Genomic DNA, 230686 nt, shown 5'->3' with positions numbered 1-230686 from the left:
TCCATAACTTCTATTTTAGAAACTGATTGGTCTAAAGATTGGTCGCTACTTTTGTTTTGGCTGTTGCAGGATGTCAGTATTAAACCTACGGTTAGAATGACTAATAATTGAAGTGTTTGTCGCATAATTTTATTGATTTATAGTTTATAATAATATGTTGAATACAAAGCCTGAAAGCATAATACACAGGGTAACCACACCAAAAAAGATAGCAATCAGTTTTAAGGACATTACTTTTTTTAACAAGGTGGCTTCCGGAATAGATAAGCCTACTGTAGCCATCATAAAAGCTATAGCAGTGCCTAAAGGCACTCCTTTGGCTACAAAAACTTCTATGATTGGAACAATACCTGCGGCATTAGCATACATAGGCACAGCAACGATTACGGCAAGCGGAACGGTCCACCATTCTCCACCTCCTAAATACTCATTAAAAAAGTTTTCTGGAACGTAGCCATGCATGGCGGCACCAATGGCAATACCAATAATGACATAAAGGAGTACACCTTTTACAATATCCCAAGCACTATTTGTAATTTCAGGTAAACGTTGGTGAAATGTTCTTTTTTCTTCTTGGAACTCTGCCTGTTGCATTTTATTGACAAGAATTTGTTTTACCCAATCAGACAGTAAAGGTTCAAGATTGAACTTACCGAGCAGCCAACCTCCTATGGTCCCTAATAAAATACCTGATACAACGTAGATTAAGGTTGCTTTTAATCCAAACATACCTATAAACATCGCCACGGCAACTTCATTGACTAATGGTGAAGTAATTAAAAAGGAAAAGGTAACACCCAAAGGAATTCCACCTTGTACAAAACCAATAAAAAGGGGCACAGAAGAGCAGGAACAAAATGGTGTTATGGCTCCAAAAATCGAAGAAAAAAAGTATTCTAAACCGTAGAGTTTTTTTCTATTCAGATAATCTTTTAGGCGTTCAACAGGAAAATATGTATTCACAATACCCATGATGAAAACGATAACGAAAAGCAGAATCAGAATTTTTATGGTATCGTATACAAAGAAGTTAAGGGCAATTCCTAAATGTGTTTCTGCCTCAATTCCAAATACAGAATAGATTAACCAATCGGCGAAATGTTGTAACCAATCAAACATCGTTTTGTGTTTTAATAGAACCAGAAATAGAACAGGCTAGTTTTATAGTATTGTAGATGGTTCCGTGTTTTTCAATGTTCTTTTTTAGCAAATCGACATTCAATTTTTCGTCGTTGGTGTAAATGGTTAAATCATAGCTAATGTTTTCCATTCGTGGTGGATGCTCTAGACGTGTGGCACTCACATGGAGTGTTGTTTTTGTGTAATCGAATTTCATCATTGCAGAAAAACGCTCCACATTTTTAAGCATACACGCTGCAAATGATCCTAAGAATAATTCTGCCGGATTGGGTAAAATGTCAGCAGTTTTTGATGTGGTGCCAAAAGCGATGTCCGATGCTTTTATATGAATAACAGCATCTTCATTGAAAAGCGAAGAAGCGTTGACTTGATAATTCATAACAGTGCATTTTAATTTAACAGTGCCAATACTTCAGCTTTTGAAGGTACTCGACCTTTAATAGTAATCACATCATCGATGACCAAGGCAGGTGTGGACATGACATTGAATTTCATGATTTCCATAATATCTTCAACTTTTTCAATGGTAGCATCAACGTTATTTTCTGAAACGACCTCTTTTACAACACTAGTCATCGATTTACATTTTGGACAACCAGTTCCTAATATTTTAATTACTCTACTCATAATAGTATTATTTGTTTATCGCCAATAAGCGATATGATTATTAAAAAAATATCAATCAAAAAAATCTTGAAACAAGGATTTTGCAATCTTCCAGTTTTCTTGATTAATACAGTATTTTATTTTAGGCGATTTTAATTCACCTTGAATTAAACCCGCGTTTTTTAATTCTTTTAAGTGTTGTGATACTGTAGATTGTGCCAACGGAAACACATCGACTAAATCTCCGGTGAAACAACACGATTGACTTTCTAGATGCTTCAATATGGCAATACGTGTTGGGTGGCCTAATGCTTTAGCAAACTTTGCTAAGGCTTCAGTATTTTCTTTATATTCTATAGTTTCTAAACTTCTTTTCATATTTCTTATCGCAAATTTACGATTGGTTTTTGAGTTTTCATAATTTATGCGGAGTTTATTTCGTTAAGATTATAAATACTATTAATTTTTTACATAATACTTTGTTTAAATTAAAAATGTAAAGTATATTTGTCATATAGTAAAGTTATTTTTACTTAATATAAAATAAATTTGTCAATTATGAAAACAGATAAAATTATGGAATGCGAACGGAATACGTTTTATAAGCTTATTCATTTTAGGCTACCGCATCAGTTTATGACGATTGGTATTACTGTGGTATTATTGTCCATTGTGATGATGTTTGTCCGTGCTTTTGCAATGGATGGAGACACGGTGTGGTTAAAATTAGTATTACAGAAATTCCTTTTAGTCGGTATGTTAATTATGTCTTTGTCTAAAGATAAACTTGAAGATGAAATGACCATTGTTTTGAGAGCGCAATCTTATGCTATAGCTTTTGTTATTGGTGTTATATATGCGCTAGTGATGCCTTATGTTGAGTTTGGTGTTTCTAATGTTATGAATTCAGGAGGAGAATCCTTTAAAAATTTAGGTGATTTTCAGGTATTGTTATTTATGTTAATGATTCAGCTTATGTTCTATCATAATTTAAAGCGTTATAGATAATGGAAAATACTTTAAAAGTAGAACGAGCCATCTTAAATCTTACTCAAGATGATTTGGCAAAGAGAATAGGTGTCTCTCGTCAGACCATTAATTCTATTGAGGCTAATCGTTATGTGCCTTCGACGGTTTTGGCTTTAAAGCTTTCTGATGTGTTTAAGAAACCAATAAACGACTTTTTCAAATTAAGTAGTGGTGATTAGCTTAGTGTTATTGCGCTTGCATTTTATAATATTTAATTAGTATCTCGCTATAATCGAAAAATCAATTTACTATTATGAGAATAAATACTAGAAATGTAGTCGTCTTTACTAGCTATTAAGCATCTGATTATATGTTGCCAAATATTTTATTAAACCGTTCAGGGAATTCACTCTTTATGAAGATACTTTCATTGGTGAAAGGATGTCTAAATTTTAATGAATAGGCATGTAAATACATGCCTTTGCCGTTTAAAATTAGAGGTTCTTCGCCATAATCTTTATCTCCTAAAATAGGATTGCCGAGTTCTGATAAATGAATTCGTAATTGATGTCTGCGTCCTGTTAATGGTTCTAATTGTACCAAATTAAGTTTGCTAAATCGTTTGGATAAGACGGTTTTTACAACTTTATATTTTGATTGAGATGGTTTGTTATCAATATCTGACGACATGATGCCTTCATTAGTCATGTTGCCAATAGTAACAGCAATGTAGGTTTTCTCGATGTCTTTATTTTCGAATTGTTTATTTAAATTTCTAATACTATCGTTTGTTTTTCCTACTAGTAAAATTCCTGTAGTAGCAAAATCTAAGCGATGAACCGGTTGTGGTTTTGTAGCATCTGATAACGTACTTCGTTTTAAGTTTTGAACAAGAGCATTAGCAATGGTTTTAAAATGATTGCCACTAACTAAAATACCAGCAGGTTTGTGTATTACAGCTAAATAATCGTCTTCAAATAATACATTGAGCTTAAAGTTTAATCTTTTCTTAGGACTTACATGTTCTGGAATAGTTAACGTAATCAATTCTCCTCCAGTTATAAATGTGGCTGATGTCGCTGTAACTCCATCCACGGAAATGTAGTTTTTCTTTAAGGCTTTCTTTAAAGCTGATTTTGTTGGATAGGCATCAAATAGTCCAACGCCATACTCTTGAAGTCGGAGAGCAGATATTACTTTAGGGACTCTATGAGTTTCGGTTTTTTCGATTGGTTTTTAATTTTTGTAAATAAGTTGAATGATTACGAGCTGTTACTCATTACTATTAAGAATACTTAATAGGTCTACAGTTCCTTCAGTCGCAGATTTTGGTATGACGGTAATTTTTCCACCACTTTGTATAGCAGGTTTGGGATCGATATAATAAATGGGAGTTTTTGCTGGTGCAAAATCCATTAATCCTGCAGCAGGATACACTTGCATGCTGGTCCCGATAATCACAAGGATATCGGCTTTTTGACAAACTTCCATAGCCTTTTCAATCATAGGAACAGCCTCACCAAACCATACAATATGTGGTCGCAGTTGATGGCCTTCTTCACAGTTGTCTCCTAAATGAATATCCTCGTTCCATACCTTAATGTTATTCACATTTTTAGAGCTTCGAATTTTTCGTAATTCGCCATGTAAATGAATGACGTTACTACTTCCTGCACGCTCATGTAAATCATCTACATTTTGTGTGATTATAGTAACTTTATGATCGGTTTCAAGAGTGACCAAATCTTTATGTGCTTGGTTTGGCTCAACCTCATTGAGCTGTCGTCGTCGTTGATTGTAGAAATCTAAGACCAATTCTGGATTACGTTGAAAACCTTCAGGCGTGGCGACTTCCATAACGTCGTGACCTTCCCAAAGTCCGTCTGCATCTCTAAATGTTTTAATGCCACTTTCGGCACTCATGCCTGCTCCTGTTAATATGACGATGTGTTTTTTCATAAATTAAAAATAACCAAATTTATAGTAATACTTGTAACGAGAATGTGATTTAAACTACAACTTAAGTTCCATTTTTAGTATTTTTGAGTTATGCAAGACTTAGAACTTTTAAAATACTTAGAAACATTTGTAACTCAAGGTCGTATAGACCGCTTTAAAACGATACTGCCCAATCGAACAAAGCATTTTACAGTAGCAACAGAAGATGTATACCAATTACATAACACTAGTGCTGTAATGCGATCTTGTGATGTGTTTGGAATCCAAGAATTAAGTATTGTAGAAGAAGTGAACTCTAAAAGTATTGATAGAGAAATTGCAATGGGAGCACAAAAATGGGTGGACTTAAATCGGTATCACTCTATAACGGATTGTATAAGTGATATCAGAGCCAAAGGCTATCAGATTGTAGCAACGACTCCTCATAGAGATGATTGTGAGTTGATTGATTTTGATATCACTAAAAAGTCGTGCTTTTTCTTTGGAAGAGAATCTCAAGGGCTATCTCAACAGGTGTTAGATGAAGCCGATTGTTATTTGAAAATTCCGATGGTTGGTTTTACCGAGAGTTTGAATATTTCTGTATCTGCCGCCATTATTCTTCAGCATGTTACAGCGCAATTAAGAAAGTCTGATATTAAATGGCAACTGAAAGATGAAGAAATTATTGAAAAACGTTTTGATTGGATAAAAAAAACCTTAAAAGATTACGACTCAATAGTAGAACGCTATAAATCGAAAGCATAAATTTTGTAAATTTAGCTAACTAAAAAATATAATATGGTAGGTTGGTTTGAAATTCCGGTAAGCGATATGGATCGTGCAAAAATGTTTTATGAAACTGTTTTTAATGTTGAAATTAAAGATGTAGAATTTGATGGATTAAAAATGGGATGGTTTCCTGATAATAATGGGTCAAATGGATCTTCTGGAGCACTTATAAAGCAAAGCTCTTATGTACCAAGTAGAGAAGGGGTGTTAATTTATTTTGTGTCGAAAGATGTACAGTTAGAACTTGATAGAGTAGAAGCTGCTGGTGGAAAAATAGGTTTAGAAAAAACTAAAATTTCTGAAAACAATGGTTTTATGGGAATGTTTATAGATACCGAAGGCAACAAAATAGCATTACATTCTGATGCTTAGAAAAAATAGGAATTAATCCTTTTTACGATTTTTTCGTTCTTTACTGCTTTTTATGACTTTATATTCTTCGTAACAAACACTGATAGCATCTAAAATTTGAAGATCATTTGCTGTGTTTATAAAGTCTTTAGAGTAGTTGCATTGGTTTACTATTTCGTCTAAATCGTACTTAGTAACTTGTAAAAGAACCAATAACATCTCTCTATCAAAACGTTTAGAAAGTTGACTTCTAATTTCGTCATCTTCCTTCATTTTCTTAAGCTTATGCATTTCGTTCGGCTTTCTACCAAACATATTGTATAAGAAATCTGCAGGATTAAAAATAGCACCAAGTACGCGCGATGCAAGGTTAGGTTTCCCAGCTTCATACCCTTGTCCAGGTAAGCCAGAAATACGATAACGATTATTGGATGTTACAGGAACTTGGTTCATGTCAACCTTTAAATAGCCTGTTAATTCTAATTGTTTTACAGTTACTTCTTCTAAAGCTAAGGCTAATTCGGTCATTGCAATTTCAGTATTACCAAATTTTAACCAATCATTAGTAACTCTAACTTTAATAGATTTATAGCCTAAATATGATAAATGTAAGGTGTCATTGACTTTAGCTCTTATTTCAAACACTCCTTTATCATCTGTTGAAGTACCAACAACTTGATTGATATTTACAATATTAGCTTCAGATAAAGGCAAATTTGTTGAGGTACTAACTAGAGTTCCTTTAACTTTTGTGGGGGTTTGGGTCGCAGTACTGTCTTGGCTATAGCTGTTAACTGTAGTTAAACATAAAATAAGTATAAGTAGATATCGCATGCACATGTGTTACGAGGTAAAGGTAATAAAGAAAACGGATTTACCATATTGCTCCTATATATTTGACGTAATATTAACTTTTTTTAGAGATTATTGAATTATTTGGGTGTATTCAAAGAAAAATCCAAAACTTAAAGATTAATCTTCAAGCTTTGGATTTTAGTATTATATATGTTGAAATTTACTGCATTTTTAGCAGTTTAATCGCGTCTTCTAGAGCGTCTTGGTCTTTCTGAACCAGAGTTGCTAGATTCAGGTCTTCTATCTCCTCTATCGCTAGAGCGTCTATCGCTTCTATTGTCATCAGATCGTCTTCGGTCACTTCTGTTTCCAGAGTCACCACCTTCAGAGCGTCTGCCTCCAGAGCGTCTTTCTCCTCTTGGTTTATCATCGCGTCTGCGACTTCCTCCTCCACCTCCAGAGCGTCTGTCATTGCCTCCGCGACCTCTTCCGCCACTTCTGCCTCCACGACTTCTACCTCCTTTGTCTTCGCTCACTTCTACGTTTACAAAACGACCTTCGTATTTAAAGTCTGTGAAGAATGCCAATACTTTTTCTTGTAATTCTTTCTCAGTATTAAAGAAAGAAAAACTTTCTTTAACATCCACTTTAAAGACATCATCACGTCCTAATTCTAATTGTTCTTTTAAGAAATCTTTCAACTTCATCCAATCAAAACCATCTTTACTACCTACGTTTATGAAATAACGCGAATCGTTAGATTGCTTTCCATAATCGCGCCCACCATCTCTATCAGAATCTCTTACCTGAACAGATCCTAAATCTTTTGATTTTTGGTAATAATTGAAGAAACGATTGAATTCTACAGAGAAGAATTTTTTGATTAAATCTTCTTTATTAGTATCTGCAAATAACTCGTTGATAGTCTCAATGTGTTTATCAATTTCGTGATTTGTTTCAGTCTTATGAATTTTATTTGCTAAAGACATTAACTGTACTTCAACAATATCAGTACCAGAAGGAATTTCTTTTTGTTCGAATTGTTTCTTTATGATACGTTCGATACTTTTTATCTTTCTAACTTCACTTTTAGAAACAATTACCATTGAGATACCTGTTTTACCAGCACGTCCTGTTCTACCAGATCTGTGTGTGTAAATTTCTGCTTCATCAGGTAGTTGGTAGTTAATAACGTGTGTAATATCGTCAACATCAATACCACGAGCTGCAACATCTGTAGCAACTAACATTTGTATTTGTTGGTTTCTGAAAGATTTCATTACCATATCACGTTGATTTTGACTTAAATCTCCGTGTAAAGCTCCTGCTGAATAGCCATCTTCAATTAAGTTTTCAGCTACTTTTTGAGTATCTCTTTTTGTTCTACAGAAAATCACAGAAAATATATCTGGATTTGCATCTGCTAAACGTTTTAAAGCTTGGTAACGATCTCTAGCGTTTACTAAATAGTATTCGTGAGAGACGTTATTGGTACTTTCGTTTTTGTTTCCTACTGTAATTTCCGTAGGATTATCCATGAATTTTCTTGCAATAGTTGCCACTTCCTTCGGCATTGTTGCAGAGAATAACCATGTGTTTTTTTCTTCAGGTGTATGAGAAAGGATATCTGTAATATCTTCTTTAAAGCCCATATTTAGCATCTCATCAGCTTCATCTAAAACGCTGTATTGTATTTTTGAAATATCAACCATTCTACGGTTAATCATATCTTTCATACGTCCAGGGGTAGCAACTATAATTTGTGCACCACGTTTTACTTCTCTAGCTTGATCAGAAATACTTGCTCCACCATAAATGGCAGCTACGTTTAAACCTTTACAATATTTACCGTAAAGTTTAAGTTCGTTGGTGATTTGTAAACAAAGTTCACGAGTAGGAGATAAGATAAGACCTTGTGTGGTTCTGCTATCGATATCAATTTTTTGCAACATCGGAAATCCGAAGGCTGCAGTTTTCCCTGTACCAGTTTGTGCCAAAGCGACTAAGTCTTTGTCTTCTTCTAATAAAAGTGGGATTGCTTTTGCTTGTACTTCACTTGGTTTTTCAAAACCTAAATCCGTAATTGCGCGTAAAAGGTCTTCATTAAGACCGAGTTCTTGAAATGTGCTCATTCTTGAGTATATGTATTCGATTATGTTCTGTTGGTGTTACAAGAGAAGCGAATCGACATACTAAACACTTAAACTTCTAGGTAACACATCCTCACTCTGAGGAATTTACAAAATCCTATAATAGATTTTTTGCAAGGTGCAAAGGTATAACAATTAATTGGATAATCAATTTTTGTTGTGAATGCTTTGAGTTTATTGAGTTAGTTGCATTATTAACGCTATTTAATATACAAATAAACAATGTTTAGAATGCTGAATTCCTCTGAAAAAAAATGATTTCTTAAAGTTGTCTATAATTACTAATTGATGATATAATTTTCTCAAATATATTTACTGTCCTAAGTAGTTTTAAGTGTTTGAAAACGAGTGTTTTGATTAGTTGTTAAATGCTAAAATCAAACTAGTAAGAGCAGTATCAAACCAATAATAAGTAAAGATGTTGTCAGAAATATAGATTTTAGATAAAAATCTAATCCACCATTTTTTATCCAATTAGTGACAATAATTAGCCAACTTATTAGGCCTAAACCAGTAGCAAATGGAGACATAATTCTAGCAAAACTAAGATCAAATGAGTTAACATATGGATTGGGATTTGAGTCTTGGGTAAAGATATCATCTAGTAATAACGAAAAAGAAACAAACAGACATATGAGAACGACGATATGAAATATAATGAATGCTATTTTTTTGTTTTTTGACGTTGTCATTATATTGTAAGTTACTATTTCCTAATTGTGAAGCTTGGAATTTAGGTCTAATTTAACACGAGATTAAGGGTGTAATTTAGTAAATAAATACGGAATAGAATATGTGTTAATCTCTATAATTATCTGGATTTGCAATTTGTCTAGAGCCAAAGTATGAATTGCATAAATTGTTAGATATCAGCTTTAATATAGTATATATATTAATGAAAATATTGAAATAAAAATCCATAAGGTTAGTGCCAAGATTATAGGTTTTAAACCGGTGGATTTTAAGTCTTTTATCGAAATTGTAGAACCTACTAGAAATAACGTTATAATTAATAAGCGCTTAGACATTAAAACAATATTATGCGTCGTTGATTCTGGTAAAATATGGTAACTATTTATAACAATGGCTACAATAAATAATATGATAAAGTAAGGAATTTTAATTTTTTCGCCTTTTGTTTTGAAGATGAACATTGAGAAAATTGATAATGGAATAATCCACAATGTTCTAGATAGTTTTACTGTTGTCGCTATTCGTAATGCTTCATCTCCGTAACCTAATGCTGCGCCAACTACAGAACTAGTATCGTGTATAGCAATAGCACACCACAAGCCAAATTGTTCTTGTGTTAAGTTTAAAATATGCCCAACCGCTGGAAAAACAAACAAAGCAATAGAGTTTAAAAGAAACACAATACCTAAAGCAATACTTATGATTTTACTATTAGCTTTAATAACAGGTGAAATAGCAGCTATGGCGCTTCCTCCGCAAATTGCGGTTCCTGAGGTGATTAGATGACCTAACTTTAAATCTATTTTCAAAAGTCTTGTTAACAGTAAACCTAAAGTCACCGTTAATAGTATTGAATAGATGGTTAAACTTAGTCCGTTTTTACTGGTTTCTAAAGTTTCTTTAATAAACATACCAAAACCAAGTCCTATAACTGAAATTTTTAAAAATAAATGTATGGCCTTATGACTATAGGCCTTAAAAGGATTTTTAAAGATAATGGTATATAGAAAACCAAGTATTAATGCTGTAGGACTGTTTATAACACCTAAAACGGCACAAATAATTATAAGAAAGTAAACTATTCTTGAGATAATATCTTTCATATCACTTAGTAGAATTTGATACAAAAGTAGAGTTGTGAGATAACTTTTAAGGAAAGTTATTGTTTATGTGAGATAACTAAAAGTTATAGTTGTGACGAATGAATTTTTTAAAGTATTCAAAAGTATTAGAAAGATAGCCTGTTCTGTTTACGAAATAGAACCATCTCTCAATGCTTAAATCTTTCATATCTATTATTTTGAGTTTGTTATTCATCAAATCACCAGAAATAGAATGGATTGAAAGAAGAGCGTAATGATCAGAATGGTATAAATAATTTTTGATAGCTTCGGTACTATTAAAAGACACGACAGAATTGAGCTTCGTGATTTTATGTTCTAATAAAAAGGTATCTATAATCATTTTTGTTCCAGAGCCTTTTTCACGTTCAACTATTGGAATCTGTTGTAATGTTTCTATATCAATAACTCCTTTTCTAAAGGTGTGATTATTTACATTTGTTACCAAGACAATTTCATCTTTAATAAATTTTTCAAAGTGTAATTTTGGGTTAGACGTGCGTCCTTCGGTAATTCCAAAATCTATGTCTTCATTTAAAATTAACTCTTCAATAGTGTCAGAATTATTGCTGATGATATTGAATCTTGTTTCTGGAAAATTTACTCTAAATTTAGCTACTACTTTAGGAATAATATAGTTAGATAAGGTGGTGCTTACACCAAACTTTATAAAATTTGGAAAGTTGTCTTTTTTATGAAGAAATTTCTCATCCATTTCAGCATAAATAGTCAATATTTTATTGGTGTAAATAAGAAATGACTTTCCTTCAGTTGTCATTTCTATAGAATTTCTTTTTCTTATAAATAACGTTGTATTGTAGTCTTGCTCTAAATTTTTTATTGCTTTTGAAATCGCAGGCTGGGAAATATATAATTGTTCAGCAGCTTTAGTGAAACTTAAATGTTTGGCAACAATTTTGAATATTTGTAACTTGGTTTTCATAAGGATATGTGCAACTAGAATGATATTAGTTTGCTTTGTTGTTAATTGCTATTGTTTCAGAAAATCAATCAATTGAGCAACTGCTTTTCCACGGTGTCCAATTTTATTCTTTTCTTCCAAAGAAATTTCAGCAAATGTTTTATAATAACCATCAGCTTTAAAAACAGGATCGTAACCAAAACCACCTTCACCATGTCTTTCTGTTGTAATTTTTCCTTTACAAATTCCAGAGAAAGAATGGAGTTTTCCATTGAGGTGTAAAGCAATTACCGTTTTAAATTGTGCATTTCGATTGGGTTTATTTTTAAGTTCTGTGAGTAATTTATTAGTATTATCGTTAGCATTACGTTGTGGACCTGCATAACGTGCAGAAAACACTCCAGGCTCACCATTTAAAGCAGCAACCTCTAAACCTGTGTCATCTGCAAAGCAATCGTAACCATAATGCTCCTTTAAGTATTCTGCTTTTTGTATCGCATTGCCTTCAATGGTAGGTTGGGTTTCTGGGATATCTTCTTTGCAGGCAATATCTTTTAAGGATAAAAGTTTAATATGTTCAGGTAACATAGATTGAACCTCTTTTAATTTATTTAAGTTATTAGTTGCGAAAACAAGTTGCATAATATGATCTTATTTAATGTAATTTTGCTTTTGTAAAAATAGGAATCTAATTTAGTATCAATTGTCAAAACAAAATATTTTAACATAACTGCAATGGTGAAGTCTCTTTTACTTTTAGTTTTTTGTTTTAGTTGCATAGCTCTAAGCGCACAAGATTTGGATGATTTAGATTCATTACTTGTGGATAGAGATATTGAAAATTATTCACTGCGTATATTTTCTAATTTTAAGGTTAATAAATTTAGTATTTCAGATAGTGACTCTAAAGCTAAGTTTGTGCCTAATAATAGATATGGTCTTGGACTAGGTTTTGCCACTAAAAAAATCATCTTAGATATTGCTGTAAATATTAAAAATCCAAATAAAGAGAAAACATCTAGGTTCGATTTACAAGCCACAACTATCTTAAAGGATAAGAATTATGTGAAAATTTTCACGCAAGTGTATAAAGGTTTTAATGCTAAGAATAATTTTGATGAGCCTACGGTATTTAGGGATGATATTAAGTCTGTAAGTGTTGGACTGAATTATATGTACACGTTAGACGATATAGAGTTTTCGTATTCGCAATTAAAGGCAGGCTTGTCTAATAAAAATCACGACAACATATTTATCACTGGAGGTGTAGGTGTTTTTGGTAGTTTTGATTATTTCTCAGCAAAGCCTAGTCTATTATCCGAAACTACTAGTCCTTATTTTAATGAACAAGGGGATATTAAAAGGTATCAAGGTTTGTCTTTTGGTGTTATGGCAGGAGTGATTTCTTTCTTTAAACTGCCAGAGAATATTACCGCGACTGTTAATGTCATGCCAGGTGTAGGTTTGGTAGATAAAAAAGTAACGTTACAAGATAGTGCTTATAAACCTTCTAATTTAATGCTTTATAAATTAGATTTTCTAATTGGTTTAAGTTATAACTTAAAACAGTTTTATGTCAGTTTAAGCTATAATAATAGTTTGTATAGTACAGATTTAGATTATGGCAATAATTACCTCTTAAATCTTACTAAAGCCAAATTAGCTATTGGTTATAAGTTTAATAAAAAATCGTAAACGCTTACGCTTTTGCAAATCAGTTTTTTATTAAATAAGTAATAAACTTTATCAATTAATTATGATAATTATCAGTCAAGAAACTGACTAAATCATGTATCTTAGTGAAAAGAATAATTCATTAAAACAAGATAGATTATGACGGTAAATTTTCAATATGTAAACATTGATGTAAGTGATACACTTTCAGAATTGACAATAGAAAAATTAGAAAAATTAGCTACTAAATTCGAATTTCTTATTTCGGCTCAAGTATATTTTAAGCATGACGAAAAAGACCACGAGACAGGGAAGATTTGTAATATAGAATTAAGTCTGCCTGGACCACGTATTTTTGCAACTTCTAATGAGAAGAATTACGAAATGGCAATGAATGAAACGATCAGCGATTTAACAAGACAGCTTAAAAAACGAAAAGAAGTTTATAAAACACACTAATTGAAGAAACGTTCCGACGTTTAGTACCAGAGGGTTTATAGTTTTTAGCGATGATGATAAGGTTCATTTCTAAGAATTGTAAACCCTCTGTACAATTGTTCTATAAAGAATAATCTTACCATTTGATGCGAGAATGTCATTTTTGATAAGCCTAACTTTCCATTTGCTCTCGCGTAGACAGCATCCGAAAACCCATAAGGACCACCAATAACAAAGATTAACGTTTTTATGCCAGAATTCATATGTTTCTGCAAATAGCCAGAAAATGCTACGGAATCTAGTTGTTTTCCATTTTCATCGAGTAGAACCAAGACGTCCGATGTTTGTGTTTTTGCTAAAATGAGTTCACCCTCTTTTTCCTTTTGCTGGGCTTCAGATAGGTTCTTTGCCTTTTTTAAATCAGGAATAATTTCAAAGTCAAACTTAATATAAAAACCAAGGCGTTTTGAGTAATCTGCAATTAACGCAATTAAGTTTTTATTGTCGGTTTTGCCTATGGCTATGAGTTTTATATTCATGTGTTCGTCTCTTCGAGTGAATCCGATTTTATGTTTCGGAATTGTATCGAGAAATCTGTTTTAGACTGTTCTCGATACAAATTTATTCGTTTTACTTATAAATTCACTCGAACTGACAATAGATTTATTCAAATTTTCAAATTTCAATTCCTATTTTTACATCAAATATGTATTCAGATGATTTCACAAGCACAATTCGATAAAGAAATAGAAGGTATTATAGCTAATGCCATTAGAGAAGATGTTGGAGATGGTGACCACAGCTCGTTGGCATGTATTCCTGCAACAGCTCAAGGAAAGGCAAAATTATTAGTAAAAGATAAAGGTGTAATTGCTGGCGTTGAATTTGCAAAGCAAGTTTTTGCCTATGTTGATCCCGATATGAAAGTCGAAACCTTAATCGAAGATGGTGAAAAGGTAAAGCATGGAGATATTGTATTTTATGTTGAAGGGGCTTCACAATCTATTCTTAAAGCAGAGCGTTTAGTTTTAAATGCGATGCAACGTATGAGTGCGATTGCAACTAAAACGAGAGAGTTTGTGGATTTATTAGAAGGTACAGGAACAAAGATTTTAGATACGCGTAAAACAACTCCTGGTATTAGAGCACTTGAAAAATGGGCTGTAAAAATTGGAGGAGGTGAGAATCATAGATTTGCATTGTATGATATGATTATGTTAAAAGATAATCACATCGATTTTGCAGGAGGAGTGGCCAAGGCAATAAATTTAACAAAGCAATACTTAGTTGATACCAATCGTGATTTGAAAATCATAGTTGAAGCCAGAAACCTTGAAGAAATAAAAGAAATTTTAGACTGTGGAGGGGTTTACAGGATCCTTATTGATAACTTCAATTATGAGGATACACGTAAAGCTGTAAAACTAATTGGCGACCAATGTTTAACAGAGTCTTCTGGTGGAATTAACGAAAATACACTTAGAAAATATGCAGAATGTGGCGTAGATTATATCTCTTCTGGAGCGTTGACACATTCGGTTTATAATAAAGATTTAAGTTTGAAAGCTGTATAATTTAGTTCGTGGTAAGTACATTAGTTGGAGATAATAAAGATGAGCTAAAAGCTAAATAATGACAAAAGTAATAGAAGATAAATTAAATAAAATTCCGGTTATAAATATACTTGTGCGTTTTTTTAAACGGATTAAATTACCAGGATTTGAAGGTTTATCGGTATACGATTTATTAGAGCTTTACGTCATGGGAATCGTTAATGGTGCGTTAACAACAAGAGCCAGTGCGATAGCCTTTAGTTTTTTTACAGCAATCTTTCCATTTTTATTATTTGTGATTATTGTAATACCACATATTCCAATTGATGGTTTTCGATCTGATTTTTTAGATTTTTTAAATTCCATTTTACCACCTCAAACGTCTGAATTCTTTATAGATAGTATTTTTCAAGATATGAGTAGTAATACAAGTGGAGGCTTAATTTCTTCTATATTTTTACTCTCTGTTTTTTTAATGGCTAACGGTGTAAATGCTGTGTTTTCTGGTTTTGAAACCTCGTATCATAAACAGCTATATCGTAATATCTTTAAACAATATATGTATGCTATCGGTGTGGCTTTGATCCTTGCTTTTCTTTTACTGTTAACCGTTGCTGTGTTTGGGTATTTTCAGATATATGTCATTAAGCCAATATATGAAGGCATAAGTGGTCATGCAATGACCGAAGGTGATCAAGGGTTGGGTTGGATCATTTTTGCGAAGTATTTATTCTTTGTTATTATGACCTATTTAGCAACAGCTACATTATATTATTTTGGGACTAAAGAAGGAAGAGCGTCCAAATTCTTTTCTGTTGGAGCATTACTCACCACGTTGCTAATTATGTTAACGTCGTTTCTATTCGGTATTTATATTGAAAACTTTTCCCAATACAATGAGCTCTATGGTTCTATCGGAGCGTTATTAATTTTGTTGCTTTATTTATGGCTGAACTCTAATATTTTACTATTGGGTTATGAGCTTAACGCATCACTTCAGTTTTTGAGAAAGCATCCAAGAGCTAGAAAAGAGATTAAGCAAAAAGATATTGAGGAGTTAATTAAGTAAAATGTTTTAAGAATTCATCTTTGCGTCTCACTGAAATAGGAACCTGAGCATCATTAGACATGAGCACATAACTCTGTTTGCCTTTGTAGTATTTTTTAACGTGATCTATATTTATTAAATGGGATTTATGCGTTTTGAAGAAAGCATTGTCAGCTAATAAATCTTCGTAGAATTTTATAGGTTTTGAGACCATCCATTTGTCATCTTTTGTGAAAATATGAGTGTAATTCGTATCTGCTTCCAAATGAATAATATCTTCAACTTTTAAAGTTTCAAATCCTGTTAAAGATGGAATGGTAATGACTTTCTTTTGATTTGGTTTTAAATTAATAAACAAATTTTGAAGTTGATTTTGCATGTTAAAATGAGACAAGTCTGCTTTTAAACGTACTATGACATCATTAAAATCATCAGAATCTATGGGCTTTAGTAAATAATCAAAGGCACTAAATTTAAATGCTTTAATGGCGAAGTTATCAAATGCTGTAGTAAATATTACTCTAAAGTTAGAAGGACCAATATCTTGTAAAAAGTCAAATCCGGTTTTATCATGAATTTTAATGTCAAGGAATATTAAATCGGGTTGTAATTGAGGAACACTGTTTAAAGCTTCGCCTACAGTATCAATAACAGCAAGTACTTTAAAGGTGTTTGGATGTTGCTCAATAAGATTTAAAATTCGATCAGAGCAATGTTTTTCGTCATCTATAATTATGGTTTTTATCATAGTTGTTTCCCGAGAAAGCGGAAGCTTATCTTAAAATTAATTTCTAGTATGCCAATTGCATTGGAAGTGAAACGTCTATTCTGGTGCCTTCGGTTTTATCTATAATTTCTACAGTTCCGTTGGTGTTTTTCAATTTATTAATAATTTCAATTCTACTTTTGGTAATTGCCATTCCCATTGATTTATTGTCATCATTACTTTTATTTGACTTCGAGTTTTTTTGACCAATACCATTATCATCAACACTACAAATGAGCATATTATTTTCAGATTTAAATGTAATTTTTACAAGTCCAAGCTCGTCTTTTTGTGATAAACCATGTATAATACTGTTTTCAATAAAGGGTTGAAGAATCATTGGTGGTACTAATATGTTTTCAGCATCTAATTCGGAATCAACTTCAATAGTGTAGTCAAATTTATTATTGAAGCGTTTGCGTTCAATATCCATATAGGTTCTTAATAATGCAATATCGTCACACAAAAGAATTTCTTTCTTTTCTGAATTCTCTAAAGTAAGACGCATCAGTTTGGCAAATTTACTAAGGTAATCGCTTGCCGATTCTGTGTCGTTTTTTAAAATATAGTCTCCAATAGAGTTCAAAGAATTAAAGATGAAATGCGGATTTATTTGTGAACGCAGCGCTTTTAATTCAGTGTCGGAAACCTTAGCGTTAAATTCAGCTTCTTTAGATTTTGAAACAGCGTCTTGTTTTCTTCTGTATAAAACAAACCCTATTAATGAAGCTAAAATGAGACAAGAACCACCAATGATTGAAGCGTTTTTGATGGATTTTTGGCGTTCAATTTCTACTTCAGATATGGCTTTATGTTTATCTGCTTCGAATTGAATTTCTTTGCGAGATATTTCGAGTTTACGATCAGCATTTATTAAACTATCTCTTAAAATAATATGTTTTTGATAGGTGACTAAAGCGTTCTTATAATCTCCTTTCTGTGCATATACGTTTGCTAAGGTTTCTAAAGCACTATTTTCAGTGGATAAACTATTTAAACCTTCATTTAGTTTTAAACTGTTAGTCGCATAATATTCGGCTTTTTCAATATCATTATTTTGTAAATATACTTCGGCGGCATTGGTGTAAGCGGTAACACGGAGGCCTTCAATATTGTGTTTTTCTATTAAATCTAAACTTTCAACTGTACTAGTTAAAGCGTCGTCTAAAAAACCGGCATTTGCTTGTACTATGCTTAAATTGGTTTTAATATTCGCGATGACTATAGTCTGATTATTTTGTTCTGCACCTTCAAGCGCTTTTTTATAATAGTAGATAGAGGAATCTAACTGTTTTTGATCTCCATAAACATTCCCAATATAAAATTCTGTACTGAACTTGCTTTTGTTTTCAGGGTTATCTAATAAAGTTTTAAAACTTTTTAAAGCTTTGTCATAGTCTTGTTGTTCATAATTGATGAGTCCGATATTGGTAAGTACTCCAAGTTCATATTTTTTGAATTTCTGTTCTTTTTCAAAAATGTCATAACTCTTTTGGTAATAGTTGAGGCCTTCTAATGGATCAGATAAAAAGTAATGATTTATAATGCCTAAATTATTGTAAGAAATAGCAATACCTTTTGGATACCTAAGTTGTTTGGAAATGGCTAATGTTTTATTCACATAAGTCGTCCATGTGGTGTCTGAGGGTGTTAAAAATAGTTTTCTTGCCGTGTACTTAATTCTTAAGTTCACATAGTTAGTGTCTTGTATCTTGTAATTATTGATTACGTTTTCTAATGAATCGAGCATTTTATTCTGTGAAAAACAAAACGTAAACATTAGTAAAAAGATGATTGTCAAAGATCTTTTCATTGAGGGATTTAATTAACAGCTCGTTAAAAATAATGATTTATTGTCTAAAATCAGCTACAGATTCAACGTTAATACATTCAAAGCCAACGATAATAGGTTGGTTATGGTTTTGTGCAGATATTATAAGGTTCTTTAATTATTGGATAGAATTTATAAATCAAAACTAAAGAATATGAAATCAAAATTGAATACTCTAAAAATTATTTTAATTGCTTTATTAATTGTTGGCTGTGCCAGTAGTGACGACAGTTCTGGGAGTAACTCTGTATTTGGAACAATTCAATTATCAGGCTCTGATACGTCTTCTATAGGGACGTCCTTAACTGTTGGAAATATTGATGAAGATGCTTTAGACACAACAGGTACCTCTAGTTCTGTGGTGCTTTCAGATGAAAATACAACTTTTGTAAATGGAGAGCCAAATGTCGGCAATTTTTTAAATGCATTTATTATTGTTGCGGCTGAATTTACCGTTGGAGATGGTTCAGATGCACAAAAAGCGATTTCTATGACGATTCTTAAAGATGGTGAAGAGTTTAGTTATGTGTGCTCAACTCCGGCAACAAGTTCGGAAGATAACACAGATTGTGGTACGGGTTTTAGTGTCGATAAATCGGCAAAGCGCATTGTGTTTAATGATACTACAGTAATTAATGTGGACTCTGGTGCTATTTTAACGATGAATGGAACCATCGATTACAATTAATTTACTATATAAGTAACTTTTAATACATCCCTCAATTATGAAAGCAGTGTACTATTTTCAACGTTATATTTTTATAGGCATGTTGATGCTCTTTTTACTTCCTATACAAAGCTGGTCTCAAGAAAAGCGAATAAAAAAACCTAAAAGAAAATCAAAAATTGAAAGCGTAGATAATTTTGTGAATCATTCTTTTGAATTGTATCACAAGGTTTTTGTTTACGATAGTTTAATTAAAGCCGAAGTAGAGGTTCCGGTAGAAATTGAAGATGAATTAATGGAACGTGCAGAACGAGATGCTGATAGTCTTTGGCAAGAGGTACCAGATATCGCAGAAGATATTAGCGATGCTCCTTTTATGAGACAAGCAAAGGCAACGTTTAATTTAAATAGAACAAAAAATGCACTTAACTTTTGTATGACTGCTGTAAAAGCTTATTTCATTGGCACAGAAGAAGACGAAGAAGATGATTAAAACAAGATATTTTAAAATAAATTATATGAAATCAATTATGTTGTTTTTTGTCGCTTTCCTAGAATTTTACGCGGTAAATGCACAGGCTTATAAAAATGGTTTTAGAGCAGATGTCTGTGCGTGTTTAGAAGAAGAAAGTCTAAAACGAACACTTACAGAAAATGCGTTCAAAGCTTGTTTACGAGAAACACTTCCTAAGTATGCGGCGCAAATTGATGCGCAAATCGTTGAGTCAGATGTTAATGTAAAATTTCAAAAAGGACAGTTAGCACGTAAAGACTTATTGGTAGCGATGCCCTATGAATTAATTTATACTTGCGATGTGTATTTTAATCATCTAAATTATCAAAGAACTAGTAAAAAGTTAATTGCTAGAAAAAACGCTAATGAATCCGATTTAGAGAAGTACAATCAAATGGTGGCTTTAACACCAAATAAAATGGCTTATTACATGCGAGCTCAATTGCAGTTTAATTTAGGGAACATTAAAGCAGCTGAAGCAGATGTTAATAAAAGTTTAGAAATTAATCCGTTTAGAGAAAACGCAAAATCAACCAGACACGAGTTGTTATTATTAGCTTGGATTTATGAAGAGCAAGAAAACTATAGTGCTGCAGTAGCATTGTACGACAAAATATACATGGGTGATTATGATGCAGAAGTAGCTAGGTTGCGTGCACTTGCAGATAGAAAGGCAGGAGGTACCGTTGCTAATATTCCAAAAGTAGAGCAGGTTGAAATTGTAAAAAACAAAAACGCTGCAACTCGAAGACGAGACACTGAAAAAAAACCGAGTGTTAATACTAAAAGTAGTACAGTTAAAGTTGGAAAAAAGAAAGATACAGCATCGCTTCGTAAGTTGTTGAAAATAGGAGGTTAACTTATTTTAATTCGTTGTTTAAGAAGCAATATATTCAATCATAAAACACCAGAAAATGTCTTAAGTTTTCAAAAACCATCTCCAATCGAGGTGGTTTTTTAAATTAAACCCATTACATTTGAGAAATAAATCTCTAAAAAAACAAACAATGATTAAAAACACTTTAGCATTTTTTATTTTGTTCACGGTGTTTTTTAATTTGCCAGCTCAGAATATTTTAGGGAAGTGGAAAACCATAGATGATAATACAGGTGATGCGAAATCTATAGTTGAAATTTATGAAGAAGACGGTAAAATATATGGTAAAATCATAGCTGTAACTAATCCAGATGTAGAATCTAGAACTTGTAATGATTGCAGTGGTGCTCACAAAGATCAACCAATTGTTGGATTGGTTTTTATAGAAGGTTTAACTAAAAACGGAAAGGTTTATGACGGAGGCACCATACTTAATCCTGAAAATGGGACCACGTATAGATGCCGTCTTAAGCTTGAAGATGATCCTGATACCCTTCAGGTAAGAGGTTATCTGGCCTTTTTCTACAGGACGCAATATTGGAAACGTGTAAAATAATGTTACATTTTATAGACGTCATATTACCAATTCCGCTTCAAAAAGCGTTCACATATCATATTACTGAAGCAGAATCCAAGTTTTTATCACCAGGAATGCGCGTGGCTGTACCTTTTGGAAAGAGTAAAGTGTATACGGCTTTAGTCTATAGTATTCATCAAAATCCTCCAACGGCTTACGATGCTAAAACCATTCATCAGATTTTAGACGAAACCCCTGTGATTACGGAAAACCAATTAAAACATTGGGGCTGGATTTCTAATTATTACATGTGTAGTTTAGGTGAAGTGATGCGTGCTGCTATGCCAAATGCATTTTTATTAGAAAGTGAAACAGTCATATCTAAAAATGAAAACGTTGCCATTCTAGAGTCTGAATTAAATGACGAGGAATTCTTAATTTACGAAGCCTTACAACATCAATCTTCACTGAAAATTAATGATGTTGTTTCAATTTTAGATAAAAAAAGGGTGTTGCCTATTATCAATGACTTGGTAAAAAAAGGGGTAATAAATTTACAAGAAGAACTTTACGAAAAATATACACCTAAATTAGTGCGTTATGTAAAGTTACATCACAACCATAAATCTCCAGAAAAGCTTCAAGAATTATTAGAAGAATTAAGTAGAGCACCTAAGCAACGCGAAGTTGTTTTAACGCTTTTTACAATGGAAGCCTCTTTGAAACAACCGATTAAAGTTTCGGAATTAACAGAAAGAAGTAGTTCTTCAACAAGTATCATTAAAACTTTAATTGATAAACATATATTAGAAGAGTATCACATTCAAGTCGACCGTATTCAATTTGATGGAGAGGGTGATGCCGATGCGAAGCGATTAAGCGAAGCCCAGCAACAAGCTTACGATGAAGTTGAAGATATCTTCAAAGAAAAATCCGTTGCTTTATTACATGGTGTGACGTCTTCTGGTAAAACTGAGATTTATGTGCAGCTCATTCAGAAGCAATTAGATATAGGAAAACAAGTTTTATATTTATTGCCAGAGATTGCTTTAACCACGCAATTGGTTAACCGACTTCAAGATTATTTTGGAGACAAGGTGGCTGTGTTTCATTCCCGATATTCAGGAAACGAGAGGGTAGAAGTGTGGAGAAATATGCTTACCAATTCTGAAAAAGCACAAGTTGTTATTGGAGCACGATCATCGCTATTATTACCCTTTCATAATTTAGGATTAATCATTGTAGATGAGGAGCATGAGTCGTCCTACAAGCAATTCGATCCTGCACCACGCTACCATGCAAGAGATGCTGCAATTGTACTGGCAAATCTATTTAAAGCCAAAACCCTTTTGGGATCAGCTACACCAAGTTTAGAATCTTACTTTAATGCGAGCCAAGGAAAATATGGTTTGGTAGAATTAAACACGCGCTATAATAATGTGTTAATGCCAGACATTGAGCTTGTAGATTTAGCCGATAAGTACAAACGGAAACGCATGAAAGGTCATTTTAGTGACCGATTAATTGAAGAAATGACAGAAACCTTAGAGGAAGGGTTTCAGATTATATTGTTTCAAAATAGAAGAGGGTTTTCGCCAATTATAGAATGTACGACGTGCGGAACATCACCTCAATGTCCTAATTGTGATGTGAGTTTAACGTATCATCAGTATAGAGATCAATTGCGCTGTCATTATTGTGGTTATAACTCAGCCATGCTAAAAAGTTGTCAAGGTTGTGGGAATTCAACTTTAGACACTAAAGGTTTTGGAACAGAACAAATAGAAGAAGAAGTAAAAGTGTTATTTCCAGAAAAGAAAGTAGCGCGAATGGATTTAGATACCACGCGTGGAAAATACGGTTTCGAAAAAATTATAAATAGCTTTGAACAGCGCGAAGTTGATATTTTAGTTGGCACACAAATGTTAACCAAAGGTTTAGATTTTAGATTTGTAAAGTTAGTTGGTATTATGAATGCAGATAACTTGCTCAACTTTCCCGATTTTAGAGCACATGAGCGTAGTTATCAGTTAATGGCTCAGGTATCTGGTAGAGCTGGTCGAACAGATTTACGAGGAAAAGTATTGATTCAAACGTACAATCCACATCATAACATTTTACAACAAGTATCTACAAATGCTTATAAGGAAATGTACGCTGAGCAGATGAATGAGCGGTACAATTATAAATATCCACCAATTTATAGATTGATTAAAATTACCTTTAAGCATAAAGATTATAACCGTGTGAATATGGCTGCAGATTGGTATGCAAAATCTTTAAAGCAATTATTTAAGCATAATGTTTTAGGTCCGGAATTTCCACCTGTATCAAGAATCCGGAATTTGTATCACAAAAATATCTTAGTTAAAATTCCAGCAAAACAATCTTTAGGAAAAACTAAAGAGGCCATAAGAAAAATTGATAATAGCTTTAATGCTGTAAAAGATTTTAGACCGGTTCGTGTGGTGATTAATGTAGATAATTACTAAGACCTAGCAGGTTTTAAAAACCTTGCAGGACTATGTTGAGCGCATAAGAAACCTTTTAATAATCAGCCTTATTCTGGTTTTTATGGAGTTTAGATGGTGTTTTTCAATTTAGAATACATTTTGTATAATTACTTTTTTACAAAGATTGAGGTTTTTTTTATGTAATGAATCACACTAAAAAAACTTGAATATTCTTGATTAGTATTGTTACTTTAAGTAGACTTTAGGGGTGTGAAATCAAAAAATCCTAAGCAAATGCTCAGGATTTTTTAAAATTATAATGTAATGCTTTTAATGTAAATGTATTTGGGTCTACATGTTATTTAAAGCATCTACTAATTGGGTCTTTTTATTTCGACTCAATGGAATCTCATACGCACCAACTTCAACATTTTTACTGTTAAAACGGTCAATCTTATCAAGATTCACAATATAAGATTTATGAATTCTTAAGAATTTACCTTCGGGCAATTCGCTTTCAAACGCTTTCATTGTAGATAACACAACTAAGCTGTTTTCTTCTGTTACTACTTTAACGTAATCGCCTAGTGCTTCAATCCATTTAATATCCTTTATATAAACTTTACGTTTTTTAAGATTACTTTTTACGAATATATGCTCACCATCAGTTTCGTTAAAGTCTAGTTTCAATTTATGCTGCTCAATAGCTTTTTCTACGGCAACATTAAAACGTTCTCTTGTGATTGGTTTCTGAAGATAATCGGTGGCATCGTAATTAAATGCTTTAAAAGCATACTCGGTTTTACCGGTAACAAAAATAATTTGGGGTTTGTTGTTGAGTACATCTAGTAACTCAAAACCGTTTAATACCGGCATCTCTATATCTAAGAAGATAAGATCTACTTTATGGGTATTAAGACCGTTTTTTGTTTCTAACGCACTGCTGTACTCCGCGATAAGGTTAAGTGAGGAATGATTCTCAATTAACTTTACTATAGAGAGGCGCTGAATCGCAGAATCATCAACAACTACACAGTTTAAAGTCATAACATTATTAATTTTAGGTTAAGATATCGACAATAGTACGATAAATTCGGTTAAAAAACAAATAATACCGACAAACCGTAATAATTAACATTAATTTTTAGCCATAAAACCTATTTAATTTTTACCGGTAAAAACGTTGTCAAATATAGAAATTATATGTATTTTTGCAGCCGTTTTAACAATAAACAAAAATTATTTATTATGAATCATTATGAAACTGTTTTCATCTTAAATCCCGTTTTATCTGAAGACCAGATAAAGGAGACAGTAAAGAAATACGAGGATTTCCTCGTTTCTAAAGGAGCTAAGATGGTATCAAAAGAAGATTGGGGACTAAAAAAATTAGCCTATCCAATTCAAAACAAAAAAAGTGGTTTTTACCATTTATTTGAGTACACTGTTGCTGGTGAGGCAATTGAGCCTTTAGAGGTAGAATTTAGACGTGATGAGCGTTTTATGCGTTACTTAACTGTGAAATTAGACAAACATGCTATTTCATGGGCTGAGAGAAGAAGAGAAAAAATGAAAGTTAAAGCAAAAGCAAAAGCGTAATTATGTCATCAATAGAACAACAAGCAAAAGGAAAAAAAGACGGTGAGATTAGATATCTTACTCCTCTTAATATAGAGACTTCTAAAGTTAAGAAGTATTGTCGTTTCAAAAAATCTGGAATCAAGTATGTAGATTATAAAGATGCAGACTGGTTATTAGGTTTTGTAAACGAGCAAGGTAAATTACTACCAAGACGTTTAACAGGAACATCTTTAAAGTATCAAAGAAAAGTATCTGTGGCAGTAAAAAGAGCTAGACATTTAGCACTTATGCCATATGTTGCTGATTTATTAAAATAAAATATCATAACACAATGGAACTTATATTAAAACAAGACGTTGATAATTTAGGATTTAAAGACGATATTGTATCTGTTAAGAACGGTTATGGTAGAAACTTTTTAATTCCTCAAGGACAAGCTATAATGGCTACTTCTTCTGCTAAAAAAGTATTAGCAGAAACTTTAAAGCAAAGAGCTTACAAAGAGAAAACTATTATTGCTGATGCAGAAAAAACTGCTGATGCTTTAAAAGGTTTAGAAATTAAAATTACAGCTAAAGCTGGAACTGGTGCAACTGCTGGAGATAAATTATTTGGTTCTATTACCACTATCGATTTAGCTGCTGCATTAAAAAATGCTGGTCACGATGTTGATAAGAAATTTATTTCTATCAATGGTGGTAACATTAAGCGTTTAGGTCAGTACGAAGCTGCAATTAGATTACACAGATCAGTAACTGTTGATTTAATTTTCGATGTTATTGCAGATGCATAATCTCTTTATTACAATTTTAAAAAACCGTTTAGTTTACTAAGCGGTTTTTTTGTAATTTTTTTTACCAGATCTATGAAGTTTTTAAAACTTAGAAGATCTTAACCGTGGTCATATTTATGAAACATTTTTTATATATTCTTATATGTTGTGCTTTTATTAGTTGTAAGCAGGCTAAAGAACCAGCAAAAACTTCAGAAGTAGAAGCTTCTAAACTCATTGCGCTATTTAAAGCCTCAAATTCAGGATATCCTAATATAAGTGTACATCGTGGTGGTAAAGGATTAGTAAATTATCCTGAAAATGCATTAGAAACCCTGAAATACGTCAACGATAGTATTGTGGCCATTTATGAAATTGATGTCGCACAAACCAAAGATGGACAGCTGGTATTATTACACGATAGTTCTATAGATAGAACCACAACAGGAAGTGGTAAAGTGGCTGATTTAACTTATAATGAATTAAAAGAATTCAATTTAAAGGATGATCATGGTAACGAAACTGCTTTTAAAATTCCATTGTTTTCTGATGTATTAACATGGAGTGTAAAGCATAATGTAATACTGACCGTTGATATTAAGAAAACGGTAAGTCAAGAAACTGTAATTAATGCTATAAGAACGGCTAAAGCAGAAGACGTTAGTATAATTATCACTTATGATGTTGAACAAGCTATAACGGCTTATAAATTAGCACCAGAATTGTTATTGTCTGTTTCAGCGAGAAATAATGATGAATTTGACCGTTTGTTGGAAGGTGGAATTCCAAAAAATAGTATGTTAGCCTTTACAGGAACACGTTTGTCAGATGCTTCCCTTTTTAAAAGATTACACGATAATAATATTGTTTGTGTTCTTGGAACCCTTGGTAACTTAGATAAAAGTGCCGAAGCTAAAGGGGATTCATTATACCGTCAGTGGAAAGAAAATGGTGCCGATATTATTGCAACCGATAGACCTTTTGCAGCTTTTAAGGCGATAAATTAATTTTAAGAAGATACTGAAACAAATTCAGCACAAATGAAATATTCAAGATTAACAAAGGAACAATTTGAAGAATTACACCAAGAATTCATCAATTTTTTAGCCACACAATCCATTACAGGTGACGAGTGGGAAGACATTAAAAAGAACAAGCCAGAAGCTGCTGAGCAAGAACTAGACGTTTTTAGTGATTTAGTTTGGTTGGGTGTTTTAAGTAAAGTGGAATATCTAGAACATATTTCTCCACAACAAATTCATCTTTTTCAATGTAATGAGAAAAGCATGCGATTAATAGCGTTAAGAATAGAAGAAAACGAATATGTAGACTTTACTACTAAAGAAGGGTTTAATTGGTTAAGAGATAATTTATTATCAGATTCTGTTGAATTTTTTAATGCTAAGAAGGACTATTCAGACGATAAATATTTAGACATTTTTAAAATGATTCAATCTGGTGCGAATATTACAAAAGGTGAATTGTTTAATTATTTTGCAGAATTGGTGAAAGGGTAAAATATTAGAAAGGAAGACGTAAGAAGTAAAACGCCTCCTTTTCATCACTTTGGGTGACTTGTGAGGTTCTAAATAATTTTATATTGAAGCGTTAAATAAAAATCGATGAGAATTTAGAGGTGGTAATCAAAAATTGAAATGTATAAAAATGTTCAAATCTAATCTTATTCTCAATTATTTTTATTTCGCTTATTTTTTATTTTTCCCGTTCTTTCTCGACCCTGTACATAAAATAGAATTCTTTTTTTGTGCTCTATTTGGTTTATTTTTAAAACTATTTGTCATAAAAGCATTCTGTTCCAACGGTTTATGTGGATTTGTTATTTTAAAGAAGAGAACGGAAATTATAATAGTTATTAGTGCTGTCTGCGTTATACTTTTTTATGTAAAAATGTACGACTATTTGATGAATACATTTGGCGCTTTAAATAGCGTTCTATACAGTATCATCTTATTGGTTGGGTATTTTATTGGGTTTAATAAGAAGTTATCTCAAAACGCCTAATATTCTTCTTTACGGAGTACTACGTTATTCATAACGCAAAGACTCAATAGGATCTAATTTAGAAGCTTTTATGGCGGGAAACAATCCTGAAATAATGGCCACTAAAAAAGCAATAGCTACTGCACAGAACATGGCAAACCAAGGTGTCGCGAATTCTAAATCAAATTTAGATGAAACTCCCCAACCAATTAGAATTCCTAATGTTATTCCTAGAATTCCACCGAGCTGACCGATAATAACGGTTTCCATAAAAAACTGAAAGGCAATCGTTTTGCTTTTTGCACCAAGCGCTTTTCTTACACCTATTTCACGTGTACGCTCACTAACGGAAACCAACATTATATTCATTAACGCAATAGTCGATCCAAAAATAGTAATGATACTAATAATCCAAGCCGCTATATAAAGAGCTAAAGTTTGTTGTGCTACCTGATTCAATAAATCATCACTACGCTCAATGCCAAAATCATTCTTCTCAATTGGGTTGAGACCTCTAATATTTCTGAAGATGAGTATCGCATCATCTTGTGCAGCTTCTAACATGTCAGTTTTATCTACTTTTACACTTAAGCTATAATTAATATTAGCATTGGTAAATATAGAACGTGCTTTCTGAATCGGCATAATCACTCTTAAATCTTGATTATTCCCAAACGTAGCACCTTTTTCTTTCAATACACCAATAACTTTAAACTTAGAACCTCTTATGTTTATGGTTTTTCCAACGGGATTTTCAACAGGAAATAACGCTTTTTGTAAATCACTTCCTATCACACAAACCGAATTACTATTCTCTATATCAAACACGTTTAACGAGCGTCCAAATTCAATATCTAATCCCGAATTTTCAATATAATATTCGTTAGCTCCAAGGACAGCAACTTCCGGATCTGTTTTTTTGTTTTCGTATTTTACTTCAGCAGTTGATGTGCCATAAAAAGACACAGCTACATTAGTAAACGGAAAATTATAATTGTCTTCAAAATCCTTAACATCTCTATAATCAATAATAGGATTTATTTTCTGACGTTCTCTACTGCTCTGACGTTGCGCTGTAAATTCATAACGTTGAAAATTGAAGGTATTGGAACCCATAGAAGAGAAATTACTCGAAATCGTATTCTCTAATGCTGACACACCACTTAGAATTCCAACTAAAGCCATGATGCCAATTGCAATAATTAAAACCGTTAAGATAGTTCGTAGCAGTTGACTTTTTATAGAATCGAAAGCAATTCTAATATTCTCTTTGGCTAATGAAAACATAGTTTATTTATCGCGTTAATTGGGTTGTTTAAAGTGTAAGACGACTTAAACAGTATAAAGTTACTATAAAATTGAATTATCTTAGTAAGACCTCTAAAAATTATAATATTTTTGTGATTACTATTGAGTTTAAATTAAGTTTCACTAAATAAGATTTCCACTTTCGTGGAAAGTAAACATGGCACAAAAACCAAGCATCCCAAAAGGCACAAGAGATTTTAACGCAGAGGACGTCGCAAAGCGTACTTATATCATGGAAACGATAAAAGAACAGTTTCAAGTTTTTGGATTTCAACCAATTGAAACCCCAAGTTTTGAAAACTCAGACACTTTAATGGGGAAATATGGTGATGAAGGAGATCGCTTGATTTTTAAAATTTTGAATAGTGGTGAATATTTAAAGAAAATTTCAGAAGATGATTATAATTCTAAATCTGAAAGTTTAATTACTCCTAAAATCTCTGAGAAAGCATTACGTTATGACCTAACTGTGCCTTTTGCCCGATACGTTGTACAACACCAAAACGACATCGAATTCCCATTTAAACGCTACCAAATACAACCGGTTTGGCGTGCAGACCGTCCACAAAAAGGGCGTTTTAGAGAGTTTTTTCAATGCGATGCAGATGTGGTGGGTTCTAAGTCTTTGTTTCAAGAAGTAGAATTTGTGCAATTGTATGATGCGGTATTTTCGGCTTTAAAATTAGAAGGTGTTACTATTAAAATCAACAATCGTAAAATTTTATCTGGTATAGCCGAAGTGATTGGTGCACAAGATAAACTCATGGATTTTACAGTCGCTTTAGATAAGTTAGACAAAATAGGAGAAGAGAAAGTAAAAGAGGAAATGCGAGGTAAAGGCATTTCTGAAGAGGGAATTACGAAGCTTCAACCCTTATTCACCTTAAAAGGAGATTTCGGCAGTCAGATTGAAAGTTTAAAATCCATTTTAAGTGCTTCAGAAATTGGTTTGAAAGGCATTGAAGAACTCGAATTTATAAACACAGCCATTTCAAACTTAAAACTAAAAACAGCAACTTTACAATTAGATGTGACGTTGGCAAGAGGTTTAAACTATTACACAGGTGCTATTTTTGAAGTCTCAGCACCAGAAGGCGTAAAAATGGGTTCCATTGGTGGCGGTGGTCGTTATGATGACCTTACCGGAATCTTTGGACTAAAAGATATGAGTGGAGTAGGAATTAGCTTTGGTTTAGATCGTATTTATTTGGTCTTAGAGGAATTGAATTTATTTCCTTCAACCATTGCGGAATCTACAAAAGTTCTCTTCATTAATTTTGGTGACAAAGAGGCTATGTTTAGTTTGGGAGCTGTAACCAAATTAAGACAAGCCAATGTAAAAGCAGAGTTATTTCCAGATGCAGCGGTTTCTGGTAAGCAAATGAAAAAACAAATGAATTATGCAAACCGTCGTAATATTCCGTTTGTGGTTATCATGGGTGAGGAAGAATTAAAATCAGAAGTATTCACATTAAAAAATATGGCTTCAGGAGAGCAACATAAAGTGGATTTTGATGCGCTTTTAAACTTATTAAAATAAAGAAAGCCTCAGTTTTTTACAAACTGAGACTTTCTAATCACTAACTAAAAACAATTAATCTAATCAACTAAAATTTTCTTGGTTATAAGGGCTCCTGTATCTGTTTGTAATTTAACGATATAGGTTCCGGCACTCAAATAATTTATATTATATTCTGAATAATTTCTTTGTTCAATTCTATTAACGGTATAAACGGATTGTCCTAACATATTAAATACAATCATTTCGTTAATTTCTAGGAGACTTGGGTTGACTATTACAATTTTTTCAATAGCATTAGAATAGAGCACATCAATAGAATTTGCGATGCGATCTTCAATACTTAATAAATCTTCTTCAGTACCGAATGTAATTTCAAACCGATCGAGATAGTCACTTTTGATTAAGAAAATATCGTAACTCCCTGTTCTTAAATCATGATAAATACCTAATTCTTTATCGTGTAAATACAGATTCATGTCACTTGGGACATTTTCCAAATTATCAATCATTATGGAATTTACACCATTGGTGTTCGTTGTAATACCTATTGGATAGACTGAAGACGCGTCAGTTTCATTACTAGCTTGAATAATATAAGCGTCATCATTGATAAGCCAATACATATCATCTATCTGTTCCTCGTTAATCTTTCCATCATAAGCCCAGTCTACGCCAGAAGATGCGTCTTCGTCTATGGTTAATAATAACTGACGACGAATAGTGTTTACAGAATTAAAACCTATTCTGAATTTCATTCTATTGTCTTCTGATTCTGTAGCATAGTTAGTGTTGGTTGTTGTGGTATTAGAACTTCGCATAAATACTGAAGTTTCACCTTCTTTTTTGAAAACACGTTGGCCATTATTAAAATTAATAGTACCTGAATTATCACCAACCACAAAAAAGCCTTGACCAACAGGAATGTAGCGTCCTGGTGCTTTTGTTGGTTCACCATCCGTTTCTAAAAGTGGGTAATTATTGCCTTTATAAGCAGCAGCGACTGCGCCTGAAAAATTGTATATGGCATAACCACCTTCATAGTTTTGTGTAGTGTGTGAACCTCCGCCCCAATGGTTCCAGAAATATAATGTGCCACTAATTAATGGTGATGTGTTGGTATCCCCATCTGGACCATTATCTTTAATAAACTGTAAAGCGTCAATAGCTGATGGATAAGGGTTTCCTACTAAATAATCGCTATCGGCAAACAACGGAAGGTTAATATTTCCATTATTCGGTTCCCCTGAGAATATATAATTTTGTGGTGTAGAAATAGAACCTGTTCCTGGACCTTTCATGGTGAAACCTTCACCAGGTAAAATAGTGCCAGTACGTCTAATGTGTTGCCATGCAGAATAGGTGTTACTTGCGATGTTTGTGTATTTCCAAATCCAATAATCCGCAATTGTAATAGGATGTGTTGCAGCTCCGTTATAACCTGAAGACGAAAAATTTATGTCTACTGGTTCATTTGGATCTGTACCGTCTTTTAAAACATCTATGACTCTAAAATTATTAGATTCTGAATTGAGACGTTTTACAGGTGATGACCAATAATTATAAGTATAGGTGTCAGCCGTTCCTTGTTGATCGCGTTCAATTTTTCCGTTAGAAACAACTTCTAAATCACTTTCTAAAGTTTGAATTAATTGTGATTCTCCTTCCAAATCTATTGTTCCTGTAAGCTGTAAATAATGAGTTACTGTTAAACCATATCCAATATGCGATGCAGTGTCTCCTGTCAGTTTTAGTTCGTTATCATCAACAAACAAACCAAGAATAGTTCTGTTATTTTTATTTAATGTTGATACATACAAATTATCCATGGTTACATTGTGAGATGTTCTAACAATGTTCCAATCTATAGTAATATCTGGGTTTACAATGGATGCAGAGCCAGGACTATATTGCAAATTTCCATTTGTCCAAGTTGTACTGTTATTCCAATCGCCATCTTGATTGGATTGATAAGGTAATGGCGTGGTTTCTTTATCAACCGTCAAAATATGTTTTAACAGTCCATTGTTTCTGTTTCCAGAAGCATCGATAGTATTTTTATAGGTAAATTTGCTCATTGGGTAATATGCGGCTAAATCTGACCAAGGAATCGTGTTGATTTCATTTTTAGTTATAGAAATTGGTAATTCCGTTCCAATAACATGTCCGGAGTCATTTGCAATTTCTTGATTCATTATAAAACGTAATTGGCTCTCGGTTAAGAATGTATTCCAAATGCGCACTTCATCTATATGGCCTTTAAAGTGCTGTATTGGTGTGATTTCTCCTGCAGCTGCAATATGAAATGATTCGGTTGTAGCCATAGGTGCTGTTTTTTCAGCAGAATTATCTAACACACCATCAATATAGATTGACGCGTTTGAGCCATCATACGTTATAGCGATATGATGCCATTGATTATCTGGAATCGAAGTGTGCGATGTAAGCGATTGACTGCTGCTGTTCTTCCAATTGATGTTAATCTTGTTGGAATTAGTAAGTGTTAAGTCATAACCTTTCGTAAATGCTACATCTCTCTTAGAAAGAATGGAAACATTACCCGTGCTTTCGGAATCGTGTTTAATCCATGCAGAGATTGTAAAACCATCAGGATTTAAATCTAATGTATTTTGCATATCTATATAGCTGTCCGATCCGTTAAAATAGAGCGATCGTTCTGCTGTAATTTCTCGTGAAAAACCAAAGGTTACATAAATAGTTCTGTTTAAGTTGTATTCTGTTTCTAAGTAATTATTGTCATCTAAAGTTAGAATTCTAAAATCGACATTAGTATCAAAGGTATCCGTATCAGAAACAAACATATAATAATTACCTGTAGTTGTGTTATTGATTATTTCATGTGGAATTTTAAGATGTAATCTTGGTACCTCTTCACTCACCGGAACAAGTTTCCAGATGCGCTGCATTGCGGTGTATGAAACCGTCGTTGTAATTTCTGAGTTAATATCGGCACTAAGATTTAAGCTTACTGGTGAAGCTGTTGCATCTAAATAAGCACCATTATTTCCCGATAGTAAAGATTGATTAATTTGAGGTGGATTATTAAAGTTTTGGCTATTTGTAGTGTTATTATTTACTAAACTTAGGATAAGTATATCATCAGATCTTTGTTCATCAGAATTATAACTAATAGAAGGTTGTGATAAGATAGTGTTATCTATGAATGCGCTGTTATAATCGTAATCTTCTAATTGCGACCAATTTAAATAATCGCTATTATTGGTGTTAATTGGTTCTGAAGTATTTAATTGCTGCGCATAACTAAACGAGAGCACTATTAATAAAAGACAAAAAATCAGCGTAATTTTTTTCATCGGATTTGGGGTTGAATGAAATAATTATGGCGCTAAGATATAATAATTTTTCAATTTTCATCTACAAAATGCAAAAAAATCCGATGAAATGCGTTTTTTGTAGTGAAATGATGCGTGTCATTAGAATTCGATTGAGTGTTTATTTTGTAATCATGACCTCTGAATTATGATGAAGTGAAAGCTTGAAATCGAAAAAGAATGTTGAATTTTATAATGTATTGATTATGACTTTAATAACCTAAATGAGCATAATTTGAGTGAAAAAATACCCATTATCGTGTATTCTTTATATTAATGTAAAGCTTTAATTTACACGCAATTATTTTACTAAAAGTGTCATTCATAGTAATTTCAATGTTCTTGTCGAAAATGTTAAAGTTTAATATTGACTTAACAAGAATTTATCTACATTGGAAACCTTTAAGTAATTAGCTATTACATATTTATGGGGAAAATAAAATATTGCCTACTGATGGTTGTCGGTTTGGCTTTTGGTATCATTGGAGCAGTTAATATTTCAAATAATGTTGTTACCAACCACAACAAACTAGAATTAAGTAAAGTGAAATCATTTGCTTTGGCGCCTAATGCTAATATATCTGGAACAGCAACGGTTTGTCTAAATGAAAGTCCACAACCTCAAATAAACTTTACAGGTTCTGCAGGTTCTACGCCATATACATTTACATATACTATTAATGGAGGCGCTAATCAAACAGTAACAACAACGGGTTCTGACGCTTCAGTGTCTATAAATGTAAACACTAATACTGCTGGTAGTTTTGTGTATCAATTAGTATCCGTTCGTGATGGTTCTAATACCACATCGACGGCAAACGGAACAGCTACGATAACGGTTGCAGCTCCTCCAACAGTAAATTTTACTTTTAACGATGATGCCTGTTCTGGGACACCTGTTAGTTTTTCTTCAACGGTAACGGGAGATGGTCCTTTTACTTATGATTGGACTTTTGGTGACTCTAGTAGTTCTACGAATGCAAACCCTTCACATAGCTACGATGCATTTGGTTGTGGTTTTTCAAATTTTTCAGCAAATTTAACGGTTACAGATAGTAATGGTTGTACAGCAAGTAGCACAAAAACGATAAGCGTAAAGCAACGTCCTAACCTTAGTTTCGACGATTTAGATGCACAATTTCTTCCATTTGATAATTGTGGTAACAATACAATAGATCCATCTTATACGGTTAATGTTGGGAATGTATCACCTTCTGATGGCTGTGTAACATCCTATGATATAAATTGGGGTGATGGTGCATCTGAAACCAATATTACATTTCCGATAACCCATACGTATAATGTATTAGGTTCTTTTGATATGGTGATTACAGGTTATGGAGTTAATGGTTGTATTACCAATGATACGTATCTTGTAAAAAACTCAAGTAACCCTGGAGGTAATGTGTCAAACCCAGGTAATACAACTAATTTATGTTTACCTGTAAATGACCTAGGTTTTACTATTGCAGATTGGGGAGAAAATCCTCAAGACACTACCTATTATGTGGATTATGGAGATGGTACTCAGGAAACGTTTACCCAAGGAAATTTAATTGCGGCATCTTCAGATTATGATCCAGCAAATCCTTCTGCAGCAAGTCCATTTCCTTTAGATCACATTTATACAGAATCAAGTTGTCCTAATCCTGGATATATAATATCTTTAAATATATCCACGTCATGTGGAAATACGATCTCTACTGCAGGTCCTATTACGTTATTGTCGTTACCAGAAGTTGATTTTGAATTTGATTCACCAGGCTGTCTAAATACTGAGATACAATTTACCAATACGACTGAAAATGGCTATGGTCCTAATTGTACAGAGCAAGCTAATCATGTATGGGATTTTGGTGATGGTACGACCTCAGATTTAGAAAGTCCAAGTCATACGTATACCTCTCCAGGAACATATACCGTAACGCTGAGTGAAGAGAATTTTTGTGGTGCTACTGCACCAGTAAGTAAAACGATTTGTATTGAACCGGAATTGGTCGCTAGTTTTGACGTGAGTAGCTCCATAGGTTGTATTCCTTTTGATGTTGATGTTACAAATACAATAGATCTTTCTCAGTCTTGTGGTTCGGATACATACTTATGGGAAGTCATCTACACCTCAGAGTTTTGTGGGATTTCAGAATCTTGGAGTTTCACGAATGGTACAGATGAAAATTCTGAAAATCCTTCGTTTCAATTTGATACTGCCGGAACTTATGAAATCATCATGAGGGCTACAAATTCTTGTGGTGATGTTTCAACCTCTCAATTTATCGAGGTTAAACAACCACCAACAGCAATATTAGATCCTGTTAATGATGCTTGTGGTTCATTAACTTTTAATCCTATAGCGACGGTTGATACTTGTGCACCTGCATCAGATACGATAACCTATAGTTGGTTGTTTCCTGGAGGTTCACCGGCAACATCAGATCAATTAGATCCAGGAATAATAAATTATACAACGGTTGGTGATTATACAATTACCTTTAGTATCACAAATGGTTGTGGAACAACGACTGAAACCGAAACGTTTTCTATTAACGATTCTCCAACAATTACAAATACAGATGTTTTGCAAACCATTTGTTCAGGAGCTTCAACGACTGCGATTATATTAACATCAGACGATCCGAGTACAACGTTCAGTTGGGTGTCTAATAATCCAGCCGGACTTGCAGGTTATACGCCAAGTGGAACGTCTAATTCCATTCCGATACAAACCATAATTAATTCTACGACATCTCCAGTTACTTTAATATACACGGTAACACCAGAAATTGATGGTTGTGAAGGATTGCCAGTTGATTTTGAAATTATTGTAGAGCCTGCTCCATTAATTACAACGCAACCTATTTCAAATGGTGTCTGCCAAAATGGTACTACAGATGATTTGTCCGTTGCTTATCAAGGTACAGGAACTCCAGTTTACCAATGGTATGAAAATACAATAAACAATACCACGTCTGGAACTGCTATTGCAGGAGCAACCTTAGCCACATTTTCTCCACCAACAGATACCGTTGGCATCACCTATTATTACGTTGTTATTACGTTTTCTTCTGGTGGTTGTAATGAAATAATATCTGATACAGCAGAAATTGAAGTCGCTAATGCTCCACAAATCGACACACAACCCTTAGACACACAAGGAATATGTGTTGGTGGTAGTTCAGAGGAACTATCAGTCCTTATTTCTGGAGGAGCAGGAAATGCAAACTACCAATGGTTTAGTAATACCACCAATAGTAATTCTGGTGGCACATTAATTTCTGGTGCAACAGCGTCAACGTATACACCTCCTGTATTTAATACGGTTGGGATATTTTATTATTATGCAGAAATTTCTTTTGTGTCTAATGGTTGTTCAATGCTTATAAGCGACGTTTCACAAATAGAGGTGGTTGCCGATCCTGTGATAACCACCCAACCTCTGGATTTTCAAAGTTTATGTCAGAATTCTGCGGTTCAGGATTTGGACGTAACGGTATCAGGCGGTTTAGGGACGCTATCTTACCAATGGTATGTCAATACAGTAAATAATGCCACTTCTGGAACATTAATAGCAGGAGCAATTTCAAGTATTTATACACCTCCAGCAACAACTGTAGGAACATTGTATTATTACTGTGTTATAACTCAAGATGTTTCGGGTTGTGAAGTAATAAGCGATTTAGCAGAGATCGAAATTAGTGCAGGAGCACAGTTTAGTGCACAACCTATTTCAGATGAATTATGTTTAGGAGAAACCACTTCAGCATTAACCGTGGCTTATACCAATGGTACAGGAACAGCGACATACCAATGGTATTTAAATCCTGTAGATGACACCACAACGGGCACTGCTATTCCCGGAGCCACGTCTGATACCTATAGTCCAGAAGTTGATACTGTCGGAACATCGTATTATTACGCTATTATCACATTTAGCTCTGGTGGTTGTACTGAAATCATATCAACCACCGCAGAAATTATCGTTAACGAAACTCCTATTATTGATGATGCTGATGTATTAATTTGTAGTGGGAATACATTCATATTTATACCAGATACAAGTAACACAGGTGATATTGTACCATTAAACACTTTATATACATGGTCAACACCAGTAGTGAGTCCGGCAGGAAGCATAACAGGAGCCACAGAGCAGTTAACACCAATTGCAACAGTATCTCAGTTTTTAGAAAACACAACGACAAATTCAGCCACTGTAACATATACAGTCACTCCTGTTTCAGGGAACTGTCCTGGTTTGGATTTTGACGTTGTAGTTACAGTTAATCCTTCAATTTCGGTAACTTCAACCGTAACAAATAATTTGTGTTATCAAGTGAATACTGCATCCATAGATATTACAATTGTGGGAGGTATTCCTTTTTCAACAGGAAATGCCTATAACATCAATTGGACAGGACCAAATGGATTTTCAAGCACAGATCAAAATATTTCTAATCTTGAAGCTGGAGACTATACCTTAGACATTATAGATGATGGTGGCTGTCCGTATTCTGAAATCATAACCATAACAGAACCCGATGAGTTAATCTTTAGTGCCGTAGATTTTGATGTTGAAACGATTTCATGTTTTGGTGCCAATGATGGAGAGATTGGCATTGATATTTCGGGTGGAACACCTCCTTATGAATATACTTGGACATTGTATGGTGCTCCTTTTTCTACAGATGAAGACTTGTCTAATCTTGGACCAGGAGATTATACTATTTCTGTGACGGATTCACATTCTTGTGGACCAATAGAATTAGATTTTAATGTAGAAGAACCCGATGAATTACAAGTAACACTAGATTCTAAAACGGATGTTTTATGTTTTGGAAATGCTACTGGAATTATTTCTGTAAATGTCATTGGAGGTCGAACGGATTACACGTATGCTTGGTCTGGACCGAATGGTTTTTCAAGTACAAATCAAAATATAGACACCTTAATCGCAGGAATTTATAATCTTACAGTTACAGATGATTCTGGTTGTAGCGATACTTTAGAGGTTGAGATTATTCAAAATGATCAAATTGACATCGATTTGAGTGTGTCACAAATTGTGTGTTATGGTGACAATGATGGATCAATACTTATTAATTCAATTTCTGGAGGTGTAGCACCGTATACCATTGCGTGGAGCAATTTAGGTACAGGTTATAGTCAAACCGATTTATCTGGCGGAATATATACAATTACCATAACAGATGCTGAAAATTGTGAACGTCAGTTTCCTGTGGTTATCGATGAACCTCCTGTCTTTTTAATTGATCCGGAAATCACACAAATGTCTTGTGCTGGTGAAAACGATGCCAGTATTACCTTAAACTTTGTAGGTGGCATCGATCCTGTAACCCTTGTTTGGGACGATGATGCTACAGCGGGTACAGAACGAAATAACTTAGCGCCAGGAACCTATACGGTGACGATTACAGATGGTGTGCCTTGCGTGATTCAAGAGAGTTTTACCATTCATAATATTTTACCATTAGCCTTGTCTACAACGATTACCAATGCTTTAGAATGTGAAGATGCTAATAGTGGAGCCATTAATTTAATTATAGAGGGAGGAACACCTCCTTTTAATGTGGTTTGGTCTAATGGAGCAATCACGGAAGATTTAAGTAATGTGCCACCAAACACGTATGTCGCTACAGTTACAGATGCTAATGGTTGTACTATTGAAGGCAGTTGGGAAGTTACCAGGTTTGAACCTTTGGTTTTAAATGTTGAAGAACAAGTTGATGTGAATTGTGAGGCCAGAACTATAGAGCAAACCTTTATAGCCTTAGCGAGTGGAGGAGTACCACCATTTCAATACAATTGGTCTAGTGGAACAGTTAGTGGTGCGAACAATGAATTTATGACAACGGACGAAAATGGCTTAGTGATTTTAGACGTTACAGATAGTTTTGGGTGTTCAATTAATTACACCTTTAATGTGGAGCTAACCACTTTGGGAGATGCTGATTTTGATACCACATCCTATGGATATTTAAATTATGGCATTTACGCCATTCAAGATCCTATTGAATTTATAAACGAAGCCACAGGGCATTACGAAACCATACTGTGGGACTTTGGGGATGGTAGTTTTTCGGGAGAAGAAAATCCCATTCATACCTATTTCACTCCAGGTAGTTATGTGGTAACACAAACCGTAACGTATCCTTATGGTTGTGTATACGAAAAAACAATAACGCTAATTATTGAGGAAGGCTATAAACTGATAATGCCAGATGCGTTTACACCAAATAACGATGGTATTAATGATTTCTTTGGTCCTGTTTTTATCGGACTAAATAGTTTAGAGATGAATGTTTACGATACTTGGGGAAGTTTAATCTATAATGAAACAGGCGATTCAATTAGAGGATGGGATGGAAAAGTAAAAGATGAAGAAGCCGAAAACGGAAATTACTATTACACATTTACAGCTAAGACTTTTTACGGAAATGAAATTAAGAAACATGGAGCTTTTGTATTCATCAGATAAAACCGAAAAGACATTGAAAAGAATTATAATTATTATCGCGGTTTTAGTGGGTTTAAAATCGCATGCTCAAGATCCTATTTTTACGCAATCTAACTATATACAAGAAACAATAAATCCTGGATTCTCAGGTTTTGAAGATAGCGATAGAATTGCAGCCGGAGTATTAACGAGAACACAGTGGCCAAATTTAGATTTAAGAGTAGATACACAATACGCCTATCTCAATAAATCGTTTGATTATGGACCAAGTTTGGGTTTCGGAGTGGGAGTAAATTTTCTAAGACAACACGAAGCATTTAGTAATTATAATTATTATCAGCTTAATGTCAATTACGCACATCGTGTTAATTTAGATGGTGGTTGGTATTTTAGACCAGCCTTAGAAGTTGGTTTGGGTTTTAAAGATGTTGCATTTGGTAATCTTACTTTGGCTGATCAGATAAATATTAATTCTGGTGTAGTGAATCCTGTGTCTGTAGACCCGTTAAGTAATACAGTAGATAATGTGTTTTTTGGAGATATTTCTGCTGGCTTTGTTTTTGAAAAGGAAGAATTTAATGGATTAACCTATTGGTTTGGTGCTTCAGCAAAACATTTGAATCGCCCCAATATTTCATTCGTAGATGGAGAAGAATTACCATTAGATATCTTCTATTCTTTACATGGTAATTTTAGATTTCCATTTAGGAATGATTATAGCATTATGATGACGGCCAATTACATGCAACAAGGGGAATATAATCGTTTAGATATTGGATCATTATTTATGGTGAATCAATTTCTTATTGGTGTTACTGCGGCTACTAATCCTGCGAAGAATGATAATAACAGCCATATGTTAACCTCTGTCAATGGATTCTTTGGATTAGAATACACGGAGTTTAGATTCGGTTTGTCTTACGATATGAATACTTCTAAAATAGGAAGAACCAATGGAGTTTATGAGCTATCTGTAACCTATTTATCTTCTTGTAGACGATGTAAAACCGATCGTAGTAGAAAACGCTAATACAACGATGTGTTAGTTAAACTTTCGTTTTTGAAACCATAAATCTGATAACGATATATTGACGTTTAAGGTATTTACGAACTCTTCAATCAGAATACTATCTGTAGTTCCTTTTTTACCAAGTGTATATGAAATATTCACGAGAGACCTTTTACCAATCGGTAAGCCAATACCAAAAGATGCCGAATAGGTATTAATTTTAGTATCATCTACTTCAAGATAACCTGAGTTATAATTTAATCCCATTCTAAAATCTACGCGTTTCCAATATTTATAACTTGTTGGATCAACAGCATAAGATGCTCCTAGACCAAAAATATCTTGATCAACGTAGTCACCTATAGCATCAGATTGATTTGTTGCCGACCAGAATTTTTTGTTATAATCGGCCGTTAAAAGTAAATTTTTAAACGAGGTACTATAACCAAACCCAAGTTTTAAAGGAAGGTAAAAGCTGTCAATAGATTCATCTTCAGTTTCTTCAAGTGTACTATAAGCTGAATTTGAGTATTTACCAACAAAAACATCTTTTGTGCCTTTTAATTTTGTAGGTAAGTCCATAGTAAATCCAAAGTTGTGTTTATCTAATAATTTGTATTGTAAACCTAAACCAAATTGCGCACCACCATAATAATTGGTTTCAATAATTTCCAAATAACTATTTGATGTTACTATAGATTCACTTTCTTCTATTTTACCAAACAAATAAGAGGCTTTTATACCAACATTAAAATTTTCAAAGAATGTTCTAGCATAATCTAACCTTAGTTCGCTGATACCACCAGTACCACCAATGTTAGTTGTGAATTGTTCATCACTACCTTCAATATTGTTTTCTAATCCAATTAAGGAGTAACCCACATTTGTTGCTGGTTTTAAAGTTAAACCGATGCCATAGTCGTTATTATGATTAAACGCTATTGATATATTGGTGAAGTTATAATTTGATCTTTGCTCATTGGCATCACCACCTGTAAGATTAGTAAGTTCGGCAGAGCCACCAAAATCAAAAGTAATTTCATTTTCTTTTAATGTAGCAAAAGCCGCCGGATTATAGAGGTTAATGCCATAGTTGGCATCTAACGAAATACCTGTATTACCAAGTCCACTATTTCTACCTGTACCAGAATTACTTTCTACACCTAAACCAAAAAGAGAATAGGGAGAACCAGTAAGATTATTAGACTGTGAGTTACCATATAACCCAAACAGTAGTAATAAAAACATTAGGGATTGAGATTTATTCATATACTGCATAGGTTATAACTAATTTGGTGTTAAAGTTTGACCGCTGACTGTCATTAAAAATAATTTTATTTATAGTCGAATTATAGTCTGTTGGAATCATAATAAGGGCATCTTGTGTTATAGGGCTCTCATTTAATTTTTGGTCTATAAAATCAATTACCGGCACTGTAAAAGCAACCTGATTAAATTCTGAATCAACATTTGTTGTCGTTGCTGTGACAACATCAACACTATTACTTATCTGACTTGCCAAATCATTATTTTGATCAATCGTATAAAGTAATAAGGTTTCACTTAAGGGTTGAATATCTGAATGTGATAATGAATTGGGTTCTATGTATAATGTTGCGTCTAAAATTGTGCCTTCACTACCACCAATATTATATAAGTTTTTAATGGACGGGAATTCAATTCTAGTCACATAACCAGTACCTGCTTGGTTGTAGCTTATATTTCCGCTTTCTGTGGAGGTGAGGTTGTATTCCTGGCCAGTAATGGCTTCTAGAGGTAAACCCGTGACATCACTTTCTATATGGTTATAATAGGTGTTAATTGTCATATCATAGGTGTACTCATCAGTCTCTAATTCATCTGGTATAGTATAATAAAAGCGAAGGTAGCTTAAGCCAGTATCTGTAGAAAAACCAATTACAGAACCGTCATCGTTAGAACTTGGCTGAATTGTTAATCCTTTAAGTTGTTGATACAGTGATTCTTGATCTGTAATAATATTATCTCGTATACCATTAAATAGTTCTTCTCCAAAATTGTAGGGTAGGGTTACGAAAAGAGAATCATTATTTGGTGTGGGATAATAAGATTTAGTTATTAAAGGTGTTGCTTCATATGAGGTCTCTGTTGTATTATAAAAATAAAGATCATCAGAAGTCATCTTATCGGTTAGCTTATGAATATTAAGTGTTGCAACCTGTGTGGTGTCGTTATAATAGTAATTATCATAACCAAGAACCAAACCTACACTATCTAAAATAGCATCATTATCTAAGTAATATGCAGAAGGGCTTAGTTGGACATAAGCAGACGTGTTTATGATACCCATATCGTCATCGTTATATTGTCCTATCAATAGTCTACCACTAGTTGAGGTTGTTATAGAGTCAAATTTCATGGTAGATAGTTTTACTGAAAAAGTATCAATAGATAGGACTCTAATATTTGTGCCAGTAAAGTCTTCACCGGCAACTAAGCTTTCGTATTCATTGTCTGTAGAGCACGATATAATTACCATCAAAATAGTAATCGCTGTAAATAATTTTAGAAATGATTTCAACATTTGTTTTGTAGAATTTGTACAAATCAACTACCCAATTGATGTAATAAAAAGTGAAATATACCTACAGTACATATTTATCTACAGAAGGGATGATTTATACTATAAAAGTTCATACTTGGGTTTATAGATTAAAAATTGGAGTTTGTCTATAAAAAAAGTGTCTAGGTATATTATGTAATTGTTGTAAAAGATTGTGGTAGTAAGTTAGCACCCGATGAGAAAAAACACATTATATTATTTAACCTTTGGCTTAGTCTCTATGGTGTCTTATGGACAAAAAATGTTCACTACTACAGACGCAGGAGATGTAATGGCTCTTGAATATGGGAATTATTTAAACTTGAATGACATTCAATTAGAAAATAAATCTGTAGCCATAGATTTTACGTCTCTATTAGATAATCCAACTTTTGGGTTCGGAATAGATTATACAAATCATAGTATCGATTTTGAAGACTATGATAGGTTTCACGATTATAGCGCATTTGAAGAATTGCATAGTGTTGAGATTTATGCAAGATATAAGAAAGCCTTGGTTAATAATTGGGATCTGAACCTTACAGTGGCTCCTTATTTGTCATCAACATTTAATGAGGCAATTTCTAGTGACGATTTTGTTTTAAGTTACTCCGTAAACTTTCTAAAAACTTGGGATAAGGACGGGCTTAAATCAACTTTAAAACTAGGTGCAGGTTATGGATCCTTATTTGGAGAGCCAAACTTTTACCCTTTAGTGTCTTATTCTAAAAATGTTAGTAAAAAATTAAGATATGAAATAGGTATACCTGTTACAGGTGTTTTTTATAAACTGAATGCACAGAGTAGTCTAGACTTTAAAGCAGAACCAGAATCTATTTATAGTAATAATGCGTCAGGATTTGGTATTGAAAGTGATGAAATAGTGTATAATTCTAAGCTAGAATTTAAAGCTGTAAAATTAGGATTGGGCTATAAGTTTCGTTTCGATGAGAATTGGTCTACTTATTTTAATATGGGATATATCATGGCAAGTGAACTTAGCTTAACAGATAACAACAATAAAATTTATGATTTTGATTCTAAGGAATCAGTAGCATTGAACATAGGAATTAGTTTTAATATAAATAAAAAGTAAAATGAGAAAAATGAATAACAAATCAGCCATAAGAATGCTTTATTTAGGTGTTGCATTAGCACTGTTTTCTAGTTGCAATAGTGATGATGACGATGATGACACTTTAGGGAACTGGGTAAAGAAATCTACATTTAACGAGGAAGCACGAAGTAGTTCAACAGCCTTTACCATTGGTAATATTGGATACATGGGAACAGGTTATGACGGAAGTGATTATTACAGTGATTTTTGGGGTTATAATATGGATACCAATTCTTGGCAGCAGTTATCAGACTTTCCTGGTTTAGAGAGAAGTTCTGCAGTGTCATTTGTAATTGGAGATGACGGTTATATTGGTACAGGTTACAATGGTGATTCTAACGATGAATTATCTGATTTTTATAAATATGATGTAGGCTCAAACAACTGGACAGCAATTGCAGATTTTGGAGGTTCAGCAAGATATGGAGCTGTTGGTTTTGGGTCAGATTCAAATGGTTATGTGGGAACCGGTTATGACGGAAGTGATAAAAAAGATTTCTGGAAATATAATCCTGCTTCAGATTCTTGGGAAGAAGTCTTCGGTTTCGGAGGAGATAAAAGAAGAGATGGTGTCACCTTCACAATTGGTGATGAGGTGTATTTAGCAACGGGTATAAGTAATGGTGTATACGAATTAGATTTCTGGTCCTTTAATTTAAATACAGAGGTTTGGACACAACTTGAAGATGTAGATGAAGATGACGATGATTATGTTTACAGATCTAATGCGGTAGCGTTTACAATAGATGGTAAAGGGTATATTGCATGTGGTGAGTATTCAGGTAGTTTGAGTACTGTTTATGAGTATACTCCTTCAAGTGAAACTTGGGTGGAAAGAACGGCATTTGAGCTTTATGCAAGACGAGATGCTATAGCTTTTAGCGATGGTGCTCGTGCATTTGTAGCTTTAGGTAGAAACGGAACGTTATATTTGGATGATAATATGGAGTTTTTCCCTAATGAAGAACAAGATGACGATGATAATTAAATCATAAAGAATTGTTTAGATTGGTTGAATGGCTATTACTTTTGTGATTGATGGATAATAGCCAACTAAGAGTCAGGATTATATTGATATCCTTAATTAATTCTGGCTCTTTTTTTTTAATAACAAATAAGATGAAAAGAATTTATAACTATAAAGCTGTATTACTAGGCATTACAATTTTATTTGTGATGTTTTTTTATTTCCAATCAGGAAGTGATGACACTATTACTGTTAAAGAGACACCTTATGCATTACAGGTGATAGAACAAGATAGTTCTTGGATTTATGAAGTGTATAATAATGATAGTTTGTTTATTCGCCAAGAATATATACCAGCAGTGAAAGGAAGACAAGGTTTTACATCTAAAGAGGATGCTGAAAAAATTGGAAACCTTGTGATACGTAAGCTCTCAGAAAACAAAATGCCAGTAATAAGTATGACGGAATTATATGCGAATGCTATAGATTTCACGAATAATTAATTTCTGTATTAAAGATGTCCATACTAACAAAGAATATTTCTTATAAAGAGGTTATAGTCCACACTATAGTATGGATATGTATAAGTATTTTTCCCTTACTTACTGCTTATATTGATTTAGGAAGGATTCCACCAGATATGTATGTACAGCAATTAATGCGTCCCATACTGTTTTATGTCAATTATTTGGTGTTTGTCCCATATATATTGCTAAAACGTCAACTGCTCCTCTATATCTTGGTGTCCATTATATTCTTGGCACTCTATAACTATATTAGCGAAGAATTAATCAGAAATACGATTGCAGAAGGGTTTAGAAGAAGAATGGATCCGCCAAATAGACCAAGCGGTCCGCTTAGAATGCGCTATGCAATCCCTTTGGTTTTTTCTTTATCCATTTATCTATTGGGTGGTATTTTTAGTTTGGTGGTTGATTTCTATAAGCGCGATCGTTTATCTAAAGAATTGGAAAATGAACAAAAAGAAATTAAGTTACAATTTTTAAGAAATCAGTTAAATCCTCATTTCTTATTCAACTCATTAAATAGTATTTATGCTTTAGTGAGAAGCAAATCTGATGATGCTCCAGAAGCTGTTATAACACTTTCAGAGTTAATGCGTTATATGCTTTATGAAGCAGGAAATAACCAAGTCACTTTAGAGAAAGAAATAAATTATATAAAGAATTATATTGCCTTACAACGCTTACGCCTAAAAAATACTGAAGCTGTTAAACTTAACATAAAAGGAGAGACAAGAAATTTAAAAATCTATTCTTTGTTATTAATTTCCTTTATAGAAAATGCTTTTAAGTATGGCACAGACTACAAAGGAAATACACATATAGACATAAAAATAGTTGTTGACAATCATAAATTAAGCTTAAGTGTAGAAAATATAATTGGATTATATAAACGTGATGATAAAAACTCTGGAGTCGGATTAGAGAATATAAAAAATCAACTTAATTATTTATATAAAAATAATCATGAGTTGACTATTGAAGAAGATAAGTCGCATTACAGAGTGCATCTAACTTTAAACCTAAATGACAATGAAGTGCATAATAATTGATGATGAGCCGTTGGCAATAGATGTTATTGAATCTTATTGTCAGGCCTTAGGAGCCGTAGAAGTGATTAGCACATTTACAAATGCTATTGAAGCCTTAGATTTTATAAATAATAACCGTATAGATTTAGTGTTTTCTGATATTGAAATGCCAAGTATTTCGGGTATTGAATTGATTCGATCATTAGAAGGCAAAGTACCTTATTTTATTTTTACAACTGCTTATCCGGAATATGCTCTAGAGGGTTTCGATCTCAATGCTGTTGACTATTTGGTAAAACCTATTCCGTTTCCTAGATTTATAAAAGCCGTGAATAGGGTAAAGGAGATGATGAAATTAAGTGATGTAAATACATCTTTTAATGTGTCTTCTGCAGGTGGTGAAACACCAACGCACGAAGATGATTTCATTTTCGTTAAATCTGAATACGAGAATTTAAAAATAGATATTAAGGATATAAAACATATTCAAGGTTTAAAAGATTATTTAAAAATTCATTCAGATAACGCGAAACCCATTTTAACTTTAATGAGTTTTAAAGAAATGCAATCTAAATTACCTGAAAACATGTTCATAAGGGTGCATCGCTCTTATCTCGTTAATGTCAATAAAATAACGTCGATTCAAAAAAATAGAATCATAATTAAGGACGAGAGAATTCCCATAGGTGAAAGTTATAAATCTATGGTGTATAGTCGCTTAAATATTTAAGGCTTAGCTCAAATCCCAAATTAGAGGTAAGATGAAATAAACTATTAAAGTCACCAGTAAGATGGAAATTAGATTCATCCAAATCCCTTTCTTTACCATATCTTCTATTTTTAAATAACCCGACCCAAAGACAACGGCGTTAGGTGGAGTTGCCACAGGTAGCATAAAAGCACAAGAAGCCGCTAATGTCGCACTTACCAGTAATATATAAGGATGCACATTGATAACGGCAGCCAACGACACCAATACAGGTAACAGCATGGCTGTGGTTGCCATATTGGATGTGATTTCGGTTAGAAAGTTAACAGAAGCAATTAATACTAATAATAGTATAAACAATGAGACTCCAATTAAAGACGTCAATTGATTGCCAATCCATATCGCTAAACCACTAGATTCAAATCCTATAGCTAGGGCCATACCACCTCCAAAAAGTAACAAAATGCCCCAAGGTAATTTTACGGCATCTTCCCAAGAGACTAAAGCCTGACTTTTTTTCTTATTAGGAATTAAAAATAAAATAACGGAAGCCATAATAGCTATAATAGTATCATCCATGGCTGGTAGCCATTGGCTTAATAAAAACGATCTACTAATCCATGCTACGGCAGTAATGCCAAACACAATTAGAATCACTTTTTCTTCATAAGCTATTTTGCCTAAAGCATTAAGCTGTTTGTTAATTTCTTGGCGTCCTCCAGGAAATTCTTTTCGCTCAAATTTAAAGGCAAATCGAGTTAAATAAATCCAGCATATTAGCAATAACACAACACTTATAGGAAAGCCAAACATAAACCATTGCGAAAATGTAATTTCAGTGTTATACGTGCTTTCAACAACACCTGCCAACACTAAATTGGGTGGTGTGCCAATCAATGTTGCCATACCACCTATGGAAGCGCTATAAGCGATGGCCAACATTAACGCTTTACCAAATATCAGGTTTTCATTGGCTTTTGTTTTAGGATTATCCTGTAGTTGTAAAACAATGGCCATCCCAACGGGTAAAATCATCACAGCTGTGGCCGTATTAGAAATCCACATGGATAACAAAGCCGTAGCAACCATAAACCCGAGGATAATCCGACTCACATTCGTCCCAACTATTTTAATAATGTTTAGGGCGATACGTTTGTGTAAATTCCATTTTTCAATAGCAATTGCTAATATAAAGCCGCCTAGAAATAAGAAAATGTATTTATGTCCATAAGCTGCTGTGGTGCCACTTAAAGATAAACCTCCCGATAACGGAAACAGTACAATTGGTAATAAGGCCGTTACAGGTATAGAAATGGCTTCAGTAATCCACCAAACGGCTACCCAAGACGTAGAGGCTAAAATAGCATTTGCAGAATCTCCTAAGCCTTCAGGATGACAAAAAAGCTTAATGAGTATAAATAAGAGTGGGCCTAAAACAAGACCTGTTTTCTGTTTTGTTGATTTCATAGTCCTTAAAACCTTTCGTTACAGCGGTTTTTAGCCGTATGCTGTAATGCTATTATAATTGCTATTGGATTCAAATTCTTGTTGAAAGGTATTGTATTCTGTTAAAATATAGGCTAGGAATGCTCAAAAAATTAATAATCGGTAGAGATGGTGTTAGGGTTGAGCTCTCAATTAAATATGCCATGGCATCGCTATTTTCTCGTAACGATTGGACATGGCATAATATGAGAACATTGTAGCTAAAGTGCTCGTGAAATGGAAAGATAAATTAACACAAAAAAACGGCTATGTTTAACAGAGTTTTAATTAAATGTTAAGGTGTTGCTAAGTCTTTAGTTTTGGGTGATTTATGGCTGTTTAAGAGATCCAAAATAGTCGTGGGATTCGTATCTTTGTAAACACCAAATTTAATGTGCTATGAAATTACTTCAAATCCTAAAAAAACCATTCTTTTCGACTAAGCCTCAACAGGCAAATCTGAATACAACGCATAACGAAGCTCAGCCTAATAATAGGATTACAAGAGCATTTACAAAGGACGAAGACACGTTTATGTTTATATAATTAGTGCATCGTTGTAAATGTTAATCGTCTTTTAATTTTTCGGCGCGCTCGCGACATGTTTCATTCTGTTTACCATATTGGTTGTAATGGTTGTCTTTTAAAGCCCCTTTTTCATCGGTTGCATTTTGATGCAACCTTTTTTCATGTTCTGTTTTTGGTGCTTTTTTAGTTTCTTGCTTTTTCTTGTCATTTGTCATGATAATAGATATTTAAATTAGTAATCTTTTTAGAATCATATTAAGTTTAATACGAAGTGTTTCATATAGCTATGGCTTAATAAGGTTTGGCTCTGTTTCAATAAGGTAGTGTATAGGTTTAAAGGTACCACCATTGCTGTCCTCAGCAGAACACGCAGTAAGTCCAACCAGTAAATCCATTTGCGCTTTAAAACGAATATAGTCTCCTTCTTTTGACGTTGGTGGATGGACAGATAATTTTCCAGCAGAATCAAACTGCACATTCATAAAAATATTGAATGCAGTCGGTATATCATCGACACTAATACCGTAAGGTTCTAAATGGTGATGTAAATTATTAAGGCAACTCGGGTGCTCTTCGTCATAGTTGTACATAATTTTAAACGTTTCCGGACTGCAAGGAGCTAATAAGAAATCGTTACGACCATTAGTATCTTCTATGATCTCCATCATTTTCCGAGACCGATTAGACCATAGATAATTGCCTTTAGTGAGTAACATAGATTCTTCAAAGTCTAACGATTTACCTGATGATAATTTTTCCTGATAATCGGCAGCATTAAACAACACCATATCACTGACTTGTTCTCCCATAGGATCTATTACGGTGAGAATATCATTGGTCTTGAGTTTGAATGCTGTGCCCGATTGTTGTTGTATAACATTAATTAATGGTTTCATACGAGTTTAGAGGTTTTATGAAAAGGACATTTCCAAGCACTATCTACGGCTCTACCGCTATATTGTTTGGTTTCAGAATCTTTTCCGAAATCTTTGAGCACAGGATTAATATGGCCTTGTAATTTTTTATCACGTTTTCTAATACGCTTTTTTACTTTTTTGTAGCTGCCCATGGCTCGCAATTGTTCAAATTGCGCATGCAGATTAAATACAATAGTAGGATAGGGACTTTGCCGTGCCAGCCGCGAACTGTTGGGATGAAGCCCTACAATATAAAACGCGTGCCCTTTTAAACTAAAACTAAAATTAGGATCATCAGGATCATCACTTACCGAAGCATCCCAATCACAGTCATCTAGCTCATGCAACTGTTGGAGTGTTTGCCATAACCTGTTTTCAAAATCTTTTTCAGTATGATACTGTTCAAAAGGAAAGACGGCTAAGAAGGATTCAAATGTATGAGATTCAAAATCGTATTGTTCAATAAACGCTTCTAAGTCCTTTAGTAAAGTGATTAAATCCTCTGCGTGGTTTGAAGATCGGTAAATATTTAAATGATATTGATCCGTCATAAATAAAGTTTTAGCCATAACACAAGGATGTTTTTGTGTTAGAATAAAATCTTTATAAGCCTCATCAATCATTTTATGTAATGGGTGTGTCTTTGTTATGGGATTCATAATAAGGTCGTATTAAATGTTGAATAGTATCAAATTTAATAGAGATCAAATCTATGCGTTTACTCTATTGATGATTTAATTAGCTCATTACATTAACTACAAAAGCGCGGTATCATAAGATTTTAAATAGGTTAGTTTTTGTAACAATTGCGTTAATCCAAATTCTGGAATACATGTAATTTTAATCTATAACTAAACAATTTCATTATGACACTTCAAGACATGCTATGGCTAATACTGTCGGTATTAGGCATATTCACCATCATCATAATTATCACCCGAATTTTTGGTCTGAGGACCTTTGCTAAAATGTCTAGTTTTGATTTTGCCTCCACAATTGCCGTGGGCTCCGTGTTGGCATCTATTATTCTTAATTCAGATTATTCTTTGCTAAAGGGAGGTATTGTATTAGTAACCATTATTGCGTTTCAGACCTTGTTTTCTTTTTTGGTACGAAAGAGTCCGCTTCTAAAACGATGGTTTACTAACAAACCTCAGATTATAATGTGGAATGGTAAAATTTTACATAACCGCCTTAAGGCTTGTAATGTTGGTGAAAGCGATTTAATTGCAAAACTAAGAGAAGCAAATGTTCACGATTTTAAGGAGGTAAAAGCGGTAATTTTTGAAAGTACAGGCGATGTGTCTGTAATTCATAATAATTCAAATAAGAATGTTGAACCTAAATTGTTGAGTGACGTCAATACACAAGATTTATATGTTTGATTTTTTAGAAGAAAACAAAAATGCTATTTACGGAGGCTTGATAGCAACCCTCTTTACAGGTATCGGAATTTTTCTGTTAGGAAATGTCTCGGGATACGAAGCTAAACATTTATTAAAAGAGTCTTTGAATGGATTAAATATGCTATGTAATACGATAGTCTTAGCATCTGCAACAATTCTAGCGTTATTACTCACATTACTGAGTGTAAGTTTTGGCTCTAAAATGTCATTAAAAGAACTCCATTATAAACAAGTGCTTAGTATTGCTAAATTTGATGTGATTTTATTTATATCAGCACTCATATTATTTCAATTCTTCAACATTCCTATTGTCGAATCAGACAATGTACCTACCAATTGGTATTCAGTAATTTATTGGATAACCTTAGGGTCGACTTCAGTGATAAGCGGAATGATGATTACAGTCATCCTAATGTTATATAATGCTATCACTAATTTGATAGCCATTATAGGACTTGGTAAAGATCACCCTATGTTATCGAAAGAAAATATAGGTGAAGAAATTGAAAAAGAAAAAGATGATATAAAATCGTAATCTTATGTCAATTACATCCTAGTTATTGAGATTTATCTGAGTCTTGAAACCATACAATTTTTAACATTATGCCGTTTAAGATCAATGATATACCGTTGGTTATTATAATGGGCCAATCCATTTTTAGAATACCATAGACCGTCCATAACCCAACACCAATACATAGAATAACAAACATGCTTACACTGACATCTTCAATTTTTTTTGTTGTAATGGCCTTGTGAATTTGCGGTAATACAGCAAGCGTTGTAAATATCCCAGCCAGTATGCCTATTAATTCTTCTAAGTTCATAATTGGAGTGTCGTATTCGTTTACAATATCAATGAACCATTGAAATGTTATCCATAAAATCAAAGCGTATATAAGTTAATTTAGGCAGGAACCATAGCTGCTATCTCCATTCTATCCCAATGACGATGTTTAGAAATTGAATCAATAAAGGCGTTTGGTTTTGCATTAATAAATACTGCTTTATCATCTTTATAATCGGCTACAAAAGTTTTATCGATTAGTTGTTCGCCTTCATTATCAACGGCAATAGCTTTACAATGTTTAAAAGCTTCGTTTACAAACTTCTTAAATTTGGCTTCCTTTAATAATTGCGCAATCGATGCTTTGCCTCCAGGAATATAAACCGCATCAAACAAGACACTTTCTGTCGTCATAATGGCAGCATCCACTTCGTGTTCCATGTTTTCATCACACGTTATGGTTCCTCCATGAGGTGCTATTAATTTAACTACGGCATGCGCTTTTTCTAAGGCATTTTTCATAGTCTTAAAATCTTTCATCGAAAACCCATCGGCTACCAAAACTCCAATTTGCCGGGTAGCAATACTTTCAAATTTCGTGTTGGCTTGACTTAAGGCTTTATCTTTATCTAAATAGTTTTTCTTTTTTGGTGGTTGCTGTTTTTTAACATTAGCGTCAGCACCAATAGCCTGATTTATGGGTTGCTCAATGGTTTTTGGAATAGCAAGACCTAAACCTTTTGCTACTTTTTTAGCTAAATTCTTATCGATTTGCGCAATGACCCACAACATTCGCTCCTTGATATGTTTTTGATTACATTTCCCTAATTCAAAAGTATAGGCGTCGGCAACATGTTCTTGTTCCCAATCTGCCAAGCTTCTATAAAACAGTGCTGGTTGCGAAAAATGATCATTAAAACTTTCGCTACGTGTTCTAATTTTTTTTGCGTCAATGCGCTCTTCATAAGAGGTAAATGCACCTTCGCTCATCTTAGCCAAATGTGGACAGCCTCCTCCTAAAGAATTAGGAAAATAAGCGGTTTGCCCTTTAGGGATATCCATTTGCATATGACCATCGCGCTGATTATTATGAACCTCTCCAATAGGTCTGTTTATAGGGATTTGATGAAAATTAGGACTGCCTAACCGCGACAACTGTGTATCGCGATAAGAGAATAACCGACCTTGTAATAAGGGATCATTGGTAAAGTCAATACCAGGAACAATATGGCCTGGTAAAAATGCAACTTGTTCCGTCTCAGCAAAGAAGTTTTCTGGATTTCTATTCAACGTCATTTTTCCGATAATCTCAACAGGCACTAATTCCTCCGGAATCAGTTTTGTAGGATCTAGGAGATCAAATTCAAACTTGTGCTCATCGGCTTCAGCGACTACCTGAATGCCCAATTCCCACTCCGGATATTGTCCAGATTCAATAGCATCCCATAAATCGCGTCTGTGAAAATCGGCATCTGCACCGTTAATTTTCACAGCCTCATCCCAAGTCACAGAATGCACTCCTAAAAGGGGTTTCCAATGGAACTTTACAAAGTGCGATTCTCCGTCTTTATTGATTAATCGAAAGGTATGTATCCCAAAGCCTTCCATCATACGGAAACTTCTTGGAATAGCACGATCACTCATAACCCATATCTGATTGTGTAAGGTTTCTGTTGATCGGGAAATAAAATCATAGAAGGTGTCATGAGCAGAAGCGGCTTGTGGTATTTCTTTATTAGGCTCTGGTTTTACAGAATGTATGAGATCTGGAAACTTCATAGCATCCTGAATAAAAAATATAGGCATATTATTGCCCACCAAATCCCATGTACCTTCTTGGGTATAAAATTTAACGGCAAATCCACGCACATCTCTTGCTAAATCGGCTGAGCCTTTTGAACCAGCCACAGTAGAAAAGCGAGCAAACACTGGAGTTATTCGTTTTGTGTCTGTGAAAATGCCAGCCTTACTGTAGTTTTCAATACTCTCATAGAGTTCAAAGTAACCATGAGCAGCACTACCTCTCGCATGTACAATGCGTTCTGGTATACGCTCATGGTCAAAATGCGTGATTTTCTCACGTAATAAAAAATCTTCCAAGAGGGTAGAACCGCGTTCTCCGGTTTTTAGTGAGTTATTAGTGTCGTTAACTTTTAGACCTTGGTTCGTTGTCATAACTTTACCTTCAGCATTTTTTTCGAATTGCTGTAAATCTTCAGTTTTTTGAGTCTTAGAGTGGTGTTGCTTTGCCATGGTATGAGGTTTAAATGAGTAAATACTATTGCCACCTAAAATTAATGAACACCATAAGATGCATTAACTCATCCGAATAAAACTATAACCCAATACATAAGTGATTGTTGAAGTCGTTAAAGAATGTTATTATTTTTAAACAAAGAGAGTGATACCATAAACGCACAGTCATAGCATGAATCCGTTACATGCAAAACATCCAATGTCCTTATGAGTAGTGACGAACAAATAATAATTAACAGCTAAGGTTGGTTATTCTACAGGAAGAAATAAAGAGAATTTGGCTCCTTTAAGTGGTTCAGATGTCGCTATAATAGCTCCTTTATGGTTTTTACATATTTTCTTTACAATGGCCAATCCAATACCTGTTCCTTGATATTCAAATTTACCATGAAGCCTTTTAAAAAGCTCAAAAATCTGATCGGAATGTTCAGGTTCAAAACCGATGCCGTTATCTGTAAATGAAATTTTATAATAGGTTTGATGATCCAATAAAGTTTGTATGCCAGAAGCTTCTCCGGTGACTTTCTCGGTAATAATGTCAACAGTAGGTCTGAGATTCTTCTGAGCAAATTTTATAGAATTTTCTATAAGATTTTGAAAGACTTGTTTAATTTGAAATGGAATGACCGTTGCTGTACAAAGATCATCGTATGTTATTAGTGTATTGGTGGCTTCGATTTTTGAATTTAAATTCTCAATCACCTGAAGCAGTAATTCCTTTAAGTCGGTAGGTTTAAAATTTACATCTGAGTCATTGCTTCTAGAGTATTCTAAAAGGTCTTCAATCAACGCACGCATGCGTTTGGCAGATACTAATATTTTGGAGACATCCTGAACTCCTTTTGCCGACAGTTTATCACTATCACGTTCTAATAAACGATTGGTAAACATTTGAATTTTTCGCAAGGGCTCTTGCAAATCATGACTAGAAACATAAGCAAAAGCTTCGAGCTCTTCATTGGTTTTTTGAAGATGTATTAAGGACTGCTGTAATTGGCGATTAGCTATATTTAAGGCGTTGGTACGTTCTTCAACTTGTTGTTCTAAATCGTTAGAAAATTGTTCTAATTTCTTTCGTGCTAAAACACGGTCAGTTACATCCGAACCGGTTACCATGACTCCAGAAACTAAACCATCTAAGCCGTACAGTGGTTGATAATCATAGTCGGAGTAAAACTCTTTAACACCGTCATCGCTTTCTAAAATGACATAAGATTCATTTTCTGACACTCCAATGCCTGTGCGGATAATTTCTTTAAGTGTTTCAGGATACTTGGAGCCTTCCAAATCAGGAAATATATCTAATAAATCTTTCCCGATAACCTCATCTTTCTTTTTACGCCAAAAGGTCTCTAATAGCGCATTGTTGGCCATTTCTATGTTCAAGTTCTCTCCTCTCACAATACTCATGGCAATAGGTGATTGCTCTACAAAATTCTTAAATTGCTTTTGGGATTCCTGAAGCTCAAATCTGGCCTTTACCATGTCGGAAACCTCGTAGGCGACTAATATCAATTCTACAACCTCATCGTCTTTGATTAAAGGCTGAAAAATAAAATTGAAGTATTCTATTTGTGCCACTCCATCTCGTTCTAATGTAAATGGGTATTCAGTACCAAACTGTGCTTTTTTAGTGGTCTTAACCGCTTCAAAAATGGGTAAAATATTGTCTTTAATTTCCTTTAAAACTTCAAAAAGTGGTTTGCCTACGGCTTCTTTATAAGTACGTTGCCAAATAGATAGTGCCATATCATTGGCCATCTTTATTACATAATCATCATCACCATCTAAAACAGCAATACCAATAGGAGCTGTTTTCACTAATTTACGAAAGCGTTCTTCACTGGCCTTCAGTTCAATCGACGCTTTTTCACGTTGGGTAATGTCTTGCAGAATACCATTAAATCTATAGGCAACTTTATCTTCATTAAACCAGGCTCTCCCTATGGCGCGCACAATACGTTCGCGTTCCGTGAGTTTGTTTTTTATCACATAAGTAACATCATATTTTCCACCAGATTCGTAATCACCTAATGAGATTTCAATTTGCTGACGTACCCGTTTTCTATCCGAGGCCACTATGGCAGCTGTAGCATCTTCTAAAAAGATCTCATCATTTAGTGGCAGTCCAAACCAATCTTTTAGACGGTTATTACCTTTAAATGTATTTGTAATAGGATTAAAATCCCAAGTGCCTAAATCGGCTGCGTCAACGGCAAATTCTAATTCATCCTTACTCGCTTCAATCTTGGCGAGATTAAGTACGCTGCTGGTGGTTTCGGTACATGTAGTAAACACTCCTTCTACTTGGCCCAATTCATTAGTTACAGGACTATAACTGTATGTCCAGTAAATATCTTCCATTTGTCCATTTCTATAAAATGGTACAAGTTGATTCTCGTGCCAAGTTGAAGGACCACCGTTAAGAACTGAGAAAATCTCTGGACTTATAATATCCCAAATTTCTGCCCAATAAATTTCTGCTTTTTGCCCTAATAGTTCAGGATGTTTGCCTTCCTTACCTAAACTCGGTCTGTAGGCATCATTGTAAAAGCAAATATGGTCCGCTCCCCAAAAAAGAAACATAGGGAATTTTGAATTGAGCATAAAGCTCAAAGTAGTCTTAAGGCTAGAGGGCCAGGTTGCGGGATGACCAACTGGGCTTATAGACCAATCTTTTTGGCGCATAATTTCACCCATTTCGCCACCATTATTTAAAAAAAATAAGTTTTTATTAGGCACTGTCATTCGTAATAAAAAAATTATTTTCTTCTTGGCCTGCGGTCGCAAGCTGTGGCAATAGGTCTAAGGACTTTTTAATAAGTAGCTTTAAGGCGTTAAAGCTTATAGGTTTCCTAATGTAGAAATTTGCACCAGCTTTTTGCAATTGAGTAATGGTGTCTGGTACACTTGATGTGGAATACATAAATATAACAATGCCATCATAATTAGCATCAGCACGGAGTCGCTTTAAGCACTTAGGGCCATCTACAATAGGCATGTTAATATCTAAAAAGATAGCATGGGGTAATGTTGTGCAAGTCTCTAAATACGTGAGAGCTTCTAATCCATTGTTAAGACTTTTAAAAGATATATCCTCATTGAGTTCTTCAATAGCCTCTTCGAAGAACAATCTATCGTCTTCATCGTCGTCAACTAATAGAATGCTAGTCATCATAATTTTTAAGGTTAGGATTAAAATTAAGAGGTAAACAATATACAAATAAATAATTAGTGTAAAATTAAATTATTTTTAATTTTTAGCTACCTTAATTTTATATACGTCCTAACGTTCAGTTTAGATCTGATATATGCAATTGAAGAAGATATGGTCTTAGTTTTGACGAATGGATTTACTGTGTTTAAAGGAGTAGTTCGTTGATAAGTAGGGTTTTACAGGTCGTCCTTTGTCTCGTAAGTCTTGGTAATTATTTCTATACCTATAGGTTGAGCATCATGTAGTTCTATGTCTAATAAAGCGTTAATAACAATACAACTTGTTGCATTACAAGCTTGTAGTCCGTATGAATAAGGTCTGTGGCCATAAATATGATTAAATGCTAAATCTTGAATGATTTGTGAAGGCTTCCCGTCGTCGTCAAGACATCGGTAGGTATTATCTATGGCTATACCGCCTAACTTAAGATATAATTCTCCTTCTTTAGTTACGGTAGATTCATTAGATGTATTTTGAGTTTCCCTCGTATGAGTAGCGTGGTCATACATAGCTTTTGCCATAGAGATAGTCCCTTTATTTCTTAGAGTTTCAAAAGGAAAATCATCAAATGTAACATCATCATTACCCGACGAATTAATAAACAGTGGGTAAGTTTTGGTTTCAACACCGTCATGACTGTCACATATCTTTATTTGAGTACCAGATTCACTTTTAGTTTCAATTTCAACCTTTCCACTAACGAGTTCTATACAATTGGCATCGTATAAAGCTAATAATAGTTGGGCAGATTTTAAAGGGAGTGCTGCGATAACGTTCATTAAAAAGGGCTTAACGTCAGTATGGAAAAAAAGATGATCTTCTGCTGAAAATAATTCGGTATGAAAATTTAAGCTATACATTAAATCATCTAAGGTTTCCATCCAATGGACAGGTTTGTTTTTCTGTAGTAAGGTGTCAGCAAGTTCTAATTCCTTTCGCATACCTTCAAACGAATTTATATACTCATGTTTTTCTGCCATAGTATCGATGAACTGTTTAAACCCAAAGTCTTTAGTATTTAATAAGGTTACAACATCATGGAGCTCGTCTTTTTTTAAGGCTTTTAGTAATGCGGGCTTACAAACGGTGTTAAAATAGGTTTCAATGAATAGATTCTGATTGTCTTTTTTAAGAGCCAGTAATGCTTCGCGAGTCGTGTACCTGTACATTTCCCGGAAAGGATGTACTTGCTCGTATTGTAAATGTGGTAACCATCCATTAACATCATGTAATACGATCTTAAACCCTTTCGCTTTAGGGTGTAATTGATAACTAAGTTGGTTTTGGTGATGTGTAAATTTACCGTGACGATGGGCTAAAGAAGTGACAACATCTATAGCACTAAGTGACGCTCCTAAAATACCGATTTCAAAATTGTAATACCTATCATCGGGATTAAACAATTTAAAAATGGGCCATGGAGAATCAAAGTAATTAGAAGACGTCGAGTGATCAGGGTTCCAATGGTGACCTGTAGCAATAAGTATATTATGAAATCTATAGCGTTTAGTCGCAGTTATGACTTCTGCAACAGTAGTGCTAATGGGTTTGATATCGGTAACTTTCGTAGAGGTATGCTCATCAATGCTAAAGCCATGATGTTTTAGACTATCAATTAATATGTTGAATTGCGCTCTAAAATACTCCCCAAGGGAGATGCGGCTATAGACTTCAGTAGCTTTAATGGGAAACTTAGTTACATTTAGGGTCTTTAAATAATCCCGGTCTTGTGCGCGTAACCATTCCGCTAAGGTTTGTGGTAACTCTGGAATTTCTTCAGAAGAAATATTAGCAATATTATACACATCAGTAAAATCAGGATTATAGGGCATGCCGTAACCCATTTTAGCGTTTTTTTCAAAAATGGAAATCTGGTTACATTGTTTTAAAAATGCCTCAGAGTTTGAAAGGATATGTTGTAGAATATACAATGCTGTAGGCCCTGAGCCGATGATAGCTAATTTTGAAGTTTCCATATAATCTCAAGTATTAATTGGGTATTGTTATCGAATGGCTTTTAGCCGCCAATAATTTCCCCTCCATTCACATGAATAAATTGTCCTGTAATATAGCTAGCATCCTTGGACGCTAAAAACACATACGCTGGAGCCACTTCACTCGGTTGACCTGCACGTCCTAATGGGGTGTCTTGTCCAAAATCACTGACATTATCAAACGATGCAGGAATTAATGGCGTCCAAATAGGGCCAGGTGCAACTCCATTAACTCTAATGTGGTCTTTTGCTAATTGTTTAGATAACGATCTTGTAAAGCTTACAATCGCACCTTTTGTACTGGCGTAATCAACTAAATGATCGCTACCTCTATATGCCGTAACGGAACTGGTATTTATAATACAATCATGGGGTTTAAGATGTGCTAATGCCAATTTCGACATATAGAAATAAGGATAGATATTCGTTTTGTAAGTCGTATCGAAATCATCCATTGAAATATCAGCAATGGTATCTTTAGGAAATTGGACAGCAGCATTATTGACCAGTATATTGAGTTGGCCAAATTTAGCGATGCATTGTGCTACAGCGGCTTCACACTGGCTGGTATGTTTTAAATCGGCTTCTATTAAAAGGCACGCTTGTCCTTCTTTTTCTACCAAGCGTTGGGTCTCTTTGGCATCGTCGTCTTCAGAGAGATAAACAATAGCAATATCAGCACCTTCTCGGGCAAAATGTACGGCAACACTTCTTCCAATACCACTATCACCTCCTGTAATAAGGGCGACCTTTTGGTGCAATTTTGAACTGCCTTTATAGTCATCTCGAATCACTTCTGGCTCAGGATGCATGTGGCTTTCTTTTCCGGGTAATTCCTGACTTTGATCTGGAAATTGTTTTGGTTTATTCATCATAGTTGAGTTGATGAGGTATCGTAAATGATAGGTTTATAAAAAAGGTTCGATGCACAGTACCTAACATGTGCATCAAACCTTGAAAACTAATTTTAACAACACACTAAATTACTGTATGCCTTCGAGATAATCAGCTTTGTTATAACTCGCCTGAATCTCAGTTTTTTGCTTTAATAATATAGCTCTTACTGTAGGATTTAAATCATAGTTATCTAGAATGTCATTGTAATCTTCAATAGCATTTTTCTCACCAGTTTTTACTTCTTCTAGCATGGATTCATCATTGTCTATAGAGAAGAATGCCTTTGTATCTATCCAAGCTCTATGTAAAGATCCAGAGAAACTACCGTCGTTTTCTGTAATGTCCATACCACTTGTTCGCAGTGTACCGGTTAATTCATTGACATAGCCACTTCTCACTCGTGCCTTATCAAGGAAGAATGTTTTTAATCTCGGATTATCAACATGATCCGCAACTGCTTTATACCCTTTTTCAGCATCGTAAGCTTTTTCAATAAGGTCATTTAATTTTTGTTCTGTTTTTTTATCAAATAGTGCCATAATTTTAAGGTTTTAATACAATGAGATAAGGTACCTCAATGTGGTTATTAATTTATAATCTAAAATTAATTATAAGGTACCAACAGTATTAATCGAATTGCACAAGACTTTTGCTCAATTGAAAATGGCTAGAGAAATAAGTGATAAAGTCGTATTATTTTATGAATGTGAAGCACACTAAGAAAGGTGCAGCTTTAAAAGAGATACGTCATCTTATGCCTTCTGCAAACGATGATGCAACATGCATAACACACCCACTTCTTCTTTAGAGAGATTCTCTACATTTTTTAGTAGTTGATTGATTTCTTTTTCAAAGTACTGAAGTGTTCGGCCTTGCATATATTCATCAATAATGCGTGGATCAATATAAGAGGTCTTTGCAACGGCAGGAGTGTTGCCTAGCTGTTCGGATACTTTAACGATGGCAGCTTTAATATTCTTATCTAATAATTCCTGATCTTTTTTACCCACACTACCCAATTCATCTAAAGCTATGGCGGCAATCATAGTGCCAGCCCATGTTCTAAAATCTTTAGCAGAAAAGTCGTCTCCCATGACCTCACGGATATAGGCATTTAAATCATCCGTCTTTACATCGACGATGTTGTTGTCTTCATCAAGATATTTAAACACTTCGTAGCCTGGCATATCATCAATTTGCTGTACAATGTTGGCCAGCTTTTTATCAACGATATGCTTTTCTTGTTCTTTATTAGACTTTCCGTTGTAATTAAAAATAAGTTCATTCCCATCGATGGTTAAATGCTTGTGGCGTAAGGTCGTTAAACCATAAGTAGAATTTTCCTTAGAATAGTTATCACTTCCAGGTCTAAAAAATGCGGATTCCAATAACCTGAGCATGGTAGCCATCACTTTATTGCGATCTAATTTTCGTTTTCGTAAATGTTGACCCGTCACGCGGCGCATATGCTCTAACTGATCGGCAAAGTCAACAATGCGATCAAATTTCTTAGCGTTTTGCTGTGCTATATAATCCGGATTATAGATGTATTGTTTACGGCCTTTCTCGTCTCTTCCTGTGACTAATAAATCGGCTTTTGGGTTGTCTTCAATTTCAACCTCAGTCCAAGCTGGTGGAATAACAAGCGCTGTGAACCACTCACGAAGACTAGCATCCTTTACGGTTTTGCCATGCGCATCCTTATAGGTAAACCCTTTACCGTGTTTCTTTCTGTAATACATTGTTCGTCGCTAATAAAGCTTGTCCGTTTAGTTAGTGTTGGTGTGGAATAATGAGACTTTCGTCTGTACATACTAAGTATAGCAAACGCGCTATACGATTAGTCGATGTTTAAAATACTGTCATCATGATCGATATTCTTTTCAGGAATGGCTTCCATAAATTCATGAACCTCTAAGTCTGCTGAAGGGCCATATGCATTGATAAGCGTCCCTTTTTTACCATCGTCAGTCGTAATGACATATAAAATAGATTGATCGGAAGGATTGCTCATCCCTTCATAACGATGCTCGGCAACCACATGAACGTCTTCGGGTTTATATGTGTTGTCTTCACCGGATGCGATTAGTTTTTCATTTTCTACTCTAAAATTACTGGTATACCCTTTTTCCTGATATTGACTCAGGAAATCTAATTCATGCTTGGCATTAGGGTCACTATAGTCTGGCGTTTTCATAAGTGTCTAGTTTTTAATTTATAATCTCGAAATTACAAGTATTAATAGAGAAAGAGTTTCTCATTTGAGAGGAATACTAACTCAAACGATTTTTTAACGGCTTCAGCTTTATAAGGTGATGTAAACACTTAAAGTAAAACAATCAGTGCCATCATACCATAGCATCAAATAAAATTGAGATTTAAATAGACGTTTTACTGCAATGATTCAACTCAAACTCCCAGAATATAGACTGTTAATAAGCCTTAAGACTTCCACCGGATAAACGGCATTTAAGTCATATTTTGTTGTTATTTTAGGGGCATGAAACCTAGCTATTTGTCCTTCCGCTTATTATATATAATATCTAGTTTAGTGCTATTAACAAGTGTTCAAAATGCATTTGCACAGCAGACCAAAGATAGTCTGCACTATTATATGGGCTTAGCCTTAAAGCCTCAAAATGCTACGGATTTGTATGCGTCTGAGACGTATTTCAAAAGCGCATATGATAAAGCATTAAAGACACATGATACCACATATGCTATTCGTAATTTATATTATATAGCGAGTATAGACTATAAAAGAGGGGATTATGTAGAGAGTGAGGCCACTGCGGTTAAAGCCCTGCGTTTTATGGATACTATGATGCCTTCGCCTCATATAACGGCAACAAGAAAAAGTTTCTATAATCTCTTAGGACTTATGTATGCCGCACAAAAGCACAAGCAAAAAGCCATAGAATTGTACCAAAGTGCTTTTAAAATGGCAGCGTCTGCTTCCGATAGTGCTAAAATCTATAATAACTTAGCACTGGTGTACCAAAAGTTTGATGATTTTGGGAATGCACAAAAAGAAATCCGTAAAGCCTATCAATTGCTACCAAGACTAACGGATACCATTACACAAGCATTGGTCATTGATAATTATGGTGTTATTGAATCTAAATTAAGTCATGCTCATGGTATAGAATTAATGACCAACGCCTTAGCCTTAAGAGAAGCCGTAAAAGACACCTCTACCATTTACACAAGTTATTCCCATTTAGCAGAACATTATTATAGAATTCAAGATGAAAGTGAATCTCAAACATACGCGTTAAAAGCGCTAGAACTTGCTGAAACCATAAACTCACCATCGTATAAAAACAAGGCTTTAGGGGTATTAACGCAATTAAGTGCCGATCCTTATGCCAGAGCTTATAAACATCTAAACGATAGTCTATATACTTCAGAAAAGGAAAGTTTAAACCAATATGCGTTGCTTAAATATGATTATTCGGAATATAAACGAAAGGCCTTAGAGAGTCAACTGGAACAAGAAAAGCAAGAATTTAGAACCCACTTTGCTATTTTAATAGCATCATTTATCGCCGTATTAGGGGTGTTCTTGTACATTATATTTAGAGCTAAGCACAAGAAGGAAAAAACACAAGAGGTCTTTGCTACCGAATCGCGCATCTCAAAACAAATTCACGATGAAATTGCCAGCGATGTCTTTCAGATGATGACCAAAGTGGATCATAAAACTGTAACACATAAAGCGCTTGTTAATGCCTTAGATAATTTATATCAGAAAACACGCGATATTTCTAAACGCCATAGTGTTTTAGATACCGATGATCCTTTTATAGCGTCTCTAGAAGAATTACTAGAAAGTTTTAATGATAACCATACCAATGTCATTATAAAAGGGCTTTCAGATATCACTTGGGATACCTTGCCACAACTAAAGCAATTAACATTATATCGGGTTTTGCAAGAGCTCTTAATCAACATGAAAAAGCACAGTTCAGCTTCCATAGTCGTCATCATGTTCTCTAAAGAGAGTAAAAAAATTAAGATAAGTTATAGCGATAATGGTGTGGGTAGCATCTTAAAAAAGGGTACTGGACTTCAGAATACGGAAAACCGTATTGAAGCTATTAATGGAACTATTACTTTTGTAACGAGTCCAGAAAAAGGGTTTAAAGCTAATATAACCATGTAGCTATGTTTAAGAATGTTTTAATTAATGAAGATCATGATGCCATCCTCGCTAATATCACTAAGATATTAAAGGATTTGAATGTGGATACCGTTGAGGGGTCTCAATATTGTGATGAAGCCTATTTAAAATTAAAGAAAGCGACATTAGATAACACTCCTTTCGATTTACTCATTACCGACCTCTCGTTTAAAAAAGATCACAGAGCAACCACCATAGCTTCTGGTGAAATGCTTATAGCGCACTTACGTACTGAGTTTCCAGATTTGCCTATCATAGTGTATTCTATGAAAGACCAATTGCAAAAGATTCGGGCCTTGTTTAACACCTATACCATTAATGCTTATGTGTGTAAAGATCGAAAAGGGGCTGTAGAGCTAGCAGAGGCCATAAAAGCCGTTAGTCATTCTAAAATCTACGTATCGCCACAAGTGAAGAAAGCCTTAAGTCCAAAAACACAATTAGAGATAGACGATTACGACATTAGGTTACTCAAAATGTTATCGGAAGGCCAGTCTCAAGATGAGATTAGTAGCAGTCTCAAATCTAACGGTATTCATCCCAGTAGTTTAAGTACTATAGAGAAACGTCTCAACAAACTTCGGGAACAATTTAAAGCCCATAATGCCATTCATTTGGTGGCTATAACTAAAGATTTGGGAGTGATATAATACGACAGACATACTAAACAGACCAACACTTATTTATAATTATAATATTGTAGGGAATATTATAGGATGAGTGTATATGGGGAAAGGGCAATTAGGGATAGTTGCCTTTTCTTATGTCATAAAATTATCTGCCAAGTCCCTAAATTTTTAGGCTGTAGGAAAAAACGATAGCCAACCCGCTTATGATATGGAAATAAGAATTAGGGAGTAAATCTTAGAGGTGAAGTAGTGGTAGGGGGTATAGCAACACTTAGTGGTAAATAAATGCATTACAAAGATAAATATGGTGTTTTATCTTGTTTATTGTTAGTGGTTTAGCGCTTTTGTGTAGTTTTATTCTATCCCTAAGATACGGCGTCCTTAACCGTATGAATTATTATAATTCGTTGTTGACAAAACATAGTAGCACTACCTATTATAACTAGGTATGGTTTGCTATAGCTATTAATTTTATCACTATTCATCATCATACCATCGAATTATGCCAATAAAAATTTCCACTTGGAATATTAAAAAAGCCAAAGATTTAATTAAAGACCAACCCACACAAAATAGTCTCAGCCGCAGACAGCGTGTACAAACCACCATACAAGATATCGATGCAGATATCCTCGCCTTGGTAGAAGGACCAAAAGGAGAAGCAGCCATTATCGATTTTTGCGCTATCGTTCTCAATAACCAATGGATTCCTGTATTATTAAAAGGAGCTAACGACCAAGTAGGTGACAGAGATCGCGATTACGGCAACCATATGGGAGGCACGCAATGGATCTGGTTTTTGGTAAAACCTGCTATTGCGGCGCAATGTCGTTTACAAGCACCCACGGTTTGGCAGGCCTTTATCGCAGCCGACCGATGGCAGGTGAATTATTGGGGCAAGATTGTGCCAGACGACCATAAACATTACCGCCATCCACAAGTACTCATTTACCAATTAGATAATGGACAAGAAATAGAGTGCATAGGCGTACATTTGAAATCTAAAATTAATTTAACCAGTATTAAGCGAGATACGCACGGCAATTTAGAAGGCGATTACTTAGAAACCGCACTAAAAGCCAGAGTGAAGTTAGCCACAGAAGCCCGAAACATTCGCCATTATATCAATGCTAAATTCAACCAATTAGAAGCACCAGGTATGGTACTATTGGGAGATTGTAACGATGGTCCTGGGCAAGATTTTTTTGAAAGCCAGTACCTCTTTTTCGATCTCATCCAAAACCTACAAGGAGATGTGCTCTCAGCTGAAAGGTATTTTAACCATGCCCTTTTTGATTATAGCGCGGATTTAAGATGGACCTCTCGCTTTAGAGATCCCATTCTCAACATACCAGCCAGCCAAAACCCATTACTTATAGATCATATATTAATGAGTCAACCGCTCTGTAATGGCAGTTTTCCGCTAAAGGTGAATGCCAAAGCCGGACGTGTAGAGCATGAGATTTTTGAGCGCGCCAACGCAGGTTCTAATGCTAGTACCCTAACTAGCGATCATCGGCCTGTGTCATTAACGCTGACTGAAACTACCGTAGTGTAATTACACTAATTCGTCACTTCAAGTGATTTTGGTTTTTTCCAAAATTGTAACGAGAAGCATAGGTCCAAATACTTTTATTACAAGGTTCTGAGCATTTAATTCAAGGCAAATAGGGTGTAATTACTAACTGTTAAGGTGTAAATGGTTTAAAATGAGGTTTCTAAATCTAAATATACCCTTTATTGGGTATGGTTTGGTGTTAGTATTACTGTTAATTTTAACTATTAATCAAAACCAACCATATTATGAGAACTCTAAAAATTGTATTCTTCATGACAATCGTGATAATTGTTATGCCATGCTTTTCGCAAAATCTAGATAGAATGACGATAAGTGAAAAAATTATTTACGAAACAGAACACTTAAGAGATACAGAAGCGAAACTAATTGCTTCAAAGGAAGCTTTGTTAAAAGTATTAATGGATTCAGAAGAAGTTAATTCGGGATTAATTAAAAACCAAAGAGAAGCTATTAAAGCTTTAGAGTTAAAAATATTAATGCTAAAAGCATCCCTTTTTGAGCTGGATGAAGGCGTGAAAAATACAAAGCCAGAAGACTTGGAGTTTGCTAATAACGATATATTGTCGCATTACTCTAAAAACAACAAAGATGGTAAATCGGCATATATCCAATTTAAAGATATTCGAAACCCTATAGCTTTTACTAAGTTTATTATAAGAAACCCAAGATTTAATGGTAAAAATATAATAACAAAACATGCAAACGCTTCTTCTACTAATTTTATTAAACCAGGCTCTATTATTAATATTTTGTTTGATGACAGTATTTATAAGAAAATAACAAAAAATAAGGATGTTAAGTTAAAAGTAAGCGCTTATTTAAAACGTTTTGACGGTACAGTTGTACCCATAACCGTAAGTGGTTTTTTTGAAGTTGAAGTAAAAACTGATAAAGAGGAGTTTGAACAAAATCTAGTTTCTAAAGGCCTTAATGAAAATCCAAGTTTAGCCTATAACTATACCATTACAGCTATTAGCCGTGGACCAATACAAGCTGAAGTAAATACAAGTATGGCTAATCCACAACCTAAAGATAAATTGATAATAACAGTTACAAATGAATCTGATGGTAATGTTTCATTAACAACTACATTTGAATACGAAGACTATGGATGGGAATCTACTGCTAGCGGGGGATTTGCTTGGGTAAATGGAGTTAATTCTGGTAATTCTAATTTTAAGCCAGCAGGAAGCTCAGGTATGAGTTTTCATTATAAGCTAAATAGTGGAGCAAGATTTTGGAGAAATCTTTTTAATCCTAGTTTTGGTCCAGAACTCTTAGTGCTTCAAGATGGTAATGAGAACACCAATGTTGGCTTAGGATTATCTGTATCTACTTTCTTACGCTCAGTTAAAGTTGGTTATGGTTGGTATTTAGTAGGGGAGAGTGGTAGGCCTTATGTTTCTATTGGGGTCAATTTTGTAGAGGGATATAAATCCATATCCTCTATTCTAGCTAGGTCAAAAGATTAGCTTGTTTTAGGATTCGTGATTCGTGATACATGATCTGGGATGTTAACAGAGCGTCGCCTTTTTTTCATTACGGAATACCGTAAGGTCTGTAGCATAGTTTGAATTATGTTTGTGTACTACGACTAATCACTCTAATCTAAAAGACATTCAAAATGAAAAAACTATTACTTTTTACCATCATTTGCTTCATGATGTTACCAACTAAAATAAAAGCACAAAACGATGGTGCAGTAGCAGGTGCTGTTGTAGGTGGGTTGCTTGCTATTGGTGCTGGTGTTGCTGCGGTAAAACAAATGCAAGAACAAGCCGAGCTTAAAGCCACACAATATATCTTGGCACATCATCCAGAGTTAGAAAGCTTTTCTTTAAAGACCTTAGATTTTGATGGTAAGAAGCTTAAAGATATGTCTGCTGTGTCTGTTATTTCTTATAAGATACAAGAATTTACGCCAGAGGATAAGCCTGAACTAAATGGTAAAAAGCAAGTGTTATTCGCCTTTACAAGTCAGGGGTGGATTAGTGAAAGCGGCATTAACTTCGATAAAATCACCTGGTACTTAATTGATGATGTAGAATGGATGCACATGATGATTGCTTATGTGAAAGTATCTTCAAGTGAAAAGGACGAGTCTACTTTAGAAACCACTTTAAAAGAAGGACGAGTTGTGAACAAAGGAGTTAAGATTAAAAGTAAGCTGGTGATACCCTTTTTTAAGTTGGAAGGAGACATGTATGTGGTTACCGATTATTCAGACGATATGAAGTTGGTGTATAACGAACGCTCTCTAGGTATTTTTCTAAAATCGACTAAAGATTTAGTACAAATGGGCCGTGGGGATTTAATTAAAATACATGAGTTCTTTTATGCGGAAGAAGGGTAAAACTCAGCTCGTTGTATTTAGGGGCTATTACTTTTTTTATTTGTCGGTATCTTGTGAAAATTATACAGGTTACATTTTGAAACGTTAAGGGTTTTGCTATCTTTAGAGTCCCTTATTATCCACTTATATAGTGTATTGCATTTAAAATTAAACAGACGAACGCTTTTAGTCGCTCGGTATAGATATTTATGGCATTATTTCAAACCTCAGTACTTAAGCAAAGCATTAACTTACTAGATATTATTAAAGTTGATAAAGCTTATAAAAAGTACGCCAAGTATTTCTTAAATCCAACGATACAAGACAATATACGTAGCTCTAAAGAAGAAGAATATCAAGGTATATTTCTAACCGAGTTATTTGTAAATATTTTAGACTATACATTAAAACCTAACGCAGATTTTAATTTAGTAGCAGAATATAAAAACCAAACCAATGCACGTAAAGCAGATGGTGCCATATTACATAATGATGTTGCTATTGGTGTTATTGAATTAAAAGGAACTAATACCAAAGATTTAGAAAGCATACGCAAACAAGCATTCGATTATAAAGCCAATCAAAAAGGTTGTGTATATGTGATAACCTCTAACTTCGAAAAACTAAGATTCTACATAAACGATGCAACAGAGTTTGAAGAATTTAATCTCTTCGAGCTATCACCAGAGCGTTTTGCATTACTATATCTATGCTTACAAAAGGATAATATAATTAATAATGTACCCTTAAAAATAAAAGAAGCATCTGTTGTTGAAGAAGAGCAAATTACAAAACAATTCTATAAAGACTATTCCGTATTTAAGCGTGAACTATATAGAGACTTAGTAAAACGTAACGCTAAACAGTTAAAGAATTCGTCATTGAGAGGAACAACGCAATCTCAAGAACTAAACGATGAAGACAAAGCAGAACAACTAAAACTAGAGAAAAACGTTAAATTAACCCTCTTTAAAAAATCTCAAAAACTAATAGACCGTTACCTCTTTATTTTCTTTGCAGAAGATAGAGGATTACTACCTGCAAACAGCACACAGCAAATATTAGATAAATGGAAAGATGATGTAGATTTTGGCGACGATAGACCACTATACACACTATTTAAGCAATACTTTAACTTCTTAGACCAAGGAAGAGCAGGAACATCTAAAAGAGCCGAAATATATGCCTATAACGGTGGTTTATTTAAAGAAGATAAAACACTAGATAGCTTAGAAATTGATAGTGAATTATTATACAAACACACCTGTCAGTTAGCAGCATACGATTTTGAAAGTCAAGTAGATGTTAACATCTTAGGACACATTTTTGAAAACTCACTAAACGAAATTGAAAGTGTAAATGCAGAAATTGAAGGTGGCGACTTCGATAAGCAAAAGTCAAAACGTAAAAAAGATGGGGTTTTCTACACGCCAAAATACATTACCAAATACATAGTAGAAAATACTATTGGTAAATTGTGCGACCAAAAGAAAACCGAATTAGGCTTTAAAGAAGAAGAATATTTTAAAGGCAGGAAGAACAGGAACAAAGCAACAATAGCTAAATTAGTAACTATTCTAGACGATTATAGAGATTGGCTACTACAACTGACCATTTGCGATCCTGCTTGTGGCTCTGGTGCATTTCTTAACCAAGCATTAGATTTTTTAATAAAAGAACACACGTATATTGATGAGCTGAAGACTAAAGTATTAGGTGGTGGTTTACAATTTCCAGATATAGAAAATACTATTCTTGAAAATAATATTTACGGTGTAGACCTTAACGAAGAATCTGTAGAAATAGCAAAGCTATCCTTATGGTTACGCACCGCACAACCAAGACGTAAATTAAACGATTTAAGCTCTAATATTAAATGTGGTAACTCTTTAATAGATAGTAAAGCAGTTGCAGGAGATAAAGCCTTTAATTGGGAAACACAATTTCCTAAAATATTTGAAAAAGGTGGTTTTGATGTGATTATTGGGAATCCGCCTTATGTGCCAGGAAAGAGTTTAGATGAGGTTTCTAAGAATTATTACAAGCAGAGGTATGATTTGTTAACAGGAAAATATGATTTATATTTAATATTTATAGAACAATGTTTCAATATAATTAAGCAAAATCAACCTATAGGCTTGATTATTCCAAACACTGTCCTTGTAAATGAAAACGCATATTTAATTAGAAAGAAACTTTTAAAAGATAAATTACTTTTCGCAGTACGATTATTTGATGATACTGTTTTTCCTGATGCAAGTGTGGAAAGTGTTGTGTTAATTACAAGCAATGAAGTAAATGAAGTTGAAATTATACAAAAAAATGGATTAAAGAAATCAATAGTCAAAATTATTGATTTTTTTGAAGATAAATTTTTTCGTATCCAAACAAATATTAGTCTAGTTGAATCTAATCTTTTAAATAAGATTGATGTTAATGCTACAAAACTAGGTGAGATTGTTGATATATGTATTGGTATTCAAATTGGTGGAACAGGTAAGAGTAAGAACTTTAAAGCAGAAAATATTAGTATTGAGAAAACAAAAGATTTTCAAGTTAAGTTTTTAGATGGTAAGGATTTTGTACCTTATAATATTACTTGGTCTGGTAATTATTTATCTTATGGAAATTGGTTGCATAGGAAAAGAGATGATAAGTATTTTAAAAACAATAAAATTATAATAAGGCAAATAGGGGCAACACCAGTAGCCACCGTAGATAAGGAAGGGTTTTATTTGTTAAATACTATTTATAGTCTAATTTTAAAAAATGAAGAATGGAATTTGAATTACTTATTTGCTCAAATAAATTCTAAACTAATTAAGTTTTATTGGACTAAAAGGTTTTCCGATAATAAAGCACTATTTCCAAAGATTAAAAAATCTCAATTGATAGAAATTCCTATTTCAAGGAATAATGGGAATTCCATATCTGCATTAGTCGATTCTAACCACATTTTATCAGAAAACATAAATTCAATAATAATAAAATTCCAAAACTACCTCAAACATAAATTCCAACTAGAAAAACTATCCAAAAAACTACAAAGCTGGCACGTGTTAGACTTTGGCGAATTTATAAAAGAGCTAAACAAAGCCATAAAAGCAAATAATAAACTACGAGAAAAAGCCGCGTTAATAAATTTAGGGGAAAAAGCAGGTGAGCTAAAAGAATGCACACCTTTTGCAATAGTACCAACCCTAACCAAAAAAGATGAGTTTGAGTGGTTAGACCTCTTTGAAGAAAACAAACAAAAAGCTCAAGCCCTACAAACCCAAATTAACCAAACAGATAAAGAAATAGACCAAATGGTGTATGAGTTGTATGGCTTAACTGAGGAGGAGATTAGAATTGTTGAGGAGGCTTAAAATGTTTTTATTATGAGTAGTAAAGAATCAAAAAAGGATTTTCAAACAGATTGGGCATTTGAAGATGATTTTACAACCCATGTTCATATTTCTAATGCAGAAAGTGGTTTAAATGGCTATTACTGCTTAGGCTGTAAAAAAGAAATGCAAGCTGTTAAAGGACAAATTAGAGAGCATTATTTTAGGCATCATGCAAAAGATGTAGATAAAAACAATACCGAATGTGTTGTAGCTAATCGCAAGTATAGAGAGTTAATTGCCAGAGATATTTTACAAAGATTAAAGCAATTAAAATTACCAGCGGTTTATAAATATCCGCCAAACAAAAGTGATGGCTTGCCAAGTTTACTAGAATCTGCAAAAATTATTGAAGCATCTAAAGTAAAATCAGAATTGACCTTTTATGAAGATGAAGATTGTAATGTAAAATATGGTCAGAATCCAAATATTGATGAAAGGCATTTGTTAATAAGACCAGACATAACTTTCTTTAATGAAAAACAAGAGCCTATTTTGTTAGTAGAGTTTGTTGTTACGCATAAAATAGATAATGAAAAAAGGATAAAGTTAAAACGATTAGGTTTAAATACAGTTCAAATAATTATTCCAAAAAAGCCTGAAGATGAAATAGAAAAGGCATTAAAATCAAGTACAAAAGTAAAATGGGTCTATAATGAAGTCGAAGCAAACACCAAATATATTTACGTTTCCAAGTCATCTAGTAACGGAGTATGGGAAATTGATGACGAGCAAAGAAGAATTTTCGAAGAATCTTACAAGTGCAGAGCAAACCAAATTAGCAATCTTATACGGTCAGTTAAAAGAATTATGGAATCACAACCGTACAAAAGAGCTGAACACCACTTTGAATCTGAAATATCAAGAATTGAGAGTGCTACAAAAGCAGAGCAACAGAGATTGGACGAAATGGAAGCAAGTATTGACCAAGAAGTACGAGAAGAACTTGCAGGAAGTTTCCAAGCAATTGAATCTGAAGAAGAAAAATTTAGTACAGAAGAAAAGAGTTTTCAAAGAGAATTTAAAAATTTGGAAACAAGATATCTTAACAAAAGAAGCAGTCTTGAGCAGGAGCAATCAGAACTATCAAGAGGCTATGAACAACAAGTCGTCTTTGGAGATACTGAAGACGGAATTAGAGCAGAGTCTAGAATCAGAAAAATTGACATTAAAGGAGAATCAGAGTCAATTAGAAATGCTATCGATAGAATTAGAAGAGAAATCGAAGGTCTACCAGAAGCGTTTAAACAACTTGAAATTGACGCAACAGAAAGATTTACAGCCAATAGAGGAAAAGAGGACAGCGAGCAAAAAGATATTGAACTCAAAATTGAAAACTTTGGAGACTACACTAAAGAAGAAGAAAGAAAGCTTGAACTTGAATTTGAAGAGCTTGGAGAAAAAGCAACTGCAAGAATTAACCAAAGAGATAGCAAAGGAGATTCCGAATTGTCCAAAAGAATTGAATCTGTACTTAAAGCAGGGAGAATATCAAGCAATTATGATGAAAGACTCAAAACTTACGAGAGATACAAAGTATATCTTGAACTTGCTAGAGGAGGAACTTGGAAAAAGTAATAAAACAGTAGATTGGTTTATAGGTACTTTTAAAGATAGAGTGTAGAAGAGTTAATAACACTAACCAAAAAAGATGAAAGCTTATGCATTGTTTTTGTTTTCATTAGTAATGATAAACGCTTTTGGAAGACGTGATTTTACGCTATCATCAAATCATGATTGGAATAAAGAATACGACAACCAAGCTATATTTTTGATTTGTTGTTGAGTATTATTAATGTATCTGTGAAGACCGTTGATATTGTTGATGGTTTGCCTAAACTTGAATTTGAGTAGATATGAAAGAAGAAGAATATGATAAAATTTTTAGGCTATACAAATTCATTTCAACTACATATTATAAAACCAAATAAAATTATTAACCTATTATGAGTACATTTTTAACTGGAGACGACTTAGAATGTAAGTTGACCGACATTATATGGAATGCTAAAAAGTATATAGTTTTAATCTCACCGTTTATAAAATTAGACGATCACATTAAAGACGTGTTAGAAAAAGTAAAAGACACACACCAAATAGCAGTCTATATTGTGTTTGGTAAAAATGAAGAGTTTAAGTATAGAAGTTTTAGCGAAAATGATTTAACGTTTTTTAAAGGCTTTAAAAACATCACTATTTTATATAATAAAGATTTACATGCGAAGCATTATTGTAATGAAAGCGAAGGATTAATAACTTCACTTAATTTGTATGGTTATTCTATGCTTAATAATATAGAGTATGGTGTTTATTTTCAAAAAACAATGCTAAATCCTATTGATAAACTTTTTGAAGAAACCTTTAGCTTTACTAAGGATTTAGTATATAATAAAAGTGACATTGTGTTTCTAAAAAAGCCCCAATACTCTAAAAAACTATTTGGTTTACAGAAAGTTTATCAGCAGTCAAAAATTTTATTTGATGTCTCTGAAGAGGTATTTAGTGGAAACAATTATACATCTCATAGGTTAGAAGATTTTGATTTAGAAACAGAAACATCTTTAGAGAAAAAGTATAGTGATAAACCTGAAAGGGAAAGAGCTGAATTTAAGGGTGATACAGAATTTGTCGATTTTGATATTAAAAAGGAAGACTTTAAAAGTGAAGAAAATAATCAAACTATAGGTTATTGTATAAGATCAGGTGAAGAAATTCCTTTTGATCCAGAACGCCCTTATTCATATAATGCATTTAGATCTTGGGCGTATTATAAAAACTATGACTATCCAGAGAATTATTGTCACAAAACGGGAAAACCTTCTAATGGGAAAACGTCTATGGCTAATCCGATATTAAAATGACTTCAGTAATTGACTTAATTTGTTTCAAGTGTAAGCACTGGCATGAATTTGATGATGGTTGTAAAGCCTTTCCTGAAGGGATTCCAGACTCTATTTTAATAAGAAACAAACATGCTAAACCAATTAAGAATCAGAAGAATAACTTGGTTTTTGAATGCGATAATTAAAAAGTTACTAATTTAGTCTTATAGGGTAGCACTTATTTCTAGGGATATCAACTTAAAACTATAAACAGATTGCTTGAGATTGCCACGTCCTTCGTCCTCGCAATGACGGGCTAGTAAGTAAATAAGTAAAAGAAGAAAATGATCATAACCCAACTACCAGGCACCTACAACATTATAGGAAGCAACCAAGATGAAAGCGGTATCGCTTACAAAGGCACATTAGAATTAGCCTTAAATGAACACAACAGAATAGAGGCAAAGTGGTTAATTAATAATAATCAAGAGCAATTAGGAACTGGCTTTTTTAAAGATAACATCTTAGTCATTAATTTTAACTACAAAGGAGATGATACTCATATGTATAAAGGAGTTGCAGTCTATAAATGCATTACAAAAGATCTGTTAGATGGTTTTTGGTCAGAGAAGCACGGCAACCCATTGTATCTAGGAGAAGAACGTTGTTATAGAGTAAACACACAACAACAAGAACTCATCAATTAAACACGGATGCTTAGCGCTCTGTTGTCTTTTACGTCATGGCAAGCCCAGCGAAACAACCATACAGGAGAGGTAAACATTTACAAAAAAATCCCAAGGGCAAACACCCCTAAGAGCTTCGCTCGGTACTTTCAAAACAAAAAGCTTTTTGTTTCTCAGTAATCCTCAAGGGGACAACCCTATCAATTAAACAAATAGTAAAAAAAAAGCTTTCCGCAAGCAAGTAGTCAAGTCCCCAATTCCGACAGCGTCGGAAACAACGATTTTCAGAAATAATGAGCAAGCCATACTGTTAACTTATCAAATCAAGGATTGGAAAATAAGTATTATAAAGCCCTTAAAATAATAATGTATCAGCGAATGGTACGCAGTAATTTCCTAACAAATCGTTTTGATCTTTTGGTTCGTTTTGCATCAAGGCAAAATGAACATAAGAAACAAAAAAAACTCATAGGACCAACACCCCTCAAGTCCCCTCAAGGGGACACCCCTAAATAGTAAACATATAAGTCCAATAGAATGCCACAAGAAAATAAGCAACACCCCAATTCCGACAGCGTCGGACTCAACGATTTTCAGAAATAATGAGCAAGCCATACTGTTAATTTATTAAATCAAGGATTGGAAAACAATTTTTATAAAGACCTTAAAATAACAATGTATCAGCGAATGGTACGCAGTAATTTCCTAACAAATCGTTTTGACTTTTTGGTTCGTTTTGTGTCAAGACAAAATGAACATAAGAAACAAAAAATCTCAAGGACAAACACCCCAAACACCCCTAAGAGCTTCGCTCGGTACTTTCAAAACAAAAAGCTTTTTGTTTCTCAGTAATCCTCAAGGGGACACCCCTAAATAGTAAACATATAAGTCCAATAGAATGCCACAAGAAAATAAGCAACACCCCAATTCCGACACAGACTGAAACAACAATTTTCAGAATAACCGAAGCAAGAGCCATATTGCATGAGCTGTATCTTAGAAATAACGTTTCCAAACACTTAAGGAATACAATAAAACAATTAGGAATACAAGAAAAGAATACGAGTTCAAAATATCCTTAATAAAAGCAATTAAACAACAACCTCAAATTACCATTGATCAGAGTAGTTCCGACAGCGTCGGACTCAACGATTTTCAGAAATAGTGAGCAATAAATAAAGTTAAGAATCCGAATCAAGTATTAGCACTCAAAATACAGTAATAAACAAACAACCTCGATGACTTGGCGAGCGGTGCTTGCAATTTCCTAACAAATCGTTTTGACTTTTTGGTTCGTTTTGTGTCAAGACAAAATGAACAGACTTAAAATAAAAGATTGCGGCGTTCTGTGTCCCTCGCAATGACAGAATCAAAAGTAATCGAGTAAACATAAAAAGTCATTATACATAAAAAAACAAAAGCAATAAAAAATCCCGTACAGCATAACCATACGGGATTATCAAAACAATTCAGCTAAAAGCTAATAGCTAAAGGCTAAAAGCCTACAACCAATTACCCAACAGCAGCAATCTTCATAGAATGCCCTTGAGCTAGCTCATAAAGATCACCATTGACCTCCTGCAAAAACACAATAGCAGTACCAGCAAATAAAGCCGTAGTGACAGGTATAGGTGCATAAGCTGTCAAATCCACAGTCAATACAGTATCACTACCAACCATCCCAATTAGGGGTATAGGAGCACTATACATAACATCACCAATGGCATTTGGGGTATCTTCTACAGGTTCGTAAGATTTCATAGCGGTATCCCACTCGTAATTACTAACATAACCTGCCGCCAAGGCAATCTTACAATGCGTGGCACCTTCTGGAGTCCTAATGTAACTGTCTGTATTAAAATCAGGAACAGTCCAGGTAACCGTATCACGGTCAACATTCATAACAGGTCCATCAGAAGGAGCATTAAACTGGCTATCAAAGGGCTTCGAAATATTAAAGTTAAACCCAATAAAAGGTTCTGGGTTATCAACGATATTAATAACACGCTCACCACGAAGGCCAGTACCATTATTAACAATACTTCGCATTTTACCAGTAATTCGGCTACTAACATAGCTATCACTAACCAGTCTCACAATAGAGGCAAAGGCACCTCGTAAGGCTTTACCACTTCGTACAGAACCTCCAAACTCTTGGTTATTTTCGCGCGTTCGTTTAAACGCAGGGTCATTCTGTATTCTATTTTTACTAACACGGCTCTTCGTTTTTACAAAACTTTCTCCGTTTTTTCTAAAGAAGGTCAACCCATCCAAGGTACCTTCTAATCTAATAAATGAATTATTTTTAGCCATGGTTTCTAGTTTTATGACACGTATAGCCATGGCATATTAAAGCTATACATGTCTGGTTAAGTACCCAAAACGATTTTGGGCCACAATAATAAATGTAGGGATTACCAATTCTAAGGTTAAATTAGAATCGCGAGCCTTCTATAAAACCGGTTATTATAGTTAACAATTGATCATGTTGTTAAGTGGCTAGGGGTCAAGCATATAAAAAAATAAACAAACCGTAAACAGTTCATTTTGAAGTATTTATATCAAAATCACGAATTTCCCTAAAATTTTTTAAAATTCAAGCTCAAAAATCCTCTTAATTTGAATTATTATTAGAGCTATCCGATATAGTGTTGAAAAATTCGTAAAAATGCAATAAGATGAAAAACGGTATATGTAAGGTGTTGTTATGTAGTGTTTTGTAATTTTTTCTTGAAAGGAGCTCCTCCGTATCTCCTCCGTATCTCCTCCGTATGTACTCCGTATATAATCCGAGTAATGTAATAAATAACATTACGCACAAAAAATCCCATACAGCATAACCGTACAGGATTGATCAAATTTTTTAGCAAGTCTCTAAATATTAAGCAATAACAACATCTAGTAATTAACGCTTATCATTAGCATTTGCCCATTCCTTATAATGCTCAAACTGTCCATCATCAAGAATATCCTCTAAGATATCAGCTTCAGCATCTATACGATCGTTTGCCGAAAGCTTTTCATAAGGATTCTCAGTATTAGAGGTCATCCAATTGGATAGTGCAGTTTCATAAAGCTGTTGCTGTTCCTCGCTTAGTTCAAATTGTGCATATAAACGCATCTGGCGTTCCGGATCTTTAAGATTCCAGTTTTGGTCTATGTCACCGGTTTTTTCCTCGTATGTATAAACGTCTTCTTCAAAATTCCCGTCCTGTTCGTAATTCCGAGTATCGGTGAGTTCTTCATTCATGGGGTTTCTAGTATCCGTACTTTCTTTTGAGGTTTCATTTTTACAGGAAAAAGAAACGGTCAATAGCGCTAAGGCTATAATGTGATATGTCGTTTTCATAAGATTATTTTTTAAATTCACTTTAAATATACAGGTATAGAAGGCCATGTTTTAACTCAAACCATTTAAATGTTAATCAGTTACGTAAGGTTGCCTTTTTAGTGCAGTTTTGAAGTTGTACGCCACCGAGTAACGACTTCAACTAAAATTGATTTTATGACAGCAATGGCTATAACGAAGACTATTGGGGTGTAGATTCGGTACTGGTTTTAACCATAAGGCATGCAGATCCTTATATATCCCTCTAGGAAAAGGGGACTGATGCTTTAGTCTCGTTTTTTCTTGAACTAAAAAAAAACTATATTTAGCGCTTTAGCTATCCGCTAAGGATTCACAGGTAAACAAAGTATGAAGCGTATTGTAAGGGGTATCGTTATTCTATTTAGTATGGTGCTCAGCGCACAACAAACAGAGCGATTAGACAGTTTGTTAATTGAAGGCATTTCCGCCCGAAGTAATAAGGACTACGCGACCTCTTTAGAGTTATTAACCGAAGTGCGTACCGTTGCCGAAGATAACCATTGGTACAAACAACAGTTCTTGGCCTTAAATAATATTGGAGCCAATTACTATTCCATGTTAGATTACGGTGAGGCGCTAGACAATTATTTAGAAGCTTATACCATTGCTTTAAAACACCTCGATGAAAATGAGGAAATGACGGTTTTAAACAATATTGCTATTCTGTATAGCAAAGAAGGTGAGCCAGAGAAAGCGGAAGCCTATTTTTATAAGGCGTATCTCATGGCAATAGAACACGACGATACGATTAAAACAGGACTTTACGCCGTTAATTTAGGACTAGCGGCTAATGAACTCAATAAATTAGATGAAGCCCTAGCGTATTTAGAGGAAGCAAAAGAACGTCTTAAAGGTCGTGCTAACTTAATACTTTTAGTAGATATTGCATTGGCTGAAAACCATTATAAGCGTGGTGATTTAGAGACGGCCGAAACCTTGGCTAAAACACTATTGCCGAGTTTAAGCGCTATAGAATTTACCGAAGAAAAGATCTCTACACTTACCGTATTGTCTAATGTATATCAAGAAAGAGGAGATCTCAATACCGCTATTACCTATGCAGAAGCGGCGCGTGAAGCAGCTATAAATCCAGATCTTAAAATCTCAACCTATGAGCAATTGTCCAAACTGTATAAAGCCAAAGGCTTAATGGAGGCTGCGCTTGTTGCCAAAGACTCAATAATAGCACTAAATGAAACCCTGTCAACGATTAAGAATGGGCGCTTTTTTGAGGCGAATAAGGTGAAGTTTGAAATTGCTAACTACCGTCGCGAATTACAACAAAGTAGTGCAGAGCAACGCGAAGAACGTGCACGACTCTATACCTTGTTAGGCTTTTGTGCTTTGGTTATTGTGTTAATATCTTGGGCCTTGCGGAATAGTTTTATTAAGAACAAGCAGCGCAAAATACTACACGACCGAAGTCAGGAAATCATAGCCTTAGAACTCGAAAAAGAGAAGAGCGATAACTTGGTGTTAGAAAAGCAATTGCATGCTAAAGAGGCTTTTTTAATGTTAGAACAAGAAAAGCTTAAAAACGAAATTGAAACCAAAAACCAAAAGTTGGCGGCAAAAGCCTTACAGATTTCTAGTAGAAATGAATTGCTGAAGGAGGTGATTAATTCGTTGTCTAGTCAAACCGAGATTTCCAAGAATGTCTTTCTTACCCGCAAAATAAAAGAGCTAAAAAGTTTACTGAAAAATGATAATGAATGGGAAAGTTTCTTAAAACATTTTGAAGAAGTCAACCAAAATTTTATTTCCGAACTCAAACGACGCCACCCAGAATTAACAGCAAATGACATCCGTTACATCAGTTATTTATATATGGATCTTACCAATAAAGAGATTTCGTCGCTCTTTAACATCACCGCTGTCGCCTCTAGAAAACGAAAAGAGCGCATAAGTCAGAAAATGGGACTCTCTGAGAGTTCGGACTTATATCGTTATTTGTCAGATATTTAGGTGTTAATGTCACACTATTTATTTTTGCTGTCGCACTAATTGTTTGAAAAATTTAGTAATTGTGATTAGTATTGGAGAATATTGAAGTTCACTAAAACGATTCATTATGACAAAAACAATTACACGCTTTTTATTGGTACTCGTCTTTGCAGTACAACACACTTTTGCTCAAGTTGAAATTACGGGTTCTACTGATTACGGTAGAATATTTGACCTAACTTATGATGCTAACATACCCAACAAGATTTACGGCATTACCTTAGGAAACCATATTGTGGTTTCTGAAGATAACGGAGCCACTTGGTCTGTTTTGTACTCTTTGGACATCGTCTTAAGTGCAAGAATTGAGCAGTTAAAACTATCAGCCGATGGTACAAAACTTACTTTTTATATCTATACAGGAATTACTACAGAAAATGCAGTAGTAGTTTATGATTTAGCAACAACATCTGTGGAAAATGTAATTGCACTACCAAACCAAGTTGATCTTGCTTATGTTGAATCTTACGATTTTTATGATTCCGATATGGACGTTCTGTTAGTTAATACAGGTTTTCCTGTCGGGTTTCTTAATGAGGGCAAAGCCTTTTATACGTCTGATGGAGGTATCACTTGGGATATGATTTATTATACTAACGACTACGATACGGTTTTTTTGAATGAGGTTGCCATAAGTCCTTCAGATCCAGATACTATTTTTTTAGCCAGAGGTAATGGTAGTACGGACATTGATGGTGGTTTATTTGTATCTAAAGATGCAGGGCTAACTTTTACAGAAGCGTTAGCAGGCATCAATTTAAGTACTATAGCCTTTGATCCTTCAGATGATCAAACGATTTATGTAGGTACAGGTATTAGTTTTGGAACTTCTCCAGAAAATTTATATAAATCTACAGACGGAGGTACAACGTTTAGTGTAGTGCCTATTACTTGGACATCAGGTATATTAAACAATATTGTAAAAATTAAATTTAATGATAACAACCCGTCACAGATCATTATTTTAGAGGAAAATGAATTAGTTATTTCAGAAGATGGAGGTACTACCTTTATCAATTATGTTTATCCAAACGATAACACCGACAGTTACTATTACGGTTTAAATGCCAGCTATAACCCACAGAACTCGGATGAGATTGTGATTAGTTCTAATTATATTCCATTGTTCTCCAACGATGGAGGTGAGATGGTTAGTGCTATTGCTAACCCTTACTTTGTAAGTACAGGTACTAATGCTGTCTTTTCGGATGTTAACAATTCTAGTTTATACTACGGTGTGCAACAAGGTTTGGTACATAGAGACTTAACTACAGGAGAAGATACGGCTTACAATTTGATGCCTTTAAATTCGTTTTCTACAGGAGGTACAAGCTATTTTATCGATGACTATGTTGCTAATCGTGTTTTTAGTTTTAGTTCAAGCTTTTTTGGAAGTGCTTTTAATATAAGTACAGATAATGGTTTAACCAGTACACAATTACTAAGTGTGTTTACTAATAGAGTCTCGGCATTAGCGACCTATCCTTCAAATACCGATGCTATACTTGTGGCTTTTGCAGGTTATGATCCAGGTGAAACCCAATTAAAAAAGATTGATTTTAGTGATTTAAACAGCGTAGTTATAACCGATATTATTTTACCAACGGTAGATTATATCAATGGCATTGTTATCGATGCTAGTGGCACTATTACGTTGTCTTTAGGCACTGAGGTGTATGTGTCTACAGATGATGGCAGTACTTGGGTGGCGAATACTACAGGTTTAGAAGTATTAGAAGCTACAGATGCCATTCTCGATTTACAAGAAGATCCTTTAACGCCAGGTACTTTTGCAATGGCGACTAACAAAGGTGTTTTTATGTCTACTGATGGTGGTGCTACTTGGGCTCAAAAATCTACAGATATTATTTATAAAGTGGCATTTTCAACTGAAACTGTAGGTGCTATGGTAGCGACGACATATACTAGTGTGTCTACCTTATTTGAATTGCATTATTCTATAGATTATGGAGAGACGTGGACTACACTTTATAACGATCAATTGTTAAGTGTCGGTTCTGCTTCTTCATCTTATCAATTTGAGGATGACGCTGTGACAGTGTATGTAGGGACTTTTGATATTGGGCTTATGGAATATAGTATAGATCTTGAGGTATTAGGAACACCTGACTTTACAGAAGATGATAATACGATGGCCATTTATCCTAATCCGACGTCAGGAGTGCTTCACGTGGATTTAAAAGAGGCAGCAGTGACTCAGATTACGGTGTATAACTTATCTGGAGCAAAAGTAATGTCCTTTAAAGGAAGCGAAACACTTGATATTTCTAATCTTGCATCAGGAATCTATGTTTTACGTATACAAGATTCTAACAATGTGGTCGGTTTTAAACGTATTGTAAAGCAGTAATTACTAATATATTCCCTTATTATTAATTGCGCTACAAGAGCCCTCATAATTTTTCATGAGGGTTTTATGTCTTAAACTATTCATTTTATTGTTTAGCTTTAATTGGGTTGATATTTAAACGAATCTTTGCAGTAGTGTTTAACTCTAGTAAAGGTTCACAATGCTAGGGCATTGTTGAGGGCTTTTTATGCTTTTGTTATACTCGTTTAGCTTCGCTGAATCTTCTGATGGTGAGCAGTACAATAGTAAAAGTCAGCAATGCTAGGGCGTTGCTTTGGCCTTTTTTTTAACAATTGGTTGTTTTTTGAGATTTATAGAATTTTCGCAGTGTGAGTTTTGCAATAGTAAAAGTCTACAATGCTAGCGGATTGCTATGGACTTTTTATTAAGATTGATAATTTAGTTTCGAGATTTATAGAATCTTCGCAGTGTGAGCTTTACAATAGTAAAAGTCTACAATGCTAGCGCATTGTTATGGCCTTTTAATTAAGATTGATATTTTAGTTTCGAGATTTATAGAATCTTCGCAAGGTGAGCTTTACAATATTAAAAGTCTACAATGCTAGCGCATTGCTATGGCCTTTTTTTATGCTTTTGCGCTTTTGTTATACTCGTTTAGCTTCGCTGAATCTTCGCAATGTAAGCTTTACAATAGTAAAAGTCCACAATGCTAACGCATTACTATGGCCTTTTTATTAAGATTGATAATTTAGTTTCGAGATTTATAGAATCTTCGCAGTGCGAGCTTTACAATAGTAAAAGTCTACAATGCTAGCGCATTGTTATGGACTTTTTTTATGCTTTTGCGCTTTGAAGCGAGCTTCGGCGCAACGCATAAAAAAAGTCCAGCACTTTCGTGCTAGACTTTTACTGCTGTAGCGAGAACGAGATTTGAACTCGTGACCTCTGGGTTATGAATCCAACGCTCTAACCAACTGAGCTACCTCGCCATAATTCGCAATTCACATATAAAGGATTAAATAAGCCATTTGAACATGTGCGTTATTGCGGCTGCAAATATAAAAACAAATTTTACGACAGCAAACAATAAAAAGTAAAAAAAAATAAATTTATTTAAAGTTTAAAACTCAACTATAATTGTATATATTGAGCACATAATACAATGCAATATGGACGATAAAGAAAAATACGAAATGGAGTTTGTGATTCAAGCATCACCAGCACTAATATATACTTATATATCAACACCGTCAGGCCTATCAGAATGGTTTGCCGATAACGTTAACTCCCGTGGAGAATTATTTACTTTTATCTGGGATGGCTCAGAAGAACAAGCAAAATTATTAAGTAAGAAAAGTGGCGAACGTATTAAGTTTCGTTGGCTAAGTGATGATGAAGAGGGCTCAACATGCTATTTTGAAATCCGAATTCAAGTCGATGAGATCACAAAAGATGTCTCTTTAATGATTACAGATTTTGCTGAAGACGATGAAATTGAAGAGGGGAAAATGCTTTGGACTAATCAAATTTCTAGCCTGAAACAAGTTTTAGGTTCAGCATAAGCGCTAAGAAAATAATCTATCATATCTTTGTCTCGATTTCGCTTTAAAACGAAATCGAGATTTTTTTATGCTATAATTCAGGTCAGAATAACATAGTTATTAATACATATTTTTTAAAAAATATCTCCTAGAGGAGATTATAGAGGTGTTTTTATGGTAAATTTTAATGGTTCGTTGCGTTCACAATCAGATTCAAAACTCACAGTAAATAATAGAGGTTATAAATATGGTGATGCCCTGTTTGAAACTTTAAAAGTAGTGAATGGTAAAATCTTCTTTTGGGAAGACCATTATTTTAGATTAATGTCTTCCATGCGTATTCTTAGAATGGATATCCCTATGAATTTTACTATGGAATTTTTAGAGTCTGAAATACTAAAAACTTTAGAAGCCAATGATTTGTTGCATGCCTCAGCGCGTGTCCGATTAAATATCGATAGAGGTGAAGGTGGGAAATATTTACCCTCAGACACCACGCAAGTGCATTTTAATATCAATGCAGAACCACATTACGATCCCTTTTATACTATTGATATAACAGCAAATTGCGTTGTCGATTTATACAAAGATTACTTCGTGGCTCCAGGGTTATTGTCAGGATTAAAATCTAATAATAAGGCTATTCAGGTTATTGGTAGTATTTACGCTAAAGAAAATGATTTAGATAATTGCTTAGTTTTAAATACTGACAAAAGTGTTCTTGAAGCTTTAAATGGGAATTTATTCTTAGTTAAAGATGGTAAAATAAAAACACCACCTTTGGAAGAAGGGTGTTTAAAAGGCGTGATGAGAAAGCAGATTTTAGAACTCTTATCAAAGGATATTAATGTGACTGTAGAAGAAGCATCTATTAGTCCATTTGAACTTCAAAAAGCAGATGAATTGTTTATTACTAATGTTATTAAAGGTATTGTTCCAATTACTAAATATCGTAAAAAAGAATACGGGAGTGATTTTGCTCAGAGTCTTTTGGTGAAGCTTAATGCTAAGTTACGTTTGCTATCTTAAAGATGTTTGTGAATTGTTAGAACTGTTTGTTATTTGTTCATTTTAGTTCCTGGATTTCTGTTTTATTAAATATGAAGTCATGAATGCTATCGCATTTACCTTGTTGCAAACTGCGAAGCACATTATGAGCTCCATAAAATAAGTTCCTGCGAATAAACGAACCAAAAGATCAAAACTGCCAATTATTTAGCTAAACATATTGTTTGTTACGGTGTAAAAATGAGAGGTAGTAGTTGCTTTAATGTATGCACTTCCCTAATATATAATGAGTTTCATTTATTATTAAATCTACCATCGATTCTTTCTCTTTCCTTCGCTTCACTGCATGTTTTAGGCTAAATAATTGAAGGTCTTGGTTTCCGCTTGTGTCGGAATAGGTGGTGTTGTATATTTTTGATGTTCTTGAATTGGTCTCTCAACTTTATTTTTTGATTATTATTATAATATTTGTTGATTTTCAATACTGTTGGAATGGTTTTTTTGATGAAGTGTTACATTTGATTAATGTGTCTTGTGGTATAGTATAATACCTGATGAAGGAAAACGTTATTTGGAAGTTTCGTTCGTAATCAGCTTAAACTTTGAATTCAAGTTTAAATTCTAATTATAACTAGGATTCTCAGGTGCATTAGACCAAATACTATAGTCACCACCAAGTTCTAGCATTTTTTCACGCCAAAACGTATTACATGGCTTAGAAATGATTTCTTTATTGTAGATATTTTCAGAAACTAACCAAGCATTAGATTTAAGTTCATTATCTAATTGTTGTTCGTCCCATCCAGAATAGCCTAAAAAGAAGCGAATATCTCCAGTAGATATTTTTCCTTTATTAATTAAGTTCAATACAATATTAAAATCTCCTCCCCAAAAAATACCATGCGATATTTCAATACTATTAGGAATTAATTCTGGTGATTTATGAATAAAATATAGGTTGTCTTGTTCTACTGGTCCACCATTATAAACAGGAAATTCAGACTCAGTACCTTCTATTAGGTCTTTAAGATTATAGTCTAGCGGTTTATTTAAAATAAATCCAACCGAACCTAAAGCGTTGTGATCGGCTAAGAGAATCACAGCACGATTAAATGAAATATCACCGATAATAGATGGCTCGGCAATGAGTAAATTGCCTTTTTCGGGTTTGTTCATTCTGGCTTTTATAAATTTATTATGACTAAATCTATGTTTTTTTTGTTAAAAAAACAACTAATACCTATTTAAATGTGTGATATCGCATTTAAAAAAGTTTTTATTTATTTAATAAAAAGCCTTTATAATTTAAGCAAAAAAAAACCTGCTCATGGAGCAGGTTCTGTATTTCAAACAAAAAATGTCTTAGTTTACAGCGCTACTTAAGTCAGAACCTGCCTTAAATTTCACTACATTTTTAGCTTTAATTTTTATAGTTTTACCAGTCTGTGGGTTTCTTCCGTCTCTTGCGGCTCTTCTAGAAACTGACCAAGAACCAAATCCTACTAAAGAAACTCTGTTTCCTTTTTGTAAAGATCCTTCGATGTCCACTAATAATGAGTCTAATGCTTTTTTAGCAGCTGCCTTAGTAATTCCAGCGTTCTCTGCCATTCCATTGATTAAATCTGTTTTGTTCATAAATATTAAATTTAAATTGTTAAAATTTCGATTCTAAAATAATAGATATTTAAAATCCGTACACAAAATTATTAGGAATATTAAGCTACACAAGTAATAGCAAGGGAAATACGGCTTTTTGTTAATAACTTGGGACATTTGTTAATAAAGGTTATGTATTTCATCGGAGTTTTTGTAAAACCAATGATAATAAGGGTTTAGAGCAGTTTTGAAGATTCAGAAAAACTAAACCCATTAAGTAAAGATTTTACTTTCATTTTGCGCTTTCCTGGAAGTTGAATCTCTATAATATTTATGTAACCTCCTTGGCATGCGACTTTTAGTTCGTCTTTAGATGTGATTATACTTCCATTGGCATGTTTATGATCTTCATCTTGTTTTTCTACTTCATATAATTTTACAGATAATGGTTCACTTTCGCTATTATCTAAATAACACCAAGCCGCTGGAAATGGATTTAAACCTCTAATTTTATTATATATGGTATCTATAGGTTGCGACCAATCTATTTTACAGTTCTCACGATTTAGTTTGTAAGCTGTTTTTAAATCGTCTGTTTGTGGTTGAATCGTTGTAGAGACCGTATCCGCTTCAATATGTTCTACAGTTTTAATTACCAATTCACTTCCAATAGTCATTAAATCATCATGCAACTCACCAACTGTTGTTGTTGCTTTAATTTCAGTTTCTTCACTTTGAATGATAGCACCTGTATCAATTTTTTCATCTATAAAAAAGGTCGTAACTCCTGTTTTAGTTTCTCCATTAATAATAGCCCAATGAATTGGAGCTGCTCCTCTATATTGTGGTAATAAGGAGGCATGAAGGTTAAACGTTCCGTATTCGGGCATTTGCCAAACCACTTTTGGTAACATTCTAAACGCCACTATAATTTGTAAATTGGCATTTAAAGCTTTCAATTCTTCTAAAAACGGTTCTGCTTTTAAATTTGTGGGTTGTAAAATATTTAACTTCTGCTCTAAAGCGAATTCTTTTACGGCAGAAGCTCTTAATTTTTGACCACGTCCTGCAGGTCTATCCGGAGCAGTTATAACTCCAACAACGTTATAATTATTATCTATAAGTGCTTTTAATGTGGCAACCGCAAAATCTGGAGTGCCCATAAAAACGATGCGTAAATCACGTTTATGTGTCATACAAGTGTGTAAGTATTAGCGTGTGTTAATTTAATTTTATTTAGTTCTATAAGTTCTGAAAGACTTTGTAATAGTACTTTTTCAGAACAATTAATATATTGTATTAATTGTCGCGAAGATAAGGTTTCAGCTTGTAATGCTTTCAAAATTTGAAGTGTTATAGTGTCATTTGGGCTGGTGTTTTTGTTTGCTGTTTTAGCAACACATACCGAACATATACCACAAGTTTTATTGGTCTTCTCTCCAAAATAGCGCAGGAGTTGTTGACTTCTACAAACCGAATCATTCTTTACATAATTCAATACAGCTTCTATTTGTTGATGCTTTAATGTGTGCTGTTGTATTATTGTTTTTGCAATGGGGTTGATAGTGATGTCATCTTCACGAGGTTTTAAAAAGGTGATTTCAGAATCTGTATTTGCCATTTGTAAGCTAATCACCTCGTCCTTTTCTAAACGTTGTAATTGTGCAATCACTTGTTTTTCGGGAAGATTTACTTTGTCAACCACCAAACTGAGATTCACTTTTGTGTCATAATCAAAAATTCCTCCATAAGTTCTGAGGAGTACTTTTACCAAAATATTTAAATCTAAATGCGTTTCTAAATATTGAAATAAAACCGCATTTGTGGTTATAAATTGAATTTTAGTCCTAAAATTAAAATGCTGTGTGAGTGTTATAATAGCATTGCGATCTAAAAGCAGTAATGCATTGTAAGTAATGCTCGCATTTAATTTATAGTGATTGCAAAAGGACTTAAAATCGAATTGATGCAACGTATTTTCTCCTTCTCCATAAGAGATTTGAAAATAATTACACAACTTATTATAAACCGTTTTTACGAAAGCAACTGAAGGTAAGTTGTTTAAGAATTGATTTCGCAAATGGTCTTCGTCTATATGTTGTTTCAATATAACGGCATAGGCTAATTTTCCATTTCTACCAGCACGTCCGGCTTCTTGGTAATAACTTTCTATACTTTCGGGTAAATTAATGTGAATAACGGTTTTAACATCGGCTTTATCAATTCCCATTCCAAAAGCTGTGGTAGCCACCATAATTTGTTTCTGCCCATTTGCCCATTGGTACAAACGTTCTTGCTTTTCTTTATTGGTAATGCCGCCATGGTAAAATGTAGAGGAAAACCCTTTAGCATTTAAAAAATTATGAATATCAATTGTTGCTCTTCGGGTTCTAACATATATAATAGACGATCCAGAATATTTTTTTAAAAGATGTTGTAATTGAAATAGTTTATCGTCTGTATGAACAACATTATAAGCAATATTTGGTCGTGCAAAAGAAGCTTTGTAGATTTTAGGATTTATAAAATCTAGATTTTCAACAATATCATTTATGACATCGTACTTTGCACTAGCCGTTAATGCAATACAATTAACGTGCGGATGCATTTGACGTAAAGTTGAAATGTTTTTGTAAGCTGGTCTAAAATCATTTCCCCATTGACTTATACAATGTGCTTCATCTACAGCAATTAAATTCACACGCATTTGCTGAATACGTTCTTGTACTAAAGGCTGTTGTAATCGTTCTGGCGAAAGGTATAAAAACTTATAATTCCCGTAAATACAATTATCTAATTGAGTGTCTATATCTTTATAAGACATGCCAGACGTTAATGCAATGGCTTTTATCCCTTTAGCCTTTAACGTATTGACTTGGTCTTTCATTAACGCAATTAAAGGCGAAATAACAATACAAATGCCATCTTGAATCAAAGCCGGAATTTGAAAGCAAACCGATTTGCCTCCGCCCGTTGGTAATAGAGCAAAGGTATCTTCACGGTTTAAAACCGAATTTATAATATCTTCTTGAAACGGTCTAAAGGAGGTATGATTCCAATACCGTTCTAAAACTTCTATAGGATGCATTATGCCAATTTAACTATCTAAAATCGCTTTAATATGTTTACTCACTTTTTTCAATTTTATGAATTGGTGTTCGTGATGTGCTTCTCAATTCTTTTTTACTCATATATTAATATAAAATAAAACCGTAACTATTGCTATGCTTTGATTTTAGCTCACAACTCTATTGAATTAAAATAAGGAGTTCGTGAATCTTTGATTTCTATTTCATCTGAACTAAAAATAATTCAAATTTGAAATACGGCATACCATAGAGAAATTGGTACTACTGCAAATTTAAGGACTCTAGAATAAATTCAACTCTAGTTTCTACACTTCCAAAAGGTACATCAATTAAATGATATCCAAAACGCTTATAGGTTTCTATTAAATGTTGATGAATTTCAATGGCTTCTTCAAAATTTTCGTAGCGTTCGCTATCACTTGTAAAGATCTCTTGCCATGGTGCTAAAATGAAGATGGAATCGTACTTGTGACTTTCACAGGTCGTTACAAAATTCTCAGGATAATGGTCTCCAATATAATCCATATAAGCAATAACATCTGGTAAACCTCTGTCTAAAAAAACAACAGTTTCAGATTCGTTTTGGGCATCCGCAAATTGTTTTGCTCTACCTTCTAAAAGTTTTTCGCTAAACAAAAGCGGTTCCGTTAGAAAAAGTTGTTCAATACCATCTTTTCTAGCTTGCAAGGTGATTTGTCTAGAGATTTCATCGTAGCATAAGAACTCATGTTTTTTTAACTCATTGATGATTGTGGTTTTTCCAGTTCCTGGTCCACCTGCGATAACAACTTTTTTCGGATTCAAATTGGCAGTATTTTTGATGTAAAAATAAAAGATAAAAATGTAAAGTTAAACGTATCTTTACAACTGAAAAATTTCATCATGGATAATTCTAAAAAAACAGACGAGTTTTACGACAAATTAAAATCTCAACTTTACGATACAGCCACTTGGCCATCTATATATTTATATAAATTTATTGTGCTTTCTAAAGGTTCAGGAGTTAATCACATTGAGGCTCTTTTTGATAATTTAGGGGCTGTTATTACGACTACAGAATCTAAAAACGGAAAATACACAAGTGTTTCTATTAATGTGAGGTTAAAAAACCCTGAAGAAGTGATTGCAAAATATAAGGATGTCGCTGAAAATGTAGAAGGAGTAATTTCCCTTTAATTTTTGATATAAGCTTCATATTTTTTCGTACTTTGCAACAAAACCTAGAGACTTCAGGTTTAAACTTATATACTACACATACACATTTTACAATTTTGATTGACGATTTAGAATACAACACAGAGCGCGAGCATTTAATTATACCAGAATATGGACGTCATCTGCAAAAGATGATTAATTACGCTAAGACTCGCGAAACAAAAGAAGAGCGTAATAAAGTAGCCAAGGCGATTATTGCTGTAATGGGAAATCTACAACCACATTTAAGAGATGTGCCAGATTTTCAACATAAATTATGGGATCAATTGTTTATAATGGCAGATTTTAAAATTGATGTTGATGCACCTTATGGCGAACCTTCAAGAGAAGAAATCCATGCTAAACCAGAACCTTTAAAATACCCGCAGAACTTCCCTAAATATCGTTTTTATGGTAATAATATTAAGACGATGATTGATGTTGCTGTAGGTTGGGAAGATGGTGAATTAAAAGAAGCTTTGACTTTTACAATCGCAAATCACATGAAAAAGTGTTTTTTAAATTGGAATAAAGACACGGTTGAAGATGATGTAATTTATAAGCATTTGTTTGAGCTTTCAGGTGGTAAAATAGACTTGAAAAACACGGATGAAGATCTTAGTGATTCTACAAGTTTAATGCGTACCAAATCTAAGTATGGTGGTAAAAGCAATTCTAACAAAAAGAATACATCTTCAAATAAGAAAAAATATACTAATAATAGAAAACGTTACTAAAAACGTATGAGTACATTTAAAATTGAAGGAGGTCACCAATTAAAAGGTAAAATTCAACCTCAAGGCGCAAAAAACGAAGCATTACAAATCTTATGTGCAGTACTTTTAACTGCCGAAGAAATAAAGATAGATAACATTCCAGATATTATTGATGTTAATAAACTCATCGCTTTATTAAAAAAGTTGGGTGTTAAAATTAATAAAGTAGGCAAAGGTTCCTATACGTTTAAAGCAGACGAGGTTAATCTTGCCTATTTAGAATCTGAAGAGTTTAAAGAAGACGGAAAGGGTTTAAGAGGGTCTATTATGATTGTTGGTCCTTTATTGGCACGTTTTGGTAAAGGTTATATTCCTAAGCCAGGAGGTGATAAAATTGGTCGTCGTCGTTTAGATACACACTTTGAAGGTTTTATTAATCTTGGTGCAAAATTTCGTTATAATAAGGAGGATTTGTTTTATGGAGTAGAAGCAAAAAAGCTAAAAGGCACGTATATGCTTTTAGATGAAGCTTCGGTTACCGGAACCGCTAATATTGTAATGGCTGCTGTTTTGGCAGAAGGTATAACCACAATTTATAATGCAGCTTGCGAACCATATTTACAACAGCTTTGTAAAATGCTTAATCGTATGGGCGCTAAGATTTCTGGTGTTGGGTCTAATTTATTAACTATTGAAGGAGTTGATGTTTTAGGTGGAACTGAGCATAGAATGTTACCAGATATGATTGAGATTGGTAGCTGGATAGGTTTGGCTGCGATGACCAAAAGTGAATTGACCATTACCAATGTGAGTTGGGACGATCTAGGTCAAATCCCTAATGTATTTAGAAAAATAGGAATTACGGTAGAGCGTCAAGGTGATGATATTCATATTCCAGCGCATACGGATGGTTATGAAGTGCAGAGTTTTATTGATGGTTCAATTTTAACCATTTCAGATGCTCCATGGCCTGGATTTACTCCAGATTTATTGAGTATTATCTTAACGGTTTTAACACAAGCAAGAGGAAGTGCTATTGTACACCAAAAAATGTTTGAAAGCCGCTTGTTCTTTGTCGATAAATTAATTGATATGGGAGCAAAAATTATTCTTTGTGATCCACACAGAGCAACGGTTATTGGTCACGATTATAAATCGACATTGAAGGCAACTACCATGACTTCTCCAGATATTAGAGCAGGTGTATCATTGTTAATTGCGGCTTTATCAGCAAAAGGGACCTCAATTATTCATAATATTGAACAAATAGATCGTGGTTACGAAAATATAGATGAACGTTTAAGAGCTATTGGTGCTAAAATTGAACGTGTAGAAGGGAATTAAATATTTTGATTGCTTTGCTTTTTAGAATGAAGCGTCGAACCAGATTATATAAAGTAAAAGCTTCAAGTTACATCTTGAAGCTTTTTTTATTTTCAATAAAATGTCATTCACCTAATAAAAATACTGCTCACTAGTAATCTTCCCATCAATAACTTCATAGACACACACTTCTTGTATTTTTTGTCTGCCTTTATCTTTAAACGTACAATCGAAATCCATTTTAGCTGTAAAAAAGTTACCAGCAACGAGAGGATTGCTTATACTACTATAGTGAATGTCTTCAACACTCTCTATCCATTCTTTACTTTTGTTCCAAACATTTTGCTTTCCAGTTACAACTTCTCCGAGTGTTCCAGGCATTTCTCGGCTTACTATATTGTCTGCATATAGCTCATTAATGCAATCAAGATTATTTCCTTTTTCGCACATTTCTTTCCATTTTTTTGCAACTCCCCAAGTATTCATAGTGTTTTGATTTTAGATTCGTGCTCTAAAGTTAACAAAAAGTTTGATGCCTTTTCTTAAATATTAATTTGCTTCTTATAATCAATGCAAAAAAAAGCTCTGAAGACTAATCAGAGCTTTTAAAATTGTTTGTTGAAATGGTTATTTCAGTTAAGACGTTTACTGTCTTATATATAGCAACGTTAACTTTTTAGTTTTATTATAAATTATCTTAAAAATTTTTATATTCAAACTATGTCAATGCGGTTTTATAAGTTTCTAAACAACGTTCTCTTGCCATTTTATGATCTACCATGGGCTGTGGATAAGTGAGTTCTTGATACTCTGGAACCCACTGTTTTAAATAATCGTGATTTTTATCAAATTTCTGAATCTGGGTTGTTGGATTAAATATTCTAAAATATGGAGCTGCATCAACTCCACAACCAGCAACCCATTGCCAATTACCTACATTGCTCGCCATATCATAATCGTGTAATTTCTCAGCAAAATAAGCTTCTCCCCAACGCCAATCAATTAATAAATGCTTGCATAGAAAACTACCAACAAGCATACGCACTCTGTTGTGCATAAAGCCTGTACTGTTGAGTTGTCGCATGCCTGCATCAACTAGAGGATAACCGGTTTTACCTTCGCACCATTTTTTAAATTCATCTTCATTATTACGCCATTCAATTCGGTCGTATTTAGGTTTAAAAGCATTAGTTGTTGTCTGTGGAAAATGCCATAGAATTTGCATAAAAAATTCGCGCCAAATCAATTCTTGCCAAAAGATTTCATTCTGTTCAGCTATGGCCTTTTTTACCATTTTACGAATACTAACTGTTCCAAAGCGTAGATGCGGACCTAAACGCGACGTGGAGTCTTTTGCAGGAAAGTTCCGTGTTGCTTCATAAGTCTGAATCAAAGTAGGAGTGACTTCATAATCTGTAATTTCCTGATTTGATGTTTCAAAACCAATATCCGATAAGCTAAGATTAGGCAATCTACTGTGGACAATTAAATTATCTAAATGTGACTTGGTATAGTAAATTTCCAATTCAATAGCTTGAAATTTTTCTTTCCAAGTTCGCATATAAGGCGTATAGACCAAATACGGATTTCCATCTTTTTTTACGACTTCATTCTTTTCAAAAATAACTTGGTCCTTATAGGTGTTGAATGCAATACTATGCTTTTCTAAAAACGATTTAGTGGTATTATCTCGTTCGGTAGCATACGGTTCATAATCGTGATTGGTATAAACGGTGTCAATGTCATAATCTTCGATTAATTGTTTGAAAATAACTTCGGGTTTACCGTGTAGTATCGCAATACTACTATTGTAATCATCTTGTAACGTTTGCCTCATGGTTTGAAGCGTTTGGTGAATAAACGTAACACGAGCATCGTCTTTTGGTAAATGGTCTAAAATCTCAGTATCGAATATGAAAATAGGAAGAACAGGGAGGTCACCTTTTAAGGCTTCATAAAAGCCAAGATTATCGTCCAATCTTAAATCGCGTCTAAACCAAAATATATTTACTTTTTTACTCATATCAAATAGTTCTTACTAACTTTTTATACGTCATACTTTCCAAAGAGTTCTTCTAACTTTTGAGTTCTGTAGTTAAAAATTTCTTCTAATTTTGGTTTTACTATAAAAGGATGGGCGAGTTGACCTAAAATTCCCATCGGTACTTTATAATCTATAATATCTTCCATTTCAACACCACCTTCAATTTCTTTTATAAAATGCTTGTGATGCCATAAAGCATATGGCCCAAAACGTTGTTCATCTACAAAATATTCATGGTCTTTTACATGTGTGATTTCAGTCACCCATTTTGTTTTAATCCCTAAAACAGGTGTTACAATATATTGAATAATTTGCCCTGAGAACATCGGTCTGTCTGCACCTGAAAGGATGTGAAATCCCATATAATCTGGTGTTATAGTTTTCAAATTCGCAGGGCTAGATAAAAACTCCCAAGCTTGTTCAACTGAAATAGGTAGCTTTTGTTTTTTGTGTAAGGTGTATATTTTCATGACAATTATAGCTTCAGGTGTGTATGCGTTAGATTGTAATAAGTTTGTTAATAGGGCTGTTGAATTATGATTGTGTAATACCTAAAGTTTTTAATAACACAATTCCTTATTTCATTTGAGTATAGGTGGAACTAATTATTAAAAACAACATAACCATTTAAGGACGTTGCGATACAAAGCCAAATAATATAAGGTAACAATAGATATTTTAATCGGCTTAATCTATCATCTCCAAACGTGATAAAGAAGTAAACAATCATTAACGTTAATAAGATGATATTTACGAAACCTAAATTGATTAATTGTTGATTGAAGAAAACATAATTCCAGCTCACATTTAATATAGTAGCTATGCCATAGACAAAGAACACAAATTTTGAATTCCGAATAGAAAACAAAAAGCTAAGGTATACCGAAAAGAAAACCATTATTAATGTCCAAGCGGCTCCAAAAACCCAACCTGGAGGTGTCCAAGGTGCTTTGTTTAAATTAGAATACCAGTCTCCCGTAACAGCATCTCCCATAAACCAACTGCCAAGAGCGAGTGCACCAAAATTGATAACCAAAAATATGATGAATAGATATATTTTTTTCAAGCTAGCTTTTTTTTAAGTTATCAATTTTATCACTGATTAATTGAGCTTCAGCATACTTTTTATCGCTTTCAGCTCTATTAGTTGATGAAAGCTTATGCCACTCATCCATTAACTTACTATACTGTTTTTGAAGTTTTTCTACTTCTGAAGGTTTCTTGAATAATCCGAACATAGTTATCTATTTTAAAAATTTAATAATTCTTGAGCTCGTTGGATTTGTGATAGAGTAGTAATAATTTAAGAACTCACCATTTTCGTCAACTAGATACTTCTGAAAATTCCATTTCACTACTGAATTTTGTTTTCCATTTATGGCTTTTTTTGTTAACCAATTATATAGTGGATGTTGATTTTCGCCTTTAACATCAATCTTTTCAGTCATTAAAAAGGAAACACCATAGTTAACTTCACAGTACTCTTGTATTTCTTTAGAATTTCCAGGTTCTTGTTTTCCAAATTGATTGCAAGGCACTCCAATTATTACAAGTGAGTCTTTATATGTATCCTGTAATTTTTGTAAATCTCTATATTGAGGTGTAAACCCACATTTAGAAGCTACATTAACAAACAGTATTTTTTTACCTTTAAATTGATGTAAATCTAAAGCCTGCCCTAGTAGGCTATTAATCTTTATATCGTACACGGATTGCTTAGCAGTTGCTATCATATCGTTATTTTAATAAAAAATTATATGTATTTTACAACTTGAAACTTACAATACCACAATCCATTTCAAATATTTGACCAGAGAATGAAGCTGCTTTATCTGATAATAAGAATGCAGCCATATCTGCTACTTCTTGAGGTTGTAAATATTTTTTAAGCGGATGGCGTTCAATCATATTTTCAACCATACGCTCGTTTCGTAATAATTTTGAAGCCAAGTCTGTATCTGTTACCGTCGGTGCAATAGCATTTATTCTTACCGTTGGTGCTAACTCAGCGCCTAAAGATTTTGTTAAACCTTCAACGGCAGATTTTGAAGCTGCTACACTAGCATGAAAAGGCATTCCTAATTTAGTTGCAACCGTACTAAAAAGAACGATTGAAGGTTTGTTGCCATTTTTTAAAGCTGGTAAATAGGTCTGGATGGCTTTAACGGATCCAATAACATTGATTTCAAAATCATTTCTGAAATCGTCAATACTTAGTCTATTAATAGGCTTTAAATTGATACTGCCTGGACAATACACTAAACCATCTGCTTCGTCAATTTCTGGTAGTTCATCATTAAGAATATCACAACTAAAATGTTTTAGATTGGGATGTGATTCCACGGGTGAAGTTCTACTGATATTAACAATTTCATCATAAAAAGAAAGCAAAGATGTGACAATTGCTTTGCCAATACCTTTGCTTCCTCCTATAACTATTAATCGCTTCATAAAATATTATGAAGTAGCGGTTAAAGGTCTTCCCTTTAAACGTTTTTCAATTTTTTGTTTTATAACTGTAAGACGCTTCATTAAGTCCATTAATTTGGCATCTTTTTTTTCTTTGTATAATTCGTTGACTTCTAAGATTAGGTCTTTTGCCTCTCTAGCTGCCATTATTCTATCACTTGTCGTTTTAAAAGAAAACTTTCTGTTTTCAAATTCCAAAGCTTTTTCTATTGTTGTTTCCATAGCTTAATTGTTTATATAGTTTTGTAATTCTAAAATTTTTGAAGCGTTATTAAATTCGCCTCCATAATATGTTGTTACTGTTGTTGATGTGTCATCTTGTACACCTCTAGACGATACACATAAGTGCTTTGCGTCTATTATTACAGCAACATCTTCGGTCTCTAAAACCGTTTTAAGTTCGTTTGCAATTTGGTTTGTTAAACGTTCTTGAACTTGCGGACGTTTAGCATAATATTGAACAATTCGGTTTAATTTTGAAAGTCCAATAACCTTTCCAGATGATTTGTATGCGACGTGTGCTTTTCCTATTATGGGCACAAAATGATGTTCGCAATTGGAGTAGAAGGTAATATTTTTTTCTACTAACACCTGATTATATTGATATTTATTCTCAAAAAGGGTCACTTTTGGTTTGTTTTCAGGGTCTAAACCCGAGAATATCTCTTCGACATACATCTTGGCAACTCGGTCTGGTGTACCTTGAAGAGAATCATCATTTAAATCTAAACCTAAAACATCCATTATTTCTGAAAATAAAATAGCGATGCGTTTTTTCTTATCATTGTTAGACATTTCAAAAGCATTTGGCTTCATTGGTGTGTCTAAACTTGTAGATAAATGATCATCTCCAATATCTTCTTTACTAAATCCATTAAGTAAAAGATCGTTTATTTTGGAATTTTTTTCTGTAATCATAGAATCTTTTTAATGTGCTGTCTTTAAGTACTCCAGTCTTAAATCAAAGCACGTGTTAACGTTTTGAAATAGAGTTATTTGTAATTGTTCTTTGTCTCGAACATTTAAATCTGCCCTCCTCAAATGTTCTTTTTTTACTATGTTTAGTGGCTCTACCTTGTACTCTTTTTCTCCACAATCTAAAGCTGCTCGGTTTTAATTCTCTTCGCATTAAATTAATAACCGCTTGTTCTTTTAATTCAAATTGAAATGTAATCGCATCAAAAGGTGTTCTGTCTTCCCATGCCATTTCAATAATCCTATCAATGTCTTTAATTTCTAAATTCATAAGGTTTCAACTACGTATCATTATTTGAAATGATGAAATAAAACTTAAAAATTGTTGATATTGATTATCAAATCTCAATTTCTGTACCATACTTTAAATACTGCCAATTTTACCACTTTCAATATTTTTAAATTTGGTAAACTTAGTTAAGCATTGGTTTTTAAAATCCTTCAAATCTACTAAATGTTTAACGTTTTAGTGTCATGAGTAAACAAAAATTAACAGAGTATTAGCGTTTTACATATTTAAATTGCTTGCTTTGTTAAAACACGGCTAACATTACAGTCGTTTATATGGTGTAAAACTTTCAATTACTACTTTGATACTTTAGGATTTGTTAGCTAGCGCATTAATCATTCCGCTAAAAACAAAAGCATGGAACGGTAAAACTAAATACCAATATAAGCGCCCCCAAAGACCTTTTGGTCTAAATACTGCTGTTTGATAAAGTTGGTCACCAACGATTTTAAATTCTAACCAAGCTTCACCTGGTAATTTCATTTCAGCAAAAAGTAATAAGCGTTTTTCTTCTTTATCTGCGAGTAAGACGCGCCAAAAATCTAAAGGATCTCCAGCTTCTAAATTGGTATCGTGCCTTCTGCCACGGCGTAAACCAACACCTCCAAATATTTTGTCCATATAACCACGTAGCCTCCATAGGCCATTAAAACTATACCAACCATTGCGTCCACCAATACTCCAAATTTTATAAAGTGTGAATTTTTCGTCCTTTACAGTGCGTTGTCTTGTATCTCTAAAACAACCAAATTTGGGTAATTCAATGTGTTTAGATAGCTGATCTTTAAACCGACCACTACTTACCGCGTCTTTCCAACTAGAAATTACGGCATTTTGTTCGGTTTTTTGAAAGGCTAAATCTACAGCCGATTTATAATCCATAGGTTCTACTCCTATAATTTGATTGATAGAGCTCGGTTTTCCGATGACTTCAACTTTCATACTGTCGACCAAAGCGGCAGCTAATTGAAAGGATGTAGAGGTTACAAAATATAACCAATATGAAGAGAGTTTTGGAGTTAGAACAGGCAGCGTAACGATGTAACGTTTAAGATCTCTTACTTCAGCAAACTGCAGTAGCATTTCCTTGTAAGTTAAAATTTCGGGACCAAAAATATCAAAGGCTTTATTATATAATTCTGTTTTGCCTAATCCACCAGATAAAAAAGTAAGCACATCTCTAATTGCGAGCGGTTGCGTTTTTGTGTTTAGCCATTTAGGGGTAATCATAAATGGCAATTTTTCAACAATATCTCTTATAATTTCAAAGGAAGCACTTCCGCTACCGACAATAATACCAGCTCTAAACGTGGTTAGCGCATAACTATCAGATTTTAGAGTGTCCTCTACTAAAAGTCTCGAATTTAAATGTTTCGATAATGTTTCGGCATTAACAATGCCACTTAAATAAATAACTTGTTTACAAGCTGTTTTAGAGACTAATTGTTTAAAATTAGCCGCGCATCGCTCTTCTAGACTTTCAAAATTTTGAGATGAAGTTGCCATAGAATGTATGAGGTAATAGGCTGCGTCAATATCATTAGGGATTTTGGCAACTTCAGGTTCTAAAAAATCCACTTTTATAAATGAACATCTTGGACTCTGTTTAAGCTCGTCTGGAATTCTATTCAAATCACGTACACAGCAAATTAACTCATGTTTTTGTTCGATCAATTGAAGTGCCAATCGTTTGGCAATATAGCCTGTAGTACCTGTGATGAGTATACGCATTAGGCTTTAGTTTTTGCTAATTGTATCATTTATAGATTTCTGAAATTATTAATATTGATATGCTCAGCTTTTAAATCGAACATTAAATTATACAATCCAAAGAAAGTTCTATTGATATAAATAAAATGTTTAGAACCTCTGTTGCCATTCATATTCTTTAATTCTGTACTTTTTGAATAGCGTTGTCCCATTTCTGAAATACGATTAAAAAATTCAGGATCTGAAAAATCGAATTCTTCAACATGAAATGGTGTTGTAAATAAGCTTAATAATTCATGAAACATTGCACTGAAAAATTTTATTTCTTCTTCAGAATCGTCTGTTCTTAAAATTTCTAACTCATATAATTTTTCCTTAAAAAGCTTAGGGTTTTCAATACATTCTTTTTCTGCTAATTCAAAATAGGGAACGTAAAAATCTTCAGGAATGGTTTTCATACATCCAAAATCGAGTGCAATTAAATCACCAGATTCCGAGATTAAAAAATTACCAGGATGTGGATCTGCATGCACTTTTCTTAGATTGTGAATTTGGAACATGTAAAAATCCCAAAGGGCTTGTCCTAATTGATTTGAAAGTGATTGATTAGTATTGTGTGCTACAAATTCCGAAAGGTGTTCACCTTTCATATAATCCATAGTTATGATACGCTCAGAAGAAAATTCTTCATAATATTTTGGAAATTTAAGATTAGGAATATGTTCACAAGCTGCAGCAACCGCTTTACTTTGTTCTATTTCTAGAATGTAATTGGTTTCTTCGGTCAGTTTGTTTTCAACCTCTTTAAAATATTTATCAGAATCTTTTCCTTTAATATTAAACATTTTAATAGCAATGGGTTTCACCAAAGCTAAATCTGACGCGATACTTTCTGCAACTCCAGGATATTGGATTTTCACAGCAAATTTTTTCCCATTCTTCTCTGCAATATGGACTTGGCCAATACTGGCAGCATTTACTGAAGTTGCGTTGAAAGTGTCAAAAATATCTTCGGGATGTTTTCCAAAGTATTTTTTGAATGTTTTTATAACTAAAGGTGGTGATAATGGTGGAACGGAAAATTGAGATAATGAAAATTTCTCTACATAAGCCTGTGGCAATATGCTTTTTTCCATACTTAACATTTGTGCTACTTTAAGTGCACTACCTTTTAATGTTTTAAGGCTGTCGTAAATATCTTCAGCATTATTTTTATTGAGACGTTCTTTGGCATCAGCTTCAGAGTTTACCATTTTATCTCCATAATACTTTATGTAATTCACACCCACTTTGGCTCCTGTAGAAACTAATTTAGTTGCTCTAGAAATTTTGGTCATTGGTATGCTGTCTATAGTTTTCATAAGCTCTAATTAGTTTGCATTTTTTCTTTGTATAAGAATTTACCAAAGTCAATGATGCTTTTTAAAGGTGTGGTGTCTATTAAATCGAAACTCGCTTGAACTGATTTTTCAATGAAGATGTCTGTTTTCTCAAATGATGTGGACGTGTCATCTATCCAAAATTTCAAGGTGACTAACAATTGAAACCAAGCAGATTCTTTGAGCGCTTTACTTTTTATTTTTTCAAGTTTTTCTTGCTTAAGATCTATAGTTTGAATATCTAAATTCTCAATGAAGTGACTAAAACTTTCCTTTAAATGCGATAGTGTTTTAAGAGATTTTAATTTGTTTTTATCCATACTTAATGCATGAACAACATAACTCCTATTAGCTGTAAGTATCTCAAAAAATGTAAAATAAAAGCTTAGAAGCTTGTTGCGTACATCAAAGGAATGATAGTCTTCACTTTTCTCTAGGATAGCGAAGGTATTATCAAAAAATATTTTAAATATAGATTGTTCTAATAATTCAAAAGAATTAAAAAATTCATAGAATTTCTGTTCTTCAAAATTGTTATCCTTTGCAAAGGCATATACCGAATTCGGTTTTTTATCATGGGTTAACACGTAATCCATGTAAAATGAAATGATATCTGTTTGCGTTAAATTTTTCTTTTTTGCCATTGTAATTAATTTACAATGTAAAAATACGGAATGTTTAACCATTTTGCGTGTTGGTTAAACAAAATTTAACAGCAATTTCTGATTTGATGGTATGTTATGAGGTGGTTTTAGGTAAATAGTACTTTTTACGTAACCAAAATGCGACTCTTACCAATAGAATTAAAGCAGGTACTTCTACCAAAGGTCCAACAACGCCTGCGAATGCTTGCCCGGAATTTAATCCAAAAACAGCAATAGCAACAGCAATGGCTAACTCAAAGTTATTGCCAGCAGCCGTAAAGGCAATAGCCGCATTTTTATCATAAGTGGCTCCCATAGCTTTACTAACAAAAAAGCCAATAAGAAACATCAATGCAAAATAGATTAATAAGGGTACTGCGATGATTAACACATCCATTGGTATTTCAACTATCAGTTCTCCTTTTAATGAAAACATAACCACAATAGTAAATAGTAACGCAATTAATGTCATAGGAGAAATTGTAGGTATAAACTTTTTTGTATACCACTCTTCACCTTTTAATTTCACTAATATTAAGCGTGAAAGAATACCGAGTAAAAACGGTATGCCTAAATAAATAGCGACACTTTCTGCAATGGTTGCAATTGAAATATCAACGATTGCTCCTTCAAAACCAAAATAGGGAGGAAGGACCGTAATAAACAAGTAGGCATAAAAACTATAAGCAAATACTTGGAAAATACTATTTAGAGCTACTAAACCTGCACCATATTCGCTACTACCTTCTGCTAAATCGTTCCAAACTAAAACCATAGCAATGCAACGCGCTAAGCCTATTAAAATTAGGCCAACCATATATTCTGGATAGTCTCTTAAAAATGTAATTGCTAAGAGAAACATTAAAACAGGACCAATAATCCAGTTTAAGATCAAAGAAATCGATAAGACTTTTACATCTTTAAATACTTTAGGAAGTAGCGCATAATTAACCTTTGCAAGCGGAGGATACATCATTAAAATTAGACCAATGGCGATTGGAATATTAGTGGTTCCGCTACTGTATGATTCTACTAGTTCTGGAAATGATGGTACAAAAAAGCCAATTCCAACTCCAATAGCCATGGCGATGAAAATCCATAACGTAAGGTAGTTATCTAAAAAGCTCAGTTTTTTCTTGATTGCAGTCATTGCTATTATATTGTAATGTTAGAAAATACATATTTTAGTTCTGTAGCAATTTGAAGGCTACGTTCATTATATTTTTCCAATTGCTGTGGAGTATTATCAAAGGCTTTTGGATCCTCATAAGTAATAGGAATACGTTTTTCTGCACCACCAATAAAAGGACAGCCTTTGTCTGCACTAGAGCAGGTCATAATTGCTGCAAATACTGACGTCGGATTAAACTCATCATCAAATGTTTTTGAAAACCCAATAATAGGATGTGCATTTTTCGAATACTTTATACTGTATATAGGATTGCTTCCGTTGGAAAGCCTTTCAATTTGAAATCCAGTATTTTGAAGCGTTGTGGCGACAACAGGAAAAAGCGCCGTAGCTTCAGTTCCACCAGAGTAACAAAACACATTTTTAATATCAAAATAGGACGCCATTGTTTGCGCCCAAACTTGAGATAAATGACTGCGACGCGAGTTATGCGTGCATATAAAATTTAAGTTAATAGTGTCGTTGTTCGATACCTTTTGTTGAACGAAATCTATTAGTGGTTGTAAAATAGTTTTACGTTCTGCTGAAATAGAATCACTGTGTAAAGCTTCTATTTGATTTGTTATCGGTTGGTTTAGCATGGTTTCTTATAAAATTAAAAAGGTTAACAACAGCCAGAACCTGGTGCACAAGACGGAGCCGCTTCTTGTTGTAAATCAGATAGTTTTAGTTTTGTTTCTGGAATACCACATTTGTCTTTGGCTAAACAATCTGTGAGTTTTGTTGTTAGCAAAAAGTGCTCACCATTAAAGTCTAAACCATACTTTCCGATGGTGTCTCCTTGGTATTCTACTTCAATTTCTAAATCTTCAATCTGTAAGACTTTTTCAGAAAGCTCAATAATGTTTAACAATTTTTCAGGATGTAATCTGTGATCGTAATCGTCTGCTTCCCAAAGTTGAAAGTTAGCCACATTTTCTGTTCTTACAGTACCACCACAATCAATAAAATGCTTCGATATTTTGCCTACTTCAGTAACATGGAAGTGATTTGGAACTAAAGTGCCATTTGGTAATTGAAACGCAATAGTGTCTAGTGTTTTTAACTTTGATTTAATTTCGGATAATTTCATAAGTATATGTTTTAAAGTTGTTTAACAACAGTCATTAGAGTCTTCAATATCTTGGTCTAGAAAGGCTGTTAAGGTCGTTTTCATAGGAGTCCAATTCTCTTTATCTATGCAATAGCAAATGCTAGTGCCTGTTATGTTTCCTTTAATAAGTCCAATTTTCTTTAATTCTTTTAAGTGCTGAGAGATGGTAGGTTGTGCTAAACCAATTTCATCCACTAAATCACCGCAAATACAAGAATCTATTTTAAATAAATATTGAAGAATAGCCACTCTAGCAGGATGACCAAAAACTTTAGCGATGCTAGAAATTTGATTTTGTTCTTCTGTGAAGATTTCTGATTTAGTGACTCCCATAATTCTATTGTATTACTATATTGCAATATTACGATGAATGATTATAACTTCAAATTATTTTACGATATATTTTTTATTAAGGAAGGGTGTATCTATTTCATTTTAAGATTTTATTAACATGTGCAGCTTTTGTTAAGTCGTAATTTTACGATTAATAACTAACAATACTTAAAACCATTGAAAATGAAAAAATTAGTACTTTTTACCTTTGCCTTAACTATGATGTTTTCGGTAAATGCACAAATTGAAACACCACAGCCGAGTCCTTTTTCTAAAATAGAGCAGAAGGTAGGTTTGACGGATGTCACTTTAGAATATTCGCGTCCGAGCATGAATGGAAGAACTATTTTCGGAGACTTAGTGTCTTATGGAAAGGTTTGGAGAGCTGGAGCAAATAAGAATACAATGATCACTTTTAGCGACAATGTTGTGATAGCTGGGAATGAATTAAAAGCTGGATCTTATGCTATTTTTATTACACCTTCTGAAAAATCATGGGAAGTAATTTTCTATAGTGACACTAACAATTGGGGAACACCAAAAACTATTGATGCTGCTAAAGTTGCTGCTAAAGTGAAGATTGAAACCATGCAATTACCAATGAAAGTTGAGACTTTTACAATCACTTTTGATAATTTAACTAGTGGTTCTGCAGAATTAGGTTTTATCTGGGAGAGCACTATGGCTAATTTAAAATTTGAAGTTCCAACTGCTAAAACAGTAACTGCTTCTATTGAAAAAGTAATGGCAGGACCATCAGCTAACGATTATTATGCTGCAGCAGTTTATAACTTATCTGAAGGTAAAGATTTAGAACAAGCAAAAGAATGGATGGATAAAGCCATGTCTATGACTAAAGAACCTATGTTTTACCAATTGAGAAAACAGTCTTTAATCTATGCCGCCTTAGGCGATAAAAAGAAAGCTATTGCTATCGCCAAAGAATCTTTAGCGAAATCGGAAGATGCAGGTAATGCTGATTATGTAAAAATGAATAAGGACTCTCTTAAGGAATGGGGAGCGAAGTAATAAAATATACTTGATCAATTTAAAAGCGTAGCTAAAAGTTTAGTTGCGCTTTTTTTATGCATAGTGTAAACCAATTATATGTCTTATGCTGTCTAAAGTGCTAATCAGTTGTTTACTTTTTTCAAAAGTCATTATATGGCTTTCAGTTTTACTATTTCTTATCAGTTGATTGAAATGTTCAATTTCATAGCTGTAACCAATGCTGTTATTCTCAAATTCCTTTAACTCAGAATTACCATCGTTATCAATCAAGGTTACAGAGGATGGTTCATGAAAGCGGCCATTAATTTTTATGGTGCCGTTTTCACAATGAAAGATGGCTTCGGTATTTGTTTTTTCTAATAATGTACTTTTTAAATGTGCAGTAGCATCTTTATACTTAAATAAAATAAAGCATTCTGAGTCGGCACCAGAATCGAAAAACTTAGCTTTTGCCTCAATGCTATCTGGCGTTCCTAAAGTTGAAAGCGCAGCAAAAACAGGGTAAATTCCTATATCTAACAAACTTCCTCCTCCAACAGACTTATCAAAAACTCTTGAGGTTTCATTATAAGTAGGGTGGAAACCAAAATCAGCTTCAAGGTTTAGAATCTTTCCAAAATGCTTTTTTTGAAGTAGGTCTAAAGTATATTGATAATGTGGAAGGAAAATCGTCCACATGGCTTCCATTAAAAGTGTGCTCTTTTCTTTTGAAAGTTGAATCATTTCCTCGACCTCTTTCAAATTCATGGCAAAAGGCTTTTCACATAAAACCGCTTTATTATGGTTGAGGCATAATAGCGTATGCGCTTTATGAAAACTGTGCGGTGTTGCAATGTATATGGCATCAATATTAGAGTCTGAAACTAAAGCTTCATAACTCCCATAAGCAATTGTAGCCTTGTATTCTTCACCGAAAATTTTAGCTTTTTCTATGTCTCGAGAGGCAATGGCGTAGAGTTTGGAATTTGAAACAGTATTTAAATCGGTGGCAAATTTAGAGGCAATTTTTCCTGCTCCAATAATTCCCCATTTAATTATTTTAGATTTCAATTTGCGATTTTTTAGGTAATAGCACTTGTAAAATATTAGCGATTGCAATTACAACGACACAACCAAATAAATTGAGCCACAAGTAAGGCATCCAATCAAACCACCAACCAATAACTACTATGGCTTGTGTGATTAGTGCGCCAATAAAAACAGCATTTCCTTTGATGTATTTAAAGAAAAAGGCGAGTAAGAATATCCCTAAAACATTGCCGTAGAAAATAGATCCAATGATATTAACTAACTGAATTAGGTTCTCTGCTAAATCTGCAAAACAAGCAATAATAATAGCTACTATTCCCCAACCTAAAGTAAACCATTTAGTCACTTTTACCATATGATCATCTCCTTTATCTTCTTTTAAGTTTCTTCCATACAAATCAATAGATGTAATGGTTGCAAGCGCATTAATTTCGGAAGCAGTAGAAGACATGGCAGCAGATAAAATAACAGCAAGTAATAAACCAATGAGTCCTGTTGGTAGGTTATTTAAAATAAACCTAATAAACATATAATCTCTGTCATTGGTTTGTGTATCCTTTGCAGCATCTTTATACAATGTTGTTAATTCGGCAGATTTTGAAAGATAAGCATCGCTTTCAGGATCAGATTTTAATGCTTCAACTTCATTTTGAAGTGTGTTATATGCCGTTGTATATTCTGTGTCAACTGCTTTTTTGATTAAAAATTTGGATTCTGAGCGGTAGGTTTTTTCAATACTATCTAATTCAAATAATCTGTTTTTTAAACTATCATCTTCACTTTTCGATAAGGCTAAACTCACTTTTTGCTTTTCAGTAAATAATGTCGTTTGTTTATCTTGAAGCGCTCTATAGTCATCGCCATAGTCCGAAGCCAAAACAGTTTGCTCAGATTTATCAATAAAGTTTAAAGGCGAAGGGTTAAACTGATAAAACACAAATACCATAACACCTACAAGCAGAATAAAGAATTGCATAGGCACTTTAAGCATACCGTTAAACAATAAACCCATTTGCATTTCTTTCATGGATTTGCCAGAAAGATAGCGTTGTACTTGACTTTGATCTGTGCCGAAATACGAGAGCATTAAAAATGTTCCACCTATAAGACCTGTCCAAACGGTATATCTATTTTCTAAATCGAATGAAAAATCTAAAACTTTCATCTTGCCAGTTGCACCTGCAATATCAATGGCATCTATAAATGAAACTTCTTCCGGAATTAAATTAATGATGATACATAACGCCGCGATCATACCTGCGAAAATGACAAACATTTGCTGTTTTTGAGTAACGGTTACAGCTTTAGTGCCACCAGAAACGGTATAGATAATGACTAAAACACCGATGATGATGTTGAGCGTTACAATATTCCATCCTAAAACAACAGACAAAATAATAGCAGGTGCAAATATGGTGATTCCGGCTGCTAGTCCGCGTTGAATTAAGAAGAGGATGGCTGTGAGACTTCGGGTTTTAAGGTCGAATCTGTTTTCTAAAAACTCGTAGGCCGTATATACTTTAAGCCGATGGTAAATAGGAATAAATACCAGACAAATAATAACCATGGCAATTGGAAGTCCAAAATAAAATTGAACAAAACCCATGCCGTCAGCAAATGCCTGACCTGTTGTAGAAAGGAATGTAATTGCACTTGCTTGGGTTGCCATTACCGATAGACCAATCGTCCACCATTTAGACGTATTACCTCCTTTTATGTAGTCTTGTGCATTTTTTCGACCTCTGGTTTTCCAAGTTCCATAACCAACTATGGTTGCTAATGTTACAATTAAAACCGTCCAATCAATCCAATCTAAAGTTTGCTGCATTATAAGTTTTTATGCGAAAGAAGCTGTGATAAAGTAAAATAAGACAATATAAAGCGCATTAGCTACTAAAACAGCTGTATACATTTTACTCCATTTTTGTTTAGTCTGTGGTTGGTTCTGGTTATCCATTAGTTTTTGTTAGGTTGGTGGTTAGTTAGTTGATAAGTCTAGTTTTATTAGTTTTTAGGTGGATTATATTCTTGTTTACCTGCTGATAAGAGGTTTGCAAAAAGTCTGTATGCACCAGGAACTCCTGCCGGAAATTCCCTAAAGAAACTGAGACCTGTGTAAATATAGTTTCCTTTGCCGTATTTTGCAACTAGTAACGCACCTTCTTTTGAATTTTCTCCTATATCATTAAAGGCTAGTAGTGGCGTAAACTCTTTAGACCATTTGTCTGGAAAGTATAAACCACGTTCTTGAACCCAACCATCAAAATCTTGAGCTCCTATTTTATTTGGAAAATTAAGTATTGGGTGATTAGGATCTAATATGGTTACCAATGCGTTTTCATCTGTAACACGATCTCTAGAGACTTGCATATCAAAAGGTGCCAGATTATCTACTTTTATGCCTCTATTAGTATTGTATTGAATAATTAAATTTCCACCTTCTTTTACATAGTCTAGTAAAAAACGTTGTTTAAAAATAAGGTCTTCAACGATATTATAAGCTCTAATACCAACAACGATAGCATCAAAATCATCAAGGTTTTCTGGTGAAATTTGTTCGGGTTTAATTATGGTAACATGGTAGCCAATTTGTCTTAAACTTTCAGGAACCGCATCTCCTGCACCTTCAATATAACCTATATTAGTACCTTCTGTTTTTATATTTAATCTTACCACTTTGCTTTCGCTTGGCATTAAAACCATTTGAAATGGTATATGTGCATAATCGATTTCCATGATTTCGTCGGTATAAAATTCACCTTCAATATTAACCATTGGTGTAATTAAGCCTTCACTTTGGTTTTTTGGTGGAATAACCGTAAACATCACTTTTTGAATGTCTCCTTTATTCGAGATTTTAATATTTTGTTTTTCAGGAACAACTTGCCAACCTTTTGGATAAGCCATTTGTACAAAACCATCAATATTGTCTTTACCAGCTTTAACAGAGACTTCAATTTCTTTTTGCTGGTCATTTTCAAAGATGTAAACTTCGTCACTTAGACTAGCTGAAACAATTGGAATAATTTCAAAAGGACGATACAATTCCCCTTTATCTGGCTTAGAGTAACGATAAATTACGGGTTTTGTGAAATTAATTGGTGTGCCTTCAATCAACAGATTAAAATCTACAAAAACAGTTCGAGGAGTTTCTGGCAAGCCAATTAAACTTTGATCTTTTACAGTGTACATGCCTAATGTACTTTTGGTGTTTAACCAATATGGCGTGGTGTAATTACTGTGACTTGGGATGGTAATACCTTCTTCAAAATTTAATTTATGATTAGACGCTAATGTCATTTTTTTAGAAATTCCAGTACTTAATGTTGAAAGGTTATAGGATACCAAATCAATATTTGCTGTACTTCGGTTTACAACTTCCATGTTTAAAGTTACATCAGCATTTGGTGCAGCGTTTGGTGTGTTCGCCGATACTTCTAAATATAAACCAGCGCAAGCTTCAATAATGGTTTTAAGCTCTTTAGTTTTAATAGTTTTCCAATGCTCGTCTTTTATAATTTGAAGCAATTTATAGGCTTCTAACAGTTGTGGTAAATGTGACGCTGGATTTTTAAAGTTGAAATTAGTTTCAATTTTTTTTAGGATGTCGCCAATGACTTTTCCACCTGCAACCCGATTCCAAGAGGTATCAATGCCTTCAAAAATATTATCACTACTATTTAATGATTCCCCTTTTAAAAACTCAATATATTCATCTTGAGAGCCACGTTGGGATAAACGGCCAAAACCCTGTGATAAATGTTGACTACTAGCTAAAGCTGCAATTTCATTGTTAGACTTGCCTTTTGAGGAGTAATACGTTCCAATATCAAACGATAGCATGTTACTTTTGTCCAATTTATCAAACGCTTCTTGACTTCCGTATCTCCACCAAGAGGTGTTGTAAAATAAGCGCTTGGGCTGCCATGTTTCGGTAAGTGTTAATTGGGATGGATATTTTGAAGCGTCATTTGCTATATCAAAAGCTTTCAAGCTTAATATTGCAGAAGCTGTATGATGGCCATGTGTTTGTCCTGCTCTTCTGTGATCGAAACGGTTAATGATAACATCTGGTTTAAATTTTCTAATAGCCCAGACAACATCAGCTAAAACCTCATCTTCATTCCAGATTTCTAAAGTTTCATCCGGATGTTTTGAATATCCAAAATCATTGGCTCTAGAAAAGCGTTGTTCTCCACCATCTACACGTCTTGCGCCTAATAACTCTTGGGTTCTAATAACTCCTAAAAGTTCTCTGATTTCTGGACCAATAAGATTTTGGCCTCCATCTCCACGTGTTAAAGATAAATAGGCCGTACGTGCTTTAACTTGGTTAGACATATATGAAATTAAGCGTGTGTTTTCATCATCTGGATGTGCGGCAATATAGAGCACTGATCCTAAAACGTTGAGTTTTTGAACAGCTTCGTAAATTTCTGAAGAATTGTAGGTTTTTGGTTGTTGTGCTTGTAATGAAACGATAGAGCTTAAAAAAAGCAATAGACAGAGTCTAAGTTGGAACATGAGGTTATTGGTTAGATGTGCTTCAAATATAGAAAAGATAGTAATTTATTCCTTTTTTTTAGGTTTTGTTTAACGGTTGAAATGTTGGTGACTTAGATTTTTTAGTTTTGTGTTGGGATTTCAGTGACATATGTATTCAAATTACGTTGTAATGACCACACGCAAATTATATAGAACCAAAGCATCATAAATACTTCAAAAACACTACGAGTAGAATACCCTTTTTTCTTTTCGAAATTCACATAACTTTTTGCAGTTAAAATCATTAATATAAAACCACATAGTATTGCTAATAAATGAAACGGCATTAAGGGAACGAAAAATGAAAACGTAAAAAGTACATAAAGCATATAAATCATAGGATAGATTACTAAACAGCCAGCTATCCAAAACTTTAAATTACTAGAATTTTGATTGACCTTGTTATCGAGCTGATATATAATTGAAAAGAACCAGATATAAATAGGAATTCCTAAAAGTAGTAATAGGAATATTTTAAGTGGGGATAGTTTTAAAAACCATTGGGTTAATTTATTCATAAGCTATTAAATAAAATAACGGATTAGTTTAATATTAGTTCATAAGGTTTATTGTCTATATTTTGATGAGGACTAAATTTAATAACCTGAAACTTTAAATCAGATTCAGAAACCTCAAGTCTTATATTTTTAGATGTCATCGTCACTTCTTTGTCTTGCATTACAAAAGCGTCTTTAAGAGTTAAGTTTACGGTTTCTTTATTTTTAAAATTAATTATAAGTTTATTGTTTTTATAATCTATTCTGATTTCTATTGAATTAATAGGGAATGCGTTGCTTTCAGCTGGATTAATTGATATATAATTTTCTGGAATATTTAATTGAGCTCCGTGGTATAAGGCTACCGTTATTTTCGGTTGAAGTATATTTGTTTCTATCTCTCTAGCAATATGCTTGTTGTTAAATAATGTTACCAAGTTGTCTTCCGTTTTAGTCTTACTGTTTTTGTCAAGAATAAAAAAGTTGAAAAGTTCTGAATTTATAGTTTCATTGTCGATTTCCTCAAGAATAGCGTCTAACATTAATTCTTCAACTTCACGATCAAAAAGGTCTTCATTTTCCTCATCGTTTGCGATAGATTTAAAATCTGGTATATCTTCAATTTCAAAAGCCTTTGCTAAAGTTTCGAAAAATTGTGTGCGTTTTGTTATATAATCTAGTTCAGGTTTGTAGATCAATAGCATTTTATTTACAAGGCTATATTCGTCCCAATCGTAATAATAAGTTGCTAAATCAAATATTGAAAATAATGAGAATGTGGTGTCATTTAATTCAAATTCATCATAATAATCATTGTATTTAAAACAATAATCCACATGAAATGTATAATTTAAGAAAGGCTCTTCTGTTGTTGAATCTAAGAATTTTAATAAAAAATCATTTATTGTTGGAAGTTTTATTTCAAGTCCATTTACAGTTTTAATATCAAATTGAAAGCTTCCATTGCCACCAGAAATATAGTTGTAAATTAAAAGATCAGAACAAGCATCTTCAATAAAACTTTTGCTTTTCTCCATTTCTTTTGGAAAGGCGTCTAAGTTGTATAAGCTTTTAAGAAGATTCTGGCTTTGTAGTGCCGAAATAGAAAGCGTAAATGCAATTAAAAGAATTTTTGTCTTTAACATTATTTATAATTAGATAGTTTGAATGCATTCTACAACCACTTCTTGCGCTTAAAATAAATCAGCATTAGAATCAGCATCACAAACATTACCGCTAAAAGAATAAAATAACTGTACTCGTAATGTAGTTCTGGGATGTTGTCAAAATTCATTCCATAGATACCTGCAAGAAAGGTTAAAGGAATAAATATGGTAGAAATTATAGTGAGGACTTTCATCACTTCATTCATACGGTTGCTAATGGTCGTCATGTACATATCCATTAAACTCCAAATCATTTCACGGTAAATATCGATGTTTTCAGATACTTGAATTAAGTGATCGTAAATATCTCTGTAATAAGTGATTGTGCGTTTGTAAATTAATGGGTGTTCTCCTTTTTCTATACGATTTATTATTTCGCGAAGGGGAAAAATAGCACGGCGTACTTTTAAGATTTCACGCTTTAATTGTTGGACTTCAATATTAATATTGTCTTTGGAGTTACCTTCAAACAAGTCGTTTTCTAAATCTTCTATTTTGTTGCCTAGGGTTTCAATGATGCTAAAATAATGATCGACAACAGCATCAATTAAGGCGTACAATAAATAATCGGATTTTAAGCCTCTGATACGTCCATTACCAAGTCTAATGCGTTCTCTAACCGTATCAAAAACGTCTCCTTCCGATTCTTGAAACGATAACACATAATTTTTTCCCAATACCAAACTCACTTGCTCTATAACGACGTTTTCATCCTTATCGTAGTATAACATTTTAAGCACAATAAACAGGTAGTCATCGTATTCGTCAATTTTAGGACGTTGCGTTGTATTTACAATATCTTCTAAAACAAGTGGATGTAACTCATATTGTTTACCAATACTTTCGATTTCACTAAGCGAATTAAGGCCATCAATATTTATCCATGTAACGGAATCGGTTTCCTTGTAGGATTTAGCATCTTCAATATTGGTTAGAACACGTTCAATCAACGTTTCTTTAGTATAATCGAAAGATTCTATTTGAAGTTGTTTTTCCGTTTTCTTTCCTGTGTATACTAAAGTTCCAGGCGCTTTTCCTATGTGTTTTTTATAATTATGTGTGCGTTTCTTTGCTGTTTTTTTCCTCATAGGTTATAAAATACTGCTATCATCTATCTGCTCATCCAAAGCATCCTTTTGCAATAAAGTTACAGCTTTTTGAAGAATTAGATTGTTAGGGTAAGTTACTAAATCTCCTTTTTCATCTTTAAGGTGAATTTGAAATGCTCTAATATCTTCAATAATACCTATAATAGAATCATCTTTATCGTGAATCTTTATTTTATCTCCTACTTTATACGGAAAGGAGAAAAACATTATAATACCCGAAGTAATGTTGCTTAAAATAGACCAAATAGCAAAAAGACCGATACCTATTACGGCAAAAATTGAAGAAAATATTAGTGTAATATCACTAGGATTTGCTCCGAGGATAAAAGTTTCTATAAGAATAGCAAGAAGTACGAGTGTAACCGTAACATAACGACCAATTAAAGCAGCTCTTGCTTCGGTGGTCCCACTTTTTCTACCTATTTTCTTTACTGTAATTACAATTATTTTTCTAATGATAAATAGCGTAATTAATAGTATCGTGGTATAAATTATTTCGTCTTGATAATTGTATAGTATTGAACTCATTTAAGGCGTATTTTGCTAAACAAATATAATTCAGAATCCATGAAGTTTATTGCAATTTTAAAGTTTCTCTAAGGTTTAAATCTGAATTGCTTTTTTTGTTCCAATAGTCGGATTTTATACGTTCTAATTTTGAAGCTTTGGTTGTTAATGTTTCTGTAGATGAACCTGATCCTTTGATAGTTGTTTCTTCCCAGCCTAAAATATCAAATGGAAAATTAGGATTGAAATTTATTTTTAAAGTTCGATTTAATTCCGGATAAGCTATGGTGTAACTATTACTTTCTAGTTTGGCAATCGCTTCATGAGGTTTCAAGGTTTCATTATTAAGTCGTATCGATTCTAAAGACGGGATGAGTTCTATCTGTCCAACAGGAAGACTTTTTGGATTGATTCTCAACTTAGTCCACAATTCATTTTCCGTCCAAGTTTTTTCAAGTTTAAAATTATCATCAGCTTCACCTTGAAAATAGGAATGCGATTGTACTTCAAATGTATCGCGATTATTTAATTGCGTATACACATGTCCGCACCATTCTTGCACTGATGCCGAAATTTTTAAAGCATGTTGATTATTGGCCACAGGATAAAACGTACTCTGCATTATGGAATACGGATAAATCCCAGTATTAAACTTTTTAGTGGCATTCAGTTTTAAAACCGGAATGTTGTTTTCGCTATAATTGTCCGCTTTAACTTGCTCAGATGGTAAAAAATCTTCGGTTACAAATACCAAAACGGCAGAGCCTTCTCGTATTTCACCATAACGTGCTTGTTCTAACTTATAAGACGTTATTTCTGCTTCACCATTATACCAATAGTTTTTAAAATCAGCGGTGAGTTTAGTCTTTGGTTGCAAGACTTCAGTTTCAGGTTCTGAAACTGTTTCAGTTTCTGTAGTAGCCGTCGTATTTTCATTACAGGATATGAAGATTGCAATCGGTATAAATAGTACAAAAAGTAACTTGGCGTGTATATTTCTTATCATAATGTTTGCGTATTTTTAGACCCTTTAGCTCACGAAAATGAAGCTCAGAATAACTAATAATAATATACATTAAAGATAAGACTCTAATTACGGTCTGCAATGGTATTTAACGTTTTGTAAAGTAAATGTGTAGGTAAGCCAACAACGTTATTATAAGAGCCTTCGATACTCGTAATGCCTATGGCTCCAATCCATTCTTGTATGCCATAAGCTCCAGCTTTATCTAGTGGTTTATAGGTGCTAACATAGTATTGAATCTCTTGGTCTGATAAGGATTTAAATGTGACTTTGGTGATGGTATTAACGATGTGTTGTTCTGTTTTTTGAGTGAAACAGATAGATGTCACCACCTCATGTGTTTTATTGCTTAACGATTTTATCATGTTGAAAGCATCGGCTTCATCTTTAGGTTTTCCAATGGCCTGGTCGTCTAACCAAACAATTGTGTCACTTGTAATTAAGATATCGTTATGTTGAAGACTTTCTAAAAATGGTTCAGCTTTCAGTTTTGCTAAAAAATCTGTGATTGCTTCCTTTTTTAAATCACTTGGGTAAATTTCCTCAACGGGTTTTAACTGAATTTCAAAATCGAGATTCATGGCCTTTAAAAATGCATGACGACGTGGTGATGCTGAAGCCAAAATAATATTGAAATCCTTAAGTTTTTCGTTTAGCATTTTAGTTGAGAATAATAAATTTATAAAGTAACAAGGATAACATGCCAGTAAGCATCACTAATTTTAGGACTAAACTAATATGTTTGTATTGGGCTTTATTTTCTGCGCTGAACAATTTTATACTCACATAAATTAAAGGCGCCACCACTAAAACTAAAAAATAGCCAACCACTAATTGTTGCTTAAATAAATAGGTAATTACATAATAGACTATCGAAAATATAGGAACTAAAGAGAATATAAATACAATTTTAGCAGTGCGTTCTCGTCCTAAAACAATAGGTAGTGTTTGAATACCAGCTTTATGATCTCCATCAATATCTTCTATGTCTTTTACTAGTTCTCTTATCAAATTAATCATAAAAGCAAAAAAGGCATAGTCTCTAATAATGTTTAAAAATGTTGTTTGGATGGCTTTATTATTGGCAGTCATAGGTGGAATTAACTCAAAAATACCAACTAATAAGATGCTCAAACAAACTAATCCTGAAACTACAACATTGCCAACTACTGCAATTTGTTTAAGGTAGGATGCATACATGTAGAGTAGTGCGGACGTAATGAAAAAGATGGCGAAAAATTCGGGTTTACCGATACCATTAGATAAATAAAAACCTAAACCAACTCCAATAACGTTTAGAATAATAAATAGCGTATTTGCATTTTTTTCTGTGATGTGCTTATTAATAATTAACCGGTTTGGTTTGTTAATTTTATCAGTTTCAACATCATAAATATCGTTAATAACATAACCTCCAGCAGCAATACATACTGTTGCTAAAACCAATAGAAAAAAATTGAAATCACTTAAAGTAATAAGTACACCATGACTTTGTTGAAAAGGTAATAAAAGGGCATATTTTATTAAATATTGCATTAAAGCAATCATTAATAAATTCTTCCAGCGGATTAAATTAAGAAAGTGAATCATTTGAGGGTTAGTGAGATAATATTTTAGTAATTAAATAATAAGCAATAGCTCCTATAAATAGAAGTACAATGATACTAATAATTGCTGTTTTTTTTAAAAGCTTAAGCTCTTGTTGTTTTATTTTGTCTTTAATTTTTTGCTTGTCTTCTTTGGTTAAGTCTTTATGCAAAAAATCCATTTTATAGTGTAGATGAGCTTCAAGGTCTAGTTTTTCCTTGTATTTAGAAAAAGGAGTCGCTGAGCGTTGGTTAAATGTCGCTTGACTATTACCAAAACCAATATATCCAAATCCTGTACTATGTCGTCTTCCGCCTGACATGATTTTAAACTTTATTCGCGTTTATTTGTGTAAAATAATTTTTAACAACCAACAACTAATTAATCATACTTAGCATTAAAATTTCCATTCCATTTACCTTGAACTTTTAATACTTGCTCAATAACATCTCTAACAGCTCCTTTTCCACCGTTTTTATGTGAAATGTATTTTGAAATCGCTTTAATTTCTGGGACAGCATCCTGAGGACAACATGGTAAACCCACTAATTTCATCACAGGGAAATCTGGAATATCGTCTCCCATATACAACACTTGTGATTTTGAAATGTTATGCTGATCCAAGTAGCTATTTAGCTGTTCAATTTTATTATGTGCACCCAGAAAAATATCTTTAATTCCCAATCCGGCTAATCGTTTACGAACTCCCTCGTTAGAGCCACCAGAAATAATACAGAGGTTAAATTCAGCATCAATAGCTGTTTTTAATGCAAAACCATCCTTAATGTTCATAGTTCTTAGCATTTCACCATCAGTTGTGACCGTAATTGTTCCGTCTGTGAGTACACCATCTACATCAAAAATAAAGGTGGTAATGTCTGCCAAGTATTCTTTATAACTTTTATCGTCGTTCATTGGTTATTCTACTTTAAATTAGTTTCAGCTTTCCCTTTTCTTGGTCTAAAGTTAGAAACATTATGTGTTTTTTTTATTGATGTCGTTAACAATTTATAAATCGATTCATGTTCTTCTTTTTCAATCAATTTAAGCTGTCTTTTTATGGTTTTTTTATCGTTTCGTTTTGCGGGTCCTGTTTGGGCCATAAAAGGTGACATTTGCTGAATTTTTTTTGCTGTTTCCTCAATTAATGGATGTAAGATTTCAAATTCGATATTTTTAGTTTCACAAATTTCATGACCAATTCTATATAATTGATTCGTGAAATTATTAACAAAAACAGCTGCTAGATGAAGGGTTTGACGTTGTTCGGTTGTAATTTTATGAGGTTTGCAACCTACAGCTTTTGCTAAATCCTTCAAGAGTTGAAGGTTCTCTTTTTCATAAACTTCAATACAAATTGGGACTTCTGTAAAATCGATTTCAGCATCTTTAGAGAATGTCTGCAAAGGATAGAAAACACCAATTTTGTTCTTCTTATCTATATCGTGCATGGCGACGCTTCCAGAAGTATGAATAACAAACCGGTTTGTAAATGGTAAATCTGTAGAAAACTGCTCAATACTATCATCGCTAATAGCCATAATATAGATGTCGGCTTCTTTTAATTCATCTAAAGAATCTGTAATGTCAACCTCATTGGCATAAGACGAAATGGAAGCACGTGTACGATTATACCACTGTGTAATCGAAATGTTTTCTGAATTTGAAAAGGCTTTATATAAATGTGTGGCAACATTGCCAGCTCCTAGTAATATAACTGATATCATGGTGTAAAAATACTAAGATTTCTTATTTTAGAATCACAAGAATGCGATTAAAAGGATAACTTTGGGTAACATATCGTATCAAGATGAAAAAATCAGACATAAAAAACAGAGAAGACATATTCTTATTAGTTTCCAAATTTTACGAAAAGGTAAGGAAAGACGAAAAATTAGGCCCATTTTTCAATGAAACTATTAAAGATTGGGAGCAGCATTTAGAGCATCTTACTACGTTTTGGGAATCGAGTTTATTTCTAAAAACCAAATATTATGGTAATCCGTTGGAAGCACACACCAAAGTAGATGCTGCTTTTAATCATAGTATTACCGAATTGCATTTTGGCTTGTGGTTAAATTTATGGTTTGAGACCATAAATGAATTATTTGAAGGAGATTATGCCGAAAATGCTAAACGTCGTGCTCGTAAGATGGGCACTTTTATGTATATGAACATTTTTGCGGCAAGAAAAGGCTAATCATTTAAAAGCATATTTTAAATTAGCGATTTTTAAAAATTTAAACACACATAAAATAACATATGAAGCTTCTAAAAGAATTTAAGGAATTTGCAGTAAAAGGAAACATGATGGATATGGCAATTGGTATCATTATCGGAGCAGCCTTCAATAAAGTTATAGACGTACTAGCAAAGCAAGTTATTTTGCCACCTTTATCTTTATTAACAGACGGAGTTAATTTTGGTGATAAAAAATTAGTCTTACGCGATGCAATCACTGATGCTTCCGGCACAATTACTACAAGTGAAGTTGCTGTAGCTTATGGCAAATTATCTGAAGTATTTTTAGACTTTATGATCATTGGTTTTACGGTTTTTATAATTGTAAAATTTATGAATAGACTACGGAATAAAGCTCAAGATACTAAAGACGTAACAGTAGTGACACCTAAAGATATTCAGTTGTTGTCCGATTTAAAAGAATTAATGGCTGAGCAAAATAAATTGCTTAAATCAAATTTAAAAAGTTAAATAGTTTCTTGGGTGTAATTTTAACATGTTTTAGCACCCGTTCTGAAACTAGTAATAATTAAAAAAACATATCTTTGCAGCGCTTAAAAAGCCTATAGCTATGCAAAAGAAAATCGCTAATTTCCTATTCTCTACAAGACTCACTGCTTTCTTATTTATTGCCTTTGCCGTCGCCATGGCAGTTGGGACTATTTTGGATCGAAATATGGAAACTTCTCCCACACCATATACCAGAACATTAATTTATAATACGTGGTGGTTTGAAGCGATAATGGTGTTTTTTGTCATCAACTTTATTGGTAATATTTATAGATTCAGACTTTATAAAAAAGAGAAATGGGCAACCTTAATTTTACACTTGTCCTTTATTCTTATTCTTCTTGGAGCATTTATTACGCGTTATGTCGGTTTTGAAGGGATGATGCCAATACGAGAAGGAGACACAGAAAGTGAATTCTTTTCCCAGAAAACATATATCGGTGGACGCATTATTGGTAATTATACTGTTGGTGGTCAATTACAGCAACGTAGAATAGAGGAGCATGTTGATTTTTCTCCGCGACTAGATAATGAATTTGAAAAAACGTTTGATTATGGAGATACCGAAGTTACTATTAAACTCGAGAAATTTATAGAAGGTGCGGAAGAGGATATCATACCCAATGAAACGGGAAAACGCTATTTAAAAGTCGTTGAAGCAGGTTCAAGTGGTCCACATAATCACTTTTTAGAAGATGGAAAAGTTGCAAATCTTCACAATGTGTTGGTGTCTTTAAATAAGTTTCAAGAAGGTGCTATTAATATTATGGAGACAGAAAACGGATTGACCATTAATTCTCCTTATGATGGTGAGTATATGACGATGGCAACGCGTGCTACAGGAAAGTTAGTTAAGGACAGTCTGCAACCTTTAATCTTAAGGTCTAGGTATATTATTGGGAACATGCAGCTTGTAATGCCAAAACCTATTGTAAAAGGTGATTTTGGAATTGTAAAAAAACCAGAACTTTTAAAAACTAAGGCAGATCCAGACGGACTTATTTTAAGTGTAACAGCAAATGGAGATACAAAAGAAGTAGGCATTATTGGTGGCCCAGGTAATTATACTGCCATGAAGGAATTTAAAGTTGGTGGCCTAGAATTGGCATTGCAATACGGTCCTAAATTATTAAAGTTGCCTTTCGAAATTAAACTGAATGATTTTATTGCAGAAAAATATCCAGGTACGGAAAAGGCTTATTCATCTTACGAAAGTAAAATAACGGTTTTAGATAAAGAAGATGGTGATTTTGATTATCGTGTATTTATGAACCATGTTTTAGATCATAAAGGGTATCGTTTCTTTCAAGCCAGTTTTCATCCAGATGAAAAAGGAACGGTTTTGTCTGTAAATCATGATTTTTGGGGAACCTACATTACGTATGCTGGATATATACTATTATACTTATCTATGCTCGCTATTCTATTCGTGAAAAACACAAGATTCGATGATATAAGAAAAAAGTTGGCTAAGTTGAAAGAGAAGAAAGCAAAAATGATGACTATGATTTTGCTTTTAATCAGTTTTTCTGGCTTTTCTCAAGTGCATACAGATGATGATGGACATGATCATCAAAATAAAACAGGAAAAGAACAAATTGATTCTATTCTAAGCGTTCATATTACTCCAAAGGAGCATGCTGCTAAGTTTTCAAAAATGGTCATTCAAGATTACAGTGGTCGTATGATGCCAATGCATACGTATGCTTCTGAGATGCTTCGTAAATTAAGTAAAAGTGATGTTTATGAAGATTTTGATGCCGATCAAGTATTTCTTTCTATTCAAGAAAGTCCAATGCTTTGGTACAATGTGCCAATCATTTATTTAAAACCTAGAAAAGCAGATTCTATAAGAGATATCATAGGTGTCAGTTATGATGATAAATATTCGAGACTTGTAGATTATTTTACACCAGAAGGGCGTTACAAATTAGCACCCTATTTAGAAGAAGCCTATAGAGTGCAGGTACCTAATGGATTCCAAAAAGAAGTGAAGGAAGCGGATTCTAGAGTGAATTTGTTATACAATGCTATTGAAGGCCGTTCTATTAAAATTTTTCCGGTTCCTAATGATGAAAATAACAAATGGATTTCGTCATTAGACTTTAGAGAACAAGATTATAGAGAAAAAATAGAAGATAGCCTATATGGCAATTTTATCAATAATGGGTTTAGCGCTTATTTAGTTACTTTAAATAATGCCAAACAGACAGGTGATTATTCTAAAGCTGAAGAATTACTTGAAGGGATTAAAAAGACACAACAACGTTTTGGAAGTGAAGTCATGTTGAGTGATGACAAAATTAATTCCGAAATACTATACAACGATTACGATATTTTTAAGCGTTTGTTTAGCTGGTATATGTATGCTGCGACGCTCTTGTTTGTTTTAATCATTATTCAAATTTTCAACTATAAAAGCAAAGAGCTTAAGATGGCGATTAATGTATTATTAGGTATTGTTGCTTTATTTTTTGTGCTACACACTTTAGGTTTAATTTGGAGATGGTATTTATCTGGTCATGCACCATGGAGTGATGCTTATGAATCTATGATTTATGTGGCTTGGTCAACCATGTTATTTGGATTTATTGTTGGTGTCACAATGAAAAAAGATCGTTCAGGAACTTCGAAGTCAATTTTAGGAAAAATAACAACGTCGAGTTTAACAGTTGCAGCGGGAGCTTTCGTAACCTCCATGATTTTAATGATTGCACACTGGAATTGGATGGATCCTGCTATTGCAAATCTTCAACCTGTATTACAAGGTTATTGGTTAATGATACATGTTTCTGTAATTGTTGCTAGTTATGGGCCATTTACTTTAGGAATGATTTTGGGTGTGGTGTCGTTATTATTAATGATTTTTACGAACAAAGAGAATAAAGAGCGTATGCTCATTAATATTAAAGAATTAGCCATTATAAACGAAATGGCATTAACTGTAGGTTTAGTCTTATTAACTATTGGGAATTTTCTTGGTGGTATGTGGGCAAACGAAAGTTGGGGAAGATATTGGGGTTGGGATCCAAAAGAAACTTGGGCACTTATTAGTATTATGATTTATGCCTTTGTAATCCACATGCGTTTAGTTCCTGGATTACGAGGGAAATGGATTTATAACTTAATGTCAATTATAGCCTTTGGAAGTATTTTAATGACGTATTTTGGTGTAAATTTCTACCTCGCAGGATTGCATTCTTATGCTAGTGGAGATCAAATATTAAGTTTTCAGTTTATTGCAATAACGCTTGGTATCATTACATTATTAGGTGTCTTTTCTTATATAAAATATAAAAAGCATTACAAATAAAAAGTTAAGACTTTAAAAATTTATTCTAAAATTGGTTGATGAATATGAGTATTTATCAACCAATTTTTGTTTTAAGTTTCTGATAAGTTGCGGCCTTTTTTAGTAAATTTACCTGTCAAAAAGAAAAGTTAGGTATGCGTCATATAAAGATAAGTTTTGAGAAGTGCATACTTATATTAATAACACTAATACTGAATTTCTTTAATGTCGTAGCTCAAATTCCAGTTGAAAAATACAGAAACGAGATTTTAAATTTAAAATCTGAAGAAGCTATTAAGGATTACTGGTCAGAAATTTACGTTATAGATCAAGACACTTTGTTAAACCTTCCGGTAACAAATATTACAGTTTATGATTCGCTTTCTATCAGTAATATGATTCGCACTGCTCTAATGTTTGAAATTCATAAATCGAAAGCACATACTATAAATAATATAACGCCAACCATGAATCAGGCGCATAACTACCTAGCAAGAGCAAGTCTTCCGCTATGGTCAATTATTAATGAGCGTTTAGCACTAGGCAATGAAGGTGATGTATTAAGTAGCAAAAATTTGGCTTATGAGTTAGAAAACGTATCGTTACCATTTTATGACTATTCGATGCTCAATAAAGAAAAAATGTATCCGCAACTTGTTGAAAAATTAAATAAATTACCTAATGATTCGATTATAGATAGGCTTAATTCTATATATGAAAATCAAAAAGAATTAAGAAAACTTGAAACGGTAGAAGTAATTGGTTCTTGGTTCATTCAGCCTTTCAAAAACATGGTAGAAGAGCGCTGTTTTGAATTTATAAAACTATCTAATGGTATCATATATTCAAGAAAAGGTGAATACCTTAAAAAATTACTATTAATTACTATTTCAAAAAACGCAAAAATATATAAGGTTGAAGGCGAGCCATTTGGTTGGTTTTATGAACTTTATCATGATAATAGTTTGAAGCTATACAATAATAATCACGAAGTTTTAATAGACTATAGTGCTTGTAAATAAGTTAAATACTTTCTTTAGTGCTTCAAAAAAGCTAATTTTATAAATACTTAAATTATAAATTATGTCTAAGAACAAACTAGGCTTAAATACCATTTGCACACATATTGGTGAGGTAAAAGATGAACAATTTAAAGGTGCCGTGTCACCAATGTATTTAAGCTCGTCTTACGAGTTTTTAGATGTCGATGTAAAACGATATCCGCGTTATTTTAACACACCAAATCAAGAACATTTATCTAAAAAAATTGCTGCTTTAGAGCATACGGACGCTGCATTGATTTTCGGTTCGGGTATGGCGGCAATTAGCACCATGTTTTTAGCATTTTTAAGACAAGGCGATCATTTAGTGGTTCAGAATACTTTATATGGTGGCACCTTAAATTTTATAAAAGAAGAATTTCCAAAATACGGAATTGAGTACACCTTTACCAATGGTTATAACGTTGAGGATTTTGAAGCTGCAATTCAACCCAATACAAAATTGATTCATATTGAAACACCTTCAAACCCTTTGTTGACAATTACAGATATAAAGGCCATTGCCCAACTGGGTAAATCGAAAAGTATTTTTACGTCAATCGATAATACGTTTGCTTCACCTGTAAATCAGAAACCATTAGACTTAGGGATAGATATGGTGATGCATTCTGCTACAAAATATTTTGGTGGTCATAGTGATATTTTGGCTGGCGCAGTTGCAAGTTCTAATGAACATATAGAACGTATTTGGAATGTTGGTAAAAACCTAGGCGGAAATTTGAGTGATATGACGGTTTGGATGTTAGAGCGTAGCATGAAAACTTTAGGCTTGCGTGTAAAAGCACAAACTAAAAATGCCATGAAGTTGGCCAAATGGTTAGAGAAGCATTCTAAAGTTTCTAAAGTATATTATCCAGGTTTAAAGTCGCATCCAGACTATAAATTAGCTAAATCTCAAATGAGTGGATTTGGTGCGATGCTATCTTTTGAATTAACGGACGATATAGATGCACTTCAGTTTCAAAAACAATTAAAATTGATTAAATCATCTATGAGTTTAGCAGGAGTTGAAAGCACAATGCTATCTCCATATTTAACTTCGCATGCTTTGCTAACACAAGACGAACGTGATGCTGTTGGAATCACCAATCAATTAATTCGTTTTTCAGTTGGTATTGAAGAAACTAAGGATATAAAACACGATATTAATCAGGCTATAAAGGCGTTGAAATAGTCTTAGGTGGTTTTGAGTTAGTGTTGATAGTGATACTAATCTGAATACGATTGAGATTGTTTTTATTAATGTGATGCTTAAAGTAATCAACTTCAAGAATTGTATTTTTTAAAAGGTTAAATCCAATGCCAATAAAAAAACGATTCTCATGAAACATCTGATCTTGAAAGTTTACAAACGGTTCATCTTTTAAAGCTAAAAATAAAGTTGTGTTAATTGGATATTTTAGACCCAATCGATAACGCAATCTATTCTGCATGTTATGTTGGTCTGCTAATTTTAAAAAGCGCTGCTCCAATCTAAAACGATGTTGAATACTAAACCTTCCTGTTTTGTGTAGGTAACTATATTGCTCATAGATGCGGTTTTCTTTGGTGTTGGGTTGGTTGTCTTCATCTATAACGCTATCAATATCTAAAAAAGCGTAAGCAATACTTATAGTTTGGTTAGGTTTAAAATGATAATTTCCTGAAAGACTAGTAAACGTTAAATTATAATTTGAAGCGGTTTCATAAAGATGTAATTCTGCATAAGGTGTTATACTGAAGTGTTCCGTAAATTTATGATTAATACCAAAGGTATACCAAGACCCTAAATAATCTTCAGCTGTATTTTGGGCAGTTAATTGAGATTGGGCTAAAAAGACAATTAAGATAATGTTTAAGAGATTTTTCATTATAATTTAAATAAAAAAAGAGCCCTAATTAGGGCTCTTTTTCAGTCATGGAAATATTAAATGTGATCGTGTAAATGATGGTGCTCATCAATTAATGGACCTCCTTCAATAATTTGTTCTGAAGCTTCGCTTGCAAATTTTTCAAAATTCAAGTGGAACGAATGCGCTAATTGAATTGATTTGCTGATGTATTGCCCTTTATTTTCCCAAGTATTCATTGGGTCTAATATCTCTACAGGAACATTAGGACATGTTTTTGGCATAAATAATCCAAATATTGGATGTTGCTCATATTCAACATTATCCAATTGCCCATCTAAAATGGCAGTAATCATTGCTCTTGTATATTTTAATTTTATACGAGAACCTACTCCGTAAGGTCCTGCGCTCCAACCTGTGTTTATTAACCAAACGTTTACACCAGCATCTTGCATTTTTTTACTTAACATCTCAGCATAAACTGTTGGATGTAATGGCATAAAAGGTTCTCCAAAACATGCAGAGAATGATGGAACTGGTTCAGTAATACCTGCTTCTGTACCTGCTACTTTAGCTGTGTAACCAGAAATAAAGTGGTAAGCTGCTTGTCCTGGTGTTAACTTAGATACTGGAGGTAATACACCAAATGCATCTGCAGTTAAGAAGAAAATATTCTTTGGATTACCAGCATAAGATGGTTCCTGAATATTATCAATATGATAAATAGGGTAACTTACACGTGTATTTTGTGTAATACTACTGTCTAAATAATCAACTTCACCGTTGTCTTTAAAAACGACGTTCTCTAAGATAGCACCTGGTCTAACCGCTCTAAAAATGTCTGGTTCTTTTTCTTCTGATAAGTCAATAACTTTTGCATAACAACCACCTTCAAAATTAAAGATGTTGTTTTCTGCTGTCCAACCGTGTTCATCATCACCAATTAACTTACGTTTAGGATCGGCAGATAATGTTGTTTTTCCAGTTCCTGATAATCCAAAGAAAATAGCAGTATCACCATCTTCACCTACATTGGCAGAACAGTGCATTGGTAAAACATCTCTTTCAACAGGAAGAATAAAGTTTAATGAAGAGAAAATTCCTTTTTTAATTTCACCTGTATAAGCAGAACCTCCTACTAAAGCAATTTTCTTAGTAAAGTTTAAGATAGAGAAGTTTCCTTGGCGTAAACCAACAGCTTTTGGGTCTGGTGCTTCATAACCTGGCGCACAAAGTACTAGCCAATCTTCTTCAAAATTTTCTAATTCAGATTCATCAGATCTTAAAAACATATTATATGTAAACATGTTAGACCATGGTAATTCGGTAACTGTTCTAACATTTGTTTTGTATTCAGGATCAGCACATACATAAGCATCTCTAACATAGATTTCTTTATTGCTTAAATAGTTGGTAATTTCTTCTTGTAATTTATCAAAATTATCAGGAGAAATAGCTTTGTTGGTTTTTCCCCACCAAACTTTATTTGCTGTGTAATCGTCTTTTACGATAAAACGGTCTTGAGGTGAACGGCCAGTATATTTACCTGTATTTACAGCAAGTGTACCATTAGCTGTTTCTTTTCCCATGCCTTTTTCAACAGTAATGCGTTGTAATTCTTCGGGTGAAAGGTTCCAATGGGCTTTTGTGTCTTTCAGTCCGTACTTTGTGAGGTCTCTAGTTTTCATAATTGAATTGTTTAGTAACGTTTCCATGATTAAATAGTTTATAATTCTAAATTGTTTTTAATATGGCCAATCTTATTGGCGCTAATATTTAATGTGATTTTTTCGTTTAATAGTCCTAAAAAAAATAAATTTATATGGTGTTAATTGATGTAATTTGCCTCCTAATGAATAGAGGAGTCGTAATAATTAAAACAGCTAACGTTAAGGTCATAAGGACTTTATCTTTTTTTGATACTGTAAAGTTATAGTCTATATAGGGTGTTTTTTATGACGAAAGTCATACTTTGAAAGTATTGAGGATTTTTCAATTATGACTACTCATTTTTGAATAAAAAATGGATTAATTCAATCGAAACCGTTTGCGAATTAAAAAGAACGTGATATTCTATCTTCTTTTTAATATTTTTGATAACTATAAATGAATAAAATGAGCATAAAACATCTATAATTAACGTTGTCTTTGAGAATATAAAGACGATTTAGATGCGATGTATGACTTTTATAAACAATAAACATATGCAGATTAAATTAGATATACTAGCTATTGGTGCACATCCAGATGATGTAGAATTAGGCTGTGGTGCAACATTAGCAAAAGAAGTTTCAAGAGGAAAGAAAGTAGGAATTATAGATTTAACTAGAGGCGAACTAGGGACAAGAGGAACAGCTGAAACACGTGATGAAGAAGCTTTCATTGCGGCTAAAATATTAGGTGTTCATTCTAGAATTAATATGCGATTTGCCGATGGTTTCTTTATTAATGATAAAACGCATCAACTTGAACTCATAAAGATGATTCGTTATTACCAACCCGAAATAATTATTTGTAATGCCATTGACGATAGACATATTGATCACCCAAAAGGAAGTCAATTAGTAAGTGATGCTTGTTTTTTAAGTGGATTAAAAAAAATTGAAACCTTTTATGGTGATGAAAATCAACCACAAGAACAGTGGAGACCAAAAGTCGTTTACCATTATATACAATGGAAAGATATTGAACCAGATGTGGTTGTAGATGTCTCTGGTTTTATGGATAAAAAGGAAGAATCTGTGTTAGCATACCAAACACAATTTTTTGATCCAAATAGTAAAGAGCCTGAAACTCCGATTTCTAGCAAGAACTTCACAGACAGCGTTGATTATCGTGCAAGAAATTTAGGGCGATTAATTGGCGTGGAACATGCTGAGGGTTATACAGTTGAGCGATTTGTAGCTGTGGAATCGTTATTTGATTTAAAATAATTTCAAAAACTGTTTGCAAGAGATAACAAATAAATTATCTTTGCAATCCAATTTAAAATGGTGGTTGTAGCTCAGCTGGTTAGAGCGTCGGTTTGTGGTACCGAAAGTCGCCGGTTCGAACCCGGTCTTCCACCCAGAATACAAAGCTTCTCTGAAAAGAGGAGCTTTTTTTGTACAATAAGTTTAACGATAAACAATAGGTTGAGAAATTTATACTGAGCTCAGTTGAAGTAAACCTAATCTTCCATCCAAAATACGAAGCTTATCTCAACAGAGGAGCTTTGTTTATATACTTAAACTAAAAAAGGTCTCCCAATTAAATGAAAGACCTTTTTTATATTTGGTGGCGTTTATTTATTCCGTAACTGCTTTATCAACCACTAAACGTTGGTCTCTATTAGCTACTTCCCAAGCCGTATAAAAAACGAGTTTTGCTCTGTTTTCTAATAAATCGTATTCAATTTTATCTGGTGTGTCAGATGGTTTGTGGTAATCGTCGTGCGTGCCATTAAAATAAAATATAACCGGAATATTATTTTTAGCAAAGTTGTAATGATCCGATCTGAAATAAAAACGATTGGGATCATTTTCAGCATTGAATTTATAATCTAATTCTAGATTTGTATACGTGTTATTTACTTCTTCCGAGATGTTATGCAAATCTGTGCTTAATCTGTCACTACCAATAAGGTAAATATAGTTTCTTGTACCAATGGTGCGTTCAGGATCGGTTCTTCCAATCATATCAATGTTTAAGTTTGCTACGGTGTTCACTAAAGGAAAAATAGGATCGTTATCTGTGTAATGTCTAGATCCTAGAAGTCCTTTTTCTTCACCTGTAACGTGTAAAAATAAAATAGAACGTTTTGGTCCATGTCCGGCTTTTTCTGCAGCTTTAAAAGCCTGTGCAATTTCTAAAATCGCTACTGTACCAGAACCGTCATCGTCTGCTCCGTTATAAATTTCTCCATTTTTTATGCCTTCGTGATCTAAATGTGCTGATAACACAACGATTTCATCTGGCTTTTCAGAACCTTTTATGAAGGCTACAACATTCTCTGAAGTGATAGCGTCGGACTTATTTTCAATTTCTAAGGTTACGTTGGTTTCGATTTCTTTAGGTGTAGATTCTTCAGAAATTGATGTATGTAGCGCTTTTCCTAAGGTTTCATTTATCATTAAGATTAGTATGTCTTTTTCATTACTTTTCAATGATAAACGCCGTGCAATGTTACCTGCTGATTGCCTCTGGTAAAAAGGTGCATACTTCGAAAACAAATCATCATCAATAAATAAAATTGCTTGAGCCCCTCGTTTTTTTGCTACATCCGTTTTGTTAGATAATGATTTGTAACCATTAGACCACTTAGTGTCAGTTGATTCACCTGTGGTAATGTAATTTCCGTTATTATCTTTAGGTTCACCAGATTTGGCTAGTACAATTTTTCCGGTTACATCAATATTTTTATAATCGGAATAATTTTCATCATCAATACCATAACCAACATATATAATCTTCGAAGCTGATATTGTTATACTTTTTGAATTTGAAAGTACTATTATGTCTTTAAAGTTTTCAAATGTTTTTCCATTAACATTCATTTTAATTTCAGCTATCTTCTGTTTTTCTAATGGCACTTCTTGAAAATAATCATTACCACCTAATGGAGTAGGGATGTCCATATCAATATACTTCTGCTTTAAATACTCTATAGCCATTTTTTGTCCTTTTGCACCTGTATCTCTACCTTCAAATTCATCTGAAGCGTACTTGTAAAGCATAGTTTTTAATTCAGCCGAAGTTATGGTAGAAGCATATACAGAAGGATCTATTTGTTCGGGTATATTATTTTGAGTTGTTTTTGCACTGCTTTTTGAAGAGGTGCCACAACTTGTTACTATTGCGAATGCAACACCTAATAGTAGTGATTTTTTCATGTAAAGAAAGTCATTGGGTAGTTAGTGTGAAAGGAAGGTAATTTCAACGATACCTTCAAATAAAATTAGCTTTAAAGTTACGAAAATAGAATAGGGTATATGTTTAGTCTCGTTTCTTTTAACAAATTTTAACATCAGATAATTCCTTTCTTAAGTCGTGTTTTAGAATTGGCTAAATACCAAGCTGTAGCAAATATTAATTTTGTGCGCTTTTCTAGTAATGGATAATTAATTTTATCTGCAGTATCTGTTGGTTTTGTATAATCCTCATGCTCACCATTAAAAAAGAATATAACGGGAACATCTTTTAAAGCAAAGTTATAGTGATCCGATCGGTAATAATATTGATTTGTGTCTCTTTCCTCATTATATTTATAATCTAGATGAAGATCTGTAAACGTTGTATTCGCTTGTTCTGTGATATAATAGAGTTCGGAACTCATTCTGTCTGATCCGATAACATAAATATAGTTTTCATTGTCTTTATGTCTATCATCAACACGCCCAATCATATCCATGTTTAAGGTTGCGACTGCATTTTCGATAGGAAATATTGGATTTTCTGTATAAAATTTAGAACCGTGTAAACCAACTTCTTCCGCTGTAACATGAAGAAAAACAATGCTTCGTTTAGGACGATGACCATCTTTAGTGGCTTGGTTAAAAGCTTCTGCTATTTCTAAAACGGCAGCAGTACCAGAACCATTGTCATCTGCACCATTATAAATTTGACCGTTTTTAATGCCTTCGTGATCTGAATGTGCAGTGATATAAACATATTCGTCTGGAAATTCAGAACCTTCAATATAGGCTATAATATTTTGTGAGTCATTCAGATTATTTGGTAAGTCCTTTTTTGGTACTTTTTGATAATAGTCGGGATGAGATTCTGGTGCACTAATGCTATCGTTTTTATATTGCTCTCTAATATAATTGCAAACTAAATTATGGCCTTCTTCTCCTGTCATTCTACCATTATACTTATCTGAAGCAACTTCCACGACATGCGTTTTTAATTCTTCAGATGTAATAGTATTTAAATAAGTAATAACTACAGTTTCATCTGAAAAAGTGATACTGTCTTTTAAATTGTTAATTTTCTCACTATGTCTAATTGTAGCACAAGAACCTACAAAAAGCAGAACAGAAGCAAAAAATACTTTCATGTAACTAATTGATTTCAGCAAAAATAAGATAATTTGATGAAAATTTTTCTTAGAAATTTTTAAAAGTCTTCATCAATTTCGAGATCTTCAAGAATTTCTTTTGAATCTTCAAGGTTTTCTTCATCTCTTTGTTCTAATTGTTCTGTATCGCCTAATTCTGCAGTATTTACAACACCTTTATATATTGTTAAGCTCAAAGAAATAATAACGAGTAAAAATATATATTGAATAGTTTTTGGTTTTGACGGCTCATTTTTTGACAAATAAATTAGAAATAAACCACTTAGAAATGCAATTATGATTGGTGCAAAAGCTAAATTATATAAAGGTGTTACTGAGATTATAACAGCAATTATTGCACAAATAAAACCTAATATGGTGATTGCTTTTTTCATTTTCTTTTAATTTTTTAAACCGGTTGCAGACAAAATCTTTAATTCACCATTTCCAACCGGAATTTTAAACTTAGCATATACAGGTACTTTATTGGCATCCGCAGTTAGCCAAATAAGATTAGAATTATCGCCTTTTAATAAATTGTTGCCTTTTAAAGTAATAGCTAATTTATAACATTCTTTGTTACCGATTTTGGTTTGTATGGTTTCTTTACCAATATATTTAATGTTAAGGGTTATTTCTTTATTATCAAATAAAATGGTGAATTCTTGCTGATCGCCTGGGTTTGCTTTATGGATATCTAAATTTCTTATGCCATAAAGAGTACTGACTATATCTTTAGTAGAGGCACCAATTTTTACCGTTTTATTTTCTTCCCAATATGTACCATCTGTATTTTTCTTTCGTTTTAGACTTTTTACAAGTTTTGATAAATGACTATACTTATACTGCATAAACTTATAATAACCTCCTTCATCAATATCCCTCTTATATAAATATGGAGTTAATGTTTTTGGATTTACATAGCTTTCGTATAAATCTCTGATTTTAAAAAAATTATCCCAATTTTTGTAAGATGTAGCTGTACATTTTAAGCGTAGCAATGTGTTTTTGGATGTCTTTATTTCACTCGTTTCCATTTTTACTTCAGCAATATCTGTTAATAGCCCAGACATATTATAAGACGCACTGAATACAAGCTTTTCGCCTGCCGCAATAGTTGTGTTTTGTGCATTACTTTGTAATGTAAAAAAGAACAGAAATAGAAATATAAAAGGTTTCATAAAATGATTATTTAGGGATGTTAGTTGCTTAATTCGAAAATAATTTCGAAAGTACAATGCTTTCTTAAATCTTGCAATACTGATGGTTAAATGAACCAATTAAATTTTTTTAAAAAAAGTATGCAAAATCCTTTGCCTAGAACAAAAAGGATTTTATATTTGCACCCGCATTCAGGGAATACCTGATGAGACACTTGGAGAAATGGCAGAGTGGTCGAATGCGGCAGTCTTGAAAACTGTTGAGGGTCACACCTCCGGGGGTTCGAATCCCTCTTTCTCCGCATAAAAAAACCCATAACGAAAGTTATGGGTTTTTTGTTTTGAACTATTTCCTTATCCTAAAAATGGAAGAAGAATGGATAGAAGCAAACATAAAATGGCATTTAAGAACACAGCGTTATGAAAGGAAACAGAGGGAGCACTGCAATTGAGCGTGTTTATCTTGATAGTTAATAGCGTTATTTTGTATTGAAAGATGCCTAAGACGTAATATTTGCTTTTTATTTAATTTCAATCGTATTAAAACACTAATGGATTGGTTTCAAATTTCTTCAATACTGATAAAAGCTCTACTAATGGAAGTTCTATAGAATAGGTCCCTGTGTAAGAAGGGCAAATGATACAATCATCAAAATAGAATTCGACATAGGTATCATTAAGTACAAAGTTGTTTTTGCTTGTAATAAAATCATCTATAGACACTTCCCAGCAATCATAATAGAGGTCTCCTTTCCCTATTTGTTTCTTAATATTTTCGTTGAGGATATTTACTAATTCCGCTTCTGAGTCTTGAACAAAAAAGTTTTTATAAGTCATAAAGACACCTTTGTTTAAATCAAAATTAAAGCCATCAAAAGAAAAACTAGGGTGCATTGCGCCCGTATAAAAATTTTCTTTATAAAACAACACGCTTATAAGTTGATCATTAACGTTATAAATTTTATAATCTATAAAACGTTCTTCTCTAAATGCTATGGCTTCAATACTATCACACAACAACTTGCTTTCTAAGATCTCTTGTTCCGTTTTTTTTATGTTGATGTAATAGTCGTTAATAAAATCGTTAAAATTTCTATTGTTTGGACTAAAGGACTCATTGAGTAATGGGTACTTAAAATTGATGACGTAATCTGGCTTTTCAATACGATAGTTTTTGTCGATAATTAATATCTGAAGTTCTTCACTTTCGTCTTTTTTATCAATCAATTGCTTTTGTTTTAGCTCAATTGATATGGACTTGTCTAATGTTTCAATATCTACATCTTTAAATCTTAAAGTGTCCACAGTAGCTGGCATAAGATCTTCAATATCGTTACGATTACTGTTGATTTCTTCATGCTTTTCATTTTTACAATTTGAAAATATTAGGAGGAAAATTAATAAGTATAGATATCTCATGGTGGTTTGTTTTTCAAGTTATGTCATCAATTTTAAGAATAACAATAATTTTAAAGTGCCTTTTGTCATTTCACTTCGCCATCTCGCTTCGTCTTTAAATCAGGAATTTTTATTAATTCAATAGTAGTAGATGCTAATATAATTTTACCGTTGGTTTTTTCTATTTCTAAGAGGATTTTTTCATTCAGCGTATGCTTGGTGAGTCGTCGCTTTTTAAAGTCTACAATATATCTTAAATTGAATTGTATCCAATTATCAGTCAATGAAATTGCTAATGTTGGATCTACTTCTGCATCCTCTATATAAAATTTGTTAACGACTTCGTTCCATTGCTCCTTTGATTTGGCGGTATAATCCGAAAGCGTTTCAGAAGCTATTTTAAGGATTATTGACTTTGCTAAATCAATATCAGAACCGTAACGAATAGGTAAATTAAACTCGTCCCATATAAATGGAAAATCTTGAGAGTAATTATAAATAGGGCCTTTAAAGACAAACGCATTACTTAATTTTACGATACGTCCGCTATAATTATCGCTACTTACCCATTGGCCAATTTCCATCATTGTGGTATAAATACTATCTACATCAATCACATCTCCTTTAATACCGTTAATTTCTATACGATCACCAGGTTTATATACTTTAACTAAAAATATATAAACAGAACCTGCAATACTAAGAATCAACTCTTGTAACGTAAAGGCTAATCCTGCGGTAAATAAACCAATAATAATAGTGAAATCTTTAATAGAGCCTGAAAAATAGACAATAGCTAAAAAAATTAAAATCACGTAGCCAATAAACTCAATGCCTTTCTGAGCTTTATAGCGTATAACCGTATTAGATATTTTCTTTTTTAAATAGCGTCTTAATAACTGAATAACAATTAATATCAACACTAGAGCAATCATAAATTTGATAATACTCACTAAAACGGGATTAGTGTTAATCCACTTATTTACTAGGTCAAAGTCTATCATTTAAAATGGATTTGTAAATTGTTATAATTAAGTGATTAACCCTTTTTATTCTGTTGCTAATTTGTCATCATATCATTATTTTTTTGATGTTCAAAGTGGCACCATACCCTTATTGTTTATTATGTGTTTTGGTATATTGCTTTAGCATTTGTTTGAGTGTCTCGAGGTAATCTTCCATAATAGTTATGGTCATATCTGGATGTGATGACGAGGGAATCGTTACAGGACTCTCATCTAGAGTTTTGTATAATTCAGGGTAATTAACCTCTATACTTGTGGTGAGCCTTATAATTTGATTTTCTATACTTTGTAATGATTTCATGACATTATAATTTAAGAATACCAACTAAAGGTAACTATAATACGAGGTGTTTAATATGATAAATATCAGTGCGTAAGGATGGCTTATAGTATTATTTTACCATCTTCCATTTGAATAATTCGATCTGTTTTTTTTGCGAAATCTTCATCGTGTGTGACTATAAGTAAGGATAAATCTTCTTCATCGCTTAACTGTTTAAAAATATTAAATACATTTTCTGCATTATGGCTGTCTAGATTTCCTGTGGGTTCATCTCCCATAATAATAGAAGGATTATTTATTAAAGCACGAGCAATAGCAACACGCTGTTTTTCTCCACCAGAAACACGTGAGGCACGTTTTGTTGCTAAATGTTCAATATTCAACATTTTTAATTTTTCCATAGCGTCATGCTCAATTTCTTGGTATGATTTTTCACCTAATTTTTTAGCAGGAAGCATTACATTTTCTAAAATGGTAAATTCAGTTAGTAAATAATGAAACTGAAATACAAAGCCAATGTGCTTATTCCTCATGTAGGATAGATGCTTATTGTCGCTTCCGGTTATAAGGTTGTTGTCTAAATATAATTCACCATCATAATCAGTATCCATTGTAGAAAGTATATAGAGTAATGTCGATTTTCCACAACCCGATTTTCCCATGATGGACGCAAATTCTCCTTTTTTCACCTGAAAGTTGATGTCTTTTAAAACATGAAACAATACTGGGTTTTTGAAGTATTTATTAATATGTTTTGCTTCTAATACTGTGTTCATATTACAGGCCTCTTATGATGTTTACAGGATCAATTTTTTTAGCTTTTCTTGCAGGTAAATATCCAGCAAGAAATGTTGAAAGCATAGCAAATGAAAAACCAATAATAAAAAATGCGGGTTGTATATCTATCGGATAGGTTTCTACCGTTGGTATCGCTTCCGTTTTAAATGGAATTGTTGCAATTAAACTCGATAAGCCATAACCAATTAACAAGCCTAAAACACCTCCAATAAAACCAATAATCATGGCTTGACTCATAAATATTAGTTGCACATCTCTACCCGAAAACCCAATGGCTTTAAGTATGGCGATATCATTCATTTTTTCATATATAAGCATGTTTAAGATGTTATAAATGCCAAAACCAGCAACGATAAGTAAAGTGATTGATACGGCATATGTAATAAGATTTCTAATATCAGTTCCGGTTTCAAATTGTGCGTTTGCTGTTTTAATATCTACTGCTTTTAAATTGAATTGTTTTTCAATATTTTGAGCGAGTGGAAAGGCTTTTTCTATATCGTAAAGTTTAACGTTAATATCTGTGATATAATTATTGGCTTCACCTAAAATTCGTTGTACTGTTTTTAAATTACTAAAACTTTGAACAGCATCTAATTCAGCAATGCCACTTTGATAAAGCCCTACAATTTTTAGAGGAAAAATACCACCATTAATAGGACTAATCTGTATGCGGTCACCCACTTTTAAAGCCATCTTTTTTGCAATTCCAATACCTAATAAAATACTGTTGTCTGTATTTTGTAAAGCTTCTGCAGAACCTTCTACAATATAATCTCCTAGGTTAAAGAATTGCACTTCATCTATTGGATTGATGCCTGTTAAATTTCCTGCTAACTCAATAGAGCCTGCCATATAGAAAATTTGAGTTTTAACCTGCGGAATTGCCCCTCTAACCTCTGTGTTTTTTTCTAGATAATTTATAATCGGTAAGCCGTTATGAATTTTTTTCTGACTCAATTTGGGTTTAATAGAATGTACAATAGTAAAATTGTCTTTTAATTTATCATACAAAGAAATAGGCTGTTGTTCGGAAGGTTCTATTTCATTATAAATATGAATGTGAGGTGTTTGGTTTAATATTAAATCATCTAGCATGGTATTTAATCCCGTCATAAAACACACTAAAGTAATATAAGAGCCAATACCAAAGGTAACACCAAGTGCAGCAATGGAAGTTTGCTTTATTTTAGTGAGTAAATGGGTTTTTGCAATGCTTAATATAATATTCCAGTTGACCATTAGTTTTGCTTATAGACATAGGTGTCTTTACTTAATCCAGATAAAATTTCGATATAATTCATATTTTCTAAACCTGTTTCTATAGTTACAATACCGTCGTCTGTTTTAACTTTGTTACCATCTATAATATAAGCTTTAGGCAGTGTTAAAACCTTTTCTTTTTCAGCGATAATGATGTTCGCTTCACCAGAAAGTCCTGGATATAATATTTTTGGTTGTTCTATAAAATTAGCTTCGACCTTAAACGTTTGGTTGCGTTCATCTTTTTTAGGGTATATTTTTGAGATTTTTCCTTTAAAAATCACGTCGTCATAAGCATCTAAATTTAAAATCACATCTTGGTCTACAATAATTTTAACGATATCTACTTCATCAACTAAAAGCTCTATTATAAAACTTTGAGCACTACCAATACTCGCTAAAGGTTCCATGGTAGTTACAATTTCACCAGGTTCTTTATATAAAGCATAAACTTTACCATTAATCTTACTTTCTACAGTGAAATCTAAATTCATAATGGAAGACGATTGGTAATTATTTTGAGCTTGTTTTACAGCTGTATGAAGTTCATTTTTTGTTCTATTATATTTGTTATGTAAAAGTTTTAATTGATTTGAAGCTAATTCATAATTTAGTTTTTTGGTATCGTATTGTACTTTAGACCCAATATGCTGATTCCATAGATTTTTTTGTCTGTAATAATTTATAGAATCATTTTTATAGGTTAGGGTGGCAGCTGTTATTTCATCTTCTATACTGCTTAGAATTGCAGCATTACCAGTATAATTTTCTTGAGCTAAATTTAAAGCCAACTTTGCATTTTCACTATTTATTTTTGGTGTACTATTAATGATTTGCAATAGCGCATCATTTTTTGACACCAAGTCGCCTTCTTCAACTAAATTAGCATCCAATATACCAGAGACGATTGCATAGACTTGGTATAAACTATCTGGCTGTATAATTGCTGAAGAATACACGGCTTCAGTTAAAGTGCGTTCTTCGGGTAGAACCTTATCTGTTTTATGTCCGCAAGATTGCAAGATTAAGAAAATGAACAATACACGATATAGTTTCATCATTCTTTAATTTAGCTTTATCAAAGTCCATTTGTTATTCTTGTTTTTGAAAGCGTAAAGATGATCTGAAAGCCGTTTGGCGGTGATGATTGGTGGTTCGCGTAAGAATTCTTTATCTATAACTACATTTACACCTTTAGGATTTAAATAATTTTCAACCTTACCTTCCAGGTCTATTACTACTTCATAATATTTATAATAGACGACATTTTTACCTAAAGCTTCATTTTTAGCTACCGTGTTTTTTATCAATTCTAAAGCGAGTGCCTTTCCATTGCTAAAATTAGCCGCATTTAAAAACTGAGGTTCAATTACGGTGGAGCCAGAAGTATCTATATAACCAAAGTAAGAAATGCCATTTTTATCTTGTTCAATGATACATCTGTCATCATTAAATATGGGATAGTTTACATGGTCTGTTGTGGTTACCACTAAATCAGTTCTATAGTCAATAACAATTGCGCCTTTTGTATTTATAAAAGCCCATTGTCCATCTTTTTTTATGGCAGCTAAACCATTATGAAAAGGGGAGACAAAGTCGATATTTTCAATAGTTTGTCCATTTCCAAAAAAAGGAAGAACAAAAAGTGCGAGTAATACTAATAATGCTCTTTTCATGATTTCTATATTTTAATAATTAATAGGTTAAAGTTAACTCTGATCGAAGTTTTGTAACATTATCGTAGTCAGGCTAACTATATTTAATCTTTTTAAATTTCTTTTTTTAATTCTAAATCAAGCTTAGCGAGTAAAATTAATTCCGACTTATTTTGCCCAGAAAAACTTGTAGTGATGGCAGTTGCTGTTTTTAGAATTTTTGAATTCATATTTATATTAAATAACTCAATATGTGCTTTTTTGAAATCGACAAAACTCTCAAAACAGATATTGAGGTCGGTTTCTTCGCTACTTTGTAGTTGTTTAAAGGTTTCTAAAATGTATTTTGCTTCGTCACTTAATGATAGCCATTCTTCATTAATAATAGTTTCAAGAGCCTTAAATTCTTCTGGTCTTACACAATTGTCAGTTGCTGCAAAAGCATAAAAGAGTTTGCCAAGACTTCTATAAAATTCTATAGCGTTTTTTGAGTTCAAAATTCAATATTTTAAACACTAAAATTAAAGCGTTTGATTCTTTATTCATATGATATAAGTCAGTTGGGAAGGTTCTTTGATAAACTTAACGATTCAAGTATTAATAATTAATTAGGAATAATTATCTTAGTCGCTTTTAATAAAAACAACCATTATGTTTGAGCAAGACCGAGATATTTTTAATATTCTTTTAGATTCTATTTCTGAAGGTGTTGTTATAGTTGATAAACATCAAAAGATTGTTGAGGTTAATAAAGCTGGAGAAATTATGTTTGGCTATGGTGAGGGAGAGCTTTCTAATCAGCCCTTAAATGTGTTAATTCCAAAGAATTACCATGCAAATCATGGTGCGCATTTTAAAGGTTTTGTTAAAGAGCATAAACAACGTAGCATGGGACACGGTCGTGATATCTACGGTGCAAAAAAAGATGGTAGCATTTTCCCTATTGAAGCGAGTTTAAATCCGTTTAGTTTTCATGGTCATGATTTTATTATGACATTAGTAATTGATATCACAGAACGAAAAAAATTAGAACAAGAAAAAAATCATTTAGCTAAAATATTTCTCGAATCTCTAAACGAGATTTATGTGTTTGATGCTAAAACCTTAAATTTCATTAATGTTAATCAAGGTGCTCTAAAAAACATAGGCTATAGTTTAGAAGAACTTAAGTCTATGACACCTTTAGATATAAAAGCTGATTACACGGAGGCTGAATTTAGGGAAGAAATAGAATCACTTAATAATGGCAGCATTGAAAAATTAGAATTGGAAGCCATACATACAAGAAAAGATGGCACCACGTATCCAGCCAATATTCATTTGCAGCGCTCTAAATTAGGTGATAGAGACGTGTATGTAGCTATTATTTTAGATATTACCGAACAAAAAAATTATACAGAAAGATTAGAAAAAACTGTTGCCGTAAGAACGGATGAATTAAAAACCGCTTTAGCAGCAGAAAAAGACCTTAATGATTTGAAAACTAAGTTTTTATCTATGGTGTCTCACGAATTTAAAACACCTTTAAGCGGTATTTTAACATCTACGATGTTGTTGGGAAAATATAAGCTAACTGAGCAACAAGATAAGCGCGAAAAGCATATTTCAACAATTACAGACAAAGTACAATACCTTAATGTTATTTTAAATGATTTTCTGTCTGTAGAAAAATTGGAAAAAGGAAAGATTAATTATAAATTTTCAAACTTTAAAATAAGCAAAGTTTTAAATGAAGTTATATATAATGCCAATATGGTATTAAAAGATGGGCAACACATTAACTATCCTGAAAATATTGACGATTTATCACTATATCAAGATGAGAAAATTGTAGAATTGGCCTTGTCTAATTTAATATATAACGCTATTAAATATTCATCTGAAAACACCATTATAGATATTGAAATTTTTCAAAATATGGATACTACCATCTTTAAAATAAAGGATAATGGTATTGGTATTCCTAAGAAAGATCAGAAAAACATATTCGGGCGTTATTTTAGAGCAGAAAATGCCCTTCTAATGCAAGGTACTGGTATTGGTTTAAATATCGTTAAAGACCATTTAGAGAAATTAAATGGTAGTATTACATTTACAAGTATTGAGCATAAAGGCTCAACGTTTACTATAGAACTCCCTAACAAAGCAGAAGTATGAAAAAAGTATTATTAATAGAGGACGATACCGTATTAAGAGAAAATACAGCTGAATTATTAGAGCTTTCAAATTATGAAGTTCTTACCGCTGGCAACGGAAAAATAGGTCTCGAAAAGGCAAAAGCTCATCAACCAGATATTATAGTTTGTGATATTATGATGCCTATTTTAGATGGTTATGGTGTTTTAGAAGGACTTTCTAAAGATAATGCCACAAAGTTTATTCCTTTTATTTTCTTATCAGCCAAAACAGAACGACAAGATGTGAGAAAAGGTATGGATTTAGGTGCCGATGATTATATCACTAAACCTTTTACTGAAGACGAAATAATAAATGCAATTGAAAGTAGAATTGCCAAAGTAGCGTTATTAAAAGAAGAACAAGAATCATTTCAAAATACCAAAGAGACGAATGAAGATGAATTAAGAACCTTAAGTGACTTAAAAAACTTTTTTGACGATAATGGTACTATATTTAATTATCCTAAAAATGAAATTATTTATAAAGAAGGCCATAACTCTAACTTTATATATCTAATTCTAAAAGGGGTAGTTAAGTGTTATAAATTTGATACTAATGGAAAGGAATTGACAACTGCGCTTCATTCTGAAGATGATCTTTTTGGCTATACCTCTTTTACCCAAAATATACCTTACAGAGAAACTGCAATTGCCATGAAGGATGTTGAATTGGCTGGAGTTTCAAAAGCCGAATTAACAGATGTTTTGGATAGTAACCATAAACTAACATTAGAAGTCATTCAGCTATTAACCGAAGACATCACTGGTGTTAAGGACCAATTATTGCAAATGGCTTACAGTTCTGTACAGCGAAAAACAGCGGCTACAATTTTGAGGTTTGCAAAAAAATTAAATTCAAAACCAGGTGATCCTATTGTCATTTCTAGAAATGATTTAGCAAGTGTTGCAGGTATTGCTACTGAAACATTGATTAGAACGATGTCAGACTTTAAGAAGAAAGGAATCATACAAATGCAAGGTCGAAATATTAAAATTCTAGACCTTCAAAAATTACATGATATCAATTGATTTGCAAGCACATTGGTTCGTTAATTCATCTAAGCTTTTTTGAATTTTAGTGAATTAAAAAGTTTAATCGAGTTCAATATGACCGATATCATATTTTAATACTGCTCATCGATTTAGATTTGTATATCCTAAGAAATTTAAACGATGAACATTTTATTACCAACAGATTTTTCTGAAAACTCGTGGAATGCCATTTCTTATGCCATTGACTTTTTTGAACCAGTTGCATGCAATTTTTATTTGCTTCACGTTAGTAGAGTAGATACCTTTATGGCAGGAGATACGGGCTATGTGCCAACTGCAGATCAAATTGAGGATATCTATATTAAACCTTCAAAGCAAAAATTAAGAACCTTACTTAAAGAACTTGGAGAACAGCACAAGCCTAATAAAAACCATAAGTTTTATACCTTAACTGATCATGGTTTTTTCTTAGAATCTATTAGAAAATATGTTAACAAAAAAAAGATAGATCTTTTAGTGATGGGGACTAAAGGTGCATCAGGGCTTAAAGAATATATTGTTGGAAGTAATACAGGTGATGTTATTACAAAAGTGAAATGTACAACTCTAGTGGTTCCAGAGGATGCTAAATATAAACCCATTAAGGAAATTGCATTTCCAACAGATTTTAATCTTTCTTATGATTTATTGCCGCTTCAGACTTTTACCAATATCTTAAAAACGTTAGAAGCAAGTTTACGTATCATACATATTCATAAAAAAGGGGGACAATTAAATACAGAACAACTTGAAAATAAAGATGTTTTAAACGATTATTTTGAAGAATTTAAACCTAGTTTTCATTTTCTAACAAATGGAAAAGTAGAAGATGCTATACAATGCTTTGTTGAAAGTAGAGATATTGATATGATTGTTATGGTGGCTAAGAATCTCAATTATTTTCAGAGTATATTATTTCATTCCAATGTAGAAAAAATCACGTATCACACCAATATACCATTTTTGGTCTTACATGAATAAAATACTTTAATTATGGACAATTCAATTTTTTTAGCAAAGTTTTGGGGATGGTACCTTATTATTTTCTTTTTAATTTTAAGTCTAAACCCAAAACGTATTAAGCAGATTTTTAACGATCTTAAAGATCAAAAATTTTTAATTATTTTTTCGTTTGTAGCCATAATTGTGGGACTCTTAAATACGCTGTTTCACAATATATGGGAACCTAATTATAAACTAATCATTACCCTTATAGGTTGGACATCTTTGTTTTTTGGATTGGCCTTGTTTATGTTTCCCAAACCAACTGTATATTGGTTAGAGATTATTAATATAAAAATGGTGCAAGTGATTTATACCTTATTGTTTTTGATTGGCGTCTTTTTACTTAATGTAGCTTATAATATTGTGCCTTTTTAAAGTCCTTAATTAGATAAATAATATTATAAATTAAATTAATTACTGATATATATCATGTCTTTTAATATAAAGAGAAATTAACTTTGATTAGTTATTATTACAATAACTATAATGTTTGCTATTAATCAATGAAAGCATCCAGTTATTTTTAACTGGATGCTTTTTTTGAAAAATTCTGTCTGATATATATCATTGTTTTTTGTTTTTCAACGCTTTACTTTTAGTAGAGAATTTTAAAACAATTATCATGTTATCCATTCTACTTCCCACCGATTTTTCCGAAAATTCTCGGAATGCAATAAATTACGCTGTACAATTATTAAAAGACGAAGAATGTACTTTTTATTTGTTTAATGCGTATACACCTGTTATTTACAATGTAGAATATGTTCTTGGTTATCCCGCCCAATTTGGTTTAGGTGATGCTGTTAGAACCACTTCACAAAATAATTTGAATTCTATAGCATCAACTCTAAATGAGACCTATAATAACCCTAATCATAAGTTTGAAACCGTTGCAAGATTCAATACCCTAGTTTCTGGCATTAAAGAATTTGTAGAGGAACATAAAATTGATTTTGTAGTTATGGGAACTAAAGGAGCTACAGGAGCAAAAGAAGTGCTCTTTGGATCCAATACGGTACACGTATTTAAAGAAGTGAAGTGTCCTGTTTTGGCTGTGCCATCAAACTTTTCTTATGAAGCACCTCACGAGATTTTATTCCCAACCGATTTAGATGTTGAGTATAAAGAGTCTTCCCTTAAAATTCTAAAAGAATTAGTGGCTTCAAACCATGCGAGATTAAATGTTTTACATGTTTCCACAGGTTATGAACTTAATGAGAAACAAGTATTAAATAAACAAAGATTAGAATTGTTATTTAAAAGTTCTGCTTTTTTGTTTCATCAGTTTGAAAGCATGGAAATAACGAATGCTATCAATCAATTTCAAATAAAACAGAAAATCAATCTCTTAGTGATGATAAATAATAAGCATTCTTTCTTTGAGAATCTGTTCTTTAAAAACACGATTAATCAGATTGGTTTCACGTTAAATGTTCCTTTTTTGGTAATTCCGTCAGAGCTATAAATGTTCTCTGATTTTATTTATAGATTAATAATTTATTCCTTATAGACATGGTAAAGCACATTGTATTACCCACGGATTTTTCAGATAATGCCTGGAGCGCAGCAGTTTATGCACTAAAATTATATGCTGAGGTAGAATGTAAGTTTTATTTTTTACACGCTTGGTCAGCGACAAACACTACGGATAGGACTTATATCACAGCAAAATATGTAGATGAGATAAAAGATGAAGCATGGAGACAATTAATTGAATTAAAAGAAATGTCCGAGAGTGCTGATAGCAATGCGAATCATAGTTTTGAAATTATCCTAAGCAACGATAGTTTACAGAAGGCCATTGAAACAGCAGTAGAAAATCATACTATAGATCTTATTGTAATGGGTACAAAGGGAGCTTCTAAAACAAAAGAGTTATTCTTTGGAAGTAATACTGTTAACACGCTAAAAACAAAGGTGTGTCCAATATTAGTCATTCCCGATGAGTTTGAATTTATGGCTCCAAAACAAATTGCATTCCCAACTAACTTTAACAGGTGTTATGGCGAAGAATTACAACCTATAAAAGACTTAGCAGAATTATATAACTCTAAAATTAGAATTGTTCATATAACTAAAAATAACAAACTAACGAGTACACAAGATTATAATTTATCTATGTTAAAAGTACACCTCGAAAACCATCCGCACATCTTTCATTGGATGCCAGATTACGCAAAAAAGCACGAAGAAATAAATGATTTTATCGAAGAACTTGGTATTGATATGCTCGTGATGATAAACTATAAACATAGCGTTATTGAAAATATAATGAACGAACCTGTAGTGCATAAAATTGGATTCAATCCAAAAGTGCCGTTTTTAGTTATTCCTTGCATAGTCTGATATATATTTTGTTGCTAATAGCGATTTTGGTAATGCTTTTAAAACTTGAATTATGAATATTGAAGATATAGACATTATTAAATACTCTGGTGAAAAAGTGAAATTTTCGTTAGATAAATTACGCACTTCCCTAAAAAGAACCGGAGCAGATGATGCGGTTGTCAATCCTATTTTAGATAAAGTGCAAGATGAATTGTATCAAAATATTTCAACAAAAGAAATTTACAACAGAGCATTTTCTTTACTTAAAAAGAATAAAAGTCATTTTGCTTCAAAATATAAACTTAAAAAGGCCATTTATGAATTAGGACCAACGGGTTTTCCTTTTGAGCGTTTTGTAAGTGCAATTTTAAAATATTCAGGTTACAAAACGGAGGTTGGTAAAACTTTACAAGGTAAATGTGTCTCACACGAAATCGACGTCATCGCACATAAAAATACAGAGTCAACCGTTATAGAATGCAAATTTCATAGTGAACAAGGGCTTAAGTGTAATGTAAAAATTCCTTTATATATTAATTCAAGATTTAAAGATGTAAAAGCCAACTGGAACAAAAACTCTAAAAATAAAGTATTACTTACAGCGGGTTGGGTGGTAACCAATACACGGTTTACAAAAGATGCCTTGCAATACGGTAAATGTTGTGGATTGTATTTATTGAGTTGGGATTATCCACCAGATAATGGTTTAAAAGATAGGATAGACCGATTAGGATTATATCCTATAACCGTATCTACACTGCTTAGTCAGAGAGAAAAACAATTCCTTCTCAGTCGGTCGGTGGTACTGTGTAGAGATTTAATAAATGATAAGTTTTATTTAGACCATCTTGGAGTTTCCGAGACGCGGAAAAAGAAAATTCTAAGTGAAATTTCTCAATTGTGTGGTTAATTAAATAATTGAATCATGGAAAAATTTGTAAAAATCAATTTCTTGGGTGCAGCAGGAGTTGTGACGGGATCAAAATTTTTAATTGAAACGTCAGAACAAAACATACTGATAGATTGCGGTATGTTTCAAGGTCTAAAAGAATTAAGAGAACTCAATTGGGAGGATTTGCCTATAGATGTGTCTTCTATTGATGTCGTGTTGTTAACTCATGGTCATTTAGATCATGTTGGTTATTTACCTCGCTTATTACAACAAGGATTTAAAGGTAAAATTAAAGGGACAGCACCAACGCTCGCTATAGCAGAAATTATTTTAAGGGATAGTGCCAAAATTCACGAAGAAGAAGCTGATAAAGCCAATAAGGAAAAATTTAGCAAGCACAATCCTGCTTCGCCATTTTATACTATTAAGGACGCTGAAAACACCTTAAAACAATTTGAGATTGTGCCAGAGGATAAATGGATTCAGTTATCAGAACATATCTCATGTCGTTTTCAATATAATGGTCATATCATAGGATCTACATTCATAGATATTGACATCAATGGCAAACGATTTGTGTTTTCTGGTGATATTGGAAGATCCAATGATTATTTACTTCATAAGCCAAAAAAACCAGAGTGGGCAGATTTTCTATTTATAGAAAGTACCTACGGTAATAAATTACATCCAAAAGATAATATTGAAGATGTACTCACAAATATCGTACTAGAGACTTTAGATAAAAAAGGCAATCTTATTATTCCAAGTTTTGCCGTAGAGCGATTACAAACACTCATGTATATTCTTTGGAAGTTGTATCAACAACATAGAATTCCTAATATTCCCATTTTTGTAGATAGTCCAATGGGTAATAATGTATTAGATGTTTTTAAACGTTTTCCTAAATGGCATAAATTATCGATACAAGATTATAATGCCATGTGCAATCATGTCAATATTATTCAATCGTATAAAGAAACTTGGGAAACCATTGACAATAAAAGATCTAAAATTATTATCGCAGGAAGTGGTATGGTTACAGGAGGACGCGTACTTACATATTTGCAGCAACTTATAGAAGAGCCAACAACGACAGTACTGTTAGTTGGTTATCAGGCAGAAGGTACACGTGGCAGACAACTTTTAGAAGGTGCTCACGAAATTCGCTTTTTTGGTAAATACTATCCCGTAAAAGCAACTATAAAAAGTATTGAAAGTTTATCAGCTCATGGAGACCAGCAAGATTTATTAGATTGGGTAAGTAATATTAAAAATATACCCGAACATGTCTATTTAATTCATGGAGAACCAACAGCACTCGATGCGTTTAGAGTGAAATTAAAAGCGGTATATAATTGGAATGCTACTATTCCAAAATTGACCGATGTTGAAAAAGTCGTGATATAAACAAGTAAACAATTAACTGATATTTGTCATCTTCGTTTATGATTATAGCGATTAATTTAGAGGTGAAATTAAGTTTAACCTAAAACTCATATATATCATGAAAACAAAACAAACACCATTACGCTACGTAGAATGGTTGAGTGCAGAAGAAATGCACACAGCATCCAAAGAATGGGTGTCCGAATTAAAATTTATCAAAGATGAACATTTATTTTTTGAAGATTTAGTAACAGAATTTACATCTCAATTAATAGCGTCTGGCAATTTTTCTGACAGTAAAGAGATTGTAGATGCCATTAACAGATCTGAAAAGCAAAATGATATGCTTATAGACGCTGTTAAAATTCATGAAAATGAGTTACAAATAATGGTAGATGGCATTGATCAAAAAGAAGAAGAAAAAACATACATCAATGAACATCGGGATTTAATTACTGCTATTTCAGAATTTTTAAAAGAGTACAAATCATTGAAAACACAACTTTTTGATATTATAAAAAACATCAAAAAAGAAGAAAAAAGAAACCTTCTGCTAGATAGAAAATAAAATATCATAAGACAATTTTGCCTTCTATTAATTGTATTGCTTTATATCCATTGTTTTTCAACATTATTGACTGAACGGTGGATAAATGTAGGCGATAAATATTTTGTGCCCAAAATATCTTGGTTATGGTGCTATTCTAATCTCTTTAGTAAATCGCAAAGAAGATGTCGATGTACAAAAAAGACGCTATGAGTTTTGATTCTGAAGGATTAAAGGGCTGTTGTTATTAGTTTAATACGGATAATTATTTGTAATAAATGCTTTAAGTAGGTTAACTTAAAGCATTTTTTTTGTTAAAAAATTAGTTTAATATCATTATTAATTGAATCTGTAGAGCAAGTATTTTGTTTTGATAGCCTGTATATTTATATGGTATTTTCAACATTTTGCTCAATTTAGGTTTAATACAATGAAAAAGGGCTGTTTGTTTTTTAAGTGTCTGTTTATTAGTTTTTTAGGTGTTGTTTTTGGCTTTAGTATTTCGGGAAATATTAAAAACAACCACTTTATATAATGTATTTCTATTCCTATATTGGTCTTTTCAAATATTAACCAAAACACAAAACTCAGACTATTAACTAAAATCCAAAACCAATGAGAAAAATTACTTTGTACTTAATGATGCTCTTAAGCATTACAGCATTCGCTCAAGTAGAGATTGTTGAAAATTTTAATAATGTTCCAGATTTTGAGCTTCCGACAGATTGGACTCAAACAGGCGACTTTTTAGCGACACCTGGTTTTGTATGTGATGGGTCTGGTAAGGCATTAGTTACAGGTTTCGAGTTTGCAGGATCAGCAACTGTTACAACTCAAAACTACACTACAATAACTAATGATACTGATCTTACTGTTAGTTTCTCAGTAAATATTCTTGAACAAGCTACATTTTGGCCGCCTATTACATTTAGTGCTCCAGCAGAAGGTTGGGGAAGTGTTGTTCTTGAGTACTCGTTAGATGGAGGTGTCAACTGGATTACAGCATATACTATAGATGATTCAAATTATGCTTTTAACGATGTTGATAATTGTTATTCAATACCAGTGACTAATTTAGGTGCACTTACAGCGGGTAGTGACTTTCAAGCGCGATTTGTTGCAACTGCAACAACAATTGCAACGGCAAAATTATTTGTTGTAATAGATAATATTTCAATGACGCAAATAGCAACTGAAGTGCCAAATTGCGATACAGTATTATTAAATCCTGTAAATGGATCTGCAAGTGCTGATTTAAATACCGTTTTAACTTGGGAAGCTGCAACAGGTTTACCAACAGGCTATGCGGTTTCTGTGGGTACGACTTCAGGGGGAACTGAAATTGTGGATGCAGCTACTACAGCAACTACAAGTTATTCATTAGACGGCTTAGGTTTGGTTTATGAGACAGAATATTTTGTAAATATTGTACCATTTAATGGTATTGGTAGTGCAACAGGTTGTACAGAAGAAAGTTTTACGACACGTTTAACACCAATACCAGGAGCAACATGTTCTAGCCCAATAGATATAGCTACACTACCATATATTGTTGCTAATGACGATACTGCTAACTACGAAAATAATATTAATGTAGGACCTTGTGGTGGTTATCCAGAAGCGTTTATGACAGGTAATGATGTATTCTATCAAATTACACCTGATGAAGATATGTCAATAGATATTAGTCTTGCCAATGTATCTGAATATGCAGCAGCTATTCACGTTATGGAAGGGTGTCCTGATACGTCTTCAAATTGTGTCGCAACGTTAGGAGATAATTATGCATCTGCACCACCTTATACAATGGAACTTACAGATGTTGTTTTATTGGCTGGTCATTCTTATTTTGTTGTATTGAGTCGTGCAAGTTATGACGGTACATTTTCTTATTCTATGATTGTTACTCAAAATGAGTGTATTAATCCTGAATTTACGGTTACTCCAGTTGCTGAATGTGATTCAGGTGAGTTTTCTGTAGATGTTGATATTAGCTATTTAGGTGATGCATTAGACTTAACTTTAGCGGATAATTTTGGTTATTCAAACGATGCTATTACTTCAACTGGAATTGTAAATGTAGGTCCTTATCCGACTGGAACTACTGTTGAATTTACATTGACTAATAATGGTTTTACTGAATGTTCTTATTCAGATTCAATTTACTTTTATTGTCCACCATCAAATGACGATTGTGTAAATAGTACTGTTTTAACAATTAATACAGATGGTACTTGTGCGATTGTTACTAGCGCAACTAATGCAGGAGCTTCAGAATCAACTAACAATCCAATAAATTGTGATTTTACAAACAGTAATGATGTGTGGTTTAGCTTTGAAGCTACCAAAGAAACGATCATATTAGAATATTCTAATATTGTTGCAGTAATTGGAGATGGGGGAATAATACAAGCTACCGAATTACTAGAAGGAACTTGTGGTTCATTTACAAGTTTGGCTTGTGTGACATCCTTTAGCAACTACATTACATTAAATAATTTAACTGTAGGTAACACGTATTATATCAGAAATAGCTCTGCTAATAGTGGTGAATATGCTCAAAATTTTGACATCTGTTTAAAAGAACCACCTGCAGCTCCAGCTAATGATGAGTGTGCTGATGCTACGGTATTAAATGTGTCTACAGATGAAAGTTGTGATAACCAGATTACTGGAACTACAGTAGGAGCAACAATTTCGGATGATAATAGCTGCAACGCTGACTTTACAGCTTTTTATAAAGATGTATGGTATGTATTTACAGCACCTGAAACTGGTTTATACAAGCTTTCTTTTGAAAGAACGCAGTTAGATCCAAGTTCATATTTCTCTGTTTATTCAGGAACTTGTGGAGCTTTAGTTGAAGAAAGTACAAATTGTTACAATTCTGATCCTTATGTGCTTTCAGCAACTAGTGGTGAAAGCTATTATGTAATGGTAAGATCTGGAGATGATGGACCTGGTATTGATTTCGATTTATGTATATTTAAATTACCACCGCCTGTTGAAAATGATAGCTGTGCTACACCAACAGTTTTATCTGAGTCTACTGATGCTAATGGAGATAACATGATATCTGGTGATTTTGCAAACTCCTACCCATCATCTGAGTCTTGTGCGTCATCAGCGAAAACTATTTGGTATAGCTTTACAGCAACCCAAACTGGTACGTATCACTTTAACCTTACAAATACTGTGGGTTATCCTAATTACACAATATTTAATACAGATGATTGTTCATTAACAGCTAATAATTATGTTGCTGAAACATATTGTTATAATTCAGGTGAACGTACGGTAGAATTAGTTGGAGGAAACACGTATTTAATATCAATTTTTAGTTTTGATAATAATACTATTGAATCTTTTGATTTGTTAGTCTATCCAGATGCTACATTAAATTTAGATTCAAATACTTTAGACACATTTAAATACTATCCAAACCCTATAGTAAATACATTAACGATTGAAGCGACAAGCGCAATCTCAAATGTTAGTGTGCACAACATTGTTGGTCAAAAAGTTCAGATGGCTACTCCTAATAGCTTAGAAACAACAATTAATATGGAGGATTTAATTAGTGGTGTGTACTTTGTTACAATTACTACTAATGGTTCTCAGAATACGATTAAAGTTGTTAAAAAATAAACTTTAATGACCTCAATTGATTAATAGCAAATCAATAAACATGGGCTATATTAGATTATAGCTCATGTTTTGTTTTAAAAAAAATAAGCAGCCCATGTGGCTGCTTTTTTTATACATTTTATGCAAGTGTTTTTGCTAGAAATAAAAATCTATATTTATATTGTTACGTTGTATAGGTATTGTTTAATACTTTTATACCTATATTTTGATGCTATTTAGTAATTCTATCTAAAAAGATAGTCTATTTGCGCTGTATTTTTAAATAGTATAACGTCGAAAACAATATTTGCATTGTAGTTGTAATATGATATTAAATTTAATAAATATAAAAACATTAAAGAATATTAGCAGTCATCCGCTAATAAAGTTTTGTGTAATTACAATTCTATACCTTCTGTTGTCAAAACATTTGTATGCGCAACAAAGTGATCTTGTTTTAAAGGCAGAAGAGCTCGTTTATTCTAATCCGGTTGAAGCTATAAAAATAGCAGACCACATCTTAAATATTAGTCAAAAACCTAATGAAAATGCAACTGCTAACTTGCTATTGGCTAAAAGTTATATGGCCAAAGGGGATTATGATAATGCTATTGTTTATGCCTTTGATGAGGTCAACCAATTAGAAGAAGTAGATGTAAATACACGAATAGAAAATAATATTATTAAAGCTAGACTATTACGAAAACTATATTTAGATCCCCAATCTATAGAGTGTCTCAATAAAGCAAGAGCTTTAAATTCGGAAATTTTATTAGAAAAAGACCGTTTTGAATATCATATTTTTTTAGAACATATAAATATGCTTCTAGACAGGCTCAAGATTAATGAAGCCATAACGGAGCTAAAAGAGAAGGAAATTCAATTTAAAAGTTTTTTAGATAATAACGAAAATGAAAAAAGAACGTATTATTTATTAACTACAAAAGCATATAATAGTTTAAATCAGTACGATTCTGCTTTTGTATATATGGATAAAACATTTGAGTTATTAAATACGTCTCAAAATAATAACTTGTATGAAAAAGCCTTAACCTATAAGGAATCAGGACTGTTATATCTTCAGAATAAAGAATTTAAAAAAAGTAAAGAAACCTTATTTATTGCATTACAATTTGCTGAAATTTTAGATAATCAGTTTTTATTGGAGCAGATACACAGAGATTTAGCAATTAACTATTTGGCATCTAATCAGAATAATCAACATAACGTATATTATAAAAAGTTTTTAAATCTAAATAATTCAATAGAGGAAATAGAGCAACAATCTGTTAATACGTATTTCAATATTATTAGTAGACAAGAAGAAAGCCAACTAGAAAGTTACAAATCAAAATACAATCAGTACTTATTCATTTCATTTGCAGTTGCCATATTTATTATCATTATTGGGATTTTAATTCTTATAAAAAGCGAAAACATAAAAAAGCGTAAAAGAGAGATTATTAATTATTTAGAAGTAAGTCGGAATATTTTTACAAAAGTAAAACCGACACAAAATGTACAGAAACAGGTCAATAAACGTTTAGTAATACCCGAAGAAACCGAGCAAAATATTATATTAAAGCTTCAGCGTTTTGAAAAATCGTTAAAATACTTAAGTAAAGATATGTCGCTTGCATTATTAGCAGGTCAATTTGAAACCAACACCAAGTATCTTTCTGAAATTATTAATAAAAACTATAACGATAATTTTAACACCTTTATAAATAAACTCAGAGTAAACTATATAATTGAAAAATTAAAAAATGATACCAATTACATAAATTATAAAATTAGTTTTCTAGCCGATGAAAGTGGTTTCTCATCACATAGTAACTTTACTACTGTATTTAAGGGAATCGTGGGTATGTCTCCAGCGACATTCATAAATTTACTAAAAATAGAACGCGAGGAAATTTTAAATAATAAAGAAACTTAATGGGTTTGAAATTTAAATATTATTTGCTTCTTGGTGTGTTTGTTCTCATAACACCTTCTCTTTTTGCTATTCAATTACCAGAACAGCAAGGGGACAGTTTAGTAAAAGAAGCTACAAAAGCAGTTTATAAAGATCCTAACAGATCAATTGAATTAGCTTTGACGGTCTATGACAATAGCTCTTATTCTATACAAACGAGGACTAATGCGTTAATGGTCGTTTCTACAGCTTACACATCAAAAAGAGATTATCAAAAAGCTTTAGATTATATCATTAAAGCTAATGAGTTTTCTAGTCAAATTGATAATGAAAAACTGCAAATAGAAATGTTATTTAAAACAGGAATTCTATATCAGCAACTCAAAATTTATGACAAGGCCATAGAGTATATGGAGGAAGTTGAAAAAAGATGTTTAAATTATTCAGATAGAGATGTTGTTGGAGGAACCTTGGCATCTAGTTATCTAGTAAAAGGATTTGTATATAAGGACAATTTAAATTGTGATATTGCAATAGCGTTTTTTGAAAAAGGGTTAAAAGAGTACGAAAGACTTGGTAAACACCATCATAATAGAAGTATAGGATATTATAATAAAGGAAATTGCCAAATATTACTTTCGGAATATGCCAATGCAAAAGAGAGCTTTAATAAGTCAATTGAATTAGCAAATATTGAAAATGCTAGTAGCTTAGTTTCATTTGCGGAAAAAGGTATGGCAGAAGTACATACATTAGAAGGCAAGTATGAAGCCTCTGTGTTGCTCTTACAATCTGCTTTAGATAAATCTAAAAATGTAGGGGATTTAGTTTTAAACTTAGGGATATACAAAGGGCTATTTGAGAATTATTTAGCCTTAAACCGATGGGATGAATATCAAAAATACTACGAGCTATTTTTAAAGACACAATTAGAAATAAAAAAATCTGAACGCAACTCTCTAAGCGTATCAATTATTGAAAATTCTAAAAATTTAAATGAAGAATTAAATGATATTCAATCGCAATTTAGAAATAGAATTTACTTGTTAATTTTAATTGTATTAACCTTCATCATTGTCGTTGTTTTGATAGAAGTTAAAAACAAAAACGCAATTAAAGCACTACAACAAAAAATAGAAAGCACTCAAAGCATAAAACCTTCGATTAAAATTAAATAGCACAATATATTGTTTTAAAGTGTTGTAAATCATGTTTTTATGTATTTATTTTGACTATTAGATTTCGGGAAAAAATAAAGACTTAAGCTATATGTATTAATCATATTAATATATATTTAGCATTGAATTATTAATTCTGAAATTGATTTAACATGAGAAACAAATTACAAAAGTCAGTTGCAAGAGAATCCAGCTTTTCTTCGATTGCAATGTTTAAAAAAAGAAATTTCCGTTTTGCCTTTACATTTTTTTTATTAATTTCAGTAAAAGGATTTGCGCAATTAAATGAAACTTTTGATAGCGGTATTCCTGCAACATGGACACTCATTGGAAATGGAGTTGGTGCTGTTGATTGGAGTACAACTACCGATGGCTATTTAAGTACAAATGGCGTTTCAATAAATCCGAGTTCAGATAATATAGGTGATCAAAATACAGCTCAGTATTTTTTGATTACACCGCAAATTACTATTCCAGAAAATGGGGAAATTCAATTCTATACAAAACAGTCTAATGAAGCAGATAATGGAGCGCAATACGAAATTAGACTTTCTACGGCAGCACAACCCGATATAAATGGATTTAATATTCCTCTTCAATCATATACAGAATCTACCTTAAATATAGGTAGTCAAACATCTTATGAAAAAAAGGTCGTAGAGATACCGACTTCAATTCCGGCTGGATTAGAAATATATATAGCATTTGTAACTATAAACACTCAAAATGGAGCAACACCAACTGGTGATGAATGGTTTGTAGATGAGTTTTCTATCTTAGAAGGTTGTATAGAAGTCATAGATGATACTGTAACAATTGATGCCATAACGGTAGATACTGCAGAGGTTAGTTGGACGCATCCAACCGCAACTAATTTTGAAATTCAAATTCTTCCAACAGGAGGTGTTCCTGCAGATAGTGGTATTCCTGTAACAGGAACAAGTTACGCTTTAATGAACCTTGACCCTGAAACTGAATTTGATATTTATATCGCTGCTGTTTGTGATAACGATACACAGAGCGCTTTTACGGGACCATATACGTTTGAAACTCTAAAATATGGTCTGTCTTGTGACACTCCTATTAGTATTCCAAATATTTCATCAACGCCTTATATTTTTACAGACAATTTAGCTAATTGGGCAAATCCAGATGTAAGCTACACGACACAAGGTTCTAATTGTATATCGGGTGCTAGTTCAACAAATTATTTAAATGGAGATAAAGTGTTTTTTACATATACTCCGACACAAGATGAATTGATATCATTGACTCAAACTACTTTTGACGGAGGTGACCAATCAAATAACTGTTATAATGCGCTCAGTACCCTTCTCGTATATGATAGCTGTGCCTCTGTTGGTGTTAATTGTATTGCAGGTGTAAATACGACTAATGGTTTCGAACCAAAATCTATAGATAATTTATTTGTAGAAGCAGGTGAAACTTATGTTATTGTAGTCTCTACCTTATTTTCATCTGGAGCAGGTATGTGTTTTGAATTAGAAATTTCTGGAGGCACATGTGCACCACCAGCTGATTTTACTTACAACGGTTTAACAGAAAACAGTGTAGAGTTTTCTTGGGATAATATTGGTGGTTTTGCAGATACGTGGGAATACATTGTAGTTCCAACAGAATCTGGAGAGCCAACAGGTTCTGGTACAGCAACCAACACCAATATTGGGAATGTTATTAATACAGGATTGACAACTGCTACAACATACGATTTGTATGTGAGATCTATATGTGATGGCACACCTGGTGATTGGAGTAATCCAAGCACATTTACAACGCAGTGTACGTCGTTTAATCTTCCATATTTTACGGATTTTAATAATGCTACTGACGAAAATCCGGAGCCTTGTTGGACTACTATTGATGCTAATGGTGATGGTGTTACTTGGAATTTTATTGGTGGATGGGCTACCGTCCGAACTGAAAGCGCACGCTATGAAAATAACGATATGTACGTGTCTCCACGAATGAATTTTGACGGTACACCAAAACGTATACGCTATAAACATAGATCAACACAAGGAGCATCAACATATACCGTAAAATTATCTACAACAGGTGTTGGTGTAGATGATTTTACTACTGTAGTGTTACCAGCAACTACAATTAACAATACAAGTTTTCAAGAAATCATTGTGGATTTACCTGAAGACATTGTGGGCGAAGTTAATATTGCGTGGATTGTAGAACCTAATACAACCGAAACAGCATTAAGATTTACTATCGATGATGTAAATATTGAAGATAAACCCACTTGTCCAGATCCTTTAAACCCATTCGTACTTCAAATTACAGACGATTCTGCTTGGTTATTTTGGAACCCTGGTGATGAAGAAACAGAATGGGAAGTGGCAATTCAAGATTTAAATTCAGGTTTACCTACCGAACCAGGAATTATTACGTCTAGTAATTTTCCTTATATGGCAAATGATTTAGAGTCTGGTAATCGATATGAATTTTACGTAAGAGCTGTTTGTGCAGAAGATGACCAAAGTCAGTGGGTTGGGCCAATAGCATTTACAACCTTGTGTACGTCTTACGACACGCCGTTTTATGAAAGTTTTGATGATGAAGATTCAGATACTCAAAAATTCTGTTGGAAAATTACAGATGCCAATAATGATGGAACAGCATGGATGATTGATGATTATCATGCCGTTATGCAAACATCCATATTTACACCTCCAACGAGTTTTAATGACTATTTAATTTCACCAGCTATAAATTTAGATGGGACTCCAAAAGCCTTAAAATTTAATGTTAGAGCCGATTTTTCATTATTTTCTAGTGCAACACGTTTTGGTTTAGAGGTATTAATGTCTACGACTAACACAAGTCCAGGTAGTTTTTCAGTGATTTCACCTTTAGAAATCATATCTAATAGTACGTATGAAGAAAAAACGATAATTGTAGAAGGTACCGGAACGGTTTACTTTGCATTTAGAGTACCACCAGAATTTACAGGAATTTGGTCTATGCTAAGTATAGACGATGTGAGTATAACTGACGCTCCATCTTGTGTTAATCCATCTGATTTAGTTGTAAATACAACGACAGAAACTACAGCAGATTTATCGTGGTCTCTTGGGTATGATGAAACAGCTTGGAATATTGTTGTACAATCAGCAGGATCTGGTGTACCAACCGAAAATGGAACATCTGTTGAAACGACTAGTTATTTGGCAACCGATTTATTACCAGATACGGAATATGAATTTTATGTTATGTCTGATTGTGGTGATGGTACTAGCGATTGGATTGGGCCAATGCAGTTTAGAACATTATGTACGTCGTTTTCAAGTCCTTTTGTTGAAACCTTTAATACGGATTCTGACTCTGTTGACTGTTGGCAAGTAGTTAATAACAATCAAGATTATTACTATTGGCAATTAAATAGTTCGGTATTTCCTTACGAAGGAAATCAATCTGCAGCCGTTACTACAACTACAAATGGAAGCAGTGACGATTGGTTGATTTCTCCAACAATTACAATTACTGAAAATCAACGTTTACGATTCTATTATAGAGCAGCTAGTGTCTATTATATTGAAGATTTAGAAGTTTTATTGTCTACCAATGGAACAGGTTTGGATGAATTTACAACAGTTTTATATGATTCCGATGATGACCCTGTAATAATTAGTAATGAGGAATATAGAGTTAAAATAATAAACTTTCCAGAAGGTGTAAGTGGTGATATAAATATAGCATTTCATGTGCCGTATTTTCCACCTAGCCCTCAAGGATATCGTGGTTATGTATTAGCCATAGATAATGTGAATATTGAAGATGTTCCAGAATGTGCACAGCCTTCAAATGTAACATTAAACAACATTACAGATACAGAAGTGGAAGTAGGTTGGGATGTAAATGGTGATGAAACAGAATGGGAAATTTCAGTGCAACCATCAGGAACTCCGGCTCCTGTTGGAGATACGGATCCAGCTTATTTATATAATGCTTCAACAAATCCGTTTACAATTACAGGGTTAGAGGCTTCAACAATGTATGATATTTACATTAGAGCAGTTTGTGATGGAAATAATGGCGAGTGGACAGCACCAGAAATCGTGACCACAAAATGTAGCTTTGATAACTTGTGTCAATATACCTTTATACTAACTAGTGATTGGAGTATATCTGCATCATTAGATATCACTCAAAATAATCAAGTAACACAATCATTGCCATTTAATGGAGAAGATGCCGAAGAGTTTACGGTCTTTTTATGTTCAGGTGTTGAATTTTCAGTATTCTTTGGTACTTTAGGAAGTGCTCAATCACAATATGAAAATTACCAATTTGAAATTTTAAATAGCGAAGGAGTTTCAGTATACCTAAGTCCTTTAAATATTCCGCTAAGAAGAACCGTTTATGAAGGTACAGCAATTTGTGGTGTAATTTCTTGTCCACAACCTACTGATTTAGCGATTAGCGATACCAATGTAATGTCATGGACGCCAGGTGGCAGTGAAACAGAGTGGGAGGTTGCTATTCAGTCTATTGAAAATGGAACATTACCAGAATCAGGAACCATTGTTTCAACAAATTCGTATACACCAACCGCTGCAGATTTTAATGATCCTAATGCTGCGACTTATGAGTATTTTGTAAGAGCAGTTTGTAGTGCTGAAGGTGAAAGTTATTGGTCAGGTCCTTTTGATTTTGTAAGAAATGATGATGTGACAACAGCGATTACCCTACCTATAAATTCAGATGAATCTTGTGATCTTAAAGTCACAGAGGTCTCATTTGTTGATGCAACAGTATCATCTGAAACCATGAGTTGTGATGGAACAAATGGTGGTGATGTTTGGTTTGATTTTACGGCTGAATCACTAGTACATATTATTGAAGTCAATGGATTTACTGGAAACTTTTATGATACTAGTGGAGATATGCCTTATCCTGTCGTTACAATGACACTTTATAAAGACAATGGTGGCAGTCTGCAAGAAATAGCTTGTACTTATGATAAAGTTTTAGTGGCAATGTACGCTTCAGAGTTAGTTGTTGGTGAAAATTATAAATTGAGATTAACATTAAATAGTTCAGAGCCTAATGATCGTAGATTTCAAGTTTGTTTAAGAACGCCTTTAGATTTATGTAACGTAGAAACGGTTAATGGTGGTTTTGAAGAACCTGGTTTAGATTATCTAAGTGGTATTACTTCAATAGCTGCTATTGAGCCTATGCCAGGTTGGAGATCAAGTATAGATTGGCAAGCGATTTTTATATGGGAAGGATTAAATGCTCCTGGTTTTGAAGCTTATGAAGGCAGTCAATGTGTGCAATTACTATCAGATGAAAATGAACCTATAGATCCTGAAGATCCAAATGTTAGAGGGTACTATAGAGATTTTGATACATCAGAAATAACGTTATATGATTTTAGTTATGCACACCTTGCAAGAGCTGAGAATAGTACAGTACAATTATTAGCAGGTTCTCCAGGTGGACCTTACACGCTCATTAGTGAAAATTTAGCAGAAGTCCAAGCTTGGACACTTATCTCAGGTGAATATGAAGTTCCAGAAGGTCAGGATGTTACCCGATTTGTTTTTAGAGCTGTGGGTGATAATGTTATTGGAAATATATTAGATGCTGTTAGTTTTACGGCAAACAATACCATTATTACAGAACCATTTGTGGTAGACTGTGACAATGTTATTGCCAATGTAGAAGCCAATGGAGTAGGAACATGGATTCCAAGTGAAACTAATCCAGGGTCAGTTACAATAACAGACGCTGATAGTAGGTCAACGTCTATAACTAATTTTATACAACCAGGAGTTTACATTTTTACATGGCAAACCTCTTATTGTTCATACGATATAGAAATCACGTACAACGGCATTTCTGACACACCAGAAGTTACGAGTCCAGTTGAGTATTGTTTAAATGATACCGCAGCACAGCTGACAGCTACACCTTCAGATACATACAGTTTAATGTGGTTCACACAAGCAACCGGAGGTACAGGAAGTGCAACCCCACCAACACCAGATACCTCAGTGGTAAATACCACATCCTATTATGCTGCTTATGTCGATACAGAAGGTTGTGAAGGCCCACGTGCAGAAATCGAAGTGATTGTTAGTGATTCATTTACACCAGAACTCACATTTACTTACGAATATGTATGTGTGGTTTCAACGGTAAATCTAGCACCAAGTTTAAGTACAGGTTTTGCAACAGGCGGGACATTCACATCAGCAACTTTAACGGTAGATGCAACCACAGGTGCTTTAGATATGACATCAGCCACAGCAGGAGAACATGAAATTACATATACCTACGATGGAGATACAGAAACATGTACTTCTGCCGGAGCTTATACCGCAACACTAAATTTAATAGCTGCTACAACCCCTGTAACAACGTTTGACTATGGATCATCACCTTATTGTGAATTAGAAACATCAACGGTATTACCGAATGTTTCTTCAGGATTTACAATAGGTGGTGTATATAGTTCAACAACCTTAACGGTTGATGCCAATACAGGATCTATTGATTTATCTACAGCAACAGCAGGAAGTCATGAGGTGACTTACACTGTCGAAGCTGATGAGGCTAACTGTTCAGATGCAGGTTTAACAACCACGACAATAGAAATTACAGCAAGCACCACACCAGTAACCGATTTTAGTTATGCAGAAGATATCTACTGTGCTGATAGTAGCTCTATTTTGCCAGAACTTGTCGCCGGATTTGCCACAGGAGGCACATTTAGTGCAGAAAGTGGATTATCTATAAACGCAACAACAGGGGAAATCAACGTGGCCTCAAGTACATTAGGGAATTATAATGTGACTTATGAAATCGCAGAAGATGTTTCCAGCTGTATAGAGAATAGTACGAGCACATTTAACATCACCATTTTAGATGCGATCGAAGTTGGAGTCGAAGGAGAGTGTAATGATTCAGATTATATCCTTACAGCCTCACCCATAAATAATTCTTTTGAAACCAATGAAGCTACTTATACATGGATGGATGCCAACGGCAACGTTGTAGGTCAAAACTCAGAAGTATTTAATGTTTCGGATTATGCAAGTCAAAACCCAGAGGTCACCGTACCCTTACAATTTTCAGTAACCGTAGATTTTGGAGGTTGTTCTGTAACCACGAGCTACACGACCGAGCGACTATCCTGTCGTGATATCCCAAGAGGGATCTCACCAGATGGCAACGGTAAAAACGATACGTTCGATTTATCAGGCTATGGAGTTAAAGAACTTAACATCTTTAACCGTCACGGAGTCGAGGTTTATAACTTTAATGGTACGTACACTAACCAATGGTATGGACAAACTAACAACGGAGACGATTTACCAGATGGCACGTATTTCTATACCATTCATAAAGAGGATGGCAGTTCATTAACCGGTTGGGTATTTATCAACAGAGCACAATAATCATAAATGAAAACAGAGCACTATAAAATAGAGATGAAATATTCTTGTATAAACTTATAGTCATATTAAGAACTAATTATTTAAGGATATTCCATTTGTCAATTGAAAAAAAATAGATGTAACCAAATGAAAAAAGTATATTTTACAATCGCCTTTACACTTATGATCTTAGTGAGTGTCAGCGCACAGCAAGACCCTCAATATACACAGTATATGTATAATATGAATGTGGTAAATCCAGCTTATGCAGGTTCTAATGAAGCTTTGTCCATAGGTTTGCTGTACCGCTCACAATGGGTTGGTATCACAGATGCACCAAAAACAGCAACCCTTTCAGTGCACAGTCCTGTAGGAAAAAATGTAGGATTGGGATTATCGGTCATTTCAGATAAGATAGGACCCGTAGAAGAGAATAACGTGTACGCTGATTTCTCATACACCTTAAATTTAGGAGGAGAGCATAAATTAGCCTTTGGAATAAAAGGAGGAGCAACATTCCAAAATATCGGTTTGTTTAGTGATATCGGTAATGGCTATGTACCAGATGCAGGTGATGAAGCCTTTAGCGAAAACACGAGCAATACCTATTTAAACATTGGAGCAGGAGCCTTTTATTATACAGACAATTACTATGTGTCTTTATCTGTGCCAAACATGTTAAAGAGTACCTATTTAGATGTGACTAATAATGGTCAGCAATATGAATACGGATCAGAAGTCTTACATTATTTTTTATCCGCAGGTTATGTTTTTGACCTATCAGCCAATACAAAATTTAAACCGTCGTTCTTAGTGAAATCAGCATTTGAAGCACCTACCTCTTTAGATTTATCGGCAAATTTTTTGTTTCATGATAAATTTGAAGTTGGAGCCACGTATCGTTTAGATGACTCTGTCGGAGCGATGGCTAATTTTGCCGTTACACCAGAAATTAGAATCGGCTACGCTTATGATTACACGACCTCAGATTTAAATATAAAGTCTTCAGGTTCCCATGAGATTATGTTATTATTCGACCTTAATTTCTCTAAAAAAGTATCCATTTCACCTAGATTCTTCTAACAAAATAAACGTTTTAAAATGAAAAAAACATATAGTCTTTTATGCCTTTTATTCATCGTAACATTAGGCTACGGACAAAGCAAAGCAACAGAAAAAGCTGATAAACTTTACCAAGGGTATCAATACGTAGATGCTATTGATGCGTATTTAGAACTTGTGGACGATAATACCGCAGATCCATACGTTTATAAGCAATTAGCAGACAGTTATTATAACTTGTTTAATATTAAAGAAGCTTCAACATGGTATAAAAAAGCCTTAGAAACGACACAAGATCCAGAAACCTATTTTCGATATGCTCAAGTATTAAAGTCGGAAGGGAATTATGACCAGGCGAATGCACAAATGGATGAATTTGCAAAATTGGCACCCAATGATCAACGCGCCAAAGCGCATTTAGAAAACCCCAATTACATTCCAAAATTAGCAGATATCTCAAAAACCTTTAATGTAGAAAGCATAAACATTAATGATGAAGCACAAAGTGATTTTGGAGCAGTATTATCAAATGACAATATCTTATACTTTGCTAGTACAAGAAACACCTCAGGACGAGATGATGCTTGGACCAATCAACCGTATTTAGATATTTACCAATCAACCCGAAGTGAAAACGGGGATTTGTCAGACCCAGTAGCCGTAGAAGAATTAAATACCATGTATCACGATGGACCATTAACCATCAGTGCCGATGGTAAAACGATGTACTTCTCCAGAGATGGTCACAGTGATGGAACGTTTAAAAAGATAAAAAGTAAACGTGTAAAAGTAGCACAGCAAGGAATTTACAAAGCCACTATGGTAGAAGGAAAATGGGGAAATATTGAACCCTTACCAATAAACAGTACAGAGTACACGGTAAGTCATCCAAGTATTAGCCATGATGGTAAAACCTTATATTTTGCATCCAATATGCCAAATGGTTTAGGAGATTCAGATATTTGGAAAATAAGTATAGAAGGTAATACCTATGGAGCCCCAGAAAATTTGGGATCTAAAGTAAACACCTCAGGCAAGGAAGGCTTTCCATACATAAGTGAAGATAACATCTTATACTTTGCATCAAGCGGACGCCAAGGGTTTGGAGGTTTAGACATTTTTAAATTCGATTTAAATACCAAAGAAGAATCCGTAAACCTGGGAAACGCAGTAAACACTAATCGAGACGATTTTGCTTTTAGTGTGAATAATTCTCTAAAAGTCGGCTATTTTTCATCAAATAAATCAGGTGTAGATAATATTTATATGGCGATTCCTATTTGTCAGTTTGAAGCTATTGCAATGGTAAAAGATGCAGATACCAACACGGTAATCTCAGACGCCAAAGTTTCTATATTAGATGCTCAAATGAATATCATAGCATCACAACCAAGCAACAGTAAGGGAGACACAAGCTTCAATGTAAGTTGTGATAACAGTTATACGATAACCGTTTCTAAAGACGGTTATGAGACAGCATCCTTTGAAGTAGAGGCTTCAGAAGGGGAGAATGTCACTGTTAATGCAGATTTACAACCAATAAATGAGATGATTACAGAAACCGAAGTTAAATTAAATAACATTTACTTCGAGTTTAACAAGAGTAACATCACTAACCAAGGAGCTTTAGAGTTAGATAAATTGGTAGCAATTATGAAAGACCATTCAGAGATGAAGATTTTAGTGCGCTCACATACAGATTCAAAAGGAAGTTCAGATTACAATTTGAAACTCTCAGAAAGACGTGCACAATCTACTATGCAGTATGTGATTTCAAAAGGAATACATGCAGAACGTTTATCAGCCAAAGGCATGGGAGCAACGGAGCCTAAAATAGATTGTAAATCTAACTGTACTGAAGACGACGATGCACAAAATAGACGCTCTGAGTTTTTGATTGTTAAGGATTAAATAGAACTAATTACCTATTTTAGGCTTTGAATCTAAGCCTAGAATTTTAATAGCAAAATTCAATTAACAGTCAGGCAATATGAATTATTAGCTTGGCTGTTAACTATTTTAGGTAGGGAATTATTAGATAGAATTGTTTTACTATTGTCAGCTCAATTTTTATTTTTACAAATCATAAACAGTTCCGAATTAAGTTAAAAAAGTATTTTCAATATAGTCAAATTTCACACAGTAAGTAAACTACTGACTATTAGAATTTATGATAAAAAATTCAAATGAATAGGTATTTATTTTTAATAGTTTTTAGTATATTTTTCTTTCAGGTTAACGCCCAAGAACCAAATGATTGTATAAATGCTATTACGGTGTGTGGTAATGGTAACTTTTCTTCGAATGCAACAGGATATGGTAATGATTATGAAATTACGTCATGTGGAGGTAATGAACATAATTCACTTTGGTTAGAGGTTAATATTGTACAATCCGGAACTTTAGGTTTTGATTTAATTCCAACCGATCCTGATATTATGGTGGATTATGATTTTTGGGTGTTTGGTCCCAACAGTGTTTGTTCTAATCTTCAGAATCCAATTCGTTGCTCTACAACCAATCCTAATGCCGCAGGTCTTGCTAATAATCATACAGGAATTAACGGAAGTACAACACTAACACAAACAGGACCAGGACCAAATGGTAATGGTTATGTATATTGGTTAAATGTAAATGCAGGAGAATCCTATTATATTGTTGTTGATAGACCAGAAGGAGATGGTGGTTTTCAAATAGAATGGACAGGTACAGCTATGGACGGAACTGGAGCATTTCCGACACCGCCAGAACCTAATGAAATTGATGATCAAATAGCGTGTAGTAATAGTGTTATTGGAGGAGTTCCTACTGGTGTTTTTCCATTAATTAGCTTAAGCAGTAGTATAAGTAATGATTTAGCAAATGAAACGGTTGAGTATTATGCCAATTTAGCCGATGCTACAGATGGTGTCAATCCTTTGCCTATCATTTATTCTAATACCTCTAATCCTCAAACGATATATGCTAAAGTAATATCAGGATCAGATTGTTATTCTTTAATAGATTTTGATTTAATAGTTTCTGAAATTCCTGAAGCCACATTATCAGCTTCGAGTAATGCATTATGTGAAGGTGAAGACGTCACATTTACAATTTCAGGCTCACCAAATACGACTGTTTTTTACAATATTGACGGAGGAACGTCAGAACAGATTTTATTAGATGCATCAGGTATAGGAACTATAATTGAATCACCTTCGGATGATTTTGTTTTAACTTTAGAAGATGCACAAATCTTAAATGATTCAGGAGTGTTAATCTGCTCCAATATTTTGTCGGACTCAGAATCTATTACGGTATCTTCAAATACAACACCAACAATAGTTAATAATACTCCTATTTGTGAAGGTGAAGATGGAGAGTTAGAGTTTTCTGGTGATCCTAATGCAACAATTACGTACACAATTGATGGTGGAGCAAATCAAACATTCGATTTGGATGCTTCAGGTAATTATACATTAACATTACCAAGTCTAACTGCAGATACGGAGGTAGAAATCATATCAGTAACAAATCCATTACCTCCAAATTGTGTACTTGCACTGAATATTACAGAAACAATTGTAGTTAATCCATCACCAACAGTTATAGCTCCAAGTCCTTTATTAATTTGTAACGATGGAGTAAACCCTAATTCAGCGGAATTTAATTTAGAATTAGAAAGTGCAGCGATTTCTAATAACGACCCTAATGTAAGTGTAACGTATTATGAAACTCAAGTTTTAGCAGAAGCTGGAAACCCATTAACCGCATTGGTTTCTCCTTATGATAGCACGTCTGCAAATCAAACGGTTTATGTGCGCGTTGAAACGGACTTAGGCTGTGTAGATTATACAACACTTAGTCTAGAAGTGGTTGGTGCACCTATTGCGAATACAGTGGCTCCATTGCAAAGTTGTGATGCCAATAGTCAAGGTTTTGGAACTTTCGATTTAACCCAAGCCGAAGCCGATATTATTGTCGGAAATACACAACCCGTTGAAGTGTCATATTATATATCAGAAGCAGAAGCGGAAGCGGGTACTCCAGAAATTGAAGATCCAACAGTATTTCAAAATACATCTGCATATAACCAAACGATTCATGTTCGTGTTGATACTGATGGAACAGACTGTTATAATATTTCAAGTTTAAACTTAGAAGTGTTTGATACACCAATGATGAATACATTACCACCTTTTGAAATGTGTGACGATGCTTTAAATGATGGATTTACACAATTCGATTTAGAGTCTCAAACACCGTTACTTTTAGGTGGCACTACAGATGTTACGGTAACTTATCATATATCGCAATCCGATGCTGAAGATAGATTGAATGCGATTTCCGGATTATATACAAATACGAGCAGTACACAAACCATTTATATTCGTGCCGAAAATAATTTTAATACAGATTGTTTTGAAATTACGACGCTTACCTTAATTGTTAATCCTTTGCCAGTAGCAATAGCACCAACTCCTTTACAAGTTTGTGACGATGGCACACCAGATGGTTTAACTCAGATTAATTTAAGTTTAAAGACTGCAGAAATCACAGGAGGTAACCCTAATTATTCGGTAAATTATTATGAGACGTTAACTGAAGCAGAATCGGAAACCAATAGTTTACCAACGTTATACACCAATACCAGTAACGGACAAATTATTATAGTTCGCGTTGAAAATATAGATACAGGTTGTTACGATTTTACGACGTTAGAATTAGTCGTAGAACAAGCTCCTGTAGCAAACAGCCCTACTGCTTTAGACTATTGTGATCCAGATAGTGATGGTTATGGACTTTTTGATTTAACCACTAAAGACGATGAGATTACAGGAGGAGATGCGACCTTAACAGTGAGTTACCATGAAACCATGGCAGATGCTGATATTAATGTCAACCCAATAGTAGGTCTTTACTCAAATATTGTACAAAATGCGCAAACGGTTTATGCTCGCGTAGAAAGTTCAACAATTGCAACAGATTGTGATTCTATTGTAACACTACAACTTTTTGTTAATCCAACTCCACAATTGGGAGCGACCTCACCTGAACCCTTAGAGATTTGTGATGATAGTTCTGCAGATGGCTTTGGACAGTTCGATTTAACAAGTAAAACGGCAGAGATTCTTCAGAATTTAGCAGACCCAACTTTGTATACCGTAACATTTTATTTGAATGAAACGGATGCCGAAGATGGATTAAACTCAATAACAAATACAACAAACTATACCAATAGTGATGATTTTAATCAAGTGCTTTGGATTCGAGTGGAAGATAATGCCTCAGGTTGCTATAAGTTAACAACTCTAGAATTGATTGTTAATGCCATACCCGTTTTGGTGCAAGCAGCTCCATTGGTGCTTTGTGATGATAATAATCCTGGAGATGAGATTGAAGCATTTATACTAGAAGATGCGGCAGACGATATATTAAACGGACAATCTGGTATTGGTTTAACATTCTTTGAAACTCAAGGAGATGCAGACAACAACACTAATCCAATTTTTAGTCCGTATTTAAATACGTCGAATCCACAGACTGTATTTGTAAAAGCGACCAATAACGCAACAGGATGTACAAATACGGTGACATTAACGTTACGAGTTAACCCAATTCCTTCACCAGCTGCACCTGCCGATCTAGAAGTCTGCGATGATGATACCGATGGATTTACAAATTTTAATTTAGAAGAACGCACCATTGATATCATAGGAGGTGAGCTTGATGTTGCGATAACCTATCATGAAACTCTAGAAGACGCCAATACTGGTATCAATGCGTTTGGAAGTCCATACACGAATATTGTGATGAACCAGCAAACAATTTATATCAGAGCCACCAATACGGTTACGGGTTGTTACGATATTTCAAGAACATTAACGCTTCGTGTTTTGGAAACACCACAAGTACCAGTGACATTAACAGAGTATGTGACTTGTGATTCTAATGCCGATGGTTTTACGCAATTCGATTTAACTAATAAAGATTTAGAAATACTAGGAGGTCAGACGGATGTCAGTTTAACCTATCATGTTAATGAAGCAGATGCGTTATCTGGAAATAATCCAATATCCACACCAGGTAGTTTTACAAATTCTAGCAATCCACAGACCATTTTTGTGCGTTTAGAGAATGATAATAATGTTTGTTTTGATATCGGTTCATTCGAAATTAGTGTAGCACTTCCACCAGAAGCAATTCAGCCATCACCATTAGAATTATGTGATGATGAAATAGCCGATGAAGTTACTGTTTTTGACCTAACCGTTAAAAATGATGAGATAACAGGAGGTGAAGCAAGTTGGTCTGTTGACTACTACGAAACATTAGCAGGTGCTGTAAATCAATTAGACCCTGTAAATGCCGAAGCTTATACTAATGTATCCATTGCAGGTGCCATAGCCAATCCACAAACCTTATTTGCAGTTGTAACCGACACAGATACAGGTTGTACAGATATGGTAACCTTAACGATTCGTGTTATGCCTAATCCAACACCAACACCAAGTGATCAATTACCAAACTTAGAATTGTGTGACGATTTCAATACAGGTGATGGAGTAGAAGTATTTGATTTAACTGAAAATGAAATTCTAATTCTCAATGGAGAAGCTGGAGTTGCTGCACGCTACTATGAGAGTTTAGACGATGCTGAATCGGGAACTAACGCTATACCAGACCCAACACAATACACTAATATCGATACCTCAGAACAAGAAATTTATGTTAGAGTAACCAATGATGTTACAGACTGTTATACCATAGTAGATTTTACAATTAAAGTGCATCCATTGCCAGAAGTGGTCGCCGTAACGGACTTTATTCAATGTGAATTATTCACTGATGGCTTTGATAATTTTGATCTCACGACTAAAGACGAAGAAGTTTTAAATGGTCAAGATGCATCACAATTTGTAGTGAGTTATCACGATAATTTAACAGATGCCGAAGCCGGAATGAATGGTTTGGTAAGTTTATATACCAATAGTAGTAATCCACAACAAATTTTTGTGACGATTACAAATACGGTTACAGGGTGTTCTATTAGTACACAAAGTTTTAATATTGAAGTTCAAGAAGCCGCACAAGCGAATCCAAATATGGATCCTATTGTTTTTGAAACTTGTGATGATAACATGGAAACGGACGACGATCCAACTAATGACAGTGCCCAATTTGATTTAACGACTAGAGATGCTGAAGTTTTAGATGGGCAAGATCCACTAAATTACATAGTAACATATTTTGCGACACAAGAAGAGGCAGATTTAAATGTAAATTCTTTGCCAACATTGTATGAAAATAGTACTAATCCACAAGTGATTTACGCGAGAGTCGATAATAATACACCTGATGGTACAGGCAATGATACATCGATCTGTTATGAAGTTGCCGCATTGACATTACAAGTAAATCCATTACCAAAGTTTGACTTAGAAGACACCTATACACTCTGTTTGAATACCAATGGAACGGAAATACTAGAACCTTTAGTAATAGAAACAGGTTTATCTACAGTAGATTATAGTTTTATATGGACTTTTGAAGGTACATTTTTAAGTGAAACAGGATCTAGTTTGGCTCCGATAGAAGGTGGTACTTATGCTGTATTTATAACGAACTTGATTACAGGTTGTGAAAATGATGATTCGACAGTAGTTATAGAAAGTGAACCACCAAGCTTAACAGTTTCACTAATGACACAAGCCTTTGCTGATAATCATGTTTTGGAAGCTGTCGCTACTGGATTTGGTATTTATGAATACAGTTTAGATGGAGGACCTTGGCAAGATGAAGGTATATTTGCTAATGTGTCTACAGGAGAACATGAAATCACAGCAAGGGACAAAAACGGTTGTGGAATCACCACTGAATCAATTTTTGTTATCGATTATCCATTGTATTTTACACCAAATGGAGATGGCAATAATGACACGTGGAATATAGAAGGTATTGGAAGTAATGCTATTATTTACATATTTAACCGTTACGGCAAGTTATTAAAGCAACTAAGTCCAGATGGAGAAGGTTGGAACGGAACATTTAACGGTAATGCGCTGCCAACAAGTGATTATTGGTTTTCAGTAGAGTACGATGAGCCCAGTAGTGGTATACGTAAAGAATTTAGAGCGAATTTTACGTTGAAACGATAGTTTTAATTTAAAAGTAATTTATATGAAAAGCTGAATGTCTTTAAGGGATATTCAGCTTTTTTATTTTAAAAGAGGAGTTGTTGTTTCAACACATTAATCCAAAGATATATTATGTATTTTTGAAAAAAATAAGAATAAATGTCCATCATAGAACAATTGAAATGGAGGTACGCAACCAAAAAATTTGATGCTACTAAAACACTTTCAAAGGAAAAGTTAGATACGCTAAAGGAAGCTTTCAATTTAACGGCGTTGTCATATGGTTTACAAACTTTAAAGTTAGTCATTGTTGAAGATAAAATAGCACGAGAACGGTTAGTTGAAGTTGCTTATGGCCAACGTCAAGTTGTAGACGCTTCTCATTTATTGGTCTTATGTATTCAAACCGAAATTAACAGTAAGGATGTTAATAATCATTTTGAAACGATAAAAGCGATACGCAATACACCAGATGCTATTCTTGAACCTTTTAAAGAACAAATGAAATCTACAATTGAAGGTATGCAAACCGACAAAAGGGTAGGTTGGGCAACACAGCAAGCTTATATTGCTTTAGGTAATTTAATGACGGTTTGTGCAGTTGAAGGTATCGATAGTTGTCCGATGGAAGGTTTTATACCTAAAGCATTAGATAAAAAATTAGAATTGGAAAAACACGGTTTAAGTTCTGTTTTATTGCTTCCAGTTGGATATAGAGCTGATGACGATATGTTTGCCGATTTTAAAAAAGTAAGACAACCTATTTCAAAAACCGTTATAGAATTATAATAGTTTTTACTGTAAGAAATATGTAAAATGATATCTTTGTTTTTCGACTGAAAAAACATAATAAAAATCAAAATTCACTATGCCAGGATTCGAGTTATTTAGCGATTTAGAACGCAAAGAAGTTAATGATGTTTTAGATAACGGAGTATTAATGCGCTATGGTTTTGATGGCATGCGAAAAGGTCATTGGAAAGCTAAAGAATTGGAAGCCGAATTGGCAACCACGTTTCAATCTAAGCACGTTCAACTCGTTTCTAGCGGAACAGCGGCAGTGTCCGTAGCCTTAGCCTCTGCAGGAGTTGGGGCAGGAGATGAAGTGATTATGCCAACGTTTACCTTTGTAGCAAGTTTTGAGGCTATTATTATGTTGGGAGCTATTCCTATTTTGGTTGATATCGATGATACCTTAACATTAGATCCTAAAGCTGTTGAAGCTGCAATTACTCCAAAAACAAAAGCCGTTATGGTCGTTCAAATGTGCGGAAGTATGGGTAATATGGATGCTTTGCAAGACATTTGTAATGCGCATAATTTATTGTTTATAGAAGATGCTTGTCAAGCTATAGGAGGCACATACAAAGGAAAACCGTTAGGAAGCATTGCAGATCTTGGATGTTTTTCTTTCGATTTTGTAAAGACGATTACCTGTGGTGAAGGTGGAGCAGTAGTTACAAATAATAAAGAGTACTATATAAATGCCGATCATTATAGCGATCATGGTCACGATCATGTTGGTAATGATAGAGGTGCAGAAACGCATCCGTTTTTAGGTTATAATTTTAGAATTTCAGAATTACATGCGGCTGTTGGCTTAGCACAAGTTAGACGTCTACCAGAGTTTATAGCCATTCAAAAACGTAATTATACCATTTTAAGAAATGCATTAGCAGATATACCAGGTGTAACATTTAGAACTGTTCCTGATGGAGGAGAAGAAAGTTATGCATTCTTGAACTTCTTTTTACCAGATGCTGAATCTTCACAAAAAGTGATTGAAGCTTTTAAAGTAAATGGTGTCGATGCGTGTTGGAATTACTATCACAACAATTGGCACTATATTAAAGAATGGAATCATTTAAAAGATCAAAAATCTCTATTTCCAATTTCAACAGAAGTAAAAAAAGGTTTAGAATATCTTCAAACAAAAACCTTTGAACAATCAGATCATTATATTTCTCGTAATATATCGTGTTTAATAAAATTGTCTTGGACGGAAGATGAAGTTAAAGATCGTGCTGAGAAAATGGCAAATGCAATAAAGTCTATTTTATATTAAATGTAACTTATTTTGTTACATAATTTCTAGAGTTAACTCGTTCATATTTATAATATTGTATATATTTAATTTGTTAAATTGTCAATGCTATGAATTTAAGACAGATTGTATTTATCTTATTGATGCCATGGTATTGTGTTGGGCAGAGTGAAAAGGAAATAGATGCTTTAAAAAAACTCATCCGCACTTCCAAAACGTTTTCTGAAGAAGGCCAAATCGATAGTAGTTATCATTATGCTAAAATCAGTTATGATTTAGCCAAACAACTCAAAGCAGATTCATTACAAGTAGAAATTGTAGGCACCTTAAGTTATTACGAACCTGATTTAGAAAAAGCATTGGTGTATTTATCAGAATCTGAACCTATTGCTATTAAGAACAAACAGTGGAAGTTTTTAAAAAATCTATATTATGTAAGAGGCAGCCTGTTTTATAATAGAACTAAAGATGAACGTGCTCTAGTTCATTTTCTAAAATTAGACTCACTTTTAGAAAAGAGAAATGATGACATCTTTTTAGCAGCTATGAATAAAGTGAATATTATCAATATCTTATATGATTCACGAACTGCAAATGATACTAGTTTTTTCGCTCAGATGAATAAAAATATCAAAGACGGTCTGCAATTAGTAAATGAAGGTTTAAATATTAGTAAGGACAGTCTTAAATTTTATAATGCTTATTACCTTAATGTTCCAGCTGCTATTCTGTACGAAAAAATGGCCTATATGCATGTTCAAAGAAAAGAACCTGAAAAAGCTATTGCTAATTATCAGAAAGCACTTTTAAATACAGGATATGTCGATTCTAAATTTACGGATAATCAACTTAGAAAATCTTTAATCTATAATGGATTAGCAAATCTATATGATAGAGAAAATAAAAAAGATTCGGCCTTACATTATTATAAGAAGGAGTTAGTAGCTATTTATAAAACCACAGATACCTTAATGCAAGCCATATCTAATTATAAAATTGCAGAGTTTTATAATAATAACAATAACCCCAGAACAGCATTAGCTCACCTCAATACCTCTCAAGCGTTGATGGAGAATGCTTATTTTGTACGTGAAGAACATAACCATAAGATTCAAGAAATTCTAGCTAGTGTTTATTCTAATCTCGGAGACTACCAAAAAGCTTTTGAAGCTTCAGAAAAGGCTAGACATTACCTAATTCAAATTCAGACTGCGTTTAATAAAGAAAATGTGTCTGAGCTCGAAACTAAATACCAGACGGAAAAGAAGGAGCAAGAAATAGCCTTGTTAAAATCGCAAAAAGAGATTGAAGAACAACACAATAAGAACCAAAAAAATCTGCTTTTGGGAGGTATAAGTATTCTTTCTCTTGCTGGATTGTTTCTGTTTTTTCTCTATCGAAATCGTCAAAAAACAAATACAAAATTAAAAGAGTTAGATGTTTTAAAATCAAACTTCTTTGCTAATATTTCGCATGAGTTTCGGACACCATTAACCTTAATATCTAGTCCTATTAATGATGTTTTAGCAGACGATTCTATTTCAGACAAAAAACGTCAACAATTTACAATTGCCAAACAAAATTCTGAACGTCTTTTAGAACTCGTTAATCAGTTGCTCGACTTGTCTAAAATTGATGCAGGTCATTTAAAATTACAGCTACAGAAGGGGAATGTACTTCAGTTAATTTCTGCATTAAGTGATTCTTTTTCCTATCATGCCAAGCAAAAACACATTATCTATGTGATAAATATAGAGCAAGATGAAGAAACTGTATGGTTCGATAAAGATGCTATTGAAAAGATTACAGTCAATCTATTATCAAATGCAATAAAATACACAGGCGAGGGAGGAACAGTTACTTGTAAGGCCTATGTAGATAACAAGAATCTGTGTATAGAGGTTAAAAACACAGGCAAAGGTCTGACAGCTCACGAATTAAAAAACATCTTCGAGCGATTTTACCAAACGAATGAGCAAAATCAAGGCTCAGGAATTGGTCTAGCATTAGTTAGAGAGCTGGTTGAATTGCATAAAGGAACCATAGAAGTTTCAAGCATACCTAACGAGGAGACTTTATTTAAGTTGAGTCTATGCATTGATAAAAACAACTTTAAAAAAGAATCTATCGTAGCTGAAGCTTCAACCGATAAAGTTCAGCCAGAAATACCATTATTTACGAGTTCTACAATCGAAGATGAAGAAAAATTCACAAGTGGTAATTTACCAATCTTATTGATTGTTGAAGACAATGATGACTTACGGAACCTGCTAAAACAAATTTTTGAAGAACAGTATAATGTCATAGTTGCGTCTAATGGCAAAATAGGAGTTGATTTGGCATTAGAGCACATTCCCGATTTGATTATTTCGGATATTATGATGCCAGAAAAGGATGGCATCACTTTAACCAAAGAATTAAAAAATGACGAACGTTCTGCGCACATTCCAATTATACTGCTCACAGCAAAAGCAGAAGTTGAAAGTCAGTTTGAAGGGGTTGAAACTGGTGCAGACGATTATACAATCAAGCCTTTCAATAAAAAACTATTGGTTCTTAAAGTTGAAAAATTAATTGAATCTAGGCGACAACTACAATTACGTTACAGTCAAGAATTGGTCTTATTACCTAAAGATATTGCGGTGACTAATTTAGATGAAAAATTTCTTAAAAAAGTGGAGACCATTTTAGAGAAAAACCTCATAGATCCTTCTTTTAATGTCACCGAATTTTCAGAGGCTATTGGTATGAGCCGTATGCAATTACACAGAAAGCTAAAAGCGTTAACGGGACTTACGGCATCAGAATTTATCCGTTCTCAACGGCTTAAGCTGGCAGCAAAAATATTAAAGTCCTCTGATATTAATATGTCAGAAGTGGGTTATTCCGTAGGTTTTAATGATCACTCCTATTTCACCAAATGTTTTAAAGACGCTTATAATTGCACACCAACTGAATTTTCAAACCATGGTTAATTTTAACGTCACTTTAAGCGATTTGAAGTACTAGGTTTACATTTCATATAAATATTGTTGCCATCTTCACTTTTTTGATTCGGTTCTTGGCTCTAAATGTCTCGTATTGCACATGTTGAAGCAAGCGGTCTTGACGGGTTTATCCAATTAATCCTAAATAAAGTCACTTTAATAGCTCTTATATCTCTTGCTATAGCTAGCATGTTACAATAATCATAACAATTGTTACATAAGTAATATCCTTCTCACAACTTACATTCTACATTTACTACATACTTCTTCCCTGCAGTAGTAATATCGTTCTAATGGTTAAAAAAAAAAACAGCATTAAAGGTGAAATAGATCACTTCCCTGAGTATCAAATTTATCTCAATGTTAACCATTTAGAAACTGGTATATATACTTTGAAAATTACACATAAAAACAAAGTTATAAAAACAACCACTTTTAAAAAATAGCCATATACGAGTTAACATATGTTATAAAACTAAAGCACTAAGAATTCAATTGATGACTTATCCGATATATAATATTTAAATACAGTAATTAAAAAAAGAACTAGACATGAATACAACAAATCAAACTAATAGAAGAAAATTTTTAGATAAACTATTAAAAGGAGCTGCTTTCGGAACAGTAGGATTGTTATTTACAAATAGGCTTAATGCTAGTAATAGTAGTAATGATAATAGCTCAAATTTATATGCCATGTGGACACATGGTAGTGAGGGAAAAATGGAAGGTAGATTCCATGATGGAAAAGACGCTATATCTTTTGGAAGTAAATTAATTGGAAAAATTCGAGCTCCACTTACTGCAGGTTATTTGAGAGGAGTAAGGACGGGATCTAAATTCGAGGGGACTTCAATAATACTACCAGGCGAGGCTGCAGCGACTATGGTTTCTACCTCTGGTGGTGCTGTTTTTACGATTTGGGATAGTGGCACAAAAGCTAAAAGTAAAAATGGAGAATTTTGGGTGCATTTTACAATACCTACTCCAGTTATTGCTAATAATGTTAGAGCAAAAGTCTCAAAAATATTGGTTAAATGTTCTTCTACAAATGTCAGTTTCCATATTTCGGATGTGGAATTATGGGATGCTAATGAACGCATTTTTCACAAAAGTAATCAGAAACTTTGGGGACCAGATCGAATGCATGGCTTCTCGTTTGGGCCAGCTAAAAGTGTTAAATACGGTTTATGTATGTCATTGAAAATAGTTGGTGAACGTGTTTCTGCTGATGAAATTTTAGAAATCAGCGGTGTCGGTGTTGATTTAATGATTTGATTTCTAAATAGTCAAGTTTATTATTTGTGTAATCATTAAAAACAAGAACATGAAAAAAATTATAATCGCATTAGTCGTTACGTTATTTATATCAGTTTCAAGCTTTGCACAACAAGGCATCAATTACAAAGCTTTAATTAAAGATGATAACGGTAATACACTTATAAATACTAACATTATAGATGTACAATTTACAATTTATGAAGGTGCCGCATTAATTAATCAAGTATATCAAGAAACACATACTAATGCATCAACAGATGCTAATGGTATTTTAATTAGTACAATAGGTGATGGTAACACATCAGATGTTTTTTCAGATATAAGTTGGGGAAATGATGAGCATTGGCTAAATATACAAATTGATATTGGTGATGGATTAGTAGATGTGTCTACCACGCAATTTATGGCTGTGCCGTATGCTTTAAGTGCTGCAAATGTTAGTGGTTTAGAAAAAATTACTGAAAGTGTAAGTCCCGATACAGGACTTCCATATTATGGATGGAGGTTAATAGGACAAAACCCAGATTCTTATGGGAATATTGGGGTCAATGCTGTGGATTTAAGCCAACATACAATAGTTTCAGATTCATGGGGTGCAACTGGGAAATATGCCTTTACAACTGGTGGTAATACAAGGGCCTCAGAAAGTTATTCTACAGCAATGGGTTATGCCACACATGCCTCAGGCTCACTTTCCACAGCGATAGGTTATTTTACAATAGCCGAAGCTAGAAATTCAACCGCAATCGGAAAATGGAATGTTGGAGGTGGGGATCCATTGATGGATATCCCAACTGATCCTATGTTTGAAATTGGTATAGGAACCAATCTATTGCGAGAAAATGCCTTAACCGTTTTAAAAAATGGGACAATCACAGCACCAAGTTTTGATATTTCTGAAATTACGGATGATAAAGCATTGATAACTAAAGAATACGCAGACTCAAATCTTATAGGTTCTGGTTTAGAGCAAATAATAGAAGGTGGAAACACAGGATGGAGATTAGTAGGAAGAAACCCAGATCATTACGGCAATATTGGAGACAATGCTGTGGATCTAAGTTATACAGGTTTTACATCATTTTATGGAGCTACGGGGGATTTTTCAACAGCAATTGGGAACAGGACATTTTCCTCAGGAGATTATTCTACCGCTTTAGGTTATGCGACAGTATCTTCAGGAGATTACTCCACCGCTATAGGCTCTTCTAATAGCGCTTTAGGAGATTATTCAATAGCTTTGGGTTCTGTAAATAATGCTTCAGGAGATTATTCCACTGCAATGGGAAGACTCAATAGTGCATCTTCATACGGAGAAACTGTTATAGGACTTTATAGTACAGAATCTACACCAAACAATATATCTAATTGGGATGCTAATGACCGTCTTTTTGTTATTGGAAATGGGTTCTATGACGGTGGTTATTTAAGAAGTAATGCGCTAGTTGTTTTAAAAAATGGGACAATTACAGCACCAAGTTTTGATATATCAGAAATAACAGATGACAAAGCTTTAATTACTAAAGAATTTGCAGATTCTAACTATATAAATTCCACTTCAAATTTAGTTCCAATTGCTTATGGTACAGTAGAGTCTAATGCAAATGTATTAAGTGGTACTGGAAACTTTTCTGCTACCATAAGTTCTGGTGTCATCAAAATAACCGTTGATAACGAAAACTTAACTGTATTTAATAGTGCTTGTACCATAGTACCTTACGGTGGTAATCCTCGGTTTTCAACATTAACTTATTTAAATAACAAACTGGAAGTTCGTGTTTTTAATAGTTCTGGTTCTTTAACACCAACAACTTTTCAATTCGTTCTGTATAAATTATAATTAGGAGAAAGTTAAAAACAATAAAACCTAGCATTATGAAAGCATTTAAATTATTAATTGCATTAATCATTTCAAGTATAAGTTTTGCCCAACAAGGCATTAACTACAAAGCGTTATTAAAGGATTCCAATGACAATGTACTTGCAAATACATTTATGAACGTGCAATTTAGTATACTTGAAAATTCAACAACTGGTACCATAATATATCAAGAAGACCATAATTATACTACGGATACTAATGGATTAGTTATTCTAAATATTGGTACAGATACAACGCCGAGTATTGGTGTTTTTGCGGATATAAATTGGAGTGCCAATCAACATTTTTTACAAACCACAATAACTTATAATGGTGGTACCATAAATTTTGATGCTACAGAATTTATGGCTGTACCTTATGCCTTTAGTGCGGCAAATGTAAGTGGTTTAGAAAAAGTTACGGACAGCACAGACTCTGCTACCGGACAGCCAATTTATGGCTGGCGATTAATTGGCCAAAATTCTGCTTTGTACGGAAATTTAGGTGAAAATGCAGTAGATTTAAGTTATAGTGGTTCTAATTCCACGACACGCGGTGCGACTGGTCGTCATTCTTTTGCGTCAGGACATAGAAATACAGCTTCTGGTTTTGCTTCAACTGCATTAGGTAATGGTTCTATTGCTTCTGGTGAATTTTCATCTGCTATTGGTTATTACTCGAGATCAGTAGGAGAATTTTCAACAGCTATTGGTTATGATTCGGAATCAAAAGGACAATACTCAACAGCTATAGGGCCGTCTTCTAAAGCATTATCTTACGGAGAAATAGCTTTAGGCTTGTTTAATACAAATTATACTCCGAATAGTGTGTCTGAATGGAATTCAAATGATCGGCTATTTGTAATTGGTAATGGTTATTGGCAAGGCACCTTTCATAGGAATGATGCATTAATTGTTTTAAAAAATGGTAGCATCACTGCGCCAAGTTTCGACTTATCGGAAATCATAGATGATAAAGCTTTAATCACTAAAGAGTATGCTGATACTAATTTTCTATTGTCGGATGGAAACGTTAATGTTGATGGCTCTTTAACAATTCAAAACGCATCAGACGACACTTCCTCATGGCGATTAGAAACGCGACCTAATGGCAATTTGTCATTATATAGAAATGGTGATTATCGCGGTTATTTTAGTGAATCTACAGGTGTTTATTCATCAATCTCTGATAGACGGTTAAAAAGAGACATTACAGCCATAGAAAACGGCACACTCCATAAAGTGATGCAGCTCAACCCTGTAAGTTACCTAATGAAAGACCAAACGGATACCAAGCGTAACTTAGGTTTAATATCTCAAGAAGTACAAAAGATCTTTCCAAGTATTACCTCGTATGTTGAAGAATCAGACTTAATCACTTTGTCTTATACGGAGCTGATTCCCATTCTTATAAAAGCATTGCAAGAGCAACAAAATATTATTGATGGTCAAAACAAAACTATTGAATCTCAAACCAAGAAAGATATTGTTCAAGATAAATTAATTGAAGCATTATCAACACGCTTAAATCTTATGGAATCTAAGTCAACTAATTAAAAAAATCAATTCATGAAAACCAAAATTATTTTACTCATTACTATTTTGATTTCCATATCAACTTTTGCTCAACAAGGCATTAATTATAAGGCGGTTATTAAAGATGACCTCGGTAATGTCGTTGCTAATGATCTAATTCAAATTGAGTTTAGCATTTTAGAAGGCGTAGCGCAAACCAATGTATATAAAGAAACCCATTCATCAACTACTGATGCTAATGGGATTGTTATTGTCAACATTGGAGAAGGCACACCAATTTCGGGAACATTTTCTGATATTAATTGGGGAAGTGATTCTCATTTTTTTAATGTACAAGTCAATACGGGTTTAGGTTTAGTAGATATGGGAACTACAGAATTTAAGACAGTACCTTATGCCATTAATGCGTTAACTTCTGCAGATGGCTACTGGAAAAAAAATGAAAATGACTTATACTATAGCGATGGTACTATTGGCATAGGTACTGATAGTCCAAATGGTATGTTAGAATTGTCTCATGATAGTTCATTGTCTAATCCCCATATTTTGTTAAATGAAGAAGAAAACGATTATGCACGTCTCAATTTTAAAAACAACAATAATAGTGAGGATGTCCAATGGACAATAGCCGGATATATTGCAACAAATGAAGAAGGAAGGAACGACCGATTGAATTTCAGGAACGATAGAAGCGGTGAGGTCATGACCATAACTGGCAACGGACAAGTAGGTGTAGGTGTCGGAGTTACTCCAAAAGCAAACTTTCATGTCGGAAATAATAAACGTGTGATATTTGGGCAAGATACTATAGGATCAGGGGATAAACTTATGTGGTTACCAGATCGCCACGCTTTTAGGGTAGGTACATTAAACACTGGTCCCTCTAGTGTGTATTGGAATACAGGAACTTACTATGATTATTTTCATGAAGAAGAAATAAATTACATAGGTCTTTACTCTTTTGCTTCAGGACACAACACGAGAGCTCAAGGTACTGGAGCAACGGCAATGGGAAGAGATACTGAGGCAACTAACGATTATGCATTTGCTAGTGGATATTTCACAAATGCACATGGACAGTATTCTACGGCTATGGGCTTTAAAACAGATGCATTAGCCGAAGCATCTACCGCCTTTGGATATGAAACAAAAGCTGAATCTTTTAATGTTACAGCGATAGGTCGATTTAATACAGGTGGTTTTACTGATAATGTCGGAACTGATAATGATGGAGACACACATTGGTTAGCAGAAGATCCATTATTTGAAATAGGAAATGGTACAAGTGATGGGGCAAGAAATAACGCCTTAACTGTTTTAAAAAATGGCACCATTACGGCACCTTCTTTCAGTATCTCTCTAATTAATATCGCGGGAGATAAAGCATTAATTACAAAAGAATATGGCGATACTCGTTATTTATTAGTCGATGATAATGGCATTTTAGAAGGTCCATTAACAATCCAAAATGCATCAGACGCCACATCTTCATGGAGACTAGAAACGCGACCTAATGGAGGCTTATCCATGTATAGAAATGGAAACTATCGTGGTTTCTTTAGTGAATCTACAGGTAATTATTCTTCAATTTCCGATAGACGTACCAAAAAAGACATTACCGTTTTAGAAAATGGTACACTCAATAAAGTGATGCAACTAAATCCTGTGAGTTACTTAATGAAGGACCAAACTGACACCAAGCGGAATCTAGGTTTAATCTCACAAGAAGTACAAAAGATCTTTCCAAGTATTACCACTTATGTTGAAGAATCAGATTTAATCACTTTGTCTTATACGGAGCTGATTCCCATTCTTATAAAAGCATTACAAGAGCAACAAGGTGTTATAAACACACAAAACTCAAAAATAGAAACGTTGTCAACAGATAATTCAACTCTAGAAAATACGGTTAATAATCTTATTTCAAGAGTAGAAAAAATAGAAGCCAATAACCAATAAAAATAAAATCATGAAACGATACACATTATTAATAGTCTTTATTATCACTCTAACATCATGTAAAGAGAGCAATGAAACTAATTCATTAGAACAAAGCGAAATTACCGAAAAAGCAACTTCGGAAGTCGTAACTAAAGAAACACCAACTCAAAGTAAAACCTCAAGTAACGGCATCTTTCTATGCGAAATTAACGGCAAAGATTGGTCTTATACTAAAGCTTCAGGTATTGTTGATACACATCCAAAAACAAAAAAGCGAACAGCAATAATGACGTTTACCAAGAAACTCGATAAAGGCTCAGAAAGTGTGCAGTTGTTTTACGATGCAGACACTAAAAAGTTAGAACAAGTTACAGCCATATTAAAGACTCCAAAAAAAGGAGGTGGTACAATGAGTGCCATGTACCAATTACTTAATGAAGGAGGGAAACGTTTACCAGGTAGCGCAATTTCAGGAGTCATAGATTTATCTAATGCTACTGCAGCTTCAGGAACTGCTGAGGTTTCAAATATGAAAATCCGTTTTGAGGAAGGCAAACTAGAAGACCAATCTATGGCGGTAATATCTTTTACATCATTGAAATTTAGTGGTGTAGGCTATTCAGATCTCGATAAAGCATTTGGTAATAAATAATTACTAAAAAAACACCACCACTATGAAAACTATAATCACATTTTTGTTTGTCGCTTTTAGCTATGTTGGTTTTGCGCAACCATTTACCTTAGATAAAAAGATAAAACCTACAAAATTAGAACTCACCGAACACCCCAAATATAAAGGCGCAAAGTATCTAGAGGGGAGTACAACGTTAATGAAAGACTCTATAAATTATCATTTTGTAAAGGGACATGACGTTTTTCAATATGTAGATATTTTCATTTTTGCTAATGATGCCAAATCTAATTTAAGTGCGGATATTGTTTTCAACACATGGAGTAATGTAGAAGAAACGCAAAAAACTGCTACTTCTAAAGATGGTTATATCAACTTTAAAGTTCGAAGCTATCAGGATATCGGATTTACAGTGTCATCGGAAGAAGCTTATGACATTCCATATACTGTAGTAGTTAATGCAAGCCCTGAGGTTAAAAATTATTTGGGTTCCCCCTTTGTTAAGGCGACAGAAAAAGATTTGGATATAGAAACTCCAGTGGGAAAAGTGGATTCTGCCAAAACGGTGGAAAGCAACCTTTGGATATTTATAATTATCGGTGTGCTTTTATTAGTTGTAGGATTACTAGCAGGAAAATTAATGAGTAGAAAAAAAAACATGCTCTTACTTCTTTTACTTGCAATACATGGAGTATCAACTTTAAGTTATGGACAAACAGTTGGCATTGAACGTGCCAGAGAATCTAATTTAGAAACAGAAATATTTCATAGAAGAGAAAGAAATTCTGTAAATGCAACAATTAATGGGCATATTGATTCACAAATAAATACCATAAACAAAGCATTTGAAACGGAGAAGGCTTTGGAAGACTTTGCCAATGCCTATAGAAATTTAGGCTCTTGTTTAGGCTCAGGTACGCCTCCAGGGCAACCGCGAATTCCATCTTTTTGCAATGATGAAGAAAATGCTTGTGCAGATTGTTTTAGATCTGCTCGTGCCGAATTTAATAGAACCCGGTATAACTTAGAAAAACTTCAAACCATTTACAATTGTTCTAAAGCCTACACAGATGCAGCTGTTGCTTTAGGAGATAATACATCGGGTTATCACGGCGTAGTAGGTATTGTATGGCAATCTCAGCGAAGAGGGATTATGCGAAGCATTGAAGAAGTTGATAAAGCCTATGATTTAAAACGTGTGGAAATGTTAGAATCCTTCCATGATAGCTTAATGGCTTTAGATGCCTGCGAGCGTGCTCATGGCTTAGAAGATTGGTATGATAGATTTGGCGTAATGTTCTACAATTTTGTAGAAATGAGGTACCATCGTTAAATAAAAATAATTATGAAAAAGCTAAGTTTTCTTTTAATAGTATTGATGATTTATTCGTGTGGTAACACATCAGGTGAATCTAAAAAAAATGATACCCAAGTGAGTTCTAAGTCTCAAACAAGTTCAGACTCTCAGACGACGAAAACGCACTCAAATAATTCTTCAGATCGCACTACTAAATCAGAATTAAATGACCTGTTTAATATGGGCAAGGGTATGCTTGAAGCCTCAGAAAAAAAAGGTGAAGCAGATTTTCAATTAGATACCGAAACAATACTCGATATGTTAGAAGAAAGTGGCGTGTCTCGTGAGTCCATGGAAAAGCTTATTAACAATCCAGATAGCCTCAAAATACTTGCACAACAGGCTATGAAAGAGCGGCTAGAAGCACAAAACGAAGAAGTCGAAACCCTTACAAAAGGTGAAATTTCTAAAGAACAGTTGACTTCAAAAAATACACCTACAGGAGTTTCACTAGAAGAAGCTATTCTTTTAGTTCAAGCAGAATCTGGACCAGAAGCGACTTTAGAAAAATTAAAATTGATTGATTCGTTAGCTGGTACCAACATCATGTCGCAGTTAAATTTAAAAGAAGGACAGCAGGTATTAAATGATGTAGAACGAAAAAACGAAATTAAGTCAAGTCCAGAAGAAGAGGAAAAGATGGAGTCATTGCGTAAACTTTCCTCTCAAATGCACAGTGATAAAGAGGCTACGGAATTGTTAGCAGAACTAGATAAGACGGAAAAAGACATTGCTTCTGGAAAATTGAAAGCCAGTCCCAAATATCAACGCGCCATAGCGTATCGAAAAAAAACAGTTAAAACATATGGCAATCAGATTGTTCGTAAGGCAGCCGCAGCAAAGAAGGAATTTCAGCAACTCAATCCTGATTTATATTTTGGAGACGACGTTGGAACAACCTATATAAGTTCTCAGAAAACGGCGGTCTATCTACCTCTAGGAAAACTCTCGTTTGCCGATAAAGTGGTGAAGTTTAACCATCCGAAACTCTTGTCCCAACAAGTTAATAGTGTGCTTGGTGAACCAGATGTGATTCAAGGTTATGATATTGAGGATATAACCGGAGTTTACAGTTTAGGATTAGCGGGTACATTAACAGTACAATTTGAAGACAATGCTTTAACCAATGTAAATGGTCCTGACTTATACATTTTTGAAATTGGACAAATAGAACCAACCGATCTCGAAATTTCAAAAGACGGAAAAAACTGGATTAAAGTGGGTAAGATTGATGGAGGAACTGCTGAAGTAGATATAGGTCCTTTTGTAAAACAAGGAGACCTTTTCTACTACGTGCGGTTAAAAGATCTTAAAGAGGAAAGTGCACTTCCCGGAGCTGATATAGATGCTATTGCCGCTATTGGTGCGGCCATGCGTTTAAATTTAGATAGCCAAGTATTGTTTGATTCTGGTAAAAGCGAATTAAAACCAGAAGGAGTTTCGGCCTTAAAAGAATTAGTAAATAGTATCACTGTACTCAAAAAAGGAAAAGTAATCGTTGAAGGTCATACCGATGATGTGGGCAGTGAATCAACCAATAAAGCATTGTCACTAGCACGTGCTCAAAGTGTATCTAAGGCATTAAGACAATTAATACCAAGTAGCCAATTTAAATGGCAAGAAATAGGCTATGGAGAATCCAAACCTATAGTAGAAAATGATTCGGATGAACATAGAAGTAAGAACAGGCGCGTAGAAATATTGGTGGTGCCTAATTAGGTAAAGTGTATTCAATTTATCGAATTGGGAATTAAAAACACTATAGAGCCCACTATACTTTTTACAATATGCAAAGGCACAATTAAGGCATCAACTTTTGAATTAGAGTAGTGTTAGAGGCCATGCTAAAAACAGTAGATCAATAAAATAATTTAAAACGCTGATGTACAGCGAGTAAAGAAAATCCTTATTATTTTTTTATAGATGGTGTTAACATCCTATGTTTTTATCTCACTAAAGGTAAATGCATAAACAGTAACCACTATGAAATCACTTATTACTCTTAGTTTAACCTTATTACTCGCAACACTCGGTTTTGCACAAAACGGCATCAACTATAAAGCTATTATCAAAGATAACTCTGGTAATGTTATCGCCAACGATTTAATATCCGTACAATTTACAATTCTACAAGGTGTGGCACAAACTAGTGTGTATAAAGAAACCCATACACCAACTACAGATGCCAACGGCCTTATTATAGTAAATATTGGTGAAGGCACACCAGTAAGTGGCACGTTTGCAACCATCGATTGGGCAAGCGATACGACCTTTTTAAATACAAAAATAAATACTGGATCTGGTATGGTAGATATGGGGACTACCGAGTTTAAAACGGTGCCTTATGCCATAAATGCAAAAACTGCAACAAACGTAACTGGTCTTGAAGCTATTATTGAAGGCAATGGAACAGGCTGGAGGTTGAAGGGACGAGACTCCAATAACTATGGTGATATTGGTGCAAATGCTGTAGACATGAGTGTTAGTTATACTCCAAGCACAACTATGGGTGCTACTGGATTTCTTTCCACGGCCATGGGGAGAGAAACAACAGCCTCTGGGAATGAATCTATGGCTACTGGGTATTATTCAGAGGCTTCTGGAACTTCTTCTATTGCTATGGGACATAATGCTAAAGCATCTGGAGATTATGCTATAGCTATGGGTTTTAATCCAATAGCATCTGGACAGGCTTCTACAGCCACAGGATACAATACTACAGCATCCCAAGATTACGCTACAGCTTTGGGTTATAATACTATAGCCTCTAATTATGGTTCTACAGCTATGGGAATTTTTACAATAGCATCGGGTCAAGGTTCTACAGTAATGGGGGATTATACAGAAGCATCAGGTCAAAGTTCGGTAGCGATGGGGCAATCTACAATAGCATCAGGTCAGATCTCTACCTCCATGGGACTTGAAACAGAAGCATCTGGAGATTATGCTCTTGCCATGGGGCGTGTTTCAATTGCATCAGGTCAGGCTTCTACCTCCATGGGACTTGAAACAGAAGCATCAGGAGATTATGCTAGTGCCATGGGCTATAAAACATTGGCTTCAGGAAGTGCTTCTACAGCTATGGGGTCATCGTCTACGGCTTCGGGAGGTTCTTCTACAGCTATGGGGTCATCTTCTACGGCTTCAGGAGGTGCTTCTACAGCTATGGGATCATGGTCTACGGCTTCGGGAGGTTTTTCTACAGCTATGGGGAATCATTCAGAGGCTTCAGGGAGTTCTTCAATGGCTATGGGATCATATTCTATAGCGTCTGGATATGCTTCTTCAGCCATGGGAACAAGCACGATAGCACAATCAGTTAGTTCTACAGCACTTGGTAGGTTTAATGTTGGTGGTGGTGATGCATTAAGCTGGGTAGTTACAGATCCCTTATTTGAAATTGGAAATGGTTCTAGTAATACAGCAAGAACAAACGCCTTAACGGTTTTAAAAAACGGAACCATAACAGCGCCAAGCTTTGATTTAGCCGAAATAACAGATCCCAAAGCATTAATTACCAAAGAGTATGCAGATACCAAATTAATATCTATTGGTCTCGAAGCCATTGATGAAGGCAATGGCATAGGCTGGCGATTGAAAGGAAGAAACCCAGATAATTTTGGGAACATTGGTGAAGGAGCAATTGATTTTAGTGAAAATGGTGGAACATTTCCTATTTCAAATGCTGGAGCTACTGGAGGATATTCCACAGCTATGGGATATGGTACAAGAGCTTCAGGATATCAATCTATAGCTATGGGAAGTTACACAACAGCTTCGGGAGGTTTTTCCACAGCTATGGGATCTTACACAACAGCGTCAGGAATTGCTTCCACAGCTATTGGATCTGGTACGACAGCTTCAAGTTATGCTTCTTTAGCTATTGGAAGATATAATGTGGGTGGCGGTAATGCCACATCTTGGGTTACTTCAGATCCTCTTTTTGAAGTTGGTGTTGGCACATTTTCTTCGCATAGCAATGCTTTAACTATTTTAAAAAACGGTAAAGTTGGTATAGGAACATCCACACCAAGCACTTATTTACATATTACTAACGGATCTGACGCTAGTTATACTAACAATTCAGGATATATGGTTATAGGTGAAGTAACAGGAACTAACATTGTTTTTGACCAAAATGAAATTATAGCAAGAAATAATGGAGCAATTTCAACACTTTTTTTACAACAAGATGGTGGTGATGTTAGAGTTGGAGGTGTGGTAGTGCATAGTAGCGACAGACGTCTTAAAAAAGATATTACGCCATTACCTTATGGTTTAGAAACCATTTTAGAATTAAATCCTGTAGAATACAATTGGAAAAATAGAGAACAAGACCATAAATCACTTGGTTTGATTGCGCAAGAGGTACAACCTATACTTGAAAACATAGTACATATTGCAGATGACGAGGATAAAACGTTAAGCGTTAGCTATACGGAGTTAATTCCTGTGCTGATTAAGGCCATCAAAGAGCAACAAGAGATTATTGATGCTCAATCTAAAACCATTAACACCCAAGATTCCAAAATTGATACCCTTACAGCAGAATTAAACCAACTAAAAACTCTGGATACGCGTGTTGAAAAGTTGGAGGCCATGCTTAAAACAGTAGATCAATAAAATAATTTAAAACACTGATATATAATTAGTAAAGAAAATATTTATTATTTTTTATGGATGGTGTTAACATCCTATGTTTTTATCTCACTAAAGATAAATGCATAAACAGTAACCACTATGAAATCACTTATCACTCTTAGTTTAACCTTATTACTCGCAACACTTGGTTTTGCGCAAAACGGCATCAACTACAAGGCCATTATCAAAGATAACTTTGGTAATGTTATCACCAACGATTTAATATCCGTACAATTTACAATTCTACAAGGTGTTGATCAAACCAATGTATACCAAGAAACCCATGCACCAACTACAGATGCCAACGGCCTTATTATAGTAAATGTTGGTGAAGGCACACCAGTAAGTGGCACGTTTGCAACTATCGATTGGGCAAGCGATACGACCTTTTTAAATACAAAAATAAATGCAGGATCTGGTTTGGTAGATATGGGGACTACCGAGTTTAAAACGGTGCCTTATGCTATAAATTCAAAAACAGCAACGGTTGCTGCCAACGTGACGGGACTCGAAGCTCTTGATGAAGGTAATGGTATAGGTTGGCGATTGAAAGGAAGAAACCCATCTAATTTCGGGAACATTGGTCAAGGAGCAATTGATTTTAGTGAAAATGATGGTGGAATATTTGCTTTTCCAAATTCTGGAGCTACTGGAGATTATTCTATGGCTCTGGGATTTTATACAAAAGCTTCAGGAGTTGTTTCCACAGCTATGGGATATCGCACTACAGCTTCAGGATATAAATCCACAGCTATTGGATCTGGTACCACAGCGTCAGGAACTGCTTCCACAGCTATTGGATCTGCTTCCACAGCGTCAGGAACTGCTTCCACAGCTATTGGATCTGCTTCCACAGCTTCAAGTTATGCTTCTTTAGCTATTGGAAGATTTAATGTTGGTGGAGGTAATGCCACAGATTGGGTTGCTTCAGATCCTCTATTTGAGATTGGGCGTGGTGGTGAAGATTATTTTGGAAACCTAGAAAGAAGGAACGCTTTAACCGTCTTAAAAAACGGTAAAGTTGGTATAGGAACATCTACACCAAGCACTTATTTACATATTACTTACGGATCTGATGCTAGTTATACTAACAATTCAGGATATATGGTTATAGGTGAAGTAACAGGAACTAACATTGTTTTTGACCAAAATGAAATAATAGCAAGAAATAATGGAGCTGCCTCAACACTTTTTTTACAACAAGATGGTGGTGATGTTAGAGTTGGAGGTGTAGTAGTGCATAGTAGCGACAGACGTCTTAAAAAAGACATCACACCTTTGATTTACGGTTTAGAAACCATTTTAGAATTAAACCCTGTAGAATACAATTGGAAAAATAGAGAACAAGACCATAAATCACTTGGTTTAATTGCGCAAGAGGTACAACCTATACTTGAAAACATAGTACATATTGCAGATGACGAAGATAAAACGTTAAGCGTTAGCTATACGGAGTTAATTCCTGTGCTGATCAAGGCCATCAAAGAACAACAAGAGATTATTACTTCGCAACGCGCCGCATTAAATACAGAGAAATCGATTAATGCTAAACAAAGCGCACAGTTAGAAGCGCTTTTAAACCGCGTAGAAAGTATTGAGAAATTTAGTGCTATAAAATCGCTATAGCGTTAAAAATCAATTCATAAAAACATTGAAAAGAATGGACAAGGTTATATCTAATTCAATATAACCAACGTGATTAAAAATAAAATTTTAAGAAAACTACACGTTAGCAAGGCTTTAATAAGTAATAAAATAGACGATGTTACATACGTTACAACATTTGTTACAATAGTAATATCTATTTGCTCCTATAGAATATAATTTTGAAAAAACATACAATTAAAAAAATGATTATGTAAAAATAAAACTTTATCACATGCATATGGAGAGGTTATAATCCATTTTAAAAATAAACATATTATGAAAACTATAATTACAATTTTCAGTATTGCTATTGGTCTAGCAGTACAAGCACAATCCATAGAAAAATTCAGCATCGACTCTGGTGGCGCATCAGTAACCGCAGGTGGTATTCAAATGCTCTATACCATCGGCGAAGTCAATGTACAAGAGTTAAGCGCTGGTGGCATTTCAATATCCGAAGGTTTTATAAATGCAGATCTTAAAATCAGTATTAATCCTAAACTATTTTTACAAGGTCCAATTCTCAATCCTACCAATGCAGGATTAATGAATGACGATTTAAGAGCGTCTGGTTACATTCCAACGACAAGTCCGTATTCAGATGATGCGACTTGTAATGCTTCGGTTTTTAATGTTACGGGTACTAACGCTATTGTAGACTGGGTATGGCTAGAATTACGAGACAAGACAGATAATACATTGGTTATTTTATCACAGTCCGCTTTGTTGCAACGCGATGGAGATGTTGTTGCTACAGATGGAGTCTCTAACATAAATCTGAATATTGCATTAGATGATTATTATATCGTAGTAAATCATAAAAACCACTTGGGTGTTATGACTAATACACCTGTAACTATTGCACGTACAGCAACACCAACTGTTGTAGATTTTACGGATGTAAATACCACAACCTATGGTACACATGCACAATCAACATTATCATCTGGTGATATGGCACTTTGGGCAGGAGATGTTAATGGTGATGGATTGATAAACTTCTCAGGTGATATTAATCGTGTTTTGGTGGATATCGTTTTATTTCCTTCAAATAATAGCTTTAGCTCAAGTTATGATTTTGTTGATGGGTATTTTCAGTCTGATGTATTTCTTGATGGTAATGTATCCTTCGCGAATGAGAATAACCAGATACTGCTATCAATAATTTTGTACCCTTTAAATGCAAGTTTTAGTTCACAATACAACTTTTTTGAAGAGCAATTGCCTTCTGCGTCATTATTAAGAACGGCAACACAGCTTGATTTAGATATGCAACGATTAGAACAAACCCTAGAATTATTAAACCATTAAAAATAAAATATTATGAAAAAAACAATTACACTTTTAGCAATTTTAGTTTGCACAACGTCACTATTTGCACAGAATGTGACGTTTAATTTAGAATGGAATTCGGACAATTCTCAATATGAATTATATGTTACAAGAGATACAACAGCAGAAGAGCCTCCAACAGTTGCAGGTACGTCTTCTGTAACTATTGTTTTTCCGACGGATGGTGCATCAGGAACAAGGTCTCTAGCGCATACAAGTGAGAGTGTTTCTAATTATAATCCAGCCGGAGTTATTAGAAGTCCAGGAGCAGCTACTGAAGAAGATTTTTATGTATTTAACTCAACAGGTGGAGCTAATTATGTCGGAGTTTTTCAGGCTAATGTACCAGTCCTTTGGATGACGTTTACACCCTCAGATGGTAATTCTGAAGCACGATTATTTGAAAATGGAGTAGATCCAGATTCGTCTGGTGAAGGGATGTTAGGAATTAACGCATTATCATCATTCTATGTTATTTCTTTTGCTGGAGCCATTAATGAATATATTGGGAATGTACTCGATGTTGAAACCAATGAAATCACAGAACTATCCGTTCATCCAAATCCTGCTTCAAATAAAGTTAATATTGTATCCAATAACCCAATAGATCGTATTGAAGTTTATGACATCTTAGGAAAACAAGTACAAGAATTAAAAGATGTTGCTGAGGTTAATGTTTCAAACTTAGAAGCTGGAATCTATTTATTTAAAATACAGATTGGCAATCAAGTAGAAACACGGAAAATAGTTGTAAAATAAATTAATACTCAACATATTCAACAATCTCCAAACCATAACCAATCATTCCAACACGTTTGGTTTGGAGACTGTTTGATAATAGTTTTAGCTTGCTCACTTTAAGGTCGTGTAGAATTTGAGCACCAATACCAAAATCTTTAGTATCCATACCTAAGCTAGGCGCTTTTATTAATTCACCTTCCACTTGACTCTCTTTTAACATTGAAAGACGTGTTAATAAATTCATAGACTCTGGTTGCTGATTAATAAAGATAATAGCACCTTTTCCTTCATTATTAATCACATTGAACATATCATCTAATTTCTGATCTGCATTATTAGTTAATGCACCCAAAATATCACTGTTTACCAACGTATTATTTACACGTGTAACTATAGGTTCGTCAGATTTCCAAGTGCCTTTTGTTAATGCAATATGAACTTGATCGTTTGTTGTTTGTTGATACGCTCTAAGTCTAAACTTACCAAAACGCGTTTCCATGGTAAAGTCTTCTTTCTTTTCAATTAAAGAATCGTGTTCCATGCGATAGGCCACTAAATCTTCAATAGACACAATTTTTAAATCAAACTTTTGAGCCACTTTTAATAATTGAGGTAAGCGTGCCATGGTGCCATCTTCATTCATGATTTCTACAATCACTCCTGCAGGTTCAAAACCAGCTAAACGTGCAAAATCTATCGCAGCTTCGGTATGTCCTGTACGTCTTAACACACCACCTTCTTTAGCAACTAAAGGAAAAATATGTCCTGGTCTTGCTAATTCAAATGGTTTAGTGTCTGCGTTAACCAAAGCTTTAACAGTTTTTGCTCTATCGCTTGCAGAAATACCTGTGCTTACGCCATTTCCTCTTAAATCTACAGAAATCGTAAACGCCGTTTCCATAGGATCCGTATTGTTACGCACCATCATGTTGAGATCTAAATCTTCACAACGATTTTCGGTGAGTGGAGCACAAATTAATCCTCTACCGTGCGTTGCCATAAAGTTGATCATTTCTGGCGTTACCTTTTCGGCAGCAGCTAAAAAATCCCCTTCATTCTCTCTGTTTTCATCATCTACAACAATAATTACTTTACCTTGTTTAATGTCTTCGATGGCTTCTTCAATAGTATTTAGGCTAGTTTGCGTATTCATGGATTTAGTTATCATGGTGCTAATTTTAGACGAAACAAAGATACGTTTATTTTATATTTTGAAGACAGCTTAGATAGAAGTCTTGAGAAATTCTACTTCTTACAATAATATATTTTAAAGGATAAATTGGAAGCGTTAGTGCAATAAATAAAGGGTTGATTCGCTTTTTCTCTTGATTAATCGTTTTATAAAATTTTGAATATACAAAGGCGTTCACAACAACGTAGATAACAAAAAAGATAAAAGCGATAATGCCAAGACTTAAAGCCGATTCTGCTAATTCTGGAAGTTTATTGTTATTAAACACAAGATGTAAAACTATTAGAATAACACCGATACAATAACTTATCAAACTTGTTTTAGAATAATCTTTGTAGTCTTTTAATAATAGTCGTGCTTTAATAAGGGTATCAGATATTTCTAAACCTTCCGATTTTAAACTTTCAAGTGAAATATTGCGATCTAATAAATTATGAAGCGCAATCTCTTTTGGTTTTTTATCTAAGGCGAACTCATCTTGATTTTTGATAATCGCAATCAATTCTTCAATAGAATATTTTGAATAAAAATTATAGACTTTAGTATCGCTCTCTGAAAGTTGAAGCTTTTGTTTTGGATTGAATAAGCGCTTTAACGGGACTATAATATTATCAAACTGAAAAACTCCTTTGTCGTTTGTAGCACGTGTGGTTAAATAAATACTTAACGGTAACATAATTGCAGTAGAAAACCAAGTACCAATAATTGGACTAAAACTTCCTTTTTCTGCGCTGTTTTTTGCGAAAATTCCAAAGAAATGATAGGTTAGGAATAGCACGATTGCTACAACCATTGGTAATCCCAATCCACCTTTGCGAATTAAGGCTCCAAGAGGTGCTCCTACAAAAAACAGAATAACACATGCAAATGCTAAAACAAACTTATCTTGTAAAACAATAATATGTTTGTTTAAATGTACTTGTTTAATTTCTAGGTTCTTTTTGTTAGAGTCTAAAATTTGTCTTGTACTATTTGAAGAGTTAATAGCCAAATTTAGAATCTGAAGTTTCTGTGCTGTATTATAGAAATCTAAAAAGTTTTGAGCTATTAAAATAGAATCTTTTGGGATATTTTTTCTCGTCTTTGATGTATCAATATTAACGTTTAGTGATGCATACGTACTTCTATTATATAATGTAGTGGCTAAGGCTTTATAGTCGTTTTGTTGGTTTTGTTCTAAAGTATCTATATAATTATTTAGTTGGCTTACATTTAGCATATTATATCTGTCAGACTGACTTTTTTCGTCTAAGTCTTCATCATTTAATATTTCTAAATCTACATTGGTAATGTAAGTGTCAAAATAACTCCGTACATGTGGCTTGATTTCATTTTTTTGTAGATTATTACTAATGATTTCTTCGTAGTAATTTCCGTTCTTTAATTCAAGTTGAAGAATATTAGAATCAGGGCTACTTTTAAGTTCGCCTTTTTCAGAAACGATAACTTTAAAATTCCCTCTTCGTGTTGTGCTTTTTTCATGTATAACAACATCTTCAAGAAACTGACCACGTTCGCCTGTTTTCTTCGCTACTTTTATATTAATATTTCCAATTTCATTAAACTGCCCTTCTGCAATGGCTAAGGCAGGTTTCATTTTAGCAATATTACGTCTTAAGTTATAAAAATTATATTCTCCCCAAGGAATTACGTTGTTGGCAAAAAAGAAACACCCAATACCAAGTGCAACGATAAAAACACTTAAACTTCGCATAGCACGTTGCAACGAAATACCTGTAGATTTCATGGCTGCAAACTCATAATTTTCAGCAAAGTTGCCAAAAACCATAATGGAGGATAGTAAAATAGTCAACGGTACTACCAAAGGAATTAGCTTTGGCATATAGTACAAAATAAATTTTGCGGTTACAGTTACATCTAAATCTTTACCAGCAAGTTCGGAAATATACAGCCAAACCCCTTGTAAAATAAAGATGAACATGAATATAATAAAGACGCTAAAAAACGTCCTTAAGAAAGTGATAAGTATGTACCTATCTAATATTTTCACACTGTTAAAATTTAGCCTAATATCAATTAAAAAAAAATCTATTAGCGATAATATTTATTTAAATTGAATTAATCAATATTATTGATAAAATAATCACTGTATTTACTTTTGTCAAATGTAAATAAGGTTTTTGATATAGGTTGGTCGGTTTTAAAAGAATTAACAGTTAATGTTGTTTTTGTTCCGTTTTTACCAACTTCAATTAAATTATAAATGTGTTTTGTGGTAGCATCAATACCTAATAAAACGTGTTTGATTTCAGAATTTGTATCTATAGGGCTCAGTTTAATATACTGAATTTTTCGACCTTTAACAGTTTGAACGATGTCCATTTTAAAGCTATAACCATCTTCGTAAAATGATAACATTTTACTTGGTGTAATGGTACTTTCGTCTTCTGTATTATCAGTAGAAATCGTTACCTCTTCATCTTCTGGACTGATAGTGTATAAGGTTTTTCCATTAAATATTCGTGTGATCCCTAAGATATTAAGCTTGTATTTATCTGCCTCAATAACCACATCTCCACGGGTTTCTTGTTTAATATTCTCGCTAGAATTGTTTAGTTCGTATTTAAAGTCTAAACTGATATTTTTATAGCTTTTAATTTTTGTACTCACTTCTTTAAGTAATGTTTCTGCTTGTACATCATTTTGTGCGAAAGCGTTGAAACCTATAGCGAGACATGCGATAATAATTAAATTTTTCATTCGTTTTTATTTCTTTTTTGAATATTATAAAATGATTTTTTTTGTAACTACTAAACTTCTATTTTTATTGTTGTTCATTTTCTAACAACTGATCTAGAGAAACTAAATCGGGTACTAAAACTTGGCGTGCTTTACTACCTTCAAAATTACCTACAATTCCTGCAGCCTCGAGTTGGTCAATAATTCGGCCAGCTCTGTTGTAACCTAATTTTAGTTTTCGTTGTAATAAAGAAGCCGATCCTTGTTGTGCTGTTACAATAAGTTCTGCGGCATCTCTAAATAATTTATCTCTATCTGATATATCAACATCAAGATTTGTGCCACCTTCTTCACCAACATACTCTGGCAGTAAATGCGCATCAGGATATGCTTTTTGCGAACCTATAAATTCGGTGATTTTTTCTACTTCTGGAGTATCTACAAAAGCACACTGAATTCGGATTAATTCATTCCCTTGTGTATATAACATATCTCCACGACCAATTAATTGATCGGCACCAGAACCATCTAAAATAGTTCGTGAATCTATTTTACTCGTTACTCTAAAAGCAATACGAGCAGGGAAATTGGCTTTAATAATTCCTGTAATTACATTGACAGAAGGACGTTGTGTTGCTACAATTAAATGTATACCAATTGCCCGTGCTAATTGGGCTAGCCTAGCAATAGGTGTTTCTACTTCTTTACCAGCCGTCATAATTAAATCGGCAAATTCATCTACAACTAAAACAATGTATGGTAAAAAGGCATGACCGTCATTTGGGTTTAATTTTCTGGCTTTAAACTTGGTATTGTATTCTGCGATATTCCTACAAAATGCATTTTTTAGCATTTCGTATCGGTTATCCATTTCAATACAAAGTGAGTTTAATGTGTTTATAACTTTGGTGTTATCTGTGATTATCGCTTCTTCACTATCTGGAAGTTTTGCTAAATAATGACGTTCAATTTTATTGAAAAGTGTTAATTCTACTTTTTTAGGATCAACGAGTACAAATTTTACTTCAGCCGGATGCTTTTTATATAACAAGGATGTTAATACCGCATTTAAACCAACGGATTTACCTTGTCCTGTAGCACCAGCCATAAGTAAATGTGGCATTTTAGCTAAATCCACAACAAAGGTTTCGTTACTAATTGTTTTACCAAAGGCAATAGGTAAATACATTTCAGATTTTTGAAATTTCTGTGATGCAATAACGGAACGCATGGATACAATAGTCGAATTCTTATTCGGAACCTCAATACCAATCGTACCTTTTCCAGGAATAGGTGCAATAATACGAATACCTAATGCTGAAAGTGATAAGGCGATATCATCTTCTAAATTCTTAATTTTTGAAATACGGATTCCTGCATCTGGTACTATTTCATAAAGGGTAACTGTTGGACCTATAGTTGCTTTTATACTTGCAATACCAATTTTATAATTGTTTAAGGTTTCAACAATTCTATTTTTATTTTCTTCTAGCTCGTCCTGATCTATAGAAATCCCTTCGTTGTCGTATTTTTTTAGTAAATCTAAAGTTGGAAATTGATATTTTCCTAATTCTAGAGTAGGATCAAACTGTCCAAAATCTTCAACTAATTTATCGGCTAAATTATCAGATTCTGATTTTTCTTCTTCAACCGTTTCGACTTCTATTTTTAATTCTGGGACTTCAATAGTCTCTTCTTTTGGTTTTTCCGTCACTTCCATCGTTAACCCTTCAACTTTAGAATCCTTCTTAACTTCAGGTTCTGGTTTTGAATGTTTATTAATAGTAGGTTCTGCCTTTTTTACAGGAATGTCCAAAACAGACTTAATAGCTTCCGCTTCTTCGGTTAAACTATTGTCAAAAATGGGTGTCGGTTCTGTAGTTGTTTTATCGGATTGTAAATCATCTTTAATAGAACTCTTTGCGCGTTTAAAACTGTTTACAATACTTTCTCCAGTAACTTTAAACCTAATGGCTAAATAGGTGATAAGCCCAAATACTAATAATAGTATAGTTCCTATTTTACCAATATAATCTTGAATGAATTGATTCATTTCAAAACCAATAACACCTCCTAGAAAGTCGTATTTATGCGTAAAGAAGCCAAATAGAATAGAAAGCCACACAACGATAAGTGTACCCCAAATCCAATGTTTTCTAAGCTTTGCTTTTGTTAAATTTAATGTTACATAAACGCCTGAAAGAAAAAACAAACCTGCAAAAATAAAGGATGGTAAACCAAATCCTTTAGTAATAAAAAATTCACTAACCCATGCACCTAGCTGACTCGCCCAATTTTTATATTCAGTGGAACGTTCTGGGAAGTTTTGAAGCACACTTTGGTCTTCTTTTCCTGTAAATACAAAGGATAAGAATGAAATAAAGAGAAGCACTCCTATAATAATAAGGAAACTACCAAAAATCAGTTTTTGCTGATTAGATAACTTCAACGAAGGCTTTTTAAAGGTCGTTTTTGTTTTAGCCTTTGATGTTGCTTTAGTGGTTGTTTTCTTTTTTGTAGTTTTTTTTGCCATTTTATGCCGAATTTATTTCGGTAGCTAGTTCCATTTATTTAGGAAATCTATTATTTAATTGTATTCTTTTACTTGTTGAGAAATGCCATTGACATAATCTTCTATAATATGTAATTCTTTTGCTATTTCAAAACCTTTAAAACCATTAATGTCGTCAATTGTAATATTAGAATTATAAAATTCTAAGTACTGATTTGCTAATGGTAAATAGGACCAATGCCATTTTTCGAGATTATAACCTGTTCTACCTTTTTCTTTGGTGGTATAAACTTGGTAAAATCCAAAATCATTAGCATTCAAAATTAGCCAATCATAAATAGCTTTTCCCTTTTCACTGCTAAAATACGAATTACTTAAACTATTTAGGTCTAAATCTGTTCCCCAATGATGGCGTGATGAACTTGGCATAGAACTATATTCTAAAATTTTGCGCGCACGTTGTAACGGTTCAAGATTAGAATAAGTCATCCATTTACGTTCCCAAATTGCTTTTTGTTCATCAAAATTCCTTGTGCCAGATAAAATAACTAATTGTATATCATCTTTTTGAGCGGCTTTATGCATTTCTAAAAAAGCGGCATAAACGACTTTTTTAAGGTATACGGTTTTTGCTGCATGTTGTACATTAACTTTAATAAATGTGGAATCTGTTTTATAATTAAACTTACCCAATACAAATGCCTTTGTTAAGTTCAGCTCTTCTATTGGTTTTATAGAATCTGTTTCATTTTTTATAATTTCAACTGTAGAGATTTTTTCATCATTCCAATTGAAAGTCAAAAGACTCATAAGTAAAGAAAATAGGGCAATTGAAAGATTCATGCTGTGCTTAAAAATAGAGTTGAATTGGTGCGACACAAAAATACAAATATGAAACGTTTAATATGTAGATTTTGGTATGTAAACGTGATATATATTTAGAAGGCTCGCGCTAATTAAAAAACGTTAGAACTTCAAATAATAATGTGTAGTGTTGAAAGATTTTTAGTATTAACTAAAACTTAGGGATATAAATAATACAGGCAATAGTAACTGCAGCAATGGAAGCAATAAAAACAGCACCAGCAGCGACATCTTTAATTAATCCTATTTTTTCATGATAATCTGGGTGGATAAAATCGGCTATGGCTTCAACAGCGGTATTAATACCTTCTATGCTTAAGACTAAACCAATCATTGCAATTTGAGCAATCCATTCGGTATTAGAAATATCAAAATAGAAGCCAGCAATTATTACAACCAATGCAATACACAATTGGACTTTAATACTGGCTTCTGTTCTAATTAGAATAAGCATACCTTTAAAAGCAAAGCCTACACTTTTTATTCTATTAATTATAAAAGGTTCTTTTTCTTGCATGCAGAATTTATGCTAAACTAGCTAAAGCGCTTTCGTAATTTGGTTCGTCTTTAATCTCTGCAACTTGTTCTGTATGTAAAACAGTACCATCAGTATCAAGAACAACAATACATCTTGATAATAAAGTTTCTAAAGGGCCTGTTTTAAATGTTAATCCGTAATCGCTTCCGAAATCACCAGTTTTAAAATCTGAAAGACTTTCTACATTCTCTAAACCTTCAGCTCCACAAAAACGTGCTAAAGCAAAAGGTAAATCTTTTGAAATACATAACACTTTTGTGTTGTCTAATGCACTTGCTTTTTCGTTGAATGTTCTAACCGATTGTGCGCAAGTTCCTGTGTCAATACTCGGGAAAATGTTTAATACTAATCTACTGCCAACATAATCCGTGTTAGATTTTGTTGATAAATCGGTTGCTGTAAGATTAAAGTTTGGAGCTTTACTACCAACAGATGGTAAGTTTCCAGTTGTTTCTATAGGATTTCCTCCTAATGTTATGTTTGCCATGACTTTTATTTTTTTGTTAAAAATACCAACTTTTAGACGTACTTATCTTAAATAAAGACTAAATATTTAAAATAGTTAAATGCATTTTTAGATATGTAAAAGCCCTTAATCAAATGCAGTTTAAGGGCTTTGTGTTAAATAATTACGTGTTTTTAACGTAACTCAGCAGCAAGCTTATTTTCAAAATTAGCTTGTAGCTTTGACATAATTTTATCAATTTGCTTATCGTTAAGTGTTTTGTTTTCGTCTTGAAATATAAAACTCACTGCATAACTCTTTTTGCCAGCAGGTAAATTTTTGCCTTCATAAACATCAAACAAACTCACGTTTTTAAGCAATTGCCTTTCGGTTTGTTTTGCAATAGTATCAATATCTTCAAAGGTAACTTTGTTGTCTAATAACAATGCAAAGTCGCGTCTTATTGATGGGTATTTAGAAATTGCGTTAAACTTAATTTTGTTGTGTTTTGCCATTTCTAAAACATTATCCCAATTGAAATCGGCGAATAATACATTTTGAGAAATTCCAAAGTGTTTTAATACTGATTTTTTAACCAGTCCAAAGTCAACAATTTTTTTCTTTCCAACAGAAAAACTCATGCCTTCACTAAAAACATCAGACGTATTTGGTGAAGATTTTAAACGTGTTAAACCTAAACGTTGCAAGATCACTTCAATGGTTCCTTTTAAATAAAAGAAATCACTTGGGTTTGCAGCAGAATTCCAACGTTCTTCTGTTTTGTTTCCTGTTACAAAAAGCGATAAGTGTTTAAATTCTTCACGAGATTCATTAAATTGATGATAGGTTTTACCATATTCAAACAATTTTAAATCGTTGCGTTTTCGGTTAATATTATGAGCTACAGCTTCCAATCCTGAAAATAATAACGACTGTCGCATCACTTCTAAATCACTACTAAGAGGATTTAGCATTTTTACATTATGATCTGCATTTAAGTCATTGCTTAGCTCCACATATTTTGGTGTGGTTAAGGAATTGGCCATTATTTCAAAAAAGCCTTGAGATGCTAATTGATTTCCTATGATATTTTGTAGTTTATAATCTTCAAAGCGCGACGAATTTGAAATAGACGCGTTCAATTTCGTTGTCGTCGCTATATTGTTATAGCCATAAACTCTAAGGATTTCTTCGATGATATCAGCTTCACGCTGAACATCATTTCTATAAGCCGGAACCGTTAATCCTAAACCAGCTTCTGTGACATTATTAACTTTTATCTCTAAAGAGCTTAAGATACTTTTTATAGTTTCTTCAGGAATCGTCTCACCAATTAATTTCTTAGCATTGTCAAAACTCAACCTTACTTCAAAGTCTTTTATTTTCTTCGGGTAGGTATCAACAATATCACTTGTAATTTCACCTCCAGCAACTTCTAAGATTAAAAGTGCTGCACGTTTTAACGCATACTCAGTAAGATTGGGGTCAATACCACGCTCAAATCTAAACGAGGCATCTGTATTTAAACCATGACGTTTTGCTGTTTTACGAACACTAACAGGATTAAAATAGGCACTTTCTAAGAAAATACGAGAGGTATGTTCTGAAACACCAGAATCAATGCCGCCAAAAACACCAGCAATACACATCGGTTTCTTAGCATCACATATCATTAAATCTTCCTCGTGCAACTCACGTTCTACACCATCTAACGTTGTGAATTTAGTACCAGCTTCGCAAGTTTTAACTTCAATTTTATTTCCTGTAATTCTGTCACCATCAAAAGCATGTAATGGTTGTCCTAATTCGTGTAACACGTAATTAGTGATATCTACAATATTATTAATAGGAGATAAGCCAATAGATTTTAGACGATTTTGTAACCAAGCAGGAGATGTTTCCACTTTAATACCCGAAATCGTAACACCACAATAACGTGGAGCTTTTTCGTAATCTTGTACGTCAACATCTACCTTATAAGCTCTGGCATCTACATGATAAGAACTCACGGAAGGTGTAATAAGTTCTAAGGAAATTTCCTTTTGTAACAAACCGGCTTTTAAATCGCGCGCTACACCATAATGGCTCATCGCATCAGCTCGGTTTGGAGTTAAACCTATTTCGAATACCTCGTCGTTTTCCACCTTAAAAAGGTCAGCAGCAAGTGTACCTACTTTTAGATCCGCATCTAAAACCATAATACCATCATGAGATTCTCCAAGACCTAATTCGTCTTCGGCACAAATCATACCATGACTTTCTTCTCCTCTAATCTTACCTTTTTTTATAGTCCAAGCTTCACCCTCTGGAGTGTATAATGTTGTACCAATCGTTGCTACAGGTACTTTTTGTCCGGCTGCAACATTAGGAGCACCACAAACAATCTGTATCGGAGCATCTGCACCAATATTAACAGTGGTTACTTTTAAGCGGTCTGCATTTGGATGCTGTACGCACGTTAAAACTTCGCCAACAACAATACCTTTTAAGCCGCCTTTTACAGACTCGTAAGTGTCAATACCTTCTATTTCTAAACCAAGATCAGTAAGTAATTCGCCAGTTTTTTCAGCGTCCCAATCGGTTTTTATAAACTGTTTAAGCCAGTTGTATGAAATCTTCATTTTTTCAATTTATTCAGGGCACAAAGATAGTAATTCAACTTAGGTTGCGAAACTTGATTTTATCTTTTTTATGTAAGGTATTTGTTGTTATTTCGAACTTTATTAAAATAAACTTTTTATGCGTCTTATAATTACTTGCCTTTTAACCTTATTAATTTTCTCATGTAATAATAAAATTAATAATAAAACCCTGGAAGTAGGCACTTATAGAGCATTGTTAACAGTGAAAGACAATGAAGTGCTTCCATTTATTTTTGAAGTCAAATCTCCTCATAGTTTAAATATTTATAATGCAGAAGAAGTTATTGCAGTTGATGAAATCGAATATAAAAATGATTCCGTTTATATAAAAACGCCAGTTTTTGAAGGTTATTTAGTGGCTAAAATTAGCAACGAAGAAAGTTTGCATGGTTATTATGTGAAAGAAAGTCTGGATAGAGTAGTGCCTTTTAGAGCAGAAGGACATTTAAATAATAGATTTGAGGTTCAATCGAAATCAACCAAAGATGTTTCTGGAGTTTGGGAAACCGTTTTTAGTAAGGGCATCGCCAATGAAGAATACAGTGCTAAAGGTATTTTTAAACAAGAAGGAGATAAGGTTACAGGAACGTTTAGAACTACAACTGGAGATTATCGTTATTTAGAAGGGGTGATGGATGGAAACGAAATGAAACTTTCTACTTTTGATGGTGCACATGCCTTTTTATTTACAGCAACCGTTACAGATTCTACAATGAAGGGCCATTTTTATTCTGGCAACCATTGGAAAGAGCCTTTTGTAGCTAAAAGAAACGAGACTTATGAATTAGCTGGTGCCAATGATCTTACTTTTCTAAAAGACGGTTATGATAGTATTGAATTTACATTTCCTAATAGCTCTGACCAATTAGTGTCTTTAAAAGACGACCGATTTAAAGATAAAGTAGTCATTGTACAAATAATGGGCACTTGGTGTCCAAATTGTTTGGACGAAAGCAAGTATTACTCCGAATACTATAAAGAGAATAAATCTAAAGGGATTGAAATCGTCGCACTAGCGTTTGAATATGCTAAAACAAAAGAAAAAGCTTTTAACAGTATAGACCGCTTACAATCTAACATTGGTATCGATTATCCTATTCTTTTGGCGCAATATGGAAGTTCTGACAAAGCTAAAGCGCAAGAAAAGTTACCAATGTTAAACCATGTGTTATCGTATCCGACCTCTATTTTTATCGATAAAACAGGTAAAGTACGTAAGATTCATACCGGGTTTAATGGACCTGCTACTGGTGATAAGTATATTGAGTTTAAAACCGAATTTGAGGAGTTTGTTGGTGGTTTGCTAAAGGAGTAAGGTTTGATGAGTTTACCTGAGCAATTGTTTTATTGTTTTAGGAATTAATTTGACGATTAAAAGCCGAATAAACCCGAGCGTAGTGAACTGGAGAAGTAAAATTCGTTAGAGTTTACTGAGTAAACACGGTCTAAGGAATTTGTTATAGCACGTTATTTATTAGCTCATGTTATTTGTTAAATACATATTTTATCCCAGCGGCATAAGAAATGGGATACGTATGTTCGTAGTCACTATCTGTGTATTCAATTGATTCAAACTCCAACCATTCATATTGGGCTTCTTTAATTCGATTTATTAGTTTGTTACACTGTGTGCTGTCATTAGTGGTTGAAAAGGAAAAATGAAGTTTTTTGTTTAATTTGTTTTTCGCGATACTATCAGTTTCAATTAAGTTTAGAATGGCAGATGCGTATTTCGGTGATGGGTCTGTAGCAATAAAATTATCAAATATAGAGGTTTCTGAATTTTTATGAAAAAGAGCCATAAGGACTACGCTTGATTCACTGCCTCTTCCTATAAATGTCCTCGAAGCATTGTTAGTGTATTTACTATCAATATATGATGCCATATTTTTAAAAACGTCATATTGTTCCCGAAATGTTTCTGGTGATGCATCAATATTTGGAATGTCTTCTAAACTGACAACCAATGCATCAAACCCTTGAAGCTGCTTTACACCATCAATTACTTTTTCAAATTCGTCAGTTGCGAGTTTAAAATGTTGTTCCGCAAAATCTATTAAATAGATAACGGGCAGATTTTTATTCGTTTCATATGAGGCTGGTAAAAATATTTTTCCTCTTGTAGTCGTTCCATTTGATGAAAATGTGAAAGTTTCAATTTTTATTGATGATTCAGTTTCTCTAGTTTCAGTAATAACTTCTTCTTTGCTTGAAAACGAAACCATTCCAAATGTTATGACTAAGGATATTATTCCAAACTTAATTTTTGTTTTCATAATGTTATATGTATCTGGTTAATAGTTGCTTATAAGATACGGATTTTATTGTAAAGAGTCATTTATGTACAATATGCTAACGTGTTTTTTTAGTTTGTAATAAATATTTTATATTGAAAAAGAGGAGAGCTTTAACGTGTTTTAAACGAATGACCTCTGATGTATTTGGATAAGGTTTATTGCGAGGTTAAGCAGGTAATTTAGCAAATAAATCACAGATAAAAAGTCTGCTAGGGCTTTCGTGAGTAGGCTAGAACTAGCAATAAGTTATATATGGTGTTGCCATTAGTTTTTATTGCCATCCATTAATATTTGAATATGTTTCATAATCGCAACCTGATTCGTATTCAAAGTCCTTTTTCATTTTCTGTTCATAAGCAGAAGTTGCAAGATAGAGTAGTGGTTCAAAATCCAAGTCTTTTGGCATTTTTTTAGAATCCAATAGCACACATTCAAACATACTTTTGCCATTGGCAATTACACAACATCTTACATATAGAAAATAATCAGCAGAAAAATATTCTTTCCCATATGAGTTTTCTCCAATATTCTTTGCGTTTTTCTCATTGTCCAACAAATAGAGTTTGTAGCTTAAATTCTCTTGAAACTGTTTTATTTCAGTCACTTTTTTGTGAGCTAAAAACTTAATCGCTGGCAACATTCTTTCTTCATCATCATTTTTTAACCAATCGATTTTATCAATAACCTCCCAAAATGATTTTTCGTCCATCATTTTTTTAGGTTTCATATTTCTCTTTCGGTATTCTTCAGCTCTTTTTTCCGATGCAATTTTAGCTATATCTACTTCTTGTTGAAATTCTTCTTTTTCATTTTTCCATCGCCATTCAAAAAAAGCATTTTGTCCAAAGTTTTTCTCGAAAGCTCCATAATAGGGATAGCCACCATTTGTGCCGTCACCAATTTCGATTTTGAAATTTTGTTCATGTTTCTTTAAAGGAATGTTACCCAAATATTCAAAGTTATCTATTCCTTTTAATAATCTTATTCCAATCGCCAATTTGTTGTTACAGAAGAAACGGTTCTCAATCAAAATTTCTGTAAGGTTTCTGTCGTTTAATTTTGGTTTTTCTAATCTGATATATTGTGTAATTCCAACTAAGATACATTCTAAATGTTCTGTGAAACTCGTTTTTCCATTCGTTTTTAATATTCTGAATGCTCCAAAAAAATTTCTTTCGAGTTTAGAAATAAATATGTCTCCTTCTTTTACTGTCATTTCTTAAATGTTTTCCAACTCGTTATATAAGTACAAAAAAGTTCTCTTATCGGTTGTCTAAAACGGGATAAGAGAACGTTTTTAAATTTTTAATCCATTGGCACAGGAAACCCACGGTCTCTCATTAACGCTTCAATTTTAGCATCGCGGCCTCTAAATTTACGATACGCTTCGGCTGGATCCATAGCGTTGCGAGGAGCAAACAAATACTTTACTAATTTATCTGCAACTGTTTTATCATAAAAACCACCTTCAGCTTCTTTGAAAGCTTCAGACGCGTCACTCGTCAGCACATCTGCCCACATATAACCATAATAAGCGGTTGCATAACCTTCGCCAGAAAACACATGTCCAAATTGTGGTGTTCTGTGACGCATTGGTAATTCTTTTGGCATACCTAATTCGTCTAAAGTTTCGCGTTCAAATTTATCAATGTCAATATCCGTTGGATCTGCTAAATGCAATTTCATATCAATTAATGCCGAAGCTAAATATTCTGTTGTTCCGAAGCCTTGGTTAAATGTAGAGGCTTTCTTTATTTTTTCAACTAAGCTAGCAGGAATAGGTTCTCCCGTTTTATAGTGAACCAAAAATTGGTTAATCACTTTATCGGTAGATAACCAGCGTTCTAATAACTGCGACTGAAATTCAGTATAATCTCTAACGCCTCCATTTAACGTTGGATATTTTACATCTGCAGAGAAGAAGTGAAGCGCATGCCCAAACTCATGAAAAAACGTGGTAGCATCATCCCATGATACTAACACCGCTTCTCCTGGAGCTGGCTTTACAAAGTTAGAATTATTAGACGCTAAAACATTTTTTTCTCCTTCAAAAGAATCAGAACTTCTATAAGTTGTTGCCCATGCGCCAGATCGTTTTCCTTGGCGAGCAAACGGATCTAAATACCATAAGCCAATATGTTTTCCTGAATCTTTATCGGTCACTTCCCATACTTTTACATCGTCATGAAACACCGGAACTGAACCTTCTGGTACTGGAGTGAATTTATAATTAAACAATTCGCCAGCCGTATAGAACATGGCTTCAGTTAGTTTGTCCAATTGAAGATATTGTTTGACTTCTTCGCTATCTAAATCATATTTCTTTTTTCTCACTTTTTCTGCGTAGTATCTGTAATCCCAAGGTTCAATAGTAATATTGTCGCCTAGTTCATTCGCAACCGTTTGCATGTCTGCAACCTCTTCTTTAACTCTTGCGGTTGCAGCAGGCCAAACAGCCATCATTAAATCCATGGCATTTTCTGGCGTTTTTGCCATACGATCTTGTAATCTCCATTCGGCATAATTATCATACCCCATTAAGCCAACGCGTTCTTTACGTAGCCTTAAAATTTTAGCGATGATCTTGTTGTTATCAAATTCATCACCATTATCTCCTCTAGAGTAGTAGTTTTTCCAAACTTGCTTGCGCAATTCACGTTCTGTAGAGTAGGTAAGGAACGGGTCCATTGATGAGCGTGTATTGGTAATAGCATATTTTCCGTCTTTACCTTTATCTGTAGCGATTTTTGCTGCAGATTTTATAAAACCATCTCCCAATCCGCCTAATTGATCTTCGTTTAAATAAGTGATATAGTTTTCTTCATCGTGTAATATGTTATTGGCGAAATCGGTATAAAGCGATGATAATTCTTTGTTGATTTCGGCATAGCGTTTTTTCTTTTCGGCATTGAGGTTGGCGCCATTCATTTCAAACTGCTTGTAGGTTAAATCTACCACACGTTGAGCTTGGGCTTCCAAAGGTGTTTTTTGAGACGCTTCATAAACGGTTTTTATACGTTGAAATAATTTTTCGTTTTGTGAAATTTGTGATCTGAAGTCAGAAAGCTTTGGAGCCAATTCTGCTTGTATAGCTCTAAATTCTGGTGTAGACACATTGCTCCCCATAATTCCATAATACGTAAACACACGACTTAGTGCTTTACCTGAACGTTCCATGGCAACTATGGTGTTTTCAAATGTTGCAGGTTCTGTGTTATTAGCAATATCTTCGATTTCTGCAAGATTGAGCGTCATGGCTTCTTCTACAGCGGGTTTTATGGCTTCTACAGAAATTTTATCAAAAGCAGGAACTCCGTCGTAAGGTCCTGTCCATTCTTGTATTAATACATTATCACTCATGGTTTTTTCGGGAATTTTGGTGTCTTCTTTACAGCTTGAAAAAAGTACGATACTACAAATTAATGTCGCTTTAAAAGATTTAGAAATCATGATAGTTAGTTTTTTAGTCTTAGAAAATTTTTAGGGATTTTATCAAGGAAACAAGATACTGAAAATAGAAAAGAAGGAGCTTAAATATTTTATAATTCTTAAGGAAGTTATAAAATGATTTGAAAACAATTCAAAATGAAAAGGTAATCATCAATTGTTTCTTGGTAAGACATACGTTTCCTTTAAATCTATGGAACTTTGTGACTTTTGCGGCTTTCCAACTTTCTTACTCAATCAATTCAACCTTTCTAATATAAACGTTCTGTAAAGGCCAATCACCTTCATCTGTTTTAACGGCATTAATTTTATCTACAACGTCCATACCAGAGGTCACTTCTCCAAAAACAGTATAATCATCATCTAAATAATCCGCACCTCCATGGCGCTGAATGATAAAAAACTGAAAAGGCGATGCTAATTTATAGGCGTTATCCATTTCACTGCTTGGCATAGAAACTGCTCCGCGTTTATGGGTGTAGCCTCTTTTTGTATCAGGTGGTAGTAAGTATTTCCCTATTTTTTGTCGTCTTTTAGCTAAATTATAATCGTCACTACTGCCGCCTTGAATCACAAAGTCTTTAACCACTCTGTAAAATTGTGTGCCATCAAAATAGTTGCGTTTGGTAAGGTAAACAAAGTTTGCTCTATGGAATTTTGTTTTGTCGTACAGTTCTATTTCTATAATGCCGAAGTCGGTTGTAATACGGACTTTATGTTCTGGATTCTCTTTTTCGTACTTTAAAAAGAAGTCCATAGCATTAGTATCCGTAAGTATAGGATAGTCAGCAGTGGCTTTCTTTTTCGGTTCAGCTTTCGGTTTAGAAACAGTAGAATCTTTTATAACTGTAGTATTAGTTTTTTTTGAAGTTTGTTTATCTTCACAACTCAGAAATAATAATCCAATTCCAAAAGCCATCGGAAACAGTAAAAGAAATCTCATAAATGCTATTTAATACGTTTTTAGAATCTGTAGTAAAAATAAAACATCTGGAGCTTTCTGGCGAAGACTCGCATGCAAAAATGTCTCCGCCTTATCGTTTAGAGTTGGCAGAAAAAATGAAGAAGAAGTCTGAAACCGCCAGAAAAGCGGGAGTTATGGCATTGTTTTATCCAAAAACTAATGACGAAACCTATTTGGTACTTATTCTACGTAAAACGTATAAAGGAGTGCACTCTGCACAAGTGGGCTTTCCAGGTGGGAAATATGAAGATGATGATGCTAATGACCTCATGGAAACAGCTATAAGAGAAACGGAAGAGGAAGTAGGAGTATCTAGACAACATTTTGAAGTCTTAAAAGAAATGTCTCCTATTTATATACCTCCAAGTAATTTTATGGTGCATCCTTACCTTGGAATTTCAAAAGAGTATTTAATTTTTTTAAAACAAGATGAAGAGGTTGAAGCGATTATTGAAGTAAGCCTTAAAGATTTTTTAAGTGATAGTAGTGTGTTAACCGCAAGAGTACCAACCTCTTTTAGTGTGGAGGTAGATGTACCAGCGTTTAAATTTAATGGTCATATTGTTTGGGGAGCAACAGCAATGATGCTTGGAGAAATAAAAGACTTGTTAAAACAAGTTTTATAATTTAACTTAATGGTTACATTTGTATTTGACAAAATTTGAAAATTTACTATGGGATTATTTAAAAGAAATCCTTTCGGACATATACTTTGGGTAAAAAAATGGCTTATAAGACTTTTAGGTGTTTTTACACATAGACGTTTTAGAGGTTTTAATGATTTACAAATTGAAGGTTCTGAAATTATTAAGAATCTTCCAGATACCAACGTATTGTTTATTTCTAATCATCAGACGTATTTTGCTGATGTTATCGCTATGTTTCACGTGTTTAACGCAAGTTTAAGTGGACGCTTAGATAATATTAAAAACGTAGGTTATTTGTGGAACCCTAAGATGAACATGTATTATGTTGCAGCGAAGGAAACCATGAAATCTGGTTTACTTCCAAAGATATTTGCTTACACAGGTTCTATTAGTATTGAGCGTACTTGGAGATCACAAGGTAAAGACGTGAATCGTCAGGTTAAGATGAGCGATATTACCATGATAAAAACGGCTTTAGATGATGGTTGGGTTGTGACATTTCCACAAGGCACAACTACACCTTTTAAACCAATTAGAAAAGGTACAGCTCATATTATAAAAAAATATAAACCTGTTGTTGTACCTATTGTTATTGATGGGTTTAGACGCTCGTTTGATAAAAAAGGCCTTCGTATTAAAAAGAAAAATATATTTCAGTCCTTTGAAATTAAAGAGCCTTTGGATATCGATTATGATAATGAATCGATTGATAGCATTGTGGAAAAAATAGAATATGCTATTGAACAGCATCCGTCATTCCTAAAAGTAATTCCTCAAGACGTATTAGAAGAAAATGAACGCTTGAATAAGGAATTACGTGATATGTAGATTGTAGTTTAAAGTTTTAGTTTTTTTCTACATATCGAAAAGTAAACATTGTAAAATCTTCAATTATTAATGTGTAATCTTTATGCGATGTTTTGAAGAAATCTGCTCACACATCAGAATTATAAGATATAAAATCACCAATTAATACAATAGCTACTGAAACGTCATTCTGAAGCCTTTTTCTGTTGTGTCAATCGCTTCGTTGTTTAGTGATAGTTTAAATTTATGTGATTTTTTGATATGTGTTTTTACACTTCTATTTTCTTCAATTCCTTATAATTTGCGTTAAGTCGCTTAATTAAAATACCATAAATTAATTTATAAAATAACCAAACCAACCCTAAAAAGACAAGGGTTGTACCTATAGCAACTGCCGAGATTACAATTAATTGTGTTGTTGAAGCCGTACTTAACTTTTCAGCTATTTCAGGATGATCACTAATAGAAATATAGAATCCTAAAGGCATGCTAATTAGTCCGATAAGTAAATTGTAAAGCACGTAATATTTAATGATCTTTCTTGTTTTTAAGATACTCTCCATAAGTTTTTTGGCATCATCAGTAACAGAAATAGCCTTGTGTGCTTTCCAAAGGAGATAAACAAATAATATGATGACCGAATATGTTAAGATATTCATGCCAACGTATAGCCAACTATGAGTCATTTCTTCGAGTTGTGCCTTCATCGTATCAGAAAGTACAAACGGTAGGAAATTTATTAATACCCAAAAAATCAATTCGGCCACACTGATGTAAAACAACGTTTTTACAATATTAGACGATTTTCTATGACTCATTTTATAGATATCACTATCCGAAAATGATTGGTATTGGTTGTCAGACTTATTCCAGTCTTTCTTTAATAATTCTAATTCATCCATAACCTTACGGATTTAATATTGTTTTTAATTTCTTTTTAACACGATTCATTTTTACTCGTGCATTAACTTCCGTTATACCTAGAGTCGCGCTTATTTCTCTATAGTCTTTGTCTTCTAAATACAAGAAAACTAAGGCTTTTTCAATATCATTTAATTGATGTACTGCTTCATATAAGAGTTTTAATTGTTGCTCTTCCGTATCGTCATATTCTTCTGCTTTAATTTTAAACTGTACAGTATCAAATGCTTGTGTGTTTATGCTTCTTTTTGATTTTCTGTATAACGTAATAGCGGTATTCAAACCTACTCTGTACATCCAAGTGCTAAATTTAGCATCACCTCTAAATTTTGGATAAGCTCTCCATAATTGTATAGTGATTTCTTGGAACAAGTCGTTATGAGCATCTGCATTGTTAGTGTATAAACGACACACCTTATGCACAATGTTCTGATGCTTTTGCAACTGTTCTACAAAACTATGTTCAAGTTCTTTGTTCAATTGATGAAATTGGTTGGTTATCTAATTAGTAGTATGTGTTTCGAATTTGTTACACATTTATTTAACTATTGTTTAAAAAGGTAGTTTTCGCTTTGGTATTTTGTATTTTTACAGTTGAAATTTCAACTCATTACTCAATGAATATTCCTCAGTCTAACCTACCAAGGATCGTCATAATAGGTGGCGGTTTTGGCGGTGTAAATTTAGTTAAATCTTTAGCTAATAAAAATGTTCAAGTTGTTCTTATAGACAAACGCAATTATCATACTTTTCAACCTTTATTATATCAAGTGTCTAGTTCTGGGTTGGAGCCAGATTCGATTGCGTATCCACTTAGGAAGATTATAAAAAAGCATAAAACTACTTTTTTTCGCTTTGCACAAGTTGAGCAAATTCTACCAGAAAGCAATACGATTATTACTTCTATTGGCGATTTAACTTTTGATTATCTAGTTATTGCCACTGGTACTAGAACCAATTATTTTGGTAATGATGCTATTAAAGCTAATAGTATGCCAATGAAAACGGTGCCTCAAGCATTGGATATACGAAGTCTTATTTTACAGAATTTTGAAAAAGCAGCCATATCAACTTCAAACGAAGAGCGTGAAGCTTATCTCAACTTTGTAATAGTTGGAGCAGGACCAACCGGAGTAGAGTTAGCAGGAGCCATTGCAGAACTTAAAAATAATATTTTACCTAGAGATTATAATGATCTAAATCCTGATGATATGCACATTCATTTATTAGAAGGTGCAGAACGTGTGTTGCCTCCAATGAGTGAACATGCTTCAGGAAAAGCATCGAAGTTTTTAGATAAATTAGGAGTGAAGGTGCATTGTAACACCTTTGTAAAACATTACGATGGTAAAACAGTAACGACGAATTCTGAATTAAAAATGGAATCTGAAACCTTAATTTGGGCTGCAGGTGTAACCGGCGCTCCAATTCAAGGTTTAAAAGCTGAAGCGATAATAGAACGAGCGAATAGGTATAACGTTAATCAATTTAATCAAGTTGAAGGTTATTCCAACATTTTTGCAATTGGCGATATTGCTTTAATGTCTACAGAAGTGTATCCCAAAGGGCATCCTCAAGTAGCACAACCTGCTATTCAGCAAGGTCATTTGCTTGGGAAAAATTTATTGCGACTAATTGCAAATAAACCTTTAAAACCATTTGTATATAAGGATAAAGGTTCTATGGCTACAATTGGCAGAAATAAAGCTGTTGTAGATTTAAAACATTATAAGTTTGGTGGCTTTTTTGCTTGGTTTATATGGATGTTTGTGCACCTAATGTCGTTGGTAGGTTTTAGAAATCGCGTGATTGTATTATTCAACTGGACATACAATTATATCAATTTTGATAAAGCAGCACGACTTATAATCAGACCTTTTAAGAAGTAAAGTTAGTCCTCTTTTAGTTTTAGAATCCCAATAACAATTAAGTATTGCGCTAAAGCATACGTCACCATAATACTAATATTGGAATAGGCGAGTGGCTCATAAAATTTATTGAGGGCCAAAATACTATCCGAAATTAGAAAAAACAGCGCACCTAAAAATACCAGTCCGTAACTAAGTATGTTCACCTTGTCTTTTCTTAAATAAGCTGACGTTGCCATACCTAAAATAACCAACATATAAATTATCACCGGAATTAACATATCTCCCAAATTACCATTTAGAAAATAGAATAAACTCGCTGCATAGACGAGTAATAAAGCTATAAATCCAATAGGTGATTTTTGTAGGTTTCTATGTTTCAAGAACACCAGAATATACATAATGTGAGCCGTTAAAAAGGCAACTAAGCCCAACGTAAAAAAGTGAAGCGATTGTTCTACAAGCATCAGCAGGATATCTCCGAGTACTGAAAACAACAAAGCTAAAAGAGTCTTGTTTTTTATTGTTTTTGGGATTGATTCAGAGGTTTTTACAAACAAAAAAATAAGACTGATTACTATTGCAGGTTTTGCGATATAATGAACGTTTTCTAAGGATTCTATTTGTCCTGTTAAAAGTTCGATGAGCACAATTATTAAGAAGAGTATGCTGAATTGTTTTTCTGATTTAGATAACATTTTTGGTAGGTGTTTTTTGTGTGATATTCTGAACTGATTCAAATATATTCAATTCGTCATAGAAATTATACAGTTCGGTAAGATAGAATTTATGCAGACTTATAAATACTTCAAATTTGTCTCATCATCAAAAATCGAATTTTAAATCACCAATCAAATCATGAAATCACAGCGTCACAAACAGAGGAGGAACAATAGAAACGGACATAGTAATAATTTAATCATTATTATGACCTTATGTTTTACATCACTTGCTTTTGCGCAAACTACCATTTCAGGAAACGTAGTAGATCATAAAAATACACCTATTTATGGTGCCAATGTATATCTAGAAGGCACTTACGATGGGGCAACATCAGATGAAAATGGTGAATTTTCATTTTCCACTGAAGAAAGAGGGGTTCAAACATTAATCATTTCCTTTTTGTCTTTTGAAACTAAAACAATAATTGAAGACGTTTCAAAACTGAATAATCTTCAAGTTAAATTACGAGAAGATATTGAGTCTCTAGATGCTGTAGTTATTAGTGCGGGTACTTTTGAAGCTGGGGACAATTCTAGAGTTTCAGTTTTAAAACCTTTAGATGTGGTAACTACAGCAAGTGCTTTGGGTGATTATGTTGGTGCGCTACAAACCTTACCAGGAACCTCTAATGTTTCAGAGGATGGTCGTTTGTTTGTGCGTGGAGGAAATGCGGATGAAACACAAATTTTTATAGATGGTATTCGTGTTTTTACACCGTATACGCCAACAACCAATAACATTCCTACGCGTGGACGCTATTCTCCCTTTTTATTTGATGGTGTTACGTTTTCTACAGGTGGCTATTCTTCGGAATTCGGCCAAGCTTTATCTAGTGTGTTACTTTTAAATACTATTGATGAGCCAGACCAAAATAAAACAGATATTGGGATTATGAGTCTTGGTGCTAGTTTAGGGAATACGCAGAAATGGGACAAGTCGTCCTTAAGTTTTAGTGCAAGTTATATTAATTTGGCTCCCTATTTGGCTGTTTTTGAAGATAGAAATGAGTGGAAAAAACCTGTATCGGGTGCACAAGGTGAAACTGTTTTTAGGCAAAAATTAAATAACGGTATGTTGAAGTTTTATGCTGCTTTTGATGCGACTAAATTTGAAGTCAATCAAGAAGATATAAACGCTGATGATGGTATAAATTTTAAATTGAATAACAATAACTTCTACCTCAACACATCTTATAAAGGTGTTTTAGGAAATAGTTGGACATTAGCATCTGGTATCAGTTATACTTACGCTAAAAATAAAATAGGTATTGAAACCAGCGAAATAGATGATACTGAAAACTCAGCACATTTAAAGTTGAAATTAAAAAAGCGTTTCAATAGTCGATTTAAATTGAGTTTTGGAGCAGAGCAGTTTATTACCGATTTTAATGAGAATTATAAAGAAGACATGATTAACGAAACTTATGGTTTCAATAATAATATTACGGCAGTATTTGCAGAAGCAGATGTGATATTTTCGAAAAAATTAGCTTTAAAAGTTGGATTGAGGGCAGATTATAGTTCTATATTTTATAAAACAGATATTGCACCTAGAGCTGCATTAGCTTATAAAAGTTCTAAAAACGGACAGTTTTCCTTAGCGTATGGTAACTTTTTTCAAAACCCGAATAGCAATATTTTAAAGTTTGAACAAGATTTACAAGCACAAAAAACATCACATTATATTTTGAATTATCAATTTGTAAACGCTGGTAAAATTTTTAGAGCTGAAGCCTACCGAAAAGATTACGATAATTTAATAAAGTTTGATACGGATTATGAGGGATTTGATAGTGATTTTAATACCTCAGGAAATGGTTATGCACAGGGTTTAGACGTATTTTGGCGGGATAATACAAGTATAAAAGCAGTGGATTATTGGGTTAGCTATTCTTATTTAGATACCGAGCGCGATTATAGAAATTATACAACAGCTGCACAGCCAAGTTATGCTACCAATCACAATTTTTCTGTTGTTGGTAAATATTGGATTAACAGTTGGAAAAGTCAGGTTGGTTTGGCATATGGATTTTCTTCAGGTCGTCCCTACACCAATCCTAATACAAATAAGCTATTAGGTGAGCGTACGAAGTCTTATAATAACCTGAGTTTAAATTGGTCTTATTTACTAGATCAACAAAAAATTCTTTATGTCTCGGTAAATAATGTGTTAGGGTTTAAAAATGTAAATGGATATCAATATGCAGATTTACCAAATTTAAATGGTCAATTTAACAAAAGAGCATTAACTCCAGCAGCAGATCAATTCTTTTTTGTAGGTTTCTTTTGGACGATTAGTCAAAATGGAACTGATAATCAATTAGATAGTCTGTAGGATTTGAAATAATGACACTGAGTTAGATATGATATATGTCATAATTTATTACGTTTATGATGCGTAATTTTATAAGACAAAATTAAACGTCATGGAACTCAAAAAAAACCCAAAAGCCAATGTAGGTCGAAACAGCAGTTTATTTTTTGCTGTTGGCTTAAACGTAATGTTACTCCTAACATATATAGGATTAGAACATAAGACTTACGATAGAGAAGCCATTAAAATTGATTTGTTAATGTTAGATGATCAATTTGATGAGGACATTCCAATTACAGTTATAGATGTGTTACCTCCTCCACCTCCTCCACAACAACAAGTGGTTACTGAAGTAATTACTATTGTTGAAGATGTTGAAGATGTTGAAGAAAGTGTAATTCAAAGTACAGAAATTGGTCAAGATGATACTATTGATGACCGCGAAGTAGGTATAGAAGATGTTGCTGTTGAGGAAATAGAAGAAGATATTGAAGTACCTTTTGCATTGATTGAAAAAGTACCACAATTTCCGGGCTGTAAAGGTAATAATGCAGAGTTAAGAGCTTGTTTTGAACGAAAAATTCAAGAACATTTACAGAAACATTTTAGATATCCTAAAGCTGCAGCAGATCTTAACATAGATGGTAAGGTATATGTTTTCTTCTTAATAGATAAAACAGGAACGGTTACGAAAGTAAAAAGTAGAGGACCAGACCAACTTTTAGAGACTGAAGCAGAACGTATTATCAATTTACTACCAAAAATGGAACCTGGAAGACAACGTGATATGAATGTAGGTGTACCTTATAGTATTCCAATTAACTTTAAACTACAATTAAATTAACCCTAATAATTACTAAAACTTATTAATACTGAGTTTTATAATTGACTGAAATGTCATTATGAGATTAATCTGAAATACTAAGAGTTAAGTTTAAAAAGTATTTCTAGATGACTTGTAATGGCATTTTTGCGTGAATTATGGTTTATAGATAAGGGTTTTTCATGATATACCAATTCAATACATCGGTGTTGTAATCAAACGTGCCAGCGTGATGCATTCCAATTTTTTTTAAAATAACGTTAGAGGCATTGTTATTTATGTTTGCAACGGCACCAATTTCTGCAAGTTTTAAAGTGCTAAAGCCATATTCTAATGAAGAAATAGCAGCTTCCGTAGCATAGCCTTTTCCCCAATATTGTTCTTTTATTCTGGATCCTAAATCATAGTAGTTCGATTGATTTCTGTAATCTTTTTCGTATTTTAAGCCACACCATCCTACAAAATGGTTTGTTGATTTCTCTATGATTGCTAAACGGCCTATGCCATTTGTTTTATACTGTTGCAAGATTTTGTTAATCATGGAATGAGACTCTTCAATTTTTATAACAGGTTCATTTCCAATAAATAGATGAACCTCTGGGTTGGAGTCTAATTCATAAAAATCTAATGTGTCGGCTTCTGTGATTGGTCTTAAAATGAGACGCTTAGTTTCAATTGGGGTAAAATCCATTTAAAATATTTAATTTCTGTGTGTAAAATTTTATACAATGTATAATATTAATTCATTCAAATAAATTTTAGTCCGTATCTTTTATCACAAAATAAAATTTAGACCTATCTCAAATAAATTAAAATATTTATTTGAAAACAATAAAACATACTATTATGAATCAAATTATAACATTCGGTGAAGTTTTAATGCGTATTTCACCAAGAGGGAACAAAAAATTTATGCAATCTAATATTGTAGAATTTTATTTTGGTGGAACGGAATTAAATGTGGCTATTTCAATCGCTAATTTTGGTGGTAATGTTAAACATATTAGTTTGGTTTCGGATGATTTTATTGGTGATACAGCAGTTTCATATATTCGTAAATTTGGTGTTAGCACGTCTTCACTAGTTCGTTCTAAACGACCATTAGGTGTTTACTTTTTAGAAGTTGGAGCTGTAATGCGGCCAAGTCAAATATCTTATAATAGATCGCATTCGTCTTTTTCGGAAGTTTTACCTGCTATGGTAGATTGGGAAAAGGCAATGAGAAAAGGAAATTGGATGCACTGGACAGGTATAACTCCGGCATTAACCCAAGGAGCTTATGACACTTTAAAAGAAGGTTTGATTATGGCCAAGGAGAAAGGATTAACTGTTTCTGCTGATCCAACGTATCGTAGTGGGTTGTGGAAGTATGGAAAAAATCCCAAAGAAACTTTAGTAGATTTATTGCAATATTCTAACATTTTTATTGGTGGTATAAACGAGATAAATGAAGTACTTGGAACTAATTATAGTTATGCTAATGACGATTTTATAAAAGCGAGCAAACAACTTATGGAAACCTTTACTTCTATAGAAAAGGTGTTTGACAAAATTAGAACGGCTTTAAATGCGTCTTCACATAAGATTAGAGCCAGAATGTGGAATGGTAAAGAGTTTAGAGAAACCAATGATTTAGATATTACACATATCGTAGACCGCATTGGTACAGGTGATGCCTTTGCAGCGGGTTTAATCTATGGTTTACAGCATTACGATGATTATAAAGCGATGTTGTTTGCGTGTGCGGCTTGTGCTTTAAAACACACATATGAAGGAGATGTAAATTACAGTACGGTCGATGACGTTGTTAAAATTATTGAAGGTAATATTTCTGGGCGTTTTGTGAGGTAATTGGGATTTTTGAGATAACGTGTACTTGGTTGTTGTTTAGCACTTTGGTTTTACCTTGAATTTATTTTACGTAAAACTCGTGCTTTAATGGGAAATGGTATTAGTATTTAAGAAACATTATATGATTAGGATTTGACCGTGTTTCCGATATTTTGAAATTATATTTCCCTACAATTTGAAATCCTATTTTAGTATAAAAACTTATAGCCCTTTGATTATCTACCCAAACTGCTAGCCAAATACCTTTTTGGTTTTGCTTTTTTGATAAATGTATATTAAAATCAAATAGTTCCGATCCTAAGTTTTGGCCATAATATTCTTTTAAAAGATATATTCGGTCTAGTTTAGTGATGTCTAATTCAGTGATGTCTTTGTTAGACGTACTTAATTCAATTTTTGAAAACCCAGCAACTTTATCATTAAAATAAATCATATGATATTGAGTTTTCACATCTTCAAACTCTTTAGATATAGCTTCTTTATTGTAAGTTTTCGAAATAAAACTATTAATGTCTTCTGCAGATGCGCTGTTTCCGTGAGATTCTAAAAATGCTATTTTTCCAATTTCGGCAATCAATTCAGAATGTTCAATGCTTGCTTTTACTATTTTAATCATGGGTTGAACCGTTCGTGATTTTTCTCCCGCAATTTATAAAATCAATAGTTCCAAATTACTTAAAAATTTCAAATTTTAATGATCTAAGGACTATTAACGATTTTTAAGTCTATAGCAGCGCGCTTAGAGGTGTAGGTTAGATTTTACTTTTTAACATTTTATTTGTTTAATATGGGCTAAGATAACTATTGAACAAGTCAATGATTTTAAGGTGTGAACTCTAATTTTGTAGAGAATCAAAACACAAACATATGTCGTTATTAACTATAATCTTAAATATTGTCATGCCGCCTTTAGCAGTGTTTTTAAAACACGGATTAGGTAGCGAGTTTTTAATAAGCTTGTTATTAACGCTTGTGGGTTGGTTGCCGGGAGTGATTTATGCATTCTATGTGAATAGTAAATAAAAAATATCTATGGAAAATATATTAGTAGCTGGTGCCAATGGTACCACGGGAAAACAAGTTGTTAATCTTCTAAAAGCATCGCAATATTTTAACCCAATTGCTATGGTTAGAAAAGAAGAACAGCAAAAGCAATTTAAGGACGATGGAGTAGAAACCGTACTTGCAGATTTAACAGAAGACCTAACACATGCAGTAAAAGGCATTGATAAAGTGATTTTTGCTGCGGGTTCTGGTGGAAAAAATGTAGTGGAAGTTGACCAAGAAGGAGCTAAACGGTTAATGGCTGTTTCTAAAATGGCGAATGTCAACAGATTTGTAATGTTGAGTTCTATGGGAGCAGATCAACCAGAAGCATCAGAAGAATTGCAAGATTATTTAAAAGCTAAGCAAAATGCAGATGAGCATCTTAAAAACAGCGGACTTAAATATACCATTGTAAGACCTGGTTCATTAACTAACAATGAGGCGAAGGGAAAGATAGAATTAAAAGAAAAATTAAATAAACGTGGTGAAATTAGTAGAGCAGACGTGGCGCAAACTCTGGTAAAATCGTTAAACGATGATGCACCGTATAATACCACATTCGAAATTATAGAAGGTGACACTTCCATTGGTGAAGCCATGAGTGAATTACAACCGACTGTTAGTTAGGTTTTACCTATGTACATTGAATTTCAATAGAACAAAAGAAAAATTTAACACGAATTAAAATTAAGATTAACATGGAAAATTTAAATAAAAAAACAGTAGCTATTTTAGCAACAAACGGATTTGAAGAAAGTGAATTAAGAGAACCAAAAAAGGCTTTAGAAGACGCAGGCGCGGAGGTACATATTGTATCTTTAGAGTCAGGTGAAATCAAAGGTTGGGCCGATGGAAATTGGAGTAATTCTTATAAAGTCGATAAAACATTAGAAAGCGTAAGTCAAAAAGATTATAATGCTCTAGTGTTGCCTGGAGGACAAATTAATCCCGACGTATTACGTAAGAATAAGACTGCAGTATCCTTTGTGAAATCATTCTTTGAAAACCATAAGCCGGTTGCTGCTATATGTCATGCACCATGGTTATTAGCAGAAGCAGGGGTTGTAAAAGGGCGTAAAATTACATCATATGATTCTATAAAAACGGATATGATTAATGCCGGAGCTAATTGGGTCGATGAAGAAGTCGTGGTGGATTCTGGATTAGTGACTAGTAGATCGCCCGAGGATTTACCAGCGTTCAATAAAAAATTAGTCGAAGAAGTCTACGAAGGTAAACACGAAGAGCAAGTGGCTTAATACAAAACACTTTGCTTTGATTAAGAAAGAGAAAAGAGACGTTATGAACGTCTCTTTTTTTTGTTTCAAATTGAAATATTAAAATGAGTATTCAATGGGTTATGAAATATAATTCCAAATATTACGAAACTTACTCATTTGTCTATAGGTATTTAATATGACTCTATGTTCTGGTGAAGCTAAACTAGGATCTAATTTCAGAATGTTTTTAGCGTAATAACGCGATTGTTCAAGGATATCCTTGTCTTTTACAATATCCGCGATTCTGAGGTTTAAAATACCGCTTTGTTGGGTTCCCATGAGATCGCCTGGTCCACGTAGTTTTAAATCCACTTCAGCAATTTCAAAACCGTCACTGCTGCGAACCATGGTTTCTAGTCTGGTTTTACTGTCTTGACTAAGTTTGTGGCTCGTCATTAAGATGCAATAACTCTGTTCTGCACCACGACCAACACGTCCGCGTAATTGGTGCAATTGAGATAGACCAAAGCGCTCCGCACTTTCAATAATCATAACAGAGGCATTGGGAACATTAACTCCAACTTCAATAACGGTTGTTGCGACCATGATTTGAGTTTCGCCTTTTACAAAGCGTTCCATTTCGTAATCTTTATCGGCAGGTTTCATTTTGCCATGAACAATTGAAATCTGATAATCTGGCATTGGAAACTCTCGAGACACACTTTCGTAACCGTCCATTAAATCTTTATAATCCATGGTTTCGTTTTCTTGAATTAAAGGATAGACGATGTAAATTTGACGTCCTAAAGCGATTTCATCTTTCATAAATTTGAAAACTTTTAGGCGGTTGTTATCAAATCGATGAACTGTTTTTATGGGTTTTCTACCTGCTGGTAATTCATCAATTACAGAGATATCTAAGTCGCCATAAACAGACATGGCTAAGGTTCTCGGAATTGGAGTAGCGGTCATTACAAGAATGTTTGGCGGAAGGGTGTTTTTGTGCCACAATTTTGATCTTTGCTTAACTCCAAAACGGTGTTGTTCGTCTATAATGGCGAGTCCTAAATTCTTAAATTTAACCTTGTCTTCAAGCAGGGCATGAGTGCCAATTAAGATCTGTAAATTGCCATTTTCTAGATTTTCATGAATGATTCTTCGTTCTGAAGTTTTGGTTGAGCCCTGAAGTAGTGAAACACTGATTCCTAATGGTTTACATAACTCACTTATTCCTTGGTAGTGTTGAGCTGACAAAATAGCAGTAGGCGCAATTAGGCAACATTGAAAACCGTTGTCAAGTCCCATGAGTATTGACATAAAAGCAACTATGGTCTTTCCGGAGCCAACATCTCCTTGTAAAAGTCGATTCATCTGGGCATTACTGCCTAAATCGTGTCTAATTTCTTTTAAAACACGCTTCTGCGCATTGGTTAATTCGAAGGGTAAATGGTCTTTGTAAAAGGTGTTAAAGTAGTCTCCTACTTTATCAAAAGTAAAGCCTTTAATTTTCGATTTATGAATGAGGTTTTTGATAATTAATTGCAGTTGAATGTAAAATAATTCTTCAAATTTTAATCGAAATTGAGCTCTTGCTAACAACTCTGGAGTCTTCGGAAAATGAATATTAAAAAGCGCTTCAGATTTGGAAATTAATTTTAATTCAGACATAACTGAATCAGGTAACGTTTCTACAAACCGACCTTTAGTATCCAAAAATAATTGCTGCATTATAGTCGTTACAACTTTATTTGTAATACCCTTATTTGACAATTTTTCGGTCGAAGGATAAATGGCTTGCATGGCAGATCGCAGATTACTTTCGTGCTCAGATTGCAATTCAATCTCAGGATGTGGCATGTTGAATTTACCACCAAACCAATTTGTTTTTCCGAAAATCACATAAGTCTGGCCTGTTTTTAGGCTATCACGTATCCACTTTTGACCTCTAAACCAAACGAGTTCCATCATGCCTGTGTCGTCTCTAAAGTCGGCTACTAAGCGTTTGCCTCGCTTTTGGGCGACTTCTCTAAATCCTGTAATTTTTCCAATGATTTGAACTTCGGCATTATTACGTTGTAATTGATTGATTTTATAGTATCTAGTGCGATCTATATACCGATTAGGAAATAGGTTGATGAGATCTTGATACGTCTGAATACCCAACTCTGAGCGCAATAAATCCGCTCGGTTAGGACCAACGCCTTTAAGGTAATCGATGGGAGTTTGTAAATTCACACTCATAGTTGCGAATTTACCAAATTCCTGCGAACGCAGTTCCGAAAATTTTCGGAATCATCGGATGAAGAATTTAACTTTATTTTGATCGGTGAATTTCAGGTTTGTCATTCCTGCGATGGCAGGAATCTATTTTGTATCTTGTAATATGCTTTAGAGTTGTGGGTTCGCTTTGTGACTCTAACTAACTTATGTTATTTAATGCGCTTCTTTCCTGTAGCACTTAATTGTATTGTTTTGTCAAAAACAATCTTTTGAGGTATTTTATAAAGTGACAAGTGCTTAGAACATTCTTTAAGAATTTTATCTGTCATATGTTCTTTATTTTCAGTATTGTTGAGAACTACTGTCGCAAGTATTGCTTCACCTAAAAGTTCGTCGTCAAAACCTGTAATTATACAGTCTTCTACTTCAGGAATTGCTAAAATAACGTCTTCAATCTCCTTTGGACTCACGCGTTTTCCGCCAACTTTTATGATCTCTTTTTTTCTTGCCACTAAATAGATAAATCCATCTTTGTCTATTTTTGCCAAATCACCTGTGTGTAACCATCCATTTTTTATAACTTGGTTTGTCGTTTCAACATCTTTAAAATAGCCTAACATAACGTTTTCTCCACGTGCTAATAACTCGCCTTCTTCATCTATTGTAACGGTTTCTCCATTACTGTTTACTATTTTTAATTCGACATTTGGAATCGCTTTACCTATAGAGCTTGTTTTTGTCTTAATATATTCTGGTGGCAAATAGGATAAAC

The 230686-nt window shown here is 33.6% G+C and carries 196 protein-coding genes and 3 tRNA genes (2 of these 199 only partly in view); 95 read left to right on the top strand and 104 right to left on the bottom strand.

The window, feature by feature from the left end; translation table 11 throughout:
- The 5 genes in view from HM992_RS16280 to HM992_RS16260 are tightly spaced (at most 51 nt apart) and all read right to left on the bottom strand, a layout consistent with a single transcriptional unit that may run on beyond the window.
- Nucleotides 1-125, bottom strand: the beginning of a protein-coding gene (locus HM992_RS16280; protein ID WP_179320408.1) for a nitrophenyl compound nitroreductase subunit ArsF family protein. 316 nt of this gene lie to the left of the window's left edge; only the first 125 of its 441 coding nucleotides appear in the window; its start codon is at nucleotides 123-125; its stop codon lies beyond the left edge, outside the window.
- Nucleotides 126-144: 19 nt separating this feature from the next.
- Nucleotides 145-1119, bottom strand: a complete 975-nt coding sequence (locus HM992_RS16275; protein WP_179320407.1) for a permease — start codon at nucleotides 1117-1119, stop codon at nucleotides 145-147.
- Nucleotides 1112-1519, bottom strand: coding sequence for an OsmC family protein (locus tag HM992_RS16270; RefSeq protein ID WP_179320406.1), 408 nt, complete (start codon nucleotides 1517-1519; stop codon nucleotides 1112-1114). The genes HM992_RS16275 and HM992_RS16270 overlap by 8 nt, the downstream gene beginning before the upstream one ends.
- Before the next feature lie 11 nt (nucleotides 1520-1530).
- Nucleotides 1531-1767 (bottom strand): thioredoxin family protein, encoded by a 237-nt coding sequence (locus HM992_RS16265; protein ID WP_178984046.1) that lies wholly within the window; start codon nucleotides 1765-1767, stop codon nucleotides 1531-1533.
- 51 nt (nucleotides 1768-1818) lie between these two features.
- Nucleotides 1819-2124 (bottom strand): ArsR/SmtB family transcription factor, encoded by a 306-nt coding sequence (locus HM992_RS16260; protein WP_178984047.1) that lies wholly within the window; start codon nucleotides 2122-2124, stop codon nucleotides 1819-1821.
- A gap of 180 nt (nucleotides 2125-2304) precedes the next feature.
- On the opposite strand from HM992_RS16260, the gene HM992_RS16255 reads away from it, so the two are divergent.
- Both HM992_RS16255 and HM992_RS16250 read left to right on the top strand, forming a co-directional pair.
- The gene (locus tag HM992_RS16255) at nucleotides 2305-2754 is read left to right on the top strand and encodes a hypothetical protein (protein ID WP_179320405.1); all 450 of its coding nucleotides are present in this window, start codon (nucleotides 2305-2307) and stop codon (nucleotides 2752-2754) included.
- On the top strand, nucleotides 2754-2954 hold the full coding sequence (locus HM992_RS16250; RefSeq protein WP_178984049.1) for a helix-turn-helix transcriptional regulator: 201 nt from the start codon (nucleotides 2754-2756) through the stop codon (nucleotides 2952-2954). The genes HM992_RS16255 and HM992_RS16250 overlap by 1 nt, the downstream gene beginning before the upstream one ends.
- A gap of 127 nt (nucleotides 2955-3081) precedes the next feature.
- Here the strand turns inward: HM992_RS16250 and HM992_RS16245 are convergent, their stop codons facing one another.
- Both HM992_RS16245 and HM992_RS16240 read right to left on the bottom strand, forming a co-directional pair.
- Nucleotides 3082-3909 (bottom strand): RluA family pseudouridine synthase, encoded by an 828-nt coding sequence (locus HM992_RS16245; RefSeq protein WP_317167556.1) that lies wholly within the window; start codon nucleotides 3907-3909, stop codon nucleotides 3082-3084.
- Nucleotides 3910-3987: 78 nt separating this feature from the next.
- Nucleotides 3988-4674 carry an SIR2 family NAD-dependent protein deacylase gene (locus HM992_RS16240; protein ID WP_178984050.1) on the bottom strand — a complete coding sequence of 229 codons (687 nt, stop codon included), beginning with the start codon at nucleotides 4672-4674 and terminating at the stop codon, nucleotides 3988-3990.
- A gap of 90 nt (nucleotides 4675-4764) precedes the next feature.
- Between HM992_RS16240 and HM992_RS16235 the strand changes: the two genes are divergently transcribed.
- Nucleotides 4765-5421 (top strand): TrmH family RNA methyltransferase, encoded by a 657-nt coding sequence (locus HM992_RS16235; protein WP_178984051.1) that lies wholly within the window; start codon nucleotides 4765-4767, stop codon nucleotides 5419-5421.
- 33 nt (nucleotides 5422-5454) lie between these two features.
- Nucleotides 5455-5817 carry a VOC family protein gene (locus HM992_RS16230; RefSeq protein WP_179320404.1) on the top strand — a complete coding sequence of 121 codons (363 nt, stop codon included), beginning with the start codon at nucleotides 5455-5457 and terminating at the stop codon, nucleotides 5815-5817.
- 12 nt (nucleotides 5818-5829) lie between these two features.
- Here the strand turns inward: HM992_RS16230 and HM992_RS16225 are convergent, their stop codons facing one another.
- From HM992_RS16225 to HM992_RS16205, 5 genes are all read right to left on the bottom strand, one after another.
- On the bottom strand, nucleotides 5830-6636 hold the full coding sequence (locus tag HM992_RS16225; RefSeq protein WP_179320403.1) for a carboxypeptidase-like regulatory domain-containing protein: 807 nt from the start codon (nucleotides 6634-6636) through the stop codon (nucleotides 5830-5832).
- Between the two features lie 194 nt (nucleotides 6637-6830).
- Nucleotides 6831-8723 carry a DEAD/DEAH box helicase gene (locus HM992_RS16220; RefSeq protein WP_179320402.1) on the bottom strand — a complete coding sequence of 631 codons (1893 nt, stop codon included), beginning with the start codon at nucleotides 8721-8723 and terminating at the stop codon, nucleotides 6831-6833.
- 893 nt (nucleotides 8724-9616) lie between these two features.
- Nucleotides 9617-10537, bottom strand: a complete 921-nt coding sequence (locus HM992_RS16215) for a YeiH family protein (protein ID WP_179320401.1) — start codon at nucleotides 10535-10537, stop codon at nucleotides 9617-9619.
- A gap of 76 nt (nucleotides 10538-10613) precedes the next feature.
- Nucleotides 10614-11498 (bottom strand): LysR family transcriptional regulator, encoded by an 885-nt coding sequence (locus HM992_RS16210; RefSeq protein ID WP_179320400.1) that lies wholly within the window; start codon nucleotides 11496-11498, stop codon nucleotides 10614-10616.
- Nucleotides 11499-11546: 48 nt separating this feature from the next.
- Entirely contained in the window at nucleotides 11547-12119 is a 573-nt protein-coding gene (locus tag HM992_RS16205; RefSeq protein WP_179320399.1) for a non-canonical purine NTP diphosphatase, read from the bottom strand.
- Nucleotides 12120-12275: 156 nt separating this feature from the next.
- On the opposite strand from HM992_RS16205, the gene HM992_RS16200 reads away from it, so the two are divergent.
- Both HM992_RS16200 and hpf read left to right on the top strand, forming a co-directional pair.
- Nucleotides 12276-13172, top strand: a complete 897-nt coding sequence (locus tag HM992_RS16200; RefSeq protein ID WP_229720516.1) for a DUF4421 family protein — start codon at nucleotides 12276-12278, stop codon at nucleotides 13170-13172.
- Nucleotides 13173-13310: 138 nt separating this feature from the next.
- Nucleotides 13311-13610: a ribosome hibernation-promoting factor, HPF/YfiA family gene (hpf, locus tag HM992_RS16195; protein ID WP_178984059.1), complete on the top strand. Its 300-nt coding sequence runs from the start codon at nucleotides 13311-13313 to the stop codon at nucleotides 13608-13610.
- Nucleotides 13611-13654: 44 nt separating this feature from the next.
- Here the strand turns inward: hpf and rlmH are convergent, their stop codons facing one another.
- Entirely contained in the window at nucleotides 13655-14128 is a 474-nt protein-coding gene (gene rlmH, locus HM992_RS16190) for a 23S rRNA (pseudouridine(1915)-N(3))-methyltransferase RlmH (protein WP_179320397.1), read from the bottom strand.
- Between the two features lie 177 nt (nucleotides 14129-14305).
- Here rlmH and nadC point away from each other — a divergent pair, with 177 nt between their 5' ends.
- Entirely contained in the window at nucleotides 14306-15163 is an 858-nt protein-coding gene (gene nadC, locus HM992_RS16185) for a carboxylating nicotinate-nucleotide diphosphorylase (protein WP_179320396.1), read from the top strand.
- A 58-nt stretch (nucleotides 15164-15221) separates the two neighbouring features.
- Nucleotides 15222-16211, top strand: coding sequence for a YihY/virulence factor BrkB family protein (locus HM992_RS16180; RefSeq protein WP_179320395.1), 990 nt, complete (start codon nucleotides 15222-15224; stop codon nucleotides 16209-16211).
- On the opposite strand, the gene HM992_RS16175 is transcribed toward HM992_RS16180, so the two are convergent.
- Entirely contained in the window at nucleotides 16204-16938 is a 735-nt protein-coding gene (locus HM992_RS16175; protein WP_179320394.1) for a LytR/AlgR family response regulator transcription factor, read from the bottom strand. The genes HM992_RS16180 and HM992_RS16175 overlap by 8 nt on opposite strands.
- A gap of 43 nt (nucleotides 16939-16981) precedes the next feature.
- On the bottom strand, nucleotides 16982-18769 hold the full coding sequence (locus HM992_RS16170) for a tetratricopeptide repeat-containing sensor histidine kinase (protein ID WP_179320393.1): 1788 nt from the start codon (nucleotides 18767-18769) through the stop codon (nucleotides 16982-16984).
- A 172-nt stretch (nucleotides 18770-18941) separates the two neighbouring features.
- Between HM992_RS16170 and HM992_RS16165 the strand changes: the two genes are divergently transcribed.
- The 5 genes from HM992_RS16165 (at nucleotide 18942) to priA (ending at nucleotide 23854) form a co-directional block, all read left to right on the top strand.
- Nucleotides 18942-19475, top strand: a complete 534-nt coding sequence (locus HM992_RS16165) for a hypothetical protein (RefSeq protein WP_179320392.1) — start codon at nucleotides 18942-18944, stop codon at nucleotides 19473-19475.
- 37 nt (nucleotides 19476-19512) lie between these two features.
- Complete coding sequence (locus HM992_RS16160; RefSeq protein ID WP_179320391.1) at nucleotides 19513-19947, top strand: hypothetical protein; 435 nt, start codon at nucleotides 19513-19515, stop codon at nucleotides 19945-19947.
- A gap of 25 nt (nucleotides 19948-19972) precedes the next feature.
- The gene (locus HM992_RS16155) at nucleotides 19973-20827 is read left to right on the top strand and encodes a tetratricopeptide repeat protein (RefSeq protein WP_179320390.1); all 855 of its coding nucleotides are present in this window, start codon (nucleotides 19973-19975) and stop codon (nucleotides 20825-20827) included.
- A 148-nt stretch (nucleotides 20828-20975) separates the two neighbouring features.
- On the top strand, nucleotides 20976-21401 hold the full coding sequence (locus tag HM992_RS16150; RefSeq protein ID WP_115809374.1) for a DUF2147 domain-containing protein: 426 nt from the start codon (nucleotides 20976-20978) through the stop codon (nucleotides 21399-21401).
- Nucleotides 21401-23854 carry a replication restart helicase PriA gene (gene priA / locus HM992_RS16145; RefSeq protein ID WP_179320389.1) on the top strand — a complete coding sequence of 818 codons (2454 nt, stop codon included), beginning with the start codon at nucleotides 21401-21403 and terminating at the stop codon, nucleotides 23852-23854. Before HM992_RS16150 ends, priA begins: the two co-directional genes overlap by 1 nt.
- Nucleotides 23855-24166: 312 nt before the next feature.
- Here the strand turns inward: priA and HM992_RS16140 are convergent, their stop codons facing one another.
- Complete coding sequence (locus HM992_RS16140) at nucleotides 24167-24862, bottom strand: LytR/AlgR family response regulator transcription factor (RefSeq protein ID WP_178984069.1); 696 nt, start codon at nucleotides 24860-24862, stop codon at nucleotides 24167-24169.
- Nucleotides 24863-25063: 201 nt separating this feature from the next.
- Here HM992_RS16140 and rpsF point away from each other — a divergent pair, with 201 nt between their 5' ends.
- The 5 genes from rpsF (at nucleotide 25064) to HM992_RS16115 (ending at nucleotide 27685) form a co-directional block, all read left to right on the top strand.
- Nucleotides 25064-25414, top strand: coding sequence for a 30S ribosomal protein S6 (rpsF, locus tag HM992_RS16135; protein ID WP_178984070.1), 351 nt, complete (start codon nucleotides 25064-25066; stop codon nucleotides 25412-25414).
- Nucleotides 25414-25713, top strand: a complete 300-nt coding sequence (rpsR, locus tag HM992_RS16130; RefSeq protein WP_173588564.1) for a 30S ribosomal protein S18 — start codon at nucleotides 25414-25416, stop codon at nucleotides 25711-25713. Before rpsF ends, rpsR begins: the two co-directional genes overlap by 1 nt.
- Nucleotides 25714-25727: 14 nt before the next feature.
- A complete protein-coding gene (gene rplI / locus HM992_RS16125) occupies nucleotides 25728-26189 on the top strand; it encodes a 50S ribosomal protein L9 (RefSeq protein ID WP_178984071.1) in 462 nt (153 codons plus the stop codon).
- Between the two features lie 116 nt (nucleotides 26190-26305).
- Nucleotides 26306-27175 (top strand): glycerophosphodiester phosphodiesterase family protein, encoded by an 870-nt coding sequence (locus HM992_RS16120; RefSeq protein ID WP_179320388.1) that lies wholly within the window; start codon nucleotides 26306-26308, stop codon nucleotides 27173-27175.
- 33 nt (nucleotides 27176-27208) lie between these two features.
- A complete protein-coding gene (locus HM992_RS16115; protein WP_178984073.1) occupies nucleotides 27209-27685 on the top strand; it encodes a DUF6495 family protein in 477 nt (158 codons plus the stop codon).
- A gap of 529 nt (nucleotides 27686-28214) precedes the next feature.
- Here HM992_RS16115 and HM992_RS16110 read toward each other — a convergent pair.
- Complete coding sequence (locus HM992_RS16110; protein ID WP_179320387.1) at nucleotides 28215-29456, bottom strand: ABC transporter permease; 1242 nt, start codon at nucleotides 29454-29456, stop codon at nucleotides 28215-28217.
- A gap of 178 nt (nucleotides 29457-29634) precedes the next feature.
- On the opposite strand from HM992_RS16110, the gene hisS reads away from it, so the two are divergent.
- Nucleotides 29635-31017, top strand: coding sequence for a histidine--tRNA ligase (hisS, locus tag HM992_RS16105; protein ID WP_179320386.1), 1383 nt, complete (start codon nucleotides 29635-29637; stop codon nucleotides 31015-31017).
- Nucleotides 31018-31076: 59 nt separating this feature from the next.
- Here hisS and HM992_RS16100 read toward each other — a convergent pair whose 3' ends face one another.
- Nucleotides 31077-34331: a LamG-like jellyroll fold domain-containing protein gene (locus HM992_RS16100; protein WP_179320385.1), complete on the bottom strand. Its 3255-nt coding sequence runs from the start codon at nucleotides 34329-34331 to the stop codon at nucleotides 31077-31079.
- A gap of 445 nt (nucleotides 34332-34776) precedes the next feature.
- On the opposite strand from HM992_RS16100, the gene HM992_RS16095 reads away from it, so the two are divergent.
- Together HM992_RS16095 and HM992_RS16090 are read left to right on the top strand one after the other, a co-directional pair.
- Nucleotides 34777-40842, top strand: coding sequence for a PKD domain-containing protein (locus HM992_RS16095; RefSeq protein ID WP_179320384.1), 6066 nt, complete (start codon nucleotides 34777-34779; stop codon nucleotides 40840-40842).
- Nucleotides 40802-41851, top strand: coding sequence for a PorP/SprF family type IX secretion system membrane protein (locus tag HM992_RS16090; RefSeq protein ID WP_229720515.1), 1050 nt, complete (start codon nucleotides 40802-40804; stop codon nucleotides 41849-41851). Before HM992_RS16095 ends, HM992_RS16090 begins: the two co-directional genes overlap by 41 nt.
- 12 nt (nucleotides 41852-41863) lie before the next feature.
- On the opposite strand, the gene HM992_RS16085 is transcribed toward HM992_RS16090, so the two are convergent.
- Nucleotides 41864-43099: a PorV/PorQ family protein gene (locus HM992_RS16085; RefSeq protein WP_178984078.1), complete on the bottom strand. Its 1236-nt coding sequence runs from the start codon at nucleotides 43097-43099 to the stop codon at nucleotides 41864-41866.
- Nucleotides 43092-44393 carry a DUF4270 family protein gene (locus HM992_RS16080; protein WP_179320383.1) on the bottom strand — a complete coding sequence of 434 codons (1302 nt, stop codon included), beginning with the start codon at nucleotides 44391-44393 and terminating at the stop codon, nucleotides 43092-43094. Before HM992_RS16080 ends, HM992_RS16085 begins: the two co-directional genes overlap by 8 nt.
- A gap of 214 nt (nucleotides 44394-44607) precedes the next feature.
- Here HM992_RS16080 and HM992_RS16075 point away from each other — a divergent pair, with 214 nt between their 5' ends.
- From HM992_RS16075 to HM992_RS16055, 5 genes are all read left to right on the top strand, one after another.
- Nucleotides 44608-45507, top strand: a complete 900-nt coding sequence (locus HM992_RS16075; protein ID WP_179320382.1) for a DUF6268 family outer membrane beta-barrel protein — start codon at nucleotides 44608-44610, stop codon at nucleotides 45505-45507.
- Nucleotides 45508-45517: 10 nt separating this feature from the next.
- Nucleotides 45518-46516 carry a Kelch repeat-containing protein gene (locus tag HM992_RS16070; RefSeq protein ID WP_179320381.1) on the top strand — a complete coding sequence of 333 codons (999 nt, stop codon included), beginning with the start codon at nucleotides 45518-45520 and terminating at the stop codon, nucleotides 46514-46516.
- A gap of 131 nt (nucleotides 46517-46647) precedes the next feature.
- On the top strand, nucleotides 46648-46998 hold the full coding sequence (locus HM992_RS16065; protein WP_178984082.1) for a DUF4907 domain-containing protein: 351 nt from the start codon (nucleotides 46648-46650) through the stop codon (nucleotides 46996-46998).
- A gap of 14 nt (nucleotides 46999-47012) precedes the next feature.
- Complete coding sequence (locus HM992_RS16060) at nucleotides 47013-48071, top strand: sensor histidine kinase (protein ID WP_178984083.1); 1059 nt, start codon at nucleotides 47013-47015, stop codon at nucleotides 48069-48071.
- Nucleotides 48052-48780, top strand: coding sequence for a LytR/AlgR family response regulator transcription factor (locus HM992_RS16055; RefSeq protein ID WP_178984084.1), 729 nt, complete (start codon nucleotides 48052-48054; stop codon nucleotides 48778-48780). The genes HM992_RS16060 and HM992_RS16055 overlap by 20 nt, the downstream gene beginning before the upstream one ends.
- A gap of 3 nt (nucleotides 48781-48783) precedes the next feature.
- Here the strand turns inward: HM992_RS16055 and HM992_RS16050 are convergent, their stop codons facing one another.
- Nucleotides 48784-50226 carry an SLC13 family permease gene (locus tag HM992_RS16050; protein ID WP_179320380.1) on the bottom strand — a complete coding sequence of 481 codons (1443 nt, stop codon included), beginning with the start codon at nucleotides 50224-50226 and terminating at the stop codon, nucleotides 48784-48786.
- A gap of 417 nt (nucleotides 50227-50643) precedes the next feature.
- On the opposite strand from HM992_RS16050, the gene HM992_RS16045 reads away from it, so the two are divergent.
- Nucleotides 50644-50790, top strand: coding sequence for a hypothetical protein (locus tag HM992_RS16045; protein WP_178984086.1), 147 nt, complete (start codon nucleotides 50644-50646; stop codon nucleotides 50788-50790).
- A gap of 20 nt (nucleotides 50791-50810) precedes the next feature.
- On the opposite strand, the gene HM992_RS16040 is transcribed toward HM992_RS16045, so the two are convergent.
- The 3 genes from HM992_RS16040 to gntA form a co-directional block, all read right to left on the bottom strand.
- Complete coding sequence (locus HM992_RS16040; protein WP_179320379.1) at nucleotides 50811-50987, bottom strand: hypothetical protein; 177 nt, start codon at nucleotides 50985-50987, stop codon at nucleotides 50811-50813.
- 69 nt (nucleotides 50988-51056) lie between these two features.
- Complete coding sequence (locus HM992_RS16035; protein ID WP_179320378.1) at nucleotides 51057-51668, bottom strand: DUF1989 domain-containing protein; 612 nt, start codon at nucleotides 51666-51668, stop codon at nucleotides 51057-51059.
- Nucleotides 51665-52348 carry a guanitoxin biosynthesis heme-dependent pre-guanitoxin N-hydroxylase GntA gene (gene gntA / locus HM992_RS16030; protein ID WP_179320377.1) on the bottom strand — a complete coding sequence of 228 codons (684 nt, stop codon included), beginning with the start codon at nucleotides 52346-52348 and terminating at the stop codon, nucleotides 51665-51667. The genes HM992_RS16035 and gntA overlap by 4 nt, the downstream gene beginning before the upstream one ends.
- Nucleotides 52349-52555: 207 nt before the next feature.
- Here gntA and HM992_RS16025 point away from each other — a divergent pair, with 207 nt between their 5' ends.
- Complete coding sequence (locus HM992_RS16025; RefSeq protein WP_178984090.1) at nucleotides 52556-53074, top strand: DUF421 domain-containing protein; 519 nt, start codon at nucleotides 52556-52558, stop codon at nucleotides 53072-53074.
- On the top strand, nucleotides 53067-53630 hold the full coding sequence (locus HM992_RS16020) for a hypothetical protein (protein ID WP_178986863.1): 564 nt from the start codon (nucleotides 53067-53069) through the stop codon (nucleotides 53628-53630). The genes HM992_RS16025 and HM992_RS16020 overlap by 8 nt, the downstream gene beginning before the upstream one ends.
- Nucleotides 53631-53652: 22 nt before the next feature.
- Here HM992_RS16020 and HM992_RS16015 read toward each other — a convergent pair whose 3' ends face one another.
- The 9 genes from HM992_RS16015 to HM992_RS15975 all read right to left on the bottom strand — a co-directional run bounded on the left by HM992_RS16015 (nucleotide 53653) and on the right by HM992_RS15975 (nucleotide 64443).
- Nucleotides 53653-53985 carry a SemiSWEET family sugar transporter gene (locus HM992_RS16015; protein WP_229720514.1) on the bottom strand — a complete coding sequence of 111 codons (333 nt, stop codon included), beginning with the start codon at nucleotides 53983-53985 and terminating at the stop codon, nucleotides 53653-53655.
- A gap of 17 nt (nucleotides 53986-54002) precedes the next feature.
- Nucleotides 54003-56135, bottom strand: coding sequence for a catalase (locus HM992_RS16010; protein ID WP_179320376.1), 2133 nt, complete (start codon nucleotides 56133-56135; stop codon nucleotides 54003-54005).
- Between the two features lie 252 nt (nucleotides 56136-56387).
- Nucleotides 56388-58886 carry a PAS domain-containing sensor histidine kinase gene (locus HM992_RS16005; protein ID WP_229720513.1) on the bottom strand — a complete coding sequence of 833 codons (2499 nt, stop codon included), beginning with the start codon at nucleotides 58884-58886 and terminating at the stop codon, nucleotides 56388-56390.
- Nucleotides 58873-59316 carry a response regulator gene (locus tag HM992_RS16000; protein WP_179320374.1) on the bottom strand — a complete coding sequence of 148 codons (444 nt, stop codon included), beginning with the start codon at nucleotides 59314-59316 and terminating at the stop codon, nucleotides 58873-58875. Before HM992_RS16000 ends, HM992_RS16005 begins: the two co-directional genes overlap by 14 nt.
- Before the next feature lie 215 nt (nucleotides 59317-59531).
- On the bottom strand, nucleotides 59532-61331 hold the full coding sequence (locus HM992_RS15995; RefSeq protein WP_179320373.1) for an FAD/NAD(P)-binding protein: 1800 nt from the start codon (nucleotides 61329-61331) through the stop codon (nucleotides 59532-59534).
- 41 nt (nucleotides 61332-61372) lie between these two features.
- Nucleotides 61373-62221: an SDR family oxidoreductase gene (locus HM992_RS15990; RefSeq protein WP_179321112.1), complete on the bottom strand. Its 849-nt coding sequence runs from the start codon at nucleotides 62219-62221 to the stop codon at nucleotides 61373-61375.
- Nucleotides 62222-62332: 111 nt separating this feature from the next.
- Nucleotides 62333-62785, bottom strand: a complete 453-nt coding sequence (locus HM992_RS15985) for a ferritin-like domain-containing protein (RefSeq protein ID WP_179320372.1) — start codon at nucleotides 62783-62785, stop codon at nucleotides 62333-62335.
- Nucleotides 62786-62998: 213 nt separating this feature from the next.
- Nucleotides 62999-63988 (bottom strand): DNA topoisomerase IB, encoded by a 990-nt coding sequence (locus HM992_RS15980; RefSeq protein WP_179320371.1) that lies wholly within the window; start codon nucleotides 63986-63988, stop codon nucleotides 62999-63001.
- Nucleotides 63989-64086: 98 nt separating this feature from the next.
- On the bottom strand, nucleotides 64087-64443 hold the full coding sequence (locus HM992_RS15975; RefSeq protein WP_179320370.1) for a hypothetical protein: 357 nt from the start codon (nucleotides 64441-64443) through the stop codon (nucleotides 64087-64089).
- A gap of 354 nt (nucleotides 64444-64797) precedes the next feature.
- Between HM992_RS15975 and HM992_RS15970 the strand changes: the two genes are divergently transcribed.
- The 10 genes from HM992_RS15970 to HM992_RS15925 all read left to right on the top strand — a co-directional run bounded on the left by HM992_RS15970 (nucleotide 64798) and on the right by HM992_RS15925 (nucleotide 77884).
- On the top strand, nucleotides 64798-66411 hold the full coding sequence (locus HM992_RS15970) for a tetratricopeptide repeat-containing sensor histidine kinase (protein WP_179320369.1): 1614 nt from the start codon (nucleotides 64798-64800) through the stop codon (nucleotides 66409-66411).
- A 2-nt stretch (nucleotides 66412-66413) separates the two neighbouring features.
- The gene (locus HM992_RS15965) at nucleotides 66414-67079 is read left to right on the top strand and encodes a DNA-binding response regulator (RefSeq protein WP_178984100.1); all 666 of its coding nucleotides are present in this window, start codon (nucleotides 66414-66416) and stop codon (nucleotides 67077-67079) included.
- A gap of 481 nt (nucleotides 67080-67560) precedes the next feature.
- A complete protein-coding gene (locus HM992_RS15960; RefSeq protein WP_179320368.1) occupies nucleotides 67561-68616 on the top strand; it encodes an endonuclease/exonuclease/phosphatase family protein in 1056 nt (351 codons plus the stop codon).
- 245 nt (nucleotides 68617-68861) lie between these two features.
- Nucleotides 68862-70109 carry an SPRY domain-containing protein gene (locus HM992_RS15955; protein ID WP_179320367.1) on the top strand — a complete coding sequence of 416 codons (1248 nt, stop codon included), beginning with the start codon at nucleotides 68862-68864 and terminating at the stop codon, nucleotides 70107-70109.
- Between the two features lie 152 nt (nucleotides 70110-70261).
- Nucleotides 70262-70990, top strand: a complete 729-nt coding sequence (locus HM992_RS15950) for a hypothetical protein (RefSeq protein WP_179320366.1) — start codon at nucleotides 70262-70264, stop codon at nucleotides 70988-70990.
- 188 nt (nucleotides 70991-71178) lie between these two features.
- Nucleotides 71179-74337, top strand: a complete 3159-nt coding sequence (locus tag HM992_RS15945; RefSeq protein ID WP_179320365.1) for an Eco57I restriction-modification methylase domain-containing protein — start codon at nucleotides 71179-71181, stop codon at nucleotides 74335-74337.
- Between the two features lie 12 nt (nucleotides 74338-74349).
- Nucleotides 74350-75933: a hypothetical protein gene (locus HM992_RS15940; protein WP_179320364.1), complete on the top strand. Its 1584-nt coding sequence runs from the start codon at nucleotides 74350-74352 to the stop codon at nucleotides 75931-75933.
- Between the two features lie 368 nt (nucleotides 75934-76301).
- Nucleotides 76302-77216 carry a phospholipase D family protein gene (locus tag HM992_RS15935; RefSeq protein WP_179320363.1) on the top strand — a complete coding sequence of 305 codons (915 nt, stop codon included), beginning with the start codon at nucleotides 76302-76304 and terminating at the stop codon, nucleotides 77214-77216.
- On the top strand, nucleotides 77213-77383 hold the full coding sequence (locus HM992_RS15930) for a cytoplasmic protein (RefSeq protein ID WP_179320362.1): 171 nt from the start codon (nucleotides 77213-77215) through the stop codon (nucleotides 77381-77383). Before HM992_RS15935 ends, HM992_RS15930 begins: the two co-directional genes overlap by 4 nt.
- 138 nt (nucleotides 77384-77521) lie before the next feature.
- Nucleotides 77522-77884 carry a hypothetical protein gene (locus HM992_RS15925; protein ID WP_179320361.1) on the top strand — a complete coding sequence of 121 codons (363 nt, stop codon included), beginning with the start codon at nucleotides 77522-77524 and terminating at the stop codon, nucleotides 77882-77884.
- A gap of 1491 nt (nucleotides 77885-79375) precedes the next feature.
- Here HM992_RS15925 and HM992_RS15920 read toward each other — a convergent pair.
- Nucleotides 79376-80176: a hypothetical protein gene (locus HM992_RS15920; RefSeq protein ID WP_178984109.1), complete on the bottom strand. Its 801-nt coding sequence runs from the start codon at nucleotides 80174-80176 to the stop codon at nucleotides 79376-79378.
- Nucleotides 80177-80768: 592 nt separating this feature from the next.
- A complete protein-coding gene (locus tag HM992_RS15915) occupies nucleotides 80769-81212 on the bottom strand; it encodes a hypothetical protein (RefSeq protein WP_178984110.1) in 444 nt (147 codons plus the stop codon).
- A 348-nt stretch (nucleotides 81213-81560) separates the two neighbouring features.
- Between HM992_RS15915 and HM992_RS15910 the strand changes: the two genes are divergently transcribed.
- The gene (locus HM992_RS15910; protein ID WP_178984111.1) at nucleotides 81561-83198 is read left to right on the top strand and encodes a tetratricopeptide repeat protein; all 1638 of its coding nucleotides are present in this window, start codon (nucleotides 81561-81563) and stop codon (nucleotides 83196-83198) included.
- Between the two features lie 106 nt (nucleotides 83199-83304).
- Nucleotides 83305-85608, top strand: coding sequence for a T9SS type A sorting domain-containing protein (locus HM992_RS15905; RefSeq protein WP_179320360.1), 2304 nt, complete (start codon nucleotides 83305-83307; stop codon nucleotides 85606-85608).
- A gap of 876 nt (nucleotides 85609-86484) precedes the next feature.
- Here HM992_RS15905 and HM992_RS15900 read toward each other — a convergent pair.
- Nucleotides 86485-86558: transfer RNA gene (locus HM992_RS15900), tRNA-Met, on the bottom strand.
- 180 nt (nucleotides 86559-86738) lie between these two features.
- On the opposite strand from HM992_RS15900, the gene HM992_RS15895 reads away from it, so the two are divergent.
- Nucleotides 86739-87131 (top strand): START-like domain-containing protein, encoded by a 393-nt coding sequence (locus tag HM992_RS15895; RefSeq protein WP_178984113.1) that lies wholly within the window; start codon nucleotides 86739-86741, stop codon nucleotides 87129-87131.
- 153 nt (nucleotides 87132-87284) lie between these two features.
- Nucleotides 87285-88139: an aminotransferase class IV gene (locus HM992_RS15890; protein WP_179320359.1), complete on the top strand. Its 855-nt coding sequence runs from the start codon at nucleotides 87285-87287 to the stop codon at nucleotides 88137-88139.
- A gap of 600 nt (nucleotides 88140-88739) precedes the next feature.
- Here HM992_RS15890 and HM992_RS15885 read toward each other — a convergent pair.
- From HM992_RS15885 to HM992_RS15865, 5 genes are all read right to left on the bottom strand, one after another.
- On the bottom strand, nucleotides 88740-89294 hold the full coding sequence (locus HM992_RS15885; RefSeq protein ID WP_178984115.1) for a YqgE/AlgH family protein: 555 nt from the start codon (nucleotides 89292-89294) through the stop codon (nucleotides 88740-88742).
- A gap of 186 nt (nucleotides 89295-89480) precedes the next feature.
- A complete protein-coding gene (locus HM992_RS15880; protein WP_008271173.1) occupies nucleotides 89481-89753 on the bottom strand; it encodes an HU family DNA-binding protein in 273 nt (90 codons plus the stop codon).
- A gap of 197 nt (nucleotides 89754-89950) precedes the next feature.
- Nucleotides 89951-90910: a methionyl-tRNA formyltransferase gene (gene fmt / locus HM992_RS15875; RefSeq protein ID WP_178984116.1), complete on the bottom strand. Its 960-nt coding sequence runs from the start codon at nucleotides 90908-90910 to the stop codon at nucleotides 89951-89953.
- Nucleotides 90907-92802, bottom strand: a complete 1896-nt coding sequence (locus HM992_RS15870) for a RecQ family ATP-dependent DNA helicase (protein ID WP_179320358.1) — start codon at nucleotides 92800-92802, stop codon at nucleotides 90907-90909. The genes fmt and HM992_RS15870 overlap by 4 nt, the downstream gene beginning before the upstream one ends.
- A 262-nt stretch (nucleotides 92803-93064) precedes the next feature.
- Nucleotides 93065-93607 (bottom strand): AAA family ATPase, encoded by a 543-nt coding sequence (locus HM992_RS15865; protein WP_178984118.1) that lies wholly within the window; start codon nucleotides 93605-93607, stop codon nucleotides 93065-93067.
- A 78-nt stretch (nucleotides 93608-93685) separates the two neighbouring features.
- Here HM992_RS15865 and HM992_RS15860 point away from each other — a divergent pair, with 78 nt between their 5' ends.
- The 3 genes from HM992_RS15860 (at nucleotide 93686) to murA (ending at nucleotide 96057) form a co-directional block, all read left to right on the top strand.
- Entirely contained in the window at nucleotides 93686-93979 is a 294-nt protein-coding gene (locus HM992_RS15860; RefSeq protein ID WP_178984119.1) for a DUF493 family protein, read from the top strand.
- Between the two features lie 95 nt (nucleotides 93980-94074).
- Nucleotides 94075-94734: a DUF4290 domain-containing protein gene (locus HM992_RS15855; protein WP_178986866.1), complete on the top strand. Its 660-nt coding sequence runs from the start codon at nucleotides 94075-94077 to the stop codon at nucleotides 94732-94734.
- 6 nt (nucleotides 94735-94740) lie between these two features.
- A complete protein-coding gene (gene murA, locus HM992_RS15850; protein WP_179320357.1) occupies nucleotides 94741-96057 on the top strand; it encodes a UDP-N-acetylglucosamine 1-carboxyvinyltransferase in 1317 nt (438 codons plus the stop codon).
- 111 nt (nucleotides 96058-96168) lie between these two features.
- On the opposite strand, the gene HM992_RS15845 is transcribed toward murA, so the two are convergent.
- From HM992_RS15845 to HM992_RS15765, 17 genes are all read right to left on the bottom strand, one after another.
- A complete protein-coding gene (locus HM992_RS15845; RefSeq protein ID WP_179320356.1) occupies nucleotides 96169-96522 on the bottom strand; it encodes a nuclear transport factor 2 family protein in 354 nt (117 codons plus the stop codon).
- A gap of 232 nt (nucleotides 96523-96754) precedes the next feature.
- On the bottom strand, nucleotides 96755-98059 hold the full coding sequence (locus tag HM992_RS15840) for a cryptochrome/photolyase family protein (protein ID WP_179320355.1): 1305 nt from the start codon (nucleotides 98057-98059) through the stop codon (nucleotides 96755-96757).
- A gap of 23 nt (nucleotides 98060-98082) precedes the next feature.
- Entirely contained in the window at nucleotides 98083-98550 is a 468-nt protein-coding gene (locus tag HM992_RS15835) for an SRPBCC family protein (RefSeq protein WP_179320354.1), read from the bottom strand.
- A 131-nt stretch (nucleotides 98551-98681) separates the two neighbouring features.
- Nucleotides 98682-99146 carry a TspO/MBR family protein gene (locus HM992_RS15830; protein ID WP_178984124.1) on the bottom strand — a complete coding sequence of 155 codons (465 nt, stop codon included), beginning with the start codon at nucleotides 99144-99146 and terminating at the stop codon, nucleotides 98682-98684.
- Between the two features lies 1 nt (nucleotide 99147).
- Entirely contained in the window at nucleotides 99148-99318 is a 171-nt protein-coding gene (locus tag HM992_RS15825) for a Lacal_2735 family protein (RefSeq protein WP_178984125.1), read from the bottom strand.
- A 6-nt stretch (nucleotides 99319-99324) separates the two neighbouring features.
- Nucleotides 99325-99813 carry a glutathione peroxidase gene (locus HM992_RS15820; protein ID WP_179320353.1) on the bottom strand — a complete coding sequence of 163 codons (489 nt, stop codon included), beginning with the start codon at nucleotides 99811-99813 and terminating at the stop codon, nucleotides 99325-99327.
- Nucleotides 99814-99844: 31 nt separating this feature from the next.
- A complete protein-coding gene (locus tag HM992_RS15815; protein ID WP_179320352.1) occupies nucleotides 99845-100531 on the bottom strand; it encodes an SDR family NAD(P)-dependent oxidoreductase in 687 nt (228 codons plus the stop codon).
- Nucleotides 100532-100537: 6 nt separating this feature from the next.
- Nucleotides 100538-100771 carry a hypothetical protein gene (locus HM992_RS15810; protein WP_178984128.1) on the bottom strand — a complete coding sequence of 78 codons (234 nt, stop codon included), beginning with the start codon at nucleotides 100769-100771 and terminating at the stop codon, nucleotides 100538-100540.
- A gap of 3 nt (nucleotides 100772-100774) precedes the next feature.
- Entirely contained in the window at nucleotides 100775-101467 is a 693-nt protein-coding gene (folE, locus tag HM992_RS15805) for a GTP cyclohydrolase I FolE (protein WP_178984129.1), read from the bottom strand.
- A gap of 55 nt (nucleotides 101468-101522) precedes the next feature.
- Entirely contained in the window at nucleotides 101523-101795 is a 273-nt protein-coding gene (locus tag HM992_RS15800; protein WP_178984130.1) for a TIGR03643 family protein, read from the bottom strand.
- 327 nt (nucleotides 101796-102122) lie between these two features.
- Entirely contained in the window at nucleotides 102123-103544 is a 1422-nt protein-coding gene (locus HM992_RS15795; protein WP_179320351.1) for an SDR family oxidoreductase, read from the bottom strand.
- Nucleotides 103545-103573: 29 nt separating this feature from the next.
- A complete protein-coding gene (locus tag HM992_RS15790) occupies nucleotides 103574-104884 on the bottom strand; it encodes an ABC1 kinase family protein (protein WP_179320350.1) in 1311 nt (436 codons plus the stop codon).
- A gap of 5 nt (nucleotides 104885-104889) precedes the next feature.
- Complete coding sequence (locus HM992_RS15785; RefSeq protein WP_179320349.1) at nucleotides 104890-105546, bottom strand: TetR family transcriptional regulator C-terminal domain-containing protein; 657 nt, start codon at nucleotides 105544-105546, stop codon at nucleotides 104890-104892.
- A 94-nt stretch (nucleotides 105547-105640) separates the two neighbouring features.
- Nucleotides 105641-106696 (bottom strand): ACR3 family arsenite efflux transporter, encoded by a 1056-nt coding sequence (arsB, locus tag HM992_RS15780; RefSeq protein WP_179320348.1) that lies wholly within the window; start codon nucleotides 106694-106696, stop codon nucleotides 105641-105643.
- Nucleotides 106697-106701: 5 nt separating this feature from the next.
- Entirely contained in the window at nucleotides 106702-107316 is a 615-nt protein-coding gene (locus tag HM992_RS15775; RefSeq protein WP_179320347.1) for an arsenate-mycothiol transferase ArsC, read from the bottom strand.
- A gap of 23 nt (nucleotides 107317-107339) precedes the next feature.
- Complete coding sequence (locus HM992_RS15770; protein ID WP_179320346.1) at nucleotides 107340-107807, bottom strand: DUF6428 family protein; 468 nt, start codon at nucleotides 107805-107807, stop codon at nucleotides 107340-107342.
- 21 nt (nucleotides 107808-107828) lie between these two features.
- Nucleotides 107829-108161, bottom strand: a complete 333-nt coding sequence (locus tag HM992_RS15765; RefSeq protein ID WP_178984137.1) for an ArsR/SmtB family transcription factor — start codon at nucleotides 108159-108161, stop codon at nucleotides 107829-107831.
- Nucleotides 108162-108344: 183 nt separating this feature from the next.
- Between HM992_RS15765 and HM992_RS15760 the strand changes: the two genes are divergently transcribed.
- The gene (locus HM992_RS15760; RefSeq protein ID WP_178984138.1) at nucleotides 108345-109190 is read left to right on the top strand and encodes a DUF2911 domain-containing protein; all 846 of its coding nucleotides are present in this window, start codon (nucleotides 108345-108347) and stop codon (nucleotides 109188-109190) included.
- Nucleotides 109191-109244: 54 nt separating this feature from the next.
- Here the strand turns inward: HM992_RS15760 and HM992_RS15755 are convergent, their stop codons facing one another.
- From HM992_RS15755 to HM992_RS15695, 13 genes are all read right to left on the bottom strand, one after another.
- Nucleotides 109245-110222, bottom strand: coding sequence for a Gfo/Idh/MocA family protein (locus HM992_RS15755; protein WP_179320345.1), 978 nt, complete (start codon nucleotides 110220-110222; stop codon nucleotides 109245-109247).
- A complete protein-coding gene (locus tag HM992_RS15750; RefSeq protein ID WP_178984140.1) occupies nucleotides 110212-112029 on the bottom strand; it encodes a sodium:solute symporter in 1818 nt (605 codons plus the stop codon). The genes HM992_RS15755 and HM992_RS15750 overlap by 11 nt, the downstream gene beginning before the upstream one ends.
- A gap of 176 nt (nucleotides 112030-112205) precedes the next feature.
- Nucleotides 112206-114725 (bottom strand): PIG-L family deacetylase, encoded by a 2520-nt coding sequence (locus tag HM992_RS15745; RefSeq protein WP_179320344.1) that lies wholly within the window; start codon nucleotides 114723-114725, stop codon nucleotides 112206-112208.
- 101 nt (nucleotides 114726-114826) lie between these two features.
- Entirely contained in the window at nucleotides 114827-115264 is a 438-nt protein-coding gene (locus HM992_RS15740; protein WP_179320343.1) for a hypothetical protein, read from the bottom strand.
- A gap of 23 nt (nucleotides 115265-115287) precedes the next feature.
- The gene (locus HM992_RS15735; protein ID WP_179320342.1) at nucleotides 115288-116388 is read right to left on the bottom strand and encodes a hypothetical protein; all 1101 of its coding nucleotides are present in this window, start codon (nucleotides 116386-116388) and stop codon (nucleotides 115288-115290) included.
- A gap of 29 nt (nucleotides 116389-116417) precedes the next feature.
- Nucleotides 116418-117497 carry a magnesium/cobalt transporter CorA gene (corA, locus tag HM992_RS15730; RefSeq protein ID WP_179320341.1) on the bottom strand — a complete coding sequence of 360 codons (1080 nt, stop codon included), beginning with the start codon at nucleotides 117495-117497 and terminating at the stop codon, nucleotides 116418-116420.
- 3 nt (nucleotides 117498-117500) lie between these two features.
- Nucleotides 117501-118046 carry a mechanosensitive ion channel domain-containing protein gene (locus HM992_RS15725; RefSeq protein ID WP_179320340.1) on the bottom strand — a complete coding sequence of 182 codons (546 nt, stop codon included), beginning with the start codon at nucleotides 118044-118046 and terminating at the stop codon, nucleotides 117501-117503.
- Nucleotides 118047-118092: 46 nt separating this feature from the next.
- Nucleotides 118093-119031 (bottom strand): septum formation inhibitor Maf, encoded by a 939-nt coding sequence (locus HM992_RS15720; RefSeq protein WP_195806634.1) that lies wholly within the window; start codon nucleotides 119029-119031, stop codon nucleotides 118093-118095.
- A gap of 83 nt (nucleotides 119032-119114) precedes the next feature.
- A complete protein-coding gene (locus HM992_RS15715; RefSeq protein ID WP_178984147.1) occupies nucleotides 119115-119708 on the bottom strand; it encodes a Maf-like protein in 594 nt (197 codons plus the stop codon).
- Nucleotide 119709: 1 nt separating this feature from the next.
- Complete coding sequence (locus HM992_RS15710) at nucleotides 119710-120639, bottom strand: geranylgeranylglycerol-phosphate geranylgeranyltransferase (protein ID WP_179320339.1); 930 nt, start codon at nucleotides 120637-120639, stop codon at nucleotides 119710-119712.
- 7 nt (nucleotides 120640-120646) lie between these two features.
- On the bottom strand, nucleotides 120647-120958 hold the full coding sequence (locus HM992_RS15705; RefSeq protein ID WP_178984149.1) for a hypothetical protein: 312 nt from the start codon (nucleotides 120956-120958) through the stop codon (nucleotides 120647-120649).
- Nucleotides 120959-121017: 59 nt separating this feature from the next.
- The gene (locus HM992_RS15700; protein ID WP_178984150.1) at nucleotides 121018-121551 is read right to left on the bottom strand and encodes a KdsC family phosphatase; all 534 of its coding nucleotides are present in this window, start codon (nucleotides 121549-121551) and stop codon (nucleotides 121018-121020) included.
- A gap of 8 nt (nucleotides 121552-121559) precedes the next feature.
- A complete protein-coding gene (locus HM992_RS15695; protein ID WP_179320338.1) occupies nucleotides 121560-122363 on the bottom strand; it encodes a Rossmann-like and DUF2520 domain-containing protein in 804 nt (267 codons plus the stop codon).
- An 83-nt stretch (nucleotides 122364-122446) separates the two neighbouring features.
- On the opposite strand from HM992_RS15695, the gene HM992_RS15690 reads away from it, so the two are divergent.
- The 5 genes from HM992_RS15690 to HM992_RS15670 all read left to right on the top strand — a co-directional run bounded on the left by HM992_RS15690 (nucleotide 122447) and on the right by HM992_RS15670 (nucleotide 128914).
- Nucleotides 122447-122836 carry a group III truncated hemoglobin gene (locus HM992_RS15690; protein WP_178984152.1) on the top strand — a complete coding sequence of 130 codons (390 nt, stop codon included), beginning with the start codon at nucleotides 122447-122449 and terminating at the stop codon, nucleotides 122834-122836.
- A gap of 62 nt (nucleotides 122837-122898) precedes the next feature.
- Nucleotides 122899-123348, top strand: a complete 450-nt coding sequence (gene mscL, locus HM992_RS15685; RefSeq protein WP_179320337.1) for a large conductance mechanosensitive channel protein MscL — start codon at nucleotides 122899-122901, stop codon at nucleotides 123346-123348.
- 100 nt (nucleotides 123349-123448) lie between these two features.
- A complete protein-coding gene (gene ccsA, locus HM992_RS15680; RefSeq protein WP_179320336.1) occupies nucleotides 123449-126700 on the top strand; it encodes a cytochrome c biogenesis protein CcsA in 3252 nt (1083 codons plus the stop codon).
- Nucleotides 126701-126834: 134 nt separating this feature from the next.
- Nucleotides 126835-127701 carry a hypothetical protein gene (locus HM992_RS15675; RefSeq protein ID WP_179320335.1) on the top strand — a complete coding sequence of 289 codons (867 nt, stop codon included), beginning with the start codon at nucleotides 126835-126837 and terminating at the stop codon, nucleotides 127699-127701.
- Nucleotides 127702-127762: 61 nt separating this feature from the next.
- Complete coding sequence (locus HM992_RS15670; protein WP_179320334.1) at nucleotides 127763-128914, top strand: trans-sulfuration enzyme family protein; 1152 nt, start codon at nucleotides 127763-127765, stop codon at nucleotides 128912-128914.
- Here the strand turns inward: HM992_RS15670 and HM992_RS15665 are convergent.
- A complete protein-coding gene (locus HM992_RS15665; RefSeq protein ID WP_179320333.1) occupies nucleotides 128895-129590 on the bottom strand; it encodes a DUF2490 domain-containing protein in 696 nt (231 codons plus the stop codon). The genes HM992_RS15670 and HM992_RS15665 overlap by 20 nt on opposite strands.
- Before the next feature lie 56 nt (nucleotides 129591-129646).
- A complete protein-coding gene (gene pckA, locus HM992_RS15660; protein WP_229720512.1) occupies nucleotides 129647-131257 on the bottom strand; it encodes a phosphoenolpyruvate carboxykinase (ATP) in 1611 nt (536 codons plus the stop codon).
- Nucleotides 131258-131779: 522 nt separating this feature from the next.
- Here pckA and bshB1 point away from each other — a divergent pair.
- On the top strand, nucleotides 131780-132502 hold the full coding sequence (gene bshB1 / locus HM992_RS15655) for a bacillithiol biosynthesis deacetylase BshB1 (RefSeq protein WP_317167555.1): 723 nt from the start codon (nucleotides 131780-131782) through the stop codon (nucleotides 132500-132502).
- Between the two features lie 59 nt (nucleotides 132503-132561).
- Nucleotides 132562-132637: transfer RNA gene (locus HM992_RS15650), tRNA-His, on the top strand.
- 219 nt (nucleotides 132638-132856) lie between these two features.
- On the opposite strand, the gene HM992_RS15645 is transcribed toward HM992_RS15650, so the two are convergent.
- The 4 genes from HM992_RS15645 to HM992_RS15630 form a co-directional block, all read right to left on the bottom strand.
- Nucleotides 132857-134440 carry a M28 family metallopeptidase gene (locus tag HM992_RS15645; protein ID WP_179320330.1) on the bottom strand — a complete coding sequence of 528 codons (1584 nt, stop codon included), beginning with the start codon at nucleotides 134438-134440 and terminating at the stop codon, nucleotides 132857-132859.
- A 134-nt stretch (nucleotides 134441-134574) separates the two neighbouring features.
- Nucleotides 134575-135606: a M28 family metallopeptidase gene (locus HM992_RS15640; protein WP_179320329.1), complete on the bottom strand. Its 1032-nt coding sequence runs from the start codon at nucleotides 135604-135606 to the stop codon at nucleotides 134575-134577.
- 59 nt (nucleotides 135607-135665) lie between these two features.
- The gene (locus tag HM992_RS15635; RefSeq protein ID WP_179320328.1) at nucleotides 135666-136001 is read right to left on the bottom strand and encodes an FUSC family protein; all 336 of its coding nucleotides are present in this window, start codon (nucleotides 135999-136001) and stop codon (nucleotides 135666-135668) included.
- 6 nt (nucleotides 136002-136007) lie between these two features.
- A complete protein-coding gene (locus HM992_RS15630) occupies nucleotides 136008-136787 on the bottom strand; it encodes a DUF3108 domain-containing protein (RefSeq protein WP_179320327.1) in 780 nt (259 codons plus the stop codon).
- Nucleotides 136788-136983: 196 nt separating this feature from the next.
- On the opposite strand from HM992_RS15630, the gene HM992_RS15625 reads away from it, so the two are divergent.
- Nucleotides 136984-137068, top strand: a tRNA-Ser gene (locus tag HM992_RS15625).
- 238 nt (nucleotides 137069-137306) lie between these two features.
- On the opposite strand, the gene HM992_RS15620 is transcribed toward HM992_RS15625, so the two are convergent.
- From HM992_RS15620 to HM992_RS15585, 8 genes are all read right to left on the bottom strand, one after another.
- Nucleotides 137307-138185, bottom strand: a complete 879-nt coding sequence (locus tag HM992_RS15620) for an RsiV family protein (RefSeq protein ID WP_179320326.1) — start codon at nucleotides 138183-138185, stop codon at nucleotides 137307-137309.
- A gap of 65 nt (nucleotides 138186-138250) precedes the next feature.
- Nucleotides 138251-139168, bottom strand: a complete 918-nt coding sequence (locus tag HM992_RS15615) for a mechanosensitive ion channel family protein (protein ID WP_179320325.1) — start codon at nucleotides 139166-139168, stop codon at nucleotides 138251-138253.
- A 109-nt stretch (nucleotides 139169-139277) separates the two neighbouring features.
- Nucleotides 139278-139490 (bottom strand): hypothetical protein, encoded by a 213-nt coding sequence (locus HM992_RS15610; RefSeq protein ID WP_178984184.1) that lies wholly within the window; start codon nucleotides 139488-139490, stop codon nucleotides 139278-139280.
- 83 nt (nucleotides 139491-139573) lie between these two features.
- Nucleotides 139574-140248 (bottom strand): ABC transporter ATP-binding protein, encoded by a 675-nt coding sequence (locus tag HM992_RS15605; protein WP_178984185.1) that lies wholly within the window; start codon nucleotides 140246-140248, stop codon nucleotides 139574-139576.
- 1 nt (nucleotide 140249) lies between these two features.
- Nucleotides 140250-141512: an ABC transporter permease gene (locus HM992_RS15600; RefSeq protein ID WP_179320324.1), complete on the bottom strand. Its 1263-nt coding sequence runs from the start codon at nucleotides 141510-141512 to the stop codon at nucleotides 140250-140252.
- Complete coding sequence (locus HM992_RS15595; protein ID WP_229720511.1) at nucleotides 141512-142594, bottom strand: efflux RND transporter periplasmic adaptor subunit; 1083 nt, start codon at nucleotides 142592-142594, stop codon at nucleotides 141512-141514. The genes HM992_RS15600 and HM992_RS15595 overlap by 1 nt, the downstream gene beginning before the upstream one ends.
- A gap of 3 nt (nucleotides 142595-142597) precedes the next feature.
- Nucleotides 142598-143209 (bottom strand): WG repeat-containing protein, encoded by a 612-nt coding sequence (locus tag HM992_RS15590; protein ID WP_179320323.1) that lies wholly within the window; start codon nucleotides 143207-143209, stop codon nucleotides 142598-142600.
- A gap of 92 nt (nucleotides 143210-143301) precedes the next feature.
- A complete protein-coding gene (locus HM992_RS15585) occupies nucleotides 143302-143685 on the bottom strand; it encodes a hypothetical protein (RefSeq protein ID WP_195806633.1) in 384 nt (127 codons plus the stop codon).
- Nucleotides 143686-143839: 154 nt separating this feature from the next.
- Here HM992_RS15585 and HM992_RS15580 point away from each other — a divergent pair, with 154 nt between their 5' ends.
- The 30 genes from HM992_RS15580 to HM992_RS15435 all read left to right on the top strand — a co-directional run bounded on the left by HM992_RS15580 (nucleotide 143840) and on the right by HM992_RS15435 (nucleotide 197891).
- Nucleotides 143840-145345 (top strand): sensor histidine kinase, encoded by a 1506-nt coding sequence (locus HM992_RS15580; protein ID WP_179320322.1) that lies wholly within the window; start codon nucleotides 143840-143842, stop codon nucleotides 145343-145345.
- Nucleotides 145342-146394, top strand: coding sequence for a response regulator (locus HM992_RS15575; protein ID WP_178984189.1), 1053 nt, complete (start codon nucleotides 145342-145344; stop codon nucleotides 146392-146394). The genes HM992_RS15580 and HM992_RS15575 overlap by 4 nt, the downstream gene beginning before the upstream one ends.
- A gap of 144 nt (nucleotides 146395-146538) precedes the next feature.
- A complete protein-coding gene (locus tag HM992_RS15570) occupies nucleotides 146539-147378 on the top strand; it encodes a universal stress protein (protein ID WP_178984190.1) in 840 nt (279 codons plus the stop codon).
- A 12-nt stretch (nucleotides 147379-147390) separates the two neighbouring features.
- Nucleotides 147391-147777, top strand: coding sequence for a hypothetical protein (locus HM992_RS15565; protein ID WP_178984191.1), 387 nt, complete (start codon nucleotides 147391-147393; stop codon nucleotides 147775-147777).
- Nucleotides 147778-148024: 247 nt separating this feature from the next.
- On the top strand, nucleotides 148025-148867 hold the full coding sequence (locus HM992_RS15560; protein ID WP_179320321.1) for a universal stress protein: 843 nt from the start codon (nucleotides 148025-148027) through the stop codon (nucleotides 148865-148867).
- 47 nt (nucleotides 148868-148914) lie between these two features.
- Complete coding sequence (locus tag HM992_RS15555; RefSeq protein ID WP_179320320.1) at nucleotides 148915-149748, top strand: universal stress protein; 834 nt, start codon at nucleotides 148915-148917, stop codon at nucleotides 149746-149748.
- 52 nt (nucleotides 149749-149800) lie between these two features.
- Nucleotides 149801-150640 carry an ATP cone domain-containing protein gene (locus HM992_RS15550; protein WP_179320319.1) on the top strand — a complete coding sequence of 280 codons (840 nt, stop codon included), beginning with the start codon at nucleotides 149801-149803 and terminating at the stop codon, nucleotides 150638-150640.
- Nucleotides 150641-150655: 15 nt separating this feature from the next.
- Nucleotides 150656-152029 (top strand): MBL fold metallo-hydrolase RNA specificity domain-containing protein, encoded by a 1374-nt coding sequence (locus HM992_RS15545; RefSeq protein ID WP_179320318.1) that lies wholly within the window; start codon nucleotides 150656-150658, stop codon nucleotides 152027-152029.
- 97 nt (nucleotides 152030-152126) lie between these two features.
- On the top strand, nucleotides 152127-152576 hold the full coding sequence (locus tag HM992_RS15540) for a hypothetical protein (RefSeq protein WP_178984196.1): 450 nt from the start codon (nucleotides 152127-152129) through the stop codon (nucleotides 152574-152576).
- A gap of 594 nt (nucleotides 152577-153170) precedes the next feature.
- Entirely contained in the window at nucleotides 153171-156203 is a 3033-nt protein-coding gene (locus HM992_RS15535; RefSeq protein WP_179320317.1) for a T9SS type A sorting domain-containing protein, read from the top strand.
- Nucleotides 156204-156600: 397 nt separating this feature from the next.
- Nucleotides 156601-158121 (top strand): helix-turn-helix domain-containing protein, encoded by a 1521-nt coding sequence (locus HM992_RS15530; protein WP_179320316.1) that lies wholly within the window; start codon nucleotides 156601-156603, stop codon nucleotides 158119-158121.
- A complete protein-coding gene (locus HM992_RS15525) occupies nucleotides 158121-159278 on the top strand; it encodes a tetratricopeptide repeat protein (protein WP_179320315.1) in 1158 nt (385 codons plus the stop codon). The genes HM992_RS15530 and HM992_RS15525 overlap by 1 nt, the downstream gene beginning before the upstream one ends.
- 152 nt (nucleotides 159279-159430) lie before the next feature.
- Nucleotides 159431-166717 carry a choice-of-anchor J domain-containing protein gene (locus HM992_RS15520; RefSeq protein ID WP_179320314.1) on the top strand — a complete coding sequence of 2429 codons (7287 nt, stop codon included), beginning with the start codon at nucleotides 159431-159433 and terminating at the stop codon, nucleotides 166715-166717.
- A 126-nt stretch (nucleotides 166718-166843) separates the two neighbouring features.
- Entirely contained in the window at nucleotides 166844-167779 is a 936-nt protein-coding gene (locus tag HM992_RS15515; RefSeq protein ID WP_178984201.1) for a PorP/SprF family type IX secretion system membrane protein, read from the top strand.
- A gap of 18 nt (nucleotides 167780-167797) precedes the next feature.
- Complete coding sequence (locus HM992_RS15510; protein ID WP_179320313.1) at nucleotides 167798-169669, top strand: OmpA family protein; 1872 nt, start codon at nucleotides 167798-167800, stop codon at nucleotides 169667-169669.
- Between the two features lie 275 nt (nucleotides 169670-169944).
- Nucleotides 169945-175896 (top strand): T9SS type B sorting domain-containing protein, encoded by a 5952-nt coding sequence (locus tag HM992_RS15505; protein WP_179320312.1) that lies wholly within the window; start codon nucleotides 169945-169947, stop codon nucleotides 175894-175896.
- Between the two features lie 138 nt (nucleotides 175897-176034).
- Nucleotides 176035-176664, top strand: coding sequence for an NAD(P)H-dependent oxidoreductase (locus HM992_RS15500; protein ID WP_179320311.1), 630 nt, complete (start codon nucleotides 176035-176037; stop codon nucleotides 176662-176664).
- Between the two features lie 79 nt (nucleotides 176665-176743).
- The gene (locus HM992_RS15495; RefSeq protein WP_179320310.1) at nucleotides 176744-177940 is read left to right on the top strand and encodes a DegT/DnrJ/EryC1/StrS family aminotransferase; all 1197 of its coding nucleotides are present in this window, start codon (nucleotides 176744-176746) and stop codon (nucleotides 177938-177940) included.
- Nucleotides 177941-178029: 89 nt separating this feature from the next.
- Nucleotides 178030-180894: a response regulator gene (locus HM992_RS15490; protein WP_179320309.1), complete on the top strand. Its 2865-nt coding sequence runs from the start codon at nucleotides 178030-178032 to the stop codon at nucleotides 180892-180894.
- A gap of 564 nt (nucleotides 180895-181458) precedes the next feature.
- Nucleotides 181459-182184, top strand: a complete 726-nt coding sequence (locus HM992_RS15485) for a hypothetical protein (RefSeq protein WP_179320308.1) — start codon at nucleotides 181459-181461, stop codon at nucleotides 182182-182184.
- 49 nt (nucleotides 182185-182233) lie between these two features.
- Nucleotides 182234-184027, top strand: coding sequence for a hypothetical protein (locus tag HM992_RS15480; protein WP_179320307.1), 1794 nt, complete (start codon nucleotides 182234-182236; stop codon nucleotides 184025-184027).
- A gap of 35 nt (nucleotides 184028-184062) precedes the next feature.
- Nucleotides 184063-185604, top strand: coding sequence for a tail fiber domain-containing protein (locus HM992_RS15475; protein WP_179320306.1), 1542 nt, complete (start codon nucleotides 184063-184065; stop codon nucleotides 185602-185604).
- Between the two features lie 12 nt (nucleotides 185605-185616).
- Nucleotides 185617-187542, top strand: a complete 1926-nt coding sequence (locus HM992_RS15470) for a tail fiber domain-containing protein (RefSeq protein ID WP_179320305.1) — start codon at nucleotides 185617-185619, stop codon at nucleotides 187540-187542.
- A 10-nt stretch (nucleotides 187543-187552) separates the two neighbouring features.
- A complete protein-coding gene (locus HM992_RS15465; RefSeq protein ID WP_179320304.1) occupies nucleotides 187553-188176 on the top strand; it encodes a hypothetical protein in 624 nt (207 codons plus the stop codon).
- A gap of 22 nt (nucleotides 188177-188198) precedes the next feature.
- Nucleotides 188199-189488 (top strand): hypothetical protein, encoded by a 1290-nt coding sequence (locus tag HM992_RS15460; protein ID WP_179320303.1) that lies wholly within the window; start codon nucleotides 188199-188201, stop codon nucleotides 189486-189488.
- 12 nt (nucleotides 189489-189500) lie between these two features.
- Nucleotides 189501-191231 (top strand): OmpA family protein, encoded by a 1731-nt coding sequence (locus HM992_RS15455; protein WP_179320302.1) that lies wholly within the window; start codon nucleotides 189501-189503, stop codon nucleotides 191229-191231.
- Between the two features lie 264 nt (nucleotides 191232-191495).
- Entirely contained in the window at nucleotides 191496-194135 is a 2640-nt protein-coding gene (locus tag HM992_RS15450) for a tail fiber domain-containing protein (protein WP_179320301.1), read from the top strand.
- Between the two features lie 117 nt (nucleotides 194136-194252).
- The gene (locus tag HM992_RS15445; RefSeq protein WP_179320300.1) at nucleotides 194253-195779 is read left to right on the top strand and encodes a tail fiber domain-containing protein; all 1527 of its coding nucleotides are present in this window, start codon (nucleotides 194253-194255) and stop codon (nucleotides 195777-195779) included.
- A gap of 297 nt (nucleotides 195780-196076) precedes the next feature.
- Entirely contained in the window at nucleotides 196077-197111 is a 1035-nt protein-coding gene (locus HM992_RS15440) for a hemagglutinin protein (protein ID WP_179320299.1), read from the top strand.
- A gap of 12 nt (nucleotides 197112-197123) precedes the next feature.
- Complete coding sequence (locus tag HM992_RS15435) at nucleotides 197124-197891, top strand: T9SS type A sorting domain-containing protein (RefSeq protein ID WP_179320298.1); 768 nt, start codon at nucleotides 197124-197126, stop codon at nucleotides 197889-197891.
- Nucleotide 197892: 1 nt separating this feature from the next.
- Here HM992_RS15435 and ribB read toward each other — a convergent pair whose 3' ends face one another.
- From ribB to pheT, 8 genes are all read right to left on the bottom strand, one after another.
- Nucleotides 197893-199041, bottom strand: a complete 1149-nt coding sequence (gene ribB / locus HM992_RS15430) for a 3,4-dihydroxy-2-butanone-4-phosphate synthase (RefSeq protein WP_178984222.1) — start codon at nucleotides 199039-199041, stop codon at nucleotides 197893-197895.
- Between the two features lie 31 nt (nucleotides 199042-199072).
- Nucleotides 199073-201076 (bottom strand): LptF/LptG family permease, encoded by a 2004-nt coding sequence (locus HM992_RS19935; protein ID WP_178984223.1) that lies wholly within the window; start codon nucleotides 201074-201076, stop codon nucleotides 199073-199075.
- A 68-nt stretch (nucleotides 201077-201144) separates the two neighbouring features.
- Nucleotides 201145-201786, bottom strand: coding sequence for a LolA family protein (locus tag HM992_RS15420; RefSeq protein WP_179320297.1), 642 nt, complete (start codon nucleotides 201784-201786; stop codon nucleotides 201145-201147).
- Nucleotides 201787-201850: 64 nt separating this feature from the next.
- A complete protein-coding gene (locus tag HM992_RS15415; protein WP_178984225.1) occupies nucleotides 201851-204298 on the bottom strand; it encodes an FtsK/SpoIIIE family DNA translocase in 2448 nt (815 codons plus the stop codon).
- 54 nt (nucleotides 204299-204352) lie between these two features.
- Nucleotides 204353-205120, bottom strand: a complete 768-nt coding sequence (locus tag HM992_RS15410; RefSeq protein WP_179320296.1) for a M15 family metallopeptidase — start codon at nucleotides 205118-205120, stop codon at nucleotides 204353-204355.
- 172 nt (nucleotides 205121-205292) lie between these two features.
- Nucleotides 205293-205658 (bottom strand): diacylglycerol kinase, encoded by a 366-nt coding sequence (locus HM992_RS15405; RefSeq protein WP_178984227.1) that lies wholly within the window; start codon nucleotides 205656-205658, stop codon nucleotides 205293-205295.
- 7 nt (nucleotides 205659-205665) lie between these two features.
- Nucleotides 205666-206166, bottom strand: coding sequence for a thiol peroxidase (gene tpx / locus HM992_RS15400; protein ID WP_178984228.1), 501 nt, complete (start codon nucleotides 206164-206166; stop codon nucleotides 205666-205668).
- A gap of 152 nt (nucleotides 206167-206318) precedes the next feature.
- A complete protein-coding gene (gene pheT / locus HM992_RS15395) occupies nucleotides 206319-208745 on the bottom strand; it encodes a phenylalanine--tRNA ligase subunit beta (RefSeq protein ID WP_179320295.1) in 2427 nt (808 codons plus the stop codon).
- A 118-nt stretch (nucleotides 208746-208863) separates the two neighbouring features.
- Here pheT and HM992_RS15390 point away from each other — a divergent pair, with 118 nt between their 5' ends.
- Nucleotides 208864-210081 (top strand): peroxiredoxin family protein, encoded by a 1218-nt coding sequence (locus tag HM992_RS15390; RefSeq protein ID WP_179320294.1) that lies wholly within the window; start codon nucleotides 208864-208866, stop codon nucleotides 210079-210081.
- A gap of 169 nt (nucleotides 210082-210250) precedes the next feature.
- Here HM992_RS15390 and HM992_RS15385 read toward each other — a convergent pair whose 3' ends face one another.
- The 4 genes from HM992_RS15385 to HM992_RS15370 all read right to left on the bottom strand — a co-directional run bounded on the left by HM992_RS15385 (nucleotide 210251) and on the right by HM992_RS15370 (nucleotide 215453).
- Entirely contained in the window at nucleotides 210251-211042 is a 792-nt protein-coding gene (locus HM992_RS15385) for a hypothetical protein (RefSeq protein WP_179320293.1), read from the bottom strand.
- 292 nt (nucleotides 211043-211334) lie between these two features.
- Complete coding sequence (locus tag HM992_RS15380; RefSeq protein ID WP_179320292.1) at nucleotides 211335-212279, bottom strand: DUF4240 domain-containing protein; 945 nt, start codon at nucleotides 212277-212279, stop codon at nucleotides 211335-211337.
- Nucleotides 212280-212368: 89 nt separating this feature from the next.
- On the bottom strand, nucleotides 212369-214513 hold the full coding sequence (locus tag HM992_RS15375; RefSeq protein ID WP_179320291.1) for a M3 family metallopeptidase: 2145 nt from the start codon (nucleotides 214511-214513) through the stop codon (nucleotides 212369-212371).
- 226 nt (nucleotides 214514-214739) lie between these two features.
- Entirely contained in the window at nucleotides 214740-215453 is a 714-nt protein-coding gene (locus HM992_RS15370) for a peptidylprolyl isomerase (RefSeq protein WP_178984234.1), read from the bottom strand.
- 2 nt (nucleotides 215454-215455) lie between these two features.
- Here HM992_RS15370 and HM992_RS15365 point away from each other — a divergent pair, with 2 nt between their 5' ends.
- Both HM992_RS15365 and HM992_RS15360 read left to right on the top strand, forming a co-directional pair.
- Nucleotides 215456-216100, top strand: coding sequence for an NUDIX hydrolase (locus HM992_RS15365; RefSeq protein WP_178984235.1), 645 nt, complete (start codon nucleotides 215456-215458; stop codon nucleotides 216098-216100).
- A gap of 48 nt (nucleotides 216101-216148) precedes the next feature.
- Nucleotides 216149-216949 carry a lysophospholipid acyltransferase family protein gene (locus HM992_RS15360; protein ID WP_178984236.1) on the top strand — a complete coding sequence of 267 codons (801 nt, stop codon included), beginning with the start codon at nucleotides 216149-216151 and terminating at the stop codon, nucleotides 216947-216949.
- 248 nt (nucleotides 216950-217197) lie between these two features.
- Here the strand turns inward: HM992_RS15360 and HM992_RS15355 are convergent, their stop codons facing one another.
- Together HM992_RS15355 and HM992_RS15350 are read right to left on the bottom strand one after the other, a co-directional pair.
- Complete coding sequence (locus HM992_RS15355) at nucleotides 217198-217830, bottom strand: hypothetical protein (RefSeq protein WP_179320290.1); 633 nt, start codon at nucleotides 217828-217830, stop codon at nucleotides 217198-217200.
- Between the two features lie 4 nt (nucleotides 217831-217834).
- A complete protein-coding gene (locus HM992_RS15350; RefSeq protein WP_178984238.1) occupies nucleotides 217835-218329 on the bottom strand; it encodes an RNA polymerase sigma factor in 495 nt (164 codons plus the stop codon).
- Nucleotides 218330-218466: 137 nt separating this feature from the next.
- On the opposite strand from HM992_RS15350, the gene HM992_RS15345 reads away from it, so the two are divergent.
- A complete protein-coding gene (locus tag HM992_RS15345; RefSeq protein WP_179320289.1) occupies nucleotides 218467-219738 on the top strand; it encodes an NAD(P)/FAD-dependent oxidoreductase in 1272 nt (423 codons plus the stop codon).
- 2 nt (nucleotides 219739-219740) lie between these two features.
- Here the strand turns inward: HM992_RS15345 and HM992_RS15340 are convergent, their stop codons facing one another.
- Nucleotides 219741-220415, bottom strand: a complete 675-nt coding sequence (locus HM992_RS15340; RefSeq protein WP_179320288.1) for a lysoplasmalogenase — start codon at nucleotides 220413-220415, stop codon at nucleotides 219741-219743.
- 160 nt (nucleotides 220416-220575) lie between these two features.
- On the opposite strand from HM992_RS15340, the gene HM992_RS15335 reads away from it, so the two are divergent.
- Nucleotides 220576-222774: a TonB-dependent receptor gene (locus HM992_RS15335; protein WP_394366260.1), complete on the top strand. Its 2199-nt coding sequence runs from the start codon at nucleotides 220576-220578 to the stop codon at nucleotides 222772-222774.
- Nucleotides 222775-222865: 91 nt separating this feature from the next.
- A complete protein-coding gene (locus tag HM992_RS15330) occupies nucleotides 222866-223597 on the top strand; it encodes an energy transducer TonB (RefSeq protein ID WP_178984242.1) in 732 nt (243 codons plus the stop codon).
- A 142-nt stretch (nucleotides 223598-223739) separates the two neighbouring features.
- Here the strand turns inward: HM992_RS15330 and HM992_RS15325 are convergent, their stop codons facing one another.
- Nucleotides 223740-224267, bottom strand: coding sequence for a GNAT family N-acetyltransferase (locus HM992_RS15325; protein ID WP_178984243.1), 528 nt, complete (start codon nucleotides 224265-224267; stop codon nucleotides 223740-223742).
- Nucleotides 224268-224422: 155 nt separating this feature from the next.
- Here HM992_RS15325 and HM992_RS15320 point away from each other — a divergent pair, with 155 nt between their 5' ends.
- Nucleotides 224423-225427, top strand: a complete 1005-nt coding sequence (locus HM992_RS15320) for a sugar kinase (RefSeq protein ID WP_179320287.1) — start codon at nucleotides 224423-224425, stop codon at nucleotides 225425-225427.
- A 100-nt stretch (nucleotides 225428-225527) separates the two neighbouring features.
- On the opposite strand, the gene HM992_RS15315 is transcribed toward HM992_RS15320, so the two are convergent.
- A complete protein-coding gene (locus HM992_RS15315; protein ID WP_195806632.1) occupies nucleotides 225528-226043 on the bottom strand; it encodes a GNAT family N-acetyltransferase in 516 nt (171 codons plus the stop codon).
- A gap of 251 nt (nucleotides 226044-226294) precedes the next feature.
- Here HM992_RS15315 and HM992_RS15310 point away from each other — a divergent pair, with 251 nt between their 5' ends.
- From HM992_RS15310 to HM992_RS15300, 3 genes are all read left to right on the top strand, one after another.
- The gene (locus HM992_RS15310) at nucleotides 226295-226450 is read left to right on the top strand and encodes a YqaE/Pmp3 family membrane protein (RefSeq protein WP_178984245.1); all 156 of its coding nucleotides are present in this window, start codon (nucleotides 226295-226297) and stop codon (nucleotides 226448-226450) included.
- 9 nt (nucleotides 226451-226459) lie between these two features.
- On the top strand, nucleotides 226460-227101 hold the full coding sequence (locus HM992_RS15305) for an SDR family oxidoreductase (RefSeq protein WP_179320286.1): 642 nt from the start codon (nucleotides 226460-226462) through the stop codon (nucleotides 227099-227101).
- Nucleotides 227102-227172: 71 nt separating this feature from the next.
- Nucleotides 227173-227733, top strand: a complete 561-nt coding sequence (locus HM992_RS15300; protein ID WP_179320285.1) for a type 1 glutamine amidotransferase domain-containing protein — start codon at nucleotides 227173-227175, stop codon at nucleotides 227731-227733.
- 99 nt (nucleotides 227734-227832) lie between these two features.
- Here HM992_RS15300 and recG read toward each other — a convergent pair whose 3' ends face one another.
- The gene (gene recG / locus HM992_RS15295) at nucleotides 227833-229935 is read right to left on the bottom strand and encodes an ATP-dependent DNA helicase RecG (RefSeq protein ID WP_179320284.1); all 2103 of its coding nucleotides are present in this window, start codon (nucleotides 229933-229935) and stop codon (nucleotides 227833-227835) included.
- A gap of 188 nt (nucleotides 229936-230123) precedes the next feature.
- A protein-coding gene (locus HM992_RS15290) for a class I adenylate-forming enzyme family protein (RefSeq protein WP_179320283.1) crosses the window boundary here: on the bottom strand, nucleotides 230124-230686 show its 3' portion. It continues 898 nt past the right edge of the window; 563 of the gene's 1461 nt are visible here — the last part of the coding sequence; its start codon lies off the right edge, out of view; the stop codon is at nucleotides 230124-230126.

It is taken from the genome of Winogradskyella helgolandensis, from assembly GCF_013404085.1.
Classification (GTDB): Bacteria; Bacteroidota; Bacteroidia; order Flavobacteriales; family Flavobacteriaceae; genus Winogradskyella; species Winogradskyella helgolandensis.
The sequence above is the reverse complement of the archived record's forward strand: the minus strand, read 5'-3'. Positions and strand labels throughout refer to the sequence as shown.

Excerpts from the sequence above, each read along its gene's own strand:
- corA (WP_179320341.1), bottom strand. The coding sequence starts at position 117,497 with ATGAGGAAAAAAACAGCAAAGAAACGCACACATAATTATAAAAAACAC.
- HM992_RS16060 (WP_178984083.1), top strand. The coding sequence starts at position 47,013 with ATGTCCATACTAACAAAGAATATTTCTTATAAAGAGGTTATAGTCCAC.
- HM992_RS15330 (WP_178984242.1), top strand. The coding sequence starts at position 222,866 with ATGGAACTCAAAAAAAACCCAAAAGCCAATGTAGGTCGAAACAGCAGT.
- HM992_RS15345 (WP_179320289.1), top strand. The coding sequence starts at position 218,467 with ATGAATATTCCTCAGTCTAACCTACCAAGGATCGTCATAATAGGTGGC.
- HM992_RS15785 (WP_179320349.1), bottom strand. The coding sequence starts at position 105,546 with ATGGCAAAAAAGAAAAATTTAACGCAAACAGATATCATTTCATTTTAC.
- HM992_RS15815 (WP_179320352.1), bottom strand. The coding sequence starts at position 100,531 with ATGAAGCGATTAATAGTTATAGGAGGAAGCAAAGGTATTGGCAAAGCA.
- recG (WP_179320284.1), bottom strand. The coding sequence starts at position 229,935 with ATGAGTGTGAATTTACAAACTCCCATCGATTACCTTAAAGGCGTTGGT.
- HM992_RS15895 (WP_178984113.1), top strand. The coding sequence starts at position 86,739 with ATGGACGATAAAGAAAAATACGAAATGGAGTTTGTGATTCAAGCATCA.
- HM992_RS15485 (WP_179320308.1), top strand. The coding sequence starts at position 181,459 with ATGAATACAACAAATCAAACTAATAGAAGAAAATTTTTAGATAAACTA.
- HM992_RS15445 (WP_179320300.1), top strand. The coding sequence starts at position 194,253 with ATGAAATCACTTATCACTCTTAGTTTAACCTTATTACTCGCAACACTT.
- HM992_RS16175 (WP_179320394.1), bottom strand. The coding sequence starts at position 16,938 with ATGATAAAAACCATAATTATAGATGACGAAAAACATTGCTCTGATCGA.
- HM992_RS15765 (WP_178984137.1), bottom strand. The coding sequence starts at position 108,161 with ATGGGAGTCACTAAATCAGAAATCTTCACAGAAGAACAAAATCAAATT.
- HM992_RS15550 (WP_179320319.1), top strand. The coding sequence starts at position 149,801 with ATGAATATTGAAGATATAGACATTATTAAATACTCTGGTGAAAAAGTG.
- HM992_RS15915 (WP_178984110.1), bottom strand. The coding sequence starts at position 81,212 with ATGAAAACGACATATCACATTATAGCCTTAGCGCTATTGACCGTTTCT.
- HM992_RS15590 (WP_179320323.1), bottom strand. The coding sequence starts at position 143,209 with ATGAAAAGAGCATTATTAGTATTACTCGCACTTTTTGTTCTTCCTTTT.
- HM992_RS15885 (WP_178984115.1), bottom strand. The coding sequence starts at position 89,294 with ATGAACAAACCCGAAAAAGGCAATTTACTCATTGCCGAGCCATCTATT.
- HM992_RS15945 (WP_179320365.1), top strand. The coding sequence starts at position 71,179 with ATGGCATTATTTCAAACCTCAGTACTTAAGCAAAGCATTAACTTACTA.
- HM992_RS15700 (WP_178984150.1), bottom strand. The coding sequence starts at position 121,551 with ATGAACGACGATAAAAGTTATAAAGAATACTTGGCAGACATTACCACC.
- HM992_RS16270 (WP_179320406.1), bottom strand. The coding sequence starts at position 1,519 with ATGAATTATCAAGTCAACGCTTCTTCGCTTTTCAATGAAGATGCTGTT.
- HM992_RS15925 (WP_179320361.1), top strand. The coding sequence starts at position 77,522 with ATGATCATAACCCAACTACCAGGCACCTACAACATTATAGGAAGCAAC.
- HM992_RS15635 (WP_179320328.1), bottom strand. The coding sequence starts at position 136,001 with ATGAAAAAAGCAATCACCATATTAGGTTTTATTTGTGCAATAATTGCT.
- HM992_RS16050 (WP_179320380.1), bottom strand. The coding sequence starts at position 50,226 with ATGAAATCAACAAAACAGAAAACAGGTCTTGTTTTAGGCCCACTCTTA.
- HM992_RS15580 (WP_179320322.1), top strand. The coding sequence starts at position 143,840 with ATGTTTGAGCAAGACCGAGATATTTTTAATATTCTTTTAGATTCTATT.
- HM992_RS15475 (WP_179320306.1), top strand. The coding sequence starts at position 184,063 with ATGAAAGCATTTAAATTATTAATTGCATTAATCATTTCAAGTATAAGT.
- HM992_RS15930 (WP_179320362.1), top strand. The coding sequence starts at position 77,213 with ATGACTTCAGTAATTGACTTAATTTGTTTCAAGTGTAAGCACTGGCAT.
- tpx (WP_178984228.1), bottom strand. The coding sequence starts at position 206,166 with ATGGCAAACATAACATTAGGAGGAAATCCTATAGAAACAACTGGAAAC.
- HM992_RS15575 (WP_178984189.1), top strand. The coding sequence starts at position 145,342 with ATGAAAAAAGTATTATTAATAGAGGACGATACCGTATTAAGAGAAAAT.
- HM992_RS15460 (WP_179320303.1), top strand. The coding sequence starts at position 188,199 with ATGAAAACTATAATCACATTTTTGTTTGTCGCTTTTAGCTATGTTGGT.
- HM992_RS16170 (WP_179320393.1), bottom strand. The coding sequence starts at position 18,769 with ATGAAAAGATCTTTGACAATCATCTTTTTACTAATGTTTACGTTTTGT.
- HM992_RS15560 (WP_179320321.1), top strand. The coding sequence starts at position 148,025 with ATGTTATCCATTCTACTTCCCACCGATTTTTCCGAAAATTCTCGGAAT.
- HM992_RS15800 (WP_178984130.1), bottom strand. The coding sequence starts at position 101,795 with ATGAATTTAGAAATTAAAGACATTGATAGGATTATTGAAATGGCATGG.
- HM992_RS16000 (WP_179320374.1), bottom strand. The coding sequence starts at position 59,316 with ATGATGACTAGCATTCTATTAGTTGACGACGATGAAGACGATAGATTG.
- HM992_RS15510 (WP_179320313.1), top strand. The coding sequence starts at position 167,798 with ATGAAAAAAACATATAGTCTTTTATGCCTTTTATTCATCGTAACATTA.
- HM992_RS15620 (WP_179320326.1), bottom strand. The coding sequence starts at position 138,185 with ATGAGATATCTATACTTATTAATTTTCCTCCTAATATTTTCAAATTGT.
- HM992_RS16265 (WP_178984046.1), bottom strand. The coding sequence starts at position 1,767 with ATGAGTAGAGTAATTAAAATATTAGGAACTGGTTGTCCAAAATGTAAA.
- hisS (WP_179320386.1), top strand. The coding sequence starts at position 29,635 with ATGGCACAAAAACCAAGCATCCCAAAAGGCACAAGAGATTTTAACGCA.
- HM992_RS16020 (WP_178986863.1), top strand. The coding sequence starts at position 53,067 with ATGTTTGATTTTTTAGAAGAAAACAAAAATGCTATTTACGGAGGCTTG.
- HM992_RS15835 (WP_179320354.1), bottom strand. The coding sequence starts at position 98,550 with ATGAAAATATACACCTTACACAAAAAACAAAAGCTACCTATTTCAGTT.
- HM992_RS16240 (WP_178984050.1), bottom strand. The coding sequence starts at position 4,674 with ATGAAAAAACACATCGTCATATTAACAGGAGCAGGCATGAGTGCCGAA.
- HM992_RS16040 (WP_179320379.1), bottom strand. The coding sequence starts at position 50,987 with ATGACAAATGACAAGAAAAAGCAAGAAACTAAAAAAGCACCAAAAACA.
- HM992_RS15420 (WP_179320297.1), bottom strand. The coding sequence starts at position 201,786 with ATGAAAAATTTAATTATTATCGCATGTCTCGCTATAGGTTTCAACGCT.
- HM992_RS15665 (WP_179320333.1), bottom strand. The coding sequence starts at position 129,590 with ATGAAAAATCTCTTAAACATTATCTTAATTGTCTTTTTAGCCCAATCT.
- nadC (WP_179320396.1), top strand. The coding sequence starts at position 14,306 with ATGATTTCACAAGCACAATTCGATAAAGAAATAGAAGGTATTATAGCT.
- HM992_RS15690 (WP_178984152.1), top strand. The coding sequence starts at position 122,447 with ATGAAAAAATCAGACATAAAAAACAGAGAAGACATATTCTTATTAGTT.
- HM992_RS15950 (WP_179320366.1), top strand. The coding sequence starts at position 70,262 with ATGAAAAAACTATTACTTTTTACCATCATTTGCTTCATGATGTTACCA.
- HM992_RS15505 (WP_179320312.1), top strand. The coding sequence starts at position 169,945 with ATGAATAGGTATTTATTTTTAATAGTTTTTAGTATATTTTTCTTTCAG.
- HM992_RS15500 (WP_179320311.1), top strand. The coding sequence starts at position 176,035 with ATGTCCATCATAGAACAATTGAAATGGAGGTACGCAACCAAAAAATTT.
- HM992_RS15740 (WP_179320343.1), bottom strand. The coding sequence starts at position 115,264 with ATGAATAAATTAACCCAATGGTTTTTAAAACTATCCCCACTTAAAATA.
- HM992_RS15525 (WP_179320315.1), top strand. The coding sequence starts at position 158,121 with ATGGGTTTGAAATTTAAATATTATTTGCTTCTTGGTGTGTTTGTTCTC.
- HM992_RS16155 (WP_179320390.1), top strand. The coding sequence starts at position 19,973 with ATGAAATCAATTATGTTGTTTTTTGTCGCTTTCCTAGAATTTTACGCG.
- HM992_RS15565 (WP_178984191.1), top strand. The coding sequence starts at position 147,391 with ATGGACAATTCAATTTTTTTAGCAAAGTTTTGGGGATGGTACCTTATT.
- ribB (WP_178984222.1), bottom strand. The coding sequence starts at position 199,041 with ATGATAACTAAATCCATGAATACGCAAACTAGCCTAAATACTATTGAA.
- fmt (WP_178984116.1), bottom strand. The coding sequence starts at position 90,910 with ATGACACATAAACGTGATTTACGCATCGTTTTTATGGGCACTCCAGAT.
- HM992_RS15705 (WP_178984149.1), bottom strand. The coding sequence starts at position 120,958 with ATGTCAGGCGGAAGACGACATAGTACAGGATTTGGATATATTGGTTTT.
- HM992_RS15300 (WP_179320285.1), top strand. The coding sequence starts at position 227,173 with ATGGAAAATTTAAATAAAAAAACAGTAGCTATTTTAGCAACAAACGGA.
- HM992_RS15990 (WP_179321112.1), bottom strand. The coding sequence starts at position 62,221 with ATGAATAAACCAAAACAATTTCCAGATCAAAGTCAGGAATTACCCGGA.
- HM992_RS16055 (WP_178984084.1), top strand. The coding sequence starts at position 48,052 with ATGAAGTGCATAATAATTGATGATGAGCCGTTGGCAATAGATGTTATT.
- HM992_RS15390 (WP_179320294.1), top strand. The coding sequence starts at position 208,864 with ATGCGTCTTATAATTACTTGCCTTTTAACCTTATTAATTTTCTCATGT.
- HM992_RS15720 (WP_195806634.1), bottom strand. The coding sequence starts at position 119,031 with ATGATAAGAAATATACACGCCAAGTTACTTTTTGTACTATTTATACCG.
- rlmH (WP_179320397.1), bottom strand. The coding sequence starts at position 14,128 with ATGAATATAAAACTCATAGCCATAGGCAAAACCGACAATAAAAACTTA.
- mscL (WP_179320337.1), top strand. The coding sequence starts at position 122,899 with ATGAAGCTTCTAAAAGAATTTAAGGAATTTGCAGTAAAAGGAAACATG.
- HM992_RS15360 (WP_178984236.1), top strand. The coding sequence starts at position 216,149 with ATGGGATTATTTAAAAGAAATCCTTTCGGACATATACTTTGGGTAAAA.
- HM992_RS15790 (WP_179320350.1), bottom strand. The coding sequence starts at position 104,884 with ATGAAAACTATAGACAGCATACCAATGACCAAAATTTCTAGAGCAACT.
- HM992_RS15570 (WP_178984190.1), top strand. The coding sequence starts at position 146,539 with ATGAACATTTTATTACCAACAGATTTTTCTGAAAACTCGTGGAATGCC.
- HM992_RS15435 (WP_179320298.1), top strand. The coding sequence starts at position 197,124 with ATGAAAAAAACAATTACACTTTTAGCAATTTTAGTTTGCACAACGTCA.
- HM992_RS16255 (WP_179320405.1), top strand. The coding sequence starts at position 2,305 with ATGAAAACAGATAAAATTATGGAATGCGAACGGAATACGTTTTATAAG.
- folE (WP_178984129.1), bottom strand. The coding sequence starts at position 101,467 with ATGATTACAGAAAAAAATTCCAAAATAAACGATCTTTTACTTAATGGA.
- HM992_RS15725 (WP_179320340.1), bottom strand. The coding sequence starts at position 118,046 with ATGAGTTCAATACTATACAATTATCAAGACGAAATAATTTATACCACG.
- hpf (WP_178984059.1), top strand. The coding sequence starts at position 13,311 with ATGACGGTAAATTTTCAATATGTAAACATTGATGTAAGTGATACACTT.
- HM992_RS15380 (WP_179320292.1), bottom strand. The coding sequence starts at position 212,279 with ATGACAGTAAAAGAAGGAGACATATTTATTTCTAAACTCGAAAGAAAT.
- HM992_RS15305 (WP_179320286.1), top strand. The coding sequence starts at position 226,460 with ATGGAAAATATATTAGTAGCTGGTGCCAATGGTACCACGGGAAAACAA.
- HM992_RS15610 (WP_178984184.1), bottom strand. The coding sequence starts at position 139,490 with ATGAAATCATTACAAAGTATAGAAAATCAAATTATAAGGCTCACCACA.
- HM992_RS15795 (WP_179320351.1), bottom strand. The coding sequence starts at position 103,544 with ATGCGTATACTCATCACAGGTACTACAGGCTATATTGCCAAACGATTG.
- HM992_RS15920 (WP_178984109.1), bottom strand. The coding sequence starts at position 80,176 with ATGGCTAAAAATAATTCATTTATTAGATTAGAAGGTACCTTGGATGGG.
- HM992_RS15465 (WP_179320304.1), top strand. The coding sequence starts at position 187,553 with ATGAAACGATACACATTATTAATAGTCTTTATTATCACTCTAACATCA.
- HM992_RS15670 (WP_179320334.1), top strand. The coding sequence starts at position 127,763 with ATGTCTAAGAACAAACTAGGCTTAAATACCATTTGCACACATATTGGT.
- HM992_RS16215 (WP_179320401.1), bottom strand. The coding sequence starts at position 10,537 with ATGAAAGATATTATCTCAAGAATAGTTTACTTTCTTATAATTATTTGT.
- HM992_RS16210 (WP_179320400.1), bottom strand. The coding sequence starts at position 11,498 with ATGAAAACCAAGTTACAAATATTCAAAATTGTTGCCAAACATTTAAGT.
- HM992_RS15495 (WP_179320310.1), top strand. The coding sequence starts at position 176,744 with ATGCCAGGATTCGAGTTATTTAGCGATTTAGAACGCAAAGAAGTTAAT.
- HM992_RS16140 (WP_178984069.1), bottom strand. The coding sequence starts at position 24,862 with ATGACTTTAAACTGTGTAGTTGTTGATGATTCTGCGATTCAGCGCCTC.
- HM992_RS15810 (WP_178984128.1), bottom strand. The coding sequence starts at position 100,771 with ATGGAAACAACAATAGAAAAAGCTTTGGAATTTGAAAACAGAAAGTTT.
- HM992_RS15980 (WP_179320371.1), bottom strand. The coding sequence starts at position 63,988 with ATGTATTACAGAAAGAAACACGGTAAAGGGTTTACCTATAAGGATGCG.
- HM992_RS15630 (WP_179320327.1), bottom strand. The coding sequence starts at position 136,787 with ATGAAACCTTTTATATTTCTATTTCTGTTCTTTTTTACATTACAAAGT.
- priA (WP_179320389.1), top strand. The coding sequence starts at position 21,401 with ATGTTACATTTTATAGACGTCATATTACCAATTCCGCTTCAAAAAGCG.
- HM992_RS15910 (WP_178984111.1), top strand. The coding sequence starts at position 81,561 with ATGAAGCGTATTGTAAGGGGTATCGTTATTCTATTTAGTATGGTGCTC.
- HM992_RS15405 (WP_178984227.1), bottom strand. The coding sequence starts at position 205,658 with ATGCAAGAAAAAGAACCTTTTATAATTAATAGAATAAAAAGTGTAGGC.
- HM992_RS16225 (WP_179320403.1), bottom strand. The coding sequence starts at position 6,636 with ATGTGCATGCGATATCTACTTATACTTATTTTATGTTTAACTACAGTT.
- HM992_RS15845 (WP_179320356.1), bottom strand. The coding sequence starts at position 96,522 with ATGAATACTTGGGGAGTTGCAAAAAAATGGAAAGAAATGTGCGAAAAA.
- rpsF (WP_178984070.1), top strand. The coding sequence starts at position 25,064 with ATGAATCATTATGAAACTGTTTTCATCTTAAATCCCGTTTTATCTGAA.
- HM992_RS15880 (WP_008271173.1), bottom strand. The coding sequence starts at position 89,753 with ATGAACAAAACAGATTTAATCAATGGAATGGCAGAGAACGCTGGAATT.
- HM992_RS16165 (WP_179320392.1), top strand. The coding sequence starts at position 18,942 with ATGAAATCAAAATTGAATACTCTAAAAATTATTTTAATTGCTTTATTA.
- pckA (WP_229720512.1), bottom strand. The coding sequence starts at position 131,257 with ATGAAAACTAGAGACCTCACAAAGTACGGACTGAAAGACACAAAAGCC.
- HM992_RS16085 (WP_178984078.1), bottom strand. The coding sequence starts at position 43,099 with ATGAATAAATCTCAATCCCTAATGTTTTTATTACTACTGTTTGGGTTA.
- HM992_RS15675 (WP_179320335.1), top strand. The coding sequence starts at position 126,835 with ATGCGTCATATAAAGATAAGTTTTGAGAAGTGCATACTTATATTAATA.
- HM992_RS15535 (WP_179320317.1), top strand. The coding sequence starts at position 153,171 with ATGAGAAAAATTACTTTGTACTTAATGATGCTCTTAAGCATTACAGCA.
- HM992_RS15760 (WP_178984138.1), top strand. The coding sequence starts at position 108,345 with ATGAAAAAATTAGTACTTTTTACCTTTGCCTTAACTATGATGTTTTCG.
- HM992_RS16160 (WP_179320391.1), top strand. The coding sequence starts at position 19,513 with ATGAAAGCAGTGTACTATTTTCAACGTTATATTTTTATAGGCATGTTG.
- murA (WP_179320357.1), top strand. The coding sequence starts at position 94,741 with ATGAGTACATTTAAAATTGAAGGAGGTCACCAATTAAAAGGTAAAATT.
- HM992_RS15415 (WP_178984225.1), bottom strand. The coding sequence starts at position 204,298 with ATGGCAAAAAAAACTACAAAAAAGAAAACAACCACTAAAGCAACATCA.
- HM992_RS15745 (WP_179320344.1), bottom strand. The coding sequence starts at position 114,725 with ATGTTCCAACTTAGACTCTGTCTATTGCTTTTTTTAAGCTCTATCGTT.
- HM992_RS16070 (WP_179320381.1), top strand. The coding sequence starts at position 45,518 with ATGAATAACAAATCAGCCATAAGAATGCTTTATTTAGGTGTTGCATTA.
- HM992_RS15955 (WP_179320367.1), top strand. The coding sequence starts at position 68,862 with ATGAGAACTCTAAAAATTGTATTCTTCATGACAATCGTGATAATTGTT.
- HM992_RS15315 (WP_195806632.1), bottom strand. The coding sequence starts at position 226,043 with ATGATTAAAATAGTAAAAGCAAGCATTGAACATTCTGAATTGATTGCC.
- HM992_RS15645 (WP_179320330.1), bottom strand. The coding sequence starts at position 134,440 with ATGAAAAAATCACTACTATTAGGTGTTGCATTCGCAATAGTAACAAGT.
- HM992_RS15890 (WP_179320359.1), top strand. The coding sequence starts at position 87,285 with ATGGTAAATTTTAATGGTTCGTTGCGTTCACAATCAGATTCAAAACTC.
- gntA (WP_179320377.1), bottom strand. The coding sequence starts at position 52,348 with ATGAATCCCATAACAAAGACACACCCATTACATAAAATGATTGATGAG.
- HM992_RS15735 (WP_179320342.1), bottom strand. The coding sequence starts at position 116,388 with ATGTTAAAGACAAAAATTCTTTTAATTGCATTTACGCTTTCTATTTCG.
- HM992_RS16235 (WP_178984051.1), top strand. The coding sequence starts at position 4,765 with ATGCAAGACTTAGAACTTTTAAAATACTTAGAAACATTTGTAACTCAA.
- HM992_RS15335 (WP_394366260.1), top strand. The coding sequence starts at position 220,576 with ATGAAATCACAGCGTCACAAACAGAGGAGGAACAATAGAAACGGACAT.
- HM992_RS15385 (WP_179320293.1), bottom strand. The coding sequence starts at position 211,042 with ATGAAAACAAAAATTAAGTTTGGAATAATATCCTTAGTCATAACATTT.
- HM992_RS15770 (WP_179320346.1), bottom strand. The coding sequence starts at position 107,807 with ATGAAATTATCCGAAATTAAATCAAAGTTAAAAACACTAGACACTATT.
- HM992_RS15310 (WP_178984245.1), top strand. The coding sequence starts at position 226,295 with ATGTCGTTATTAACTATAATCTTAAATATTGTCATGCCGCCTTTAGCA.
- HM992_RS15640 (WP_179320329.1), bottom strand. The coding sequence starts at position 135,606 with ATGAAAGTATTTTTTGCTTCTGTTCTGCTTTTTGTAGGTTCTTGTGCT.
- HM992_RS16035 (WP_179320378.1), bottom strand. The coding sequence starts at position 51,668 with ATGAAACCATTAATTAATGTTATACAACAACAATCGGGCACAGCATTC.
- HM992_RS15775 (WP_179320347.1), bottom strand. The coding sequence starts at position 107,316 with ATGCTAAACCAACCGATAACAAATCAAATAGAAGCTTTACACAGTGAT.
- HM992_RS15960 (WP_179320368.1), top strand. The coding sequence starts at position 67,561 with ATGCCAATAAAAATTTCCACTTGGAATATTAAAAAAGCCAAAGATTTA.
- HM992_RS16025 (WP_178984090.1), top strand. The coding sequence starts at position 52,556 with ATGACACTTCAAGACATGCTATGGCTAATACTGTCGGTATTAGGCATA.
- HM992_RS15520 (WP_179320314.1), top strand. The coding sequence starts at position 159,431 with ATGAGAAACAAATTACAAAAGTCAGTTGCAAGAGAATCCAGCTTTTCT.
- HM992_RS15840 (WP_179320355.1), bottom strand. The coding sequence starts at position 98,059 with ATGAGTAAAAAAGTAAATATATTTTGGTTTAGACGCGATTTAAGATTG.
- HM992_RS15995 (WP_179320373.1), bottom strand. The coding sequence starts at position 61,331 with ATGGAAACTTCAAAATTAGCTATCATCGGCTCAGGGCCTACAGCATTG.
- HM992_RS15905 (WP_179320360.1), top strand. The coding sequence starts at position 83,305 with ATGACAAAAACAATTACACGCTTTTTATTGGTACTCGTCTTTGCAGTA.
- pheT (WP_179320295.1), bottom strand. The coding sequence starts at position 208,745 with ATGAAGATTTCATACAACTGGCTTAAACAGTTTATAAAAACCGATTGG.
- HM992_RS16010 (WP_179320376.1), bottom strand. The coding sequence starts at position 56,135 with ATGGCAAAGCAACACCACTCTAAGACTCAAAAAACTGAAGATTTACAG.
- HM992_RS16095 (WP_179320384.1), top strand. The coding sequence starts at position 34,777 with ATGGGGAAAATAAAATATTGCCTACTGATGGTTGTCGGTTTGGCTTTT.
- HM992_RS15595 (WP_229720511.1), bottom strand. The coding sequence starts at position 142,594 with ATGATGAAACTATATCGTGTATTGTTCATTTTCTTAATCTTGCAATCT.
- HM992_RS15540 (WP_178984196.1), top strand. The coding sequence starts at position 152,127 with ATGAAAACAAAACAAACACCATTACGCTACGTAGAATGGTTGAGTGCA.
- HM992_RS16005 (WP_229720513.1), bottom strand. The coding sequence starts at position 58,886 with ATGACAGTGCCTAATAAAAACTTATTTTTTTTAAATAATGGTGGCGAA.
- HM992_RS15605 (WP_178984185.1), bottom strand. The coding sequence starts at position 140,248 with ATGAACACAGTATTAGAAGCAAAACATATTAATAAATACTTCAAAAAC.
- HM992_RS16250 (WP_178984049.1), top strand. The coding sequence starts at position 2,754 with ATGGAAAATACTTTAAAAGTAGAACGAGCCATCTTAAATCTTACTCAA.
- HM992_RS16090 (WP_229720515.1), top strand. The coding sequence starts at position 40,802 with ATGAAATTAAGAAACATGGAGCTTTTGTATTCATCAGATAAAACCGAA.
- HM992_RS15935 (WP_179320363.1), top strand. The coding sequence starts at position 76,302 with ATGAGTACATTTTTAACTGGAGACGACTTAGAATGTAAGTTGACCGAC.
- HM992_RS15455 (WP_179320302.1), top strand. The coding sequence starts at position 189,501 with ATGAAAAAGCTAAGTTTTCTTTTAATAGTATTGATGATTTATTCGTGT.
- HM992_RS15470 (WP_179320305.1), top strand. The coding sequence starts at position 185,617 with ATGAAAACCAAAATTATTTTACTCATTACTATTTTGATTTCCATATCA.
- ccsA (WP_179320336.1), top strand. The coding sequence starts at position 123,449 with ATGCAAAAGAAAATCGCTAATTTCCTATTCTCTACAAGACTCACTGCT.
- HM992_RS16220 (WP_179320402.1), bottom strand. The coding sequence starts at position 8,723 with ATGAGCACATTTCAAGAACTCGGTCTTAATGAAGACCTTTTACGCGCA.
- HM992_RS15820 (WP_179320353.1), bottom strand. The coding sequence starts at position 99,813 with ATGATAGCAACTGCTAAGCAATCCGTGTACGATATAAAGATTAATAGC.
- HM992_RS16275 (WP_179320407.1), bottom strand. The coding sequence starts at position 1,119 with ATGTTTGATTGGTTACAACATTTCGCCGATTGGTTAATCTATTCTGTA.
- HM992_RS15715 (WP_178984147.1), bottom strand. The coding sequence starts at position 119,708 with ATGCTAAACGAAAAACTTAAGGATTTCAATATTATTTTGGCTTCAGCA.
- HM992_RS16205 (WP_179320399.1), bottom strand. The coding sequence starts at position 12,119 with ATGCAACTTGTTTTCGCAACTAATAACTTAAATAAATTAAAAGAGGTT.
- HM992_RS15325 (WP_178984243.1), bottom strand. The coding sequence starts at position 224,267 with ATGGATTTTACCCCAATTGAAACTAAGCGTCTCATTTTAAGACCAATC.
- HM992_RS15695 (WP_179320338.1), bottom strand. The coding sequence starts at position 122,363 with ATGATATCAGTTATATTACTAGGAGCTGGCAATGTTGCCACACATTTA.
- HM992_RS16180 (WP_179320395.1), top strand. The coding sequence starts at position 15,222 with ATGACAAAAGTAATAGAAGATAAATTAAATAAAATTCCGGTTATAAAT.
- HM992_RS16110 (WP_179320387.1), bottom strand. The coding sequence starts at position 29,456 with ATGTTTTCATTAGCCAAAGAGAATATTAGAATTGCTTTCGATTCTATA.
- HM992_RS15615 (WP_179320325.1), bottom strand. The coding sequence starts at position 139,168 with ATGATAGACTTTGACCTAGTAAATAAGTGGATTAACACTAATCCCGTT.
- HM992_RS15355 (WP_179320290.1), bottom strand. The coding sequence starts at position 217,830 with ATGGATGAATTAGAATTATTAAAGAAAGACTGGAATAAGTCTGACAAC.
- HM992_RS15975 (WP_179320370.1), bottom strand. The coding sequence starts at position 64,443 with ATGAAAACGCCAGACTATAGTGACCCTAATGCCAAGCATGAATTAGAT.
- HM992_RS15985 (WP_179320372.1), bottom strand. The coding sequence starts at position 62,785 with ATGGCACTATTTGATAAAAAAACAGAACAAAAATTAAATGACCTTATT.
- HM992_RS16100 (WP_179320385.1), bottom strand. The coding sequence starts at position 34,331 with ATGAAAAAAATTACGCTGATTTTTTGTCTTTTATTAATAGTGCTCTCG.
- HM992_RS15450 (WP_179320301.1), top strand. The coding sequence starts at position 191,496 with ATGAAATCACTTATTACTCTTAGTTTAACCTTATTACTCGCAACACTC.
- HM992_RS16115 (WP_178984073.1), top strand. The coding sequence starts at position 27,209 with ATGAAATATTCAAGATTAACAAAGGAACAATTTGAAGAATTACACCAA.
- HM992_RS15320 (WP_179320287.1), top strand. The coding sequence starts at position 224,423 with ATGAATCAAATTATAACATTCGGTGAAGTTTTAATGCGTATTTCACCA.
- HM992_RS15340 (WP_179320288.1), bottom strand. The coding sequence starts at position 220,415 with ATGTTATCTAAATCAGAAAAACAATTCAGCATACTCTTCTTAATAATT.
- HM992_RS15600 (WP_179320324.1), bottom strand. The coding sequence starts at position 141,512 with ATGGTCAACTGGAATATTATATTAAGCATTGCAAAAACCCATTTACTC.
- HM992_RS15965 (WP_178984100.1), top strand. The coding sequence starts at position 66,414 with ATGTTTAAGAATGTTTTAATTAATGAAGATCATGATGCCATCCTCGCT.
- HM992_RS15750 (WP_178984140.1), bottom strand. The coding sequence starts at position 112,029 with ATGCAGCAAACTTTAGATTGGATTGATTGGACGGTTTTAATTGTAACA.
- arsB (WP_179320348.1), bottom strand. The coding sequence starts at position 106,696 with ATGACTGCAATCAAGAAAAAACTGAGCTTTTTAGATAACTACCTTACG.
- HM992_RS16065 (WP_178984082.1), top strand. The coding sequence starts at position 46,648 with ATGAAAAGAATTTATAACTATAAAGCTGTATTACTAGGCATTACAATT.
- HM992_RS15375 (WP_179320291.1), bottom strand. The coding sequence starts at position 214,513 with ATGATTTCTAAATCTTTTAAAGCGACATTAATTTGTAGTATCGTACTT.
- HM992_RS15515 (WP_178984201.1), top strand. The coding sequence starts at position 166,844 with ATGAAAAAAGTATATTTTACAATCGCCTTTACACTTATGATCTTAGTG.
- HM992_RS16260 (WP_178984047.1), bottom strand. The coding sequence starts at position 2,124 with ATGAAAAGAAGTTTAGAAACTATAGAATATAAAGAAAATACTGAAGCC.
- HM992_RS15860 (WP_178984119.1), top strand. The coding sequence starts at position 93,686 with ATGGATAATTCTAAAAAAACAGACGAGTTTTACGACAAATTAAAATCT.
- HM992_RS15440 (WP_179320299.1), top strand. The coding sequence starts at position 196,077 with ATGAAAACTATAATTACAATTTTCAGTATTGCTATTGGTCTAGCAGTA.
- HM992_RS16080 (WP_179320383.1), bottom strand. The coding sequence starts at position 44,393 with ATGTTGAAATCATTTCTAAAATTATTTACAGCGATTACTATTTTGATG.
- HM992_RS16150 (WP_115809374.1), top strand. The coding sequence starts at position 20,976 with ATGATTAAAAACACTTTAGCATTTTTTATTTTGTTCACGGTGTTTTTT.
- HM992_RS15545 (WP_179320318.1), top strand. The coding sequence starts at position 150,656 with ATGGAAAAATTTGTAAAAATCAATTTCTTGGGTGCAGCAGGAGTTGTG.
- HM992_RS15870 (WP_179320358.1), bottom strand. The coding sequence starts at position 92,802 with ATGCATCCTATAGAAGTTTTAGAACGGTATTGGAATCATACCTCCTTT.
- HM992_RS15370 (WP_178984234.1), bottom strand. The coding sequence starts at position 215,453 with ATGAGATTTCTTTTACTGTTTCCGATGGCTTTTGGAATTGGATTATTA.
- HM992_RS15480 (WP_179320307.1), top strand. The coding sequence starts at position 182,234 with ATGAAAAAAATTATAATCGCATTAGTCGTTACGTTATTTATATCAGTT.
- rplI (WP_178984071.1), top strand. The coding sequence starts at position 25,728 with ATGGAACTTATATTAAAACAAGACGTTGATAATTTAGGATTTAAAGAC.
- HM992_RS16045 (WP_178984086.1), top strand. The coding sequence starts at position 50,644 with ATGAAATTACTTCAAATCCTAAAAAAACCATTCTTTTCGACTAAGCCT.
- HM992_RS15555 (WP_179320320.1), top strand. The coding sequence starts at position 148,915 with ATGGTAAAGCACATTGTATTACCCACGGATTTTTCAGATAATGCCTGG.
- HM992_RS15940 (WP_179320364.1), top strand. The coding sequence starts at position 74,350 with ATGAGTAGTAAAGAATCAAAAAAGGATTTTCAAACAGATTGGGCATTT.
- HM992_RS15710 (WP_179320339.1), bottom strand. The coding sequence starts at position 120,639 with ATGATTCACTTTCTTAATTTAATCCGCTGGAAGAATTTATTAATGATT.
- HM992_RS16230 (WP_179320404.1), top strand. The coding sequence starts at position 5,455 with ATGGTAGGTTGGTTTGAAATTCCGGTAAGCGATATGGATCGTGCAAAA.
- HM992_RS15365 (WP_178984235.1), top strand. The coding sequence starts at position 215,456 with ATGCTATTTAATACGTTTTTAGAATCTGTAGTAAAAATAAAACATCTG.
- HM992_RS16120 (WP_179320388.1), top strand. The coding sequence starts at position 26,306 with ATGAAACATTTTTTATATATTCTTATATGTTGTGCTTTTATTAGTTGT.
- HM992_RS15825 (WP_178984125.1), bottom strand. The coding sequence starts at position 99,318 with ATGTTCGGATTATTCAAGAAACCTTCAGAAGTAGAAAAACTTCAAAAA.
- HM992_RS15490 (WP_179320309.1), top strand. The coding sequence starts at position 178,030 with ATGAATTTAAGACAGATTGTATTTATCTTATTGATGCCATGGTATTGT.
- HM992_RS16075 (WP_179320382.1), top strand. The coding sequence starts at position 44,608 with ATGAGAAAAAACACATTATATTATTTAACCTTTGGCTTAGTCTCTATG.
- HM992_RS15410 (WP_179320296.1), bottom strand. The coding sequence starts at position 205,120 with ATGAATCTTTCAATTGCCCTATTTTCTTTACTTATGAGTCTTTTGACT.